The sequence below is a fragment of the Cryobacterium sp. TMT2-42-4 genome, assembly GCF_004402645.1.
Taxonomy (GTDB): domain Bacteria; phylum Actinomycetota; class Actinomycetes; order Actinomycetales; family Microbacteriaceae; genus Cryobacterium; species Cryobacterium sandaracinum.
In genome coordinates, this window is sequence record NZ_SOFT01000007.1 from 1 (window position 1) to 187669 (window position 187669).

Below are 187669 nucleotides of genomic sequence, written 5' to 3' on the forward strand. Positions count from 1 at the left end.
AAGAGCCGCCCGACCACACCGAGGTGTTCAACGCCGCGAACTTGTTATCGCCGGAGGGAATGATCGTGCCGAAGTACTCCTCGAAGAACTCCGGATGCTCCCTCAACGCCGTGTCGGTATCCATGAAGATGACACCCTGCGCAGCCAATTCCTCGTTGATCTGGTGGTAAACCACCTCAGACTCATACTGGGCCGCGACACCGGAGACAAGACGCTGACGCTCAGCCTCGGGAATGCCGAGCTTCTCATAGGTGCTCTTGATGTCCTCGGGCAGGTCATCCCACGTCTGGGCCTGCTTCTCCGTGGAACGCACGAAATACTTGATGTTGTCGAAATCGATGCCCGACAGGTCAGCACCCCAGGTCGGCATCGGCTTGCGCTCGAACAACTCAAGGGCCTTGAGGCGACGCTGCAGCATCCACTCAGGCTCGCCCTTGAGATTGGAGATATCAGTCACCACCTCCGGCGAGATCCCACGGCGGGCGGAGGAACCAGCAGCATCGGAGTCGGACCACCCGAATTCGTAGACACCAAGCCCCGCAAGTTCGGGGCGGTCAAGCAGGACGTCAGACATATTTACCTCTTCTCCCATCCACGGCAACCCGGATATTAGTCCGGTCGTTCCCAGAATGGCCTCCAGCGGAGACCCGGTCTGGGATCGGTTGTGTGGGCGGCTACGTTGCGTACCTAAGATGTTTAAGGACGACGGGGTGGAGCGCCGCGGTTGTGTCAACCGCTACGTTCCCGCCCATGAAACACCTAATTCTACAGGCTGGCGACGGGTTCAGCGGTGCGATCCGGCGTTTTCACATGTGGTCATCGAAGAGGGAGCAGAACCGGTGAATCGAATTACGGCGTGGTTGCCGACCAGGATTGACAGGCGTGTGCGTGTGATCGCGTGGATCTACCTCACCGCCCAGATTCTGCTGGTCGGGACGGGTGGCCTGGTGCGCCTGACCAGCTCGGGCCTCGGTTGCCCCACCTGGCCCAAGTGCACCGCGGACTCAGTCGTCAACACGCCCGAGATGGGCATCCACGGTTACATCGAATTCGGCAATCGCCTGCTCGGAGTTGCCCTCGGCTTGGTCGCGATCGCGGCCTTCCTCGCCGTGGTGCGCCTCCGTAAGGAACGCCCCGACCTGTTCTGGGTCGCCCTGCTCGCGGGGTTGGGCATCCCCGCGCAGGCCGTTATCGGCGGCATCAGCGTTCTTGCCCAGCTGAACCCCTATGTGGTCGGCATCCACTTCGTGATCTCCGTAATCCTGGTCGTGTTGTGCACCGTCTTCGTGCACCGGGTCTACACCGGCCGGGTGCCGCGCACCCTCGCGGTTCCGGTCTGGTATCGGACGCTGGCATATGTGACGAGCGCGGTCGTGTTCGTCACGATCCTCGTCGGCATCCTCACCACCGGCTCGGGCCCGCACGCCGGGGATGCGGATGCTCCCCGCACGGGCCTTGACCCCGAAATCCTGCAGCACGTGCACAGCTGGCCGGCCTACGTCACCGTTGCCCTCACCGTGGTTCTCCTGGTCGCGGCCTTCTCTCGCGCTCTGCCGACGCAGGGCTGGGCACTTCTCCTTCTGCTCGTCGAGGCCATGCAGGTCGGCGTCGGCCTGATCCAGTCCAACACGGGGCTGCCTGCCGGGTTGGTCGGCATCCACATGGTGCTCTCCTGCGTGCTCGTGGCCATCCTGACCGCGCTCGTCCTAAACCTCAGCACACCGATGGACATGCGGGTGTCCCCCAGTGCGACCACCCCCGACCTGGTCGGTCGCCGGTAGCGACGTCAGTCCTCGTCGTTTGGGTGTGGTCATCACAGCCCGAACGCCGTGCCCGGTGTCGAATGGCAGCTGCGGGCTAGAACGGGAGCAGCGGATCAACTCCGACGGCCAGGAACAACAGGGTGAGATAGGCGATCGAACCGTGGAAGACGCGCATCGGCGACACCTCCGCGTAGCGGATCGCCAGGCCGTACAGCCGGTGCGTCTCGGAGATGAACCAGGCGCCGGTCACCAGGGCTACGAAGAGGTACAGCAGGCCCATGCCGGCGATCGGCACGAGCAGGAGCGAGCAGGCGACGGTCGCCCAGGCGTACAGGATGACCTGTAGGCCCACCTGGCTGCGGCCGCGCACGACGGCCAGCATCGGCACGCCGGCGGCCTGATAGTCGTCACGGTATTTCATGGACAGCGGCCAGTAGTGCGGCGGCGTCCACAGGAAGATGATCAGGAACAGGACGAAGGGCGGCCATGACAGGTCGCCGGTCACGGCGGCCCAGCCGATGAGCACGGGCATGCAGCCCGCGATGCCGCCCCAGACGATGTTCTGGGCCGTGCGGCGTTTCAGAACCATCGTGTAGAGGACGACATAGAGCAGGATGGCACCCAGCGACAGGGCCGCGGCGAGCCAGTTCGTGAAGGCCAGCAGCCAGAGAATCGATGCCAGACCGACCAGCCACGCGAACACCAGGGCCTGCCGGTCGGTGAGTTCCCCCGTGACGAGCGGGCGATTTTGGGTACGCTTCATCAGCCGGTCGATGTCCCGGTCGATGTAGCAGTTGAACGCCCCGGCAGAGCCGGCGCTAAGCGAACCACCGATCAGGGTTGCCACGACCAGCCACAGGCTCGGGATGCCCTGTTCGGCCAGGATCATCGTGGGAGCGGTGACCACCAGGAGCAGTTCCACGACCCGCGGCTTGGTTAGCGAGAGGTAGGCCCTTGCCGTGCGCCGGAGCGTGCGTGGGGTGCTCAGGGTGTGGGTTTCGGCGGCTCCGGGCAAGGCTCCTCCAACGCTGGTGACAGTGACTGTGATTCTAGGCGAACTGTCGGATCCGAAACCGTCGCCGGGCCGCCGGGGATGCGTCACGAGACGACACATCACGGGTCCGAACCGGCGTTGCCTATACTGGGGGTGCTCGCCAATCTCGGTGCATGCATGCTGATCCACCGGAACCGGGCATCTGCTGCGACACCGTGATGACGCTGATGTCCTCGGGCGCGCACAATAGCGGGTGCGGGTTCTCAGCAACCTTCTCCCTCGTCTTCAGAAGGGTCAATATCAAGTGGCAGCACTGCAGTGGGATTCGATTGACAGCACGGCGGTCGACACCGCACGCCTCCTCGCGGCCGATGCCGTGGAGAAGGTCGGGAACGGGCATCCCGGTACCGCCATGAGCCTCGCTCCCGCGGCCTACCTCCTGTTCCAGAAGGTGATGCGGCGTGACCCGTCCGACAACGAGTGGATCGGTCGGGACCGTTTCATCCTTTCGGTCGGCCACAGCTCGCTCACCCAGTACGTGCAGTTGTACCTCGGTGGCTACGGACTCGAGCTCGACGACCTGAAGGCTCTGCGCACCTGGGGTTCCAAGACGCCCGGGCACCCGGAGTACGGCCACACCGATGGGGTCGAGATCACGACCGGTCCTCTGGGCCAGGGTCTGGCCTCCGCCGTCGGCTTCGCCTACGCCTCCCGCTTCGAGCGCGGACTGTTCGACCCGGAGGCGTCGGTCGGCACGAGCCCGTTCGATCACTTCGTGTACGTGATCGCCGGCGACGGCGACCTGCAGGAAGGCATCACGAGCGAGGCCTCCTCCCTGGCCGGCCACCAGCAGCTCGGCAACCTGATCGCGATCTACGACAGCAACCAGATCTCCATCGAGGACGACACCAACATCGCCTTCACCGAGGATGTCGCGGCCCGCTACTCGGCCTATGACTGGCATGTGCAGACGGTCGACTGGAAGAAGACCGGCGCCTACGTCGAAGACGTCGCCGCGCTCAACGACGCGATCGAGGCGGCCCAGGCCGTCACCGATAAGCCGTCGCTGATCATCCTGAAGACCATCATCGGCTGGCCCAGCCCGAAGAAGCAGAACACCGGCAAGATCCACGGTTCGGCGCTCGGCGCCGAGGAGCTGGCCGCCGTCAAAACGGTCCTCGGTTTCGACCCCGCACAGGCCTTCGAGGTCGCCGACGAGGTCATCGCGCACACCCGTCAGGCCGTGGACCGCGGGGCCGCCGCCCACTCCGCCTGGAACGTCGAGTTCGACGCCTGGGCGACCGCCAACCCCGAGCGCAAGATCCTGCTCGATCGGGTGCTCTCCGGCGACCTGCCCGACGGCGTCGAGGCCGCCCTGCCCGTCTTCCCCGCCGGCACGGAGGTATCGACCCGTGCCGCGTCCGGCAAGGTCCTCACCGCGCTCGGCACGGTCGTCCCCGAGCTGTGGGGTGGCTCCGCCGACCTCGCAGAATCGAACAACACCACCATTGGTGGCGCTGCCTCCTTCATTCCGAGCGAGCACTCCACCGGCGAATGGACCGGCAACCCCTACGGCCGCGTGCTGCACTTCGGCATCCGCGAACACGCCATGGCCGCCATCCTGAACGGTATTGTGCTGCATGGGAACACCCGCCCCTTCGGCGGCACCTTCCTGATCTTCAGCGACTACATGCGCCCGGCCATCCGCCTGGCCGCGCTGATGCAGGCCCCCTCGATCTTCGTCTGGACCCACGACTCCGTCGCCCTCGGCGAGGACGGCCCCACCCACCAGCCGATCGAGCAGCTCGCGACCCTGCGCGCCATCCCCGGACTCGACGTGGTGCGCCCCGGCGACGCCAACGAGGTGTCCTGGGCGTGGAAGACGATTCTCGAGCGCCGCCAGGGACCGGCCGGTATCGTGCTGACCCGCCAGAACATTCCCGTGTTCGAGCGCGGCGAGGGCGACGCCACCGGCGACGTGCTCGCATCCGCCCGGAACGTGGCGAAGGGCGCCTACGTGCTCGCTGAGGCTGCGGGCGGCACCCCTGAGGTGATCCTGATCGGCACCGGCTCCGAGGTGCAGCTGGCCCTGGCGGCCCGCGAGCAGCTCCAGACCGAAGGCATCAGCGCGCGCGTCGTGTCGGCCCCCAGCCTCGAATGGTTCCGGGAGCAGAGCGCCGAGTACCGCGAGGCTGTCCTGCCCGCATCGATCACCGCCCGGGTATCCGTCGAGGCGGGCATCGCGTTGACCTGGGACAAGTACGTCGGCGACCGCGGCCGCAGCGTCTCGATCGAGCACTTCGGCGCGTCGGCCGACTACAAGACCCTGTTCCGTGAATTCGGCATCACGACGGATGCCGTCGTCGCCGCCGCCAAGGAATCCCTCGCCGCGCACTGAACCCGCCACGCCGCGACACCACACACCTGAATACCCTGCATTCCAAGGAGATACGAATTATGACTGAGAACACTCCCCTCGCCGAGCTGTCATTGGCCGGCGTCAGCATTTGGCTGGACGACCTGTCCCGGGAACGCATCACTTCCGGCGGCCTGGCGAACCTGATCGACACGAAGAACATCGTCGGCGTGACCACCAACCCGACGATCTTCGCCGGCGCCCTCAGCAAGGGCGAGGCGTACGCGGAGCAGGTGGCCGCGCTTGCCGCCGCCGGCACCAGCGTGCACGACGCCGTGTTCGAGATCACCACCGACGATGTGACCGCGGCCAGCGATATCTTCCGCCCGGTTTACGATCGCACCCGCGGCGTCGACGGGCGCGTGTCGATCGAGGTCGAGCCCGGGCTTGCCCACGACGCGGCCGGCACGGTCACGCAGGCCCAGGAACTGTGGGCGAAGGTCAATCGACCCAACGCCATGATCAAGATCCCCGCAACGGTGGAAGGTCTCGAGGCGATCACCGCGACGATCGCCCTCGGCATCAGCGTCAACGTCACCCTGATCTTCAGCCTCGAACGTCACCGCCAGGTCATCAACGCGTACCTGTCCGGTTTGGAGAAGGCCAAGGCGGCCGGCCTCGACCTCAGCGTGATCCACTCCGTTGCGTCGTTCTTCGTCTCGCGGGTCGACACCGAGATCAACTCCCGCCTCGAGGTCATCGGGACGACAGCCGCGCTTGCGCTCAAGAGCAAGGCCGGCGTCGCGAACGCCCAGCTCGCCTATCAGGTCTACGAGGAAGCCTTCTCCACCGAGCGCGCCCTCGGCCTGATCAGCGCCGGAGCCAACAAGCAACGCCCGCTCTGGGCCTCCACCGGCGTCAAGGACCCCAGCCTCCCCGACACCCTGTATGTGACCAACCTGGTCGCGCCCGGGGTCGTCAACACCATGCCGGAGAAGACCCTCGAGGCCACACTCGACCACGGCGTCATCCCCGCGAACTCCATCACCGGCGCGTACGACGAAGCCAACCTGGTTCTCGACGCACTCGCGAACGAGGGTATCTCGTACAACGACGTCACCCAGGTTCTCGAGGCCGAAGGCGTGGCCAAGTTCATCGTTTCGTGGAATGAACTCCTCGAGACCGTGACCACTGCCCTCGAGACCGCCACGACGACCAAGACCGGGGCGGCACTGTGAGCTTCCACATCTCCGTGAGCGGCGCGGCGGCCGAGGCCGTTCGCACCACCGTCCCGACCCTGGTGGCCGACCTCGTCGCATCCGGGATCACCGCCCTCGACCCGGCCCTCTGGGGCCCCGAAGCCGAAGCCGAAGCCGCGAAACGACTCGGTTGGACCGAGTCCGTCACGGATTCCCGTCCACTGGTCGCGGAGATCCTTGCCCTGCGCGACTCCCTGCGGGCCGGCGGAGTCACCCGTATCGCCCTCGCCGGCATGGGTGGCTCGTCGCTGGCCCCCGAGGTCATCACCCGCACCGCGGGCGTGAACCTCACCGTGCTCGACTCCACCGACCCCGGTCAGGTCCTCGCGGCCCTCGGCGAGAACCTGGCCGCCACCGCGCTCGTGGTGTCGTCGAAGTCCGGCTCAACGGCCGAGACCGACAGCCAGCGCCGTGTCTTCGAGCGCGCTTTCCACGAGGCCGGCATCGACCCGGTCGAGCGCATCATCATCGTGACCGACCCTGGCTCCCCCCTCGACGCGGATGCCCGCTCGGTGGGCTACCGCGTCTTCAACGCGGACCCCACGGTCGGTGGACGTTTCTCGGTGTTGACCGCGTTCGGACTCGTTCCGTCCGGCCTTGCCGGCGTGGACATCGCCGGGCTGCTTGACGAGGCCGAGGCCATTTCGCTTTCCCTCGCCGTGGACACCGCCGAGAACCCGGGGCTCATCCTGGGTGCGGCCATCGCCGCGACCACCCCGCGCCGCGACAAGCTCGCAATCGTCGAAGATGGCACCCACATCGTCGGTTTCGCCGACTGGGCCGAACAGCTGATCGCCGAATCCACCGGCAAACAGGGCATCGGCATCCTTCCCGTCGTGCTCGACCTGGACGCCCCCGAGCTGACCCTGGACCTGCCTGACCTGCAGGTTGTTCGCCTGGTCTCCGACGCCGGCCTCGACGTGTTCTCCGACAACGGCGGACACGACGAGATCCGGGTCAGCGGCACCCTCGGCGCGCAGTTCCTCGTCTGGGAGTATGCCACCGCCGTCGCCGGCCGCCTGCTGGGCATCAACCCGTTCGACCAGCCGGATGTCGAGGCCGCCAAGAACGCGACCCGCGGTCTCCTCGACGCCCGTCCCGAACCGGTCCCCGCCGCGTTCATCACGGACGGAATCGAGATCCGCGGCACCGCGCACGTGATCGGCGCCGCCAGCGACCTGCCCTCCGCTATCGATGCCCTGATCGAGGAGCTGGGCACGGACGGCTACATCTCCGTGCAGGCCTACGTCAACCGGCTGGAACTGCCCCAGCTCGCCGAAATCCGTGATCTGTTAGCCGCACTGGCCAAGCGCCCGGTCACGTTCGGCTGGGGACCGCGGTTCCTGCACTCCACCGGCCAGCTGCACAAGGGCGGACCGGCCACCGGGGTGTTCCTGCAGATCCTCACCACCCCGGACGTCGACCTCGACATCCCGGAGCGCCCCTTCACGTTCGGGGAACTCATCCAGGCCCAGGCTAGCGGTGACGCCAGCGTACTGGCGGACCACGGTCGCCCCGTACTGACGTTGACGCTGACCGACCCGGCCATGAACATCGCCACCCTGTTCGACGCACTGCGCTAACCCGTTCGGCGCCGGTCCGCGGGCCGGCGCCGAACAACGTGCTCGAACGCCACACCTCGAAGGAGTTGCATGTCCCCGGTGGAAATCACCCCGGAGTTCAATCCACTGCGTTCACCGAACGACTACCGTCTGAATCGCATCGCCGGGCCCAGCAGCTTGGTGATCTTCGGCGTCACCGGTGACCTGTCGCGGAAGAAACTCATGCCGGCCGTCTATGACCTCGCCAACCGCGGCCTCCTCCCGCCGGGTTTCGCGCTCGTCGGATTCGCACGCCGCGACTGGACCAACGAGGACTTCATGAAAGTCGTGCACGACTCGGTCAAGGAGTACGCGCGCACCGAGTTCAACGAGGACGTCTGGACCCAGCTGGCCGAGGGCATCCGTTTCGTGCCGGGGTCGTTCGACGACGCCGCGTCGTTCCAACTGCTCAAGGACACCATCGCGCAACTCGATCGGGAGCGCGGGACGATGGGCAACCATGCGTTCTACCTGTCGATCCCGCCGAAGGCATTCCCGCAGGTCACGGAGCAGCTGCGCCGCTCCGGCCTGGCCGAGCAGACGGACGGGCAGTGGCGGCGGGTCGTAATCGAAAAGCCGTTCGGCAGTGACCTGCAGACGGCGCGCGAACTGAACGCCGTGGTCGAGTCGGTCTTCCCGCCCGACTCGGTCTTCCGCATCGACCATTACCTGGGCAAGGAGACGGTGCAGAACATTCTGGCCCTCCGCTTCGCGAACCAGTTGTACGAACCGATCTGGAACGCCAACTACGTCGACCACGTGCAGATCACCATGGCCGAGGACATCGGCGTGGGCGGTCGGGCCGGCTACTACGACGGCATCGGCGCAGCCCGGGACGTCATCCAGAACCACCTGCTGCAGCTTCTGGCGCTAACCGCCATGGAGGAACCCATCTCCTTCGACGCTGCCGACCTGCGCACGGAGAAAGAGAAGGTTCTCGCCTCCGTCCGGCTTCCCGACGACCTCGCCCGTGGCACGGCCCGCGGCCAGTATGCCGGCGGTTGGCAGGGCGGCGAGAAGGTCGTGGGGTTTCTGGACGAGGACGGGATGGACCCCGAATCCCGCACCGAAACGTATGCCGCGCTGCGGCTGACCATTGAGAACCGCCGGTGGTCGGGGGTGCCTTTCTACCTGCGTGCGGGCAAGCGCCTGGGCCGCCGGGTGACCGAGATCGCCGTGGTGTTCAAACGAGCCCCCCAGCACCTCTTCGGCAAGGGGAACTCCGCACCGTTGGGCGAGAATGCCCTGGTCATCCGGGTGCAGCCCGACGAAGGCGTCACCATCCGTTTCGGCTCCAAGGTGCCCGGCGCCGGCATGCAGGTGCGCGACGTGACGATGGACTTCGGCTACGGCCACGCCTTCACCGAGGCCAGCCCCGAGGCCTACGAGCGGCTCATCCTCGACGTGCTCCTGGGCGACCCACCGCTCTTTCCCCGGCACGAGGAGGTCGAGCTCTCGTGGAAGATTCTCGACCCGATCGAGGAGTTCTGGGCGAAGCAGGGCCAACCCGAGCAATACCGGCCGGGAACCTGGGGTCCGGTCTCGGCCGACGAACTGCTGTCCCGCGACGGCCGACACTGGAGACGCCCATGATCGTCGATCTGCCCAACACGACCACCTCCAAAATCTCCAAGGCCCTGGTGCGCATCCGCGAAGAAGGCGGCGCGGTGGCCCTCGGCCGCGTACTTACGCTCATCATCGCGTCCACCATGGGCCGCGAGGAAGAGGCCATCGAGGCCGCGAACGACGCGTCCAGAGAACACCCCATGCGCGTGATCGTGCTGTCGACGATGGACCAGGATGACACGGCCTCCCCACTCGCCCCCCGCGTCGACGCGGAAATCCGTGTCGGCGGGGACGCGGGCGCCAGCGAGGTCATCGTGCTGCGCGCCTTCGGTGAGGCCGCCAGCGACCCGGAAAGCCTGGTCACCGGCCTGCTCCTGCCCGACGCCCCCGTCGTGGCCTGGTGGCCCGGTGTGGCGCCCACTGTGCCAGCGGATTCGCCCCTCGGACGCATCGCCCAACGGCGTATCACGGATGCTTCCGCGCAGACCGACCCGCAGGCCGCGCTTCATCACCTCTGCAGTTCATACCGTCCCGGCGACACGGACTTCGCCTGGACCCGCCTGACCCTCTGGCGCGCCCAGCTGGCGGCGGTCCTCGACCAGCCGCCCTACCTGCCCGTGACCGCCGTGCAGGTGGCCGGTGCCGCGGACTCGCCGTCCACGACCCTGCTCGCCGCCTGGCTCGCCCTGCAACTGCAGGTCTCGGTGGACTACGAGTTCACGACGGGGCCGCTGTCCCACGGCATCCGGAGTGTGCACCTGACGCGCTCGGCCGGGCTCATCTCGCTCGAACGAGACGTGCCCGACGTCGCCAGACTCACCCAGCCCGGCCAACCCGTTCAGGACCTCACCCTCAAGCGCCGGAGCCTGCGGGACTGCCTCAGCGACGAGCTGCGCCGCCTCGACCCCGATGAGCTGTATGGTGAGGTCATCACGCGCGGCCTACCGCACCTTGACAATGTGGTCGCAGAACACAACGAAGGACGACCGTGACCAACGAACGACGCGTACTCGTGCACACCGATCGCGCGGCCCTGGCCGCCTCGGTGGCGGCCCGATTCATCACAACGACCGTGGATCTCCTGCACGAACAGGGAGAAGTAAACGTGGTCCTGGCCGGCGGCAGCGTCGCGATCGAGGTCTTGGAAGCTGTCAACGCCTCCGCGGCCCGCGACACCATCGACTGGGGCCTGGTCACGTTCTGGTGGGGTGACGAGCGCTGGGTACCCAAGGAGCACTCCGACCGCAACGAGCGCCAGGCGCGCACCGCCCTACTCGACCACATCCAGATCCCGGAAGCGAACATCCACCCCTTCGCCGCCTCGGACGAGGGAGTCGACCTCGACACCGCAGTCGAGAGCTACGCCGCGCTGCTCGAGTCCGCCTCGATCGAGGGAACCGACCTGCCGCGCTTCGACATCACCTTCCTCGGCGTGGGGCCGGACGGCCACGTCGCCTCCCTGTTCCCGCACCAGGCCGGCATCCGCGAACACAGCAAGAGCGTGCTCGCCGTGCGCAACTCTCCCAAGCCCCCCGCGGAGCGGCTCAGCCTCAGCCGACCGGCCCTCAACTCCTCACGATGCGTGTGGATGGTGCTGGCCGGGCCGGACAAGGCATCGGCGCTCGGTCTCGCCCTGGCCGGCGCCAGCCGCGACGAGGTGCCCGTGGCGGGCATCAAGGGCCGCCGGTACACGAACTTCTTCGTCGACCGGGAGGCCGCTGCGGAGGTTCCCGAGAACCTCACCGCGTCGACGTTCTAGAACAGTCACCCGCTCGGGCAGACCCGCACACTGAGAAAGGCCCCGACCGGAGTCGGGGCCTTTCTCAGTGCACGACAGGCGCGCGGGTCCAAACGTCAGTTCGTTGCGGACAGCTTGCCCCGGCGCACGCGCAACTGCTGCAACGCTTCTTCGAGAAGCGACTCTGCCTCTTCCTCGGTGCGGCGTTCCTTCACATAGGCCAGGTGTGTCTTGTACGGTTCGAGCTTGACCACCGACGGTGGGTTCTCTTTGTCGCGCCCGGCCGGGAGCCCCGACGACGGGCAGTCGATGGTCACCGGGATCTCCTCATCGGGGAGGTTCGCCGCGAAGTAACGGACGGTCTCGTTGCCGAGGGCGTCCCAGTAGGACACCCTGATGCGGTCCGCGTGAAATCCGCGGTCCTGCTCGCCCATGGGGCCGGCACCGACCCGGGATCCTCTGATTGCGCTGCCACCAGATGCCATTATGTTCCTCCGCTTGAAAAGGGCGTTGTAGCCGATTGACCGGTTGAGCTAGAGCTCGTCGAAACTGTGAAACGGGAGGCTAAAGCCCCGTGTCGAACTTGGTGATGAGTCCCAGGATTACGATGCAGGTAATCCAGAGCAACCCCAGGATGACGGTGATGCGGTTGAGGTTGCGTTCCGCCACACCGGACGCACCGAGGTTGGAGGTGACACCTCCGCCGAACATGTCGGACAGACCGCCACCACGCCCCTTGTGTAGCAAAATGAGCATGGTCAACAGGAGACTCGTAATTCCGAGCAACACCTGCAGCACAACCTGGAGAATCTCCACGCGAAACCTTTCACAGTGCGATGAGCCTAAAAAAACCCATCAAGATCAGTGATAATCATAGCCTGACTCACGAACCAGCCCACCGACCCCCTGTTGGGGGCCGGTGGGCTGGTTCGAGGCCTGCTGCCGAGTTGAGACAGCAGATGTGGTGCAGTTGTCTTGCTACAGACCGACGTGCTGCTGGAACCGGACGATGCTCGAGAATTCGTCGATATCCAGGCTGGCGCCGCCAACCAGGGCGCCGTCCACGTTCGGCTCGCGCATGAAGCCCGCGATATTCGAACCCTTCACGGAACCGCCGTACAGGATGCGGGTCTTGTCGGCCACATCCTGGCCCAGCGTCTCCGTGAGCACGAGACGCAGTTGCGCCGCCACCTGCTCGGCCTGCTCCGGCGTTGCCGCCTTACCGGAACCGATCGCCCAGACGGGCTCGTAGGCGACGACGAAGTCGGCCGCGTTAGTCACGCCGGCCAGGGCCGCGCGCAGCTGGGCGACCGGTACGGCGCTCGGGCCGTGCAGTTCCAGGTCCGCGGCAGACTCGCCGACGCAGATGATCGGAACCAGGTTGTGCTTGAGCGCTGCCGTGACCTTCGCCGCGACGATCTCGTCAGTCTCGGCGTGCAGTGTGCGGCGCTCGGAGTGACCGATCAACACATACTTGCACTCAAGCTGCGCGAGGAACGAGCCGGAGATTTCACCGGTGTACGCGCCCGAATCCTGGGCCGACAGGTCCTGCCCGCCGAAGGCGATCGGGAGCTTGTCAGCGGAGACGAGCGTCTGCACGGAGCGGAGGTCGGTAAACGGTGGGAACACCGCGACCTCGACCGCTGCGACATCATGCTTCGCATCCTTGAGATTCCAGGCGAGCTTCTGGACGAACGCGATGGCCTGGAGGTGGTCCAGGTTCATCTTCCAGTTGCCGGCAATCAGCGGAGTGCGCCGTGGGTGTTCGTTTACTGCCATCCGAGGACCTCCAGTCCTGGCAGGCGCTTACCTTCGAGGAACTCGAGGCTCGCGCCGCCGCCGGTAGAAATGTGACCGAACTGGTCATCGGTGAAACCGAGAATGCGCACGGCCGCGGCCGAATCTCCACCACCGACGACACTCAGGCCGTCGACCTCGGTCAGCGCGCCGGCCACCGCACGGGTGCCCTCCGCGAATGGCGCCAACTCGAACACGCCCATCGGACCGTTCCAGAAGACCGTCTTCGACGACCGGATGATGTCGGCGAACACCGCACCGGTTGCCGGTCCGATGTCCAGGCCGAGACCGGAGGCGCCGAACGTGGTGCTCTCGATCGCGTCGGCCGGGGTGACCGCTACCTCGGCGTCTGCCCCGAATTTGGAGGCGACGACGATATCCGTCGGCAGCACGATCCGCACGCCCAGGCGCTCCGCTTCCTGAAGGTAACCGCGAACGGTTTCAATCTGGTCGACCTCCAGCAGGCTTGCACCCACCGTGTGTCCCTGAGCAGCGAGGAACGTGTACGCCATGCCGCCGCCGATGAGCAGCGAGTTGACGCGGGGCAGCAGGTGCCCGATGACGCCGAGCTTGTCGGACACCTTCGAGCCACCCAGAACGACCGCGTACGGCGCTTCGGGCTTCTCGGTGAGGCGGTCCAGGACTTCGAGCTCAGCGGCGATCAGAAGGCCGGCCGCGCTGGGAAGGATCCCGGCGAGGTCGTACACACTGGCCTGCTTGCGGTGCACGACGCCAAAGCCGTCCGAGACGAGCACATCGCCCAGAGCGGAGAGCTCCGTGGCGAAGGCGCCGCGCTCGGCGTCATCCTTGGCGGTCTCCCCCGCGTTGAAGCGGAGGTTCTCGAGAACAACCACCTCACCGTCGGTGAGGGCGGCAACGGCAGCCTGAGCCGACGCGCCGACCGTGTCCGTGGCGAATGCCACGTCCGCGCCCAGGAGCTCGCCGAGACGATCGGCAACGGGAGCCAGGCTGTATTTGGTTTCCGGTGCGCCCTTCGGGCGACCGAGGTGCGACACGATCACAACTCGCGCGCCTTGCTCGATGAGGGCCTTGATGGTGGGCAAGGATGCCCGGACGCGCCCATCGTCGGTGATCTGACCGTCTTGCAACGGCACATTCAGGTCACAACGGACGATGACGCGCTTTCCGCCGAGCTGCCCCAGTGAATCAATAGTACGCAGCGTCACTGCGGACCCCGTTAAAGGCTCTTGGCGACGAGCGCGGTGAGGTCAACCATGCGGTTGGAGTAGCCCCATTCGTTGTCGTACCATGCGGACAGTTTGACCTGGTCGCCGATGACGCGAAGCAGGCCGGCGTCGAAGATCGAGGAGTGCGGGTCGGTGACGATGTCACTGGAGACGATCTCGTCTTCCGTGTACATGAGGATGCCCTTGAGGGGACCCTCAGCGGCAGCCTTGTACGCGGCCTTGATGGCCTCGACGGTGACGGGACGCTCGGCAACGACGGTGAGGTCGGTGATGGAGCCGGTGGGAACCGGAACGCGCAGCGCGAAGCCGTCCAGCTTGCCCTTGAGCTCGGGCAGAACCAGGCCGAGGGCCTTGGCGGCACCGGTCGAGGTCGGAATGATGTTCAGAGCGGCCGCGCGGGCACGACGCAGGTCAGAGTGCGGGCCGTCCTGCAGGTTCTGGTCGGCCGTGTACGCGTGGATCGTGGTCATCAGACCGTGCTTGATGCCGAAGTTGTCGTTGAACACCTTCGCGAGGGGCGCGAGGCAGTTCGTGGTGCACGACGCGTTGGAGATGATGTCGAACTTGGCCGGGTCGTAGTCCGCCTCATTGACGCCCATGACAATGGTTGCCGCATCGCCGGAGGCCGGAGCGGAAACGATGACCTTCTTGGCACCGGCGGTGATGTGCTTGCGCGCATCCTCGGCCTTCGTGAAGCGTCCGGTGGATTCGATCACGATGTCGACGCCCAGGGCTGCCCAGGGCAGGTTGGCGGGGTCGCGCTCGGCAAGGACCTTAATCGGCTTGCCGTTGACGAGGATGGTGTCTCCATCGACCTCGACGGTGGCGGGAAGGCGACCGGTGATGGAGTCATATTTAAGAAGGTGAGCCAGCGTCTTCGCCTCGGTGAGGTCGTTCACGGCGACGATCTCGATGTCGCTGCCCTGGGCCAGGACGGCGCGAAGATAATTACGGCCAATGCGGCCAAATCCGTTAATACCAATCTTTACAGACACGAATGTCTCCTATTCTTGTGCGCCGAAGCGCGTTGTGGTGGGTGAATCGGACGGGCTGCGGGCCCCCGTAGGGGCCGACTCCTCTCAGGAGAGGAGCAGCAGTCCGGTGGTCTTTTCGCGTGCGATGGTAAAGCGCTCCTGGACGTTGGCCCAGTTGACGATGTTCCAGAACGCCTTCACATAGTCCGCACGGACGTTGCGGTAGTCGAGGTAGTACGCGTGCTCCCAGACGTCGAGCATCAGCACCGGAATCGTGCCGGCCGCAAAGTTGGCCTGCTGGTCGAAGAACTGCTGAATGATCAGGCGCTGGCCGATCGAGTCCCAGGCGAGCACCGCCCAGCCGGAGCCCTGTACGCCAAGGGCCACGGCCGCGAAGTGGGCCTGGAACTTGTCGAAGGAACCGAAGTTGTCCTCGATCGCGCTAGCCAGGTCACCGGTAGGCTTGTCTCCGCCATCGGGCGACAGGTTGGTCCAGAAGATCGAGTGGTTGACGTGGCCGCCGAGGTTGAACGCGAGGTCCTTCTCGAGCTTGTTCACGTTGGTGAGGTTGCCGCTGTCGCGAGCCTCGGCCAGCTGGGCCAGGGCGGTGTTGGCCCCGGTGACGTAGGCCTGGTGGTGCTTGCCGTGATGAAGTTCCATGATGGTGCCGCTGATGCTCGGCGCAAGGGCCGAGTAGTCGTAGGCCAGAGCCGGAAGTGTGTATTCAGCCAAGGTGCATCTCCTCTGTAGTTGTCGGCGCGAAACGCTCCGCCACCCGTTCGTGAGCAACCATTCCAGTCTACTCAGGATGCGCTGTGGCTGTGACGAACGTGGATGAACGCTGAACGCCGGGCAGATCAGACGTCATCGAGGTCGGCCGGGAGGTTCGAGTCCGTGCCCGGGATGCCCAGGTCGGCGGCCTTCTTGTCGGCCATGGCCAGCAGGCGACGGATGCGGCCGGCGACGGCATCCTTCGTCATGGGCGGATCCGCGTGGTGACCGAGCTCGTCGAGGCTGGAGTCGCGGAAGGCGAGGCGCAGCTCACCCGCATAGCGGAGGTGCTCCGGGATCTCCTCGTCAAGGATTTCCATGGCGCGCTGCACGCGCGCGCACGCGGCCACCGCGGCCTGAGCGGAGCGGCGCAGGTTCGCGTCGTCGAAGTTGACCAGTCGGTTCGCAGTCGCGCGCACCTCGCGACGCTGGCGGAGGGCCTCCCAGTTGAGCACGGTCTCCTGCGCCCCCATCTGCACGAGCATGGCGCCGATGGCGTCGCCGTCACGGATGACGACACGGTGCACGCCCCGAACCTCACGCGCCTTGGCGACGACTCCGAGGCGTCCGGCGGCTCCCACAAGGGCCATGGCAGATTCATTCCCGGGGCAGGTGACCTCCAGCGCCGCCGAACGACCCGGGTCGGTCAGAGAGCCGTGGGCGAGGAAGGCTCCACGCCAAACGGCGGCGATCTCTTCCTTCGAGCCCGTGGTGAGCCGGTTCGGCAGACCGCGAATCGGGCGCCGTCTCGCGTCGAGCAGCCCGGTCTGGCGCGCGAGGGTCTCGCCGCCGTCAAGCACTCGCACCAGGTAGTGGCTGGCGCGCCGCAGGCCGGCGGCGGGGATCACGGTCACGTCGCTGCGCACACCGTAGAGCTCGGCGAGGTCTTTGCGCACCCTCCTGGCAAGGAGGGGGGTGTCGAGCTCCGACTCGATGGCGATCCGGCCGGAAATCATGTGCAGTCCGCCGGAGAATCGGAGAATGGTGGCCAGTTCCGCTGCACGCACCGTGGTCTTTGAAATTTCGACGCGAGCAAGCTCGTCTTTGACGTCGGCGGTGAGTGCCAATCGCTTGTCCATTCTGTCGTCCTGGCCTGAAGTGGGGCCGAGTTGTAGTCGTTCTGGCCGGAGTGGGCGTCTGCTGGATGCAGTCGCCCGTGGCCGGGTTATTCCCGTCCGAGGTCGCGATTCTTGACGCTGACCGCGACACCGGGGAAGTCCTTGACCAGGGCCGCTATTTCCGCGGCCATGGCGACCGAGCGGTGCTTGCCGCCCGTGCACCCGACCGCGATGGTCGCGTGGCGTTTGTTCTCCCGCTGGTACCCCGCGAGGACCGGTTCCAGGGCCGCCGCGTAGTGCGAGATGAACTCCCGCGCCCCGGTCTGGGCGAGAACAAAATCCCGCACCTCGGAGTCTTGGCCGTTGTGGCTGCGCAGCTCGGGAACCCAGAACGGGTTGGGAAGGAAACGCACATCGGCGACCATGTCGACGTCGGTGGGAAGGCCGTATTTGAAGCCGAAACTCATCAGCGTGACGTGCACCCCGGCGGCATCCTCGGCGGCGAAGCGGTCCGAGATCGACGTGGCCAACTGGTGGATGTTGAGATCTGAGGTGTCGATGACGAGGTCGCAGGACTCGCGCACGGCGCTGAGCTTGACGCGCTCGGCCGCGATGCCGTCAAGAATCGTGCCGTCGCCCTGCAGCGGATGCGGTCGTCGCACGGATTCGAACCGTCTCACGAGCACGTCGTCGCGGGCTTCGAGGAAAATGACCCGCACTTGGGACGTCTTCCGCAGCGAGTGCACGATTTCCTGGAAATCGGTGAAGAAGTCCCGGCCGCGGATATCGACCACGGAGGCGATCTTGGGCAGGCTGGTGCCGGCCCGGCCGACGAGTTCGGCCAGTGGGCGCAGCATCTGCGGCGGAAGGTTGTCGACGACGTACCAGCCCAGGTCTTCCAGCGCGTTGGCCACGGTGGAGCGGCCTGCGCCGGACATCCCCGTCACGATAAGCATTTCCTGCCTGTCGTTCTCCGTTGTCATTCTGGACTGCGCCTTCGATCGGGTGGAACCTTAGTGTCCAGCCTACCGATCAGCCGGACCGTTCAGGCGCGCAAGTGGCGATGAATCGCCTCGGCCAGCACCGGACCGATGCCGCGAACGTCGGCAATCGCCTCCGCCGGCGCCTCCTTGAGCCGGGTGACGGAGCCGAAATGCTGCAGGAGCACCTTGACTCTGGCCGGGCCGAGACCGGGGACCTCGCCCAGCACCGACGTGATATCCCGCTTTCTTCTCGAGCGCTGGTGCATGATCGCGAACCGGTGTGCCTCGTCGCGGATGCGCTGGATCAGGAACAGGGCGTCGCTGTTGCGCGGCAGGATCACCGGGTAGTCGGAGTCCGGCAACCAGATTTCCTCGAGCCGCTTCGCGATTCCGCACAGCTGGATACCGGTGACGCCGGATTCGCGCAGCGCCCGCGCCGCCGCGGCCACCTGAGGCTGGCCGCCGTCGACGATGAGCAGGTTCGGCTGGTATCGGAACTTCTTGCGCTTCACCGTGGCATCGGCCTCGCCCTCCGGCGCCGCTTCCTCGTCGGGGATCAGGTAGGCCAGGCGGCGGGTAAGCGTGCGGTAGATGGAGTCCGTGTCATCCGTGGACTCGGGGATGCTGAACCGGCGGTACTCGTCGGTTCGCGGCAACCCGTCTTCGAACACCACCATGGAGGCGACGATGTTGGTGCCGCTCAGGTGCGAGACGTCGTAGCATTCCATCCTGAGCGGCGCGGAGGGCATCTCCAGCGCCTCCTGGATGTCTTCGAGGGCCTTGGACCGGGCGACGAAGTCGGAGCTCCGCCGGGTCTTGTAGAGCATCAAGGCATGCTTGGCGTTCTGGGTCGCCGTGGCGAGTAGGGCGGCCTTCTCGCCCCGCTGGGCAGCGACAAGCCGGACCTTGCGTTTGCCGACGCCGGCCAGCCAGGTTTCCAGCGCCGCGGCGTCGTCGGGCAACTCCGGCACAACGATCTCCCGCGGAGGCACGGCTCCGGAGCCGTAGGCCGTCAGCATGATCGAGTCGATCAGGTCGCTCGTCGTGAGGTCGAGTTCCTTGTCGACCATCCAGCCGCGCACACCGCGGATGCGGCCGCCCCGCACGATGAACAGCTGCACCGCCGCGGCGAGTTCATCCTGGTCGATGGCGAACAGGTCGATGTCGACGCTGTCGCGAAGCACGACGGCGCTCTTCTCCAGAACGGCGTTCAGCGCCCGCACCTGGTCGCGCCGTTTGGCGGCGACCTCGTAGTTCTGGCCCACCGCGGCATCCTTCATCTCCGCGGTCAGCTGGTTGATCAGCTTGCGATCCTGGCTGCCCATGAAGCTGACGAACTCATTCACGATCACCCGGTGCTCCTCGATGGAGACCAGGCCGGAGCAGGGGCCGAAACACCGCCCGATCTGCCCGCCGAAGCAGGGCTTGCCGGACTGAATGGCACGTTTGTAGTTGGCGTTGTTGCAGGTGCGGATGGGAAAGGCCTTGAGCATCAGCTCGATTGTCTCGTGCACGGCCCAGACCTTCGGGTACGGTCCGAAGTACCGGGCGCCGCGGATGCCGGTGGTGCGGGTGACGAGAGCCCGCGGCGCCTCGTCGGCGAGGGTCACCGCGAGGTACGGGTAGGACTTGTCGTCCTTGAACCGCACGTTGAAGGGCGGATCGAACTCGTTGATCCAGGTCCACTCCAGCTGAAGGGCCTCGACCTCGGTGCCGACGACCGTCCACTCAACCGAACTGGCCGTGGTGACCATGCGCCGGGTGCGCTCATGCAGGCTGCTCAGCGGGGCGAAGTAGTTCGCGAGCCGCGCCCGCAGGTTCTTGGCCTTGCCGACATAGAGTACCCGCCCGGTCTCGTCACGAAATCGGTACACCCCGGGACTCGTGGGGATCTCGCCCGTCTTGGGACGGTAGCTCAGCGCATCGGACATGATGGTTCCTGAGGCGGTCAGTGTGCCGCCAGGATCTCCTTCAGGAACATGCCCGTGTGGCTCTTCTTCACGGTGGCGACGTGCTCCGGGGTTCCGGTGGCAAGCACGCGGCCCCCGCCGGAACCGCCCTCGGGACCGAGGTCGATCACCCAGTCGGCGGACTTTATCACGTCGAGGTTGTGCTCGATCACGATCACGGTGTTGCCCTTGTCGACCAGGCTGTTCAGCACGAGCAGCAGTTTGCGCACGTCTTCGAAGTGCAGGCCGGTCGTGGGCTCGTCGAGCACGTACACGCTGCGGCCATTGGACCGGCGCTGCAGCTCGGTGGCCAGTTTGACGCGCTGGGCCTCGCCGCCGGACAGCGTCGTGGCGCTCTGGCCGAGGCGCACGTAGCCGAGGCCGACCTCGACGAGGGTGTTCAGGAACCGGTGGATGGACGAGATCGCCTCGAAGAAATCGGCGGCCTCGCTGATCGGCATGTCCAGCACCTCGGCGATGCTTTTGCCCTTGTAGTGCACGGTCAGGGTGTCGCGGTTGTAGCGCGCTCCCCCGCAGACCTCGCAGGCAACGTAGACGTCGGGCAGGAAGTTCATCTCGATTTTGATCGTGCCGTCGCCGGAGCAGGCTTCGCAGCGGCCGCCCTTGACGTTGAAGCTGAACCGACCGGGCAGGTAGCCGCGCGCCTTAGCCTCGATCGTCTCGGAGAACAGGGTGCGGATCTTGTCGAAGACGCCGGTGTAGGTGGCAGGGTTGGAGCGCGGCGTGCGCCCGATCGGGGCCTGGTCGACGTGGATGACCTTGTCGAGCTGCTCGAGCCCGGTGACGCGGGTGTGCCGGCCGGGGAGTTTGCGGGCGCCGTTGAGCCGGTTGGCCAGTACCCGGTACAGGATGTCGTTGACGAGAGACGACTTGCCCGATCCGCTGACGCCGGTCACGGCCGTGAACGTGCCGAGCGGGAAACTGACCGACACCTTCTTGAGATTGTTGGCCTCCGCGCCGATAACCGAGATTTCGCGCGCCGGGTCGATTTCGCGCCGAGTGGCCGGGGTCGGGATGGACCTGCGGCCGGCCAGGTAGTCCCCGGTCAGCGACTCCGTGTTGGTGAGCAGGTCGGCGTAGGAGCCGGAGTGCACGACATGGCCGCCGTTGACGCCGGCGCCCGGGCCGATGTCGACGACCCAGTCGGCCGTCTTGATGGTGTCTTCGTCGTGCTCGACCACGATCAGGGTGTTCCCGAGGTCGCGCAGGGTAACCAGGGTCTCGATCAGTCGCCGGTTGTCGCGCTGGTGCAGGCCGATGCTCGGTTCGTCGAGCACATACAGTACCCCGGTCAGGCCGGACCCGATCTGGGTGGCCAGACGGATGCGCTGCGCCTCGCCGCCGGACAGGGTCGCCGCGGCCCGGGCCAGGTTGAGGTAGTTCAGGCCGACGCGGATCAGGAAGTCCAGGCGCGCCTTGATCTCTCGCAGCACCTGCGCGGCGATGACGGCCTCCCGGTCGGTCAGCTCGAGCTTGTTCATGAAATCGCGGGCGTCGGTGAGACTGAGGGTGCAGACATCCGCGATGCTGGCCCCGTGCACGAGCACGGCGAGGACCTCGGGCTTGAGCCGGGTTCCGGAGCAGACGGGGCAGTCCACTTCGCGCAGGTATTCTCCCCAGCGGGCGCGCTGGGTGTCGGACTCCGCCTGCAGGTACTGACGTTCAATGTAGGGCACGACGCCCTCGAAACCGGAGGTGTAGCTCATCTCCCGGCCGTAGCGGTTTTTCCACTTCACCTTGACCTCGAAGTTGTCGCCGCGCAGAACGGCGTCCTGCACCTCGGCGGGCAGTTCGCCCCACGGGGTGTCGAGGGAGAAGTCCAGGTCGCGGGCGAGCCCGTCGAGGAGCTTCTCGTAGTACTGGAATAGTCCCTTGCCCTGCGTGGTCCAGGGCAGCACGACGCCGTCCGCGATGCTGAGCTCGGGGTCGCCGAGCAGCAGGTCTGCGTCGACCGACATGCGCGTGCCGAGCCCGGAGCACTCAGGGCAGGAGCCGAAGGGCGCGTTGAAGGAGAACGTGCGCGGCTCGATCTCGGTGAGCTGCACGGGGTGGTTGTTGGGACAGGAGAGCTTCTCCGAGTAGCTTTGCCAGGCCTCGTCGCCCTCCCGGTCGACGTAGTTGATCTGCACGATGCCGTCGGTCAGCTTGAGCGCCGTCTCAAGGGAGTCGGTGAGCCGGCTCAGCAGGTCGGGGCCGGCGACCAGACGGTCGATGACCACGGAGATGTCGTGCTTGAGCTGCTTCTTCAGAACGGGCGGCTCGTTGAGCTGGATCGGGGTGCCGTCGACGATGGCGCGGGAATAGCCGCCGGCTGCCAGTTCCTTGAACAGGTCGACGAACTCGCCCTTTTTCTGGGATACGACCGGGCTGAGCACTTGGTAGCGGACGCCCTCATCGAGTCCCATCAGCTGGTCGGCGATCTGCTGCACGGTCTGTGCCTGGATGACTTCGCCGCAGACGGCGCAGTGCGGCACACCGATGCGCGCCCAGAGCAGCCGCATGTAGTCGTAGACCTCGGTGATGGTGCCCACGGTCGACCGCGGGTTGCGGTTGGTCGACCTCTGGTCGATGGAGACGGCAGGGCTCAGGCCCTCGATGAAGTCGACGTCGGGTCGGTCGACCTGGCCCAGAAACTGCCTCGCGTACGCGGACAGCGATTCTACGTAGCGCCGCTGGCCCTCCGCGAAGATGGTGTCGAACGCGAGCGACGATTTGCCCGAGCCGGACAGTCCCGTGAAGACGACGAGTGAATCGCGCGGGATCTCGAGGTCCACGTTGTGCAGGTTGTGCACACGGGCGCCACGAACGTTGAGTTTTGATCCGGTCTCTACCTTGGAAATTGACACCATCTGATTCTATGCAGCGCCACGCGCCCAAGCCTGCGAATCAGCACGCCCTAAGCGAACAAATGTTCGAAGTTTACCCAGCCGCGTCCGATCATCCGATCAGATGTGGCCGGCCTTCTCCATCTGGCGCAGCTCCCGCTTCAGCTCGGACACCTCATCGCGGAGCCGGGCCGCGAGCTCGAACTTGAGCTCCCCTGCCGCCTCGAGCATCTGGCCGTTGAGGTCGGCGATAATCGACTCGAGGTCGTTCGCGCCGTTCGCGGCCAGTCCCTGGCGGCGCGGAGTCGCCGCGACGCCCTTGCGGCGGGTGTCGCGGCCGGCCAGGAGCTCGGCGGTGTCCGCCTCTTCCCGGGCGAGAACCTCGGTGATGTCAGCGATTCGTTTGCGCAGCGGGGTGGGATCGATGCCGTGAAGGGTGTTGTAGGCCACCTGCTTCTCGCGGCGGCGGTCGGTCTCGTCGATCGCGCGCTCCATCGAGGCCGTGAGCCGGTCGGCGTACATATGCACCTCGCCGGAGACGTTGCGGGCCGCGCGGCCGATGGTCTGGATCAGCGAGGTCGCCGAACGGAGAAAGCCCTCCTTGTCGGCGTCGAGGATGGCGACGAGCGACACCTCGGGCAGGTCAAGCCCCTCGCGGAGCAGGTTGATGCCCACGAGTACGTCGTAAACGCCGGCCCGCAACTCAGTGAGGAGTTCGACGCGACGCAGCGTGTCGACATCCGAGTGCAGGTAGCGCACCCGCACGCCGGCCTCGGTGAGGAAGTCAGTGAGTTCCTCGGCCATCTTCTTGGTGAGCGTGGTGACCAGGACGCGTTCGCTGCGGTCGACGCGCTTGTGGATCTCCTCGAGAAGGTCGTCGATCTGGCCCTTACTGGGCTTGACGATGATCTGCGGGTCGATCAGCCCGGTGGGACGGATGATCTGTTCAACGATGCCGTCGGCGATGCCCAACTCGTATTTGCCGGGGGTGGCGGAGAGGTAGACGGTCTGGCCGACGCGCCCCTTGAACTCTCCGAATTTGAGCGGTCGGTTGTCGAGGGCGCTCGGGAGCCGGAAGCCGTGGTCGACGAGTGTGCGCTTGCGCGAGGAATCGCCCTCATACATGGCGCCGATCTGCGGCACCGTGACGTGGGACTCGTCGATGACCATCAGGAAGTCGTCGGGAAAATAGTCGAGCAGGCAATGCGGCGCCTCACCCGGTTGACGCTGGTCGATGTGCCGGGAATAGTTCTCGATGCCGGAGCAGAAACCGATCTGCTCCATCATCTCCAGGTCAAACTGCGTGCGCATGCGCAGGCGCTGGGCCTCGAGCAGTTTGCCCTCGCGCTCCAGCTGCTCAAGCCGTTCGACGAGCTCCTCCTGAATGGTGCCGATGGCGCGCTGCATCACGTCCGTGCTGGCCACGTAGTGCGAGCCGGGGAAGACGGCGACGGAGTCGAGCTTCCTCACAATGTCGCCGGTGAGCGGATGCAGGCTGTAGAGCGCCTCGATCTCGTCTCCGAACATCTCGATGCGGATGGCGAGTTCTTCGTACATCGGGATGATCTCGATGGTGTCGCCGCGCACCCGAAAGTGGCCGCGGGAGAAGTCGATGTCGTTGCGCTGGTACTGCATGGCAACGAACTTCCGGATCAGCCAGTCCCGGTTGACCTGTTGACCGACCTGTAGAGCGACCATGGCCTCGAGGTAGCCTTCTGGCGTGCCGAGGCCGTAAATGCAGGAGACCGTGGAGACCACGATGACGTCGCGCCGGCTGAGCAGGGAGTTCGTGGTGGAGTGCCGTAGGCGCTCGACCTCCGCGTTGATCGAGGAGTCCTTCTCGATGAAGGTGTCGGTCTGGGGCACATAGGCCTCGGGCTGGTAGTAGTCGTAATATGACACGAAGTACTCGACGGCATTGTTGGGCATCAGCTCACGGAATTCGTTCACGAGCTGCGCGGCGAGGGTCTTGTTATGGGCGAGCACCAGGGTCGGCCGCTGCACCTGTTCGATCAGCCAGGCCGTGGTCGCCGATTTGCCCGTACCGGTGGCGCCGAGCAGCACGATGTCGGTCTCTCCGGCGTTGATGCGGCCGGCCAGCTCGGCGATCGCTGTGGGTTGGTCGCCGCTCGGCGTGTACTCGCTCACCACCTCGAACGGATTTACAGAGCGCGTGGGTTCCATGCTCGTCAGTCTACGGAGCGCCTCTGACAATGCGCTGCTGGCCTTGACCCCGCACCTGGTCCCACAGCACGTCGACCTGCTCCAGGGTCTGCTCAAGAGTGCCGCCCGTGTCGATGACGACGTCGGCGATCCTGTGACGGTCGGCGTCACTCGCCTGGGCGCGGATCCGGCGCTCCGCTTCGCCGGCATCCATCGCCCGCAGCTCCACCATGCGGCGCACCCGGGTCGGCTCGTCGGCCTGGGTGACGACCACGAGGTCGAAAGGATGGTCGACGCGGGCCTCCACCAGCAGGGGCACGTCGTACACGACGATCGCGTCGCGGTCGGCATCTTCCGCCTCGCGGATCAGTGCGTTCGAGCGCGCACGCACCTCGGGGTGCACGATCGCGTTGAGGCGGTCCAATGCCTCCGGATCGCGGAACACGACTGCGCCGAGCGCCATCCGGTTCAGGCTGCCGTCGGGCAGCAGCATCCCGTCACCGAAAGCATCCGCGATCTTGGCCAACCCCGGGGTGGCGGGCGCGACCACGACCCGCGCGAGTTGGTCGGCGTCGATGTGCACGGCCCCGTGCTGCACGAGCCGCCGCGCGACGGTGCTTTTTCCGGATGCGATCCCGCCGGTCAGTCCAATCAAGTACACACGTGCCATGCTAACGGCCCTCGATGGGCGAACCGGCATCCGCCGGCGAAGCGAAAAAAGGCCGCACCCCGGAGGGTGCGGCCTTCAGTCAGCTCGTTGCTAGTTGGAGCTGGAGAGCTTCTCGCGCAGTGCTGCGAGGGCCTCGTCGTCCGCGAGCGTGCCGGCGCCGGCCGTCTCGCTCGAGAAGGTGTTGCCTGCGGCGGACGGGACATCGCCGACGGCGGTGATCTCGTCGTTCGCGGAGGCAACCTGCTTTTTGTGGGCTTCCCAACGAGCCTGGGCTGCAGCGTAGTCCTGCTCCCACTTCTCGCGCTGGGTTTCGAAGCCTTCGCGCCACTCGTTGGTCTCCGGGTCGAAGCCTTCGGGGTACTTGTAGTTGCCCTGGTCGTCGTACTCGGTGAGCATTCCGTAGAGCGCCGGGTCGAACTCGGTGCCCTCGGGGTCGACACCGTCGTTGGCCTGCTTGAGGCTCAGCGAGATGCGGCGACGCTCGAGGTCGATGTCGATGACCTTGACGAAGACCTCGTCGCCGACCGACACGACCTGCTCGGCGAGCTCGACGTGCTTGCCGGAGAGCTCGGAGATGTGAACGAGTCCCTCGATGCCCTCGGCAACGCGAACGAACGCGCCGAACGGAACGAGCTTGGTGACCTTACCCGGTGCAACCTGGCCGATGGCGTGGGTGCGAGCAAAGACCTGCCACGGGTCTTCCTGCGTGGCCTTGAGGGAAAGCGACACGCGCTCGCGCTCGAGGTCGACCTCGAGGATCTCGACGGTGACTTCCTGGCCAACCTCGACGACCTCGCTGGCGTGTTCGATGTGCTTCCAGCTGAGCTCGGAGACGTGAACCAGACCGTCAACGCCACCCAGGTCGACGAACGCACCGAAGTTGACGATTGACGAGACAACGCCCTTGCGGACCTGTCCCTTCTGAAGGTTGTTGAGGAACGTGGTGCGGCTCTCGGACTGGGTCTGCTCGAGCAGCGCACGACGGGACAGCACGACGTTGTTGCGGTTCTTGTCGAGTTCGAGGATCTTGGCCTCGATCTCCTGGCCCAGGTACGGGGTCAGGTCGCGAACACGTCGCAACTCGATGAGCGAGGCCGGGAGGAACCCGCGGAGTCCGATGTCCACGATGAGGCCACCCTTGACAACCTCGATGACCGAACCGGTGACAACGCCATCCGACTCCTTGATCTTCTCAACGTCGCCCCATGCACGCTCGTACTGAGCGCGCTTCTTGGACAGGATGAGACGGCCTTCTTTGTCTTCCTTCTGAAGAACGAGGGCCTCAACCAGGTCGCCGACCTTGACGACCTCAGAGGGGTCGACGTCGTGCTTGATGGAAAGTTCGCGGGAGGGAATGACGCCCTCGGTCTTGTAACCCACGTCGAGGAGAACCTCGTCGCGGTCGATCTTCACCACGGTGCCCTCGATGAGGTCTCCGTCGTTGAAGAATTTCAGAGTCTTTTCGACCGCGGCAAGAAAGTCTTCAGCAGATCCAATGTCGTTGATGGCGACCTGCTTGGGTGCCCGTTCGGTCGTTGCGTTTGTCATGTAGTAGTTGCTCCAGGATGGACATAGTTCGGGCCACACACGGGAAAAAACTCGTTCTCGTGCACCATGTATGGCGGTGGACAGTTCGTCACAAACGTGACAGCTAAGCTTAGCTGTTTGCGGGAGAGGCCGGCAACTTGCCCGTCCCCCCACCGAAACTACCCCGATCGACCCCGATCGACCCCGAACGTTAGCCGAGCATCGCCGCCTGGAGGGTGTCCAGGCCGACCCCGCCGAGATCGAGGGCCTTGCGGTGAAACTCCTTGATCGAGAAGGCGTCGCCCTCGCGCTCCCTGTACCTGTCCCGCAGCTGCTCCCAAATGCGCTGGCCGACCTTGTAGGACGGGGCCTGCCCCGGCCAGCCGAGGTACCGGTTCACCTCGAACTTGACGAAGCTCGCGTTCATGTTCACGTTCCGACCCAGGAACTCCAGGGCGTAGTCGGCGGTCCAGGGGCCCGAACCGTCGGGCAGCTGCTTCTCGAGGTGCACGCCGATGTCGAGGACGACGCGGGCGGCGCGCATCCGCTGCCCGTCCAGCATTCCGAGACGGTCGGCCGGGTCGTCGAGGTAGCCCAGCTGCTCCATCAGACGTTCCGCGTAGAGCGCCCAGCCCTCGGCGTGACCCGAGGTGCCGGCCAGCTGGCGGCGCCAGGTGTTCAGCTTGGCCCGGTTGTAGACGGCCTGGCCGATCTGCAGATGGTGGCCGGGCACGCCCTCGTGGTAGACGGTGGTCAATTCGCGCCAGGTGTCGAATTCGGTGATCCCGGCCGGCACCGACCACCACATCCGGCCCGGGCGGGAGAAATCGTCCGTAGGCCCGGTGTAGTAGATGCCGCCTTCCTGGGTGGGGGCGATCAGGCACTCGAGGCGTTTGATCTCGTCAGGGATGTCGAACTGGGTCTCGGAAAGCTCGGCGACGGCTCGGTCGCTGGTCTCCTGCATCCATTTCTGCAAGGCGTCGGTTCCGTGCAGCTTGCGGCTGGGTTCGGTGTCGAGGAACGCAATGGCCTCGTGCACGCTCGCGCCCGGCTTGATCAGGTCGGCGATGCTCTCCTGCTCGGCGACCATCCGAGCCAGCTCCTCCACGCCCCACTCATAGGTTTCGTCGAGGTCGATGGTCGCGCCGAGGAAACGGCGGGACTGCAGGAGGTAGAGGTCGCGACCGATGGCGTCGCGGGTGGGGGCCCTGCCCTCGAGCTCGGTGCCGAGGAAATCCGCCAGCGTTCCGTAGGCCGCGGCCGCGGCGCGCGCCCGGGTGTCGAGATCCTTGGCCAGCGAGGCCGGGAGGGATCCCGTGCCATGGCCGGCGTTGGCGGCGAACTCGGCGAAGAAGCCGTCCTTCGCCGCGTGGCGCCGCGCCTGCAGGATGACTTCCTGCACCTGACGCCGGGCAGGCATACTGCCGCGCTCGATGCCGAGACGCAGGGTCTGGATGTAGCCGTCGATGGCCCCGGGCAGGGCGCGCAGGCGGGCGGAAACGGTGTCCCAGTCGCCGACGGTGGCGGTGGGCATCAGGTCGAAGACCTCCCGGATGCCCTGGGCCGGCGACGCGATCACGTTCAGGTCGCGCAGCGGCAGTCCGGCTTCGGCGCTCTCGACGTCGAGGGCGAGCGAGCTGCGCAGGTCGGTGCGGGTGACGACGTCGACGTCGTCGACGGCCGTGGCCGCGTCGAGGCGGGTGATGAAGGATCGGGCCGCGTCGACCCTGCGGTCCAGGCCGTCCGGGGAGTAGTCGCCGAAGCGGCCGTCAACCTCGGTGCGGCCGATGTACGTGCCCACGGTCGGGTCGATGTCGACGAGGGTGTCCACCCAGTCCTCGGCGATCCGGTCGATCGCCGTGGGGGTGCGCTGCTTGTCGGATGTCATGACCCGAGCCTAGAACACGCGCTCGACCGTGGGCGGAGCGCCGGACCTCGCATTCGGGCGGCTGGCAGTCGCTGCCTAGTGGGCGGCGGCATCCCAGTTGTCGCCTCGGCCGACCTGCACGTCAAGCGGCACCAACAGGTCCGCTGCGGTCTCCATCCGGTGCGTCACGATCTGGCGGAGCGCATCCCACTCCCCCGGGGCGACCTCAAAGATCAGTTCGTCGTGTACCTGAAGCAGCATGCGCGACTCCAAATTGCGGTCGACCAGGTCCACGGCGATCCCGTTCATCGCGATCTTCATGATGTCGGCGGCCGACCCCTGGATCGGTGCGTTGAGGGCCGCGCGCTCCGCGTTCTCGCGCACGACCCGGTTGGCGCTGTGCAGCTCGGGGAACGGGCGGCGGCGGCCGAATATGGTGGCCGTGTAGCCATCCATTTTGGCCTGCTCGACGACATTGCGCAGGTAGTCCCGCACCGCGCCGAACCGGGCGAAGTAGTCTGTGATGAGCTGCTTGGCCTCCTTCGTCTCGATGCGCAGCTGCCGGGACAGACCGAAGGCGCTCAGCCCGTAGGCCAGGCCGTAGGACATGGCCTTGACCTTGGAGCGCATCTCGTTCGTGACGTCTTCCGGCGCCACGCCGAACACGCTGGCGCCGACGAACCGGTGCAGGTCCTCGCCGGCGTTGAAGGCCTCGATCAGTCCCGCGTCGCCGGACAGGTGCGCCATGATGCGCATCTCGATCTGCGAGTAGTCGGCGGTGAGTAGGCATTCGGCCCCGTTGGCCGCGTGGAATGCGGCCCGGATGCGGCGGCCCTCTTCGGTGCGCACCGGGATGTTCTGCAGGTTGGGGTCGGTGGAGGAGATCCGACCGGTGGCCGTGCCGATCTGCACGTACGTGGTGTGGATACGGCCCGTCTCGTCGATGGCCTTGTCCAGGGTCTCCACGATCTGGCGCAGCTTGGTGGCGTCGCGGTGCTGCAACAGCATGTCAAGGAACGGATGTGGGTTGCTGGTCTGCAGGTCAGCCAGAGCCCCGGCATCCGTGGAGAACCCGGTCTTGTTCGCCCGGGTCTTAGGCATGCCGAGTTGATCGAACAGTACCTCCTGCAACTGCTTGGGTGAACCGAGGTTCACCTCGCGGCCGATCTCGGCGTAGGCGCCGGCGGCCAACCCGGCGGCGCGCTCGCCCAGCTGGCCGGACAGTGCCGACAACTGGTCATGGGAGACGGCCACGCCGGCCAGTTCCATGTCGGAGAGGGCCAGCAGGGTGGGCATCTCGATGGTGGTGAGCACTTCGCGGGACCCGTCGTCGAGCAGTGCGTCGATGGCCGCGGCCACCCGGAACGTGTACCAGGACTCCACCGGCACGCCCCCGGCCTCGTTCTCGGCCGGGATCAGCTGGTTGGGGTCGGTCAGCGGCAGGGTTTCGCCCAGGTATCGCAAGACGAGGGTGGCGAGGGTTTTGTCCGGTACCCCGGGGCGCAGTAGCCAGCCCGCGATCAGGCTGTCGAACACCAGCCCCGAAAAGTCCAGGTTGCTGCGGCGGAGCGCCTTGATCTGGCTCTTGGCGTCGTGCATGATCTTGGGCGAGTCGCTGGCCAGCCAGGCCTCGAATGCGAGGTAGTCCGCGCGTCCGGGCTGCCAGGGCAGGTTGACCGACTCGGTCGGTCCGGACACTCCGAAGCCAATGGCCTTGCCCTCGTGTACTTCTACGGAGAGAGCGAGGCCCTGCGGGGAGGCGACCGCGGCCCGGGCGATCCACGCGGCCAGCTCCTCGTCGAGCAGGTCCTGGGCGGCGGGGGCCTGAGGCGCGGCGACCAGCACTTCCTCCGGCACGACCACGGCGACGCCTTCGGTCGCGCCGGCGCCCTCAAGCTTGATCACGCGGTCAAGCAGGGTGCGGAACTCGAGCCGGCCGAACACGGCGCGCACGGCCGGTTCGTCGATGGGGCACCGCACGAGGTCGGGGAGCTCCACCGGGAGGTCGAGGTCGGTGACGAGGTGGTTGAGCCGCCGATTGCGGATCGCGTTCTCTTTCTGCTCGCGCAGGTTGTTGCCGACGACGCCCTTGATCTCCTCGGCGTGATCCAGGATGCCGGCGAGGCTGCCGTAGAGGCCGAGCCACTTCACGGCGGTCTTCTCCCCCACCTTGGAGATCCCGATCAGGTTGTCGCTGGTCTCGCCGACCAGGGCCGCGACATCCGGGTATTGTGCCGGCTCGATGCCGTATTTCTCGCGCACCCGGGCCGGGTCGTAGCGGGTGAGCGCCGAGACGCCCTGGCTGGCCGGGTAGAGCAGGGTGACGTTTTCGTTGACGAGTTGGATCGTGTCCCGGTCCCCCGAGACCACCAGGACATGGAAGCCTTCCTGGTTGCCGCGCACGGACAGGGTGGCGAGGATGTCGTCGGCCTCGAAGTCTTCCTTGGTCAGCGTCGTGATGTTCATCGCGGCCAGGGCCTCCTGCAGCAACGGCACCTGCCCGATGAATTCGCTCGGCGTGCTGGCCCGCGTGCCCTTGTAGTCGGCGTATTCGCGAGTGCGAAAGGAGAACCGCGAGATGTCGAACGCCACGGCGATGTGCGTGGGCTTCTCGTTGCGCAGCAGACTGAGCAGCATGGACAGGAACCCGTGGATGGCGTTGGTGTGCTGCCCGTCGTGGGTCTGGAAACTGTCCACGGGGAGGGCGTGGAACGCCCGGTAGGCGAGGGAATGGCCGTCGATGATCATCAGGGTAGGCTTTTCGGAATCTGACACAGAGACAGCCTACAAGCGTCATCCGGCGCGGGCAGGTGCAGCGACCGAAGGTGACTATGATCCAGCAGACCACGGACGCCCTCGAGTGGGTCCAGCAGCGCGGAGCCGGCTCCCTGGCCGAAAAGATGGGCATCGAGTTCGTGGAGTTCACGATTGAGCGGGCCGTAGCACGGATGCCGGTCGAGGGCAACACGCAGCCCGCGATGCTCCTGCACGGCGGGGCCTACGTGGTCCTCGGCGAGTCGCTGGGCTCGATGGCCGCCAATCTGCATGCCGGTCCCGGCCGCCTGGCGGTGGGGATCGAGATCAATGCCACGCATACCCGGTCGGCGACGTCGGGCTTCGTCACGGGCGTCTGCACGCCGGTGCACCTGGGTCGTACGCTCACGACGCACGAGATCGCGGTCACGGATGATCAGGGTCGTCGCTGCTCGACGATCCGGATCACCAATCTGATCAAGGAACTGCCGAACCGGCCCGAGGCGTAAGACCCCAGCGCGAAAAACGGCCGGGCATCAACCCCGACGGGTGATCTGCCCGGCCGCCGACGGTTATTTTTTGGCGCTGAGTTGCTCGATGATCGCCTGGGCGACGTCGTGCATGGTGAGCCGGCGGTCCATGGACGCTTTCTGGATCCAACGGAACGCCTCCGGCTCGGTGAGGCCCATCTTCTCGTTGAGCAGGCCCTTGGCGCGGTCGACGAGTTTGCGGGTCTCGAAGCGCTCGACGAGGTCGGCCACCTCGGCTTCGAGGGTGATGATCTGGCTGTAGCGCGAGAGGGCGATCTCGATCGCGGGCAGCAGGTCGTTCGGGGTGAACGGCTTGACCACGTAGGCCAGCGCGCCGGCTTCCGTGGCGCGCTCGACGAGTTCTTTCTGGCTGAACGCGGTCAGCAGAACGACGGGGGCGATGTGCGCCTTGGTGATGCGCTCGGCCGCGGAAATTCCGTCGAGGTGTGGCATCTTCACGTCCATGATGACCAGGTCGGGCCGCAGCTCGGTGGCCAGGGCGACAGCGGTTTCTCCGTCGCCGGCTTCACCGACCACCTCGAATCCGGCGTCACGAAGGATTTCGACGATGTCGAGGCGGATGAGGGACTCATCCTCGGCAACGACAACGCGGCGAGGAGGTACTGGGGTGGAGTCTTGGTCGGTCACGGGGGAAAGCCTACGGTATTCTGATGCAGGTGTTGTGAGCCGGTGTGGCGGAATGGCAGACGCGGAGCACTCAAAATGCTTTGTTCGCAAGGACGTGTGGGTTCGAGTCCCACCACCGGTACCAACACCCCCAGGCAGAAATTCCCGCCGCGACGGGCCGCTTCGGCTCTGCCGGGGCGTCAGCGCCCGTCGGCGCGTCGGCCAGCCCGTCAGTCCGTCAGCCCTCAGCGGGTCGCGCGGCTTCGCCGCGCTGCATGTCCTCTTCAAGGAGCGCGGTGATCGACCGCAGCGTCTCCGGGGACACATCCCCGAGCGTGCGTGCCGCGAAGTTCACCACGCGCTGGGCGCGCAGGCTTTTCACGAACGCGAGCTGGGAGTCGACGCGGTCCGGGAGGTCGCCGTCAGAGCCCAGCAGGTACTCCGGCGGGATACGGAAGAACTCGCCGATGCCCGTGAGCAGGTCGACGTCTGTCACGAGAGGTCCGTCCCCGGTGATCATGTAGGCCCACCGTGCTCGGGACAGTGACAGGCCCCGCGCCTGCAGTCCAGCGGCGATCTGCTTGTAAGTATGCGGCGTGTTGCCCTCGGCGACGACCACGTCAAGCAGGAGGTTGAGCTTGCGTGCCAGTTCCCGCTGCGGACTGATCGGTTCGCCGGGGATGCTGCGCCTGTCGTCGGCTGCTCGCGGGTCAATCACGATGTGTGGTCCTGTCGGGGTGTCACGGGGCGGGCAAGGGTGGTGACGATCGAAGCTGCGGCGGGGATGGCCCGCACGTGGTCCTCGGTGGCGTCGATCAGTACCCGTTCGGATACCGTCAGGCTCTGGTCTGGGTCGAGGAACAGGCTATCCCGCACCTCGACGTAACGCCGGTACAGGTGAGCGCCGGGAGCCCGCACGAGGAGTAGCCCGGCGCGCGAGAGGTCGCGCTCGATGCTCAGCTCCGGAGACCCGGCCAGCAGGCGCTCCCACAACGGAGTGATCCGCCACAGCAGCACCCGGTCGCGGCTGGTCTTCGCCAGGGCCCGGATACCCGCTTCCATGGCAGTCAGACCCAAACCCAGGCCGAGGCAGACGGGAGCGGTGGCGAGGGCGATGTGGTAAGCGGTGTAGGGCCACCCGTCGAAGGAGAAGTCCGGACTGAGAAGGGCTGCGGTCACGCTCGCGAAGCTGACGATCGTGTAGACCAGCGCCCCGAGGCAACCGAGCACAACGAGAGCGAGAGACGCCCGAGTGATCAACCGATGCTGATGGCGCAGATCGGACACGCATGCCGCACCGACCGACACGGAGAAGAGGGCCATCGCAATCCACGTGGTGGACGAGTAGGCGGCGAAATCCCAACGATTCGGAAAAGCCTCGTGGATCTGCTCTCGAAAACGCCAGTCGCCGCCGAAGAATAGGACAGCTTGGGCGGTGACAATTGCGCCCGTGACGAGTGCGGTCACCTGATTCCTACGCCGCGTGAGACCGCCCACGGACACGGCCTCCTGCACGATGCCGTTCAGGAGACCAATGGTAACGATCGCCGTTGCATGAAAGCTGAAGTAGGCGACGTTGTCCCCACCCAGCAGTCCGTCGACGGCGTTGTACACGACGTAAGGCTGCAGGCTCATTGTCGTCCCGAAAGCAACGAGGACCCAGAAGAGACGGCGACGACGACCGCGAAGGACTGACGGCACGCACGATATTGTGGCGATCCAGATCAACGCCGACACCGATAGCAGGATGATCTGCACTACAGCACCCGGCCGAAACCGGTTCGGGGGCCGTTGGCCGTGTCGGCGCTGTCTCCGAGCATGATCAGGGCCAGCCGGTCGCCGATCGCCTCGGCGAGGGCTTCCTGCTCGTCGGTGAAGTTGCTGCGGGACAGCGCGTACGCGATCGAGTCGAGCGGGATCAGGGGTGCGAGCAACGCGACCCGCAAGGCCGGAATCAGCTGCTTCTCATGCCGCAGGATCATGTGGCCGAACTCATGGTTGATGAACTGCTGGCGGTGCACGGCGGAGGTCGTCGGTGCATGGTGGATGCGCTCGAAATTCTCTCCGGCGACCTCGATCCACAGCCCGCAGACTCCGAATTCCACGAGCCGCGGACTCGCCGCACGAATCATGATCGCCTTGCCGCGCAGACCTTCCATGTACCGGTGCAGCGTCGCGGCGGTCAGCGGACGCGGGAGGGTGAGGGTGGCCACCAGTTCGCGCGCCCGCTCCGTGCGTGCTCCGTAGTTCACGTCCCGCTCCCCCCTGTGCGCCGCTGCCCCGTGGTGCCGGACCGTGACATTAGACATGTCCAACAGGTGCTAGCCTGAAATATGGTTGGACATGTCCACGCTACCGGGTCGGGGGACCCGCGCACGCCACGGACCGTCCAGTCGTGCTCCGGCTCGGAGTGTTCACGCGCACAGCCTCATGGGCGACACTGAAGGGGAACAGGGTGTCGCCCGGGGGCGGTGGGTCACAGATTCCCGGTGCTGGGCTGTGCCGCGCAGATCTGGACAGCTCGAGAAAGCCCCGCCACCCGAAGCCGGGCGGCGGGGCTTTCTTCGTCGCGGCGCTACTTCTTCGCGTACGCCGGGTGAACTTCATTGTGGGCATCGCCGACGCGGTGCACACGGATGTCGTTCGTGGAACCCGCGATTCCGGGAGGGGAACCGCTGATAACGACGACCTTGTCTCCGAGCTGGGCCAGACCCTGGCCCAGCAGGATGTCATCCACCTGTCCGAACATGGCGTCCGTGTGGGTGACCCGGTCGACCAGGTAGGTCTGGATTCCCCAGGTGAGGGCCAGTCGGCGACGGATACCGGGCTCCGGGGTGAAGGCCAGCATGGGGATCTTCGACCGCAGCCGGGACATCCGTCGGGCCGAGTCACCGGACTCCGTGAAGATGCACAGGAACTTCGCTTCGACGAATTCGGCGACCTCGATGGCGGCCAGGGTGATGGCACCGCCCTGGGTACGCGGCTTGTTCGTCAGCGGAACGATACGCTCCAGGCCGTGGTCCTCGGTCGACGCGACAATCCGCGCCATCGTCTGGACCGTGACGACGGGGTACTCGCCGACGCTGGTCTCGCCACTGAGCATGACCGCATCCGCGCCGTCGAGCACGGCATTGGCGACGTCAGACGTCTCCGCGCGGGTCGGCACCGGGCTGTGGATCATGGACTCGAGCATCTGGGTCGCCACGATGACCGGCTTGGCCATGCGACGAGCGAGCTCGACCGCATGCTTCTGCACGATCGGAACGGCCTCGAGCGGCAGCTCCACGCCCAGGTCGCCACGGGCCACCATGATGGCGTCGAACGCGTCGACGATGCCCTCGAGGTTCTCCACGGCCTGCGGCTTCTCGATCTTCGCGATCACGGGAACGCGGCGTCCTTCTTCGGCCATGATCTCGTGCACGCGGGTGATGTCGGCGGCATCCCGAACGAACGACAGCGCGATCAGGTCCGTGCCGAGGCGGAGACCCCAGCGCAGGTCGGCCTCGTCCTTTTCGGACAGGGCCGGCACGTTCACGGCGACACCGGGCAGGTTGATGCCCTTGTTGTTCGACACGGGACCGGCGACGATCACCTTGGTCGTCACGACGGTGTCGTTCGTGGCCACCACCTCGACCTTGACCTTGCCGTCGTCGATCAGCAGGAAGTCGCCGGGCCTGACGTCCTGGGGCAGGCCCTTGTAGGTGGTGCCGGAGAGTTCCTTGGTACCGAGGATTTCTTCTGTGGTGATCTTAAAAATGTCTCCGAAGGCCAGTTCGTAAGGGCCACCTTCGAATTTCCCGAGACGGATCTTCGGTCCCTGCAGGTCGACCATTACGGCGACGGCACGGCCGGAGTCGTTCGCTGCTTTGCGTACATTCGCATAAACACCCTCGTGGACCTGGTAGTCCCCGTGGCTCAGGTTCATCCGGCAGACGTCGACACCGGCATCGATAAGGGCACGAATTTGATCGTAGCTGGCTGCTGCCGGCCCGAGCGTGGCGACAATTTTGGCGCGTCTCATACTGAAAAAACTCCGGTTTCCGCGCTGTTTCGGCGCATATTCTCTGTTGATGGTCGGGAGACCACGGGGTGGTGGATCTCTTGGAATCGAATCACTGGATCAGTGACCAATCAGATTGCGAAGGCATGATCGGTCGGTTTGACCGGTGCAGGCAGTTGTGTCTCGCCTTCGAGGAATTTGTCGACGGCTGCCGCAGCAGCCCGACCTTCGGCGATCGCCCAGACGATGAGCGACTGGCCACGGCCGGCATCACCAGCAACGAACACGCCTTCATGGCTGGTCTGGTAATTAACGTCACGTTCGACATTACTCCGCCCATCGACCGGCACGTGCAGCTGGTCCGTCAGCTCGCGCGATTCAGGTCCGGTGAAGCCCATGGCCAGGAGAACCAGATCCGCAGGGATCTCGCGCTCCGTTCCGGCCTTGGGCACCCGGCGTCCGCCCCGGAATTCGGTCTCGGCCACGCGGATGGCGCGCACCTCGCCCACCTCGTTGGCCAGGAACTCCACCGTCGACACCAGGTACTCGCGGTTGCCGCCCTCTTCGTGGGCGCTCGACACCTCGAACAGCGTCGGAGACAGCGGCCACGGCTGGTGTTCCGCCCGTTCCGTGCCCGGTTGGCGGCCGATGGCGAGATTCGTGACGGATGCCGCGGCCTGGCGGTGAGCGGTACCGATGCAGTCGGCGCCGGTGTCGCCGCCGCCGAGTACGACCACGTGCTTGCCCTCGGCGGTGATCTGCTGGTCGACCGTGTCGCCGGCGCCGACCCTGTTCTGCTGCACGAGGTATTCCATGGCGAAGTGCACTCCGGGCAGGTCGCGCCCGGGGATCGGCAGGTCGCGGGGTACCAGGGCACCCGTGGCGACCACCACAGCGTCATAGCGGGCCCGGAGGTCATCCCAGGTGATGTCGACGCCGATGGTGACGCCTGCGCGGAAGCGGGTGCCCTCGGCCGTCATCTGGCCGAGTCGGGTCTCGAGGTGCTTCTTCTCCATCTTGAAGTCCGGGATGCCGTAACGCAGAAGCCCACCGATCCGGTCGTCGCGCTCGAAGACCGCCACCGTGTGACCGGCCCGCGTGAGCTGCTGCGCGGCCGCGAGGCCGGCCGGGCCCGAGCCGACGACCGCGACCGTCTTGCCGGTGAGGCGTCCGGGCGGCTGGGGCTGAACCCATCCGTTGGCGAAGGCCTGGTCGATGATGGAGACCTCAACCTGCTTGATCGTGACCGGCGGCTGACTGATTCCGAGAACGCAGGCCGACTCACAGGGTGCCGGGCAGAGACGCCCGGTGAACTCCGGGAAGTTGTTGGTGACATGGAGACGTTCGATGGCCTGACGGCCCTCGTCCCGCCAGGTGAGGTCGTTCCACTCCGGGATGATGTTGCCGAGCGGGCAGCCCTGCTGGCAGAACGGCACACCGCAGTCCATACAGCGGCCGGCTTGGCGTTTCAGTTGCGTCGCGTCGCCCTGCTCGTAGACCTCTTTCCAGTCCATCAGACGAACGGATACGGGACGGCGGGCCGGAAGCTCCCGGTCCGTGGTCTTCAGGAATCCCTTCGGATCAGCCATTGGTTGCCTCCAGAATGCGGTTCCAAACGACGACGCCATCGGGGTCGAGGCCCTCGGTGACAGCGGCCTGCCTGGTTGCCAGGACGGCCGCGTAGTCGCGCGGTAGCACCTTGACGAATGTGGACATGGTGGTCTCGAAATCGGCCAGCAGCCGGGCCGCCAGGGCGGATTCGGTTTGGTCATGATGCTGTTCGAGCAAGTCACGCACGATCTCGCGGTCCGCGCCGCCGAGCGGCAGAAGTGTGAGTTCGCCGGAGTCGAGGGCCTGCCGGTTGACATCCTCGGTACGGAGACCGTAGACGTAGGCGGTTCCGCCAGACATGCCGGCACCCAGGTTGCGCCCCGTTTCGCCCAGGATGACCGCCAGTCCCCCGGTCATGTACTCGAGGGCGTGATCACCGACGCCCTCGACGACGGCGGTGGCGCCGGAGTTGCGCACCAGGAAACGTTCGCCCACGATGCCGCGGATGAACATGCTGCCCTGGGTCGCGCCGTAGCCGATGACGTTACCGGCGATCACGTTCTGCTCGGCCGGGAACAGGCTGCCCCGGTCGGGTCGCACGGTGATCTGCCCACCGGAGAGACCCTTGCCGACGTAGTCGTTGGAGTCACCCTCGAGCCGCAGGATGATGCCGCTCGGCAGGAACGCGCCGAAGGACTGTCCGGCGCTGCCGGTGAGGGTGACGTCGATGGAACCGGACGGCAGCCCGTTCTCGCCGTGACGCACGGTGACCTCGTGACCGAGCATGGTGCCCACGGCCCGCTCGGTGTTGCGGATGGGCAGGGAGATCGAGACCTGCCCACCGTGTTCAAGCACACTGGCGCTCTGCCGGATCAGTTCGTTGTCGAAGTGGAGCTCGAGCTCGTGCTCCTGAGGGCGACCGGACTGCCGGGGCTCCCCCGCGGAGAAGTCCGGACCGACGAGGACGGGCGACAGATCGAGTCCGGAGGCCTTCCAGTGCGTCAGCGCCCCGTTGACGTCGAGCACCTCCCGGTGGCCGATGGCCTCGTCGAGGCTGCGGAATCCGAGCTCGGCGAGGTACTCGCGCACCTCCTGAGCGATGAACTCGAAGAAGTTGATCACGTGCTCGGCCTTGCCGGTGAAACGTTTGCGCAGCTCGGGATTCTGGGTGGCCACCCCGACGGGGCAGGTGTCCAAGTGGCAGACACGCATCATGACGCAGCCCTCCACGATCAGCGGGGCGGTCGCGAAGCCGAACTCCTCGGCGCCGAGCAACGCTCCGATGATGACGTCACGGCCGGTCTTCAACTGGCCGTCGACCTGCAGCACGACCCGGTCGCGCATCCCGTTGAGCATCAGGGTCTGCTGCGTTTCGGCCAGGCCGAGTTCCCAGGGAGTCCCCGCGTGCTTGAGGGAGTTGAGCGGGCTCGCGCCGGTTCCGCCGTCGTGACCGGAGATGAGAATGACGTCGGACAGTGCCTTGGCCACTCCGGCGGCGACCGCGCCGATACCGGACTGGCTGACCAGCTTGGTGTGGATGCGCGCGGTCGGATTCGCCCGCTTCAGGTCGAAGATCAACTGTTTGAGGTCTTCGATCGAGTAGATATCGTGATGCGGGGGCGGCGAGATCAGGCCGACGCCGGCGGTCGCGTGCCGGGTGCGGGCGATCCACGGGTAGACCTTCGTGGGCGGCAGCTGGCCGCCCTCGCCGGGCTTGGCTCCCTGCGCCAGCTTGATCTGGATGTCGTCGGCGTGGGACAAGTACATGCTGGTCACACCGAACCGGCCGGAAGCCACCTGCTTGACGGCGCTGCGTCGCTCCGGGTCGAGCAGACGGTCAAGGTCTTCTCCACCCTCACCGGTGTTCGACTTGCCGCCGAGGCGGTTCATTGCGATGGCGAGGGTCTCGTGCGCCTCGGCGGAGATCGAGCCGTAGCTCATCGCCCCCGTCGCGAAGCGCTTCACGATCGAGGAGATCGGTTCCACCTCGTCCAGCGGTACGGGGTGGCGCTTGCCGGTGGTGAAGGTGAACATGCCGCGCAGCGTCATCAGGCTCGACGCCTGGTCGTCGACGAGTTTCGTGTACTCGCGGAAGATGTCGTAGCTGCGCGTGCGGGTGGAGTGCTGGAGCCGGAAAATGGTGTCCGGGTTGAACAGGTGCGGAGACCCGTCGCGGCGCCACTGGTACTCACCTCCGGTCGCGAGGCGTTCGTGCGCGGTGACGGCGGCATCCTCGGGGTAGGCGGCCCGGTGCCGGGCCTCATTCTCGGCCGCAACCACCTCGATGCCGATGCCGCCGAGCTTGCTCGTGGTGCCGGTGAAGTACTGGTCGATGAATTCCTGGCTCAGTCCCACGGCCTCGAAGGTCTGCGCACCGGCGTAGGAGGAGACGGTCGAGATCCCCATCTTGGACATGATCTTGAGCACGCCCTTGCCGAGGGCCTTGATCACGTTGCGCACGGCCTGTTCGGGCGTGCCGGTCGTGATGTAGCCGCTGCGCACCAAATCCTCGCACGTTTCCATCGCAAGGTACGGGTTCACGGCGGATGCGCCGTAGCCGATCAGGAGGGCGACGTGGTGCACCTCGCGCACATCGCCGGTCTCGACCACGATGCCGACCTTCATGCGGTTCTCGGTGCGGATCAGGTGGTGGTGAACCGCGGCAATCATCAGCAGCGACGGGATCGGTGCCAGGTCCTTGTTGGAATCCCGGTCGGAGAGAACGAGGAACATCGCGCCGTCGTCGATGGCGGCGTCGGCCTCGGCGCACATCTCCTTGATGCGGGCCTCGAGGGCGTCCGGCCCGTCTTCGAACCGGTAGAGCCCGCGAATGGTCCTGGTGGTGCGGCTGCCCGGCGCGGTGTCGATGTGCTGGATCTTCGCCAACTCGTCGTTGTCGATCACGGGGAAGTCGAGCACGACCTGCCGGGCGTGCTCGGGGCCCACCGAGAGGAGGTTGCGTTCCGGACCGAGCCCGAGTTTGAGGGAAGTGACAACTTCCTCGCGGATCGAGTCGAGCGGTGGGTTGGTCACCTGGGCGAACTGCTGCGTGAAGTAGTCGAAGAGCAGCCGGGGTCGGTCGCTGAGCACGGCGATAGGGGTGTCGGAGCCCATCGCGCCGAGCGGTTCCCCGCCGAGGCGAGCCATCGGCGCGAGCAGGATGCGCACCTCCTCCTCGGTGTAGCCGAAGGTGCGCTGGCGGCGCACGACGGATGCCGGCGGGTGCACGATGTGCTCCCGCTCGGGCAGATCCTTGAGGTTGATGCGCCCGGCGTCCAGCCAGGTTCCCCACGGCTCGCTCGCCGCGAGGTCGGCCTTGATCTCGTCGTCTTCGATCAGGCGTCCGGCGACCGTGTCGACCAGAAACATCTTGCCGGGACGCAGGCGGCCCTTGCGCACCACCCGGTTGGGGTCGATGTCGAGCACTCCGATCTCGCTGGCGAGCACGACGAGACCGTCGTCGGTGATGAGGTAGCGGCCGGGGCGCAGCCCGTTGCGGTCGAGGGTGGCGCCGACGAGGGATCCGTCGGTGAACACGATCGCGGCCGGGCCATCCCACGGCTCCATCAGCATGGAATGGTACTCGTAGAACGCGCGGCGTTCGGCGTCGAGGTCGGTCTGGTTTTCCCAGGCCTCCGGCACCATCATCATGACGGCGTGCGGGAGCGAACGCCCCGACAGGCTGAGCAGCTCAACGACCTCATCGAACGAGGCCGAATCGCTGCCGCCGGGGGTGACGATCGGGAGCAGCGGCGCCAGATCGCCGAGCAGGTCGGATTCGAGCTGGGACTGGCGCGCCTGCATCCAGTTGCGATTGCCCTGAACCGTGTTGATCTCGCCGTTGTGCGCGATCATGCGGAACGGCTGCGCGAGCGGCCAGGACGGGAACGTGTTGGTGGAGTAGCGGGAGTGCACAAGGGCGAGCTTGGAGACGAAGCGCGGATCGGACAGGTCCGGGTAGAACGGCTCCAGCTGAAGCGTCGTGACCATTCCCTTGTAGACCACGGTGCGACAGGACAGTGAGGCGAAGTAGATCTCCAGCTCGCGTTCGGCGCGCTTCCGCAGCCTGACGGCCTGGCGGTCCAGCGCGATGTTGCCGAGCGTGTCGCCGGCCTCAGTCGTGCGGACGCTCTGCACGAACAGTTGTTGGATGGCGGGCATGGCTGCGCGCGCCAGGGTGCCGACCTCGTCGGGGCGCACGGGAACTTCGCGCCAGCCGAGGATCACCAGTCCCTCTTCGAGGGCGATCCGGTTGATTTGGCGCTTGATGCCGCTGCGCTTGGTGGGATCGACCGGCAGGAACACATTGCCGACGGCGTAGCGGCCCGCCGCGGGCAGGGCGAAATCGGCGACCGCCCGCAGGAACTCGTCGGGAACCTGAGTGATGATGCCCGCGCCGTCTCCGGTTCCGGCATCCGATCCGACCGCACCGCGGTGCTCGAGGTTGCGGAGCGCGTCGAGGGCGAGGGTGATGATGTCGTGCCCGGCGGTGCCCCGAAGCGTGGCGACCATGGCGAGGCCGCAGGCATCGCGCTCATCGGCCGGGTTGTACAGGCCCTGCGGCTTCGGCACTGCGCTGAAGCGCGAGAAGAGGGGTGTTTGCGGCATTGGACCGTCCTCACGAAAGTAACTGGCGAGTGGGGACGACGCTGGCCCGCTCAGGTAGACATGTGCGCGGCGGCCCGTCATACCGGGTCACAAGCCGTGGAACAGGTTGATGTCAACCTGAGCCTAGAGGCGCGAGTTGCTGGTGCTTGTGGCTGCAACGTCGACTGATCCGGCGGGACCGACGGCCTCATCACCGTGATCCTCGGGGTCCGAATCAAACTCATCAGATTCTACCTCAGCGTCGGGCCCCTTCCACTCGCGGCCGGGAACGTACACGCTCGCGGGCAGGCCCGTGTGGCGCTTGCTCTGCACGACGATCAGGATGATGCCCAGCAGGATGGCGGCAAAGGCGGCCCACACATTGGTGCGGAGGCCGAAGAACATCTCGCTCGGGTCGACCCGGATCGACTCGAAGAAGCTGCGGCCGAGGCCATACCAGATCAGGTAGACGCCGAAGGCCTTGCCCCAGCGGAGCGCAACCTTGCGTTCGATCGCGAGGATCAGGACGACGCCGACCACGTTCCAGATCATCTCGTAGAGGAAGGTGGGGTGAAACAGCGTTTCGGGGGGAAGTCCGATCGGGAGGGCCGGGTTCGCCGCGGAAACCTCGAGGCCCCAGGGCAGGTCGGTCGGCAGACCGAAGAGCTCCTCGTTGAACCAGTTGCCGAGACGGCCCATGGCCTGCGCCACCAGCATTCCCGGTGCCAGGGCGTCCGCGAAGGCCCAGAACCGGATGCCCGAGATGCGGCAGCCGATGTACGCGCCGACGGCCCCGCCCAGAAGTGCTCCGAAGATGGCGTTGCCGCCGTTCCAAATGGCGAACACCTCGAGAGGGTTGGCACCCTCGAAGAAGTAGTCGGACGGGTGAGTGAACACATGGTAGAAGCGCGCGCCGACGATGCCGAGCGGAACGGCCCACAGGATGATGTCCAGCACCACGCCCGGCTCGCCTCCGCGCGCAGACAGTCGGCGGCTCGTCATGACGGTGGCGGCGATGATCCCTGCCAGAATGCAGAGGGCGTAGGCGTGGATGGTGAACGGGCCGAGGGTGAAGGAGCTCCATTCGGGGCTCGGGCTCGGGATGCTCAGAAGAAAAGACACCTGGGGACTACCTTTCATCGTGGCGCCGGGGAGGCCCCGTGACCGCCTCGGACAACTTACCTTAGCTTTTGGGTGCTGCGATGGCGGGTATCAGACGGCGGGGCGCAGATCCCGGGCACCGGCCGCGAGGTCACGGGTGAGGGCGGCCAGGGCCGGCACTCCCCCGTCGGACAGTGCCTTGACCAGGGCGGAACCGACGATGGCACCATCGGCGTAGGCGAGGATCTCCCGCACCTGCTCCGGGGTGGAGATGCCGAGCCCGACGCACGCGCTGGTGGACCCGACGGCGCGGAGGCGGTCGATGAGCACCCGCGCGGCGGAGTCCACGTCGGCGCGGGCGCCGGTGATTCCCATGGTGGAGACCGCGTAGACGAAACCGCGGCTGGCGTCCACTGCCTGACGCAGCCGGGCGTCGGACGACGACGGGGCGGCGAGGAAGACACGGTCGAGTCCGGTTCGCGTGCTGGCTCCCACCCAGGCGGCCGCGTCGTCGGGGATGAGGTCGGGCGTGATCAGCCCGGCGCCTCCCGCCGCGAGCAGGTCGTCGGCGAACCGGTCCACGCCGTACTGCATGATCGGGTTCCAGTAGGTCATGACCAGAACGGGCACGTTCACCTGGGCGGTGATCGCCGCGACGGCCTCGATCCCGTGCCGCAGCCGGAAGCCGTTGGCCAGAGCCTGCTGGGTGGCCGCCTGGATCACTGGCCCGTCCATGACGGGATCGGTGTACGGCAGGCCCAGCTCGATGACGTCGACACCGTTCTGCGCGAGTGCCACGGCCGCGTCGATGCTCTCGGTCAGGGTGGGGAACCCGACGGGCAGGTAGCCGATCAGAGCCCCGCCGCCCTCGGAGCGGCGCCGGGCGATTGTCGCCTCGACCGTGCTCGTCGTTCCGGTCCTGGGGCCCGTACCTGTTTCCGTGCTCATGACTGTTCCGCACCCTTGTCGAGCAGGTCGAAGTACCGACCCGCGGTTTCCATGTCCTTGTCGCCGCGTCCGCTGAGGTTTACCAGGATGGTGGCGTCGCGTCCGAGCTTCTTGCCGAGGTCCAAGGTGCCGGCGAGGGCGTGCGCCGACTCGATGGCGGGGATGATGCCCTCCGTGCGACTGAGCAGCCGGAGGGCGCTCATCGCCTCGTCATCGGTGACCGGCAGGTAGGTGGCCCGGCCGATACTGGCGAGCCACGCATGTTCCGGGCCCACCCCCGGGTAGTCCAGACCCGCAGAGATGGAGTGCGACTCCACGGTCTGACCGTCTTCGTCCTGCAGCAGGAAGCTGCGGGCGCCGTGCAGGATGCCGGGGCGCCCCTTGGTGATCGTCGCCGCATGGCGCAGGGTCTCCGCGCCGTCACCGCCGGCCTCGTAGCCGACCAGAGCCACCTCCGGGTCGTCGAGGAACGCGTGGAAGATACCCATGGCGTTCGAACCACCGCCGACGCAGGCGGTGACCGCGTCGGGGAGGCGGCCGGTGAGGTCCAGAACCTGCTGGCGGGCCTCCTCGCCGATTATTTTCTGGAAGTCGCGCACCATGGCCGGAAACGGATGCGGCCCGGCGACGGTACCGAAGATGTAGTTGGTGGTCTCGACGTTGGTGACCCAGTCACGCATGGCGTCGTTGATGGCGTCTTTCAGGGTGCGGGAGCCGGTCTTGACCGGCACGACCTCGGCGCCGAGCAGTCGCATCCGGGCCACGTTCAGGGCCTGGCGCTCCGTGTCGACCTCGCCCATGTAGACGACGCAGTCGAGCCCGAACAGGGCGGCCGCCGTCGCGGCCGCCACGCCGTGCTGCCCGGCGCCCGTCTCGGCGATGACGCGAGACTTGCCGATGCGCTTGGTGAGAAGTGCCTGGCCGAGCACATTGTTGATTTTGTGCGAGCCGGTGTGGTTGAGGTCTTCCCGCTTGAGGATGATGCGGGCACCGCCGGCGTGCGCGGCGAACCGGGGCACCTCGGTAATGATGGACGGGCGCCCGGTGTAACTCCGGTGCAATTCCATCAACTCGGCCGCGAAGGCCGGGTCCTGCCGTGCCAGCGCGTACTCGTCGGTCAGCTCGTCGAGGGCAGCCACGAGGGACTCCGGCACGAACCTCCCGCCGAAGTCGCCGAAGTACGGGCCTGCTTCTGTTCTGAGGGACGTTGACATTTAAACCGCCAGGAATTCGGAGAGGGTTCGGATGGGATCGCTTGTGACGAGGGCCTCGCCGACGAGCACGATGTCGGCGCCGGCGGCGCGGTAGTGCGCCACGTCGGCGGCGGTCTTGACCGCCGACTCGGCGACGCGGACGACACCCGAGGGGATCCGGTCCGCGAGCCGGCCGAACAGGTCCTGATCGAGTTGAAACGTGGACAGGTCGCGGGCGTTCACCCCGACGAGGCTTGCGCCGATGGCCAGGGCACGGTCGACCTCCTCGGCGCTGTGGGTCTCGACCAGCGCGGTCATGCCGAGCTGGCGCACGAGGTCGTGCAGGGAGACCAGGGTGGTCTGGTCAAGTGCGGCGACGATGAGCAGAACCATGTCGGCACCTGCCGCCCTGGCCTCGAAGACCTGGTACGGCAGACCGATGAAGTCTTTACGCAGCACCGGGATGCGCACGGCGGATCGAACCTGCTCGAGGTCTGACAGGGAGCCGAGGAACTTGCGGCCTTCGGTGAGCACGCTGATCGCGCTGGCGCCGCCGAACTCGTAGGAGACGGCGAGGGCGGCAGGGTCCGAGATCTCGGCCAGGGTGCCCCGAGACGGGCTGGCGCGCTTGACCTCCGCGATGATCTTGACCTGATCCGCGGGTGCGAGCACCGCCAGGGCATCGATCGCCGGAGTTTGATCGAGAGCGGTTGCCTCGACGATGGAGAACGGACGGGCGGCCCGACGAAGTTCAGCGTCGGCGACGGCCCCGGCTAGAAGATCAGACAGCACTCGACTAGTGGTCCAGGTGAGCCGTATCGGCTACGCCGTAGCCGATTTTGGCGAGGATCCAGCCGACCAGCAGGCCAACCACCAGCAGGCCGACGGATGCCCAGACGAGCCATGGGATCACCAGAAAGAAGGCGACGGTGCCGATCGCGACGGCGAGAAGCATGATGGTGACGGCGGTCCAGGCCGCGATCGAATGGCCTTCACCTGGGTCTACCGATTCGAAGCTCATGGTTCTCCTTTTGTGCGTTGACGGGCTAGCCAAGTCTAGCGGCCCCACGGTTCCCCGGCCTCCCCAGCGCACCAGGTGCAACCGGGAATCTGGTCTCGATTCAGTGCGGGGTGGTGGGGTCTTCGCCGCGGCTCAGCCCGTCCCAGTCGTCGACGGCGTCACGTTCGGGTGCGGAAACGTCCGCGGCGTCGGGACCGTCGGCATCCGTCGCCTCGGCCGACTCGGCCGCTTCGAATCGCACGGCCTGGTAGCGGGACGTCGGTCCGGGCCAACGCCTGGAGGTGACGAGCACCCCGACCCCGGCGCCGCCCATGACCACGCCGGCGAACAGCGCGATGAACGGCCATGGCGTCACGGCCGCCGAGGCGACGGCGTCGACGACCGAGCCTGCGCCAGAGATCCCGGTGGCATCGGTGACCGCGCCGGCACTGGCTGCCGCCGGATCGGTGACGGCCAAAAAAGCCGAGAGGCATACGGAGAAGCCGAGCAGAACCTCCAGCAGGCCGAGGACCACCCGGATGACGGGACCGGCGATGCTCAGGGCACCGGCGAGGGCCAGTCCGGCGAGGGCGAGGGCTGTCACCCCGGGGGCGGCCGTGGAGCCGGCCACCTCGAGACTGTGCACGGCCGAGCCGGACTGCCCCACGATGACGTTCACCCAGACTTGGGTCCAGGCCAGCAGGGCCAGACCGCTGGCCGCCAGCACCACGAGGATGTGCCCGAGCTTGAGGCGCCGTGCGGATGCCACCTAGCGCACCCGTTTCATGGCGTTCGCGACCGCGACCGCGCGGAGGGGCGCCGCGGCCTTGTTCTGTGACTCCAGGTATTCCGACGCCGGGTCGGAGTCCGCGACGAGGCCGCCGCCTGCCTGCACGCGGGCGACGCCATTCATAATCGTGGCGGTCCGGATGGCGATGGCCAGGTCCGCGTCCCCGGCGAACCCGAAGTAGCCGACCACTCCCCCGTACACGCCGCGCTGCGCGGGCTCGAGCGCGTCGATGATCTCGAGGGCGCGCGGTTTCGGGGCCCCGGAGAGAGTGCCGGCCGGGAACGTGGCGCGGAAGACGTCGATAGCGGACCGGCCCGGCAGCAGGTTCCCCTCCACCGACGAGACGAGGTGCATGATGTGGCTGAACCGCTCGATGCGCATGAACTCGGTCACCTCGACCGAGCCTGGTGCACACACCTTGAGCAGGTCGTTGCGGGCCAGGTCCACGAGCATCAGATGCTCGGCGCGTTCCTTGGCGTCGCCCGCGAGCTCGGCTTCGAAGTCGGCGTCGGCCTCCGGGGTCGTGCCGCGCGGCTTCGAGCCCGCGATCGGATGCGTGAACACGCGGTCGTTCTGCACCTTCACCAAGGCCTCCGGGGAGGAGCCCACGATCCAGTAGGTCTCCTTCTCCGGCGATTCCAGGCTCAGCAGGTACATGTAGGGCGACGGGTTGAGGCTGCGCAGCACCCGGTAGACGTCGATGGGGTCCGCCGTGCACTCCTGGTCGAACCGCTGGGAGACGACCACCTGGAACACGTCGCCGTCGACGATGTGCTCCTTGGCGATGTCGACCGCGGCGAGGAAGTCCTCACGCCGGGTGCGGTTCGCCGGGGAGGCGGGCGTGGCGAGGTCGACCTCGGCGAGCCAGGTCTCGGACGGCTCGGCCAGGCGAGCCTGCAGGGCGTCGAGCCGGTCCTGGGCGGCCTCCCAGAGGGCGCCCGGTTCGTCGTGGCCGTCGTTGAGAACGTTGGCGATGAGCTGCACGGTGCCGTATTTGTGGTCAATCACGACGAGGTCGGCCACGAAGCTGAAGGCCTGGCCCGGCACGTCGTAGTCCGCCGGCGGGCGATTCGGCAGGCGCTCGATCTGGCGGATCGCCTCCCAGCCGATGAATCCGACGAGGCCGCCGGTCAGGGGTGGGTGGCCGGGCATGCGCGGGGTTTCCCAGCGTTCGTGGAGGGCCGCGAGAGCCGCCAGCGGGCCTAGGCCGGCGGCGTCGCCGAGGGCGCGCTCGGCCGAGAGGCCGTAGTCGAGCCAGCGGGTCTCGTCGCCCTGCTGGGTCAACACGCCGAACGAGGACACGCCCACGAACGAGAACCGCGACCAAATGCCGCCCTGCTCGGCGGACTCGAGCAGGAAGCTACCGGGCTGGCCGGCAGCAAGCTTGCGGTAGATGCCCACCGGGGTTTCGCCGTCGGCGAAGAGTTCGCGCACCACGGGGAACACCCGGTGGTCGTCGATCTGACGCGCGAACTGCCCGGCGGTGGTCGACGGGGCTGTGCCGGAGCTGTTCGGTGCCATGGTCAGTCCCTCGGTTTTTGGGTGGTTGCCCGGTCTGCTGCCACGTCGGGTGCCGCGGGGCGGGCGCCGGTCACGACCTCGATGCCGCGCCCGTCGAAGCAGGTGCGGGAGCCGGTGTGGCAGGCTGCTCCGATCTGGTCCGCCTGCACCAGGAGGGTGTCCGCGTCACAGTCGAGCGCGGCGGACTTCACATACTGGCCGTGGCCGGAGGTGTCGCCCTTGCGCCAGAATTCCTGGCGACTGCGCGACCAAAACGTCACGCGCCCCTCGGTGAGCGTGCGGCGCAGCGCTTCCCGGTTCATCCAGCCGAGCATGAGCACCTCACCGGTGTCCCACTGCTGGATCACCGCCGGTAACAGGCCGTCGGAGTTGAAGACGGCCCTGGCCAGGGCGTCGTCGAGGGTGGAGAGCACATCGGTCATTTACGGAGCCGTTTCGGGTCGGGTAAGGCACAGCATCATCAGCGCACGGGCATTCCGGCGCGCCTGAGCTCCGCCTTGACGTCGCCGACGGTCAGCTGGCCGCTGTGGAACACGGATGCCGCAAGCACGGCATCCGCCCCCGCGGCGATGGCCGGGGGAAAATCCTCGACCCGGCCGGCGCCGCCGGAGGCGATCACCGGAACGGTGCTCAGGGCGCGCATCAGCGTGATGAGTTCGACGTCGAAGCCCGCCTTCGTTCCGTCGGCGTCGATGGAGTTGACGAGCAGCTCGCCGACCCCCAGCCCGATGGCCGTCTGCGCCCAGGCGAGAGCGTCCAGGTCGGTTTCGGTGCGGCCACCGTGGGTAGTGACGACGAAGCCGGACTCGGTGCGCCCGCTGCGCTTCACGTCAAGAGAAAGCACGAGAACCTGGGAGCCGAACCGGTCGGCGATCTCGCCGATCAGGGCGGGCCGCGTGATGGCGGCGCTGTTGACTCCGACCTTGTCGGCACCACTGGCCTGCAGCCGGGACACGTCCTCGACCGTGCGGATGCCGCCGCCCACCGTAAGCGGGATGAAGACCTGCTCTGCGGTGGCGCGCACGACGTCATAGGTGGTGGCACGGTTGTCCACCGTGGCGGTCACATCGAGGAAGGTGAGTTCGTCGGCTCCCTGCTCGTAGTACCGGCGGGCGAGTTCGACCGGATCGCCCGCGTCTCGCAGATTCTGGAAGTTCACTCCCTTGACCACGCGGCCGTCGGCCACGTCGAGACAGGGTATGACCCGCACCGAAAGACTCACGATTGTGCCTCCATTGTGTGTCGCCGCATCTGGGTACCGCCGGTCAGCCCGTTACAAGCGGGCGTTGTGAATGGAGCTGATCAGGATGGCGCGCGCCCCGAGCTCGTAGAGGGCGTCCATGACGTGGTTCGTGTTCAGGCGCGGGATCATCACACGCACGGCAACCCATTCCGGGTCGTGCAGGGACGATACGGTGGGCGACTCGATGCCGGGCGCCAGCAGGCAGGCGTCGTCGAGGAGCGTCTGCGGGATGTCGTAGTCCATCAGCACGTACTGGCGGGCCACGAGCACGCCCTGCAAGCGGCGCAGGAGGGTCGCGATGCCGGGCTTGTCGTTTTCGGAGCTGATCAGCACGGCTGTTGACTGCAGGATGACCGGGCCGAAGATCTCGAGGCCGGCCTTGCGCAGAGTGGAGCCGGTGGAGACGACGTCGGCGACGGCATCCGCCACGCCGAGCTGGACGGCGGACTCGACCGCGCCGTCGAGGGTGACCAGAGTCACGCTGACGTCGTGCTCGGCGAGGAAGGCCTCGACCAGTCCGGGGTAGCTGGTGGCGACGCGAAGGCCGGATAGGTCGGCCAGGTCGGTGAAGCGGCCTGCGGGGCCGGCGAAGCGGAAGGTGGAGTCGCCGAAGTCGAGGCTGGCGATCTCCTGGGCGGTGGAGCCCGAGTCGAGCAGCAGGTCGCGCCCGGTGATTCCCACGTCGAGGGCTCCGGAGCCCACATAGGTGGCGATGTCGCGGGGACGCAAGTAGAAGAACTCCACGTCGTTGCGGGGGTCGGCCACGACGAGGTCGCGCGGGTCGCGGCGGCCCGTGTAGCCGGCCTCGAACAGCATCTGCGCGGCGGTTTCGGACAAGGAGCCCTTATTGGGCACGGCAATTCTCAGCATTTGGGCACTCTCTGCGTCTTCACGTTCTGGCGAACAGGTCTCACGGGGTCAACCGGGTGGAGTCTCTCTGATGGCGCGTCACAGATGGCGATACAGATCGGCGGGGGTCAGCCCCTTCGCCAGCATCATCACCTGCACGTGGTACAGCAGCTGGCTCATCTCGGCGGCGGTTTCGTCGTCGCTCTGGAACTCGGCGGCCATCCAGACCTCGGCGGCCTCTTCGACGATCTTCTTGCCGATGGCATGTACGCCGGCGTCGAGTTCGCGCACGGTTCCCGAGCCGTCGGGGCGGGTCCGTGCCTTGTCGCTCAGTTCAGCGAACAGGTTGTCAAAAGTCTTCACCTGACTAGGGTACTAGTGCGCATGCTGGTGTTCGGTCGCTGCGGCGCGCAACAGGGCGATCTGCTTCGCCGGGTCCGCAGCGTTGAACACGCTGGAGCCGGCGACGAACGTGTTCGCCCCGGCCTCGGCGGCGATGACGATGGTGTCCTCGGTGATGCCGCCGTCGACCTGCAGCCAGACGTCCAGGCCGGACTTCTTCACGGCCTCCGACAGGGTGCGAAGCTTGCGCATGGTGGAGGGCATGAAGCTCTGCCCCCCGAAGCCGGGTTCGACGGTCATCACGAGCACCTGGTCGAATTCGGGCAGTAGCTCGAGGTAGGGCTCGATGGCCGTGCCGGGCTTGAGCGCGATGCCGGCCCGGGCGCCGATCGAGCGCAGCTTGCGGGCCAGGCCGACCGGGTTGGTCGTGGCCTCCGCGTGGAAGGTGACCGAGAACGCGCCGGCTTCGGCGTAGCCGAGCGCCCAACGCTCCGGATTCTCGATCATCAGGTGCAGGTCGAAGGGCAACGGGGAGACCTGGGCGAGGCGGTCGACGACGGGCGGTCCGAACGTCAGATTCGGTACGAAATGGTTGTCCATGATGTCGACGTGCACCAGGTCGGCGGTGCGGATGCGCCCCAGGTCCCGTTCGAGATTGGCGAAGTCGGCGGCGAGGATGCTGGGGTTAATCCGTGTGACCATGCCTTCACCCTACTGCGGCGAGCCCCGGCGGCTCGAAAGTCCCATGCCGGTCGAGTCCACGGCCCTGGAGCGATGCCGTCCCGAACGAAGGCGACGGAGATTTCGCCGAAATGGGTCCAGAACCTTTCACAAAAGTTGTTTTCAACCAGACTTTCCGTCGACTTCATTCGGGCTGCGACGGAAAGGGACTTGGGTGCCTGGAGCTCGCAAGCCCTGCCGCGGATCGGGTGCGCGTTGTGGCTTACTCAGGAGATCCGGCCGGCTGCAGCGGCATCCGCAGTGGTCCCGGACTGGTGCGCGGCGGCTGGGCAGCCCGGCCGACGGATGTCCTGAGTTGGCCACGCGACGCGCGGGCGCGGCCACGCGACGCCGCCCCGCCCGCACAAGTCACGCTGCGCATTCGCGAGTGTCGTGGTCAACTCAGGAGATCCCGCCGGCCGGGTCGGATATCTATCCCGGTTCCGCACTGATTCGCGGCGGCTGGGCAGCCCGGCCGACGGATGTCCTGAGTTGGCCACGCGACGCGCGGGCTCGGCCGGGCCATGCCCCCGGAAAAACCAGGGGAGCCAGAATCTCCGTCAGATCGGGTCGAGGCAGGGGCCCGAATACGCGGGCCCGAAGGCAGGGGCCCGAATGCGCAGGGACACGAAAGCACGGGCCCGGGTCGCGGACTACTCCGTGCGCTCGAGCAGGGTGATGAACATAGCGTCGGTGCCGTGCCGATGCGGCCACAGTTGCACACTGCCCCCGTCGCCGGGCAGGTCGAGCTCGGAGCTGCTCAGCCCCTGCAGCACGGATGCCGTGTCGAGAGTGCGCACATGGCCCTCCCATTTCTTGAGCGCGGTGGCCACGATCCCGCGAGTCTCCGCGATGTGCGGTGAGCAGGTGACGTAGGCCAGCACCCCACCCGGCTTGAGCGCGCCGAGGGCCGCGTGGATCAGCCCGGACTGCAGGTCGGAGAGTTCGGCGACGTCCTTGGGCTGCTTGCGCCAACGGGCCTCCGGGCGCCGACGTAGCGCGCCGAGCCCGGTGCAGGGAGCATCCAGCAGGATCCGGTCGAATTCCTTCGGATGTTCGTCTCCGAACCGGGTGCCGTCCTCCTCCCAGACGGGCACCTCGCCGGGCACGGCGGCCAGCGCCTTACGCACGAGGGTGGCCCGGGCCGGGACGAGCTCGTTGGCGACGAGGCTGGCCCCGCCGGCCAGCGCCTCGGCGGCAAGCAGGGAGGCCTTGCCGCCGGGGCCCGCGCACAGGTCGAGCCAACGCTCCCCCGGCGCGACCGGGCGGGCGCGACTGAGCGTGAGGGCCGCCAGCTGAGATCCCTCGTCCTGCACGCGGAGGCGTCCGCCGCTGTCCTGCATCAGGTGCACGGGGTCGCCGCCGGCCAGCACAAAACCGATGGGCGAGAAGTCGTTGGCAACGCCGAGACCGTCGGTGTCTTCGGTGTTGCTGAGTCCGGGCAGAATGACCATGTTCACCTTGGGCGCGGCATTGTCGGCCGACAGCAGCTCCTCGAGCTCGGCCTCACGGCCCTCAAGGCGCAGCGACTGCCGGAACGCCCGCACCACCCAGACCGGGTGTGAGTGCTCCGCGGCAAGGCGGTCATCATCACTGGTGGCTTCGGTGAGCACGCGTTCGCGCCACTCGTCGGCGCTGGAGCGGGAGATGGTGCGCAGCACACCGTTGGTGAAGCCGGTGGCGGCGCGGGAGCCCACCTGACGGGCGAGTTCGACGGACTCGTTCACGGCGGCGTGGGTGGCCACCCGGGTGGCGAGCAACTGGTGCGCACCGAGACGCAGCACGTCCAGGATGGCCGGGTCGATCGCGGTGACGGGCCGACCGGCCGCGTCGGCGATCACCCGGTCATAGAAGCCCTGCATGCGCAGGGTGCCGTAGGTCAGCTCGGTGGCCAATGCGGCATCCGCGGTGCTGAGCGCCGCCCGTTTGATGCGGCTGGGCAGCAGCAGGTTCGCGTAGGCGTCTGATTCCCGCACGGCGGCGATGACCTCGTAGGCCACCCGCCGGGCCGGCTGCACGAAGTCGGTCTGCGGGCGCTCCAGGCCGTGTCCGCCCTGAGCACGGACGTCGTTCTTTCGCCCCTGGCGACGATCGTCGCTCATGAGGCGACCACCTCCGTCCAATTCACTCCGCGCCACCAGTCGATTGCCTTCATCTGCGTCTTTCCGGCCGGTTGCACGGTGACCAGCTCGAGCGGCTCGGTCCCCGTCCCAATCAGCACTTTCTTGTCGATCTCACGGATCAGGCCGGCCGGTTGCGGCTCGGCTCCCTGGGTCAGGGCAACGCCCTGGAGTTTGAGGCGGGCGTCGCCGAGCACCGTGAACGCGCCCGGCTCCGGGGTGACCCCGCGCACCCGGTTGCGCACCGAGACGGCCGGTTCGGACCAGTCGATACGGGCATCGGCGAGAGTCAGTTTGGGGGCCAGGGTGACCGGACCGGACTGCGGGTTCGCCTGCGCGCCGCCGGCTTCAAGGGCGTCGATCACCTGAAGCAGCAGGCGCGCGCCGCTGTCGCTGAGCGCCCGCAACACGCTGCCCGCGGTGTCGTCCTCGACGATCGCCCGCGTCAGTTGCGCGAACACGGCGCCCGCGTCGAGTTCCGGAACCAGCTGGAACACGGCGGCGCCAGTCTGCTCATCGCCGGCCATAAGTGCGTGCTGCACGGGAGCGGCGCCGCGCCAGCGCGGGAGCAGGGAGAAGTGCAGGTTGATCCAACCGAGCCGGGGCACCGACAGCAGCGGTTCGCGCACGAGCCCGCCGTAGGCGACGATGACGCCGAGGTCGGGTCGCAGTGCGGCGATCTCCACGGTCGCGGCCTCGTCGAGGCGATTGGCCTTGATCACGTGCAGCCCGTTCTCGACGGCGGCTCGCGCGAGCGGCGAGGGGGTGAGCACGCGTTTGCGGCCGAACGGGGCATCCGCCCGGGTGATCACGGCCGCGAGGTCGTGGTGGGACTGAGCCAGGGCGACCAGGCTGGGCACGGCCGCCTGCGGCGTGCCGGCGAAGACGAGTTTCATTTAGAGCAGCTCCGGGTCGTCGAATCGTACTTTGAGTGTAGGCGCGGGGCGGAAGGCCGCCCCCTTCGGGCGCCGGCGGCGGGCGGCATTCCTTACGATCGCGGCCTTGAGCGCACGGGCCACGTCGTCACCGCTGGCATAGGGCAGCCGTACGATCGCACGCACCAGGGGGTCCTCCGTGGTGACCGGGCCGAGTACATCCACGCCGTCCATCCCGGCCAGCTCTGCCAGGGCCACGGCGACGTCGGCGTCGGAGCCGGTGACGGATGCCGCCCGCACCGCGGGCGGGAATCGCAGTTGGCGGCGATCGGCCAGTTCCGACGCGGCGAGCATCTCGGGCTGCCAGGAGTTCAGCGCCCGGGCGACGAGCCCGCCCACGCCGACCAGTACCACAGCGGCCCCCGGGGCCGCCAGTGCCGCGGCGTTGGACCACCAGCGCAGGCAGTCCTCCCCGACCCGCAGGGATTCCCGGGCGAGCATCCGTTCGCCGTCGAGCAGCAGGATGGCCCGGTACCCACCCGTCGGGATGGGTTCCGCGCCGCGGGTGGCGATCACCAGGGCCGGGGCGTCGCCGAGGTGCTGCAGCGGATGGTCGCCGTCGGCGACGATAATGCGCGCGCCGGGGAACGCCCGGCCGAGTTCTTCGGCGGTTCGCCCGGTTCCCAGGGTGACGACCCGCAGGGCGCGCCCTTCGCAGTGCGTGCAGTTCCAGTTGGCGGCCAGCGCCCCGCACCAGCGACACGACGGGGTGGAGTCCTTGGAGGCCAAACCGAGCGGCCCCTGGCAGGTGGTGCAGCGGGCGGCCTTCTTGCAACTCTGGCAGGCGAGCATCGGGGCGTAGCCGGGGCTGGCCACCTGCACCAGCACGGGGCCGTGGGCCAGCGCCTCCTTGGCGGCCCGCCACGCGGCCGTCGGGATGCGCGCGGCGCGGGCCTGCTGGTCGGGCTCGGATTGGAAGTCGGTGGGAATGATCCGCGGATGCCGGTTCTGCGCGGGGTGCACGGCAGTGAGCCAGCCCAGCTCGACCAGGCGCTGCACCTCGACGGTGCGGGTGTGGCCGAGGAAGACGAGGGCACAGCCGGACTGGCCCTGGCGCACGAGCGCGGCGTCGCGGGAGTGCGCGTAGGGGCTGAGCGGTTCGCCGTGCAGCGGGTCGCCGTCGTCGAAGAGCGCGATCAGACCGAGGTCGTGGGCCGGCGCGTAGACGGCCGACCGATTGCCGAGCACGATCCGGGGTTCCGGGGCGAGGGCGGCCAGGAAGGCCCGATAGCGTTCCGGGTTGGGCTGGCGTGCATCGACCCGGCTGACCGAGCCGGCCGGGGCCAGCAGGTCGAGGGCGGCCTGAAGCTGGTCCTGGTCGCGGTAGTCCGGCACGACGAGGATGGCGCTTCGCCCGGCGGCCAGGCCGGCCACCGCGAGCTCGGCCAGGGTGAGCGCCCATTTCCCGATGGTCTGCCCGTCCGGCAGCCGTTGCAGCTCGGGCACCGCGGCCACGCAGAGGCGCGCCCCTGTGGCGACGGCCGTGTCGAGGGTACCGGCCGGGTAGTCGGCACAGGCCGGCCCGGCGGGGGTGGCGGGGTCGGCCACAGTGCCAGGCTCGGCCACGGTAGCAGCACCCGCCGTCCCGTCGGCCGGGGCGGACGGATCCGCTGTTCGCGCCGCCAGCCAGGCCTTCTCCACCCGCACCTGGCGCGGGGGCACAGCCAGACGGATGATGTCGCTCGCGTTCCCGGAGGCCCGGTCTGCGACCCGACGGGCGAGCTCCCAGACCTCGGGGGTGAGCACCTGGGCGGCGGAGACCACGCTCTCGATCGGGCTGAGCGCGCCCCGGAAGTCGGTGCCGGCCTCCAGACCCGGCAGCACCTCCGGGCCTGCGGCCGGTCCGACCGCACCGCGCCCCTCGGCCGCACCCAGCACCTCGATCAGGTATCCGTCGGCGACGCGACCGGCCGAGCGCAGCGGCACCCGCACGCGCACGCCGGGTCGGGCGGTGCCGGCGAGCTCGTCGGGAATGCTGTAATCGAACAGGTGGTCGAGCTGCGGCAGCGGCGAGTCGATGAGCACCCGGGCCACGAGGCCGGAGCGGGTCATCGGCGCCGCGCCTGCCCGGTCACAGTCCGGCAGCGCTTCTCAGCTCGTCGACCCGGTCGAGGCGCTCCCAGGTGAAGTCGGGAAGCTCGCGGCCGAAGTGGCCGTAGGTGGCGGTCTGCGCGTAGATCGGGCGCAGCAGGTCGAGGGAATGGATGATCGCGGCCGGGCGCAGGTCGAAGACCGCGCGGATCGCCGCGGTGATGTCCCGGTCGGCCATCACCCCGGTGCCGAAGGTCTCCACGTAGAGCCCGACGGGCGAGGCCTTGCCGATGGCGTAGGCCACCTGAATCTCGAGCCGGTCGGCCAGCCCGGCCGCCACGGCGTTCTTGGCCACCCAGCGCATCGCGTACGCTGCGGAGCGGTCGACCTTCGACGGGTCCTTGCCGCTGAACGCGCCCCCGCCGTGCCGGCTGGAACCGCCGTAGGTGTCGATGATGATCTTTCGCCCGGTGAGGCCGGCGTCGCCCTGAGGGCCGCCGATCTCGAACCGCCCGGTCGGGTTGATCAGCGTGTTCAGTTCGGACGAGTCCAGTTCCACGCGGGCGAGCACCGGTCGGATGACGAGTTCCTCGACCTCCGCGCGCAGCTGCTCGTTGGACACCTTCGGCGAGTGCTGGGTCGACAGCACGACGGTCTCGACCGAGCGCGGCGTGATGCCGTCGTAGCCGATGGTGACCTGGGTCTTGCCGTCGGGACGGAGATAGTCGAGTTCGCCTGACTTGCGCACCTCGGCGAGGCGTTCGGCGAGGCGGTGTGCGATCCAGATCGGGATCGGCATCAGCTGGGGAGTCTCCCGGGTGGCGTATCCGAACATGATGCCCTGGTCGCCGGCGCCCTGGCGGTCGAAGTCCTCGACGCTGGACTCTTCCCGACGCTCGAAGGCGTTGTCCACGCCCTGCGCGATGTCGGGCGACTGGCCGCCGATGGAGATCTCCACACCGCAGGAACGGCCGTCGAACCAGACGTCCGAAGAGTCGTAGCCGATATCGGTGATGCACTTGCGCACGATTGAGGGGATCTCGACGTAGGCCTCGGTGGTGACCTCGCCGGCTACGTGCACGAGACCGGTGGTGACGAGGGTCTCGACGGCGACCCGGCTGTGCGGGTCTTCCGTCAGGAGCGCGTCCAGAATACTGTCGGAGATCTGGTCGCAGATCTTGTCGGGGTGACCTTCGGTTACCGACTCCGAAGTGAAAAGGCGTAGATCGCGCATCTGGCCCGTCTCTGTTGCAGAACAACGTGTAGAAGAAATGAACGTGAAAAAAACCCCGCTGAGACCGGGCGACGGCATCGGCAACCCCGGTGACCGGAGGCCCGGGAAATCTCAGGCGATCAGGTCAAGGATGCGCCCGGCCACCGACAATTTGGTGCCGGAGACCTCACACACTATATCTCCGTCGTGATCGAGCACCGTGATCGCGTTACGGTCCGAGGCGAAACCCTCCGCCCAGCCCACGCGGTTGACCACCAGGAAGTCGCAGCCCTTGCGCGCCATTTTCTCGCGGCCGAGTTCTCGCAGGCGAACCGGATCCGGCTCCGTCTCGGCGGCGAACCCGATCAGGACCTGGCCCGTCCGCTTGGTCCGGGCGAGCCCGGCGAGGATGTCGGGGTTGCGGGTCAGTTCGAGCAGCAGGGTGTCGCCGGTCTCGTCTTTCTTGATCTTGCCGGCGCTCACCTGCAGCGGCCGGTAGTCGGCGACCGCGGCCGCCATGATCACGGCGTCGGCCCCGGCGGCGGCATCCGTGACGGCCGCCTCGAGCTCGAGCGCGGTGCCCACGAGCCGGAGTTCCACCGCGGTTGGTGCGGCAACCTCGAGGTTCGCGGCGATCAGGGTCACGGACGCACCCCGAGCCAGGGCGGCCTGCGCCAGGGCGACCCCCTGCTTGCCGCTGGAACGGTTGCCGAGGAAGCGCACGGGGTCGAGGGGCTCGCGAGTGCCGCCAGCGGTGATCACGACGTGCTTTCCGACCAGGTCGGCGCCTGGCCCCTCGGTGCGGTTGGCCGCGGTAAGGGCGGCGAGGGCCGCGGCGACGATGGTGTCGGGCTCTTCCATCCGGCCGGCTCCGGTGTCGGCGCCGGTGAGCTGGCCGACCCCCGGCCCGACGACGATGACGCCGCGGGTGCGGAGGGTGGCCACATTGGCGACCGTGGCCGCGTTGTTCCACATCTCCGTGTGCATCGCCGGGGCGATCACGAGCGGGGCGGTGCTGGCCAGGATGGTGTTGCCGAGCAGGTCGTCGGCGAGGCCGGCGGCGAGCTTCGCGATGGTGTTCGCGGTGGCCGGGGCCACGACGATCAGATCGGCGGATTGGCCGATGGCCACGTGCCGCACCTCGGCGACGCCCTCATAGAGGTCCGTGTGCACGGGGTTGCGGGAGATGGCCTCCAGGGTGGGCCGGCCGACGAATCGCAGCGCCGCCGGCGTCGCCACGACGTGCACGCAGTCCCCCCGCAACACGAAAGCGCGCACGACGTTCACGGCCTTGTAGGCAGCGATGCCGCCGGTTATCCCGACGACAATCGTGCGACCTGACGACATCCTGCGCGCTTGTGGGTGCGTTACTCGGCGATGGGGCGGGAGGTGAGCTTGTCTTCGTTGATCTCGCGGAGGGCGACGGACAGCGGCTTGTCGTCGACGGTCGAGTCGACGAGCGGGCCGACATTGTCGAACAGGCTGCCTTCGTGCAGGTCCGCATAGTAGTCGTTGATCTGACGCGCGCGCTTGGAGGCGAAGACCACGAGGGCGTACTTGGAGTCGACCTTGGTGAGCAGGTCGTCGATGGGCGGGTCAATGATGCCAGTGAGCTTGGTAGCCATTGGTGTCACTCCTTCAGAGCGGTTTGTGCTGCGGGACGCGCAGAATCACGGAAAACGGGCGCTACGGCAGCAACGGTGCCGTACGCAGATTCATCAAGTCTATGACCTCGCGCGCCGCTTCGCCCACGTCGTGGTTCACGACCCGGTAATCGAACTCCCCCTGGGCGGCCAATTCGAGTTTGGCCGTCTCGAGCCGGCGGGCCTGTTCGGCGGGCGCCTCGGTGTCCCGGCCGATCAGCCGGCGCACCAGTTCGTCCCAGCTCGGCGGAAGCAGGAAGACCAGTCTGGACTCCGGCATGGCCCGGCGAACGGCCCGGGCTCCTTGGATGTCGATCTCGAGGAGCACGCTGTGGCCCTCGTTCAACGCCTCCGTGACCGGACCTCGCGGGGTGCCGTAGCGGTGCGCGTTGTGCACGGTCGCCCACTCGAGCAGGTCGCCGGCCGCGACCATCCGGTCGAATTCGGCGTCGTCGACGAAGAAGTAGCTCACGCCCTCGGTCTCGCCTGGGCGAGGTGCCCGGGTCGTGGCCGACACCGACAGGTGCACGCCCGGGTAATGCTGACGGATGTGCGCCGCGACGGTTCCCTTGCCGACCGCGGTGGGACCGGCCAGCACGACAAGCTTCGCGGAGGAATCGTCGCGCTTCGCGGCGGTGCGGGTGGTGAGAAAATCTCGCAACCGATCGCGTTGGTGCTTGCCCAGCCCTCCCAATCGCTTCGACGGCGAGATCTCGAGCCTCTCCATGATGCGGTGCATCTTGGTGACGCCGATCGCCGGAATGCTGATCAGGAACTCGGTCACCCGCAGGCGCCCTTCGATGCCGTCCGGGCTCTCGGTCGCGGCGAACAACACGTCTAGCGCGCTACGTTTTCCGTGCGCAATCTGGCCTTTAACTGCGGCGCGTGCACGGCGAGCCGCCACGGCGGCGCGCGAGGCGGCAACCCGATCGACGTCGGGTGGGGTGGGGCGATTCTCAGCCACGGGCAGCTCCTGCTTCAACTACTCGGCGCGCAATCGCTTGTTTGATTCGGTCGGGGCCGACCGCTAGAACGCTGCGCGATTCACTCACGATAACGCCTTCCGCGTACCCCCCGTACAAGTTCTTCAGATCAACGACCTGCGCGCCCTGGTGACCGAAGCCAGGAGCGAGGATGGGGGTGAGCCCCCGGGCGGGCGCCACGGAGAGGTCCAGTCCGAACGTGGCCAGGTCCAGTGTGGCGCCGAGCACCACCCCGACCGAGCCGAGGGAGGAAGCCCCGGACCGGGCATTCCGCTCGGTCACGGCGCCGAAGACGGATTGGGCGACACTTTGGCCGATCTGATTCCCCTCGGCGATCACGGCCCGCTGGAGCGCCGCCGCCTCGGGGTTCGAGGTGGCGGCCAGCACGAAGATCCCCTTGCCGGTCTGGGCGGCAAGGCTGAACACCGGTTCCAGCGACCCGACGCCCATATACGCGTTCACGGTGATGGCGTCGACCTCCAGGGGGGACTCCTCGCTCAGCCAAGCCTGGCCGTACGCCTCCACGCTGGTGCCGAGGTCGCCGCGCTTGACGTCCGCGATCGTGAGCAGCCCGGCGGCGCGGGCATCCGCCAGCACCCGTTCCAGGGCAAGGTACCCGGCGGAGCCGAAACGCTCGTAGAAGGCCACCTGGGGCTTCACCAGGCCGACCTGGCCAGCGGCGGCGGCCACGACCTGGCGGCCGAAAGACTCCGCCCCGGCGGCCGTGTCCGGCAGACCCCAGTCGGTCAGGAGCCAGGCGTGCGGGTCGATGCCGACGCAGACTTGTCCCCGGACCGAGAAGACATTACCCAACCGCTCGCCGAAGGCGGCCGGTGCGGCCGGGCCGACCGCTGCGGTCGACCCGTCCTGTTCGTGCGCGCGGCTCACAGTGCCGCCGTCCGGGTGAGGGCGTATTCCTGCAGCGAGGTCACCTCGAAGCCGCCGCGAATCGCGTCGATCGAGGCCACTGCGGCGCTCAACTCGGCGATGGTTGTGAACAGCGGCAGGTCCGCGGCGACCGCGGCCGCGCGGATCTCGTAGCCGTCGGCTCGGGCGGTGCGACCGCCGGGGGTGTTGATGACGATCTGCACCTCTTCGCGGCGGATCAGTTCCACGATCGACACGTCCGCCTCGTCGGTCTTCTCACTGAACTTGGTGACGATGGCGGCGCGGATGCCGTTGCGTTGCAGAACTTCGGCGGTACCCTCCGTGGCGGTGATCGAGTAGCCGAGCTGCTGCAAGCGCAGCATGGGCAGGATGATCGCGCGCTTGTCCCGGTCGGAGACCGACACGAATACGGTGCCGGTGAGCGGGATTCCGCCGTAGGCGGCGAGCTGGCTCTTGGCGAAGGCCCGCGGGAAGTCGCGGTCGATGCCCATGACCTCACCGGTCGAGCGCATCTCCGGGCCGAGCACGGAGTCCACGACGAGACCCTCGGGCGTGCGGAACCGGTTGAACGGCAGCACGGCTTCCTTCACGGCGACCGGGGCATCCATCGGCACCCGCGAGCCGTCGATCAGAGGCAGCTTGCCCTCGGCCTTGAGTTCGGCGATGGTCTTGCCGACCATGATCAGCGCTGCGGCCTTGGCCAGGGTGATGCCGAGGGCCTTGGCCACGAACGGCACCGTACGCGAGGCGCGCGGGTTCGCTTCGAGCACGTAGAGCACGCCGGCGCCGATCGCGAACTGCACGTTGAGCAGGCCGCGCACGCCGATGCCGCGGGCGATGCCCAGCGTCGCCTCGCGCACTCGGTCGATCTCCGCACGGCCGAGGGTGACCGGCGGCAGGGTGCAGCTCGAGTCGCCGGAGTGGATCCCGGCCTCCTCGATGTGCTCCATCACGCCGCCGATGTAGAGCTCGGTGCCGTCGTAGATGGCGTCCACGTCGATCTCGATGGCGTCGTCGAGAAACCGGTCCACGAGCAGCGGATGCGACGGGCCGATGATGCCCTGTCCGGCCATCCGGTTGAAGTAGTCGGCCAACGCTGCCGAGTCGTAGACGATCTCCATGCCGCGGCCGCCGAGCACGTAGCTCGGGCGCACGAGCACGGGATAGCCGATCTCCTCGGCAACGACCACAGCGCCGGCGTAGTCGGTGGCGACGCCGTTGCGGGGGGCGAGCAGGCCGGCCTGCTCGAGGATGCCGGAGAAGAGTCCGCGCTCCTCCGCCAGGTCGATGGCCTCCGGGGTGGTGCCGAGTATCGGGATGCCCTCGGCCTCGAGGCCCTTGGCGAGGCCGAGCGCGGTCTGGCCTCCCAGCTGCACGACCACGCCGACGAGCTCGCCGCTCTGGCTTTCTGCGTGAATGACCTCGAGCACGTCCTCGAGGGTGAGCGGCTCGAAGTAGAGCCGGTCTGAGGTGTCGTAGTCGGTCGAGACCGTCTCCGGGTTGCAGTTGATCATGATGGTCTCGTAGCCGGCCTCGGAGAGGGCAAACGACGCGTGCACGCAGGAGTAGTCGAACTCGACGCCCTGGCCGATGCGGTTCGGGCCGGAGCCGATGATGACGACCTTCTTGCGGTCGCTGGGCACGACCTCGGTCTCCTGGTCGTAGCTGGAGTAGTGGTACGGCGTGAGTGCGGGGAACTCCCCCGCGCAGGTGTCGACGGTCTTGAAGACGGGGCGCACGCCGAGGATGTGGCGCACCGTGCGCACATCCGCTTCGCCGAAGCCGCGCAGCTCGCCGATCTGGGCGTCGGAGAAGCCGTGGTCTTTGGCGGTGCGGAGGATGTCCGTGTCGAGGCGCTCGGCGGCGGCGATCTCGTCCGCGATCTCGTTGATCAACACGATCTGGTCGATGAACCACGGATCGATCTTGGTGGCGTTGAAAACCTGCTCGGTGGTGGCACCCTTGCGGAGCGCCTGCTGAACGGTGACGATCCGGCCGTCGGTGGGTACTTCGGCGACCGTGAGCAACTCGTCGACCGTGCGAGTCTCGGCTCCCCAGTGGAACGACGAACCGCGCTTCTCGAGCGAGCGGAGCGCCTTCTGCAGCGCGGAGGCGTAACTGCGGCCGATGGCCATCGCCTCCCCCACGGACTTCATGGTGGTGGTCAGACGCTGGTCGGCGGCGGGGAACTTCTCGAACGCGAACCGGGGCACCTTGACCACGACGTAGTCCAGGGTGGGTTCGAAGCTGGCCGGGGTGACACCGGTGATGTCGTTCGGGATCTCGTCGAGCCGGTAGCCGAGCGCGAGTTTCGCGGCGATTTTGGCGATCGGAAAGCCCGTCGCCTTGCTCGCCAGGGCGGAGGAGCGGGACACGCGCGGGTTCATCTCGATCACGATGATGCGACCGTCGGCCGGGTTGATCGCGAACTGGATGTTGCAGCCGCCGGTATCCACCCCCACGGCGCGGATGATGTCGATGCTGATGTCGCGCAGCTTCTGGTACTCGCGGTCGGTCAAAGTCAGCGCCGGGGCGACGGTGATCGAGTCGCCGGTGTGTACGCCGACCGGGTCGACGTTCTCGATCGAGCAGACGACGACCGTGTTGTCGGCCGTATCGCGCATCATCTCGAGCTCGAATTCCTTCCAGCCAAGGATGGATTCCTCCAGCAGGACCTCGCTGGTGGGGCTCTGGTGCAGCCCGTCACCGACGATGCGGCGCAGTTCCGACTCGGTGTAGGCGAAGCCGGAGCCGAGGCCGCCCATGGTGAAGGAGGGGCGAACGACGAGCGGGTAGCCGAGGTCGCCTGCGAAGCCGACTGCCTCCTCGACCGTGTGAGCGATGTAGGACCGGGCGACGCCGGCGCCTGCATCCAGCACCAGCTGCTTGAAGATCTGGCGGTCCTCACCCTTCTGGATGGCGTCGAAGGAGGCGCCGATGAGTTCGACATCATACTTGGCCAGGATGCCGCGCTCGTGAAGCTGGATGGCGGCGTTCAGCGCGGTCTGCCCGCCGAGGGTCGGCAGAATCGCGTCGGGGCGTTCCTTGGCGATGATCGTCTCGAGGATCTCCGGGGTGATCGGCTCGATGTAGGTGGCGTCGGCGAAGTCGGGGTCGGTCATGATCGTGGCCGGGTTGGAGTTGACCAGGATGACCCTGACCCCCTCGGCCCGCAGCACCCGGCAGGCCTGAGTTCCGGAATAGTCGAACTCGCAGGCCTGGCCGATCACGATCGGACCCGATCCGATGACGAGAACGCTGTTAATGTCGTCGCGCTTGGGCATTACTTGGCGTCTCCTGCTCCGGTGGCCGCACGATGCGCGACCACCACATCCCTGAACCGATCGAAAAGGTACTCGGCGTCGTGTGGGCCGGCCGCCGACTCCGGGTGGTACTGCACCGAGAAAGCGGGGATATCGAGGCAGCGGATGCCCTCGACCACCTGGTCGTTGAGGCTGTAGTGGCTCACCTCCACCCGGCCGAAACCGGTGCGGGACTCATGCACTCCCTCGATGGGCATGTCCACGGCGAACCCGTGGTTCTGCGAGGTGATCTCTACCCGGCCGGTGGTCTTATCGAGCACGGGCTGGTTGATTCCCCGGTGCCCGAAGGGCAGCTTGTAGGTTCGGAAGCCGAGGGCGCGGCCGAGCAGCTGGTTGCCGAAGCAGATCCCGAAGTAGGGCACACCGGCTCGCAGCATCTCCTGGAGGAGGTTCACGTGCAGGTCGGAGGCTGCCGGGTCGCCGGGGCCGTTGGAAAAGAACAGGGCCGACGGGGTGAGGGACAGCACGTGCTCGGCGGTGACCGACTGGGGCAGCACCAGCACCTCGAAGCCGCGCGCGGCGAGGTGGCCCAGAGTGGAGGTCTTGACCCCGAGGTCGAGCACGGCGACCGAGCCGATGCGCTCGCCCTGGGCGGGCACCGAGAACGGTTCGACCGTGGATACCTCATCGGACAGGTTGCGGCCGCGCATGCCGGCCCCGGCACGCACCAGCTCGAGCTGCTCGCCATCGGAGAGGCCGAAACGGTCGCCGGAGAAGATCCCGCTCTTCATGGCCCCGGACGAGCGGATGTGGCGGGTGATCGCACGCGTGTCGACACCACTGATCCCGACCACTCCCCCGCCCGTCAGGTCGTCATCGAGGCTGCGGGTGGACCGGAAGTTGGAGGCGATGCGGGCAGGCTCGCGCACAACGAAGCCGGAGACCCAAATACGGCGGGACTCCATGTCCTCGTCGTTGGCGCCCGTGTTGCCGATGTGCGGCGCCGTCATCAGCACGATCTGCCCGGCGTAGGACGGGTCGGTGAGGGTCTCCTGGTATCCGGTCATGCCGGTGGCGAAGACGATCTCGCCGAGGGTCTGCCCCACGCTGCCGTAAGAACGGCCTTCGTAGCGGCGGCCGTCTTCGAGTACGAGCACAGCAGGAGTCGGTCGGTCGGGGGTCGTTGCGTTGCTCACGCTAGGCCTCGCTTTCATCGCGCGCGGCCGGGCGCCGGGCGTCGGCCGCAATGGTTCGGATGGCGTCGTTCACGCTGACGCGGTCGGATGGGTCAAGGATTCGGAAGTAGCTGTCGACGATCTGACTGTCGGTGCCGGGCAGCCGCCAGCCGAGCAGCAGCAGGCCGTCGGTCTCGACGGCGCGGTCGATGGCCACGGTGGCGTCTTCCAGCACGGCGATGGCCGAGGCAGGGATGAACACCGCCTCCTCGCCGGCCAGGGCCAGGATCACGCCCGCGTCGGTCACGGTCAGGCGGGCCCGGGCCCGGAAACCCAGGCCAGGGATGTTCAGGCGCTCGAGCGGCTGGGCGCGGAGGGTCGTGGCAACGTAGAACACGGCGGCGGAGGCCAGCTCGAGTGCCGCGTCGACGGGCAGCGGGTAGCCGGCCGGCAGGGCGGCATCGCGGCGGCTACGGCCCCGCCAACTGCGTAGCATGAGGCCGAGCAGGCCGAGCAGCACGGCGACGGTGATGACGGTGGCGATGGTCCTAGCCATGGGTGCGCTCCTCGAGTGCCGCGATCTCCTCGGCGGGCCGCAGCGCACCGTCCAGAACCGTGGCGTAGCCCCGGTGGAATGTGGCCAGCACCCGACCCGGCAGGGTCATCGCCAGGTAGGGCGAGTTGGCGCTCCTGCCGGCCAGGTTGCCGCGCTCGAAGACGCGGCTCGCGGCGGGATCGTAGAGGGTGAGCTCGGCGGGAGCCCCGACCAGAAGACCCTGGCCCTGGCCGGCGAGCCGGCCGATCCGGGCGGGGCTGCTGGAGAGCACGCGAGCGATGTCCTTCCAGTCGAGCAGCCCGGTGTTGACGACGGCCGCGTGCACCACGGAGAGGGCGGATTCGAGGCCGACCATGCCGTTCGCCGCGGCGTCCCACTCGCAGTCCTTCGCCTCGACCGGGTGCGGGGCGTGGTCGGTGGCAACGATGTCGATGGTGCCGTCGGCGAGGCCGGCGCGCAGTGCTTCGACGTCTTCGCGGCGGCGCAGCGGCGGGTTGACCTTGAACCGCGCGTCGTAGCCGACGACCAGGTCCTCGGTGAGCAGCAGGTGATGCGGGGTGGCCTCGGCGGTCACCTGGATGCCGCGGGCCTTGGCCCAGCGGATGACGTCGACCGAGCCGGCCGTCGACACGTGGCACACGTGCAGACGCGACCCGACGTGCTCGGCGAGCAGCACATCGCGTGCGATGATCGACTCCTCGGCGACCGCGGGCCAGCCGACCATCCCGAGTTCGCTGGAGAGTGCCCCCTCGTTCATCTGCGCCTTCTCAGTCAGGCGTGGTTCCTGGGAATGCTGGGCGACGACGCCGTCGAACGCCTTCACATACTCGAGGGCCCGGCGCATCAACAGCGGGTCGGAGACGCAGAAGCCGTCGTCGGAGAAGACCCGCACTTGGGCTCGACTGGTGGCCATGGCGCCCAGTTCGGCCAGGCGCTCCCCCGCAAGCCCGACGGTGACGGCGCCGATCGGCTGCACGGTGACATAGCCGGCGCGCTCACCGAGGGCGAGAACCTGGTCGACGACGCCGGCGGTGTCCTGCACGGGCGAGGTGTTGGCCATCGCAAACACGCTGGTGAAGCCGCCCACGGCCGCGGCCTGACTGCCGGTCAGAATGGTTTCACTCTGTTCGAAGCCCGGCTCGCGCAGGTGCGTGTGCAGGTCGACCAGGCCGGGCAGAGCGATCAGTCCGGCCGCGTCGACGACGGTTGCGCCGGCACCAGAAAGCCCGGAACCGATCTCGCGAATCATGCCGTCGGCGAGGATAAAGTCGGTGCGGGTGCCGTCCGCGAGGGTCGCGCCTCGAATCAGGTACGGCGTGCTGGCCGCGCTGTCGCTGGACATCTATGAATCCTCCCGATCGCCGGACAACAGCAGGTACAGTGCCGCCATCCGCACTGAAACCCCGTTTGCGACCTGTTCGCGCACGGTCGAGCCGGCCGAATCGGCCGCCGCTGAAGATATTTCCAGGCCGCGATTCATGGGGCCGGGGTGCATCACAATGGTAGTCGGGGGCAGACGGCCGAAGCGCTCATCGTCCAGCCCCCAGTGGCGCGAGTACTCGCGGCTGTTCGGGAAGAAGGCGGCGTCCATGCGTTCCTGCTGGATGCGCAGCATCATCACCACGTCGGGCCCGGCGTCGATGGCCGCATCCAGGTCGAAGCCCGACTCCGCCGGCCACCCGCTCATATCCATCGGCAACAGGGTGGGCGGCGCGATCAGGCTCACATGCGCGCCGAGCGTGGTGAGCAGCCACAGGTTCGAGCGTGCCACCCGGGAATGCAGGATGTCACCGACGATGGTGACCGTGACGCCGTCCAGGCCCCGACCGCGCGCGGCGCCCCGGTGCAGCCGGCGCCGGATGGTGAACGCGTCCAGCAGCGCCTGGGTCGGATGCTCATGGGTGCCGTCGCCCGCGTTGATGATGCCGGCGTCGATCCAGCCGCTTTCGGCCAGCACATGGGGTGCCCCGGAGGCGGGGTGGCGGATGACGACCCCGTCGGCACCCATCGCGGCGAGGGTTTGGGCGGTGTCCTTGAGGCTTTCGCCCTTCGACACGCTCGAGCCCTTGGCGCTGAAGTTGATCACGTCCGCGCTCAGCCGTTTCGCGGCGGCCTCGAAGGAGATCCGGGTACGCGTCGAATCCTCGAAGAACAGGTTGACCACGGTCTTGCCGCGCAGGGTGGGCAGCTTCTTCACCTCGCGGTTGGCGACATCAGCCATGTCCTCGGCGATGTCGAGCAGCAGGATCGCCTCGCCCTGGCTCATGCCCTTGGTCGAGAGGAGGTGCCTCATGACGCCACCCCCTCGTCGCCTTCGAGCGGTCCGCCGTCGATGCTGACGAACTCGTCGCCGTCGACCTCGAGCAGGTGCAGGTTGATGCGTTCCGCGGTGGAGCTGGGCAGGTTCTTGCCCACGAAGTCGGCCCGGATCGGCAGTTCGCGGTGGCCGCGGTCCACGAGCACGGCCAGGCGCACGACGGTCGGCCGCCCGTGGTCGCCGAGGGCGTCGAGGGCGGCGCGGATGGTGCGGCCCGAGTAGAGCACGTCGTCGACGAGCACCACCGTGACGCCGTCGACGCTGCCGGGAACCAGGGTGCGGGACGGCGTGCGGGTGCGGGTGTGGCCGAGGTCGTCGCGGTACATGGTGACGTCGAGGGAGCCGACCCGGACATCCGTCGCTGTGGGCTCGATACGCGCGATGGTCTCGGCGATGCGCCGGGCCAGAACGACCCCGCGAGTGGGGATGCCGAGGATCACGAGGTTCTCGGCACCTCGATTGGACTCCAGGATCTCGTGGGAGATCCGAGTCAACGCTCGAGCGATATCAGCCTGGTTCAGCACGGTGCGTGCCATCAACCCGACCTCCTTCCCCGCCTCACCGGACGGCTGTTAAAGGATGTCATTTCCGGGTTTCACCCTAGCACCCGACGCGGGCTCCCCTGTGCTGGGCCTCACCACCCCCAGGGGCGCCGATGTGGCTGCCGTCATGAATCGGTTGCCGGCCCCAGGTGAGGGAGGACGGCGCCAGGTCACCCCAGGGCAGCGAAAGAACATCGAGAGGTGCCCGGGCCCGTCCGCGTCCGAGCTGAGCGCCGCGGCCGTCAGCAGCCGGCGGTGGGCATTTACGGACCTCGATGTCACCTGCAGCTGCAGGGCACCACTTTCTGCGCTCGGCCTGGCCATCCTTGGTCGCCGGCACCGTTGCCGGCATCACGGTCTCCACCTGAGACCACGGCGGCTGAGCTCAGCCGACCGAGTTGCTACTGAGGAAGCCCAGGAATTCCGCCGGGTCGGTCAGTCCGCCGTCGTAGACGCTGCCGTTCACGAGCACGGTCGGCGTGCCCCGGATCCGGGTGACCTCGGCATCCGCAATCATGCCGTTCAGGGCCTGCTCGGTGTTGGCCCGGGACCAGGCCTGGTACTCGCCGGCCGCGAGGCAGTCGTCGATGTCGACGGGGTTGTCGACGAGGGCCGCGAGCTCCGAGTCGCCGAGCCCCGCGGAGTTCTCGGCGGGCTGGTTCGCGAACAGGGCCGCCTGGAAGGCGAGCAGGTTCTCCGGGTTGAGAGTGGCCTGGCAGGTCAGGGCGGCGGATGCCCTGGTCGAGTAGGCCGTTCCCTGCGAGACCCGGTCGAGGAAAGTGAGCGAGTGCAGCCGCAAGGTGATGGTCCCGTCAGTGGCGAGGACAGCCAGCTCGCCGCCGTTCGTCTCCTCAAACTGCCGGCAGTACTGGCACATCGGGTCGAAGTAGACGTCGACGAGCGCGGCGCCGGTGCCGACCGACAGGTAGCCGTCGTCGAAGTGGGCCGCGCCGACGGTGCCGGTGGGCAGGGCTTCCTGCGACGCATCCGCGTTCGCTTCATCCGTCTGCGGCTCGCTCGTGGACGAACTCCACGGCTGGTCGCCCACGGCTCCGTTCACGGCCGCCGCGATGAGCGGAATCACGGTCGCGGCGACGACGACGGCGATCACGAGCGCCAGGGTGGTGGCGGCGATGCCCACGTAGCCGAGAACGAGCCCGGTGATCGCCAGACCCCGGCCGCCTTCATGGGTACGCCTGATCTGCCCCAGGGCAAGGTGCCCGGTGATCACGGCCGCCAGGGAGACGAAGAACGCCGACACCAGGGAGATGATCGCCAGTGTGTTCGTCTTCGGCGCCGCCGGGAAGGGCGCCTGTCCGTAGGCTGGCGGATACGGCTCCGGGTCGCGGGGCGGTGCGGGCTCGGTGTTGGTCATGCGACCCCCTGGCAGAACGGATTACGCGGATGGTGCGGTTTGGGCGATGCGCCCGAGGAGTCCGTTCACGAAGCCCGCCGAGTCATCCGTCGACAGGATTTTGGCGGCCTCGACCGCCTCGTCGATGGCGACAGCGTGCGGAACGGCGTCGTTGAAGAGGATCTCCCAGATACCGATGCGCAGGATGGCGCGATCGAGGACGGGCATGCGAGCCAGCGTCCAGCCCTGCGAGTACGTCTCGATGAGTTCGTCGATCTCCTCGCGGTGATCCACGACGCCGTCGATGATGTCCCGGGCGTAGAGCCAGGAGGCCATCCGGGCCGGCTCGCTCGCGGCGCGCTGCGCCTCGAGGGCGAGCGACTCCGGGATGGTGCTCTGCCGCACGTCTGCGGCATACAGGATGTCGATCGCACGCTTGCGCGCCTTGGTTCGAGCGCTCACTAGTTGACGCGGCCCAGGTAATCCCCGGTGCGGGTGTCGACCTTGACTCGGGTGCCCTGCTCGAGGAACAGGGGAACCTGGATCTGGAAGCCCGTTTCGACGGTGGCCGGCTTGGTACCGCCGGTTGAGCGGTCGCCCTGAAGGCCCGGCTCGGTGTAGGTGATTTCGAGAACGACGGAGGCCGGCAGCTCGACGTAGAGGGGGTTGCCGTTGTGCAGGGCGATCGTCACGTTCTGGTTCTCAAGCATGAAGTTGACGGCGTCGCCCACAACGACGGCCGGTACGTGCAGCTGATCGAAATCGGACACGTCCATGAAGACGTAGGAGTCGCCGTCCGCGTACAGATACTGGAAGTCCTGGCGGTCGACGTTCTCGGTCTCGATCTTCGCGCCGGCGTTGAAGGTGCGGTCGACGGTCTTGCCCGTCACGACGTTCTTCAGCTTGGTGCGGACGAAGGCGCCGCCCTTGCCCGGCTTGACGTGCTGGAAATCGGTGACTGCCCACAACTGGCCATCGATGTTGAGCACGACGCCATTCCGGATATCGGCGGTTGATGCCATGAAAATGTGTTCCGTTCACTGGGTTCAATTAGAAAGGTGCGCGGCCGAATCGGCCATCAACGAGTGTAGTTGCCCGCAGCCCGCGCACCAAAGGCGCGAGACCCGGCCGGTCAGGCGGTCGCCGGCACCGACCTCGCGATGAAGTCCAGGGCCAGACGGTAGGAATCGAAGCCGAACCCGGCGATCACCCCGGTGGCCACGGCGCTGACGACGCTCGTGTGGCGGAACGTTTCCCGGGCGTGCGGGTTGGACAGGTGTACCTCGACCAGGGTGACGCCGGCCTTCGTCACGAGAGCGGCGGCATCCCGCAGCGCGTAACTGTAGTGCGTGAACGCCGCCGGGTTCAGGATGACAGGAAGGCGCTCGTCGACGGCCTCGTACAGCCAATGGATGAGCTCGGCCTCGTCATCCGTCTGGCGCACGTCGACCGTCATCCCCGCCGGGGCGGCCCGCGTCAGCATCGTGCGCAGCTGATCGAGGTCGGCCGACCCGTAAACGTCGGGTTCGCGACTGCCGAGCCGCCCCAGGTTCGGGCCGTTCAGAACGAGAACTGTACTCATTCCCACAGCCTAAGGGAGGACGCGGACGCCGAGGGCCAGGGCAGGATCAGGGCAGGATCGGCCCGACCGAGATCATCACGCAGTACACCAGGATCATCACCAGCGAGTAGCGGAACATCCGCCTGGCCCAGGTGGCGGGATCGGCGGCGCGCAGGCCGATGACACCCAGCCAGATCCAATAAGCGCCGAGCACGCCCATGACCGCCGTGTAGGCGTAGCCCACGTAGCCGAATACCGACAAGAGGAGGGTGGAGACAACGAATCCGACCGTGTAGACGAGGATCTGAACTGTGGTGTTCGGGACGCCCCGCACCACGGAGATGACGGGGACGCCGGCGCGGGCATATTCGTCGTGGCGGTAGATGGCGATGGAGTAGAACTCAGGCATCTGCCAGAGGAACACGGCCAGGAAGGCGAGCACGGCTGCGATGTCGATGGCGCCGGTGACGGCGACGTAGCCGGCCAGGATGGGCGCTGCGCCCGAGACGCTGCCGACCAGGGTGCCGTGGATCGACATGCGCTTGGACAGCATGCCGTACAGCACGACATAGACGAGGAAGCCGCCCAGGCCGACGGCGACGACGAGCCAGTTCGTCCAGGCGATGAGCGTCGCCATGCCGAAAACGAACAGCAGGCTTGAGAAGATGACCGCGTTCCGCACGCCGATGCGGCCGGTGACCGTGGCCCGCTTCTTCGTGCGTTCCATCACCGTGTCGATGTCGCGGTCGAGCACGTTGTTGAGCACGGTGGCCGACGCAATCACGAGCGTGGTACCCAGGCAGAGCGCCGCGAACAGGAAAAGATCCACCTGGCCTCGGGCCGCGAGCAGAAAGCCCGCCGCGGCTGTCAACGCGTTGCCGTAGAGAACGCCGGGTTTGGTCAGGGAGTAGTACCGCGTGATCGTGTCACGGATGCCCGTGCCGTCGGCCCGGCCGGCGAGAGCCCCGTCGGTGCCGTCCACCCGATTGCGAACGAAGAATGGTACGCGCGCAGTCATGCGGAAAGGGTTCCCATCGGGTCGTCGGTCGTGGTCAATCATATGCCGCCGAATCTGTGCGCGACCCGTTCCGGCCGATTCACACTGGCACGCGCCGAGGTTCCTCTATCCGGCGCTGATCCCGGGCGGTAGGGTGTCGAAGCCGGTCGTTTGGTCGGCGCCAGGCCTAGGACAAGGGTGTGACATGGCCGGAAGATTCACAATCTATCGGGACCAGTCGGGCAACTACCGATTCTGTTTCTCAGCGGACAACGGGCAGAGCATCCCGTCGCCGGAGACCTATCGCACGGAGGACGAGGCACGGAAAAAGGTTGATTCTCTGCGCTCCAACGTCAGCCCACGCAGCCGCCGCACGCACTGAGGCCAGCACCTGTCTCCGCGACGTCATCCTCGTGGCGACAGGGGTGCATCCGTGTTCAGCTCACCCTGGCCCTGCAGCCGCCCAGCAGCGGTCGAATTGGCCCATCACGCGTCACGTCAGGGGAGAAATTGACAGACCACGAGAGCGCGGGTCGTCGGCCCCGCGCCGCCTGGCGCGGATCTGCGTCGGGTAGCGCCAACGCCCGCACACCACGGAGGCGTCGCGTCCTCCGGGACCTGCTCGTCATCCTGGTCACCGCCCTGGTCGTCTCGTTTCTGACCGAAGCCTTCCTGATCCGCACGTTCTATATCCCGACCGGATCGATGCAGGACACCCTGCAGATCGACGACCGCATCATCGTGAACGAGCTCGTCCCCGACGTCGTCGACATCGATCGCGGCGACATCGTCGTTTTCAGGGATCCCGGCGGATGGCTCGGTCCGGTCGAGCCGGCCCCGATCGAAGCAGGGAACACCGTTGTCGACGGCATCCAGTGGCTCGCCGGTGAGGTTGGCCTCCGGGTTCCTGATTCCGATGACCACCTCGTCAAACGCGTCATCGGCCTCCCCGGCGACGATGTGGCCTGTTGCGACGCGCGGGCAGCACCACCGTCAACGGCGAGCCGATCACCGAGCCCTACCTCAAGCTGCCGCCCGGGGCCATCCGAACGTCGGACTACGACTTTTCCGTGACCGTGCCGGCCGGCGGTCTCTGGGTCGAGGGCGACAACCGTTACCACTCGGCGGACAGCCGGCTGCACACGGACACACCCGGCAACGGATTCGTGCCCGTCTCTGATGTGGTCGGCCGAGCGTTCGTGATCAACTGGCCGCTCAGCCACTGGTCCTGGCTCGGCGGCTGACCCGCCGCCCCCGCCCCGCGGCCTGACCACGGGATCGGTCGCCGCCGCGGTCGTCCTCGTCCTCGTCGCGTTCATGGCAGCCCTGCGCCGCTAGCGAGGAGGCGCGTTCACCTTGGGCGGCCGGCCCTGGGCCAGGAGTGCCGCCGGGGACTCTCCGGCGGACGACCAGGGTCCCTCCCATCCGATCACGGCGAAAGCCGAGGTCGGCAGGGACACGGTCGTGCCGGCGAGAGCGGTGGCCAGATCCTCGAGGCCGGGATTGTGGCCCACCAGGACGACGGTGTGCGCGGAGCCCGGCAGCGCCCGAATAATGCTCTGCAGTTCGCCGGCCGAGGTGGCGTACACGGCTTGGTCGATACGGATCGGCGGAGCGCTCTCGAACTCGGCCGCCACGAGGTCCCAGGTGGCCCGAGCGCGCTCCGCCGGTGACACGACCGCGAGATCGATACGGTAGCCGCCGTGGGACAGCCACGCTCCGGTGAGCGGCGCCTGCCGTACCCCACGTTTTGCCAGCGGCCGGTCGACGTCGGCCTGGCCGCCCGCCCAGTCCGACTTGGCGTGCCGCAACAGGATCAGGGTGCGTTCAGACATCGACCGGCCCCGCGTCCACCCGGCCGGCAACACAGGCGTTGACACTTTCGAATCGCTCACCGCTGATCATCATCCTGTCAGTCTGCCACTGCATCCGCGACGGTGGCCGGCAGTTCGCAGACGCCCTCGTCGTGGGCGACGAACATGCCCGTGATGCGCACCACTTTGCCGAATGATTCGACGAGTTCCCGGGCCCAGGCCCGGTCGGGCGCGGTCAGCGCCGCGGTGCCCGGTCGCTCGAGGGTGAGGATGACGCTGCCGCCCGGGCCGTGCTCGGACAGGAGCCGGACGACCGCCGCGGCCATGTCGGCGGCACCGCCGGGTTTCGGACGGAGCGGGATGTCGTCGACCGGGATCAGCAGGGGAATCTGCCGCCCGCAGGCGTCGAGCAGCATGAACCAGAGCTGGCGGCTAATCGCGTGGCCGACGAGGTCGGCCACCCGGACTTGCGCCTGCTCGGTCGTGGTCACTGGGGCAGCGTCTTCGACGCGCAGAGGGGTTGTCATGCCACCCAGACTGGACGCGCGGACATCCGTCGCGGTCCCCGTCCACGAGGCCGGGCCCGGGAGGGAGCGGTGGAGGAGAGGACTCCGTGGGCACGGACTACTCGGACGAGTCCATCAGCCGGGAGCACAGCAGGAACCGCACACCGCGCGGCGCTTCGACGGAGAATCCGCCGCCGCGGCCGGTTACGACGTCGACCGTGAGGAAGGTGTGGCTCCAGTAGTCGAACTGTTCGGCCGACATCCAGAAGTCGAGCGGCTGCGCGGCCTCTCCCGGTGAGGCGATGTCGAGGCGGCCGAGGAGTACGTCCCGGTCCGAGGTGATGAATTCGCCGTCCGGATAGCACATGGGCGAGGAGCCGTCGCAGCAGCCCCCGGACTGGTGGAACATCAGTGGACCGTGTTCGTCCCAGAGGCTGCGGAGCAGCTCGACCGCGACGGCGGTGAGGGCCACCCGCGGAATCATCTCCCCCGGGATGGTGATCGATGCGGTGACGCCTTTCTCCGGCATGGCCGTTCCCTTCTGGTTGAGGGCCGGGCCCGGGGGCCGCCGAGGATTCGTGTCTCGACGGCCCCTGGGCCTCGACCCCGGTGACGCGCTTCGTGTGGTCCGGCCTGTGCTCCAGCGCGGGCCGGACCGGCGCCGGAGTTTAAAAGAAGCCCAGGGCGTTCTCGCTGTAGGACACGAGCAGGTTCTTCGTCTGCTGGTAGGCGCTCAGCGCGAGCTTGTTGTTCTCCCGGCCGATGCCCGAGCTCTTGTAGCCACCGAACGACGCCCCCGCCGGGTAGGCGTGGTAGTTGTTCACCCAGACGCGGCCAGCCTGGATGTCCCGCCCGGCCCGGTAGGCGATGTTGCCGTTGCGGGACCAGACCCCGGCCCCGAGACCGTAGAGCGTGTCGTTGGCGATCGAGATGGCGTCGTCGTAGTCGGTGAAGCTCGTGACCGCGAGCACCGGGCCGAAGATCTCCTCCTGGAACAGGCGCATCTTGTTGTGTCCCTCGAAGATGGTGGGCTGCACATAGTAGCCTCCGCTCAGCTCACCGCCGAGGTCGACCCGCTCGCCGCCGATCGCCAGCTTCGCACCCTCCTGCTTGCCGATGTCGATGTAGGACAGGATTTTCTCAAGCTGGTCGTTACTGGATTGCGCGCCGACCTGGGTCGCGGTGTCGAGTGGGTTGCCCTGGATGACCTTGCGGGTGCGCTCGACGGCGTCGCTCAGGAAATCATCGTAGATCGGCTTCTGCAGCAACGCCCGGCTGGGCGCGGTGCACACCTCGCCCTGGTTGAACGCGAAGAGCACGAACCCTTCCAGGGCCTTGTCGTAGAACGCGTCCTTCTCCTGGGCGACGTCGCTGAAGAAGATGTTGGGGCTCTTCCCGCCGAGCTCCATGATCGACGGGATGATGTTGGAGCTCGCGTACTGCATGATCAGACGCCCGGTCGAGGTCTCTCCCATGAACGCGATCTTGCGGATACGATTGGACGATGCGAGCGGCTTGCCGGCCTCGATGCCGAAACCGTTGACGACGTTGAGCACTCCCGGCGGCAGCACGTCGCCGATCAGTTCGATCAGCACGAGGATCGACACCGGGGTCTGTTCGGCCGGTTTCAGCACGATCGCGTTGCCGGCGGCGAGGGCCGGGCCAGCTTCCAGACGGCCATCAGGAGCGGAAAGTTCCACGGAATGATCTGCCCGACGACGCCGAGCGGCTCGTGGAACTGGTAGGAGACCATGTCGCCGCCCAGCTCGGCGTGGTCGCCATCCTGGGCGCGGATGGCGGCAGCGGAATAGCGGAAGTGGTCGGAACAGAGCGGGATGTCCGCGTTCAACGTCTCGCGCACCGGCTTGCCGTTCTCCCAGGTCTCGGCGACCGAGAGCAGGTCGAGGTTCGCATCGATGATGTCGGCGATCTTGTTGAGCACGGCCGCGCGCTCGGTCGACGAGGTCTTGCCCCACCCCGGCGCTGCCCTGTGCGCGGCGTCCAGGGCCAGTTCGATATCCTCCGCGGTGCCGCGGGCCACCTCGGCGAACGGCTTCCCGTTGACGGGCGAGATGTCTTCGAAGTACTGGCCCCTGACGGGCTTGACCCACTCGCCGCCGATCCAGTTCTCGTAGCGGGGTTTGAAGGTGACTAGGGCGCCCGGTGTTCCGGGGTTGGAATAGACGGTCATGATGTCTCCTCGTCGACGACGTTGTCGGTGCGGAACCGCGGGACGCGGACCTGGACCTTGATCCTAGGAAGGAGAACGTTGCCTCAGCGTTGCGGGATATTGCGGGCGGGGGCCGCGGAGCCGTCAGGGCGCAGCTCGTCCTCGATCCGGTTCAACCGGGCGACCACGGATGCCCGCTTCGGCGACCGCGCCGGTAGCAGTTCGAGGCACGCGCGCCAGACCTCAGCGTCGCAGGTGGCCTCGTCGGTGCGGGCGTATTCCAGCAGGAGTTCAGCGGACGCGTCGCTGAGCATGGCCTGCCGCAGCCGCGCAGAGATCTCGGCGCGGATCTGGACGATTCCGGGCGCGGTCGAGCTCGGTAGCACGGGCCCCCGGTAAGCCCCCAACGCCACTCGGTGCGCGCCGCGCTCCAGGGATGCCAGCACCCGCTGGGCGTCCAGTTCGACGGACGTCTCGAGCCGGTAGGGCCGGGAGGCGATGCCGATACGGGGGCTGGTCTGCTCGAGCACCCTGCGCAGCCGCACCATCTCGGCCCGCAGGTTGTCGACCGCGTTGGTTTGGTCGGTGAGCAGCAGCGAGAGCCGGTCGGCGGAGAGCCCGTCCCGGTTCCACGCCAGCAGGGTGAGGATCTCGGCGTGCCGGGGGCTGATCTCCACCGGGCCACCGGCGTTGTCGAGCCGACCGTGGTCACGGCCGTGCAACTCCACGGATGCGCCAACTGGTTGAACTGCTCGGCCCGCTGAATCTGGATTCCGTGATCGAGGGCCAGGGCCGTGCCCGGCGCGCTCGTGCCGACCCGGCGCTCGGACCAGTCCGACCCCTCGACGAACAGCATCCCCTCCGCCTTGCTCCGCACGGTTCGGTCACCGTCGATCCAGAGCAGACGGCCGAACGCGTCACCGATGGCCACGATCAGGCCGGAGTGGAAGGCGTGCCGGATGAGCAGGTTGTGCACGACCGGGAGCACGGCGGCCAGCGGATGCCGGTCGCGCAGCTCGCGTAGCTCGTCGGAGCTGAGTTCGTGTTCGGGGACGAGCCTCAGCGGATCAAGGCTGAGGGCGAGGGCGAGCGACCGTTGCCAGGACTCCTGCACCAGTTTGCGCACGCCCGGACCGATGAACCGTTCCGTGACTGCCGCCTCATGGGCCGCCGCCAGGTCCGCAAGTCTCCGCCGCCGCTCTCGCCGGCCGCACGGACGATCCACGGACTCGTCATGTAACCTCCGAACAGGTCCGGTCAGCGGCGATCGGCTGCCCCGGTCTGGGAATTAGTCCAGGCCCACCGATGCGGCGCGAATGGTTAGGAGCCGATCTCCTGGTAGGCGGCGAACAGCAACGACGAGTCCGGTCCTTCGAGCACGGTCGGCTTCCCGATGTCGTCGAGCACGATAAATCGCAGCATGCCGCTTCGGGTCTTCTTGTCGCGCTGCATGGTGGCGAGCAGGGTGCTCCAGCGGCCGACCGGGTAGGTGGTGGGCAGGGTGAGCGATTCGAGGATGCGACGGTGCCGGTCGACGGCCTCGTCCGAGAGCCGACCGCTCAGCCTGGCGACCTCCGCCGCGAACATCATGCCGACGGCGACGGCCGCCCCGTGCCGCCAGCCGTAGCGTTCGGCGTGCTCGACGGCGTGGCCGAGGGTGTGCCCGTAGTTCAGAATCTCACGCAGGCCGGACTCCCTGAAGTCTTCCCCCACGACCCGGGCCTTCATCCCGATCGCGAGTTCGAGCACGCGCCGGAACTGCGGGGAGTGCGGGTCGGTGACGGCCGTGACATCCGCTTCGACGATGTCCAGGATCTCGGGCAGCTGGATGAACCCGGCCTTCACGATCTCGGCGAAGCCGGCCAGGATCTCGTTGCGCGGCAGGTCGTCGAGCACGTCCAGGTCGCAGATGACGGCGGCGGGCGCGTAGAAGGTGCCGACAAGGTTCTTGCCCTCGGCGGTGTTGATGCCGTTCTTGCCGCCGACGGCGGCGTCGACCATGCCGAGCACGCTGGTCGGGATCTGCACCAGGCGCACACCGCGGAGCCAGGTCGCGGCGACGAAGCCGGCCAGGTCGGTGACGGCGCCGCCGCCGAAGCCGATCACGGCATCCGTTCGACTGAAGTCCGCCTGGCCCATGACCTGCCAGCAGAACGCGGCCACCTCGACCCGCTTGGCAGCCTCGGCGTCGGGCACCTCGGCGATCAGCACCTCGAACCTGCCGAGCAGGCTCTCGCGCAGGGCGACGGCGCGGGCGCCCAGGTGTGAGGTGTGCACGATGAGCACCTTCGCCACCTTCGGGCCGAGCTGTTCGACGACGTCGTCGACGAGGCCGCGACCGATCAGAACGGGGTAGCTGTCGGCGCCGGCAACCGTGATGATGGTGGTGGCGGGCTCGGTGGCGGGCTCGCGGTTGGGCTCGGTGGTGGTCTCGGTTGCGGGCTCGGTGGAATCAGGCACAGGTGCTCCGGTCATGATCTTTTCTTGGTCCATTTCACGACGTCATCAGCGATGGCGTCCAGGGGACGGTGCGAGGTGTCGAAACGGATGCCGGCCAGCGCCTCATAGATCGGGCGCCGGAGGCCGTAGATGCGCTTCCAATCGGCGATGCCGCCCGTGAGCAGCGGCCGTTTCGCCCCGCCGATCCGGGCGCCGACGGCTCGAGCGGACACGCTCAGGTACACCACGGAGCACCCGGCAAGGTCGGCCTGGGTCTCCGCGTCGAGCACGGCTCCCCCGCCGAGCGAGACCACGGCCTGCTCGGTGAGGGCCTGCACCACGGCCTGGCGTTCAAGCACCCGGAAGTGCTCTTCACCGTGCTGCGCGAAAATGTCCGTGATCGGCCCGTGCAGGGCGATGATGCGGTGGTCGGTGTCGATGAACGGCACCTCGAGGGACTTCGCCACTCTCCGGCCGATCTTGGTCTTGCCGGCGGCCATGGGACCGATGAAGACGAGGGGCAGGATAGGATGCGACGGCGCGGCCATTGTGGTTCTCCGGCGCCTCTACAGGGAAGCGTCGCTGGACGCGCCCGTCTGGAGATTCGCCGGAATGTCGGCCAGGTAGGAATCCAGGTTGCGGCGCGTTTCCACGATGGAGTCACCACCGAACTTCTCCAGGACCGAGTTCGCGAGCACCAGAGCGACCATGGCCTCCGCGACCACGCCGGCGGCCGGCACTGCACAGACATCCGACCGTTGGTGGTGCGCGGGGGCAGCCTCGCTCGTGGCCACGTCAACCGTGCGGAGGGCGCGCGGGATGGTGGAGATGGGCTTCATGCCGGCGCGCACGCGCAACACTGTTCCGGTGCTCATGCCGCCTTCGGTGCCGCCGGCCCGGTCGCTGACCCGCTGGATGCGACCGTCGGCCTGCACAAGCTCGTCGTGCGCCTCCGAGCCGCGCCGGGTGGTGGACAGGAAACCGTCCCCGACCTCGACCCCCTTGATGGCCTGGATGCCCATCAGCGCGGCCGCCAGCTGCGAATCGAGGCGGCGGTCCCAGTGCACGAACGACCCGAGTCCGGGAGGAAGGTTGTAGGCCAGCACCTCGACGACCCCTCCGAGGGTGTCGCCCTCCTTGTGGGCCAGGTCGACCTCGGCCACCATCCGGGCGGAGGTGACGGCGTCGAAGCAGCGCAGCGGGTCGGCGTCGAGAGCGTCGACGTCGCCGGGCAGCGGCAGCGGGGCGTCGACGGGCACGCGAACCGCCCCGATCGACAGGGTGTGGCTGACGAGGGTGATGCCGAGCTCGGCCAGGAACGACCGGGCGACGGCACCGAGCGCGACACGTGCCGCGGTCTCCCGGGCGCTGGCGCGCTCCAGTACCGGGCGGGCCTCGCCGAAGCCGTACTTCTGCATGCCGACCAGATCGGCGTGGCCGGGCCGGGGACGGGTCAGGGGGGCGCCGCGGCCGCGCGCGGACGCGGTCTCCACCGGTGCGGGGCTCATCACCTCGGCCCACTTGGGCCATTCGGTGTTGCCGATCCGCAGGGCAACCGGTCCGCCCATGGTGAGGCCGTGGCGCACGCCGCCGGAAATATTCAGTTCGTCCTGCTCGAACTTCTGGCGCGCGCCTCGGCCGTAGCCGAGTTTGCGGCGCGCAAGATCACGGCGGATCGCATCTAGGGTGACCGGGATTCCAGCGGGCAAACCTTCGACAATGGCGATGAGTTCGGGGCCGTGGGACTCTCCGGCGGTGAGCCAACGAAGCATGACCACTATCCTGTCACAGCCTTCCCGGTCAGGGCGCCGCGCATGGCGTGCAGCACCACGTCCTCGTTCGGCAGCGGTTCGAACGGGTCGCCGGAGACGAAGATGCGCACCTGGATCAGGGCCTGGTGCAGCAGCATCCCCTCTCCGGACACCGCGGTGCCGCCCGCCGACGACCAGGACCGGGCGAGGGCGCTGGGCCAGGGGGAATAACTCACGTCGAACAGGAGCGCCTGCCGGCGCAGCCCGGCGGGAAACTCGGCGCCCGGGTCGCTGCCCCCGGGCAGGGTGCTGATCACCAGCTCGCTGACGCGGGCAGGGTCGGGCAGGTCGGTGAGCGGGTAGGCCCGTACCACGACCCCGAGGCTCTGCCCCAGTTCGACCAGATCGGCCGCCTTCGCCGGGGTGCGCACGAGCACGTCGACCAGCTCCGCCCCCAGCTCAGCCGCTGCGACCAGGGCGGATGCCGCGGTGGCTCCGGCGCCGAGCAGGCACACGTGCACCGCGCGGTGCACTCCGGCTTCGGCGAGGGCACGCACCAGGCCGGTGACGTCCGTGTTGAAACCCTGCAACGTGCGCCGGCCGTCGACTTCACCGAATAGCACCGTGTTGACGGAGCCGGTCTGAGCGGCGACCCGGTCGATGCCGTCGAGCTGCGCCTGGACCTCGTGCTTGAGGGGCATCGTGAGGGAGAGGCCGCGCCAGTCTGCGCCCAGGGACGCGAGGAAGTCCGGCAGTCCGCCCGCCGGCACCCGCACGGCGTCGTAGCGCCAGTCCAGGCCGAGCGCCTGGTACGCGGCCCGGTGCAGTGCCGGGGAGAGGGAATGATCGATGGGCGAGCCCAGCACCGCAAGGCGACGCACGCGGACAGGGTCAAGGGTGGGGGCCGGCACGGATGCTTCGGGCTCAACCATATTCGGGGTTCTCTTCCATCCAGGCCAGCCATTTGTTCACGGCGGCGTCGTGTTCCGCGATCGTGGTGGAGAAGATTGTCTCCCCCGTGTCGAGGTTCCAGGACACGAAGTACAGCCAGGTACCGTCGGCGGGGTTCACGGCGGCGTCGATCGCGATGTCGCCGGGGTTCGAGATCGGCCCCACGGGAAGCCCGGGGTGCACATAAGTGTTGAAGGCGTTGACGGCGTCGACGCGTTCGGCATCCGTTGTCTTCACCCGGTCGGTCGCCCCGGTCCCGTAGGCCACGGTAGCGTCGGACTGCAGGAGCCCGCTCTGCCACTGCGCCGGGTCGAGCCGGTTCAGGAACACGCGCGAGACCTTGTAGAAATCCTCCGTCAGCCCCGCTTCGCGTTGGATCAGGGCCGCGAGAACGATGGTCTTCCAGCGGTTCTCGGGCGCGACCCCGGCAGCGTCGAGAGCCTCGAACTGTCGGTCGACGAGCGTGCGGATGGCCTCGGGCGCCGTGGTCTCCGGGGGGAACGTGTAGGTGGCCGGGAACAGGAACCCCTCGAGGGTGGTTGCCTCGCCCGGCAGGCCGTAGGGCTCGACGTCGGCGGCCGCAGCCTCGAGATCGGCCAAGGGAATGCTGGTGCCCTCGCTGATCAGCTGGAGCACCGAGGCGGTCGTGGTCCCCTCGGGTATCACCACGGTCTGTTCTAGCTTGTTGTCCGGGTCGAGCAGGGCGTCGAGGGCGGCTCGGCCGCTCATCTTGCCGGCCAAACGGTAGGCGCCGGGCTGGAAGACGGGTGCCGGGCTCTCCGCGCGGAGCACCTCGTAGAACGCGTCGTAGCTCTTCACCACGTCCTGGGCGACGAGGGAGTTCGCGACGTCCTGACCGGTTTCACCGTCGTGGATCATCACGATGACCTCGTCGTCTCCGGCGCCGTCGTAGTCCGCCGGGCCCTGCACCATGCCGATCACGGCACCGATCGGCTCCTGGAGCAGGACGGCGGCGGCACCGGCGAGTCCGGCCAGGATCAGGAAGACGATCAGGCAGCCCCAGGCGCCCCGGCGGCCCTTCTTCTGCGGCACCGGAGCGGAGTCCAGCAGGGCGCGACGACTGGACCGGGTGCCTTCGCCCCGTGACTCACGGATGGCCCGACGCGAACTGAGAGGGTCCGCCGGGTCGATGGGGCTTGTCGGGTCGCCCGGCTCGGCCGGGGCTCCGGTGCTGTCGGCGGGAGGGGGTGTCATCGTTGAGGCTGCCCTTCATTCGGTGCGGCAGCTGGTGGGGGCCCGGCTGGAAGCTGGTCGCGCACGAGTTCGACGGCGGTGCCGGCGGGCGTGCCGAGGGTGCGTTCGGTGTCGAGGGCGTGCTGGAGGATGATGACCGCGGCGACTTGGTCGATCACGGGTTTCTGGGTTTTGGCCTTCCGCCCCGCAGAGCGCAGGACCGACTGCGCCGCGACGGTGGAGAGACGCTCATCGACCAGGCGAACCGGAACGGTCAGGGACCGGGCCAGCAGTTCGGCGAATCCAACCGCATCGTTGGTCGACGCCGTGCGGTTGCCGGAGAGCGCGAGCGGCAACCCGACCACCACCTCAACGGCGTCGAGCTCGGCCACCACGGCCACGATCCGGGCCACGTCCAGGCTGCCGGAGTGGTCGCGGTGGACGGTCTCGACCGGGGTCGCCAGCAGGCCGTGCGCGTCGCTGCGGGCCAGGCCGATCCGGGCTTTCCCGACGTCGACTCCGACCCGCACACCGTGACGCATGGTTCAGCCTGCTACGGCGGATCGAACGGCCGCGAGGGCGTTCGGGATGGCTGCTGCGTCGGTGCCGCCGCCCTGGGCGAGGTCGTCCTTGCCGCCGCCGCCGCCGCCGAGGATGCCGGCGACCTGCTTCGCCAGGACTCCCGCACGCTGCCCGGCCTCCCGGGCCGCGGGGTTGGTGGCCACGATGACGACGGGCTTGTCGGCGACCACGGCCGCGAGGGCCACGACCGCCGGGGTGCTGCCGAGCTGCGTGCGGGTGGCCGTGACCAGCATCCGCAGGTCGTCAGCGGAGCCCAGCGTGCCGACCTGCTCGGCCACGACAGTGACGGAACCGACCAGCTTTGCCGAGGCGACGAGGGCAGGCACCCTGTCGGAGAGGGCCCGCGCCTCGAACGCGGCGATCTTCTTCTCGGCGGCCTTGAGGCTCTGCACGAGCTCGTTGATGCGCTCTGGCAACTGCTCCCGCGGCGTCTTCAGGTGTGAGGTCAGCTGGGAGACAAGGGCGCGCTCGGCGGCCAGGTCGCGGAAGGCCTCGAGGCCGACCAACGACTCCACCCGGCGGTTCGTGGAACCGACAGAACCCTCGCTGACCAGGTTGATCATGCCGATCTCGGCGCTGGAGGCTACGTGGGTTCCCGCGCAGAGTTCGCGAGACCAGGGGCCGCCGATATCGACGACGCGGACTCGATCGCCGTACTTCTCGCTGAACAGGGCCATCGCTCCGAGAGCCTTCGCCTCGGCCAGGGGCAGCTCCCGGGTGAGCACGGGCAGGTTGTCCCGGATGGCGTTGTTGGAGATCTCTTCGATCTCGCTTCGGGTTGCCGGGGAAAGTGCCTGGTTCCAGGAGAAGTCGAGGCGGAAGAAACCGGCCTTGTTGTACGAGCCGGACTGGTGGGCGTTCGGGCCGAGCACCTGGCGGAGGGCGGCATGCAGCACGTGCGTGCCGGAGTGCGCCTGCCGGGCACCGCGGCGCCAGTCGGGGTCGACGACGCTGGTGGCGGAGTCCCCGACGCCGACCTCGCCGGACCGCACCTGCACCTTGTGGCTGATCAGGCCCTTGACGGGCTTCTGCACGTCGAGCACCTCGAGCTCGTAGCCGGTGCCCACGATCAAACCGGCATCGGCCTCTTGCCCGCCGGACTCCGCGTACAGGGCCGTCTCGGCGAGGATCACCTCGGCGATGTCACCGGAGACGGCGCGGTCGACGGAGAGACCGTTGACGATGATCCCGAGCACGCTGGATTCGGTCTGCAGGGCGTCGTAGCCCGTGAAGACGGTCTCCCCCGCCGCGCGGAATGCGCTGTAGACCGACAGGTCGGCGAGGTGCGTCTTCTTGGCCTTGGCGTCGGCCTTGGCCATCGCGCGCTGCTTGGCCATCAGTGTGTCGAAGGCCTCGCGGTTGACGCTGAGCCCGGCCTCCTCGGCCATCTCGAGGGTGATCTCGATCGGGAAGCCGTAGGTGTCATGCAGGAGGAACGCGGTGTCGCCCGGCAGAACGACCTGGTCCGCTTTTTTGGTCTTCGCGACGGCGAGGTCGAGCACGGCGCTGCCACTGGCGAGGGTGCGCAGGAAGGTCTCCTCTTCGGCATAAGCGGCCTGGCTGATGCGGGCGTAGTCGGCCTTGACCTCGGGGTACGCGCCGGCCATGGCGTCGCGCGAGGCCGGAAACAATTCGGGAAAGGTCGCGGCGTCGACGCCGAGGAGGCGCATGGCACGCACGCTGCGGCGCATCAGGCGGCGCAGGATGTACCCGCGGCCCTCGTTGGACGGCATCACTCCGTCGCTCATCAGCATCAGGGACGACCGCACATGGTCAGCGACGATGCGCATCCGCACGTCGTCGTCGTGACCGGCCCCGTAGCGGCGACCGGACAGTTCCGCGGCCCGGTCGAGGACCGGGCGCACCTGGTCGATCTCGTACATGTTCTGAACGCCCTGTTTGAGGAAGGCGACACGTTCGAGCCCCATGCCGGTGTCGATGTTCTTCTTCGGCAGGTCGCCGAGGATGACAAAGTCGTTCTTGCTGGTGCCCTCGCCGCGGAGGTACTGCATGAAGACGAGGTTCCAGATTTCGACGTACCGGTCGTCGTCGGTGGCCGGGCCGCCGTCGATGCCGTAGGCCGGGCCGCGGTCGAAGAAGATCTCGGAGCAGGGCCCGGCAGGCCCGGGCTGACCGGTCGACCAGTAGTTTGTGTCCATGCCGAGACGCTGGATGCGGTGCTCGGGCAGGCCGAGGGCGCGCCAGTACCGGAAGGCCTCGTCGTCGTCCTCGTAGACGGTGACCCAGAGGTCCTTCTCGGCGAAGCCGTAGCCGCCATCGGCATCCGAGCTGGTGAGCAGTTCCCAGGCGTAACCGATCGCCTGTTCCTTGAAGTAGTCGCCGAACGAGAAGTTACCGTTCATCTGGAAGAAGGTGCCGTGACGCGGGGTCTTGCCGACCTCTTCGATGTCGTTGGTGCGGATGCATTTCTGAACACTCGTCGCTCGCGGGTAGGGGGGCGGCACGAGACCGGTCAAATACGGTACGAACGGGACCATCCCGGCCACCGTGAACAGGAGTGTGGGGTCGTCGCTGACAAGCGAAGCGGAGGGGACGACGGTGTGACCGCGATCGGCAAAGAAGTCGAGCCAGCGCCCGCGAATTTCAGCAGTCTGCATTAGTTCCGTAGTTCGTTGTAGTGAAAAAGATATGGATGATTCCTACCTGGCGAGCACGTACTGGCCGAGTACTTACTGGGCGAGTTTTTCGATCGTGACTTCGGTCTCCGACGCGATGTCGCCGATGGCGTCCCGCAGCTCGGCCTCACGCTTGCGGTAGCCGTCCGAGATGGCCTCACCGAATTCGCGCGCCTTGGTGTCCAGATCGGCGAAGAATTGCTTCCCCTGACGCGTCTTGCCGGCTTCGCGGGCGATGAGCAGCCCGGTGGTGACGCCGACGACAAACCAGATGAAATTCTTCATAGCAATGCTCCCTGAATATGTGTGCAGACCCTGAAAAGTGGTGAAAAGGTCGGTTCACGGCGGTTGAACGTCTGGAACGACCGTCTGACCGGCGAATCCCAGACGGGCCGGCTCCGTTCCAGAGTACCCGACTACCTGTGGCGGCGGCGGCGGGTGCCGCCCGGGCGGGCAGCCCCGAGAGCCGCGCGAACCCCCGCGGAGAAGCCGGCCAGTTTGACCAGCGGGCCGCCGACGGTCGCCGAGACGAGGGCGACCAGAGCGGAGACGTTGCCCGTGACATCCGCCACGTTCGAGGTGATGGTGTCCACCCGGGCCAACTGCGCGTTGGTCTCCTGAATCGTCTTGGTGGATTCCTCGAGCAGTGGGGTGACGGTGTGGGTCAGGTCGCGGATGGCCGCGGTCGTCTCGTCGAAGACGCGACCGAGCTTGACCAGGGGCAGGGCCAGGAACCCGACCAGCATCACGAAGGCAGCGGCGAATACGAGCCCGACAATATCTCCACCAGACATTGACCAACCATCCATTCCAGATTCGACATTCACGAGCCAGGTGCGCGTACGCAAAGAGCGGACCACCCCAGGGTGATCCGCTCTCCAGCGTAGTTCAGTTGCAGCGCCTGACGGCGGTGCGGGTGAAAAGGAGCCTAGCGGGCCGCGTAGTACTCGACGACGAGCTGGACTTCGCAGGTCACGGGGATTTCGATGCGCTTCGGGCGGCGCACGAGGCGGGCCTGCAGCTTGTCGATCTCGACCTCAAGGTAGGCGGGGAGCTTGGGCAGGACGTCGACGTGACCGCCGGCGGCTGCGACCTGGAACGGCTCCATGGCCTCGCTCTTGGGCTTGACGTGGATGAGCTGTCCCGGCTTCACGCGGAAGGACGGACGGTCGACCAGCTGGCCGTCGATCAGGATGTGACGGTGCACGATCATCTGACGGGCCTGGGCGGTGGTGCGGGCGATCGCGGAGCGAACGAGAAGAGCGTCGAGACGGGTCTCGAGGATCTCGACGAGGTTCTCACCGGTCAGTCCCTGGGCGCGGCGAGCTTCCTCGAACGCGATCTTGAGCTGGGCTTCGCGGATGCCGTACTGGGCACGTAAGCGCTGCTTTTCGCGGAGGCGAACGGCGTAGTCGGAGTCGGTCTTGCGCTTGGTGCGACCGTGCTCGCCCGGTGCGTACGGACGCTTCTCCAGGTAGCGAGCGGCCTTCGGGGTCAGGGCGATGCCCAGGGCCCGCGAGAGGCGGGTCTTACTGCGGGTACGTGACTTGGTAGACACGGTGTCCTTTCGATGGAACTGCAAACAAGGGGAAACCAGGGCGGGGGCCGCGCAGTCAGACAGCACAGCCTCAACGTCATGGGAGTTCAGAGGGGTGGTGCCATGGCACGCCCGGCTACAGGGCGAAACCATCCAATCCGGAATCGGACGCAGCCGCATGCCGATTCCATTTGTAGGCAGCGTTCAGGTTAGCACATCGGGTCCTTCGGCCGTTCCGTTCAGCGGGCACGGATGATCTTGCGCAACTTGGCGAGGCGGGCCGAGATCTCGCGCTCATGGCCGTGCTCGGTGGGCTCGTAATAGCGCACCTCGGCGAGCTCGTCCGGCGGGTACTGCTGGGCCAGCACGCCGAGGGCGACGTCGTGGGGATACTTGTAGCCCTTGCCGTGGCCGAGGCGTTTGGCGCCTGGGTAGTGCGCATCCCGCAACGGTTTGGGCACCCGGCCGGTCTTGCCGTTCCGCACGTCGGCGATCGCCGCATCCAGGGCCATGTAGGCCGCGTTGGACTTGGGTGCGGTGGCCAGGTGCACGACGGCCTGGGCGAGCGGGATGCGGCCCTCGGGCATGCCGATGTATTGCACGGCGTCGGCGGCGGCGATGGCGATCACCAGCGCCTGAGGGTCGGCCATGCCGATGTCTTCGGAGGCCAGCACGATGATGCGGCGGCAGATGAACCGGGGATCTTCGCCGGCCTCGATCATGCGCGCGAGATAGTGGAGGGACGCGTCGACATCCGAGCCGCGCACCGATTTGATGAAGGCGCTGATGACGTCGTAGTGCTCATCGCCGTTGCGGTCGTAGCGCAGAAGCGCACGGTCGACAGCGAGGGCGACGACCTCGGTGGTGATGACCGGCTTCGCGTCGGACTCGGCGTCGACGGAGGACGCCGCCGCCACCGAACCGGCCTCCAGGGCGGTCAGCGCCCGTCGGGCGTCACCCGACGCGAGCCGGATGATCGCGGCCCTGGCTTCGGGGTCGAGCACGAACCGGTCGGCCAGGCCGCGCGGGTCGACCACGGCCCGGTCGACAACGACACCGAGATCGTCGTCGCTGAGCGTTTCGAGGGTGAGCAGCAGGGAGCGGGACAGCAGCGGCGAGATCACGGAGAAGGACGGGTTCTCGGTGGTCGCGGCCACGAGGATGATGACACCGTTCTCCACCCCGGGCAGGAGAGCGTCCTGCTGCGCCTTGCTGAACCGGTGGATCTCGTCCAGGAAGAGCACGGTAGAGAGTCCGTAGAGGTCCCGGCTGGTGCGCGCCTCGTCCATTACCTGGCGCACGTCCCGCACTCCGGCCGACACCGCGGACAGCTCGACGAACCGACGGCCCGAGCTGCGCGCGATGGCCTGGGCCAGGGTGGTCTTGCCGGTGCCGGGCGGGCCCCACAGGATGACGGAGACCGCGCCCTGCTCCCCGGTCTTGTCACTGGCCAGGCTGACCAGCGGGGAGCCCGGTGTGAGCAGATGCTTCTGACCGGCGACCTCCTCGAGGCTCGTCGGGCGCATCCGTACGGCGAGGGGTGTGGCCCCGCTGCGCAGTCCCGGTTGTGAATCCACCATGGGTCCAGCGTAGTTTGTGCCGGTGACCGGGCCGATCCTGAACCGGTGCTGCCCGGAGCGGATGTTTGTCTGCCCTCTCCGGGTTGCGTAGAGTTCAACATGGTTCGGGCGCCAGACGCTGGAGCCGTCCCCGTTCGATCGGGCCTTCCGATGGAGGCCGCCTGGAGGCTACGACGTGGTAACGAACAAGAAGCAGGACCGTGAAGCCCGCGAGGCGCGCGTGCGAGTGCGCGCCTTTCAGGCTCGGCGTTCGGTGAATGCGCACCAGGTGAAGCGGCGTCGGCGGGACAACCGCATCGCCGGTGTCAGCGTGGCCGTGGTCGTGGCGCTGGCCGTCGGCGCGCAGGTCCTGTTCGTCACCGGAGGCTCCGGCAGCCCGGCACCCTCCGCCGCCGACACCGCTTCCCCCTCCGCGTCGGCCGCACCGTCCGACAGCGCGAACAGCGGCGAGGTGCCGCCCAGCACCCTGGCGGAAGACCGCACCTGGACCGGCACGCTGGCCCTCAACGGCATTCCGCTTGAGATCGAGCTCGACGGAGCCCTCGCCCCTCAGGCGGTGTCCTCGACCATCAACCTGATCACCACCGGCTTCTACCAGGACGTGACCTGCCACCGGCTCACCGACGGCGGTTTCTTCGTGCTGCAGTGCGGGGACCCGACCGGAACGGGATCGGGTGGCCCCGGCTACAGCTATGGACCGATTGAAAACGCCCCGGCCGACGATGTGTACCCAGCCGGCACACTGGCCATGGCCCGCCAGGGCGGCAACGCCTACAGTATGGGCAGCCAGTTCTTCATCGTCTACGACGACACGACCATCCCCGCCGACGCGGTCGGCGGCTACACGGTGCTCGGCCGGGTGACCGATGGACTGGACGAAATCAAAGCGCAGATCACGGCTGCCGGCGTCGCCGACGGCTCTTCGGACGGCACCCCTCAGGTGCCGACCAGCATCACTCAGGTATCAGTTCAGTAGAACAGACGAACAGCGCGCGGGCTTGCAATAGGCTTGACCGGGTATTGGCTCACTTGTGAGCACACAACGACATCAATAAGGTGAGGCTCTTGACTGCGACAGATCAGCAACCATGGGGTCGCGTAGACGATACCGGCACGGTTTACGTGCGCGAAGCGACAGGCGAGCGCGCCGTGGGACAGTATCCCGACGCGACGCCGGAAGAGGCGCTTGCCTACTTCGAACGGAAATACGTTGAGCTCAACGGCCAGGTCACGCTTCTCGAACAGCGCGCCAAGGGTGGGGCACCTGCCGCAGATATCGCGAAGTCCGTCAAACATCTGACGGAGGCCGTGGCGAACGCCAACGCGGTCGGCAACCTGGCAGCCTTGGCCACCCGCCTGGGTGCCCTCGGCGGCGCGGTGACCGAGCTCACCGAGCAGCAGGGCGCCGAGGCGAAGGCCGCAGCGACCGCCGCCGTCGCCGAGCGTGCCGCGATCGTCGCCGAGGCCGAGGCTCTCGCCGCCGAAGACCCGGCCAAGACACAGTGGAAGCAGACCAGCGCTGCCCTGGAGGTCCTGTTCGCGAAGTGGCAGGCCCACCAGCACGATGCTCCGCGCATTCCCAAGGGCGAGGCCAATGACCTGTGGAAGCGGTTCCGCGCGGCCCGCACCACGATCGAGCAGAACCGTAAGGCGTTCTTCGCCGAGCTGGACAGCGCCCACAAGGACGTTCGCAACCGCAAGCAGCACCTGATCGAGCAGGCCGAGGCCCTCGCCCTCAAGGGCGCCGATGGCATCCCGGGGTACCGCACTCTGCTCGACGAGTGGAAGCTCGCGGGTCGCAGCGGCAAGAAGCAGGACGACGCCATGTGGGCCAAGTTCAAGGCAGCCGGCGACGTGCTCTACTCGGTCAAGTCCGAAATCGACGCGCACGATGACGAGGAGTTCGCGGGCAACCTGACTCTCAAGGTCGAGTTGCTCACCGAAGCCGAACTTCTGCTGGCCGAGACGGACCGCGCCAAGGCGCGCAGCGCGCTGAGCTCCATCCAGCGCCGGTGGGACGCCATCGGCAAGGTTCCGCGCGACTCGGTCAAGTCCATCGAGGACCGCATGCGCAAGGTCGAGGCGGCCGTGCGCAAGCTCGACGACGACCACTGGAAGCGCAACAACCCGGAGACCAAGGCTCGCGCCGAGGGTCTGGCCGGCCAGCTGCACGATGCCATCGTCAAGCTCGAGGCCGAACTGGCCGCGGCGCAGGCCGGCGGGGATGCCGCGGCGATCACGGAAGCCACCGAGGCTCTCGAGGCCCGCAAGGCGTGGCTGAAGGCCATCAGCCAGTAGCCCGGCCGTCCACAGCACGACGAGCGGGGATCTGTCCACAGATCCCCGCTTTTCGTGGGCGGGAGAACGCACCCGGCCGCACGCTGAGTCGATGAACCCACAGTCGATGAACTCACGCCTTCCCGTGGTGCTCTCCGCCCACGACCTGCCGCTCGCGGAGCTGTGCGGCGCCCGTCTCGACGGGGAACTCTTCACCCTGGGCGACTTCTGGTGCCCGGTCGACGAGGTCGATGACCGGGTGCGACGCGCCCGGGCCGTCGGGTTGCTGCTTGCGTCCCCACGGGCCATCGCCGAGCGGATGACCGCGGCCTGGATCTACGGTCTGGCGCCGGAACCTCGCCGCCACCACTTCTGCGTGCAGAGTTCCGCCCGAATGAAACTGGTCCCATCGCCCCGAATGCAGATCCGCGAGGTCAACTGCCCGTCCGACCAGCTTCAGGCGATCTCCGGCCTCCGGGTTACGCTGCCCCTGCGCACCGCCGTCGACCTCGTCCGCTGGCACGACGCGCCCACCGACGGTGACCGCGTCGCCCTGATCGCCGCCCTGCTGCGCCTGGCCGGCTGCACCAGCACCGACCCGGCCAGCCGCCTATGCGCGGCACCCAACCTGCCGTTCAAGGCTCCTGCCCGGACCCGACTGCGGGAGGTGCAACGGTACCTCGACGAGCATCCGCGCCCCACCTGATGTCTCTACCGGGAGGCCAATGCGAGCTGAATGGCCGCTCAGCCCTCGTTGACGCGGTAGACGTCATAAACGGCGTCGATACGGCGCACCGCATTGAGCACGCGATCGAGGTGAGTGGTGTCGCCCATCTCGAAGACGAACCGGCTGATCGCGAGTCGGTCGGAGGAGGTGTGCACCGTCGCCGACAGGATGTTGACGTGATGCTCCGACAGCACTCGGGTGACGTCGGAGAGCAACCCGGAGCGGTCGAGAGCCTCGATCTGGATCTGCACCAGGAACAGGCTCTTGGAAGTGGGCGCCCAATCGACGTCGATCATGCGCTCGGGTTCCTTGAGGAGGGACTGCACGTTGCGACAGGATGCCTGGTGCACCGATACCCCGGCGCCGCGCGTGATATACCCCACGACCCTGTCACCCGGCACGGGAGTGCAGCAGCGGGCAAGCTTCACCAGGATGTCGGGGGCGCCGCGCACGAGGATGCCCGAGTCGCTGTTGCGGAGCGTCTGGGTGCGGCCGTGGAGCGCGAACGGCAGGTCCGTGGCATCGCTCTCCTCGACGCTCTGCAGGGTGGCGACCACCTTCTCCAGCACCGACTGCGTCGACACATGCCCCTCGCCGACGGCGGCGTACAGCGCAGAGACGTCTTCATACTTCATCACCGCGGCAACTTCGGCGAAGGAGTCCTGGTTCATCAGTTTCTGCAGCGGCAGGTTCTGCTTGCGCATAGCGCGCGCGATGGCGTCGCGGCCCTGCTCGATCGCCTCGTCGCGGCGCTCCTTGGTGAACCACTGGCGGATCTTGTTGCGGGCCCGGGGGCTCTTGACGAAGTTCAGCCAGTCCTTGCTCGGGCCGGAGTCGGGATTCTTCGACGTGAACACCTCGACGACGTCACCGGTGACGAGAGGGCTCTCCAGCGGGACGAGGCGCCCGTTGACCTTGGCGCCCATGGTGCGATGGCCGACCTCGGTGTGCACGGCGTAGGCGAAGTCGACCGGGGTGGCGTCGGCCGGCAGACCGATCACCCGGCCCTTGGGGGTGAAGACGTAGACCTCTTTGGCACCGATCTCGTAGCGCAGCGAGTCGAGGAACTCCCCCGGGTCGGCCGTTTCGGCTTGCCAGTCGGAGATGTGGGCGAGCCAAGCCATGTCGGTGTCGCTCTGCGGGCCCGGACCGGAACTCTTTCCTGTGGTCTGCTCCTTATACTTCCAGTGCGAGGCCACGCCGAATTCGGCGCGCTGGTGCATTTCCTGGGTGCGGATCTGGATTTCCACGGCGCGCCCGCTCGGGCCGAGAACCGTGGTGTGCAGCGACTGGTACAGGTTGAATTTGGGGGTGGCGATGTAGTCCTTGAACCGGCCGGGAAGCGGCGTCCACCGGGCGTGGATTGCACCGAGAACCGCGTAGCAGTCCCGCACCGAGTTGACGAGCACTCGAATGCCGACCAGATCGTAGATGTCGTCGAACTCGCGCCCGCGCACGACCATCTTCTGGTAGATCGAGTAGTACTGCTTGGGCCGGCCGGCGACCTTGCCCCGAATGCGGGCGGCCTTCAGGTCGTCGACGATCGAGTCGATGACGTGCTGCACGAACTCTTCTCGCTGCGGAGTGCGCTGCTTGACAAGACTGTCGATCTCGGCGTAGAGCTTGGGGTACAGCACCGCGAACGAGAGGTCTTCAAGCTCCCACTTGATGGCCTGGATCCCCAGACGGTGCGCGAGCGGCGCGTAAATCTCCAGCGTCTCGGTCGCCTTCCGAACCGCGGACTCGGCAGGCACGAATCCCCAGGTGCGCGCGTTGTGCAGTCGGTCGGCGAGCTTGATGATCAGCACACGGATGTCCTTGGACATCGCCACGATCATCTTGCGCACGGTCTCGGCCTGGGTGCTGTCGCCGTACTTGACCTTGTCCAGCTTGGTGACGCCGTCGACCAGCATGGTGATCTCGTCGCCGAAATCGTGCCTCAGCTGGTCGAGGGTGTACTCGGTGTCCTCCACGGTGTCGTGCAGCAGTGCCGCCGAGACGGTCTTGGGACCGATGCCCAGATCCGCCAGGATCTGCGCGACCGCGACCGGATGGGTGATGTACGGTTCTCCGCTGCGGCGAAACTGGCCCTCATGCGCCTGCTCCGCGGTGACGTAGGCCCGCTCGATGATCGAGAGGTCCACCTTGGGATGGTGCATCCGCACGGTTTTCAGCAGCGTGTCGACCGCGCCGACCGGCTGGGCCCGGGAAAAGATCCGAGGCACGAGGCGCCGCAAGGATGCCGGCGGGAGCGGTGCCGGGGAGGCAGGAGGAGTCGTCAGTTCGGTCATCTGGCCACCTCCATCCGCTTGATCAATTATTACTGCTCCCGAACCGGATCGGGTACCACTTCCGGCTCGGGTGCGGGCCTCCTCCGGCGGTGATCAGGGCCGACTATTAGGCGCTGACTTCGGCGGCCACCTTCAGCGCGGGGCCGGCCTTCGCCCGCTGGGCGAGAACCTTCTGGTCGGCCCGGCGCACGGCCGGCTCCGCGGAGCGGATTTGAGCGTACAGCGGCGACGCGATGAAGATCGTCGAGTAGGCGCCGGCGATGATGCCGATCAGGAGTGCCAGCGAGATGTCCCGAAGGGTTCCTGCCCCGAGCACGAGCGTTCCGATGAACAGGATCGAGGCGACCGGCAGCACCGCGACGACGGAGGTGTTGATCGAGCGCACCAGGGTCTGGTTGACGGCTAGGTTTACGGATTCTGCGAACGTGCGCGTATCGGCGCCCGCCTCCGAGGTGTTCTCGCGGATCTTGTCGAAGACCACGACCGTGTCGTAGAGCGAGTAGCCGAGGATCGTGAGAAATCCGATCACGGCGGCCGGGGTGATCTCGAAACCGGTGATTCCGTAGATCCCGGCCGTGATGACGAGGTCGTGCATCAGCGCGGTCATGGCCGCGAGCGACATCTTCCAGGTGCGGAAGTACAGTGCCATGCCGATGGCGGCGAGAACGAGGAAGATGAGGAGTCCGCGCACGGCCTGGCCGGTAATGTCCTGGCCCCAGACCGGACCGATGAAGGACGCGGTGACCTGCTCGATCGGCACGGCGTACGCATCCGCCAGCGCGGCGCGAATCTCCCGGGTCTCGTCGCTGGTGAGCTGGTCGGTCTGCACGCGGATGCCGGTGCTGCTGACGCTCGACACCCTGGGCGTCGCCAACGGGACGACCTCGGTCACGGCGTCGGCGGCAGCTCCCTGGTCCTGGTCGGCGACCTGGGAGATCTTGAACTCGGAGCCTCCCGTGAACTCGATGCCGAAGACGAAGCCGCCACGCAGCTGGGGAACGACGATGGCCACGAAGAGTGCCACGACCGCGACCAGGTACCAGGTCTTGCGCCGCCCGACGATGTCGAACGAGCGCTTGCCCGTGTGCAGGTCGTTGCCGAACTGGGAAAAGCTGGCCATTAGGAATCCTTCCCGTCGGTCGTTCGATCCGCACTGGAACCGACGAGTTCTGACGCCTTGCGCTCGGCGATGGTCTGGCGCTTTGCTGCCTCACGGCTGGCCGAGGACAGTTTGGCGGAAGGGAGATCGCTTGAAGGACGGAATTTCGCCCGCCCGCGGTAGGTCGCGCCCAGGGCCCGCGGGTCGAGGCCGCTGAACTTGTGTCCGTCGCTGAAGAACTTCGTGCGCGCCAGCAGCTGGAGCATCGGGTGGGTGAAGAGCATGACCACGAGCACGTCGACGAGTGTGGTCAGCCCCAGGGTGAGGGCGAAGCCCTTGACGTTGCCGACGGCGACGATGAACAGGACGCCGGCGGCCAAGATGTTGACCGCGTCGGAGGCGAGAATGGTGCGCAGGGCGCGCTTCCAGCCGGCCTCGACGGAGGATTCGAGCCCTCGTCCGTCCCGGAGCTCATCACGCACCCGCTCGAAGTAGACGATGAAGGAGTCGGCGGTGATGCCGATCGCGACGATCAGACCCGCGACGCCGGCCAAAGACAGCCGGTAGCCTTCGCGCCAGGAGAGGATCGTGATCAGCAGGTAGGTGATGATCGCCGCGACCGTAAGCGACGCCACGGTGACGAGGCCGAGCAGGCGGTACTGGATCAGCGAGTAGAGCACGACCAGCACTAGTCCGATCAGGCCTGCGATCAGGCCGCCGGTGAGCTGGCTGGAGCCCAGGGTCGCCGAGATGGTGTCCTGGCTCTGCACGGTGAAGCTGATCGGCAAGGCGCCGAACTTGAGCTGGTCAGCCAGGGCCTTTGACGAGTCCTGGTCGAAGTCACCGCTGATCTGCGCGTTGCCGTCGGTGATGGCCGCCAGGGTGCGCGGGGCCGAGATGACGTTGCCGTCGAGCACGATCGCGAACTGGTTCTGCGCTCCGGTGAGCGCGTTCAGCCGGGTGCTGACGTCGGCGAAGGCCTTGGTTCCGGTTCCGTCGAAGGTGATGTTGACGACCCATTCACCGGTCGTGGCGCCGCTCTGCGTGGTCTGCTGGCCGTTGGTCGCGTCGGAGACGTTCTCGCCGCTGACTTCAACCGGGCCGAGGATGTACTTGATGGAGCCGTCGGCCTCACAGGTGACAAGCGGCTCCGCCGCCGGTGCCACATTGGTGGTGTCGATCTTGCTGCAATCGAAGGCCTCGTACTGGGCCTGGAGCGCGGGGGTGACCCAGTTCAGGTCGCTCCCGTCGGTGGGCACCGCGGTCGGGGTGCTTTCCAGGCTCGGGTCGACCGTGGGGGTCGGTACCGGGGTCGCGACCCCGTCCTCTCCGACAACGTCCTCACCGACGCTGGCCGCGGACGGGGCACCGGCCACGAGCACCGGTCGGAACTCGAGCTTGGCGGAGGACTCGATTCGGTTGATCGTCGCGTCGTCCGGCACACCGGGGATGGACACGACGATGTTCTGGCCACCCTGGGTGTTGATCTCCGCCTCGGAGACGCCTGCAGAGTCGATGCGCTGCCGAATGATCTTCACGGCCTCGTTGAGCTGCTCCGAGGAGACGGACTGCCCGGACTCGAGCTTCGGCGCGAGGATGATCTGCGTGCCGCCCTCAAGGTCCAGGGCCAGCTTGGGCGTCCAGGATCCGCCGCCGGTGAGCACGCCGGCCGTGTTGAGCGCAATCAGGCCGACGATGATCACACCCAGCCACGTGAGGGAACGCCAGGCCTTCTTGGCCGGAGACGACTTTGCCACCAGAGAACTCAGCTTTCTATGCTCATGCTCATGCCCGCGCCGAGGCGCGGGCATGGAGAGGGATTGGTTAGGCGTCGCCCTTTTTGGGCTCTTCGTCGGTGTCGGCAACGCGCTGACCGAAGTCGGGTTCGCCCATGACGGTGGCGCTGCCCTGGTTCAGCTCGGCGACGCCCTCATCTTCGGGCTCGGCCACGATCGGCTCCACCACGCGGGCGATGGTCTGACGGTGCAACTGCACGACGGTTCCCGGGGCGATCTCTAGGGCCACCTTGTTCGCCTCCTCGTCAATCGCGAGGATGGTTCCGTACATGCCGAAGTTGGTCATGACCTCGGCGCCGACGACCATCTGGGCCTGCAGGGCAGCGAGGTCCTTCTGGCGTTTGCGGCTGTTGCGGAACATGAAGAACACGAGCGCCGCGAGAACGGCGAGCATGACGAGAGTCAACGGATCCATAAAACTGTGGGACCTTCCGGTTGCGGCGCGAGGGCCGAAGTCTGTGCGTCTGGCTCGGAGAACCAGCACGAGTGGTTCGAGGCGAACCAACTCGAATTATAGGTCATCCAGCATAAGAGGGATTGGCGGCCCACCCACCAGAGGGGCCGTCAGGCCGAAATGCCGCCACGCTTCCGCGGTCGCCACCCGGCCGCGCGGGGTGCGCATCAGGAAGCCGATCCGCACCAGGAACGGCTCCACGACGGCCTCGATGGTCTCGGACTCCTCCCCCACGGACACCGCGAGCGTGTTTAGACCCACCGGCCCTCCCCCAAAACGAGTCAGGATGATGCGCATCACCTCCCGGTCGAGCCGGTCGAGCCCGATGGCGTCGACGTCGTAGAGTTCGAGAGCCGCGTGCACCGCGGCCACATCGGCGTCTCCACCGTGCACCAGCGCGTAGTCTCGCACCCGCCGGAGCAGGCGGTTGGCGATTCTGGGCGTGCCGCGGCACCGACCGGCGATCTCAGCGATGGCGGCCGTGTCGATCGCCAGGTCGAGCAGTTTGGCTGCCCGGCCGAGCACCTGCTCGAGCTCGTGGTCGGCGTAGAACTCGAGGTGGGCGGTGAAGCCGAACCGGTCGCGCAGTGGGTTGGGCAGCAGTCCGGACCGGGTCGTGGCGCCGACCAGGGTGAACGGTGCCAGGTCGAGGGGAACCGAGGTGGCGCCGGCGCCCTTGCCGACCATGATGTCGATGCGGAAGTCCTCCATCGCCAGATAGAGCATCTCCTCGGCGGAGCGGGCCATGCGGTGGATCTCGTCGATGAACAGCACCTCGCCGGGCACCAGCGAGGAGAGTACCGCCGCCAGGTCACCGGCGTGCTGGATGGCCGGGCCGCTGGACATCCGCAGCGGGCGGTTGCCCTCGTAGGCGATGATCATGGCCAAAGTGGTCTTGCCGAGTCCGGGCGGGCCGGCCAGCAGGATGTGGTCGGGGGTACGGCTCTGCATGGTGGCTGCGGTCAGGAGCAGCTGCAGCTGCCCGCGAACCTTCTGCTGGCCGACGAACTCGCCGAGGCTGCGCGGACGGAGGGCACCCTCGAAGGCCAGTTCGGCGTCGCCCTCGAGTTCCGGCCTGGTGAGCTCCACGCCGGGGTCTCCGGCCAGACCCTGTGCGCCGGTCACGGGCGACGCTCCGATGCCTGCTGGGCCGGGCCGAGCCTGACGAGTACGAGGCGGAGGAGCGCTGCGACGCCGACCTGCCCGGGTTCGACGGTCTCCGCGAGGGTCTCGTCGACGGCCTCGGCCGCCACCTTCTCCGACCAGCCGAGCCCGATCAGGGCGGCCTGCACGTTCGCCGACGCGCTGGTGGGCTCCGGGCGGGCGGATGCCGCGGCCGTGACGGTCACGAACACCTTGCCGGCCAGGGAGAGCACGATCAGTTTGGCCGTTTTCGGACCAATGCCGCTGACCTTGCGGAAAGCGCCGTCGTCTTCCGCCGAGACGGCCTGAGCGATCTGGACGGGGCTGAGCACCGCGAGTACGCCAAGGGCCGATTTCGGGCCGACCCCGGTGACGCCGACCAAAAGCTCGAAGACCTCGAGTTCGTCGGCGGACGGGAATCCGAAGAGGGTGAGCGAGTCCTCGCGCACGATAAGGGTGGTCGCAAGCCGGGCCTCCGTGCCGACGCGCAGGGAAAGCGCAGTGGCCGGGGTGACCTGTACGGCCAGACCGACTCCCCCGACCTCGATCACGGCCGTGGAACCCACGGCAGACAGGACAAGGCCACGAACGGAAGCAATCACCGCTTCAGACTACGGGGCACCGGCGACACTGCGCTGCGCTCGGCGGCGCGCCACGCCTTCTGGGCCGGGGTCAGGGTGCCGGGGACCACGTCGGCGCTCGTGGGCAGGGTGCCGCCGGCCGCCCCGGTGCGCCAGGCATGGCAGATCGCGATGGCCAGCGCGTCCGCGGCATCCGCGGGCTTGGGCACCTCGGCCAGGCCCAGCACCCGTGCGACCATGGCGCCGACCTGGGCTTTGTCGGCGGACCCGTAGCCGGTGATGGCTGCCTTGACCTCGCTCGGGGTGTGCAGGGTGACCGTCAGCCCACGCTGAGCCGCCAGGAGCAGCGCGACGCCGCTCATCTGAGCGGTGCCCATCACGGTGCTGACATTGTCCTGAGCGAACACCCTCTCGATGGCGACGACCACCGGCTTGTGCCGGTCGAGCAAATCTTCCAGGCCCCGGCTGATCAACAGGAGCCTCTGCTCGAGCGGCAAGTCCGGCGAGCTGCGCAGCACGGTCACGTCAACCAGGGACGCGGATCGGTTGGCGGCGACGTCTACGATTCCGACGCCGCAGCGGGTCAGCCCGGGATCGATGCCCAGAACCCGGACCGACACAGCGCGCTACTCGGCTTCGGCCTGAAGCTCCGCGATGACCTCAGGCGACACGTCGTAGTTACTGTAGATGTTCTGCACGTCGTCGAGTTCTTCAAGGGCGTCGATCAGCCGGAACACCTTGCGGGCGGTCTCGGCGTCGACCTCGACCTTGAGCTGGGGCACGAACGCGATGTCGGCGGAGTCGTAGTCGATCCCGGCTGTCTGCAGGGCGGTCCGGGTCGCGACGAGATCGTGCGCTTCGCTAAAAACCTCGAACTTCTCACCGTCGTCGACGACCTCTTCGGCGCCCGCGTCGAGCACGGCGAGGAGCACGTCATCTTCGCTGAGGCCGTTGCTCTTCGGCACGACGACGATGCCCTTGCGGTGGAAGTTGTACGCGACGCTGCCGGGGTCGGCCATGTTGCCGCCGTTTCTGGACATGGTGGTGCGCACCTCGGCGGCCGCGCGGTTCTTGTTGTCGGTCAAACACTCGATCATGACGGCGACGCCGTGCGCGGCGTAGCCCTCATACATGATGGTGGTGTAGTCGACTACTTCGCCGGACAGGCCGGCGCCGCGCTTGACGGCACGGTCAATGTTGTCGTTGGGAACAGAGGTCTTCTTGGCCTTCTGGATCGCGTCGACCAAGGTCGGATTGCCCGACAGGTCGGCGCCACCCATGCGGGCCGCGACTTCGATGTTCTTGATCAACTTGGCGAAGGCCTTGGCCCGACGCGAGTCGGTGACCGCCTTCTGGTGCTTTGTTGTCGCCCACTTGGAATGTCCGGACATGAGTCTCCCGTTGTCTTTGGCTGTCGTGACGTGCCTGTCGATTGGCGCGGGGGTGCCGCCGCCGTGCTGGTCGCTGCACTACTTGTGCCATTGGTCGCTGCACCGTGGGGTGCGCCTCATTCTAACCCGCGATGCCTGATGGGCCGGGCTTCACGCGCCCGGGGCCGCGGCGATCAGTTTGTTCAGGGTGCGGAGGTTGCGGGTGGTCGTGGTCGACCGGTACCGGGCCTTGCCGCTCAGCTTGCTGAACGGGCTGTTGATGCCGATGCTTCGGCGCACCTGCCAGTAGAGCACGCCGGTTCCGGTCCGAACCTGCTCCGTTTCCGGGTCCGGTTCCGCGGCCGCCTCGAGTAGTTCGTCGAGCGCGGTCTGCGCCGATCCGAACACGACATACGGATGCCAACCGTCCCGCTCCGCATCGAATGGGAACGCCCGCGCCACCCTGTCGAGGGTGTCAACGCCAAGCAGGACGATCCACGCCTGATAACCGAAGTTGTCGGAGAGAGCGCGTTCGATTGTGGCCTTGAGGGCCGCGGCATCCGGCTCGCTCGCCGTGAAGAGCACGTTGCCGCTGGCCAGGACCGTGCGGACATCCGTGTAACCGAGCCCGCGGAACACGGACCGCAGGTCCGTCATCGTGATCGTGATCCCATTGACGTTGATTCCGCGCAGGAGCGCCACCCAGCCGGCCATGACCGGAGCCTAGTAGCGGAAGTCGGCGGCGGCCACCTTCTGCAGGAAATAGTCGTGGAACCGGTGCTCCCCGGTGATCTCGGGGTGGAATGACGTTCCGAGCAGGTTGTCCTGCTCGACCGCGACGCAGCGCCCGTCCGAGAGCGTGGCTATCGCGCGGGCCCGGGTCCCGACGGACTCCACCACGGGGGCACGGATGAAAATGGCATGCACCGGCGGCTCACCGAGCACCGGCACGTCGAGGTCGGTCTCGAAGGAGAGCGTCTGCGAACCGAAGGCGTTGCGACGCACGGCGATGTCGAAGCCGCCGATGCTCTGCTGCCCTTCGATCCCGTCGATGACGGTGTCGGCGAGCATGATCAGGCCCGCGCAGGTGCCGTAGACGGGCAGGCCGGCCCGCACGGCCTCGGCCAGAGGTTCCGCCACGCCGAACGCGCGGGCCAGTTTGTCCATGACGCTGGATTCGCCGCCGGGGATCACGAGCCCGCTGATGCGGGCCAGTTCCTCCGGACGGCGGATGAGTTCGACGTCGGCGCCGAGGGACCGCAGTACCTCGGCATGCTCACGAAAGTCACCCTGCAGGGCGAGAACTCCAACGCTCACGAAGGGGTGGTTACCAGCCGCGCTCGGAGAGGCGGTGCGGCGCAGCCAGATCGGACACGTTGATGCCGACCATGGCCTCGCCGAGTCCGCGCGAGACGGATGCGATGACGCTGGGGTCGTCGTAGAAGGTGACGGCCTTGACGATGGCGTTGGCGCGGGCCTGCGGGTTGCCCGACTTGAAGATGCCGGAGCCGACGAATACACCGTCCGCACCCATCTGCATCATCAGGGCCGCGTCGGCGGGGGTGGCCACGCCACCCGCGACGAAGAGCACCACGGGGAGCTTGCCGGTGGCGGCGATCTCGGCGACGAGTTCGTACGGCGCCTGAAGTTCCTTCGCGGCGACGTACAGTTCGTCCTTGCTCAGAGCCGACAGGCGGGCGACCTCACCCTTGATGGTGCGGATGTGCTTCATGGCCTCCGAGACGTCGCCGGTGCCGGCTTCGCCCTTGGACCTGATCATGGCCGCGCCCTCGTTGATGCGGCGGAGCGCCTCACCCAGGTTGGTCGCGCCACAGACGAACGGGACCGTGAAGTTCCACTTGTCGATGTGGTTGACGTAGTCGGCCGGGCTCAGCACCTCGGACTCGTCGATGTAATCGACGTTCAGGGCCTGAAGGATTTGAGCCTCGACGAAGTGGCCGATGCGCGCCTTGGCCATCACCGGGATGGATACCTCGGCGATGATGCTGTCGATCAGGTCGGGGTCACTCATGCGGGCGACGCCACCCTGGGAACGGATGTCGGCGGGAACCCGCTCCAGGGCCATGACGGCGACAGCACCGGCGTCCTCGGCGATGCGAGCCTGCTCGGCGTTGACGACGTCCATGATGACGCCGCCCTTCATCATGTCGGCGAGACCACGCTTGACGCGGCTCGAACCAAAGGCGGAAGTGGTTTCAGTCATAGCTTTGATTCTATTCCTTGGGTGGTGTTGATTCCGCCCGGCGGGTGCCGGTGGAGGGTATATGCGGCTAGTTGCCATCCTGGGGCCAGCCCTCGGCGACTTCGCGCCGCACATCGCCCAGGAGGCGGGGAATCGCCTTCGTTCCGGCGATGATCGGGAAGAAGTTCGAGTCGAGCGCCCAGCGGGGAACGATGTGCTGGTGTAGGTGCTCGGCAATGCCCGCGCCGGCAATACGGCCTTGGTTCATGCCGATGTTGAAGCCGTCGCAGTGCGACACCGCCTTGAGCACACGCATGGCCACCTGGGTGAGACTGCCGATCTCGGCGACCTCCTCCGGACTGGCCTCGTCGTAAGTCGCGACGTGCCGGTAGGGACAGACCAGCAGATGTCCGCTGTTATACGGGAACAGGTTCAGTAACACGTAGGCGTGCGTGCCGCGGGCCACAATCAGAGCCTTCTCGTCGGTCATGCTCGGGGCCAGGCAGAAGGGGCAGTCATCCGGGTGCGGTTGCTGGCCGTCCTGGATGTAGACCAGGCGGTGCGGGGTCCATAGCCGTTGGAAGGCATCCGGAACCGCGGCGAACTCCGACGACTGCTCGAGCCCCTCGAACTCGTCGCTGTGCGTGTCCATCTCAGACCTGGCCCTGGGTCGTGACCTGCGCGCGCGTATGGATCGCGGCGATGATGCGACGGATGGCCTCGTCGGCCGGTACGCCGTTCTCCTGGGTGCCGTCGCGGAACCGGAAGCTCACCGAGCGATTGGAGCGGTCATCCTCGCCGACGATCAGCTGGAAGGGTACCTTCGCCTTGGTGTGGTTGCGGATCTTCTTCTGCATGCGGTCGTCGGAGTGGTCGACCTGGGCGCGCACGCCTGCCGTCTCGAGCCGGCCGATGATTTCGTCGAGGTAGGGACCGTACTGTTCGGACACGGGGATGCCGACGACCTGCACCGGGGACAGCCACACCGGGAACGCCCCGGCGTAGTGCTCGGTGAGCACGGCGAAGAAGCGCTCGATCGAACCGAACAGGGCCCGGTGGATCATCACCGGGCGCTGGCGGGAGCCGTCGGGGGCGGTGTACTCGAGGTCGAACCGTTCCGGCAGGTTGAAGTCCAGCTGGATGGTGGACATCTGCCAGGTGCGGCCGATCGCGTCGCGGGCCTGCACGGAGATCTTCGGGCCGTAGAAGGCGGCGCCGCCCGGGTCGGCCACGAGTTCGAGGCCGGATGCTTCGGCGACTTCACGCAGGGTGTCGGTCGCTTCCGCCCAGGCCTCGTCGCTGCCGACGAATTTCTTCGGGTCCTTCGTGGAGAGTTCGAGGTAGTAGTCCTCGAGGCCGTAGTCGGCGAGCAGCTTGAGCACGAAGTTGAGGGTGCTGGTGAGCTCCTCCTTCATTCCTTCGCGGGTCGTGTAGATGTGCGCGTCGTCCTGGGTCATGCCGCGCACGCGGGTGAGGCCGTGCACGACGCCGGACTTCTCGTAGCGGTAGACCGATCCGAATTCGAACAGGCGCATGGGCAGGTCGCGGTAACTGCGGCCGCTGGAGCGGAAGATCAGGTTGTGGAACGGGCAGTTCATCGGCTTGAGGTAGTAGTCGACGCCCTGACGGGTCATGTGGCCGTCGGCGTCGTACTCCGCGTCGAGTTTCATCGGCGGGAACATGCCATCGGCGTACCAGTCGAGGTGACCGGACGTCTCGAAGAGGTTCGACTTGGTGATGTGCGGTGTGTAGACGAAATCGTAGCCGGCCTCGGTGTGGCGCTTGCGGGAGTAGTTCTCCATCTCCTGGCGGATGATGCCGCCCCTCGGGTGGAAGACGGGCAGGCCGGAGCCGATCTCCTCGGGGAAGCTGAAGAGGTCGAGTTCGGCGCCGAGCTTGCGATGGTCGCGTTTGGCGGCCTCCTCCTGGCGGGCTTGGTAGGCGCGCAGTTCGTCCTTGGTGGGCCAGGCGGTGCCGTAGATGCGCTGCAGCTGCGGGTTCTTCTCGGACCCGCGCCAGTAGGCGGCGGCCAGACGGGTCAGGGAATAGCCGTTGCCGATCATGCGCGTGTTCGGCAGGTGGGGACCGCGGCAGAGGTCTTTCCAGAGCGTCTCCCCCGTCTTCGGGTCCACGTTGTCGTAAATGGTGAGTTCGGCGCCGCCGACCTCGACGGACTCGTTGTCGACAGTCTCGGCGGCCCCGCCCTTGAGCCCGATTAGTTCGAGCTTGTACGGCTCGGCGGCGAGTTCGTCTCTGGCCTGGTCGTCGGTGACCACGCGGCGCACGAACCGCTGGCCCTGGCGGATGATGCGGTCCATGGCCTTCTCGAGCGACTTGATGTCCTCGGGGGTGAATGCCTCTTCAACGTCGAAGTCGTAGTAGAAACCGTCGGTGACGGGCGGGCCGATGCCCAGGCGCGCCGCCGGGTTCACGGTCTGCACGGCCTGTGCGAGCACGTGAGCGGCCGAGTGGCGCAGGATGCTGAGGCCGTCCGGCGAGCCGATGGTCACCGGTTCGACGACATCCGTCGGAATCACCGTCGTGGCGAGATCCTTGAGCTCGCCGTTGACGCGCATTGCGACAACGGACCGGTCGGTGAATAGCTCAAAGCCGTCAGCCACGTGTATTACTCCTCAGTATTGTTCGAACCCCAATAACTTTAGCGGCGCGCCTCGACCGCGACGGGCACGGCCATTTTGGGCAAAGAAAAACCCCCGAACTACCGGGGGTTTGCCTGTGGGCGATACTGGGATCGAACCAGTGACCTCTTCCGTGTCAGGGAAGCGCGCTACCGCTGCGCCAATCGCCCATTCTCTGAAAAGACTTTCCAGGAGTGGAGGTGGATACGGGATTCGAACCCGTGTAGACGGCTTTGCAGGCCGCTGCCTCGCCTCTCGGCCAACCCACCACATGGGATTCGTACCAAAAAGAACCGACCTTGCGGCCGATTCCATTCGAGCGGATGACGAGATTCGAACTCGCGACCCTCACCTTGGCAAGGTGATGCGCTACCACTGCGCCACATCCGCACTAGTCAACGTTTCCGCTGACTTGAAAGACTCTAGCCGATTCCGGCCGAACCCGCCGCACCCTCCCCGGCGATTCATCGCGGCGAGCCCGAGGAAGGCCCGATTCCACCTGGATTTCCGGCGCCGTGCGGGCAAAAAAAACCCCCGCTTTACCGGGGGGTTTATCTGTTTCCCAACTCTGTGGGCGATACTGGGATCGAACCAGTGACCTCTTCCGTGTCAGGGAAGCGCGCTACCGCTGCGCCAATCGCCCATTTCCTGAAAATCATTCCTGCATTGCGACTTCCGGGATTGGAGGTGGATACGGGATTCGAACCCGTGTACACGGCTTTGCAGGCCGTTGCCTCGCCTCTCGGCCAACCCACCACTTGGGATTCCTACCGAAAAAAACCGGCCTCGCGGCCGATTCCATTCGAGCGGATGACGAGATTCGAACTCGCGACCCTCACCTTGGCAAGGTGATGCGCTACCACTGCGCCACATCCGCAACTGCCCGCATTTCTGCGCGCTTGGAAGACTCTAGCCGATAGTCCCGTTCATATTCAAACCGAGTCGTTCCGGCGTGTTGAGGCCCCCACGATGTGCGCCTTCCACCCGGTCTGGGTTAGTATCGAAACTCGTGGTTACAGTACGAGGCCACAGGGGCGATTGGCGCAGTTGGTAGCGCGCTTCCTTCACACGGAAGAGGTCATCGGTTCGAGTCCGGTATCGCCCACACCAGAAAACCCCGGTCAAACGGGGTTTTTCTTTGCCCAAATGCGATTCGACCGACGAACAAAGCGCGAGAAAAAAGCGCAACTTATCCTCACGGAGCGATAAGCAGGCTGATTTTTCGGCCAAATAGAGCGCCCGAAAAGCACAAGAAAGCGCACGAATAGGCACTCCATTGAACAGTCGCTTCCGCGCGCACCACGTGTGGTGCGCTTGAGCGCCAATGCGCGGTGGCGCGATTGTTGTGGCTGAGCACCACGGTCGGCGTGGTCGAGCACCACCTCGATCGGCTATCACCACTAATCGGCGGCCACACAGTCTGGATTGCTTCAGCTTTGACGCAGTCTCGCAATCAGCTCGGTGTCGGTGGAACTCCTAAAGTTTCTGCGCGCATTCTGCTGGAAGAACTCCCACGACTCCGACGAGTGCAGGGCACGCTCCATCGCCTCGCTCGCACGGCCAGACAGCCCAGCGAGCCATCCAAGGATCGTGCGCGCCGGGGCGAATTGACCGACTCCTGCGGTGGTGCCGAAGAGGACTGTTGCGACACGCTCGGCCGACTCGAACTGGTTCGCGTCGACCAGGGCACGGAGTACCCGCACACACCAGGAGAGAAACGAATCCATCTCGTTGTAGCTCATTCTGGGCACTTCCTCCAGGAGATCCGATACCGCATCGCTCATGCCACCGCTATCGGCTGCGGCCCATGCATTCACGTTGGACTGCGAAACCTTCGGGAGAGCACGGATCACGCGCACGTTTTCCTCCGGCTGCCCGAGAATTTAAGCGCTCGCCTCGGCCCAATCTCCTTGCTGCGTCAACGTCAGAAACGCCCCCACGTACGGTCGGGTCGCCGCGATGAAGGCCTTCACAAAATCGTCGAGGTTCGCAAACCGATCCTGTCCGAGTGGCCTCGTCGCCCTGAGGTAATAGCGCCAAGAAGAGCATCAGGAGGCATCACCACATGTCCGTACGATGGCTGCTGCCCGGTCAGCAGCCATGTGACTGTTAGCGCTTCGTGGCGGCGCTCTTTGATCGCTATTTGGCGCTATCGACGGTCAGGCGCTTCTTAATCCGGTATGAGACCCAGGGCGCGCGCCCGGCGAGGACCACCCATCTAGCCTGGCAAGGTGATGATGCTAACGCCCGCAGCTGCCCGAGTATTCTGGCTTGCGCTCCTAGAGAATGCAGCGCGGCTCACCGTCGACGCGGACGCACTCTTTCCGTCACCGCGCGCCCAAGCATTGGTTGTTCTTGCCCAGGAAGAAGTGGGTAAAGCGGTCTGGGTCTATAAGGCGTTCTGGGACGCGTGGAACGACAGCGAAGAGACGCAACACGAGGTGCACGAGCTACGCAAGCTGGGGTTAGATCACGTCGCGAAGCATGTACAGGCGAATGACTTCTTGACCGCGATGGTCGACGTCCCCGGCTTCTCGGATTCCGTGGACATCGAAATCGCGAGGGAACATGCCCCCGATGCGCTGCGTGCCTATCTTGCGTCTCTCGCTCAGGAGGACAACGACGCTAAGAAGAAGGCCTTTTACGTCGATATGAAACCAGACGGTTCGTTCACCGTCCCTCACGAGATCGACCGGCCTTTCCTAAGATTCGACATATACCGGGTTGCTGACATGATCCATTGGTTTTGCGCCGAGGACCAGCTTCGAGCCAGCGTCAGCAGCACGCCGCGATCCCCGACCCAACACATCGAGGTCATGTTAGAGCCGGTCTTGGCTAAGGGCTCGGACGGCTGAATCCGAATACGAAGGTAAGTTATCTCTCCCTCACGAGTGCAACTCGACTTGTTCCGGCCCTCGCGAATACCGACGCAGTCGGGCGTTCTTGCCGGTGTCTCATAACCCAGTTGTCGCGTAACCCATGGGATACGCGAGTCATAGCTGTCGCACAGCGGCAGGCCGCTGATGTGCTCGCAAACGATCGTTTGTGGGCGCGGCGAGGGTTGCGTCATGGAGCGATCACACGATGCCGCCATTTAGCGGAAACGGTGTGTGTCATTTTTCGTACTCGACTGCACGGATCTTTACGCTCGTCTGCACGGCACCAGCTGATGGCGCACTGTGCGGACTATGCAAGCCTCTAGATCGATTTCACCGTCTTGTATTCCATGGGACATGAGGCGCTTTTGAAGTATCAGGTTGGGCCGTCATCGTCGCCATGACCTGGTGAACTGCCCGGCACTACAGGGTGGCAGCTCGGCGCATCATGTAACGTTCGTGATACACGGCGACACAGATCAGGAACGAGCGCGGCCAGCACGTTTGTTCCTCGAGCATTTCTCCGGAGCCCGATCACGGCACGCTCCACTCATCGAACAATGCCTCTCAGACCGCGGCAGTTTCACTGTCGTTTGGTCAGTGCGCGCCATCGTGGTTGCTCGGTGACGACGACGACGAGACAGAGCGCGGTGACGAAGACAGCGATCCACGACGGCCAGAGCACCCATGACGCCCAGCTCGCCGCGACCAGCTGAGCGACCAGCAGCAGGATGGTCACGATGCCAGGTGCCGCTACGGGTCCGCCGCCGCCGGGACGGTCGCCGGGCGTGCTGAACACGGCCGGGAGTCCGATGAGCAAAACCACGACACCGATCGCCAGCAGGATCGAGTGCGGCCACAACGCCCACGGGGTCGCGACCCAGGCGACGAGCTCGGTCAAAAAGCGGAGGCCGCCGCGGACCGGATCGTGACCGGGACCGGGACCGGGACCGGGCGGGTGCGGGTGCGGGGTGCGCGAGGACGAGCGTTCGCGCTCAGCCACGGGATGAACCCGTCACTGGTCGGGCCGCGTCCCGATCACCCTTTCCCGTATCGGAAGACTCGCCGCCGACACGCAGGCCTTGGTCGATGAAGGTGATCATCCAAGCGAAGCTGTCGCCAACAACGGTGTCCATCTGGAAGCCATCGGACATCTCCAGGGACGCGAAACCGTGCAAGCTGCTGCGGAGCATCCGAAGCGCGTGGATCTCTTCCGTCGGATCGAGTCGGTAGCCGCGTAGGACTGCCGAGAAGGAATCGAGACTCCGACTCAGCGCCGCGTGCAACGGATCATCGGGGCCGCCCGGCCGGGCACCGAGGGTCGCGGCATACCGGCCGGGATGTCCCTCGACGAAGGACCGGAGGGCGTGGGCTGCGGCGGCAAGTGCGTCGCCGCCGGCTCGGCCCTGCGTAGCGTCTCGAATGGCATCGCCGAGCTCCGTGGTAGCAAGGATCGCGATGCGGTGGATGAGCGAGGACAGGCTGTCGACGTGTTTGTAGAGCGAGGGTGCTTTCACGCCGAGGCGTTTAGCAATGACGTTCATGCTCAGGTTCGCCAAACCGATCTCGTCGGCCAAGGCGGCGCCGGCCCGGGTCACGACGTCGGCATCGAGGCCGGCCCTAGGCACGGTGTGCCGGGGGGGTGGCCGGGAGAGTTTTGGATAGGAACGGAAGAAGCAAACCGAGAAGCTTCTCGGGCGTCTCGGCATGCAGGTAGTGGCCTGCGCCGTCGATGACGGCAAGCTCCCCAAGACCGGCCGGGAGGTCTGCGATGATGCGTTCGCCCTCAGCCCGGGGGTTGGCCCAGTCCGGGTCCGCGCCGCCTTCGACGATGAGGACCGGGCAGCGAACGTTGGCCAGCTGGGCGCCGGCGTCAGCCGGGCTCGTCTTGGTCATGGCCTTCAGGACTCCCATGCGATCCGGGTCGCTCAGCATTGTCTCGATGCGGGCGCGTTCAGTACTCCAGTCCGCGGGCTTCGTGGGGATCGCGAGGTTCAGGTAGTTCATCCAACCCTTGAGGCTGCCGCCCAGCATGACTTTCGCCAGCTGGACCGTTCCGCGCCGGTGGTTCTTGACGCGGAGCAACCCGCCGAGATCAGCCGACTGCTTACGGGTGAAAGGCGCCAACTCGACGACACCGGAGATCAGATCGGGTGCCGTGGCAGCAGCGATGGTCGCCGCCCCGCCGCTGATCGACTGGCCCACGATGACGGCGGGCCCGCCAAGATGACGCGCGAGGGCCACGAGGTCGCCCGCGATGTCGGTGCGCTCGTACTGCGACCATCCGGTGCTCGATTCGCCGCTACCGCGAATATCCGCGTTAGCGACCCGGTAGCCGGCCGCTACGAGAGCGGGGACGATGAACCGGTATGAGTGTCGGCTGTCACCCATCCCGTGGGCCAACACGACAAGCGGGCCTTCGCCCTGCAAGTCGTATGCGATGGTTCCTTCATCGATGTTCAGTGTCTCCGTCATAATGCCCTCCAGTGGCTAAGTGCGGTAGCGCAAAGCTAGCATGCATAGCCTGAGGTGTCTACTTCTTCGTCGATCGAACGTCTGCGGCCGTCGTTTCGAACGAGACAACGGCTGGCAGAAATATTGAATGGGCGCTCCGACGGACTCCTACCACCCCGTGGTCACCCGGCCCGCTCAGCGGCAGCCCCTTCGTGCGAGCCGCTCAAGGCCCGCCCGAAAGCCAATCCTTGGGTTCTCGCGGTGGTCGCAACGCTTACTGAATGGAGAGTGTTGTGGCGGGCTTGGCGTTGAGGTTCCGGCTGGATCTGGTCCAGCTGGCATGGGAGTGCTTTCAGGCGGGGCAGTTCGCGAGTGAGGCGGGCGAGCGGATCGGGGTGGATCGCACGACCGCGAAGAGGATGCTCCTGGCGGCCGGCGGGGTCAGGCCGCGCCGGGGCCGGGACCTTTAGTGCCGGTATCTGTCGTTCGTGGAGCGCGAGGAGATCGCGCTCGGGATCGCCGCCGGCCAGTCGATCTGTGCCGTCACGAGACGTATTGGTAGGGCGCCTTCGACGGTCTCGCGGGAACTCGCCCGGAACAGCATCAAGGGCGGCTATCGGGCCTCGAGCGCTCAGGTGGCGGCGCACCATCGCGCCTCACGCCCGAAGTCGGCGAAGCTGAGGGTGAATGAACGTCTGCGTGCGAGGGTGGAAGCGGACCTGGCCAAGCGGCGATCGCCGGAGCAGATCGCCGGTCGGCTACGTCGAGAGTTCCCCGACGATCCGGAGATGCAGGTGCAGATCAGCGACGACCTCGCGGTCGTGTTCGCCGGCCAGGCCGAGCTGCAGGTTTCGCACGAGTCGATCTATCAAAGCCTCTACGTTCAGAGCCGCGGTTGCGCCGGAGTGCGCCTGCACCGTCACCTTCGACGGGGCCGATCCGCCCGGAAACCACGGGGCACACAGCTGAACGCGCCGGGCAAGATCCGCGACAAGGTGATGCTGAGCGAACGGCCCAAAGAGGCCAACGACCGGAAGGTCGCCGGTCACTGGGAGGGCGACCTGATCGTCGGATCCGCGTCGGGATCGGCAATCGCGACTCTCGTTGAACGCACGAGCCGGTTCGTCGTCTTGGTGCATCTGCCCAATGGCCACAGCTCCGGCGCACTCCACGATGGACTCATCAGTGCATTGGACGGTCTGCCGGTACTGCTGAGGCGCTCTTTGACGTGGGATCAGGGAACCGAGCTGGCCCGGCACGTTGACATCACCAAAGCCACCGGCGTTCCGATTTTCTTCTGTGATCCGGGCTCACCGCGGCAGCGCGGCTCGAACGAGAACACCAACGGCCTGCTGCGCCAGTACTTCCCGAAAGGCACCGATCTGAACGCCCACAGCGCTCAACGCCTCCTCGAAGTCGCCACTGAACTCAACGAGCGACCCCGCAAAACCCTCAAACGAAGCACCCCAGCCGACCTGCTCAGCGAGCTAACCTCGAGGAAGGAATTAGCCCCTGTTGCTTCCACCGCTTGAAACCGCCCATGAGATACGAGACGCTGACTCCCCACCGGCAACCAGGTCGATGCGCCAAATAGCGATCACAGAACGCCGCCACATAGCGCCGAAAGTCACACAGCAGCCAGGATGCGATTGCCCCGAGGCTGTACACGTCAGCAGCCGAGGCGTCCATCAGGGTGCACCCCAGTGAGCGGGTCTAGATCGCTCGAAAGTCGCGTCAATCATAGTGGGTGTCCGATACTATTGGACAGAAGCGACGGAGGATCCTAGAGATGATTGGACACAAAGGGCAGGTGGTTGGCTATGTGCGCGTTAGCGCCACCGACCAGAACGAAGCTCGGCAGTTTGAAGCGCTCGGCACGGTGGACAAGATGTTCTTCGAGAAGGTGTCGGGCAAGAATACCGAAGACCGAGCACAGCTCCAGGAGATGCTCACCTACGTGCACGAGGGGGACAAGGTTCGGGTGAAGTCATCAGATCGGCTTGCACGTTCGACGACGGACCTTCTGGCGCTTGTCGAACAGCTCAAGGCGAAGGGCGTCGCGCTGGAATTCGTCGACAACCCGGCCCTGAACACGGATACCCCCCAAGGTGAGTTCATGCTCACGGTTCTCGCCGCTATCGCACAGCTGGAGCGCAAATCCATCCGTGAACGGCAGGCAGAGGGCATCGCCATCGCGAAGAGGAACGGGACGTACGAGAAGGCTACGAAGCTCGGACTGGAGCAGATCACTGAGGCCCGCGAGCGGGTCGAGGCTGGCGTGCCGAAAGCGTTGGTGGCCCGGGACCTCGGGGTGTCGCGGCAGACGCTCTACGCCGCGCTGAACAGCTCCGGTTTATACGCTACGTTGGTGGGCGTCTAGTACCGACATTGGTCGCCTCACTGGTCTGGATCTTCGTCAACTCGCAGACGCGAACCGACTTCCGACCGCCGCTCTAGCTCGCAGCCTGAGTGGTTCCCTGGCCACTCCGATGACAGCTACAAAGCGAGGGCACTAGTGAGGTTGACGAGCACATGGTGAGGGGCAACGGCCAGCACCACGTTTGCATGTTGGCCGAGTGTGGTTGCTCGCAATGGTCGATTGGTTCCTTGGGCTGCTAAGGCCCGCTCAGTGGGATGCGTGGCGCAGCTGGCTCGCGACCGATGGGGCTCACCGCGCTGCTCGTCGCGACTGGTGGCGCTCAGCGAACTTCCCCATTTCTGCTCATCGAAGCCCACCGGTCCAACGCCTGAGTGAGGTCGAGTCTATCCGATTCCGAGATCAGACGCTTATTGCGACCTTTCCACGGGCGTGCTCGTCGACGAAGTACCGCATGGCAGCGGGCACCTCGGCGAGCCGATAGATGCGATCGATTGCGGGGGTCACCCGCTCGGCCTCAATCAGGTCGCGTAGCTCGTTCAGCGTTTTCGTGCTGCCGTTCTGGGTGAATGGTTTGAGTTTCTGGCCAATGAGTGGCGATATGGCAACGGCTTTGAGGATGCGCCCCATAGGCCCGACCACGCGTCCGCCTGTGCCACTGGAGAGTACGAGGACTCCCTTGGAAGTGAGTGCGCTGCGCAATTCGGTCAGCGTGTGGTTCCCGATTAGATCGAAGATGACGTCGTGCCGAGCGGTTCCACGGGTGAAGTCGTCGCGGCCGTAATCGACGACGTGGTCGGCACCGAGTGATTGCACGAGCGCAGCGTTGGCGGCGCTGCTCACGGCGGTGACCTCGGCGCCGAGCGCTTTCGCGATCTGCACAGCGAAAGTCCCCACTCCCCCGGATGCCCCATTGACCAGCACTCGCTGACCGGGCGTCACCGAACCGGCATCGCGCAAGCCGACCAAAGCTGTCATCCCGGACAGAGGCACCGCGGCGGCTTGCTCGAAGGTCAAATTGACCGGCTTTCGCGCCAGAAGCGAGGCGGGTGCGGCGACGTACTCCGCAAAGGTTCCTGAACTGAGCTCTCCGTAGACTTCGTCGCCCTGGCGGAAAGCCGTGACATTGGTGCCGACCGACTCGACGACGCCCGCGACATCCTTGCCCCGCGTCATCGCTTTCGGTCTTCGAGTGCCGAAGGCCAATCGCGCGACAAGCGGTGTGCCCGACGTGTGAATCCAGTCGGCATGGTTGAGGCTCGCGGCTACCACGCGGACGAGAACGTCGTTTTGGCCAACGACCGGATGGTCGATGTCTTCCATTTTGAGCACTTCGACATCGCCGTACTCCCGCTGAACTATTGCCTTCAAGATGTGCCTCCTACTTCGGCTGCAGGCTACCGCATACCGGTAACGTCTTCCGGCGCTGCGCACAGCCGGGCGGCGGTGACGCGACCGGTGGCCGGGCCGGAGCGGCGCCCGAGCACGGCTGGTCTTTTGTGGGAGGGGGGACGGTCATGCCCGAGCCGTTACGGCTGCGGTCGTGCCAAAGCCCCGCACAATGAGCCAAATGGCGAAGAACAGCTCGAACAGGCCACCCGGAACGGTGGAAACGAGGCTGGCACCCACTACGCCGGCGAGTTCGAGAAAGCACCCGCCCGCGAATAACGCGTAGCCAATAAATCCCCACACGGCCAGGAACCGTGGCACGAGGCGTGAGCGGTAGAGCGCAATGCAGAACAGCAGGCTACCGACGCCAAGGCCCGCCATCGCAATGTTGTATGCAAGGAAGTTGGTGCCGCCCATGCCGGCGAGTAGCGCGACCGCGCCGACCGCCAAAATCCCACCCTCGAAGATCCGGGTGGCGAGGTAGCTGGCCGCGATTACTGGAGCGTGTGGCCGAAGGACAGGAAGCATGACAGCTCCGATCGTGATCACGGCCACCGAGTTCAACACCATCAGCACCACTCCTGCGGTGAGGAGGCCGCCGGGGGAAGCGGTCGTCGCGATAGAGCTTCCAATGAAGTAAAGGACAAAGGCGGCAAGCATCAGCGTGCCAACGGTGCGGGCAATTGTGCGTGTATTACTCATACGTTTCTCATCTCCAGTCGTCATACCATACGGTGTATGGTGAATAACGCGAAAGTACCATACGGCGTATGGTGGTGTCTATGGCGAAGCCTGAAGATAGAACACCGGTCACCCGTGAGCGAGCGATCAGGGTCGCCATGGCGCTTGCCGATGCCGACGGGATCGAGTCGCTCAGCATGCGCAAGCTGGCCGCCGCACTCGACATAACGGCCATGTCGCTGTACTACCATTTGAAGGACAAGGAAGATCTTCTCGACGGGATGCTCGACATCGTGCACTCCGAATTCGCGACGCCGAGTGCTGGGGACGAGTGGCGGGCGGCCATGCGGAAGCGGGCGGGGTCGACGCGCAGTGTCCTGGCACTGCATCCCTGGGCCATCAGCATGAAGGCCCGCACATCCCCTGGACCGGCGACCCTCGGTCACCTCGATTCGGTCATCGGCTGCTTAACGGCTGCGGGCTTCTCGATGGCCATGACGGGCCACGCCATGTCGATCCTGGACAGTTACGTGCTGGGCTTCGCCCAGCAGGAGGCCTCGCTGCCGCTCGACCCGTCCGGCGACATCGGCGACGCGACCGAAGCCATTATGGCGCAGCAGGAAGCCATGGCCGACTCCTTCAAGAACCTCGCCGCGATGGCAGTATCGCTGATCCTGCAGCCCGGATACGCCTTCGGCAACGAATTTGGCTTCGGTCTCGAACTGATTCTCGATGGCCTCGAAGTAGCCCTTCTGAGCGACTCCGTTCCTCCTAATCAGTAACGTTCGGCAGCGCTGCCAGGATCCGGTGCATCACCGCCCGCACCAACGTGCGGTTCTGAGATGGACGCGCAGGCCGCCGGCGTCAAAGCGTTCGAACGTCGTGCCTGACCTGTTCGCGAACGACTTGTTGCCCGTCAATATGATGAAATCATGTTCCTCTGCGAGCAGTACCCCGCAGTCGCGAATTTCTGGGCACCAGTGACACAACTCGTCCCTGTTTTCGGGCTCGCTCTGGTGCTTGGGGCGCGCCGACTCGTCGTGCCGCTCCCCGCTGGTCGCGCTTCGAGCTCGCCCGGTTGTGTAGGACGCTGAATCAGGGCTCAGGCCGGTATCCAACGTGGTGTTCTTCCACGACGCGCAGGCGGCGATCGGGGCGCCCGTGTTCCGCGCCCACTACGCGCTGATCCGCGGACGGACCCGGCGCACCGGCGCCCGCGGCGTGTCAGTGACCGGCGAGCAGCTGTGGGACCTGCTCGACGTGGCGGAGAAAGTCCGGGTGCGTCATGCCGCGGAGCGGGAACGGGAGCGGGTGGTGGTCGAGGCGGAGGCTGCGGACAACGTCATCCAGATGTGGCGGCGGCGGGCGTGAGGTTCCGGACGCTATTCACGGGATGGGCCGGCCTTTAGACGCGCCTGATCGGGTGCCGATAGACGTCAGCTGATCCCGAGTCGCTCGAAGACCAGCGTGGCCTGAATGCGGTCGCCGCCCCCGAGGCCCTTACTGCCTGAGGCTGACGTCGTGATGGTGTGCAGTCGATAGCCGAGGGCGGCTTGCGCGTTGATAGACCTTTCTAGCTCGGTGAGGTTGCCAGATCCGGTACCGAATAGCTTCTCCTTCAGCACCACCTGTAATACGACGTAGCTCTGCCCTTTTTGCGCCGGCCGTGGTCGACCTCCCGCGACGGACTCCGACTTGATGTGGTCGATCAGCGCGGCGGGACTGTTCACCGGCGCCTCCTCTTGCCACACATCCATCCACTGCTCGCCGTCCCACCGTCGCTGGCGACCCGAACCGTCGTCGTACCAACCTGCTGCTGCGTTCGCCACTGTTGCCTCGTTTCAGTCGGTCAGGTCGCGACGCGCCTGGACGTGCGCTAAAACGTATCAGCCGGTATCGCTGGCGGCACCGATTGCCTCAGGCGTCGAGACCTAACCCATCCGCACCGGCTGCTGCAGCACGGACTGTTCGGCCGTGTAGTTGAAAGTCTCGATCTTTTCGCCCGGCAGCGCGGAGTCGCAGCCGGAGCGGATGTCGCGGATCTCCTTGCCCTATGCGATTGTGCGGTCTAATGTGAGTGAGTGCTCACGTCATATATCGAAGCGGACACATCCGCGGCATCCATCACCACCGACGGCCTACTCCGCCAATTCGGCAGTCTCACGGCGCTTGACCGCGTTAGTGTGGCTCTTCCCCGGGGCGGCGTGGTTGGCCTCCTTGGCCCCAACGGGTCCGGCAAGTCGACTCTGATCCGCATCCTGCTCGGGCTCATTCCACCGACATCGGGCCGGGCCACCGTACTCGGCCACTCGACCACGAACCCCGCCCGCTACGCACACGACGTCGGAGCGCTCATCGAGGCACCGTCATTTGTTCCGGGGCTCTCGGCTCGAAAGAATCTCCTGTCGCTGGCTCGCCTGCGAGGATTGCCCTCGACCCGGGTCGCCGAGGTCATTCGCATCGTAGGTCTCGAGGGTCGGGAGAACGAATCCGTTCGCCGTTTCTCGCTCGGGATGAAGCAGCGGCTCGGCATCGCGGCGGCGCTGCTGCCTGACCCGGCACTTCTGATCCTCGACGAGCCGACCAACGGCCTTGACCCGGCCGGGATCGTGGAGATTCGGCAGCTGCTCAAAACCCTGGCCGCCGAGGGGCGCACCGTGGTTGTCTCATCGCACTTGCTCGCCGAGATCCAGGCGGCATGCGACTATCTCGTCATCATCCGTTTCGGGGAGCTGATGTTCTCGGGACCGATTGGCGAGTTGCTCGATAAGGCCGGCGCGCGCATCGAAGTCGCCCCGGAGAACCCCGCTGATGCCGACCGGCTGCGCACCGCTCTCGAGGCCGCTGGGTGGTCGCTTGAAGAGGACTCGCTAGTCGTACGCGGCCCCGCCACCGCCGCGGCAGCGCTCAATCGCGCTGCCCACGAGGCAGGCATCACGCTCAGCCGGCTGACCCCGATCGACGAATCCCTTGAGGACGTGTTCCTCGAGTTGACGGCGGCGCCGACCCCCAACTCAACGGCCGCTCCGCAGGGTGCCCGGAAGAAAGTTGCCACCGATGCGTGAATTGCGAAGCGAACTCACCCGCCTCAACCGGCGGGGAATCTGGCTGGGTTGGTTGGGCCTCATGGCAGTCTTCGCTGTCCTGATCAACACAGTGATTTACACGATCGCAGCGAACGGAACGGTTCCTCCTGGCGGAGGTCCGGGAGTCTCGTTCCCAAGCGTGGGAACTCTGGAAAGCTCATCGGGACTCGTCGCGGGAGTCTCCTCCGCGGCAAGCATGTTCGGAGTGATCACACTTTCGTTCTGGGCGATCGCAGCAGCCTCAGACTACAGCACGGGCCTTATTCGTCTGCTGGCCGCCGCCCAGCCACACCGCTGGAGGCTACTGCTCGGGAAAATAGGAGCACTGCTCATCTGGACGGCCCTGGCAACAACGCTGGCGGCCGCCGTCAACCTGGCGGCAGCGCTGCCCTCGGCGGACGCCGCGGGAATTTCTACCGAGCTCTGGATGGATGACGTTGTCGGCGACGTTGCGCGCGCCTGGATGAATTCATTCAGCGCCAGTGTGGTCTGGGGAGTCATCGGACTCGTGCTCGCCCTTCTGAGCCGGTCCTCGGCGATCGCCATCTCGGTGGGGGTCGGGTGGGTTCTCCTCATCGAGACGATCATCAAGACCGCGTCGAGCGACGCGGGCAAATGGCTGCCCGGAACGACTCTCACCGCGCTGGCTCAGGGTGGAACCGATGACCTGACTTTTGCGGGCGCCTTTCTGATCGGCTGCATCTACGCGGCGGTCGGCCTCACCATCGGGCTAGTGATCTTCATTCGCAGACCGATAACCGAATAGTCCGATTGGATAGACCTATGAACGCCCGCGGAGACATCACCCGAAAACGCCTTATCGACGCGACCACGGCTCTGGTTCGCGAGGTCGGCTACGCCAACGTCCGGACTCGCTCGATAGCGGTTGCGGCGGGTGTCGCCGAGGGCACCCTCTATCGGCACTTCGCCGACAAACGGTCGCTCTTCTACGCCGCGGTGCTGGATCGAAACGCACCCATCGTCGCCGCAACGGCGACCCTGCCTTCCCTGGCCGGACAGGGCACAGTGCTCGGCAACCTACTTGACACCATCCGACAACTAGCCCTGCTTCAGCAGGACCTGTTGCCGCTGGAGCAGGCGATGATCGCCGACCAGACCCTCGCCCCGCCCCTCGGAGAAGGGCCACAGATGCCACTGGAGGGCCCGCCACACGATATCACCCAGTATCTCGCCGAGGAGCAGACCCTGGGCCGGGTTCGCGCCGATTGTGACCCAACACTCGCCGCGGTCACGCTGCTGGCGATGTTGTTCGGGCTGGCCGTTCATCCAGTGTTGGGCAAGGATCTCGCGGAATCGGAGCTCCTGAGCGCTTCCGTTAGTTACTTCGTAGACGGAGTCGGCGCCTCGGCCACATAACCCAAACTCACCGGGTTGGCGTCGACATGTACTGAACTCTGCAACTTCCAGCTTGGGGCCTGCAACAGCCGTGGACCCTGTTCAACATTGCCTTTACCGTTCGCGGCCAACGTTCGGCTTGCGAGACAGGGCCGGGAGCCCCAGGAGCTTCGCCTCCCGCGGTCGAATCCGCGTCCGTTCACCATCCCCCGTGGGGTTCAGACCAAAACTCTCAAATTCTACTCATCAGTCCGACCGGTCGGTCGGTTTCCGTGCTATCGTCACCTCATGAGCAACAGGGAACACATTCTGCAGACCGCTCGACGATTCGCGATCGAGACCGGGTCGGTGCCGTCGATGGATGCCATCGCTCATCAGGCAGGGGTGTCGAAGGGGGGACTGATGCACCACTTCAAGTCACGCGCTGCCCTGGTGGAGGGTATTGCGGTGCAGGCAATTCAGGATATGGATCAGGAACTGACCGCGGCCGCCGGGCGTGGCAACGTGATCGAGACCTGGTTGCGGCTCTCATCATCCCGTGAAGAGGCCGCTCTCTATCGGGCGATGTTGATCCTGCTCACTGATCGCCCTTCGATGACCGACACGCTTATGCAGCAGGCCGCGGCGGCAACCGAACGGTGGGAACAACTCTTCGCCATTGAAACAGGGGACCCGACCGCAGCCTCGGTCATCCGTCTCCTGGGTGATGGAATGCTGCTCAACAGCATCACGGACGACTACTCTGCACCCGGCGTTGATGCGATCTTGCAGTGGCTGGATCACAGGTCCACCAGGTGATTAATGGTGGCCTCCTCGTCGGCATCGCCGGCCTCGCCCTAGCTGATTCGCTCAACCCAGCGACTATCGCCGTCATCACCCTGATCCTGCTGACCGTCAGCCACAGGCCTGTCGGTTCAGCAATAACGTTCGTCCTAGGCGCGATGAGCACGGTCTTCACCCTCGGCATGGTCATCTTCCTCGGCGCCAATGCCGCCGCCGACGCCGTAGGCGAAGGGCTCATCTGGCTTCGCCGCGGAGTGTTCCTCATCGCAGCCATCGCTCTCGCCGTCGCCGGGCTCCGCCGCTTCAAGGACCGGGAAAGGAAAGGCATCGACCTGCCGTCCTGGTTCGGGGTGTGGACAGCATTCCCGCTCGGCATCCTCGTTACTGGAGCTGACCTGCCGAACGCGTTCCCCTACTTCATCGCCATCGAACGGATGGTCGCCGCGGACATCGACATTCCCGTGGGCCTGTTCGTACTCGCCGGCTACGCCCTCGTGTACTGCATCCCATGCCTTATTCTGCTCGCCCTCGGCTTGGCACACGGCGACAAAGTTAGGTCACGCCTACGAAAAGTGCTAGATCGGTTCTCGACGGGAACCATCAAACGCTCTATCCCAGCAGCGATCGCCCTGTTCGTCCTCGCCACCGCAGTCATCACTATCGTTCTCTGGCCCTGAGCACCCTGCGCGAGACGAGAACGGTGTGGATCCCCCACCGCGCATCACTGAGCGAAGTTGAGCAGCTTGGACGGGGTGCAGTTTAAACCGGATTGTGGTGGTGAATTCGCCGAGCACTGTTTCACCGCTGTAGTTGTACAAATTTTCACCTCACCTAACCTCATTCTTCCCGACATTGTCTTGATTGCCCGGTCAGGGTTCCCGAAGGGCACTACCCCGAAACTTCGGGACCTCGGCGAATTGGCGCTGAATCTGCGTCTGTGGACGTCCGCCTTACGCGCGACCGGCGCCCCCTGAAGAATCGTCCCCGCGATCTTTGAAGCCTTCGGGGAGTTCTGCCGGGCTGAGAGTAAGAGTGCCCGTGCTGTCGGGCCCAGGTTCAGCAAAACTTGAACAGCCGGTCAAGAGCAACAGTGACGCGGCCACCGCGAAAAGGAACCGATTAATCTGGTTGCCCCAGGTCGATTGGTGTCGACACTACTAGCGCCTCACACCGGCCCGCATCCCCAGGATCACGACTTGGTGACGAGGGGCTCGACAGTACAGACCACGTGGGAGGCTCTGCGTACGAGACGTCGAATCCCAGTAGTCATGAGGGGGATGTCGGCGGTTTCGCTCTTCCCGACGCATCCGCAGTTCCCGGACGACTCGTTCACGCAGGGTCGCCGTTCGGATGAAAACGCTAGAAAGCTTCTGTCCAATAACATTCAACGAAGAGGATGAAATGGCTGCCGCAACGTCGACACGAAAACGGGTGACGGGTCTCGGCGCTGCGTTTCTTTTGACACTGGCGTTGCCCGGCTGCTCGGTTTTCTATGCGTGCCCGGCAATCGCGTGGAACAACACCGTAGAGGTCAAGCTCGAAGGCCAAAGACAAGACGTCAGCGTCGTGGAGTTGTGTGCAGACGGCGTGTGTTCGGTACCCGCACCGGTCCTGCAGCAGTCAGACGACCCCGTCCGCCTTGAAACCCTCGATCCCCAGCAACTCGAGACTTTTACGCCAGAGCCTTCAGTGACTCGAATCCCCTATTTCGCTACCAAGATCGATGACAGCACCTGGAATATCTCGATAGAAATGGCGGCTCCGGACAAAGCGTCCCTGCGTGCCCTCTCGGAAAGCGGAGAGGTCCTCGCTGAGCGGGACGTTTCACTCAATTGGGTTCGCGTGGGCGGTACGCAACGATGCGGCGGACCTGCCGAGGCCGGCCCAATTAGCCTCACCATTCCATCCTGAAGGCGCTAACGTCACCCAAGTCATGAGCGCGCCCGCACAGGGTTCCTCAATGGCATCCCGGGTGAGGCGCCGAGCCTATGCGACCACGGTCAAGGGGCCCTCATCAGGGGTGGGAACCTCAAAGTGATCGAAGTAAGCGGCCGCCAGCTCATCGGGTAGCTAAACGTCATTCGGCTCCTGGCCCGCCCGCGCGCGGACACGAGCCAAGGCCACCTTCCGCGGAGTCGCCAGATAGATCGTCTCCGGCTCGACTCCCAGCGGCCGGAGGATGGCGCGGTAGTCCTCGCGCATGCGTCGGGACCAGAAGGAGTAGTCCAGCACCACATCGGTCTGTTTCATCACAAGGTCGAGAAGTCTCTGCCGCAGGTGGCTTTCGATCTCGAGCCGGACTTCCTCGGCCAAGGGTTGGGATTGAATACCCCGCAGCCAGGCTTCCTCGTCGAAGGACAGCCGCGCCATGCCGCCAGACTCAAGCTCGTGTGCAACCGTGGACTTGCCTGAACCGGCTGGGCCACACATGAAGACGACACGGGTCATGCCGACGATCGCATTCCGCCCAACCCATCAGAATTTCCTCCCTGAGCCTGGATTTGTGACGAGGTATCAAACAGTGCTGACATCACCCAACGCGGCTTCGAGATTCCGGTCGACTCCGTGGGCGAGCATCCGCTGGTAGGTCACATCGCCATCAGCCGCCACTGAGCGGATGATGTCGAGTTGCCTCTGTACTCGTTGACGGATGAGTTCCAGAACAGCGTTGGCAGAACCATCCCACTCATAGGCCCGAAGGAAGGACTCGAGGCGTGCCCGCCGCTCGCCGAAGGCAGTGAATCCTTCCTCCAGCACGAGCTGTCGAGCGTGGAGCGGCACCCAGGAGAATGCGACCCAGGCAAGGTCCCCGGCGTACGTGGTCGGGCCGGCCATGTCCCAGTCCACGAAACCCACCAGTCCGTCTTCATTCCAGACTGAGTTGTAGGGCGCCGCGTCGTTGTGACCGATGATCAGGCCAGGCTCCCATACTTGGCCTTCGCGCCAGGTCGAGCCTGCGGGCGGGACAAAGTCGGCGACTGCTGAGTGGTAGCGCCTGAGCCAGTCGCCGACGTCCAGGAGCGCCTCTTCGCTGTGCGTCCAACGCGGCCACGGGCGGACGTTACCGACGGTCGCACCCTCGAGAAAGCTAACGACAGTCCGACCCTGTGCGTCGGTCCCAAGCGGGCGCGGTGCCCCGATAAACCCTTTGTCGGCCAGATGTTGCAAGAGGGCATTCACGGCCGGGGTCCACGTGCCAGGAACGCGGCGCACGGTTCCATCGATGAGAAGCGCGCCGCCATCGAATCCGCCATCCAGCTTCTCACTCACGTCGCCAAGCTTCGCATGACACTGCAGGCTTCCCAATCCCGCAGAGGGTTCGACGAAAAGGCCTACGAGCTGCACCAGCACCGCACCGAAGTCGCCACCCTCCGGGACAAGGTGGAGTCCCTCAGCCCCGAGGTTGAGTGAGGCCAGGCCGGTTCGGACTCACTTCCAGTGACACTTGCTGGGGCTCCTGCGGACGGTCGCTCACCCAGACCTGGTAGTGGTACTCACCGCGAACACCGTACAAGGTGCATACCCCCGTTTCGGAGACCGCGGTCGGCGGCCGCTGGCAGGTGCCCTCCACCGAGAATCTGAGGCCCGCGCCCGTCGCCATGCGCTCCAAGTCGTGGACGCTAACTGGGGTGTCCGTCACCCACCGCCGGGAGATGCTCGGGCACGGGTTCGTGCTCATACACAGAAACTGTTCGCGGCGAACCATGTCGTTCACCTGCTCCCAGTCGGCGGGGACAGCCAGCTGCGCGGCCTGCTCCACGAGGACTTCGGTGACCCGGTTTTCCAGGGCGAACACGACGAGAAGCGCGGCGACACCCAAGGCCATCAGCCCGGCCGCGACGGCACCCAGAACCTTCACACCATCCCCCAATGAACTCGGCCCCGCCGTGACTGCAGCGTAGCGCGCAGGATACGCCGTTGGCACTACTTCGCGGGCCCACGCTGCCGGGCGGGAGGCGCAGCCGACGCGGCCGTGCACGGCTCACCCCGCAGGTAGGGGCAGGGCAGCACCGCCCGCTAACCCTCCCCCTTGCGGGCGGGGAGCCGCGGTACCATCGATGACATGATTACCACCGCTTGACTTCGCCTTCGGCGTTGACGCCGTGCTGATGTGGGCCATCCCCCACGCAACAACATCCGGCCGACTTGTGGTTTGATCAACAACGTGCGCCATTCCGTTTCGAACCGACACCGTCCGAGCCCCGTCGCATGGTTGTCCTTCGCGGTGTGCGGCACGCTCACTGGTTGCGCGGGAGCAGTCCCGGCGTCGGACGCGGTGTCACAAGTGTCGGCGCGCAAGGCAGTCGCTGACGTCTCTCGGGGTCTCTACCGTGGGGCGACGGACGTGATCGATGACTATGCCCGCTGGGCTGACACCGACACCGAGAAATCGACCGTAGTCGAGTTGATCGGCTACGAACCATATCCCGGCGCGATCCACGGCGAACCAGTTGGAGCGCTGCAGTTTCGTGCGACGATACAGCCCTACCCGAACGAAGGGCCGCACGTCGCTTGCTTTGAGTCGCAGTTCGATTTCTGGGGCGTCGCGACCGAGGAGCCCGGCGAATGGAGCGACGACACAGCGGTCGCCCACGACATCGCTTGCCCGCCGGACGCAAAGCGCATCCCCCCTCCGGTCGACACCCGCTTGGTTAACGTTGTTCCCGACGGAGCGGAGGCTCTCGTCGTCGAGGTGCTGACAAACGCGCCGTCCGCGGCATCCGCTGACGACATAGTCGCCGAGATCGTCAAGCGGATGCCGCAGCCGACCGGTGAGCGTGAGGTCGCGTTCGATCCCGAGGCGACGGTAGTCGACGGCGACATCGGCTTCGCGATGGGCGATGGGGACGACTGCCTGCTCGTGAAACGAGACGTCGACGGCGTGCAGGTGTTGCAGGTGCCCAAGATTCTGCTTCAGCCCGGAGAGCTCGGGTGCGCAGCCGGCACGGCGCTCCAGCCGGGCGACCAGCTACGGTCCCCCCACTGACCCAGAATCTGGGCGCTCGGCAATCGGCCCGATTGGCCGCGGATCCGTCCCGCAGGGGTTCCCCATAGGGGGCGACAGCGGCCATTCATTTCCTGGAGCGGCGTTCAGCCCGAGGGCGGCGGGACCGAGGCGCCGCCGCGCAGCGCCACCCGGAGGTTCAGCTCGTCGCCGGCCTGGAGCTGGCGGCTGGTGAGCGGGTTGAGGAAGCCTAGGTGGTCGTCCGTGATGCCGAAGCGGTCGGCGATGTCGTTGAGCGTGTCGCCGGTGACCACACGGTAGGAGAGCGGGGCACCATCGGCTGAAGCGGTGGAACCGCCGGCGCCGAACCGGGCGCCGGTATCGACGGCGAGCAGCCCGGGGCGGGTGTCCGGCGCGTCCCAGGTGATCGTGCCGACCGCCCGGGGTGTGAGCACGCAGCCGTCAGGATCGGTCGTGGTCGGGTCGGTCTCCGTGATGACGGCGGTCAGGTAGTAGCTGGGGTCGCCCCGGGACAAGTCCCTGGGGCCCATGCTCAGCCCAGGCTGATCGGCGTCCGTGGAGAGGTTGCCGAACGAGAAGCTGTGCATGTCGGCCAGGCAGATCGTGGTCTCCGACCAGGGGCTGAAGGATAGTTGCAAGCCTCCGGGGACGTCCGAGTGGAAGTCCTTCAGTGCGACGTCGAATCCGCCCCCACCCGCCGTGACGACGACGGTTCCGGAGATGGTGTTGTCTCCCGAGGCCGACGTGAGCTCGGCCGTGCCGATGACACCGTCGGGGATGACAACGTCGGCCGCACGGTCGGGCGGGGCCGGCGCATCCGTGTGGGCGGCCGTGTCGACCGCTGGAGTCTCAGTTGGCGAGCAAGCCACCAGTCCGAGCACCAGAGCGATGCTCCCCAGAACGGATGTCGCCAGTCGTGGCATCAGGTCCCCTCCCCGCCGAGCCCAGCATGGCAGTCGGCCGCATCGCCGGTCCAGCCCCGGGACCGACTGACGAGGTGGCTCGACCGACGTCGCTACCGGACGCACCGAACCTGCCCGTCGGCGGTTCCCATGCCGGACCCCGGGCGCGAGCCTGAGCCACTCCCTTATCTCGCTCCTGGTGAGGCTGATGACCGGCAAACGACCTGTCTTGCCGATGAAGCATTCACGACTCTCAAGCCGGCCACCTCGCCTCAGCGCTCGTCGCTGCCGAGGTCAATGCGTTTCGCGATATCCGAAACGTCGTCAAGGCGCCCGGAAGCAACGTCCATGATGAATTCGTAGGCCTCATCATTGGACCAGGTCAAGCGTCTTCCGTTCATACCAAGGAAGGTGATCAGCGCAGCGAGACTCAGCCTCTTATTGCCGTCAATCAAGCCGTGGTTGCGGGCCACGGAGTGCGTCAGCGCCGCGGCCTTCTCGTTGAGACTGCCGTAGGCATCCGTTTCGAACGCGCTCGCGCGCGGACGGGCCAGCGCCGACTCGAGCAGCCCCTGGTCACGGACCGGCATGTCTCCCCCGAGGGCCCGCTGCCCGACGTAGAGGAGGTCCGCGTAGGTGAGATAGATCACTTTCCGAGGCGTTCAAGCGCTTCGGCGTAGCGCGGAAGCTCCTCGTCTAGGACACTGCTCAGCAGATCCTGGCGACTGTGGTTCTCGACGTATTCACGCACCGCCTGCCTGGCGACCTCCTGCATGGACCGTCTCTCGTATTCGGCACGGCGACGCAGGGCTTCTGCCTCCGCATCAGTCAAGCGAAGGGTCATAGGCATGGACACATGGTATCACCGGTGACACCTTTGCCGAAAGTGTTCCGATAAGGGTTCCCTGTCGAAAACTGCCCACAGGCTCCAAGTGCTCGTCATTCGTTGTGCTTTACTCCTGACATGGCAGCACGGTTGTTGTTAGTGGTCGGCATTGCGGCATCCGTCGTTGGACTGTTTGGGACTGTGCTTTATTTCTTCCAGCCCTGGCGCACATGCCCTTACGACGATTCGCCGGCAGCGTGCGCCATGCTCCCCGGCGATGCGGCGGTGATGGCGGCAGCATTCGCTCTCCTGTGTGTCGGCGTCGTGACCGTAGTCATCGCGCTCATCGTTCGAACCCAGACCCAGAGCCGAAGCTCGCTCTGACCTGGGCCCGTGTGATTGTGATTGCGCTCGTGAGCGTCGCCCGATAGACCTTCCCAAATGGCACCCCGTCGTTCAACGTCGACTCGAAGCCTTGGCGGCGAATTCCGTGCCAATGAAGCGTTCGTCTTACGAGCTGCTCCGGAGGTTCCCTCCTGGCCAAGCAATCGACGGCGTAATTCCCCGAACGATCTCGCGGTCGTAGGCTCGCGCTAAGTAGAGCACTCAGGTGTCCGCGAATCGAGGGGTGGTCGAAATGGAATTCAGTGCTCTTTTTTGGTGGAACTTCTGGGTGGTAGTCCAGGTTCGCGTTGTGGTTGGGGTCGTCGTGGCTCTGGGGCTTTTCATCCGCTGGGGGCGGCGCAAGAGCGCCATTCTTGAGGCGAGCCAACCAACGGAAGGTCACGGGCCCGCTGCCGGTAAGTAGCGGGTGCAAGTCCTCCGCAGGAGGTTCCTTTCTGACAGTGACCAGGTGGGGCCACAACTTCTTCGATAGGAGCTTCGCACCGTCCGACCGCAGCTCCCCCGCAGGTGAGACATGGCGGTACAAGGTCTGCCGGGTGATCCCGAGGTCCTTCCTCCGCGTACTCAACCTGGGCGGCGGCGACGTCGATACAGCGACACCGATGGGGTCCATGCTGTTCACGATCATGGCTGCACTCGGACAGATGGAACACGAAATCAAACGAGAACGTGTGATCGACTCCATCACGAAGCGCCGCACTGCCGGCAAGGATCTCGGTGGGAGGCTGCGGCTCATCACCGACAGCCAAATCCGCAATGCGCGTCGACTCATCGACGGTGGAGAGCCAGTGACAACGGTTGCCCGCGATCTTGGAATGTCTCGAGCAACGTTCTATCGCCGAACTCGGGCATTGGACCTCACCGCCGAGTCATCTGAGGCGTCCGAACGTGCCCCATATAGCCTCCCTTCATCGGGCATTTTCTCGGGACGGGCTTACGGGACGATCGCCCTCTCAGCACCGCAGGGAACCGAGTAGACGACCATGATTCGAAGGTGTCCCGAACACCGTCCCCTCATGAGTTCACAACTAACCGGAACCGTCGCCATTGTCACCGGCGCGAGTAATGGTATCGGTGAGGCCACCGCGATCCGTCTGGCCGAGCACGGCGCCAACGTCGCGGTCGTCACGCGCCGCAAGGACCGCCTTGACGCCGTCGTCGCCAAGATTGAGGCCGCCGGTGGAACTGCCCTCGCTGTTGAAGTCGATATCACCGACCGCGGCCCGGCCGATCAGGCCGTCGCCGCCGTCATCGAACGATTTGGACGCCCCGACATCCTGATCAACAACGCCGGCCTCATGCTGCTCGGCCCGATCGTCGGCGCGGACGTCGACGAATGGGAACGAATGATTTCCGTCAACCCAAAAGGCCTGCTCTACCTGATCAACGCCGCCCTCCCGCACCTGCTCGCTGCGGCCGAGGACACGCTGCGGGAAGTAGCCGACATCGTCAACATCTCCTCCATCGCCGGGCGGCAGGCCTGGGCGAAACTACAGCGCCTACAGCATGACCAAGTTCTGTGTGAACGCTTTCACCGAAGCACTCCGCCAGGAGGTCACCCAGAAGCACGTCCGCGTCGGTGTCCTCGAGCCCGGCGCGGTGAACACGGAACTCGTCTCCCACAACAACGACACCATCAAGGACGACCTGGCCGCCTCCGACGCCATTCCGGAGCCTTTGGAGCCGGGCGACATCGCCGACAACATCGCCTTCATGGTGACCCGCCCGCGCCGCTCCTCCATCGCCGAGCTGTGGGCCATGCCCACCTCCCAGGCTTAACACCCGACGAAAGGAACACCACAATGAAGTACCGCACCCTTCCAGGTACCGGCATCGGCGTATCGAACCTCGCCCTCGGCACCATGGGTTTCGGCACCGAAACCGACGAGCACAAAGCATTCACGATCCCCTATCGGGCAAGCATCAGGGCCGCACGCAACGCAGTGTCGCGTCACCGTGATGTTCGACAGGGCTCTGTCTCTTCTCGGTACGCTCAACCCATGTCACCGAGTCATCCCCCAGGCGGCCCCAGGAAGGTCCGCATACAAGATGTGAAACCGTATGTCGTGCCCCTGAGACTGGACGACCTACACGGGCCAAGGAATGGGAGCGTGCAGCCGCCCCCTAGGGTGTACTGGGGGCCGAAGTCGAGCTTCGATGTGGAGTCGGAGGGCGACCTTATTACCGCGTGTCAGGCGACCATCCAGGAGGGGCGCGTTGTGGACCAGGTTGAGATTCTCAACCAGGATTTGCTGATCATGATTTGGCCGACGCTGACGATGCCGCCTCGTGTGCGACAACTGTGGGAGGGGCGTTTCCCCGAGCTGACGGTGAAGCGTGACGACCTGCGCAACGGAATTCGAGGATCGGTAGACGACCCGACCGCCCGAAGGGCTGTTCCGTGTCGGGCGGGGTGGATGCCGTTGGCGATGATTTCGACCTCTGCCAGTTCGTGCACGAGAACAACGCCGGCCAAACCGAGCACACCCGCGAGGGGGACAAGACGATGATTAGCTGCGTCGGTCGCTGGTTCTGTTTTCGTGTTGCTCGTCGTTGTCGTCGTCATCCTCAACCATTTCGCTGAGAACTTCGAAGGGTGACTCGACGTCACCGCGCCACGCTTCGATGCCTTCTCGGATCGCGAGCACAGCGACGACGAGGGCCGCGACGGAATCGGCCCAGGCCCATCCGAACAGACTGTTGAGCAGCAGCCCGATCAGGACGGTGCCGGAGAGGTAGATGCAGAGCACGAGTTGCTTGGCATCGGCCATGACGCTTTTCGAGCCGAGTTCGCGGCCGGTTCGGAATTCGAACCAGGCCAGCAGGGGCATGACCAGCAGGCTGAGGGTCGCAATACCGATGCCGAGCGGGCTGTGATCTACGTCCTGGGCCCCGGTGAGCGAGAGCACGGAGTCGGTGATGACATACGCGGCTAAGGCGAAGAATGCTATCCCGATCGCGCGCACGGTCGCTTTTTCCCAGCGCTCCGGGTCCGTGCGGGTGAATTGCCACGCAACGGCTAAAGCGGAGAGTACTTCCACGATCGAATCGAGGCCAAATCCGATCAGAGCAGCGGAGGACGCTAGCGTGCCGGCCCAGATGGCTACCACGGCTTCGATCACGTTGTAGGTGATCGTGAACGCGACGATGAACCGTACTCGGCGGTGTAGGACTGCTCGGCGGGCGTCGGTCACTGTGACGGTCATCGGGTCGTCTCCACGCAGCATCCGGCGATCGAACAGGCCGCGTCGACGCAGGGTGCGCTTTCGTCAACGGCCAGCACCACGTCCACCAGTGCTGTCAGCGCCCGCCCCAGGTGAGGGTCTGCGATTTCGTAGCGAGTCTGTCGACCTTCAGGTTCCGCTACAACGATGCCGCAATCTCGCAGGCACGTGAGGTGGTTGGACACGTTTGAACGGCTAAGGCCGAGGTCGCGGGACAGCACGGCTGGGTAGCTCGGCCCGTCCAACAGGGTCATGAGAATGCGCGAGCGCGTCGGGTCGGCCATTGCGCGACCAAGCCGGTTCATCACATCGATACGAGTAGTAATAGTCAGCACGTGATGACTATACATCGCTTGCTGTATTGACCGGATCCCAGCGAAAACGCCAGAGGCGTGCGGTGCACCATGGGTTTCGGCACCGAAACCGACGAGCACAAAGCATTCACGATCCTCGACCGGTTTGTCGAAACCAACGACAACCTCGTCGACACCTCAAACGTCTACGGCGCCGGAGCATCCGAAAGCCTCCTCGGCCACCGACGACTGGCTGCCACGAATGCCCGACACCCTGGAAGAACTCGACGGTCTCCTCCTGACCGTGCCCAAACACCGCACGGTCCAGCGCGATGGCATCCACTTCCAAGGCCAGCACTATCTCGCACCCACAGTGGCCTCATTCGTCGGGCGCACCATCACGATCCGATACGACCCACGCGATCTCTCCGAGATCCGCGTCTTCGACCACGACACCTTCGTCTGCGTCGCCATGGACGAAGCGCACCCCAACCTTCGGCTGAGTCTCCGAGATATTGAAACCGCCCCCGTGCCCGACGGCGAGAGCTCCGCCGAGCCATCAACGACCGCATCCCCACCATCGCTGCACGTGAGACTCTGCGCGCCGCCCCGCCAGCGCCACGACGGAATAGGTTGCGCACCTACGAAGAGGACGAATGATGAACGCAGGTTTCATCGTCACGAAATGACACCGTAGTTTCACCGAGTTCGCCAATGCTGTGCGCAAGGAACGGACCATTGGGATCTGCCACGGCGATGCCGGTGTCGGCAAAACCGACTCCTCCCGTCGCTACGTGCACTGGGACGTTCTGGGGCCGTACATCGACGAGTGGGGGCCGCGCGGCGACCACGACGCCTAGCACTACGCCCTCGCAAACCGATCCCGCACCGTCCTCTACACACCCGAAGTCCTCTGCCGGCCCAAGACACTCATGAACGAAATCGACCACTGGCAAATCAAAGTCGTAATCTGCGCCGACAAACACCTCCGGTTGCTTCGTCCCGGGCCATCCACAAGGGGTGGAGTCACCCACCTGGTGGAGCTGCTCATCATCGATGAAGCCGAGCGTCTCACTCCCACCGCGCTCGAGATACTCCGCGACCGCCACGACCGCGAGCACCTCGCGATGATCCTCATCGGCATGCCCGGAATTGACCAACGCTTTCGTCATTACCCTCAGCTCTACAGCCTCGGCTTCTCCCACCGCTACCGCGCCCTCGGCCGCGACGAACTGCCCTTCGTCCTCGACCACCACTGGAAACGACACGGCAAAACACTTGACCCCGACGACTTCACCGACGCCCATGCCTTCGCCGCGAACGAACGCATCACCTGCGGCAACTTCCGACTCCTCGAACAACTCTTCCCGCAAATCAACCGCGTCCTGAAGATCAACCAACTCGAAGCCATCACCGACGACGTCATCTAAGCCGCCACCAGCATCCTCGTCATCGGAAACTAGCGCCACAAAGCGATCCCAAAACGCCGCCACAACGCGTTAACAGTCACACCTCCGTCGCGTATTTCCGGGTGAAGAAGGCTATGCCAGTTTGTGGGCTCCGCGGGCTGCACGTCGTAGTGGCCGTAGAAAGAGCACGGTTGGAAGTCCCGCGTCTACGATGCGCTCCCCATAGACAGCCGGTGGACCATGTCCGTCCAACAGCGGGTCGCCGACCACACCGAACACCGTCCGTTCATCACGCAGCCGAGTCCACGCCATCTCGATTCCCTAACCTCGGCACTGCTGCCCGCGCGCGCAGCCCGCCCCGAAAGGTACACCGTGCTCGAGAGTCTCGCCGCCGACCACACCCCATCCCGATCGACGAGCCGCGGCACGGTCCGCTGGCTCGCTCTAATCCTCAGCGCCGGGATGCTGCTGGGCGGCACGGTTGCGGTCACCGCCGATCCGAGATCGGCAGTCGCGGCCGAGAACACCGGCGGGCTCGGCCTCGGCGGCGAAAACTCGTCGCTCCTCAGCGCAGACACCACGGCCATCGCCCCCGGCCTCGACCTCACCTCGTTCCAGCGGTTGCAGCCGCAGGGCTGGGTCACCGGGCACATCCTGGTCGCCGACCTCGAAACCCCGACCCTCAGCATGGACGTGCTCGACCACGGTGCCGTCTCGGGAGGCGCGACCGTGAGCGACCAGGTCGGTGGCACCGGCGCGATCGCCGCCGTCAACGGCGACTACTTCGATATGAACGCGTCCGGGGCTCCGGTTAGCACGAACGTCTCATCGACGCGCGGTGTGCTCAACGCCACAAACTCGAACCGTCCGGCTTTCACCATGGCTGACGGCATCGCAGCGATCCAGCAGATCGCCTCGGCTGCCACCGTCACGATCAACGGCGACACCCTCGACGTCCCATCGGTGAACGCACCAACCGTACCGGCCGGCTCGCTCGGCTACTACACCCCGCTGTGGGGCAGCCACCCCTTGTCCCGGGTGCTCGGCGGCCCGGCGAACATGACGAAGACGTTCGCCGTCGCCACCCTCACCGACGGGGTGGTCACCTCCGTCACATCCGACCCAGCCGCGGTCAAGGCGGAGACGACCATCGCGTCGGGCTCGGCCGTGCTCGTCGGGCGGGAAGCATCCGCTGCTCGAATCGCCGCCCTCACCGTCGGTCAGACCGCCGACGTCACCGTGTCGACCAGCGCCGACGTCGACCTCGCCGTCAGCGGATCGCAGCGACTGCTCATCGATGGCGTGCAGACCGCCGAAGACCAGGTCGAGGCCGCCCGCACCGCCGTCGGCGTCAACCAGGACGGCACCATCGTCTACGTCGCGTCGATCGAAGGCCACGCCGCCGACGCCCGCGGCATGACCGTGCAGGAAGTCGGCCGCCTGATGCTCGACCTCGGCGCCTACAACGCCGTCAACCTTGACGGCGGCGGCTCCTCCACGCTCGTCGCCCGCCTGCCCGGCACCGACGCGTCGACCCTGGTGAACCGCCCCTCCGACGGCACCGAGCGCGTCGTCGCCAACAGCCTCGCGTTCTTCTCCTCGGCACCGACAATCCTCACGGTTGTCGCGATCTCGACCGCATCGCAGAGCGAGAATGCGGATGCCGTGTTCCCCGGCCTGTCACGAACCGTGACCGGAACCGGTTTGGACGCCAACTACACCGGCCTGGCCGTCGACGGAGAATTCAGGGCCGACAACGGAGGAGCCGTCGTCGAGCAGACCAACGGCTCCTCCGCGACCGTCACCGGCGTCGCCCCGGGCCGCACCGAAGTCTCATTCGCCGCGGACGGCAAATCCGCGTCCACCGAACTGCACGTGCTCGGCGAGCTCACGCGACTGGCGGCATCCAACTCGGTGATCTCGCTGGCCGAGCCAGGTACCAGCCGAACGGTTCGCATCGAAGGACTCGACGGTGACGGCTTCAGCGCACCGATCGAAACCGGCGACCTGACCGTCACCTCGGGCGCAGACGTCACCGTCGAACCGGCCGGCGTCGACAGCTTCGTCGTCACCCCGAACGTCGAGTCGGGTTCGGCAACGATCACCGTTGAAGCGCTCGGTAATTCCGTCGACATCGCGGTGACCATCGGCTACCGTCACGTTCCCGTCACCGACCTCAGCGACCTCGGGTCGTGGACCTCAGCGGTCGCTCGCGCGACCGGCACCATCACACCGTCGACCGGTCCGAACGGTGAAATCGCGATGACGCTCGGCTACAACTTCACCACCTCGACCGCCAGCCGCGGCTTCTACGCCGTGGCACCGGCCCCGATCGAACTCGCCGGTCAGCCGCAGGCGATCGCGATGTGGATCCACGGTGACGGCAGCGGCGCGTGGCCGCGGCTCCAGGTGAAGACCGGCAACGGGGTGACGACGAACCTCGACGGCGCGCTCGTCACCTGGACCGGCTGGAAGCAGGTGACGTTCACGGTTCCCGCCGGCACCGCGTACCCGCTCCGGTTCGAGCGGATCCGGATGATGGAGACCCGGTCGACCGCGTCGTACCACGGTGAGGTCTCGATCGCGGGAATCTCGTCGGTCGTGGCTCCGGATGTCGCCCAGCCCGCGGCATCCATCGTCTACGACGATGTCATCGTGACCGACGGCACCGTCGCAGGCCGGGCCCAGCGCATCGCCGTGATGAGCGACGCCCAGTTCGTCGCGCGCACCCCCGACGGGGCGATCGTCCAGGCCGCGCGCCGCACCCTGCAGGAGATCGTGGCCGAGAAGCCCGACCTGCTCGTGATCAACGGTGACCTGGTCGATGAGGCGTCCGTCGCGGACTTCGACCTCGCCCGCTCGGTCCTAGACGAGGAAGTGGGCGACGCGATCCCGTGGATCTACGTTCCAGGCAACCATGAGGTGATGGGTGGAGCCATTTCCAACTTCGAGGCGGAGTTCGGCGAGACCAGCCAGGTGAAGCAGCTGGGGGGAACGCTCGTCGTCACGCTCAACACGGCGAACGGTTCGCTCGCGAGGTCCGACAGCGCGCAACTGGGCCTGCTCGAAGACGCGCTCGCGACCGCAGCGGCAGACAGCGGCATCACGGGGGTCGTCGTGTTCGCGCACCACCCGACGAACGACCCGCTGCCGTCGAAGGCGAGCCAGCTCAGTGACCGTTTCGAAGCGGAAGCGCTGGAAGCCAGCCTCGCTGCGTTCCGCGCCGACTCTGGCAAGTCGATTGCAACGGTCAACGCGCACGTCGGAGTGTTCCACGCGACGAGCTTCGACGGGGTGTCGAGCATCATCAACGGAAATTCCGGCAAGGGCCCGTCGGGCACACCGGAGACCGGTGGCTTCACCGGCTGGACGATGCTCGGGCTCAACCCGGCCGCCGGGGTCGTCGGCAGCACTCCGACCACGGTCGCCGACCGGATCGCCTGGCTTCAGGCCGAGACGAAGCCGCGGGTGGACGAGATCCGGCTGGATGTTCCGACGACGATGATCGTGGGAGAGACGGCCACGATCGACGCGAGCATCGTGCAGGACGGCGACCGCGTCGTGCCCGTGCAGTGGCCGATGAGCGCCGGCTGGTCAGGGAAGAGAGTAGTGATCGACGCTGGAACGGTGAAGGAACATGCCGCATCAGCGCTGCGGTTCAACCCGACCACGAAGAAGCTGACCGCCGTCACCCCTGGTGATGCGACACTGCAGCTGACCGTGAACGGCAAGACGGTGTCGGTGACCGTGAAGGCCCTGCCCGTCCGCGGTGGGCCGGGTAGCAGCACACGCTGAGCAGCCTCGGTTGATCGGGCCCGGGACTGATCGCGTCACGCGATCGGTCCCGCAGGGTTCTGAACGCCGTCACACGCTCGGTTCGGGGGCAAGGGTGCGTCAGGAGTTAGGTCGAGCGGCGGCAGCAGGTTCGGGTCAGCGCCGCGCGCCGGATAGGCGAGGTCGCCTCGGTGATTGTGGTGGATGGCATCTCAAAGAGGTGTGTGGCGAGTTGGCAGAGGAGAATCCACACGGAAGAGGTCATCGGTTCGAGTCCGGTATCGCCCACAGCCAAGAAAAAGCCCCGAGAATTCGGGGCTTTTTCCTTGTCTCGGTACGGGTCGGAGACCACCTGCGCGGCCCGGTCAGGCCCGCTTCCCGGAGACCACCCGGGCAAGCCAGACGATCAGCGCGATCACGGCGAGCACGATGCCAACCCAGATGAGGAAGTTGAGCGACTCGACGAACCCTCCGGTGAACAGAAGCGCGATGGCGATGATGGCAACGATAACGAGGAGTACGTTCATCCTGCTCGCCGTCCTTTCTTTTGATTGACGTGCACTGATGGTGTGGAGATGCGGATTCGACTCAGTCCGTGACGGCGTCCTTGACGTTCTCTCCGGCCTGCTTGAGGTTTGCCTTGGCCTGTTCCGCCTTGCCCTCGGCTTCGAGCCGTTCGTTGTCGGTCAATTTGCCGGCGGCCTCCTTTGCCTTGCCCACGGCTTCCTCGGCCGAGTTCTTCATCTTGTCCGAGGCACTCATAGGGACCGTCCTTTCACTCGTATCCAGCTTTTGCGGTCAGTATAGAGCTCCCGCCCAAGGTAATCTAGGCTGAAATCCATGGACGGGCTTGTCGATCTCTGGGGGCAACTCTCCGCCCGAAATGAGCCTCTGCCCGCGGTCACGGCCTGGCTAACCATCGCGGCCGCTGCCGTGCTCGTGCTGGTGCCGGCCGCGTGGCGGGTCACCCGCCACGTCATCACGATCGCGCACGAGGGCGGTCATGCGGTGGTCGCGACGGTGAGCGGTCGCCGGCTCGGCGGTATCCGACTGCATTCCGACACCTCGGGGTTGACCGTCAGCCGCGGACGCCCGCGCGGACCCGGCATGGTGCTGACCCTGCTGGCCGGCTATACCGCCCCTGCCCTGCTGGGGCTCGGCGCCGCACGGATGCTCAGCCTCGGCTATGACATCGGCCTGTTGTGGCTGTTGCTGACGGCCCTGGCACTGCTGCTCGTGCAGATCCGCAACTGGTTCGGATTGTGGTCCGTCCTCGTTACCGCTGGCTTGGTCTTCGGCATCACCTGGTTCGGCACTCCCCCGGTGCAGAGCGTTTTCGCCCTGCTGATCACGGCGTTTCTGCTGCTCGGGGCTGTGCGCACCGTGATCGAGCTCCAGCGGTCCCGGTCGCGGAGCCTCGGTACCGCCTCCGACGCCGACCAGCTGGCCCGTCTGACCCACATCCCGGGCGTGGTCTGGGTGGCCGTGTTCTTTACCGCGACGATCGCCTGCGCGGGGTTCGCCGGACGGCTCCTCGGCCTGCTTGCCTGATCCTGCCCCGCGGGGGTGCTGCCGTCAGGAGACCGTCGGCACGGCGTGTTTAAAGCCCACGTGGGACGCGGTGAAGCCCAGCCGTTCATAGAACCGGTGCGCGTCGACGCGCGCTGCGTCCGACGTGAGCTGGACGAGTTGAGCCCCGAAGGCCGGGGCATTCTGCACGGCCCACCGAATCATGGCTCCGCCGAGCCCGCGGCTCCGCTGATCCGAACGAACCCGGACGGCCTCGATCTGCAACCGGGTGGACCCGACCCGGGCGAGCCCAGGGATGACGGTGAGCTGCATGGTGGCCAGCACCTCGCCCAGGAGCGACGTCGCGACCAGCAACTGCTGGGCCGGATCTGCGTCGATTGCGGCGAATGCCCGTTCATAGGCGACGCGATCTTCCGGCCGGTCGGCGTCGCCTCGGGAAGCGCTGATGGAGTCGTCGGCGAGAAGCCCCACGATTGCAGACAGATCCCGGGACAGGGCACGCCGAAGGAGCACAGAGCCGGCGGGAAGGGTGAGGGTGACATCGATCATCCTCCGAGTATCCCAAATGCCGCCTTCGCGTCTGTGCCCAGTTGGACTGGGCCCGGGTCTGGGCCCGAGCCCCAGCCCGAACCACAGCCCGAACCACAGCCCGAACCACAGCCCATGATTGTGCCACTGGGGTCTCGCTGGGTGCGCAGCCGGCACCAATTCGACGGAGATTCTCCTGAAAACGGGATTTGCACACGATTTAGGCCGATTTTGACAAAATGTCCGTCGAATTCGTTCGGGAAGGCCTGCCGCTCTCACGCGGCCGACGACAACGCTCATGAAGTCCGCGCTGTGTCAGACCGCATTGAGTCCGCGTATCGCGGCCCTCACCGCGCCGGCACCGACCACGTCTGGTCGATCACCACCCTCGCATGCTGATAACTGATCTCACCCGTCTCCAACGCGACGCGGGCCAGCCCGAAGCAACGCTCCGACTCGACCAGTTCCGCCCGCCGGGCGAACGCCCCGTCCTACCGTGCCTCGATAGCGTCGGCCCGCGACTCAACCGGCGGCGCCGAACCAGGTGGTGACCCCGGGCGAATACAGCACGGAATCCGGCTCGCGTCCGGCCAGCCCGGGGAACCCCGCCACGGCGAGCAGGGTGTCGTCAAGGCTCACCAGTTCGGCCTCGAAGAGCTCCCACGGCTCGTGGTGATTGCGCAGGTGCACCGTGCGGCCACGCGTACGGGTGAATAGACCCCAGCGGGCGGTCAGGAAATCGGCGAGCGGATCGCCGACGACCGGGCGGGCAGTCGGCCGAACCACGATCTCGGTGCGCGCCCCGGCGGCCAGATGGCGGCGCGCGGTGTAGCGGTACTCCCCCGCCCCAACCTCAAGCTTGGTGCGGGACCACATGTACGGGATCGAGAACAGTGCCCGGGCCGCCAGCACAGCCGCCAGCCGGGAGGCCTCCAGCGAAACGAAGACCACGCCGCGGTGCCCGTTCGCATCCACCGCGTACAGGCGCACGTTCACCTCAACGAAGGTGCCGAAGTAGGGAATGGGCGGACTGCCGAAGACGGTGGCCCGGTCCAGCACGAACGGGATCAGCCCAACCCAGCTGGCGCCGTCGAATTCGTCGGGCACGAGACCGTCCGGCAGCAGCGGAGCCACGAGAGCGGCGTCCACGCGCCAGTGCACGAACATCAGATTCGACCAGCGCTGGCTCGAGGACGCTCGCCCGGCCAGCAGGGGCGCAACGGCCGAGACCGGTTCCATCGCGGCATCCGTCATCTGGAAATCTCCCCTTGTTCCCCAGCCCATGCGGACCGGACTGCGGCATTCTGTGAACATCAACGCTACTCGCACCGGGACCAGGTCGACGCTTTCGAAATCCGAGCGATCCAGGCGCGAAAGGCCTGAATCAGCGCCCGACCTGACTGCGTCCTACGCCTCGACGGCCGGCGCAGCCAGGGCGCTGTCGACGTCGGCCTGCTGGGCGGTCGTGAGTGAGGCCTGTGGCTTGGCGGTCTTGGCCGCGGCCGCTCCGACAGCGGCCCCACCGACGAGGTTGCCGAGCAGTTCCCGGATGCCGATACCCATGGTCGACTTGAGCACGCCGTCGACCTCGGTGATACCGGAGGCGACATTCTTCGTCAGTTGGCTGGCGCCATCCGTGGAGATGACCGTCAGGTTGTCGATGTTCGCCATCGGAGCGGCCAGCTCGCGGGCGATCTCGGGCAGCATTTCCACCATGCGAAGCTGGATCAGCGCTTCACTCTGCTCGGCTACGGCCTCTGCGGACAGCCGGGTCGCGGTCGCCTCAGCGGTACCGCGGGCGAGGATGGCGTCAGCCTCGGCCTGCCCCTCCGCGCGGAGGGCCTCGGCGTTTGCGATGCGGCTGTCGCGGTCGGCGTTCGCGCCGGCCACTGCGGCCTCCGCCGCCGCGATGGCGGTCACCCGGATGCGGTACGCCTCGGCGTCGGCGATCGCGTTGACCTCGGATTCAAGCTCGGCCTTGCGGAGAGATGCGCGCCGCTGGGCGGTGAGCTCCTGCTCCTGCACGATGGCCTGCTGGGCCTTGGCCTCGGCCAGCGGTTTGGCCGCGGCGGCTTCGGCGGCGGCCTTGTCGGTGTCCAGCTGTAGCGCAGCTTTCCGAAGTGCCAGCGTGTTCTGGGCCTCGGCGATGGCCTGCTCGGCCAGAATGGCGGCCTCCTGGGCCTCCCGGTTGGCCGCGTGCTCGGCAACCTCGGCCTGGCGCCGCACCTTGGCCTGCTCGGCGCGTCCGAGGTCCCGGATGTAGTCGTTCTCGTCAGTGATGCCCTTGATCTCGAACGAGTCCACATCGACGCCCTGGTTGGCCAGGGACTCCCGGGCGGTCGCCAGCACCGAGGAGCCGAGCTCGTCGCGCTTCTGGATGATGGTCATCACGTTCGTGCCACCGATCGACGACCGCAGCGATCCCGACAGTACTTCCTGTGCGAAGCCGTCGATGTTCTTGTCCTGGCCGAGAAACCTCTGCGCGGCGGCACGAATGGCGGCCGGGTCGTCGCCGACCTTCACAATGGCGACTGCTTCCACGGTGAGGGTGACGCCGTTCTGGTCCTGGGCGACGGCCGTGATCTCGATCGCCCGGCTGCGCAGGCTGATCTTGAACGCCTTTTGGAAGAAGGGGGTGATGAACACACCCTGGCCGTGCACGACGCGTTGCCCGGATTCCTCTAGCGTGGCGCCGTCGACGATGGTCTTCTTCGATTTCTTGCCGGTGATGATCAGGGCTTCGTCCGGCCCGGCATTCTTGTAGACGCTCTTGGCATAGAACAGGCCGATCAGGAAGACGACGATACCCAGCATGATGAGACCGGGGATGGGGCTGAGCAGGAATTCAAACATGGGGTCCTTCCGTTCCGCCGGCACGAAGATCATGCACGTGGCCTGGCACTTCGCGCGGCGCGCGCGGGCACGAGACCCTCGAAGCCTAGTGGTCCGAGTCAGGCGGAACCATTCCCATTCGGGGGGTGCAGGTCAGAGCAGGCCGCGCTCCTGAGCGATGGTCACGGCCCGGGCGCGGTCGGTGGCCTCAAGCTTCTGATAGATGTTGCGCAGATGTGTTTTGACGGTGTTCGGGCTCACATTGTGCTTGCGGGCGATGTCCGCCACGGATTGATGGAAGGGCAGCTCGCGCAGCAGCACCCGCTCCCGCTCGGTGAGCGGTGCGACCAGGGCAGGGGTTGGCCCTGGGCCTGGGCGATTCTCCCCCGGCGCCTGAGCGGACCGAGTCAGAATCCGGCTTGCGAAACCGTCGAGGTCCCCCAACCGCCCGACTCTGGTGCCGAGAAGGGACACCCGAGCCCGCCCACGGCCAGAAAGGCTCTCTCGACCCGCAGCTGCTCAGCCAGGCGCAGCGCCCGAGCCAGACGGGCATCCGCTTCGGCGGATCGTTCACCCTCCTCGGCGATGCCGGCGAGCACGATCCAGGCGCTCACGAGCGTGGATCCGCGCCAACACCGGGCGGCCGGCGTCGCGGCGGCTTTCAGCCGTTCACCGGCGCCATGGCCGCCCGGGGCCGGCGGGTACGCGAGGGAGCGGAGCAGCACGGCCTCCAACGAGTCCGCACCCAGCACCTTTTCCACCAGGAGCGTGACACGTCGGGCTTCCGCCCGCCCGTCCAGCGCACCGGTCAGCTCGAACCAGGGAATGCAACACAGGCTCAGCACACGCGGGTGGGCATCCGCATTCTCCCGTATCAAGGCATTCAGACTCTCGAGCGCCGATCGCCGCCTCGGGTCCGCCGCCGATGCCGACAGGGACAGGAGGGTCTGGGCGGACACGATCAGTCCGGAATCGCACACCAGAGGGTCGGCCGTGACAAGCCGTTCCAGGATGCCCCGGCGCCCGTGGCCGGGCGCGCTGCGGCACCCGTCGCCCGAGCCAGTTGATCGTCGATGAGGCTGGCGCGGGCCCAGTCGCCCCGGCGCGAGGCCGCCACGGCGGCGAGGTCGCCGGCAAGCAGGAACAGCCATTGGTAACCGGCATTCCGCGCGGTCACGGCCACCATTCGCAGTCCCGCTTCGGCTCGCTCCGCCTCGCCCAGACCGGCGCGGCACCAGGCCTCCGCGGTGGCGGCCAGCAGGTCGACACCGAGGTTCTTCCGCCTCCCCGGTGCGGTGCGGACGGCGCCCAGCCTGGCCAGACGGTCCCGGATTTCATCAGGTGTGGCTGCGAAGAAGGCGGCAAGCGCGTCAATCACGACGGTCCAGACCTTCGCACTGCCGCCGGACGCGAGCCCCGCCGTCTCGAGCTCCGCCAACAGGTGGCCGGCCTGCCCCCGGTCGGGAAAGTACGGCGCGTCCAGGAGCAGCCTCAGGGACGCCGTCACGGATGCACCTGGGTCCCCGGCGCGCGTGGCGGGCTCTGCCAGGGCACGAAGGACGAGGTCTGGCGTTCCCCTGAGCACGAGATCGAGACCGAAAGCATCGAGCATCTCGGCGGTGAGGATGGGCAGCCCGGCAGCAAGCGCCTGCTCGAGAGCGTTTTGACCGTCGGCGCGGCGCGCGAACCACCGGGCCGCGGTCTCGTGAGCCGCCGCCGCCACGAAGTCACGTCGCCGCGCCTCGCTCTGCAGATAGGCCAGCAGGATCGGGTGGATGCGATACGCCCTGGTGTCGTCGCCGCTCTCCCTGGTGATGAGTGCGCTGGGCCAGGCCAGCCGGTCCAGCATCGCCCCGGCATCCGCTCGCTTCGTCACCTCGACGGCCAGGTCGACCGAGAGGACAGGCCTGACGGCGGCGCGCAGCATCGTGTTCTCATCACCGTCAGCCCAGCCGGCGATGATCTCCGACCGGAGGAAACCGGCCACCGCGGGATCGTCACCGTCAAAATTCGCCACCAACCGTGCGGAATCGTTCCTCCCGTGCAGGAACGGCACGATCAGCATCAGACCGGTCACCCATCCCGCAGTGCGCTGCAGCAGGATCGTCGTCTCCTCGTCCGTCAAAAGGAGACGATGCGCGGCGGCGAGCGCCAGCAGCTCGCTCCGATCGAACGCCAGGTCCGCAGGCGCCACGTCGACCATGGAGCCGTCGCCGCGCAGTCGCGTCGGCCCTGCGCCCGGCCGGGTGCGCCCGGCGACCACGAGACGGATGCCCTCGGGCGCCGACGCGACCAGCTCGCCCACCAGCCCCGGCCGATCCCCTTCGACACGGTCCAACCCATCGATGAACACGTACCGGGTGTCCCCGTCGCCTGACACCCCCGAGCGCCGCCCGACCTGCCGCCAGACATCAGCGGGATGCAACCGGCCCGGCTCCGGCGCGCGTACCCAGGTGATCGACTCCCCCTTCCGGTGAAGGCGGCCTGCCCAGGCGGCCAGCAGGGTCGTCTTCCCGGAGCCTGCCACAGCCCACACGCAGACGCAGCGGACTTCGCCGGCGATGAGCCGATGAAATGCGCCGTCAAGCCGCGGCCGCTCCACCTCAGCGGTCGACCGAGCCGGGACCAGCGCGCCGACCCCCGGTGACGGGGCAGCCGGTGACGGGGCAGCCGGTGACGGGGCTCCCGGTGTCAGGGCTCCCGGTGTCAGGGCTGCGCCCGGAACCGCCATCTGAGCCGGTATCCGATGCGAGGTCATTGAGACACGTCCTCCATTCGCGGCCCCGAGTGGTCGTTCAGCCTCGTCACCCTAGCTCTCGGCCTGCCCCACGGCTAGGGTGCCCGGTGCAAGCAGCACCGACGGCAGCGGGTTCGAGCGTTCGGAATTCACCCGTTCCGGGTGAAGGTGGTCCGGCCGCCTGGACGTACAACAGTGGCACCCGTCACATTGTGTCGTGGTCGACGCTCGACGCTCAACGCTCGAAGACGGCAGTGCCCGAAGATGAGGAGAACGTGCCATGGACTTCTGGGAAAACCTGTGGGGGACGATCTGGTTCTTCTTCTAGACCTTCGCGATAGTTTCGTATTTCTTTGCTCTCTTCGGCGTCATCGTCGACCTGTTTCGGGACCGGCAGCTCGGCGGCTGGGCGAAGGCGGCGTGGTTACTCGCCCTGTTCTTCGTTCCCTTCCTCACGGTGCTGATCTACGTGATCGCCCGCGGCGAGGGCATGGCGGAACGCAGTTCCAAGGAGTCGAAGGAGTACCGGGCGCAGACCGATCAGTACATCCGTAGTGTCGCCGGAACCAGTGCCGGGCCCGCGAAAGAGATCAGCCGGGCGAAGGCCCTGCTCGATGCGGGCACAATCACCCCGGCCGAGTTCGACGCCCTGAAGTCCCAGGCGCTGTCGAGGTCTTCCTACACCCAATAGGACAGCCACCGAATAGGACAGCACCTGATCGAGCCGGGCGCTGCTTCATGCCTAGACGGCGTCGAGCGCGTAGCCCTCTTCACCGTGCACGATGGTGTCCACTCCGGCCACCTCGTCTTCGTTGTTGATTCGGAAGCCGATCGTCTTCTGAATGATCACCCCGATGCCGTAGGCCATCACGAAGGAGAAGATCGCGATGCCGAAGGCTGCGACGAACTGCACCCAGAGCTGGTTGAGGCTGCCGGTGTCGAGCAGGCCGATGCCCGACCCGAAGACACCGATGTAAAGCGTTCCGATCATGCCACCGATGAGGTGGATGCCCACCACGTCGAGCGAGTCGTCGAAGCCCCACTTGAACTTCAGGTCGATGGCAACCGCGCACACCGCTCCGACGAGGACACCGAGGACGATCGCCCAGAACGGGGTGAGGATGTTACAGGCTGGGGTGACGGCGACGAGCCCGGCGACGGCACCCGAGGCGGCACCGATCGAGGTGGGCTTGCCGTCCTTGATCTTCTCGACGATCAGCCAGCCGAGAATACCGGCGGCGGGAGCGACAAGCGTGTTGATCCAGGCGAGGGCGGCGACGCCGTCGACGGCGGCTTCGGAGCCGGCATTGAAACCGAACCAGCCGAACCAGAGGAGCGAGGCGCCGAGGAGGGTGAGTGGAACGTTGTGGGGCTTGGAGATGCCCTTCTTGAAGCCAACCCGCTTGCCGAGCACCAGGGCGAGAGCCAGACCGGCTGCACCGGCGTTGATGTGCACGGCGGTGCCACCGGCAAAGTCGTTGACCCCGAGAGCGGCGGGAGCCCAGCCGTCGGCGAGGTTGAAGACCCAGTAGGCGACTGGGAAATACACCAGGGTCGACCACACGGCGGCGAAGATCAACCAGGCGCCGAACTTGGCACGGTCGGCGATCGCACCAGAGATCAGTGCGACGGTGATGATGGCGAAGGTGGCCTGGAAGCCGGCGAACGCCAGCCCGTTCAGGTCGGGAGTGAGGGATCCGTCTTCACCGGCGCCGAGCAGCCCACTCAGGCCGAGCAGCCCGGACGGGTTGCCGAGGAAACCGGGGATCAGCGGCGGGCCGAAGACAAGCCCGTAGCCGTAGAGCACCCACAGCACACCGACGACGCCCATCGCGCCGAAGCTCATCATCATCATGCTGATGACGCTCTTTGCCTTCACCATGCCGCCGTAGAAGAAGGCAACACCGGGAGTCATCAGAAGCACGAGGGCGGCCGCGACGAGGAGCCACAGGGAATTGAGATTCAGGGCTATTTCATCAGGTGTGGCGTCCAACAGGACTGACAGTTCAACCATGGATATGGTTACCTCTCGCTAACTAACAGTGATTGCCGTCGACGTGCACAGGGTGAGCGGTTGATCGTGTCTCGGCGGGTACAGAGTCAGTTTGGAGTTGGCAGGTTTCGGTGAGTGCGCGCGGATGTTTCGCCCGCGTTACGCGCCGTGCGACGGTGTTAACATCGCGTTTCGGCAAGCAGAGCGGTGGTCAGGCCCCGATCAGTCGTGGATCAGTCGTGCGGTGGAAGCTCACCTGTGGTCAGCGCCACGAGACGGGACTGGGACCGCTGGTACTTCTTGCGGTAACCGCCGGAGAGCATCTCCTCGTCGAAGACCTCGTTCAGTGGCTGGCCGTTGGCGATGATCGGAATCTCCGCGTCGTAGACCCGGTCGATGAAGGCGACCAGCCTGAGGGCATCCGTCTGGTCGGTCAGCAGGTACACATCGGTCAGGGCGATGACGTCGATGCCGTGGATCAATTTGATGTACTTCGACGGATGCACCGTGCTGAGATGTCGGATCAGGTCGCCGAAGTCGTCCCGGGTCACCGTGGAGCCGCGTTCGACCAGGGCGGGCACCAGCTGGTCCAATTCGTCCCGGGGCACGGCGATGGCGTGGCCCTCGATGTCACGCCTGCGGTAGTCGAGGCCGTCGATGCGCACGATCTCGAAGTTCGCGGACATCGCCTGGATCTCGCGGAGGAAGTCGATCGCGGCGAAACGCCCCTCGCCGAGCGAATTCGGCGGAGTGTTCGATGTGGCGGCGACGCGGGTACCCGAGGCCACGAGCTCGCCCAGAAGCCGGGTCATCAGCATGGTGTCGCCCGGATCGTCGAGTTCGAACTCGTCGATGCAGATCAGACGGGCGCCGGAGAGCTGCTTGACGGTGGCTGCATAGCCGAGTGCTCCCACCAGTGCGGTGTACTCGATGAAGGTGCCGAAATATTTCGGTCCCGGGGCGGCATGCCAGAGCGCGGCCAGCAGGTGGGTCTTGCCGACGCCGAAACCACCGTCCAGGTAGATGCCCGGCAGCTCCGGCTTGGGCTTGCGGGTGCGGGAGAAGAAGCCGCTGGGCCGTTGGGCCAGCCAGGCTCCGGCAAAGGCGCCCAGCCGTTCCACGGCCTCGAGCTGCGAGGGGAAGTTCAGGTCAGGTCGGTACGACGCGAAGGAGGCGTGCTCGAACTGGGGCGGCGGAACCAACTCGGCCACGATCTCCGGCCCGGTGATGCTCGGAGAGCGATCGGCCAAACGTTGCACCTGGCTGAGAGCTTGTGGAGCCATGCTGTAGTACCCGGTTTCTGTGTCGGACTGATAGTCCCGGTCGGAGCATCATCGTTGAAGAACGACCGCGGATGCGATCAGGAGCCATACCGCGTAGATTCGAAAACGCGGACCGGTAACCAGCCTAAACCGCGCCCATTTGATTCCGGTGTCCATCGGACGCCACCAGGAGGTTCCCCCCCATGTCTGTTGATCTCGATCCGGCACCGAAGTTCATGGCCTACGCCCACCCCGAACGTCTGGTCAGCACCGAGTGGCTGCAGGCGCATCTCGCAACCCCCGGTCTTGTTGTCGTCGAATCGGACGAAGACGTTCTGCTCTACGAAACCGGCCACATTCCGGGAGCCGTGAAAATCGACTGGCACACAGACCTCAATGATCCGGTCGAGCGCGACTTCGTCGACGGTGCCGCCTTCGCCGCAATGCTCGGTGCCAAGGGCATCTCCCGCGACACCACAGTGGTCATCTACGGCGACAAGAACAACTGGTGGGCGGCCTACGCCCTGTGGGTGTTCACCCTGTTCGGCCACGAAGACGTACGCCTGCTCGACGGTGGCCGTGACAAGTGGGCGGCCGAGGAACGAGGCCTCACCCGAGACAGGCCCGTTATCACCCCGACCGTGTACCCGGTCACCCCGCGCAACGATTCCGCCATCCGCGCATTCCGCGAGGATGTCTTCGCACACTTCGGGAACCCGCTGATCGACGTGCGCTCCCCCGAGGAGTACACCGGCGAACGCACCCACATGCCGGCCTATCCGGAGGAGGGTGCCCTGCGCGGCGGCCACATCCCGTCGGCGGCGTCGGTGCCGTGGGCGCGCGCCGCTGCCCCGGACGCCACCTTCCGCACCCGCACCGAGCTGGACGCCATCTACCGTGACGAGGCCGGCCTCTCCGACGGCGACAACGTCATCGCCTACTGCCGGATCGGCGAGCGGTCAAGCCACACCTGGTTCGTTCTGACCCACCTGCTCGGCTTCGAAGGCGTGCGCAACTACGACGGGTCCTGGACCGAATGGGGTAACGCCGTACACGTGCCGATCGTGATGGGCACGGAGCCGGGCGACGCACCTCAGCCCCGCTGAGCCGGTCGGCCCACTCGGATTCCGGGGCCTCACGGCCCGAGCATGGCAGAATGAGTGTCGATGACCGCCACCGAACTTCCCGCCAAACTGGCCGAGATCCGCGCCGACTTCCTCGAACTCGAGGAGTCCGACCGGCTGCTGCTGCTGCTTGAGTTCGCCGACGAGCTACCGGCGCTCCCGCCGCGCTACGCGGAGCACCCGGACCTGCTCGAGCGGGTCGTTGAATGCCAGTCCCCCGTCTTCATGTTCGTTGAGGTGGACCACGAGGCTGCGGTGCACCTCTACGCGACCGCTCCCCGGGAGTCGCCGACGACCCGGGGCTTTGCCTCGATCCTGGCCCAGGGTCTGGATGGCCTCAGCGCCCAGGAGGTGCTCGATGTGCCGGATGACTATCCGAACACGATCGGATTGACGACAGCGGTGTCTCCCCTGCGCATCCGCGGCATGACAGCCATGCTCGCCCGCACCAAGCGCCGCCTGCGCGAGGGCGCTGCGTGACCCTGACCCGGGTGTTTCCGGAACCGGACGCGGGCGGCGACACGGTCGACCTGCCGCGAAGCGTCGACGGGCTCGACCCGGTCAGCCGGGACTGGCTGTTACGGCGCTACGCCCCGGCGCCGGGCGCGTACCTGCGGGTCAATATGATCGCCAGCCTGAACGGCGGCGTGGCCGGGACCGATGGCACCTCGGATTCCCTCTCGAGCCGCCTCGACCGCCGGATCCTGGGTGTGATCAGGGAACTCGCCGACGTCGTCCTGGTCGGCGCCGGCAGTGTCCGTGCGGAGGGGTATATCGTGCCGGCCCGAGCGGCCCTCGCTGTCGTCACCAGCAGCGGAAACCTGGCCGGTCATCGGCTCGAGCACGTTATGCACCGGGACTCCGCACACCCGGACTCCGCACATCGGCAGCCGGTGTTCATCCTCTGTCCGCGCTTCGCAGTCAGCCGGGTGGAGGCCGCCACGGTCGGGGCCCAAGCGACCGTCGTGCCGCTCGACGATGAGAACGGTGTCCTCACTCCGGCCACGATTCTCGCGGCTCTCTGCGCCCTCGGCCTCCCGCGCATCGTCTGCGAGGGAGGACCGGTGCTGGCCGGGCGATTCTTCGCGGCCGACCTGGTCGACGAATTCTGCCTGTCCACGAGCCCCCAGGTGGTGCTCGGCGGCCGGGGTTTACTCGAATCGGCCACGGCCGGATCCACCGGATTCAGGATGCGGCAACTTCTTCTGGACGACCAGGGAGCGACATACGCTCGGTGGGAGCGATCTCGACCAACCAGTTCGTGATGGCCTGATTCCAACCCTCGCGGTCGTAGTTCCACAGCTTCGTGTGCCGCGCTACCGCGAACGGCAGAAAGGTCACGATGTCGGGTCGGCGCCCGGCCAGGGCGCGGGAGCCGGTCGCGGGCACGAATCCGTCGTCGTCGCTGTGCATCAGGAGCACCGGAAAATCGAGCTCGGCGGCGCGCGTGACGAAATCGAGGCGTCCGAAGTCGATCGGTTGGGTCTGACCGGTGACGATCTTGCCCCAACGCCGTCCCAGGACCTCCAGAGCACCGCTGGCGATGACCGCGGGCAGGCCGAGCAGGCCGCCGTGGAAGCGCGCGACATCCGCCCAGTCGATCACGGGCGAGTCGAGCACGATGCCGACGATCCGGTCGCGCAGCGTTGATCGCGTCGCGCTCTGCAGCACGATCGCGCCGCCCATGGACCACCCCATCAACACGATCTCGGTCGCACCGCGGTGCACCGCGAACGCGATCGCCGCATCGACATCCTGCCATTCCGCGTCTCCAAGGGAATACCGGCCGTCGCCGCTGCGCGGTGCCTCCCCGTCGTTGCGGTACGACACGAGCAGGGACGTGAAGCCCGCATCCCGGAAGACCGGCGCCGCTCGCAGCGTCTCATGCCGCTGCACCCCGCGCCCGTGCACCTGGATCACCCAGCGGCCGTCCGGCTCCTCGGCCGGGATCAGCCAGGCCGGGGCGTCACCGACATCGGTAGGAACGAGCACGTCCTCGAAGGCGAAGCCGAGGTCCCAGGGCCCGAGGTACGAGTAGCCGCCGAGTCGGCCGCGCTCGGCCCGGGCCAGATCCCCGTGATCGACGCGCAGGATGCGCCGCGTCACCTTCGTGGGCGTGAGACGGAGGATCTCGCCCAGGTGGGCGTGTCCTGTATCGCCCGAGAACCAGAAACTGTAATCGCCCTGCAGTACGGAATCCGCCGTGGACTGCAGCGTGATCGTGCCCGCCACGAGGTCGACGGAGTGGATCCGCACGTCGTCGGAGCGCGTGGACAAGGGCGTCACAATCCGACGCGCCATCACGGCCGCCAAAACACCGCCCGCGACCCCCAGCAACACTGTTGCCCCGGCGACTGCGATCCCGGTCACCGCCAGAAAACGCCTCGGGTACCGCCCTGATCCCGCCCTGTCACGCATGACTACCTCCCCTGTCCGGCGTGCCTGACCGACTCCGCTCGAAAAAAACTCTAGTCTGCACACGTGCCCGAAACACAAGAAACGCTCCCGCCGGAGTTCGCCGCCGCCCGCGCATCCTTCGCACGTGCCCGCATCCGTACGGAGCTTGTGGTCAATGAGATTTCCGCACCCGGAAACCTCGCTCCGCACTCCATCGCCTTCTCGGCCGACGTGACCCCGGTGCGTCACGGGAGCGACTCCGATCTCGGGACCGGACGCTTCATCCTGCTGTACGACCCGACCGAGCCCGAGGAATGGGGCGGCGCCTTCCGCGTCGTCTGCTTCGTCCAGGCTCCCCTGGAAACCGACATCGGCCTCGACCCGTTCGTCGCGGGGGTCACCTGGTCGTGGCTGGTCGATGCTCTCGACGCCCACGGGGCACGGTATACGGCGGCCTCGGGGACCGCGACTAAGATTATCTCGTCCGGCTTTGGCGAACTTGCCAGGCAGGGCGATGGCGCGCAGATCGAACTGCGGGCCTCGTGGACGCCGCTGGACCATAATCTCGCCGCCCACGTCGAAGGATGGGGCGAGCTGCTCTGCATGCTCGCAGGTCTTCCACCCACTGGCGAAGGAGTCAGCATGTTGTCCACACGCCGAACCGGTCGTGCTTGATCACCAGGTGATCGATACGCGGGACGCTTACCTCGCGGCGACCGCAGCCCTTAGCGCGGGCACGGGCCCGATCGGCATCGACGCTGAACGAGCCTCCGGCTTCACCTACTCCCAGCGCGCCTACCTGATCCAGATCTATCGGCGCGACGCTGGCACATTTCTGTTCGACCCGCCCGCGATCGGCGACTTCTACGAGCTCAACCAGGCTCTGCGCGATGACGAGTGGATTTTTCACGCCGCGAGCCAGGACCTGGCCTGCCTGCGCGAGGTCGGACTTGACCCCCGGCACATCTTCGACACTGAACTGGCCGCTCGCCTGCTTGGAATCCCCCGGGTCGGCCTCGGCACGGTGGTGGAAGAGCTGCTCGGCATCCATCTTGCCAAGGAACACTCCGCTGCCAACTGGTCGACCCGCCCGCTGCCGGAGGCCTGGCTGGTCTACGGCGCGCTCGACGTGGAACTGCTTCCCGACCTGCGTGACCGTATGGTCGACATGCTCGCCACCGATTCCAAGACCGACATCGCCGCGCAGGAATTCGCCGCCGTGCTGGCGCGTGAGGCCAAGCCCGTCGGCCCCGAACCGTGGCGCCGCCTTTCCGGCGTGCACTCCATCCGGGGACAGCGTGGCCTGGCCGTGGCCCGGGAGTTGTGGCTGGCTCGCGACGCTCTGGCGCAGGAGCTGGATGTGTCCCCAGGAAGGCTCGTGCCCGACGCGTCGCTGACGGCGGCAGCACGGGCCATGCCGGCGAACCGGCAGGCCCTGGCTGATCTGAGGGAGTTCAGCGGCCGTGCGAGCCGCAGCGAACTCGACCGCTGGTGGGGTGCCATCCAGAAAGGCTTGGCGTCAACCGACCTGCCGTCGCTTCGGGGGAACGGCGACCTGCTCCCGCCCCCGCGCGCCTGGTCCGACCGCAATCCCGAGGCTGACCTGCGCTACAAGGCCGCTCGCGCAGCCCTGACCGTGGTCTCCGAGGAGCTCGCCATCCCGCTGGAGAACCTCGTCACCCCGGACTATGTCCGCCGAGTGGCGTGGACACCGCCCGAGAACGTCGACCCCGCATCCGTCGGGGAGGCGCTCGCGCACCTGGGTGCGCGCACCTGGCAAATTGAAGTGACCGCACAACGGATCGCCGATGCCTTTGTGGATGTCCACCAATCGATCGAGCTCTCTTCGGAAGCGGATTCGTAGGATCCGTCCAAGGATTCGACCCTCCACGGGAGCCCCTTTAGGATCGACCGACACCTGATCGATGATGGAGGCAAAGTGGCCGATAGAACAGAAGTCGTGTTTGTGGACGGGGTTCGTACCCCGTTCGGACGCGCCGGTGAAAAGGGCATGTACTGGAACACCCGGGCGGACGATCTCGTGGTCAAGGCCATGATCGGACTGCTGGAACGCAACCCGACGGTCCCTGGGGAACGCATCGACGAGGTGGCGATTGCCGCCACCACCCAGACCGGCGATCAGGGCCTCACGCTCGGTCGCACGGCGGCACTGCTTTCCGGGTTGCCGAAGTCGGTACCCGGATTCGCCATTGACCGGATGTGCGCCGGTGCCATGACCGCCGTGACCACTCTCGGAGCCGGGATCGGATTTGGCGCCTACGACTTGGCCATCGCCGGCGGCGTCGAGCACATGGGACGCCACCCGATGGGTTCGGGCGTCGACCCGAATCCGCGTTTCCTGTCCGAGCGCCTGGTCAGCGAGGACGCTCTCAATATGGGCGCCACGGCCGAGCGCATCCACGACCGGTTCCCGGCCTACACCAAGGAGCGGTCCGACCGGTTCGCCCTGCGGAGCCAACAGAAGGTCGCCGCGGCCTATGCCGCCGAGAAGATACAGCCCGACCTGGTGTCGGTTGCGATCCGCAGCGATTCCGGTTGGGGGCTGGCGACCCGCGACGAGGCTCCCCGCCCCGAAACCACGATGGAGGGCCTCGCGACTCTCAAGACTCCCTTCCGTCCCCACGGACGGGTCACTGCCGGCAACGCGTCCGGGCTCAACGACGGTGCCAGCGCCTGCCTCCTCGCCAGCGGCAAGGCCGCCAAGGACCTCGGTCTCACCGTCAAAATGAAGATGGTCAGCTTCGCCTTCGCCGGCGTTGAGCCGGAGGTCATGGGCCTCGGCCCGGTCCCCTCCACCGAGAAGGCCCTACGCAAGGCCGGCCTCAACATCACGGACATCGGCCTGTTCGAACTCAATGAGGCTTTCGCCGTGCAGGTCATCTCGTTCCTCGACCACTTCGGCATCGACGACGAGGACCCGCGGGTGAACGAGTACGGCGGCGCGATCGCCATCGGACATCCGCTCGCTTCCTCCGGCGTGCGCCTGATGAACCAGCTCGCCCGTCAGTTCAGCGAGCACCCGGAGGTGCGCTACGGCCTCACCGCCATGTGCATCGGCCTCGGCCAGGGCGGCACCGTGATTTGGGAGAACCCGAACTTCAACCGGAAAGCAAGCAAGCGATGAGCAACTACTCCGAACTCGATTTCACCCCGCTGGTCGAGCTGTCTGCCGACGAGGTCGTCACCCACTGCTACGTACACGATGTGCCTCTGTCCGGTGGAAAGATCCTGGCGTTGGTCACGCTCGACAACGGCCGGGACCACACCCGCCCGAACACGCTCGGCCCGATCACCCTGCTCGAGTTCGCCATGACGATGGACCTTCTCCGGGAACGCGCCGCCCTCGGCGCCATCCACGGAGTCGCCGTCACCGGCAAACCGTTCATCCTCGCCGCGGGCGCCGACCTGAGCAAGGTCAGCGAGATCCCGTCGCTCGCGACGGGCAAACTACTGGCCCAGTTGGGCCACTATGCGCTGGGCAAGCAGGCCGAACTGGGTGTGCCCTCCTTCGTGTTCATCAACGGGCTCGCACTGGGGGGCGGGCTGGAGATCGCCCTCAACGCCGACTACCGAACCGTCGACGCGACCGTGCCCGCGATCGCGTTGCCCGAGGTGTCCCTTGGGCTGATCCCGGGCTGGGGCGGCTCCTACCTGCTGCCCAACCTGATCGGCATCGAGAACGCGCTCAAGGTGATCATCGAGAATCCGCTCAAGCACCGCACGCTCAAAGCGGCGGATGCTCTCGAGCTGGGCATCGCCGACGTGCAGTTCGCCTCGGCCAGGTTCCTCGAACAGTCCATCGAGTGGGCCGATGGCGTGATCGCCGGAAAGACAAAGGTCGCCCGGCCCAATACGCCCGGCAAGGTCGAACGGCTCGTGAAATGGGATGTGGCCGTGGGAGTGGCCCGCAAGATGCTGGAAAACCGCATCGGAACCGTCGCCCGGTCGCCGTATATCGCCCTCGACCTGCTCAAAGCAGCCAAGAGCGGATCTCGCCAGGAAGGATTCGAGCGGGAAGACGACTCCTTGGCCGAACTCATCTCCGGAGACCAGCTGCAGGCCAGTATTTACGCGTTTAACCTGGTGCAGAAGCGAGCCAAGCGGCCGGCCGGTGCGCCGGACAAGGCCCTCGCTCGCCCGATCAAGAAGGTAGGCGTCATCGGCGCCGGCCTGATGGCCAGCCAGTTCGCCCTTCTCTTCGTGCGTCGCCTGCGCGTGCCCGTAGTCATCACTGACCTCGACCAGGCCCGCGTCGACAAGGGCGTCGCGTACATCCACGGCGAGATCCTCACCTTGGAGACCAAGAACCGTATCTCCCCCGACGAGGCCAACCGACTCCGCGCTCTGGTCTCGGGAACGACAGACAAGGCACAGTTCGCCGACGCCGACTGGGTGATCGAGGCGGTCTTCGAGGAACTCGGCGTGAAACAGGATGTCTTCGCCGAAATCGAGAAGCACATCTCTCCCGACGCCATCCTCGCCACCAACACCTCGTCCCTCTCGGTCGAGCAGATCGGTGCGAAGCTGGCCCACCCCGAGCGCCTGGTCGGTTTTCACTTTTTCAACCCAGTGGCGATCATGCCGCTGATCGAGGTCGTGAACACCCCGCGGACCAACGACGCCACTCTCTCCACGGCGATGGTCGTGGCAGCCAAACTGCGAAAGAACGCGGTCATCACCCGGGACACCCCCGGGTTCGTCGTGAACCGCCTCCTGGCGAAGCTCCTGGGTGAGGCCATGCATGCCGTCGACACCGGCACCCCATTCGAGGTCGTCGATGGGTCACTGGCTCCGTTCGGGATGCCGATGACCCCGTTCGAGCTGCTCGAGCTGGTCGGCCTCAAGGTCGGCGCACACGTTCTGGACACCCACCATGCCGCATTCCCGGACCGGTTCTTCGAGAGCGCGAACCTGCATAAGCTGGCCGAGCACGGAACCATTCTGGAGCGCGACGCCAAGGGCAGGATCAAGGGCTTCGACAAGGGCGCCGTCAAGATCGTCGCGGGCGGGCAGACCCCGATGACAGCCGAGCAGATCCTGCGCCGGATCGAGGACGGCCTCGCCGATGAAATCAAGCGGATGCTGGACGACGGCGTCGTGCACGCCGCGGAGGACATCGACCTGTGCATGATTCTCGGGGCCAACTGGCCGTTCCAGATGGGCGGGATCACTCCCTACCTCGACCGTGTCGGCGCGAGCGAACGGGTCTTCCAGGGCACGTTCCACACCCCACCGATCCGCGGCGTCGCTGCCGCGGGCCTGCCTGCCACCCGCACGACCGTAGGCGACTGACCGTAGGCGACTCACCGTAGGCACCTCACCGTAGGCGACTAACGGCGATATTATTGTGCGGCCGGCGGGCCGGAAGGGTGAGGCCCGCCACGTGGAGACGTTGGGGTTCGCCCGGGTCGGGGTTTTTCGAACCGGGCGTTCCCCTTGCCGACGTAGGCGCTCAGGGGACCTCGATGCACGGAACCGCGCCTGTGATGAACAGCGACCACGGGGTGATCTCAGCCCCAGCCTTCCAGAAACGACCCGACCATTCGATGGGGAATCACCTAGTCGTGCTGACGGTTTGCCGGGATGCTCGCGGTGTCGGCGCGGTCCGCCGGCAGGGGCCGCGCATGCGGGATCTTGCTGCCGAGCACCATTGCGACGACATCGCGGGCGATGCGCTGGGGGGTGAGCCCAACACGGTCGAGGATCTCGGCACGGGTGCCGTGGTCGAGGAATTCGTCGGGCAGCCCCAGTTCGGTGACCGCCGTGTCCACGCCGGCTTCACGCAGATCCTGACGGACACGGGTGCCGACGCCGCCGACCCGGATGCCGTCCTCGATGGTCACGACGATGCGGTACTCCGCGGCCAGGGCCACGATGCTCCGCGGTACCGGGACGACCCAGCGCGGGTCGACGACGGTGGCTCCGATGCCCTGGGCTGCGAGCCGGTCCGCCACATCGAGACCCATCGCGGCCATCGGCCCGACGGTGACGATCAGCACGTCTTTCTGGGCTGATTCCAGGAGCACGTCTACGCCGTCGTCCAAGCGGCGCACGGCGTCGATTGGGACGCTCACGCTGCCCTTGGGGAAACGCAGCACAGTGGGCGCGTCGTCGACGGCCACGGCCTCTTCGAGCTCCTCTGCCAGGCGCACCGAGTCCCGAGGTGCCGCTAGGCGGATCCCGGGGACGACCTGAAGGATCGCCAGGTCCCAGATGCCGTGATGGCTGGGACCGTCGGGCCCGGTCACCCCGGCCCGGTCGAGCACGAATGTGACGCCGGCCTTGTGCAGGGCGACATCCATCAGGACCTGGTCAAACGCCCGGTTGATGAAGGTGGCGTAGAGCGCGACGACCGGGTGCAGGCCGCCGAAGGCGAGGCCAGCGGCACTGGTGACGGCGTGCTGCTCGGCGATGCCCACGTCGTGTACCCGGGCAGGGAATCGCTCGGCCATCTTGTGCAGGCCGGTGGGACGGAGCATGGCCGCGGTGATGCCCACGATCTTCGGATCGAGTGTGGCGAGGCGCAGCAGCTCGTCGGCGAACACCGACGTCCAGGAGGGTGCGCCGGCTGATTCGATGGACTCCCCTGTTTCCGGGTCGATCTGGCCGACCGCATGGAACTGGTCGGCGGTGTCCTGAACGGCCGGGTCGTATCCCTTACCCTTCTGGGTGATCGCGTGCACGATCACCGGCGCGCCGTAGCCCTTGGCCTGATGGAGCGCCTCGACCATCGCCGCCATGTCGTGGCCGTCGATCGGGCCGATGTACTTGATGTCGAGGTTGGAGTAGAGCGCCTCATTGTTGGAGAACCGGGCGAGGAACCCGTGCATGCCGCCGCGCACACCGCGGAAGAACGCCCGGGCGGGCGCGCCCATCCGTTCGAAGGCCTGACGGCTGGTCAGATAGGCACTGTGGTACGCCTGTCGGGTGCGCACGGTGTTCAGGAAGCGGGCCATGCCGCCGATAGTGGGCGCGTAGGAGCGGCCGTTGTCATTCACGATGATGATCAGGCGACGGGTGTTGTCGTCGCTGATGTTGTTGAGGGCTTCCCAGGTCATGCCGCCGGTCAGGGAGCCGTCGCCGACGACCGCGATCACATGGCGGTCGCTCTGCCCGGTCATCTCGAAGGCTCGGGAAATGCCGTCAGCCCAGGACAATGAGCTGGAGGCGTGGGAACTCTCCACGATGTCGTGCTCGGACTCGCGCCGCTGCGGGTAGCCGGCCAGGCCGCCGGCCTGGCGGAGGAGGCTGAAGTCCTGACGCCCGGTGAGCAGCTTATGCACGTAGGCCTGGTGTCCGGTGTCGAAAACAATGGCGTCACGCGGGGATTCGAAGACCCGGTGCATCGCGATGGTCAGCTCGACCACGCCGAGGTTGGGACCAAGGTGCCCGCCGGTCTTGGAGACTTCCCGAACGAGGAACGCCCGCACCTCGGCCGCGAGCTGGACGAGCTGGTCCATCGAGAGGCGATCCAGATCTCTCGGCCCGAAGATCGTGTCCAGTAGCGCCATCGATAACACCTTTCACGTTGCGCTATCCGCCACCAGAAAACCGGCGCATAGATTCGGTCAAGCCGAGTCTACGCGCCGGTTTCGGTAGCGAGCCGAAAGGCTCCTGGGTGCTAGGCGACCAGCGAACGCAGGACGTACTGCAGGATGCCGCCGTTGCGGTAGTAATCGGCCTCACCCGGAGTGTCGATGCGGACGACCGCGTCGAACTCGACCGTGGCCTTGCCGGGGGCAGACTGCGCACTCGGCGCCGCCGTGACGCGCACCGTCTTCGGGGTGACCCCGCTGTTCAGCTCGACGAGACCCTCGATCGTGACGACCTCCGTGCCGTCCAGTCCCAGTGATGCCCAGCTCTGGCCGGCCGGGAACTGCAGCGGCACGACGCCCATCCCGATCAGGTTCGAACGGTGGATGCGTTCGAAGCTCTCCGTGATGACGGCCTTCACCCCGAGGAGGCTGGTGCCCTTCGCGGCCCAGTCGCGGGACGAACCCGAACCGTATTCCTTGCCACCGAAGATGACCAGCGGCGTGCCGGCGGCCTGGTAGTTCTGCGAAGCGTCATAGATGAACGCCTGCGGCGCCCCGTCAACGGTGAAGTCGCGGGTGTAGCCACCCTCGACTCCGTCCAGCAGCTGGTTGCGGAGACGGATGTTCGCGAACGTGCCGCGGATCATGATCTCGTGGTTGCCGCGGCGCGAGCCGTAGGAGTTGAAGTCGCCCCGTTCGACTCCGTGCTCCAGCAGGTAGGCACCGGCCGGGCTGTCGGCCTTGATCGATCCAGCAGGGCTGATGTGGTCGGTCGTGACCGAGTCGCCCAGTTTGGCCAGCACACGGGCACCGACAATGTCGACCACCGGGGTGGTCTCCATGGTCATGCCGTCGAAGTATGGGGGCTTCCGCACATACGTGGACTCAAGGTCCCACTCGAAGACCTCGCTGTCCGGTGTCGGTAGGCCGCGCCAGCGCTCGTCGCCCTCGAAGACATGGCCGTACTGCTTCGTAAACATGCCGGTGTCGATCGAGCTGTCGATCGTGGACTGCACCTCGGCGGAGTCGGGCCAGATGTCCTTGAGGAACACCTCGTTGCCGTCGCTGCCGATGCCGAGCGCATCCGTCTCGAAGTCGAAGTTCATCGAGCCCGCGAGGGCGTAAGCGATGACCAGCGGCGGGCTGGCCAGGTAGTTCATCTTGACGTCGGGGCTGATCCGACCCTCGAAGTTGCGGTTGCCTGAGAGCACCGCGGTGACGGCCAGGTCGTTGTCGTTGATCGCGGTCGTGACCTCGTCGATGAGCGGGCCGGTGTTGCCGATGCAGACCGTGCAGCCGTAGCCGACTGTGTAGAAGCCGAGGGCCTCCAGGTCGCCGGTGAGGCCGGCCTTCTCGTAGTAGTCGGTGACGACCTTCGAGCCCGGAGCCAGAGTGGTCTTGACCCACGGCTTGCTCGTGAGGCCCTTCCTGACGGCGTTTCGGGCGAGCAGACCCGCGGCGAGCATGACACTCGGATTGGACGTGTTGGTGCACGAGGTGATGGCCGCGACAGCGACCGCTCCGTGGTCGAGCGTATAGTTCGCGCCGGCCTGCGTGGTGATCGCGACGGGCCTGGACACGCTGATCGGAGCGTGGCTCACGTGGTTGTGTGAGGCCTTGTGGTCCAGGTTCTCGTCCTCGGCGGTAAAGCCGATCGGGTCTGAAGCCGGGAAGGAGGCCTCGACGGCCGCGTCCACAACAGTCCAGTCCTGCGTCGCGTAGCTCTGCAGGTCAAGTTCGAACTGCGACTTCGCCTCGGTGAGGATGACGCGGTCTTGCGGGCGCTTCGGGCCCGCAATCGACGGCACGACGGTGCCCAGGTCGAGTTCGAGGTACTCGCTGAAGACGGGCTCCTTGTCGGCATCGTGCCACAGGCCCTGCAGCTTCGAGTAGGCCTCGACAAGTGCAACCTGCTCGTCGCTGCGACCGGTCAGGCGCAGGTAGTCGAGGGTGACGTCGTCGATCGGGAACATCGCGGCCGTGGATCCGAACTCCGGGCTCATGTTGCCGATCGTGGCCCGGTTGGCCAGCGGAACCTGCGAGACACCCGCGCCGTAGAACTCGACAAACTTACCGACCACGCCGTGCTTGCGCAGAATCTGGGTGATGGTGAGCACGACATCCGTCGCGGTGACGCCGGTCGGAATGGAGCCGTTGAGCTTGAAGCCGACCACCTTGGGAATGAGCATCGAGATGGACTGGCCGAGCATGGCTGCCTCAGCTTCGATGCCGCCCACACCCCAGGCGAGTACGCCGAGGCCGTTAACCATGGTCGTGTGCGAGTCGGTCCCCACGCAGGTGTCGGGGTAGGCCTGGAGCACGTCGTTGCCCTCGGCGTCCGGCACGGTGCGGGTCATCGTGACGCGGGCCAGATACTCCAGGTTGACCTGATGCACAATGCCGGTTCCGGGCGGCACGACCTTGAAGTCGTTGAACGCGGTCTGGCCCCAGCGCAGGAACTGGTACCGCTCACCGTTGCGCTCGTACTCGATCTCCACGTTGCGCTCGAGGGCCTCCGCGGTTCCGAACAGGTCGGCGATGACGGAGTGGTCGATGACCAGCTCGGCCGGAGCCAGCGGGTTGATCTTCTTCGGGTCGCCGCCGAGTTCGGCGACGGCCTCGCGCATGGTGGCGAGGTCGACGATGCACGGCACGCCCGTGAAGTCCTGCATGACCACGCGGCCAGGCGTGAACTGGATCTCGGTGTCGGGTTCCGCCGTTGGAACCCACTCGCCGAGGGCACGAATGTGGGCCTCGGTGATGTTGGCGCCGTCCTCGGTGCGAAGAAGGTTCTCCAGCAGCACTTTCAGGCTGAACGGGAGCTTCTCGTAGCCCGACACCGCGTCAAGACGAAAGACCTCGTAGTCCGTCGACCCGACCCGCAGGGTGTCCTTGGCTCCAAAACTGTTTACAACCGCATTATTAAGCGCCGACACGATGCCCTCTCCTTCGTGGAAACCGACGGCGAAACCGTCCGCAATCCTCAATCCTGACGACCGGACGCCTGCACCTGCCAGCAAGGGTAACCTAACCGGCGGATGCCACGTGCGGACGATGTCCAACGCCGAATTATCTTGACGTAGAGATAACTCTAGCGGTGCCACCGCGTTTCCCGCGCTTCTTTCCGGCGGGTTTCACGGAATCGTGGTGAATCTATTCGGGGCGGCGACCCGCTGCGTCGTCGGTCGCCCGGTCGTCGGCGCGGTAGACCGCCCGGACCACCAGCCACGAGATCACCAGGAGCGGCGCGTAGAGCGGAATCCCCATCAGGAGCTTGACGGCGCCGAGCCACTCCACGTTTCCGGAGTAGTAGAGGGGAAGCTGAACGGCCAGGCGCAGGGCGAACAAGCCAGCCCAGCAGAGCGTGAGAATGCTCAGCACCCGGCGCCTGGACCGGTTCGACCGCCAGGCGATCCCCTCGCCCATCAGGAATCCGACAGCCAGCCCGATCAGCGGCCAGCCGACGACCGCCGAGATGAAAAGTGCACCGCCGTAAAGTCCATTGGTCCAGAATCCGGGCAAAAAGAAGTCTTCGGCGCGGCCGGTGAACAAAGCGAGCACGGCGCTGACGATCAATGCCACCAGGCCGCCGACGGCCGGCGTCACCGTTTGGCGGCTAATCCGGCGTAGCACGATGAAAACGACGCCGATCAGCACCGGCACAACAAGGGACAGCACCAGTGACTGCTCGGGGAAAAGTTGCCGGGTAAAGGTGTAGGTGATCAGGAAGACGAGACCGGGCAGCACGGCCTCGACCAGTCCACGGATGCCGCCCATCGCGGCCAGCAGGGCGCGCCCGCTGATCGCGTCGCCCTCGGCCGCCGGCGTGAAGCCGGCCCGCCGGGCCGCCGCCGCCATGCCGTCGGCGAACGCGGCGGGCACGGGCGAGTCAGACGCGTTCTCTGATGCGTCGGGCTCGAGGGCCTCCTCGGGCAGGGGTGCGTCCGTCATCCCGGCGTTCTTCAGGACTGGCCCGGCTCGGCCGCAGAGGCGGGGGTGGCCGGCATCCGCAGCGGAATGAGGTCACGCGGCGGCATCGGAGCGGATCCGCGCACCACGACGATGCTGCGGAATAGGTCTTCGATCTCGGTCGCGGCGTCGGCGTTGATGGCACCCTCGCCGGCAATCACGCCGCGCAGGAACCAGCGCGGGCCGTCGACTCCGATGAAGCGGGCCAGCCTGCTCATTCCGTCGGATCCCTGACCCGCGGCCACGGGGATCTCTGCCACCAATTCCGGGCCGAACGGGCCTTCGCGCAGAGTCGTCGTTCCCCCCTGCTTGCCGATCTGATCGGCGATCTGGGCGCGAATTTCGTTCCACAGGCCACTTGAGCGGGGCGCGGCGAACGGCTGTACCTGGAGGGTGGAGCCGGCGTAATCGAGCCCGATCGCCACGACCCGCTTGCTGCCTTCTTCGATCTCCAACCGTAGGTGAAGCCCCTCACGCGGGAGGATCTTGACCCCGCCGAGGTCCACGTAGGGCCGCACCGGGTTGGCTTCGGCTTCGTCGAGGGGACCCTCGGTCGCACGATCTTCCGGCGCCGACTTGGCCGTCTCGTCCGGGTTCTCCTCCGGGTTCGCGGTGTCGCTCACTGGTTGTCTCCTGACGTTGAGGTGCCCGTGCTGATGTCCCGGCTCAGGCCGGTGGACCCGAACCCGCCAACTCCGCGTTGGCTGCCGGGCAGCCGATCCACGGGAATGAACGCAGCCCGGCTGACGGGCATGATGATGATCTGGGCGATGCGGTCGCCGATCGCGATCGCATGGGGCGTGGTCTGGTCGGTGTTGAGCAGCGTCACCTTGATCTCGCCGCGATACCCGGCGTCGACGGTGCCCGGCGCGTTCACGATCGTGATGCCGTGCTTTGACGCGAGACCGCTGCGGGGCACGACGAATGCCGCGAAACCGTCGGGCAGGGCGATCGACACGCCCGTGCCGACCAGTGCTCGTTCGCCGGGGGCCAGGACTAGAGCCTCGGAGGAATGAAGGTCCGCTCCCGCGTCACCCGGGTGCGCGTAGCTCGGGAGGATGGACGCGGTAATCAGGACTTCGACGCTTTCTGCCACGTGTCGAGGCTAGTGCAGAAGTCTGATCGAATAGACCCATGCCTGAATATCGCGAAAAACTCTGGGCCTCGCCCGCACCCTATGTGGCGACTGCGCTCATTATTCCTGCCAGCATCCTCGTGTTCGCACCGATTTCGATGCTGGCCGGGGTGCTGCTGGCCGCCGGTCTGTACGCCGCTTGCGTTCTGGCGCTGCTCTTGTCGGCACCGGTGGTGCAGGTGCGGGGCGGTGAGCTCACCGCCGGGCGCGCGACTATATCGATCGATCTGGTCGGCGAGGTTCAGCCCTTCGACGGAGCTGAGGCAGCCCTGGAACGTGGCCAACGGCTCGACGCCCGGGCCTGGCTGCTCATCCGCGGCTGGATTCGGCCCGTCGTGCGAATCCCGATCGTGGATGCGACGGATCCGGCGCCGTATTGGCTGGTGTCGACGCGGCGCCCACAGAAATTGGCCGCCGCGATCAATGGATCGCGACGGCCAGCATCACATGATTGAGCGCGTTTAGGAGTCGCACTCCTGGCATACCGGGCCGAGCTTGGTCTCGTGCGACATCTGCGAACGGTGCTTCACCAGGAAGCACTCCACGCAGGTGAACTCGTCCGCCTGCGGAGGCAGAACGACGACATCGAGGTCGAGGTCGGACAGATCGGCGCCGGGAAGGTCGAAACCACCGGGGTTGTCCGAGTCGTCGACATCTACGACACCGGACATCTTGTCGGGTACGCGCTCCTTGAGGGCCTCAATCGACTCTGAGTCGTCTTCGGTCTTCCGTGGTGCGTCGTAATCGGTTGCCATACCCATCCATTCAGTTACGCCGAGAAAGGATTTCGGCGGCCATAGTTTCCAACAATCCGGGCGGAATAGCAAACTACACGCCGCGCTATTTGCTCGGCACAGTGATCAACTTGCGGCACGCCCGGCGTATTCCCCGAAGATTCACTCTTTACATGGCAGTCTTGGTCGCACTAGTGATGGCGAAAGGGCTTTCAACATGCAGGAATTGAAAGTTATTGGAGTCGAGAGCGGTGCGCTGCTCGCAGCGTCTGAAGAGGGAGACCGATTCAGGATCCCCATCGACGAAGTTCTCCAGTCCCGGCTGCGCCAGGCCCAGGTGGAACCGGCGTCGGGGCCGAAGCTGAGCCCCCGGGAGGTTCAGGCGCACATCCGGGCCGGCATGTCCGCCGAGGACGTCGCCGCGGTCACGGGTGCGGCCATCGAGTTTGTGCGCCGCTTCGAGGGCCCGGTCGTCGCCGAACGCGACTACATGGTCTCTTGCGCGCTGAGCGTGCCGGTGCACACCGCCATCGATCTCGACCCGATCGAGGGCGGCGCCAACTTCGGCACCGTCATCCGTGAGCGTCTGGCCTCGCTCGGCGCTACGAACGAGCGCTGGGCCAGTTGGAAAGAACCCGGCGCCGGCTGGATCGTCAAATTGGCCTTCACTGCCGATGACATCGACCACGACGCTCGGTGGAGCTTCGAACCCAAGAAGAACTCTCTTTCTCCGGTCGGCAGTGAAGCCATCGCCCTGTCGCAACAGGGCGAACTGAAGGGTGCCCTGATCCCGCGGCTGCGGGCCGTCGGCGCCGAGACCAGCCTCGCCGATGTGTCCCGCTTCGACAGCGGCGCCTTCACATTCAAGGAATCACTGTCCGAGGAGACGTTGAACGATACTGCGCCGCTTCTGGACCCGGTGCCGTATTCCCGTTCGGCCGGTACGACGGATGCCGTGTCCCGTGCAGCCATCAAGCGCGCCGACGAACCGCCGCAGAGCCTGAGCGAGACGGCCGACCTGCTGGCGTCACTGCGCCGCCGCCGCGGGGAGCGCGAAGCCGCCGCTTTCGAAAGCAACCAGGTCGAGAGCCATTCCAGCCTCAGCAACCCCGCCAGCACCAGCCCGGCCCCGGGCATCCGTCTGGTGGACCAGCCGGCCGAGGCCGCCGCGGAACCCCACGCCGCTCCCTCGGCTCTCGCCGCTCCGCCGACCGAGGCCCCCCGCAACGCCTGGTCTGCCCAGGCCGCCGGGGGTCAGTCACCGGCCGCAACTCCGCGAGCGTCGGGTCATGGCAAGCGCGGGCGGGCCTCGATGCCCAGCTGGGACGAAATCGTGTTCGGTGCCCGCACCGACGACGACCTGCCCTAGCACCAGGGTTTAAGCGGCACCGGCACCGGTCCGACGTGCCGGTGCATGCGACCCGCCGACGCATTCGACTACCCTAGGCACGTGAGAATCAACACCCGGCTGCGATCCACAAGCCGGATTCCTCTGCTCCAGGCAGTGAAGACATCCGTGGCGGTCGCCCTCGGCTGGATCCTGTCGCAACTGCTACTGGACACGGAGCAGCTGCCGGTCTTCGCCGCGATCGCCGCCCTGCTGGTGGTGCAGCCGAACATCAACCAGACCCTCGGTCGCGCGGTCGAACGCAGTCTGGGTGTTATCGGCGGGGTCATCATCGCCTATGGCGTCGGTGTCGCATTCGGCCAGTCCAGCTGGGTCGTTCTCCTGGCCATCGTGTTCTGCATCATGCTGGCGTGGGCGCTTCGGCTGGCCCCCAGCTCGGCGAGCCAAATTCCAATCAGCGCCATGCTCTTACTCACAATCGGTACGGCTACGGCTGAATACGCGCGGGATCGCATCGTCGAAACCATCATCGGGGCGGCAGCCGCCCTCCTCGTCAACGCCCTGATCGTGCCACCAGTGCTTCTTCGTCCGGCCCACGCGGCTGTGATCCGACTTGCCTACGAGATCGCGGACACCCTCGACCGGATCGTCGACGCCCTGCGGTTTCCGCAGAAGGCCAGCCAGATCGAAGAGATGATGATCAAGGTGCGTCTGCTGCGCCCCATGCTCGCCAAGGCGGATCAGGCGCTCAAGCAGGCCGAGGAGAGCCTCACGCTCAACCCGCGGCATGCGGTGAACCGGCGTCTCCTCGACATCGACGAGGAGCTCTTCGCGCGGCTGACCTCGCTCGTGGCACGCGCGATCGGTATGACCCGGTCCCTGCGCGACCACTACGACCATTCCCTGCACCTCGAGCCCACGGTGCTCGCGATCACTGTCGAGCTGAGCCGTGCCGCCCATGACCTGAGGCTCCTCGCCGAACAGGTGGACCACCCCGGCGCCCAGCAGGTCAGCCTGTCACAGGAACCACCCACCCTGACCGCCCCTCTGATCATTGCGACGCCGCATCCGCAGCACTGGATCCTGATCGGATCGCTGATGGAGGACCTACGCCGGGTGCGCGAGGAGATCAAGGGCGAATAGCCGATGATTTCCGAGGTTCGGAATATGCCCGTCGGATCGAAAGTGAGCGCGCGAATTTCTGTCCCCGGACGCCTGCGCTCGGCCCGAGCAGCGTGGTCTCTCATTCACGAGCACTAACCCGGGGCGCAGAGGGTCGGAGCGACCGCGTCGGTACCCTGACCAAAGGTCAACACGAGAGGGACCCCACTCCCGTGGGGTCCCTCTCGTAATCGTGTCCACCCGGCGCAGACCTCTGCGCGGGAACGACTACGCCTGGTTGAGCGCGGCCTGAAGTTCGATGGTGATGGTGACCTTTTCGCCGAGCAGCATTCCGCCGGTCTCAAGGGCCGCGTTATAGGTGAGGCCGAAGTCGGCGCGGGTGACCTCGGTCTTCGCTGTGGCGCCGGCCTTGTAGTTGCCGTACGGGTCGGTGCCGAAGCCGCCGAACTCGAAGTCGAAGGTTACGGGCTTGGTGACGCCCTTGATGGTGAGGTTGCCGTCGACGAGGAAGTCCTCCTTGACCTGGCGCACGCCGGTAGAGACGAAGCTGATGGTCGGGTAGGTCTCGGCGTCGAAGAAATCGCCGGTGCGCAGGTGGCCGTCGCGGTCCGCCTGGTTGGTGTTGATCGACACGACCTGAGCCGTGGCCGTAACGGAGGAGTCGAGCGGGTTCTCGCCGGTGACGAAGGTCGCGTCGAACTTCTCGAACGTGCCCTTGACCTTGCTGATCATGAGGTGACGGATGCTGAATCCGACCTCACTGTGGGTCGGGTCGATGGTCCAGGTTCCGGCCTTGTAGCCGGGGATGCTCACTGCGGTGGTCTGAGTCATGGGTTCTCCTCAATTCGCGGAACGGTGGATTCTCGTCCTCACTTTCATGCAAGCGCATAGGAAAGTGAATTATTCCGAATCGGGGAGAGTTCTTTTCGACAGTGGTCCGGCCACTCCCGCCTGAATCCCTTGACTGCCTCCGGGGCCGAGGGTACCGTCAGTCGCTCAGGGGGCTGGTGCATGGGTGGAACGGAGGGCTGAAATGCGCTCACGGTTCTTGCTCCCCCTGGGTCTGCTGATCGCCTTGCTCGCCGGGTGCGCGTCCCCGGCCCCTTCGTCTCCCTCCTCTACTACGGCGCCGGGAACCGAGATCGTGGTAATGCGCCCGATCACCGAGGACGGTCTGCCTGCCGCGGGCTTCACCGTCACCGAGGTGACGACCGTCACGCTCGACTGTGGCAGCGCGTCGGTCGATATACGGCCGTCCGCGGTCGCCGTCGACGACAACATCCACGCCTGCACACCGTCGAGCGCGTTCGCCGTAGCGTGCTGGCAGGATGCGGCGCCCGGTTTTGTGGTCTGCTACCGCGACCCGTGGACCACGGAGGTGGTGCGCCTGCCGAGCACCGGGAGCCGGCCGGCGGCCACCGCGCCCGAGCAGGCGCGACCGCTCGGGCTGTTGCTCAGCGACGGGGACCGCTGCCTGATTCGCAGCGGTGGCGTTTGGAACGACCTGACCGAGCACCCCGCCTGGTACGGCACCTACTCGTGCACGGACGATGGTGCGGTCTGGGCCGAGAGCGCAGACGGCATCGATCGGTCAGGTCCCCGGTGGACGGTGCGCGTCGCGCCCATTTCGGGGGAAGATCCGCTCACCACCCGCGAGGTTGTCACGGCGTACTTCGTCGGCACGGCAGAGGGCTAGCGGACTGAGCGCTGACCGGGCGTTCGGCGTACTGGGTCATGACCCTGGTGACACCCCACTGAGGGCGGCCCGGACGCGCAGCACCAGGAGCTTGTAGGCAGCATCATCGATCTGCTCCGACGTGAGCCGCCCGGTATCGACCGCTTCGACGAATCTGCCGATCAGTACGGTGACATCGGTGCCGTACCGTGCGGGATTCGCCGGGAGACCTCGCCGCCCCTCTGGTCGATGCCGATGAGTAGCGGGAGTTCCGGGTCGGGGCTGAGGGCATCCGTCATTGCCCGCATTTCTTCCAGGATGACAGCGGGGCGGCGGCGCTTTTCGCGTCCGTTCCGCGCGCCGCGGTGCAGCCGGAGAGGGTGAGGGCCAGCAGGGCCATGGCGGCGAGCGCCGCCAGGCGGCGGGCTGGGGCCGGGTGTCGTCGGCCGGAGATCATCGGTCCAGGCTGACCCGCCGGCAGCAGTCGTGGCGAAGCGCCCATCCGTTTCACCGCCGGCGCCGTTACAATCGGTCTTCGAGCGGGGAGGCGCGCATGCAGATGAGGGACATGGCCGGCGAGGCCGTGCTGATCGCCGCCGGCGGGCGGTCAATCCTCCTGCAGATCGCCGATCCGGCGATCGGCCACGGAATTGCGCACCACAGCGACTTCGCCTCCCGACCGCTCGATCGGCTGCGCGGCACCCTGACCTACGTGTACGCGGTCGTGTTCGGATCGCCGGAGGCGGCCGGCCGGGCACGGCGCCGGGTCGATCACGCCCACGCCCCGGTGTCGGGCTTGGCCACCGCGGATCGTCCGGCTTACAACGCCTTCACCCCGGAGCTGCAGCTCTGGGTGGCGGCGACCCTATATGACTCCGCCCTGACCATGCGGGAGCTGGTCTACGGCCCGCTTGACGGAGCCACGGCGGACGCGCTCTACCGGGAGTACGCCGTGCTAGGCACGGCGTTGCAGATGCCGGCGGAGCTGTGGCCGCCCAACCGGGCCGCCTTCGGCGCCTACTGGGACCGACGCATCGGCGAGTTGCAGACGGATGCCGCCACGCGCGCCGTGGCACGCCAGCTGCTGCATCCCCGCACCGGGCCGCTCTGGCTGCGGCTGATGATGCCACTGGGCCGGTTCGTGACCGTCGGGCTGCTCCCTGGCTCGGTGCGGGAACTGTTCGGCCTGCCCTGGACCGCGGGGGCGCAGCGCCGCTTCGACCGGCTGATCCGGCTGACCGCACGTGTCTATCCGCGGCTTCCGCGCCGGCTGCGCCACTGGCCCAAGAACCACTACCTGCGCGCGATGCGGTAGTCACCTGGGCTGGCGGTAGTCTGAGGGTTTCCCCAGCCTGAGGATTCCAATGACGCAGCACTCGGCCCCCGCCGCCCCCGGCACGCCCGACGGTCTCGACGCGATCGACCGGCAGATCGTGGCCGAACTCAGCCGCGACGGCCGCCTATCGATGCGCCAGCTGGCCGTGCTCGTGCACATTTCCCGCACCACCGCGCACAGCCGGATGCAGAATCTCGTGCGTCACGGTGTGGTCACCGGATTCGGAGCACAGATCGACCGGCGGGCGCTCGGGCTCAGGGTCTCCGCCCTCGTGATCGTCAAGATCGGCGATGTCTCCTGGGCCGAGATGGCCCGGCGCCTGAGTGAACTGCCCTTCGTCGAAAAAGCTCAGGCCGTGAGCGGCGACATCGACATCATCCTCACCGTCAGCGCTCCGGACCACGAGCAGCTGAGCCAAGCCATCCTGCGCGATATCCACAGCATGCCCGGCGTGATCTCCACCCGGTCCCACCTCATCCTCGAGGAAATCACCGGCCTGCCCCCGGCCCGCGCTGCGGACAGCTGGCGCTGAACGGTCGTTTTCCGCGGACGAATGGTCCGGCGCGACGCAGCTTCGGACCAATCGTTCGCATCCGTCACCCGGACATCGTCTAGGGCGCGGAGATGCCCCACCATTGCGACATGAGCCTCAATGTCGAGAGCCTGGTTGAGAGCCCCCTCGCCGCGCCGCGTCCCCTCCGCCTGATCGATGACACCGGCCGCGCCGCGCCGCTCGATGAGGCCGGCGGGTTTGTCCTGCCGGACCCGGCCACACTACTCAATCTCTACCGGCGCATGGTCGTCGCCCGCCGCTTCGACGTGCAGGTGACCGCGTTGACCCGGCAGGGACGCCTGGCGACGTACCCATCAGCTCTCGGCCAGGAGGCCTGCGAGATCGCCGCGGTCGCCGCCCTCGGCGCCGAGGACTGGCTCTTCCCCACCTACCGGGACAGCATCGCCCTACTGTCCCGCGGCGTACCGCCCGAGCACATCCTGGCCTCGTTCCGTGGGGACTGGCACAGCGGTTACGACCAGAACGCCCACCGGATCGCCCCGCAGTCCACCCCTCTGGCGACACAGGCACTGCACGCCGTGGGGCTCGCGACCGCGTCCAAGCTCAAACGGGAACGCACCGTCGCACTGACCCTGCTCGGCGACGGCGCCACCAGCGAGGGGGACGCCCACGAGGCGTTCAACTTCGCTGCCGTCTGGCAGGCCCCGGTCGTCTTCGTGGTGCAGAACAACCAGTACGCGATCAGCGTGCCACTGGACAAGCAGATGCGCTGCCGCACCATCGCCGACAAGGCCATCGGCTACGGGATGCCTGGCTACTTTGTGGACGGCAACGACGTCGCCGCGATGTACGCGGTCACCACGACGGCAGTGGAGAACGCCCGCGCCGGCCACGGTCCAACCCTGATCGAAGGTCTGACCTATCGGATGGAGGCACACACGAACTCCGACGACCCGAGCCGCTACCGCGATCCCGGGGATCTGGAGATCTGGCGACGCCGCGACCCGATCACCCGCCTGGACACCTACCTGTGCGAAATCGGCGCGCTGAACGACGCGGAGCGTGCGGACATCCGTGCCGAGGCCGAGGACCTGGCGGCGGACACCCGCGAATGCATGACCCGGTCCGCCCCAGTGGATCCGCTGGAGCTGTTCGACCACGTCTACGCGACCCCGCGCGCCGCCCTGGCGGAACAACGAGCCTTCCTCGCAGCCGAGCTCGCCGAGCACGCAGAGCACGCAGAGCACGCCGCTGCAGCATCCGTCGCCGCCCACTCAGGAGTCAACTCATGACGCTCCCCGACACCGCACCGACGCGCCTGCGCGCACCGGTCACTCTCACCATGGCGGCGGCGCTGAATGCCGCGATCCAGGACGCGATGCGCGACGATCCGACCGTCGTGCTGTTCGGTGAGGATGTCGGCCCGCTCGGCGGCGTCTTCCGGGTGACTGACGGGCTGTACGCCGAATTCGGGGAGAGCCGAGTGAGCGACTCGCCGCTGGCCGAATCGGGGATCGTGGGCACCGCGATCGGCATGGCCATGTACGGCCTGCGCCCGGTGGTCGAGATGCAGTTCGACGCGTTCAGCTACCCGGCGTTTGAGCAGATCGTTTCGCACGTGGCCAAGATGCGCAACCGCACCCGTGGGCGCATCCAGCTGCCCATTGTGATCCGGATCCCCTACGCCGGCGATATCGGGGGTGTGGAACACCACTCCGATTCCTCCGAGGCCTACTGGACGGCCACGCCCGGTCTCACTGTGGTCTCGCCATCGAATCCGGCGGATGCCTATTCGATGCTCCGCGAGGCCATTGTTTCTGACGACCCGGTCATTTTCCTCGAACCCAAGAGCCGGTACTGGGCCAAGGCCGAGCTCAGCCTGCCTGTGCGCACCGCGCCGATGACCACCGCGGTCGTGCTGAGGGAGGGAACCGACGTCACGCTGATCGCCTACGGTCCGACCGTGAAAACGGCCCTCGCGACGGCCGAGCTGGCCGTCGCCGAGGGGCTCTCGATCGAGGTGATCGACCTGCGCAGCCTCTCCCCGTTCGACGACGAGACGGTGGGTGCCTCCCTGCGGAAGACCTCCCGCGCTGCTGTGCTGCACGAGGCGGCGCAGTTCGGCGGCTACGGGGCCGAGGTTGCCGCCCGGCTGACCGAGCGCAACTTCTTCCACCTGGCAGCGCCGGTCCTGCGGATCACGGGTTTCGATATCCCCTATCCCTCCCCCAAGCTCGAGCAATACTTTCTTCCCACTCCCGACCGCATCCTGGCCGCCCTAGGAACCTGGGAGTGGAACTGATGGCTCAAAACTTCATCCTGCCCGACCTCGGCGAAGGACTCACCGAGGCTGAAATCGTGTCCTGGCTGGTGGCCGTGGGCGACACCATCACCATCGACCAGCCCGTGGTGGAGGTCGAATCGGCCAAGTCCATCGTGGAGTTGCCGTCGCCGTTCGGCGGTGTGGTCGAGGCCCTGAACGGGGTCGCCGGCCAGATCGTTCACGCCGGGCAGGTGCTGCTGACAGTGACGGATGCCGCCGAGGCCGACACCGCACGGCCGACCGCTCGGACTGCTGTATCGACCGCAGCGATTTCAGCCGGGGTTCCGGTCACGGAGGTCGACGGGTCGGCATCCGGTGCCGTGCTCATCGGCTACGGCACGAGCGAGATCACGCGTCCCGTGCGGCGCCCTGCCACTGCGCGCTTTGGCGTGCGATCCGGCTCAGCGGCTCCGGTCCTCGCGGCAATCGTCGAACCGGTCTCCGACGTGACTCCGGCCACCCCGGTAACGGCTCCCACCTCTGCGTCTTACCTGGCCGGCCGCTCCCCCGTGGTCTCACCGCTGGTTCGGCGTCTGGCCCGCGAAAACGGCCTCGACGCGACCCTGCTGATCGGCAGCGGGAGCAACGCGCTTGTGCTGCGCCGGGACGTGGAATCGGCAATCCGGGAACGGGCCGCAGTGGTTGAGTCCACACCGGTGGTCGATCCCGCGGCACTGGCCCAACCTGCACCCGTGGCGGAGCCGGTCGTATTCCGGGCCGCGCCCACCGACGACATCCGCATCCCGATCACCGGCCTGCGCAGGGTGGTGTCGGAGCGAATGACCGTCTCGCGCCGGGAGATCCCCGAGGCAACCGTCTGGCTCGATGTGGACGCCACCGAGCTCTTCGCCGCGCGGGACCGCCTCTTCGAAGCCACAGGTGAGCGCTTCAGCGTGACTGCGCTGATCGCCCGGTTCACGGTGGCCGGACTGCGCCGGTTTCCGCTGCTGAACTCCTCAGTCGACACGGCCAGCCAGGAGATCCTGCAACGCGGTGCCATCAACCTCGGGCTCGCCGCTCAGACCCCGCGGGGGCTGATGGTGCCGGTGGTGCACGACGCCCACTCACTGACCACCCGCGAACTGCGGGATGCGATCGCCGGTATCGTGACCCAAGCGGCGGATGGCTCGTTTTCCCCATCTCGACTCAGCGGCGGCACCTTCACCCTGAACAACTTCGGTGCTCTGGGTGTCGACGGGTCAGCAGCGATCATCAACCACCCCGAGGCTGCAATTCTGGGCATCGGGCGGATGATCGAGCGCCCCTGGGTGGTCAATCACGCCCTTGCGGTGCGCACTGTGGTCGAGCTGTCGCTGGTCTTCGACCACCGGGTCTGTGACGGAGGCACCGCCGCCGGTTTCCTCACCTACGTCGCACGCTGCATCGAGAACCCGGTGAGCATGCTCGCCGACCTCTGACCGAGCCGCAAACCGCCTCGACCCTGCTGTGCCATCTGGGGTCGAGGCGTGCGCCGGGTCGTCTACGACAGGCAAAGACACCTCGGGGCAGGGGTCCTGCCACTGGGGTGTGTTGCCATTGACGCCCTCAAGTGCGAATCCTCACCGGACGGGCTATCCGGGCGGGCGTTGACGTTTCTTGCAAGGGTTCACTCGGCCATCGGTGTGTGCGCGAGACGATCGTGCGGGACTCGGAGGCGCGCCAACTAGCGCTGCGATAACCGCGCTACTTATCGATCACGGTCACAGCGATGCCCTGGCGACTGGGTGTGACACGAAACTTCTATCCTTCACGCGTGTTGTCGGGCCATGCATAACCACGGGTTTCCGTCCGAGACGCATCGCAGCAACCGCACATTTTGGAAAGTGCGCAACGGGCATGACGTGGGGGGTGCCGTGGAATACTTGCGGCCGAATTTAGCTGGCCACCGACAGAGAGATGGTCTTCCATGACCGAATTCAACCCGACGGGGGCGTCACCGCTGCGTGCGCTGCGCGATCTTTCAGAAACTACAGGTGAGCGACGAGAATCCGGAAGGCTTGCCCGTAAACGTGCGGGTCGGAGGCGAACAGGGGTATGGGATGAGGCGGCACGAGGCCACGACGCTCTGGAAACGATCCTGTCCCAAGACAGTATCCGGGTCCCCGAGCTCCTCCCCATTCGCCGCGATCGAATGGCGGCCTCTCCTTGGAACTATTTCCGAGGGGCTGCGGCCGTCATGGCAGCCGACCTCGCCTCTCAGCCGAACAGTGGGCTCAATGTGCAGCTCTGCGGTGATGCCCATGTCCTCAATTTCGGCCTTTGGGCCACTCCAGAGCGGCGCCTGATGTTTGACCTGCGCGATTTTGACGAGACGCTACCTGGACCCTTCGAGTGGGATGTGAAGCGGCTCGCGGCCAGTTTGGTGGTAGCCGCACGCCAGGACAGGATTAGCGCGAGACGCGCTGATGCTGCCGTGGGCGCTGCTATCGAGGCCTATCAGATCCGGATGCGCCGCTACGCCACCGCGCCCGAGCTAGACATTTGGTACGACGGCATGCACGTTGAGAGGTTGGTCAAGTACTTCAAGCCTGCCGATCGCGGGGGCGTGTCGATCCACATCGAGAAGCAGAAGGAGCGGCGCACAAGCCGGCATGCCTTCACCAAGCTCACTGACATGGTTCACGGTCGCCCGCGCATCACCGAAGATCCACCGATCCGGGTCACCATCGACGCGCCACCGACATCTTTGTCGGTTGGGGCTCGTTCCACGGGAGGGACTATTACGTACGCCAATTCCGTGACATGAAGATTATCCCGAGCATCGACCTTGTCGGCTCACGCCTCATCGAGTTTGCCACTGCCTGTGGCGAGACATTAGCTCGCGCCCACGCCCGCTCCGGCGACCCGCAAGCCATAAGCAGCTACATGGGAAAAGGTCCTCAGTTCGCCACAGGAATGACAGAGTTTTCCCGCCGCTACGCCGAGCAGAACGAGCGGGATCACGTACAGCTGGTCAAGGCCATCGCCGACAAGACCGTCGAGAGCATGCCGCGGTGACAGACACTGTCGACGACCGGGGCTCTACCGCGGCACCGACAGCAAGAGGAGTCCCAGTCCGTTCGCGCCAGCGCTAGGCGCGGCAGAGCAGCGAGCGGACTACGGCCCACACGGGGTTGCGCGTTTGGCGTTGGGCGAAAACAAATGTGCAACAGACCGTTGCACGCAGTCGCGTGGGAGGCTTACTCAGGGGTAGGCATGTCTTGACGGGTAGGCAACGGCTCTGCATGCCGCGCTCGTCGAGCAGGAGAGGACGGGCAAGTGACGGGACCTGTAATGGAGCCAGCGGCGCCTGGACGGTCCCGGTACGGCTGGGGTGCCGTATCTCTGATCGTCGCAGCCTTACTGGTTACCGGATCCGTCGCCGGAACTCTTGTGTTCATTGTCCCGGCCACAGTCGGCATAGTCATGCTCTGTGGTGGTCCGTTCTATGCGGGCTACTTCGTGCCCACAATGATTGCACGCTGGCGCCGAGCAGCTCTGAGAGCGGATGCCTCTGAGGTCCTCGATCAGGAGGGGTTTCCGAATCAGCGATATATCCTGCATTTTGGGACGACGAATCAGCGAATGACTCTGCTCCTGAACGCTGTGCTCATTGTCAACTTGGTCTCGTTCGGACTGTTCCAGTTGATCAGCCGTCTGAATCCCCGCAGTGATGACGTCCTGGCCTCACCTGTGTTGATCTTCGGCATTATTGCGGTCGTTGCCGGTATTCCGCTCATTGTCTTGAATCTCAAGTGGAGACTGAACAAGGCAACGGTCCCAGTGGAGACGATGGCGCTCCGACATCAACTGGGATCGTGGCGGTTCATCCGCGCAGGCCGAATCCTATCCATGGCCGTGTGGTGTGGTTACCCGGCAGCGTCGATTCTGGTGATTGCTCTCGGTATAGCATCCGGGCAGTGACCGCGGTGGCGATCGGTGGCATGTGTCCCACGAAACGATCTACCATGCCCTCTAATGGCCGGGAAACAGCAGTTTGACCGGGAAATTGAAACCCCACCTCCGAACGGGTCTGCCGACCACTGGAATTGGCCCGAGAACTCACCTGGCAGAAGTGGTCCTGTTCTCGGTCGGCGTTGACAGCCACGGTCAGGCGACTCTCTGAATTCGTCCAGACAGCACGGGCTGGCTGAAGAAATCGGTTGCGCGAGCACACGTGAACAAGCAGTGGCTACGGTAAGCCTCCGTTCTCGGACTCCAGCGCCCTTAGTGGACGCCGGGTTGGCCCGACGAAGATGCTTCGGCAGAACAGATTCTCGAGAATCACTCCCCGTTGAAGGTTCGCGAGTGCGAGGGCGACCCACCGCGGAGGGTAAGGAACCGCCACGGCCGTGAGGCTAGTACGAAGGCGATGATTCCGACGGCCGGGCAGACCCAGCCGACGTCGACCGCGAGGCTGAAGCCACTGGCGGACGGGCTGTAGGTAAGGCTCGACCCGGGGAAAAAAGTCATCGCCCCGGTAACCGGGCTTTCGGGAGTTGCAGCCATTGCACCATCAAGCCAGCTCAGTGCAGCGAGTAGCTCGGCTAGCAGTGACAGTCCGAGGAGACTGATGCCGACCGTGAATCCGACTGTCCAACGCGGGCGCGTGGGATCTGGGCAGCTTGCAGCTGCGGCCATCCCGCGGGTGCTACCCAATCCTCGGACGGCATCACGCGACCCGACGAGTGCGGTCGCAGCACCGAGGTTGGCCCTGAGCTCACGCCTCAGATCGCGTCGTCTCTGGCCCGGGACGCCGGCGAAGTCGAGCCACAGGTCGTAGGACAGAGTGGCGCCCACGATGCGGGCGCGGTCGAGGACATTCATTCTGGATTCCTTCACTTGAGGACATGATCAACGTTGGCGGTGAGCGTGGTCCACGCGTCGAGTGCGCGAGTCGCTTCTACCTGGCCGGCGGCGGTGAGAACGTAATACTTTCGTGCCGGTCCCGAGGCCGACCGCACGAGGCGCGAATCAAGCAGCCCGGCCGACTCCAAACGAGTCAGTGCGGGATATACGCTGCCTTCCGTCAGTTCCGTGAACCCGGCCTCTCGAAGACGAACCACGAGGGCGTATCCGTAGTCGTCCTGCTCCCGGACGAGGCGCAGTAGGAGGAGGGAGAGGACTCCCTTGAGCATCTGCGCATCGTGTGCCATCCCGTCAGCATAAGACCCAGTACTAGGTATACACAAGTACCCGAGTGCGCCAGCGCCAAACGCTCATGGGCTCATGGGCTCAATTCATGTCGGAGAGGTCTACTCCTGGTACTGGTGTGGACAGTAGCGCCGCAAATTCGTCCCGATAGCCGTGCCCGAATGCCGCTCCCCCGAGACTTCGGAACCGCCGCGCATGGGCAGCGCATCTGCGTCCGTCGAGGTTGGGCTCGCGGGCGAAGCAGGGGACCATTCAGTTGACGCGCTGGGCAGCACCCTGAACCGCACCAGCAAGGAAATCCTGTGTCATCGAGACACCGCGGAGATCCACGACATCTCGCCGCTCCTGCGGTGTCCGAGGCCGTCCACGAGCAGGCGATGCGACGCTTCAGGGAAGCAACCGGGCTCGTGCCAGTCGAGAATCCGACAACACGACTGCTCGGCGCGCGTGCCGAGACGCGAGCTGCCGATGTCGAAGCGGCGTTCGCGGACCCGACCATCCGGGCCGTTCCTGCAACGATGGGTGACGACGATCAGATCGTTCCTCGGAGACAGCGACACACCTCGGGCCAGGCCCGCACCTCGATGACGTGCACGTGGCGTCACTTCGCGCGTCACTGCTGGACGAAGGCAATATCGAACTCACCGATCCGGGCGAGTCCGAGGACTTCGGCATCCCCTGGACCGACCACCAAGCCCTGATGGAGTTCGGCGTAGGTGAAGCGACGGAACCGTGGACTTGGGCGGGCGTCAACACGGTGGCCGACGGTCCGACATGGGGCGGTTGCATCGAGGTCATTGATGAACGAGGAGTTCATGATGCCGTCGCCGGCGTGCTCATCGCCCGACCGCCGGTCAGCGAACTGAATTCGGCCGTGCCGTCCGTGAGCGAGCAGGCTCGCCTGCGCGCAGTTCAGCACGACACGATTACGGCAGTGGATCGTCCCGCACGGCAATACGGTCACGCAGGCCCAGACCGTTCATGGTGCGTTGGTTCGACCGGCGCCAGCAGGTAACCGGACGCCGCTAGAACTGTAGCCGTTGCGCATTACAAACCGAACCAGCTTGTTCACCGGAACACGCGTGGAGCCGATAATGCGGTCAATCTCATTTCGACGGGACTTTCTCGGCGGAACACATTTTGTAGAAACGGACTTCCCTGATGGCCAAAAATACCGCATTAGTTCTCGTTACCCTCGTCGGCCTCGCTACCGTCACCGGCGCGGCCGCACCACCACCGGCCGACATCGTGCTCGGTGAACCGCAGGCTGCCGCCCACGCTCACAATGACTATGAGCATGAGCGTCCGTTATTTGATGCCCTCGAGCACGGATTCACCAGTGTGGAAGCCGATGTTTGGCTCGTAGATGGCGAACTTCTCGTCGCTCACGATCTCGAGGATGTCCAGGCGGGGGTCACTCTCGAAAGCCTCTACCTGGATCCGCTCGACCGCATCGTGGACGGACGTGCTGGCAGTGTCTACTCTGGCTGGGATGGCAGCTTCCAACTTCTGATCGACATTAAGAGTGACGGCGAGAGCACCTACGCTGCGATTGAGGAAGACTTGGCTGAGCATCGCTCGATCATGACCACGTACACCAACGGCAAAACCAAATCCGCACCGGTTGTCGCCGTGGTCAGCGGCAACCGCCCTCTAAAAACCATGCAAAATCTTGACTCACGGTTGGCATTTTATGACGGCCGCTCCGGCGACCTGACATCTGGAATACCAGCCGATCTCATGCCGCTGGTCAGTGAGAATTGGAACAAGCTATTCGTGTGGCAGGGCGTCGGTCCGATGCCGGAAAGCGAAAAGGTCAAGCTGCGCGAATACGTGCAGTCGGCGCACTCCCAGGGCTACCGTGTCCGTTTCTGGGGGACCCTCGATATTCCGGGCGAAGCCCGCGAAGCGATCTGGACTGAACTGCACGAGGCCGGCGTTGACCACATAAATACCGATGACCTCGCCGCGCTGGAGGAGTTCTTGGGGAGCCGGAGCTAGCGGAAATCGCCATCCGCTCGCCCGGACTTGAAAGAAGTACTGTGTACACAGTTGATATCGATCGGTGTCCCCAGTTCGGCCCGAACACGGTGTTCGCGGCGTTGACGTAGCCGAAACTGTTGACCGATTTCTGATACCCGGCCGAGCCGCTGCCAATGAACCACAGGCCGCAGGCTGATCCACCGGCCCTGTCGCAGGGTACGCCCTTCGCTGCCGACTGGGCGTACGGAACCTGGTGTAGCCAGGACCGAGATCCACATCGTGCCTCTCCACTTCACGGAGCGTCTGCACCGGGCAGGCAGCTAGGCCGTAGTCACCACCACCGTGCAGGAGAGTCCAGGTATCTGACGCTGGGCGCAGTCCTAAACGGTGCCACCCAGTTCGGGGTGGTTGGCCTGCTGGTTGCACCCTATCTGTGCTCGGAGGGGCCCTTTCAGTCGCTTTGGTCGACCGGAGCTCAGTTCGCGAGAGCGCGGCCAGCATGGTCGCGGGCGGCTTGGGCACAGCGGTCGGGGTGGGCATTGCTGGCATCGCGTTGGGGCTCATCACGAGTAGCGACTTCCTCCGTTACTCGCCGTGCGACAGCACGTCCCTCCTCGTTATCGCGCAGGGAGTTCTCGTTACTGTCCCACTCGTCGTCGTCGTGCTTGTGGTAGAACCTCGTCCATTCCGGAAGTTCAACTTCAGAGCGCCCGAAATCGGCTGCCGAGTTCGATCATCAGCAATCGCGTTGCCAAACCAGAGTGGCCACTTCACTACGTTCCGGCACGGAGCGATGGTCCTCAACCAGACAACGATCTGGCAGATCCTGCCCTCGGATTGGATGTGCACGCTGGTTTACACGCCGCGGAGCAGCCAGTCGTTGTCAGGGTTCCTGCCACCCTCGGGGTCAGGTGCGTCCGAAGCTGGCACGGACATGCTCTGCTCGTCCACGCGCACCCGTGCCGGCAGGTCACGCCAGCGGTCCAGCGGGGCCGCGACAACAGGACCAGGATCGTCCTCTTGAACGCTTTCGTTCGAATCGCCGATCACGTTGCCCACCTTCCGTTTGCCAACCTCAGCGTCCCGCTGTGTGATCCATCCAGCCGACTGTGACGCTCGTCGCTCAAGCACCCGCCGCCCCGGGGTTGCGAACCGACCGACCTGGAACGGCGCCGTTCAGCCCTGCTGTTGAGTGCACGCGCGTCTCCCAGCGGGCTGCTGGAAAATCGATGCGGAAAACGTCCCGCTCTCGGTGTCTCTTTGCTCGGGCGGCGAACTCGTCACGGACCTGAACGACGCCCTTTGCTAGCCCAATTCGATTTCGTCGTCCGTCTGTGATTTGGGTCAAAATGGTGGCGTCAACAAAGCGATCGATCGCGACCTGGGCAACCTGAAGGGCAGCGCTGGATGGCGGTGAATTCGCGTCGCTCAATGGCGTGAATGAACGGGGCAGCGCGATTGCAGCGATCACCGAGTCAGGGCGCTGGGTTGGAACGATGGCAGGATTCGTGCCCGATCCAAACACCGGCCCACCCTCTCATGGGCGTGTAAGTGGCACCTGCCCTTCGTGGCGGCGAGTTCGGCTTGACCGATGCTCTGTTGACGGCCGTTGAAGCCTGGGCCCGTAGCGAGACCGTCCGGTTGACTCTCCCCTGTGCACGAGGACGCGGCCGCGCCGGGCGTCCGAAAGTCGGGGCTTCGCGGCCACCGGGCACCGTGTCCCGTACAACCTCGACACCAGCAGGAGCGAACTGAAAATGGTCAAGACGTTCTCACGCCTAATTGCCACCTTTTCGGTGGTAGTGGCAACGCTGGCCGGGCTCGCTCACGTCCAGGGTTCCGCTTCAGCCCTTAGGTTGGAGAGGTGGATGAAGAGGTTCTGGCGGGGGGAAACTCGAGCATTGTCGTGCGGGTAGGCGACACCGTTCACCGCCCCGCCGGTCCTTGGACTCCCGCGGTACATCAACTTCTGAGCACACTCCGCGCGGCGGGAGTGACGGAAGTACCTGAGCCCTTGGGCATGGACGAGCAGGGCCGCGAAGTGCTCTCTTACCTTCCGGGAATCGTCGGCCACTACCCAATGCCCAGCTGGATCTGGTCGCCCACGATCCTGCACGAGGCTGGGTCTCTGCTCCGACGGGTGCATGACGCCAGCGCGCCCCTCGCGCATTCGGCCGCCATATGGCAGCTGCCTGCGCACCAGCCAATCGAGGTGGTGTGCCTGAACGACATCGCACCGTACAACATGGTCTTCCAAGACGGGCACATTGCGGGTCTGATCGACGTCGACCTGGCCTCCCCCGGGCCTCGGATTTGGGACCTCGCGTACCTCGCATATCGGCTCGTTCCGCTTGGCGAGTACGCAGACCATGACGCTCCGGACCGGGATGCTCGCCCCGGCCGCCTCGATGGGCTCATCCGTGCGTACGGCTATGAGTTCGATCAGGCTGCTGTGCTCCGTGCGGCAGCGCACCGGATGGAAGATCTTGCCGTTTTCACTGATCAACGTGCCGCAGACACGGGTCGCAGTGATTTCGTGGAGCATGCCGCACTATACCGACGTGATCGCGGCCGACTTCTTGACATGATCGCAAGCCTGAAAGCATCGTGAACGCGGATATCCAGGTAGTCCAAGTCAACGATCCACGCCTGCAGCATCTCACGGCGGCGGGGTACGTTGTTGTCGGCGAATCGTGGGGTGCACGCCTGCGCCTGAGCGATCCAGCCAAGTTCACAGCACTGGAAGCGGCCGTCGTCGCGGCAACGGACCAAGGATTCCTGATCGAGGAACTCGCTGCCAGCTGGGCGCCTCAGGTCACAGCACTCGAAGCAGTGAACCACGCCGACTACCCGTACACGCCAGCGACATCCGTGCCGCACCGCAACGAGTTTGATGTACTCGAACTGTGGGAATCCGGGCGCCACCTTTACGGCGCCATCAATGACGGGAACTCGTTGCCATCAGCGTCATCAGCCTGATGACTGCGCGCGCAGAAACCAAATTCACGTCCGTTCACCGTTCCTACCGCCGCAGAGGGCTCGCCGTGGCCGTCAAGGCCGCATCGCACGGGTGGAGCTCAAGTCAACGCCGGCAACATCCGCATGAATGATCATCTCGGCTATGCCATCGAAGAACGCTGGCTCAGCCTCACGATGCCGTGAAAGCACAAGAAAACCCGACCGGAAGAGGTTTCCGAATGCCACTCTTCCGGAACGTCGGAATCTCGGCGAATTGGTGCCGAACCTGTGTCCACAGGCGTCCGACGAACGAGTCTGTCGTCAGCGCAGTTCAGCTTCAAGGCACAACGCGGAAAGCGTCAGGTAGCCAGGCTTCGACGGGCGCCTGCTCGGGTACCGGAAGTTCTGTACAGGTCGCAGGAACGACAAGGTGCCACCGCCCGCGCGGCCGCGTGAGCCGCCCAATATGACAACTTCAATAGTGAAGTTCATCGCAGGTACTAAATGGAGCGCTGGCCGATAGCCGCGGCGGTTTCCAGGAGTAGCCCGTCATCCATTCAGGGCACTTGGAGGCGCCTGCTAAATCCATTTTGCGCAACCGTTCTCGCGCGTACCATTCGATGCGTCGCCAGACCGTGACCGGCGCGCCATGCTTGTCCGCGCGGAGCTATCCCGAAGGAGTGCACCATGCGTGCAACCAGCGACAACTACAGGCGTCCCGCATCGGAGAAAACAACGGTCGGGAACATAAATCGGTCAGCATTGCGCTCAGGTGGGATAGCGGTTATCGTCGCCGGACTTGCAGGCATCGCGATGTTCACCCTCGAACTAATGGGACCGGTTCTCGGTTTCGATGACACCGACAACCCCGCCGTGAGCCTCGACTATCTGCGCCAGTATCCGCAGTTTTATGCTTTGGCGGCGGTCGCAACGTTCACCATGGCACTCGCGTACATCGTGGCCAGTTTCGCTATCTCAGATGTGCTTACGCCACGCACGAGTAGTATCACCCGCCGAAGCCTGAGCGCGCTCGGACTTTTCGCGGCTGCGTTCTTGTTCATGCAAGGGGTCTTGCGCGAGTCGGTGGGGCCGTTGCTCTACATCGACTCGCTCGATAGGGGATGGGGCGAGTCCGCATACCTCACCATTCAGATGTCGGGAACCCATGGTTTCCTTGCGGCGGGCCTCATTACGCTCGCTATCTGGTCCGTGGGCATCTGTGTGGCCGGGGCTCTCTCCCGCTCCCTTCCGATCTGGTTATGTGTCTTGGGATTAGTCGCAGGCCTCCGTCTCGTGATGCTCCTGGCTGGGCCATTGATGACGGCAGCAGCGATCGACCTGCCCGGGATCTGGCTTGCCTCCATGGCACTGATCCCTCTGGGAATGCTTTGGTGGCTGGCCCTCGGCGTGGTGCTGCTGGTCAAGTCCCGCCGCAATCACGAGCAGCCACCTGTCAATTCAGCACAGTGAGCCACACCGAGTAAACGCGTACTGAGACCTGTATGCAGGTCCCGCCGGGAAGGTACACCACCGGCGGCTGCGGCACTGCAACCCGCCCGCACGAGGATCCCCTTGGGCCCCCTACGACCTGGGCTCAGCACAGCTCATCCTCCACGCTCTCCCGAATTTGTCCGGATGCACCGACGCTTCTCAGCCTTTATGAATCAGGTCTACGATTTTCTGGGCGTTGTCGTCTGGAGAGACGCTGATCTGCACATGATCACTTTCCATGGCCTCCATCACCACGACGGCAGCCTGTATCTCCCCGCCGATCTTGATCATCAGGCGCACCGAATCCCCGGCTTGGACAGCCTTCACCGTGAGGGCGTTAAAGACGACCGCCCCGTCTTCGGTAAACGTCACATCAACCGCGTTCTGCCCCTCACTTTCGGCGATGGTGGCATCCTTCACTCCAGCTCGCTCAAGTACGGATGGGAGAACAACATTCTCGCCATTGACCTGAACGCATTGCGGGTCCGCCCCACCAGCGCAAGTCTGCGATACCGCCAACTCGATCGCTCCCCCGGCAGCCGACGCTGAGTCACCGGTGCCAACTCCAGCCGAACACCCACTGAGGACCAACCCGACAAGTACGACCAGAGAGAGCCTGGGTGTTCGAGAAGCCATGAATAACCTTCCTTCGACGCGGGCTGAGGACCTGCAGAGCTTCCGCGTCCAACTTTTGCCCGACCGCGGATTGGCGATCTATGAAATGTTCAATTGCACCAGCAGAGTCTCAGCAGCACTGGAGATGCTGCCAATTGAGGAAAGAGTGACGATGCCAGCAACGCCCCAGAACCAGTAACGGTCACTCCGACCCGCTTTCATCCGGTTGAACGCCAGCCACCAAGCCGCCACCGAGCGCCCGGGGCGCGACGTGCAGGACATCCCTACGTGTCAGGGTGAGTTGAGGCCAGTAGCTCAGAGCAAGTCCGCCGTTTGACGTAGGGCGAGAATCAGGAAGTCCCACCATGTCCAGCCCATCGTTGATCGCCGTGCGCGACGATAGTTCCAT

Annotated in this window: 177 protein-coding genes, 8 tRNA genes and 6 pseudogenes; 62 read left to right on the forward strand and 129 right to left on the reverse strand. The window is 66.2% G+C overall.

Annotated elements, in window-relative coordinates:
• Positions 1-574, reverse strand: a pseudogene (locus tag E3O18_RS01125) (Fe-S cluster assembly protein SufB); the annotation flags it as partial.
• Positions 575-890: 316 nt separating this feature from the next.
• Between E3O18_RS01125 and E3O18_RS01130 the strand changes: the two are divergent.
• Complete coding sequence (locus E3O18_RS01130; RefSeq protein WP_241976548.1) at positions 891-1781, forward strand: COX15/CtaA family protein; 891 nt, start codon at positions 891-893, stop codon at positions 1779-1781.
• Positions 1782-1857: 76 nt separating this feature from the next.
• Here E3O18_RS01130 and E3O18_RS01135 read toward each other — a convergent pair whose 3' ends face one another.
• Positions 1858-2778, reverse strand: a complete 921-nt coding sequence (locus E3O18_RS01135) for a heme o synthase (RefSeq protein ID WP_241978095.1) — start codon at positions 2776-2778, stop codon at positions 1858-1860.
• A 283-nt stretch (positions 2779-3061) separates the two neighbouring features.
• Here E3O18_RS01135 and tkt point away from each other — a divergent pair, with 283 nt between their 5' ends.
• The 6 genes from tkt to pgl all read left to right on the forward strand — a co-directional run bounded on the left by tkt (position 3062) and on the right by pgl (position 11298).
• On the forward strand, positions 3062-5155 hold the full coding sequence (gene tkt, locus E3O18_RS01140; RefSeq protein WP_134417272.1) for a transketolase: 2094 nt from the start codon (positions 3062-3064) through the stop codon (positions 5153-5155).
• A gap of 59 nt (positions 5156-5214) precedes the next feature.
• Positions 5215-6351, forward strand: coding sequence for a transaldolase (gene tal / locus E3O18_RS01145; RefSeq protein WP_134396077.1), 1137 nt, complete (start codon positions 5215-5217; stop codon positions 6349-6351).
• The gene (locus E3O18_RS01150; RefSeq protein WP_134396078.1) at positions 6348-7955 is read left to right on the forward strand and encodes a glucose-6-phosphate isomerase; all 1608 of its coding nucleotides are present in this window, start codon (positions 6348-6350) and stop codon (positions 7953-7955) included. Before tal ends, E3O18_RS01150 begins: the two co-directional genes overlap by 4 nt.
• 69 nt (positions 7956-8024) lie before the next feature.
• Positions 8025-9566 carry a glucose-6-phosphate dehydrogenase gene (gene zwf / locus E3O18_RS01155; RefSeq protein WP_134396079.1) on the forward strand — a complete coding sequence of 514 codons (1542 nt, stop codon included), beginning with the start codon at positions 8025-8027 and terminating at the stop codon, positions 9564-9566.
• A complete protein-coding gene (locus E3O18_RS01160) occupies positions 9563-10531 on the forward strand; it encodes a glucose-6-phosphate dehydrogenase assembly protein OpcA (protein WP_134417274.1) in 969 nt (322 codons plus the stop codon). The genes zwf and E3O18_RS01160 overlap by 4 nt, the downstream gene beginning before the upstream one ends.
• A complete protein-coding gene (gene pgl, locus E3O18_RS01165; protein ID WP_134396081.1) occupies positions 10528-11298 on the forward strand; it encodes a 6-phosphogluconolactonase in 771 nt (256 codons plus the stop codon). The genes E3O18_RS01160 and pgl overlap by 4 nt, the downstream gene beginning before the upstream one ends.
• Positions 11299-11393: 95 nt before the next feature.
• Here pgl and E3O18_RS01170 read toward each other — a convergent pair whose 3' ends face one another.
• The 15 genes from E3O18_RS01170 to polA form a co-directional block, all read right to left on the reverse strand.
• Entirely contained in the window at positions 11394-11762 is a 369-nt protein-coding gene (locus E3O18_RS01170; protein WP_134396082.1) for an RNA polymerase-binding protein RbpA, read from the reverse strand.
• A gap of 79 nt (positions 11763-11841) precedes the next feature.
• The gene (secG, locus tag E3O18_RS01175; RefSeq protein ID WP_104170978.1) at positions 11842-12093 is read right to left on the reverse strand and encodes a preprotein translocase subunit SecG; all 252 of its coding nucleotides are present in this window, start codon (positions 12091-12093) and stop codon (positions 11842-11844) included.
• A 162-nt stretch (positions 12094-12255) separates the two neighbouring features.
• Positions 12256-13056, reverse strand: coding sequence for a triose-phosphate isomerase (tpiA, locus tag E3O18_RS01180; protein ID WP_134397269.1), 801 nt, complete (start codon positions 13054-13056; stop codon positions 12256-12258).
• Complete coding sequence (locus tag E3O18_RS01185) at positions 13047-14261, reverse strand: phosphoglycerate kinase (protein ID WP_134396084.1); 1215 nt, start codon at positions 14259-14261, stop codon at positions 13047-13049. Before E3O18_RS01185 ends, tpiA begins: the two co-directional genes overlap by 10 nt.
• Before the next feature lie 11 nt (positions 14262-14272).
• Entirely contained in the window at positions 14273-15277 is a 1005-nt protein-coding gene (gene gap / locus E3O18_RS01190) for a type I glyceraldehyde-3-phosphate dehydrogenase (RefSeq protein WP_134396085.1), read from the reverse strand.
• A gap of 84 nt (positions 15278-15361) precedes the next feature.
• Complete coding sequence (locus tag E3O18_RS01195; protein ID WP_134396086.1) at positions 15362-15988, reverse strand: superoxide dismutase; 627 nt, start codon at positions 15986-15988, stop codon at positions 15362-15364.
• 125 nt (positions 15989-16113) lie between these two features.
• Positions 16114-17094 carry a DNA-binding protein WhiA gene (whiA, locus tag E3O18_RS01200; protein ID WP_134396160.1) on the reverse strand — a complete coding sequence of 327 codons (981 nt, stop codon included), beginning with the start codon at positions 17092-17094 and terminating at the stop codon, positions 16114-16116.
• A gap of 98 nt (positions 17095-17192) precedes the next feature.
• Positions 17193-18068, reverse strand: a complete 876-nt coding sequence (rapZ, locus tag E3O18_RS01205; RefSeq protein WP_134396087.1) for an RNase adapter RapZ — start codon at positions 18066-18068, stop codon at positions 17193-17195.
• A gap of 62 nt (positions 18069-18130) precedes the next feature.
• Positions 18131-19999, reverse strand: a complete 1869-nt coding sequence (gene uvrC / locus E3O18_RS01210; protein ID WP_134396088.1) for an excinuclease ABC subunit UvrC — start codon at positions 19997-19999, stop codon at positions 18131-18133.
• 17 nt (positions 20000-20016) lie between these two features.
• Positions 20017-22884 (reverse strand): excinuclease ABC subunit UvrA, encoded by a 2868-nt coding sequence (uvrA, locus tag E3O18_RS01215; protein ID WP_241973243.1) that lies wholly within the window; start codon positions 22882-22884, stop codon positions 20017-20019.
• Positions 22885-22983: 99 nt separating this feature from the next.
• Positions 22984-25047 (reverse strand): excinuclease ABC subunit UvrB, encoded by a 2064-nt coding sequence (gene uvrB, locus E3O18_RS01220; protein ID WP_134417276.1) that lies wholly within the window; start codon positions 25045-25047, stop codon positions 22984-22986.
• 10 nt (positions 25048-25057) lie between these two features.
• Positions 25058-25687, reverse strand: coding sequence for a dephospho-CoA kinase (gene coaE / locus E3O18_RS01225; RefSeq protein WP_134396091.1), 630 nt, complete (start codon positions 25685-25687; stop codon positions 25058-25060).
• Between the two features lie 99 nt (positions 25688-25786).
• The gene (gene rpsA, locus E3O18_RS01230) at positions 25787-27244 is read right to left on the reverse strand and encodes a 30S ribosomal protein S1 (RefSeq protein ID WP_134396092.1); all 1458 of its coding nucleotides are present in this window, start codon (positions 27242-27244) and stop codon (positions 25787-25789) included.
• A 190-nt stretch (positions 27245-27434) separates the two neighbouring features.
• A complete protein-coding gene (locus E3O18_RS01235; RefSeq protein ID WP_134396093.1) occupies positions 27435-29111 on the reverse strand; it encodes a DUF885 domain-containing protein in 1677 nt (558 codons plus the stop codon).
• 75 nt (positions 29112-29186) lie between these two features.
• A complete protein-coding gene (gene polA, locus E3O18_RS01240; RefSeq protein ID WP_134417278.1) occupies positions 29187-31865 on the reverse strand; it encodes a DNA polymerase I in 2679 nt (892 codons plus the stop codon).
• A gap of 56 nt (positions 31866-31921) precedes the next feature.
• Between polA and E3O18_RS01245 the strand changes: the two genes are divergently transcribed.
• A complete protein-coding gene (locus E3O18_RS01245) occupies positions 31922-32353 on the forward strand; it encodes a hotdog fold thioesterase (RefSeq protein ID WP_134396095.1) in 432 nt (143 codons plus the stop codon).
• Positions 32354-32416: 63 nt separating this feature from the next.
• Here the strand turns inward: E3O18_RS01245 and E3O18_RS01250 are convergent, their stop codons facing one another.
• Positions 32417-33022 carry a response regulator gene (locus tag E3O18_RS01250; protein WP_104100541.1) on the reverse strand — a complete coding sequence of 202 codons (606 nt, stop codon included), beginning with the start codon at positions 33020-33022 and terminating at the stop codon, positions 32417-32419.
• A 38-nt stretch (positions 33023-33060) separates the two neighbouring features.
• Here E3O18_RS01250 and E3O18_RS01255 point away from each other — a divergent pair.
• Positions 33061-33146, forward strand: a tRNA-Leu gene (locus E3O18_RS01255).
• 93 nt (positions 33147-33239) lie between these two features.
• Here the strand turns inward: E3O18_RS01255 and E3O18_RS01260 are convergent.
• From E3O18_RS01260 to cyoE, 37 genes are all read right to left on the reverse strand, one after another.
• The gene (locus E3O18_RS01260; RefSeq protein WP_241976546.1) at positions 33240-33719 is read right to left on the reverse strand and encodes a hypothetical protein; all 480 of its coding nucleotides are present in this window, start codon (positions 33717-33719) and stop codon (positions 33240-33242) included.
• Positions 33716-34636 carry a DUF6545 domain-containing protein gene (locus tag E3O18_RS01265; protein WP_134417280.1) on the reverse strand — a complete coding sequence of 307 codons (921 nt, stop codon included), beginning with the start codon at positions 34634-34636 and terminating at the stop codon, positions 33716-33718. The genes E3O18_RS01260 and E3O18_RS01265 overlap by 4 nt, the downstream gene beginning before the upstream one ends.
• Before the next feature lie 122 nt (positions 34637-34758).
• Positions 34759-35253, reverse strand: a complete 495-nt coding sequence (locus E3O18_RS01270; RefSeq protein ID WP_134396097.1) for a hypothetical protein — start codon at positions 35251-35253, stop codon at positions 34759-34761.
• Positions 35254-35576: 323 nt separating this feature from the next.
• Positions 35577-37022, reverse strand: a complete 1446-nt coding sequence (pyk, locus tag E3O18_RS01275) for a pyruvate kinase (RefSeq protein WP_134396098.1) — start codon at positions 37020-37022, stop codon at positions 35577-35579.
• Between the two features lie 110 nt (positions 37023-37132).
• Complete coding sequence (locus tag E3O18_RS01280) at positions 37133-38590, reverse strand: glutamate synthase subunit beta (protein WP_134396099.1); 1458 nt, start codon at positions 38588-38590, stop codon at positions 37133-37135.
• Positions 38583-43160, reverse strand: coding sequence for a glutamate synthase large subunit (gltB, locus tag E3O18_RS01285; protein ID WP_134396100.1), 4578 nt, complete (start codon positions 43158-43160; stop codon positions 38583-38585). The genes E3O18_RS01280 and gltB overlap by 8 nt, the downstream gene beginning before the upstream one ends.
• Positions 43161-43283: 123 nt before the next feature.
• A complete protein-coding gene (lgt, locus tag E3O18_RS01290) occupies positions 43284-44261 on the reverse strand; it encodes a prolipoprotein diacylglyceryl transferase (RefSeq protein ID WP_241973245.1) in 978 nt (325 codons plus the stop codon).
• Positions 44262-44351: 90 nt separating this feature from the next.
• Positions 44352-45188, reverse strand: a complete 837-nt coding sequence (gene trpA, locus E3O18_RS01295) for a tryptophan synthase subunit alpha (RefSeq protein WP_134396102.1) — start codon at positions 45186-45188, stop codon at positions 44352-44354.
• Positions 45185-46402, reverse strand: coding sequence for a tryptophan synthase subunit beta (gene trpB, locus E3O18_RS01300; protein WP_134396103.1), 1218 nt, complete (start codon positions 46400-46402; stop codon positions 45185-45187). The genes trpA and trpB overlap by 4 nt, the downstream gene beginning before the upstream one ends.
• On the reverse strand, positions 46403-47173 hold the full coding sequence (trpC, locus tag E3O18_RS01305) for an indole-3-glycerol phosphate synthase TrpC (protein ID WP_134396104.1): 771 nt from the start codon (positions 47171-47173) through the stop codon (positions 46403-46405).
• Positions 47174-47177: 4 nt separating this feature from the next.
• Positions 47178-47402, reverse strand: coding sequence for a DUF6704 family protein (locus E3O18_RS01310; RefSeq protein WP_134396105.1), 225 nt, complete (start codon positions 47400-47402; stop codon positions 47178-47180).
• A gap of 100 nt (positions 47403-47502) precedes the next feature.
• The gene (locus E3O18_RS01315; RefSeq protein ID WP_134396106.1) at positions 47503-48150 is read right to left on the reverse strand and encodes a Trp biosynthesis-associated membrane protein; all 648 of its coding nucleotides are present in this window, start codon (positions 48148-48150) and stop codon (positions 47503-47505) included.
• Positions 48151-49692 (reverse strand): anthranilate synthase component I, encoded by a 1542-nt coding sequence (locus tag E3O18_RS01320; protein WP_134396107.1) that lies wholly within the window; start codon positions 49690-49692, stop codon positions 48151-48153.
• Positions 49693-49694: 2 nt separating this feature from the next.
• Positions 49695-50114: a phosphoribosyl-AMP cyclohydrolase gene (gene hisI / locus E3O18_RS01325; protein ID WP_134396108.1), complete on the reverse strand. Its 420-nt coding sequence runs from the start codon at positions 50112-50114 to the stop codon at positions 49695-49697.
• 38 nt (positions 50115-50152) lie between these two features.
• Positions 50153-50914 (reverse strand): imidazole glycerol phosphate synthase subunit HisF, encoded by a 762-nt coding sequence (gene hisF / locus E3O18_RS01330; protein ID WP_134396109.1) that lies wholly within the window; start codon positions 50912-50914, stop codon positions 50153-50155.
• A 51-nt stretch (positions 50915-50965) separates the two neighbouring features.
• Positions 50966-51805: an ATP phosphoribosyltransferase gene (gene hisG / locus E3O18_RS01335; protein WP_134396110.1), complete on the reverse strand. Its 840-nt coding sequence runs from the start codon at positions 51803-51805 to the stop codon at positions 50966-50968.
• Positions 51806-51883: 78 nt separating this feature from the next.
• A complete protein-coding gene (locus E3O18_RS01340) occupies positions 51884-52147 on the reverse strand; it encodes a phosphoribosyl-ATP diphosphatase (protein ID WP_134396111.1) in 264 nt (87 codons plus the stop codon).
• A 12-nt stretch (positions 52148-52159) separates the two neighbouring features.
• On the reverse strand, positions 52160-52828 hold the full coding sequence (gene rpe / locus E3O18_RS01345; protein WP_134342455.1) for a ribulose-phosphate 3-epimerase: 669 nt from the start codon (positions 52826-52828) through the stop codon (positions 52160-52162).
• Positions 52829-53499: 671 nt separating this feature from the next.
• Entirely contained in the window at positions 53500-54948 is a 1449-nt protein-coding gene (locus E3O18_RS01350) for a transcription antitermination factor NusB (protein ID WP_134396112.1), read from the reverse strand.
• The gene (gene fmt, locus E3O18_RS01355) at positions 54945-55862 is read right to left on the reverse strand and encodes a methionyl-tRNA formyltransferase (protein ID WP_134396113.1); all 918 of its coding nucleotides are present in this window, start codon (positions 55860-55862) and stop codon (positions 54945-54947) included. Before fmt ends, E3O18_RS01350 begins: the two co-directional genes overlap by 4 nt.
• A complete protein-coding gene (locus tag E3O18_RS01360) occupies positions 55863-57953 on the reverse strand; it encodes a primosomal protein N' (RefSeq protein WP_134396114.1) in 2091 nt (696 codons plus the stop codon). It abuts the gene before it with no gap.
• Positions 57954-57972: 19 nt separating this feature from the next.
• Positions 57973-59166 (reverse strand): methionine adenosyltransferase, encoded by a 1194-nt coding sequence (gene metK / locus E3O18_RS01365; RefSeq protein ID WP_134396115.1) that lies wholly within the window; start codon positions 59164-59166, stop codon positions 57973-57975.
• 111 nt (positions 59167-59277) lie between these two features.
• Positions 59278-60492, reverse strand: a complete 1215-nt coding sequence (gene coaBC, locus E3O18_RS01370; RefSeq protein ID WP_134396116.1) for a bifunctional phosphopantothenoylcysteine decarboxylase/phosphopantothenate--cysteine ligase CoaBC — start codon at positions 60490-60492, stop codon at positions 59278-59280.
• A 20-nt stretch (positions 60493-60512) separates the two neighbouring features.
• On the reverse strand, positions 60513-60770 hold the full coding sequence (gene rpoZ / locus E3O18_RS01375) for a DNA-directed RNA polymerase subunit omega (protein ID WP_134396117.1): 258 nt from the start codon (positions 60768-60770) through the stop codon (positions 60513-60515).
• Between the two features lie 61 nt (positions 60771-60831).
• Positions 60832-61752, reverse strand: coding sequence for a guanylate kinase (gmk, locus tag E3O18_RS01380; protein ID WP_134396118.1), 921 nt, complete (start codon positions 61750-61752; stop codon positions 60832-60834).
• The gene (pyrF, locus tag E3O18_RS01385) at positions 61745-62659 is read right to left on the reverse strand and encodes an orotidine-5'-phosphate decarboxylase (protein ID WP_174722047.1); all 915 of its coding nucleotides are present in this window, start codon (positions 62657-62659) and stop codon (positions 61745-61747) included. Before pyrF ends, gmk begins: the two co-directional genes overlap by 8 nt.
• A complete protein-coding gene (carB, locus tag E3O18_RS01390; protein ID WP_134396119.1) occupies positions 62656-65943 on the reverse strand; it encodes a carbamoyl-phosphate synthase large subunit in 3288 nt (1095 codons plus the stop codon). The genes pyrF and carB overlap by 4 nt, the downstream gene beginning before the upstream one ends.
• A complete protein-coding gene (gene carA / locus E3O18_RS01395) occupies positions 65943-67118 on the reverse strand; it encodes a glutamine-hydrolyzing carbamoyl-phosphate synthase small subunit (protein ID WP_241973246.1) in 1176 nt (391 codons plus the stop codon). The genes carB and carA overlap by 1 nt, the downstream gene beginning before the upstream one ends.
• A 1-nt stretch (position 67119) precedes the next feature.
• Positions 67120-67653: a hypothetical protein gene (locus E3O18_RS01400; protein WP_134396120.1), complete on the reverse strand. Its 534-nt coding sequence runs from the start codon at positions 67651-67653 to the stop codon at positions 67120-67122.
• The gene (locus E3O18_RS01405; RefSeq protein WP_134396121.1) at positions 67646-68995 is read right to left on the reverse strand and encodes a dihydroorotase; all 1350 of its coding nucleotides are present in this window, start codon (positions 68993-68995) and stop codon (positions 67646-67648) included. Before E3O18_RS01405 ends, E3O18_RS01400 begins: the two co-directional genes overlap by 8 nt.
• Positions 68996-69946: an aspartate carbamoyltransferase catalytic subunit gene (locus E3O18_RS01410; RefSeq protein WP_134396122.1), complete on the reverse strand. Its 951-nt coding sequence runs from the start codon at positions 69944-69946 to the stop codon at positions 68996-68998. It lies immediately after the preceding gene.
• Positions 69943-70509 (reverse strand): bifunctional pyr operon transcriptional regulator/uracil phosphoribosyltransferase PyrR, encoded by a 567-nt coding sequence (gene pyrR, locus E3O18_RS01415; RefSeq protein WP_134417282.1) that lies wholly within the window; start codon positions 70507-70509, stop codon positions 69943-69945. Before pyrR ends, E3O18_RS01410 begins: the two co-directional genes overlap by 4 nt.
• A gap of 388 nt (positions 70510-70897) precedes the next feature.
• Complete coding sequence (locus E3O18_RS01420; protein WP_134417284.1) at positions 70898-71887, reverse strand: DUF4190 domain-containing protein; 990 nt, start codon at positions 71885-71887, stop codon at positions 70898-70900.
• Positions 71888-71908: 21 nt separating this feature from the next.
• Positions 71909-72328, reverse strand: coding sequence for a transcription antitermination factor NusB (gene nusB, locus E3O18_RS01425; protein ID WP_104100510.1), 420 nt, complete (start codon positions 72326-72328; stop codon positions 71909-71911).
• The gene (efp, locus tag E3O18_RS01430) at positions 72328-72888 is read right to left on the reverse strand and encodes an elongation factor P (RefSeq protein WP_104100509.1); all 561 of its coding nucleotides are present in this window, start codon (positions 72886-72888) and stop codon (positions 72328-72330) included. The genes nusB and efp overlap by 1 nt, the downstream gene beginning before the upstream one ends.
• Before the next feature lie 110 nt (positions 72889-72998).
• A complete protein-coding gene (locus tag E3O18_RS01435) occupies positions 72999-73448 on the reverse strand; it encodes a type II 3-dehydroquinate dehydratase (RefSeq protein ID WP_134396126.1) in 450 nt (149 codons plus the stop codon).
• 46 nt (positions 73449-73494) lie between these two features.
• Entirely contained in the window at positions 73495-74445 is a 951-nt protein-coding gene (cyoE, locus tag E3O18_RS01440; RefSeq protein WP_166784584.1) for a heme o synthase, read from the reverse strand.
• 489 nt (positions 74446-74934) lie between these two features.
• On the opposite strand from cyoE, the gene lepB (E3O18_RS01450) reads away from it, so the two are divergent.
• On the forward strand, positions 74935-75498 hold the full coding sequence (gene lepB, locus E3O18_RS01450) for a signal peptidase I (RefSeq protein WP_241976545.1): 564 nt from the start codon (positions 74935-74937) through the stop codon (positions 75496-75498).
• A complete protein-coding gene (gene lepB / locus E3O18_RS16700) occupies positions 75393-75668 on the forward strand; it encodes a signal peptidase I (RefSeq protein WP_241976544.1) in 276 nt (91 codons plus the stop codon). Before lepB (E3O18_RS01450) ends, lepB (E3O18_RS16700) begins: the two co-directional genes overlap by 106 nt.
• Before the next feature lie 90 nt (positions 75669-75758).
• Here lepB (E3O18_RS16700) and E3O18_RS01455 read toward each other — a convergent pair whose 3' ends face one another.
• The 5 genes and pseudogenes from E3O18_RS01455 to E3O18_RS01475 all read right to left on the reverse strand — a co-directional run bounded on the left by E3O18_RS01455 (position 75759) and on the right by E3O18_RS01475 (position 79642).
• On the reverse strand, positions 75759-76259 hold the full coding sequence (locus tag E3O18_RS01455; RefSeq protein WP_134396129.1) for a histidine phosphatase family protein: 501 nt from the start codon (positions 76257-76259) through the stop codon (positions 75759-75761).
• 77 nt (positions 76260-76336) lie between these two features.
• Complete coding sequence (locus E3O18_RS01460) at positions 76337-76765, reverse strand: hypothetical protein (protein ID WP_134396130.1); 429 nt, start codon at positions 76763-76765, stop codon at positions 76337-76339.
• 97 nt (positions 76766-76862) lie between these two features.
• A complete protein-coding gene (locus tag E3O18_RS01465) occupies positions 76863-77273 on the reverse strand; it encodes a DUF779 domain-containing protein (RefSeq protein ID WP_134417286.1) in 411 nt (136 codons plus the stop codon).
• Positions 77274-77412: 139 nt separating this feature from the next.
• Positions 77413-78935 (reverse strand): annotated as a pseudogene (locus E3O18_RS01470) (aldehyde dehydrogenase family protein).
• An 83-nt stretch (positions 78936-79018) separates the two neighbouring features.
• The gene (locus tag E3O18_RS01475; RefSeq protein ID WP_134417288.1) at positions 79019-79642 is read right to left on the reverse strand and encodes a hypothetical protein; all 624 of its coding nucleotides are present in this window, start codon (positions 79640-79642) and stop codon (positions 79019-79021) included.
• Positions 79643-79644: 2 nt separating this feature from the next.
• On the opposite strand from E3O18_RS01475, the gene E3O18_RS01480 reads away from it, so the two are divergent.
• Entirely contained in the window at positions 79645-79938 is a 294-nt protein-coding gene (locus tag E3O18_RS01480) for a hypothetical protein (RefSeq protein ID WP_134417290.1), read from the forward strand.
• 296 nt (positions 79939-80234) lie between these two features.
• On the opposite strand, the gene aroB is transcribed toward E3O18_RS01480, so the two are convergent.
• The 11 genes from aroB to E3O18_RS01535 all read right to left on the reverse strand — a co-directional run bounded on the left by aroB (position 80235) and on the right by E3O18_RS01535 (position 91584).
• Complete coding sequence (gene aroB, locus E3O18_RS01485; RefSeq protein WP_134396134.1) at positions 80235-81389, reverse strand: 3-dehydroquinate synthase; 1155 nt, start codon at positions 81387-81389, stop codon at positions 80235-80237.
• On the reverse strand, positions 81386-81901 hold the full coding sequence (locus tag E3O18_RS01490) for a shikimate kinase (protein ID WP_174722046.1): 516 nt from the start codon (positions 81899-81901) through the stop codon (positions 81386-81388). Before E3O18_RS01490 ends, aroB begins: the two co-directional genes overlap by 4 nt.
• A gap of 18 nt (positions 81902-81919) precedes the next feature.
• Positions 81920-83125, reverse strand: a complete 1206-nt coding sequence (gene aroC / locus E3O18_RS01495; protein ID WP_134396135.1) for a chorismate synthase — start codon at positions 83123-83125, stop codon at positions 81920-81922.
• A 5-nt stretch (positions 83126-83130) separates the two neighbouring features.
• Positions 83131-84036 carry a shikimate dehydrogenase gene (locus tag E3O18_RS01500; protein ID WP_134396136.1) on the reverse strand — a complete coding sequence of 302 codons (906 nt, stop codon included), beginning with the start codon at positions 84034-84036 and terminating at the stop codon, positions 83131-83133.
• On the reverse strand, positions 84029-85270 hold the full coding sequence (gene mltG / locus E3O18_RS01505; RefSeq protein ID WP_134396137.1) for an endolytic transglycosylase MltG: 1242 nt from the start codon (positions 85268-85270) through the stop codon (positions 84029-84031). The genes E3O18_RS01500 and mltG overlap by 8 nt, the downstream gene beginning before the upstream one ends.
• The gene (ruvX, locus tag E3O18_RS01510; RefSeq protein WP_174720094.1) at positions 85267-85791 is read right to left on the reverse strand and encodes a Holliday junction resolvase RuvX; all 525 of its coding nucleotides are present in this window, start codon (positions 85789-85791) and stop codon (positions 85267-85269) included. The genes mltG and ruvX overlap by 4 nt, the downstream gene beginning before the upstream one ends.
• Positions 85792-85794: 3 nt before the next feature.
• The gene (gene alaS, locus E3O18_RS01515) at positions 85795-88449 is read right to left on the reverse strand and encodes an alanine--tRNA ligase (protein ID WP_134417292.1); all 2655 of its coding nucleotides are present in this window, start codon (positions 88447-88449) and stop codon (positions 85795-85797) included.
• Positions 88450-88521: 72 nt separating this feature from the next.
• Positions 88522-88752 carry a hypothetical protein gene (locus tag E3O18_RS01520; protein WP_134396139.1) on the reverse strand — a complete coding sequence of 77 codons (231 nt, stop codon included), beginning with the start codon at positions 88750-88752 and terminating at the stop codon, positions 88522-88524.
• 131 nt (positions 88753-88883) lie between these two features.
• Complete coding sequence (locus E3O18_RS01525; RefSeq protein WP_134396140.1) at positions 88884-89261, reverse strand: DUF948 domain-containing protein; 378 nt, start codon at positions 89259-89261, stop codon at positions 88884-88886.
• Positions 89262-89395: 134 nt separating this feature from the next.
• A complete protein-coding gene (gene rpsD / locus E3O18_RS01530; RefSeq protein ID WP_104100497.1) occupies positions 89396-90025 on the reverse strand; it encodes a 30S ribosomal protein S4 in 630 nt (209 codons plus the stop codon).
• A 218-nt stretch (positions 90026-90243) separates the two neighbouring features.
• Positions 90244-91584, reverse strand: coding sequence for a replication-associated recombination protein A (locus E3O18_RS01535; RefSeq protein WP_134396141.1), 1341 nt, complete (start codon positions 91582-91584; stop codon positions 90244-90246).
• A 175-nt stretch (positions 91585-91759) separates the two neighbouring features.
• Here E3O18_RS01535 and E3O18_RS01540 point away from each other — a divergent pair, with 175 nt between their 5' ends.
• The 3 genes from E3O18_RS01540 (at position 91760) to E3O18_RS01550 (ending at position 94567) form a co-directional block, all read left to right on the forward strand.
• Positions 91760-92560 carry a peptidylprolyl isomerase gene (locus tag E3O18_RS01540; protein WP_134396142.1) on the forward strand — a complete coding sequence of 267 codons (801 nt, stop codon included), beginning with the start codon at positions 91760-91762 and terminating at the stop codon, positions 92558-92560.
• A gap of 89 nt (positions 92561-92649) precedes the next feature.
• Positions 92650-93882 (forward strand): DUF349 domain-containing protein, encoded by a 1233-nt coding sequence (locus E3O18_RS01545; protein ID WP_134417294.1) that lies wholly within the window; start codon positions 92650-92652, stop codon positions 93880-93882.
• Between the two features lie 106 nt (positions 93883-93988).
• A complete protein-coding gene (locus tag E3O18_RS01550; RefSeq protein ID WP_134396144.1) occupies positions 93989-94567 on the forward strand; it encodes a hypothetical protein in 579 nt (192 codons plus the stop codon).
• Between the two features lie 38 nt (positions 94568-94605).
• On the opposite strand, the gene E3O18_RS01555 is transcribed toward E3O18_RS01550, so the two are convergent.
• From E3O18_RS01555 to E3O18_RS01645, 19 genes are all read right to left on the reverse strand, one after another.
• Positions 94606-96879 (reverse strand): bifunctional (p)ppGpp synthetase/guanosine-3',5'-bis(diphosphate) 3'-pyrophosphohydrolase, encoded by a 2274-nt coding sequence (locus E3O18_RS01555; protein WP_134396145.1) that lies wholly within the window; start codon positions 96877-96879, stop codon positions 94606-94608.
• 106 nt (positions 96880-96985) lie between these two features.
• Complete coding sequence (gene secF, locus E3O18_RS01560) at positions 96986-97999, reverse strand: protein translocase subunit SecF (RefSeq protein WP_134397304.1); 1014 nt, start codon at positions 97997-97999, stop codon at positions 96986-96988.
• On the reverse strand, positions 97999-99735 hold the full coding sequence (gene secD, locus E3O18_RS01565) for a protein translocase subunit SecD (protein ID WP_134396147.1): 1737 nt from the start codon (positions 99733-99735) through the stop codon (positions 97999-98001). The genes secF and secD overlap by 1 nt, the downstream gene beginning before the upstream one ends.
• A 67-nt stretch (positions 99736-99802) precedes the next feature.
• Complete coding sequence (yajC, locus tag E3O18_RS01570) at positions 99803-100189, reverse strand: preprotein translocase subunit YajC (RefSeq protein ID WP_104100489.1); 387 nt, start codon at positions 100187-100189, stop codon at positions 99803-99805.
• Between the two features lie 96 nt (positions 100190-100285).
• The gene (ruvB, locus tag E3O18_RS01575) at positions 100286-101317 is read right to left on the reverse strand and encodes a Holliday junction branch migration DNA helicase RuvB (protein WP_104171055.1); all 1032 of its coding nucleotides are present in this window, start codon (positions 101315-101317) and stop codon (positions 100286-100288) included.
• Positions 101318-101349: 32 nt separating this feature from the next.
• Entirely contained in the window at positions 101350-101973 is a 624-nt protein-coding gene (gene ruvA, locus E3O18_RS01580) for a Holliday junction branch migration protein RuvA (RefSeq protein WP_134396148.1), read from the reverse strand.
• Positions 101970-102572 carry a crossover junction endodeoxyribonuclease RuvC gene (ruvC, locus tag E3O18_RS01585; protein ID WP_134396149.1) on the reverse strand — a complete coding sequence of 201 codons (603 nt, stop codon included), beginning with the start codon at positions 102570-102572 and terminating at the stop codon, positions 101970-101972. The genes ruvA and ruvC overlap by 4 nt, the downstream gene beginning before the upstream one ends.
• 6 nt (positions 102573-102578) lie before the next feature.
• Positions 102579-103343, reverse strand: coding sequence for a YebC/PmpR family DNA-binding transcriptional regulator (locus E3O18_RS01590; RefSeq protein ID WP_104100486.1), 765 nt, complete (start codon positions 103341-103343; stop codon positions 102579-102581).
• 150 nt (positions 103344-103493) lie between these two features.
• Complete coding sequence (locus tag E3O18_RS01595) at positions 103494-104036, reverse strand: DUF1697 domain-containing protein (protein ID WP_134417296.1); 543 nt, start codon at positions 104034-104036, stop codon at positions 103494-103496.
• Between the two features lie 9 nt (positions 104037-104045).
• A complete protein-coding gene (gene pdxT, locus E3O18_RS01600; RefSeq protein WP_134396151.1) occupies positions 104046-104639 on the reverse strand; it encodes a pyridoxal 5'-phosphate synthase glutaminase subunit PdxT in 594 nt (197 codons plus the stop codon).
• Between the two features lie 10 nt (positions 104640-104649).
• The gene (pdxS, locus tag E3O18_RS01605; protein ID WP_134396152.1) at positions 104650-105546 is read right to left on the reverse strand and encodes a pyridoxal 5'-phosphate synthase lyase subunit PdxS; all 897 of its coding nucleotides are present in this window, start codon (positions 105544-105546) and stop codon (positions 104650-104652) included.
• 67 nt (positions 105547-105613) lie between these two features.
• Positions 105614-106177 carry an HIT domain-containing protein gene (locus E3O18_RS01610; protein ID WP_104100482.1) on the reverse strand — a complete coding sequence of 188 codons (564 nt, stop codon included), beginning with the start codon at positions 106175-106177 and terminating at the stop codon, positions 105614-105616.
• 1 nt (position 106178) lies between these two features.
• The gene (gene thrS / locus E3O18_RS01615) at positions 106179-108101 is read right to left on the reverse strand and encodes a threonine--tRNA ligase (RefSeq protein ID WP_241973251.1); all 1923 of its coding nucleotides are present in this window, start codon (positions 108099-108101) and stop codon (positions 106179-106181) included.
• A gap of 161 nt (positions 108102-108262) precedes the next feature.
• Positions 108263-108334, reverse strand: a tRNA-Val gene (locus E3O18_RS01620).
• 25 nt (positions 108335-108359) lie between these two features.
• Positions 108360-108433 (reverse strand) — tRNA-Cys (locus E3O18_RS01625).
• A 49-nt stretch (positions 108434-108482) separates the two neighbouring features.
• A tRNA-Gly gene (locus E3O18_RS01630) sits at positions 108483-108554 on the reverse strand.
• Between the two features lie 181 nt (positions 108555-108735).
• Positions 108736-108807, reverse strand: a tRNA-Val gene (locus E3O18_RS01635).
• Positions 108808-108846: 39 nt separating this feature from the next.
• Positions 108847-108920 (reverse strand) — tRNA-Cys (locus E3O18_RS01640).
• Between the two features lie 49 nt (positions 108921-108969).
• Positions 108970-109041, reverse strand: a tRNA-Gly gene (locus E3O18_RS01645).
• Positions 109042-109196: 155 nt separating this feature from the next.
• Here E3O18_RS01645 and E3O18_RS01650 point away from each other — a divergent pair.
• Positions 109197-109269 (forward strand) — tRNA-Val (locus E3O18_RS01650).
• Positions 109270-109594: 325 nt separating this feature from the next.
• On the opposite strand, the gene E3O18_RS01655 is transcribed toward E3O18_RS01650, so the two are convergent.
• Positions 109595-110017, reverse strand: coding sequence for a hypothetical protein (locus E3O18_RS01655; RefSeq protein WP_134417298.1), 423 nt, complete (start codon positions 110015-110017; stop codon positions 109595-109597).
• A gap of 381 nt (positions 110018-110398) precedes the next feature.
• Between E3O18_RS01655 and E3O18_RS01660 the strand changes: the two genes are divergently transcribed.
• Positions 110399-111019 carry an AbiV family abortive infection protein gene (locus tag E3O18_RS01660; RefSeq protein ID WP_241973295.1) on the forward strand — a complete coding sequence of 207 codons (621 nt, stop codon included), beginning with the start codon at positions 110399-110401 and terminating at the stop codon, positions 111017-111019.
• Between the two features lie 604 nt (positions 111020-111623).
• Here the strand turns inward: E3O18_RS01660 and E3O18_RS01665 are convergent.
• Genes E3O18_RS01665 through E3O18_RS01675 form a run of 3 tightly spaced genes read right to left on the reverse strand, consistent with a single transcriptional unit; the run spans position 111624 to position 113515 of the window.
• Positions 111624-112043, reverse strand: a complete 420-nt coding sequence (locus E3O18_RS01665; RefSeq protein WP_241976543.1) for a hypothetical protein — start codon at positions 112041-112043, stop codon at positions 111624-111626.
• Entirely contained in the window at positions 112036-112668 is a 633-nt protein-coding gene (locus tag E3O18_RS01670) for a TetR/AcrR family transcriptional regulator (protein WP_134417300.1), read from the reverse strand. The genes E3O18_RS01665 and E3O18_RS01670 overlap by 8 nt, the downstream gene beginning before the upstream one ends.
• Positions 112661-113515 (reverse strand): alpha/beta hydrolase, encoded by an 855-nt coding sequence (locus E3O18_RS01675; protein WP_134396157.1) that lies wholly within the window; start codon positions 113513-113515, stop codon positions 112661-112663. Before E3O18_RS01675 ends, E3O18_RS01670 begins: the two co-directional genes overlap by 8 nt.
• Before the next feature lie 458 nt (positions 113516-113973).
• Between E3O18_RS01675 and E3O18_RS01680 the strand changes: the two genes are divergently transcribed.
• On the forward strand, positions 113974-115026 hold the full coding sequence (locus E3O18_RS01680; protein WP_134396158.1) for an IS30 family transposase: 1053 nt from the start codon (positions 113974-113976) through the stop codon (positions 115024-115026).
• Between the two features lie 257 nt (positions 115027-115283).
• On the forward strand, positions 115284-115874 hold the full coding sequence (locus tag E3O18_RS01685) for a recombinase family protein (RefSeq protein ID WP_134417302.1): 591 nt from the start codon (positions 115284-115286) through the stop codon (positions 115872-115874).
• Between the two features lie 399 nt (positions 115875-116273).
• Here E3O18_RS01685 and E3O18_RS01690 read toward each other — a convergent pair whose 3' ends face one another.
• On the reverse strand, positions 116274-117194 hold the full coding sequence (locus E3O18_RS01690) for an NAD(P)-dependent alcohol dehydrogenase (RefSeq protein WP_241973249.1): 921 nt from the start codon (positions 117192-117194) through the stop codon (positions 116274-116276).
• A gap of 192 nt (positions 117195-117386) precedes the next feature.
• Positions 117387-117986: a DUF4386 domain-containing protein gene (locus E3O18_RS01695; protein WP_134396234.1), complete on the reverse strand. Its 600-nt coding sequence runs from the start codon at positions 117984-117986 to the stop codon at positions 117387-117389.
• 56 nt (positions 117987-118042) lie between these two features.
• On the opposite strand from E3O18_RS01695, the gene E3O18_RS01700 reads away from it, so the two are divergent.
• Complete coding sequence (locus tag E3O18_RS01700; RefSeq protein WP_198410636.1) at positions 118043-118723, forward strand: TetR/AcrR family transcriptional regulator C-terminal domain-containing protein; 681 nt, start codon at positions 118043-118045, stop codon at positions 118721-118723.
• Positions 118724-119060: 337 nt separating this feature from the next.
• Entirely contained in the window at positions 119061-119312 is a 252-nt protein-coding gene (locus tag E3O18_RS01705) for a hypothetical protein (RefSeq protein ID WP_134396232.1), read from the forward strand.
• Positions 119313-119377: 65 nt separating this feature from the next.
• On the opposite strand, the gene E3O18_RS01710 is transcribed toward E3O18_RS01705, so the two are convergent.
• The gene (locus tag E3O18_RS01710) at positions 119378-119770 is read right to left on the reverse strand and encodes a DUF4177 domain-containing protein (RefSeq protein WP_241976684.1); all 393 of its coding nucleotides are present in this window, start codon (positions 119768-119770) and stop codon (positions 119378-119380) included.
• Positions 119771-120022: 252 nt separating this feature from the next.
• Here E3O18_RS01710 and E3O18_RS01715 point away from each other — a divergent pair, with 252 nt between their 5' ends.
• From E3O18_RS01715 to E3O18_RS01740, 6 genes are all read left to right on the forward strand, one after another.
• Positions 120023-121006, forward strand: coding sequence for an ATP-binding cassette domain-containing protein (locus tag E3O18_RS01715; RefSeq protein WP_134417304.1), 984 nt, complete (start codon positions 120023-120025; stop codon positions 121004-121006).
• A 226-nt stretch (positions 121007-121232) separates the two neighbouring features.
• A complete protein-coding gene (locus E3O18_RS01720; protein WP_134417306.1) occupies positions 121233-121793 on the forward strand; it encodes a hypothetical protein in 561 nt (186 codons plus the stop codon).
• A 17-nt stretch (positions 121794-121810) separates the two neighbouring features.
• Complete coding sequence (locus E3O18_RS16265; protein WP_134417308.1) at positions 121811-122404, forward strand: TetR/AcrR family transcriptional regulator; 594 nt, start codon at positions 121811-121813, stop codon at positions 122402-122404.
• Positions 122405-122671: 267 nt separating this feature from the next.
• Positions 122672-123181: a TetR/AcrR family transcriptional regulator gene (locus E3O18_RS01730; protein WP_134396228.1), complete on the forward strand. Its 510-nt coding sequence runs from the start codon at positions 122672-122674 to the stop codon at positions 123179-123181.
• Complete coding sequence (locus E3O18_RS01735; protein ID WP_134396227.1) at positions 123154-123843, forward strand: GAP family protein; 690 nt, start codon at positions 123154-123156, stop codon at positions 123841-123843. The genes E3O18_RS01730 and E3O18_RS01735 overlap by 28 nt, the downstream gene beginning before the upstream one ends.
• A 724-nt stretch (positions 123844-124567) precedes the next feature.
• The gene (locus E3O18_RS01740; protein WP_134396226.1) at positions 124568-125077 is read left to right on the forward strand and encodes a hypothetical protein; all 510 of its coding nucleotides are present in this window, start codon (positions 124568-124570) and stop codon (positions 125075-125077) included.
• Between the two features lie 159 nt (positions 125078-125236).
• On the opposite strand, the gene E3O18_RS01745 is transcribed toward E3O18_RS01740, so the two are convergent.
• Positions 125237-125614 carry an ATP-binding protein gene (locus tag E3O18_RS01745; RefSeq protein WP_241978096.1) on the reverse strand — a complete coding sequence of 126 codons (378 nt, stop codon included), beginning with the start codon at positions 125612-125614 and terminating at the stop codon, positions 125237-125239.
• 66 nt (positions 125615-125680) lie between these two features.
• Positions 125681-126436 (reverse strand): phosphotransferase, encoded by a 756-nt coding sequence (locus E3O18_RS01750; RefSeq protein ID WP_134396225.1) that lies wholly within the window; start codon positions 126434-126436, stop codon positions 125681-125683.
• Positions 126437-126451: 15 nt separating this feature from the next.
• Here E3O18_RS01750 and E3O18_RS16705 point away from each other — a divergent pair, with 15 nt between their 5' ends.
• Positions 126452-126577, forward strand: a complete 126-nt coding sequence (locus E3O18_RS16705) for a hypothetical protein (protein WP_255570061.1) — start codon at positions 126452-126454, stop codon at positions 126575-126577.
• Here the strand turns inward: E3O18_RS16705 and E3O18_RS01755 are convergent.
• Complete coding sequence (locus E3O18_RS01755) at positions 126558-127025, reverse strand: hypothetical protein (RefSeq protein ID WP_134396224.1); 468 nt, start codon at positions 127023-127025, stop codon at positions 126558-126560. The genes E3O18_RS16705 and E3O18_RS01755 overlap by 20 nt on opposite strands.
• A gap of 486 nt (positions 127026-127511) precedes the next feature.
• Here E3O18_RS01755 and E3O18_RS01760 point away from each other — a divergent pair, with 486 nt between their 5' ends.
• The gene (locus tag E3O18_RS01760) at positions 127512-128153 is read left to right on the forward strand and encodes a hypothetical protein (protein ID WP_134417310.1); all 642 of its coding nucleotides are present in this window, start codon (positions 127512-127514) and stop codon (positions 128151-128153) included.
• 104 nt (positions 128154-128257) lie between these two features.
• Here E3O18_RS01760 and E3O18_RS01765 read toward each other — a convergent pair whose 3' ends face one another.
• The 3 genes from E3O18_RS01765 to E3O18_RS01775 all read right to left on the reverse strand — a co-directional run bounded on the left by E3O18_RS01765 (position 128258) and on the right by E3O18_RS01775 (position 129884).
• Positions 128258-129055, reverse strand: a complete 798-nt coding sequence (locus E3O18_RS01765; RefSeq protein WP_134417312.1) for a LysM domain-containing protein — start codon at positions 129053-129055, stop codon at positions 128258-128260.
• A 251-nt stretch (positions 129056-129306) separates the two neighbouring features.
• Positions 129307-129684, reverse strand: a complete 378-nt coding sequence (locus E3O18_RS01770) for a type II toxin-antitoxin system death-on-curing family toxin (RefSeq protein ID WP_134396221.1) — start codon at positions 129682-129684, stop codon at positions 129307-129309.
• Entirely contained in the window at positions 129681-129884 is a 204-nt protein-coding gene (locus E3O18_RS01775; RefSeq protein ID WP_174722075.1) for a ribbon-helix-helix protein, CopG family, read from the reverse strand. The genes E3O18_RS01770 and E3O18_RS01775 overlap by 4 nt, the downstream gene beginning before the upstream one ends.
• A gap of 114 nt (positions 129885-129998) precedes the next feature.
• Between E3O18_RS01775 and E3O18_RS01780 the strand changes: the two genes are divergently transcribed.
• Positions 129999-130244, forward strand: a complete 246-nt coding sequence (locus E3O18_RS01780; protein WP_134396220.1) for a hypothetical protein — start codon at positions 129999-130001, stop codon at positions 130242-130244.
• Positions 130245-130728: 484 nt separating this feature from the next.
• On the opposite strand, the pseudogene E3O18_RS16400 reads toward E3O18_RS01780, so the two are convergent.
• Positions 130729-130818: pseudogene (locus tag E3O18_RS16400) on the reverse strand (recombinase family protein); the annotation flags it as partial.
• A gap of 1 nt (position 130819) precedes the next feature.
• On the opposite strand from E3O18_RS16400, the pseudogene E3O18_RS01790 reads away from it, so the two are divergent.
• The 3 genes and pseudogenes from E3O18_RS01790 to E3O18_RS16715 form a co-directional block, all read left to right on the forward strand.
• Positions 130820-131119: pseudogene (locus E3O18_RS01790) on the forward strand (helix-turn-helix domain-containing protein); the annotation flags it as partial.
• Positions 131120-131281: 162 nt separating this feature from the next.
• A pseudogene (locus E3O18_RS16710) lies at positions 131282-131686 on the forward strand (SDR family NAD(P)-dependent oxidoreductase); the annotation flags it as partial.
• A gap of 85 nt (positions 131687-131771) precedes the next feature.
• Positions 131772-132044: an SDR family NAD(P)-dependent oxidoreductase gene (locus E3O18_RS16715; protein WP_134398977.1), complete on the forward strand. Its 273-nt coding sequence runs from the start codon at positions 131772-131774 to the stop codon at positions 132042-132044.
• A gap of 731 nt (positions 132045-132775) precedes the next feature.
• On the opposite strand, the gene E3O18_RS01805 is transcribed toward E3O18_RS16715, so the two are convergent.
• Both E3O18_RS01805 and E3O18_RS01810 read right to left on the reverse strand, forming a co-directional pair.
• On the reverse strand, positions 132776-133471 hold the full coding sequence (locus E3O18_RS01805; RefSeq protein ID WP_134396217.1) for a cation transporter: 696 nt from the start codon (positions 133469-133471) through the stop codon (positions 132776-132778).
• On the reverse strand, positions 133468-133824 hold the full coding sequence (locus E3O18_RS01810) for a metalloregulator ArsR/SmtB family transcription factor (RefSeq protein ID WP_134396216.1): 357 nt from the start codon (positions 133822-133824) through the stop codon (positions 133468-133470). The genes E3O18_RS01805 and E3O18_RS01810 overlap by 4 nt, the downstream gene beginning before the upstream one ends.
• 220 nt (positions 133825-134044) lie before the next feature.
• Here E3O18_RS01810 and E3O18_RS01820 point away from each other — a divergent pair, with 220 nt between their 5' ends.
• The 3 genes and pseudogenes from E3O18_RS01820 to E3O18_RS01830 all read left to right on the forward strand — a co-directional run bounded on the left by E3O18_RS01820 (position 134045) and on the right by E3O18_RS01830 (position 138986).
• Positions 134045-134479: a Mu transposase C-terminal domain-containing protein gene (locus E3O18_RS01820; RefSeq protein WP_241976686.1), complete on the forward strand. Its 435-nt coding sequence runs from the start codon at positions 134045-134047 to the stop codon at positions 134477-134479.
• 22 nt (positions 134480-134501) lie between these two features.
• Positions 134502-135212 (forward strand): annotated as a pseudogene (locus E3O18_RS01825) (AAA family ATPase).
• A gap of 219 nt (positions 135213-135431) precedes the next feature.
• Positions 135432-138986 carry a phosphodiester glycosidase family protein gene (locus E3O18_RS01830; protein ID WP_134417316.1) on the forward strand — a complete coding sequence of 1185 codons (3555 nt, stop codon included), beginning with the start codon at positions 135432-135434 and terminating at the stop codon, positions 138984-138986.
• A gap of 344 nt (positions 138987-139330) precedes the next feature.
• On the opposite strand, the gene E3O18_RS16000 is transcribed toward E3O18_RS01830, so the two are convergent.
• Both E3O18_RS16000 and E3O18_RS01835 read right to left on the reverse strand, forming a co-directional pair.
• Positions 139331-139492 carry a hypothetical protein gene (locus tag E3O18_RS16000; RefSeq protein WP_166784676.1) on the reverse strand — a complete coding sequence of 54 codons (162 nt, stop codon included), beginning with the start codon at positions 139490-139492 and terminating at the stop codon, positions 139331-139333.
• A gap of 61 nt (positions 139493-139553) precedes the next feature.
• Complete coding sequence (locus E3O18_RS01835) at positions 139554-139727, reverse strand: CsbD family protein (RefSeq protein WP_134396214.1); 174 nt, start codon at positions 139725-139727, stop codon at positions 139554-139556.
• Positions 139728-139805: 78 nt separating this feature from the next.
• Between E3O18_RS01835 and E3O18_RS01840 the strand changes: the two genes are divergently transcribed.
• Positions 139806-140516: a M50 family metallopeptidase gene (locus tag E3O18_RS01840; protein ID WP_134396213.1), complete on the forward strand. Its 711-nt coding sequence runs from the start codon at positions 139806-139808 to the stop codon at positions 140514-140516.
• A gap of 24 nt (positions 140517-140540) precedes the next feature.
• On the opposite strand, the gene E3O18_RS01845 is transcribed toward E3O18_RS01840, so the two are convergent.
• The 6 genes from E3O18_RS01845 to E3O18_RS01870 form a co-directional block, all read right to left on the reverse strand.
• Positions 140541-141044, reverse strand: coding sequence for a GNAT family N-acetyltransferase (locus E3O18_RS01845; protein ID WP_134396212.1), 504 nt, complete (start codon positions 141042-141044; stop codon positions 140541-140543).
• A 501-nt stretch (positions 141045-141545) separates the two neighbouring features.
• Positions 141546-142277 carry a DUF2071 domain-containing protein gene (locus E3O18_RS01850; RefSeq protein WP_134396211.1) on the reverse strand — a complete coding sequence of 244 codons (732 nt, stop codon included), beginning with the start codon at positions 142275-142277 and terminating at the stop codon, positions 141546-141548.
• Between the two features lie 153 nt (positions 142278-142430).
• On the reverse strand, positions 142431-143876 hold the full coding sequence (locus E3O18_RS01855) for an SPFH domain-containing protein (RefSeq protein WP_166784677.1): 1446 nt from the start codon (positions 143874-143876) through the stop codon (positions 142431-142433).
• A gap of 132 nt (positions 143877-144008) precedes the next feature.
• Positions 144009-144299 (reverse strand): LuxR C-terminal-related transcriptional regulator, encoded by a 291-nt coding sequence (locus E3O18_RS01860; protein ID WP_198410880.1) that lies wholly within the window; start codon positions 144297-144299, stop codon positions 144009-144011.
• Positions 144263-144814, reverse strand: a complete 552-nt coding sequence (locus E3O18_RS01865; protein WP_134417320.1) for a hypothetical protein — start codon at positions 144812-144814, stop codon at positions 144263-144265. Before E3O18_RS01865 ends, E3O18_RS01860 begins: the two co-directional genes overlap by 37 nt.
• A 2-nt stretch (positions 144815-144816) precedes the next feature.
• Positions 144817-146382 (reverse strand): hypothetical protein, encoded by a 1566-nt coding sequence (locus tag E3O18_RS01870; protein WP_134417322.1) that lies wholly within the window; start codon positions 146380-146382, stop codon positions 144817-144819.
• Between the two features lie 580 nt (positions 146383-146962).
• Here E3O18_RS01870 and E3O18_RS01875 point away from each other — a divergent pair.
• Complete coding sequence (locus tag E3O18_RS01875; protein WP_347232324.1) at positions 146963-147283, forward strand: SHOCT domain-containing protein; 321 nt, start codon at positions 146963-146965, stop codon at positions 147281-147283.
• Positions 147284-147334: 51 nt separating this feature from the next.
• On the opposite strand, the gene E3O18_RS01880 is transcribed toward E3O18_RS01875, so the two are convergent.
• Together E3O18_RS01880 and zapE are read right to left on the reverse strand one after the other, a co-directional pair.
• Entirely contained in the window at positions 147335-148606 is a 1272-nt protein-coding gene (locus tag E3O18_RS01880; RefSeq protein ID WP_134396208.1) for an ammonium transporter, read from the reverse strand.
• Positions 148607-148818: 212 nt separating this feature from the next.
• Positions 148819-149868, reverse strand: a complete 1050-nt coding sequence (gene zapE / locus E3O18_RS01885; protein WP_134396207.1) for a cell division protein ZapE — start codon at positions 149866-149868, stop codon at positions 148819-148821.
• A gap of 182 nt (positions 149869-150050) precedes the next feature.
• Between zapE and E3O18_RS01890 the strand changes: the two genes are divergently transcribed.
• Genes E3O18_RS01890 through E3O18_RS01900 form a run of 3 tightly spaced genes read left to right on the forward strand, consistent with a single transcriptional unit; the run spans position 150051 to position 152236 of the window.
• Entirely contained in the window at positions 150051-150953 is a 903-nt protein-coding gene (locus E3O18_RS01890; protein ID WP_134417324.1) for a sulfurtransferase, read from the forward strand.
• Between the two features lie 60 nt (positions 150954-151013).
• Entirely contained in the window at positions 151014-151451 is a 438-nt protein-coding gene (locus E3O18_RS01895; protein WP_134417326.1) for a SufE family protein, read from the forward strand.
• Entirely contained in the window at positions 151448-152236 is a 789-nt protein-coding gene (locus tag E3O18_RS01900; RefSeq protein ID WP_134417328.1) for a dihydrofolate reductase family protein, read from the forward strand. The genes E3O18_RS01895 and E3O18_RS01900 overlap by 4 nt, the downstream gene beginning before the upstream one ends.
• On the opposite strand, the gene E3O18_RS01905 is transcribed toward E3O18_RS01900, so the two are convergent.
• Positions 152157-153341 (reverse strand): alpha/beta fold hydrolase, encoded by a 1185-nt coding sequence (locus E3O18_RS01905; RefSeq protein WP_166784680.1) that lies wholly within the window; start codon positions 153339-153341, stop codon positions 152157-152159. The two genes, E3O18_RS01900 and E3O18_RS01905, sit on opposite strands and share 80 nt — an antisense overlap.
• Positions 153342-153452: 111 nt before the next feature.
• Here E3O18_RS01905 and E3O18_RS01910 point away from each other — a divergent pair, with 111 nt between their 5' ends.
• The 4 genes from E3O18_RS01910 to E3O18_RS01925 all read left to right on the forward strand — a co-directional run bounded on the left by E3O18_RS01910 (position 153453) and on the right by E3O18_RS01925 (position 158681).
• Positions 153453-154043: a DUF3000 domain-containing protein gene (locus tag E3O18_RS01910; protein ID WP_134396202.1), complete on the forward strand. Its 591-nt coding sequence runs from the start codon at positions 153453-153455 to the stop codon at positions 154041-154043.
• Positions 154036-155232 (forward strand): HRDC domain-containing protein, encoded by a 1197-nt coding sequence (locus E3O18_RS01915; protein WP_134396201.1) that lies wholly within the window; start codon positions 154036-154038, stop codon positions 155230-155232. Before E3O18_RS01910 ends, E3O18_RS01915 begins: the two co-directional genes overlap by 8 nt.
• Positions 155233-155307: 75 nt before the next feature.
• The gene (locus tag E3O18_RS01920; RefSeq protein ID WP_134399244.1) at positions 155308-156513 is read left to right on the forward strand and encodes a thiolase family protein; all 1206 of its coding nucleotides are present in this window, start codon (positions 155308-155310) and stop codon (positions 156511-156513) included.
• A complete protein-coding gene (locus tag E3O18_RS01925; protein ID WP_134396199.1) occupies positions 156510-158681 on the forward strand; it encodes a 3-hydroxyacyl-CoA dehydrogenase NAD-binding domain-containing protein in 2172 nt (723 codons plus the stop codon). The genes E3O18_RS01920 and E3O18_RS01925 overlap by 4 nt, the downstream gene beginning before the upstream one ends.
• A gap of 266 nt (positions 158682-158947) precedes the next feature.
• Here E3O18_RS01925 and dxs read toward each other — a convergent pair whose 3' ends face one another.
• The 5 genes from dxs to dut all read right to left on the reverse strand — a co-directional run bounded on the left by dxs (position 158948) and on the right by dut (position 165989).
• Positions 158948-160900, reverse strand: coding sequence for a 1-deoxy-D-xylulose-5-phosphate synthase (gene dxs / locus E3O18_RS01930; protein ID WP_134396198.1), 1953 nt, complete (start codon positions 160898-160900; stop codon positions 158948-158950).
• A gap of 110 nt (positions 160901-161010) precedes the next feature.
• On the reverse strand, positions 161011-163860 hold the full coding sequence (gene acnA, locus E3O18_RS01935) for an aconitate hydratase AcnA (protein WP_134396197.1): 2850 nt from the start codon (positions 163858-163860) through the stop codon (positions 161011-161013).
• 217 nt (positions 163861-164077) lie between these two features.
• A complete protein-coding gene (locus E3O18_RS01940; protein ID WP_134396196.1) occupies positions 164078-164875 on the reverse strand; it encodes a DUF3159 domain-containing protein in 798 nt (265 codons plus the stop codon).
• A gap of 11 nt (positions 164876-164886) precedes the next feature.
• Positions 164887-165516, reverse strand: coding sequence for a DUF3710 domain-containing protein (locus E3O18_RS01945; protein WP_134396195.1), 630 nt, complete (start codon positions 165514-165516; stop codon positions 164887-164889).
• The gene (gene dut, locus E3O18_RS01950; protein WP_134417330.1) at positions 165513-165989 is read right to left on the reverse strand and encodes a dUTP diphosphatase; all 477 of its coding nucleotides are present in this window, start codon (positions 165987-165989) and stop codon (positions 165513-165515) included. The genes E3O18_RS01945 and dut overlap by 4 nt, the downstream gene beginning before the upstream one ends.
• 38 nt (positions 165990-166027) lie before the next feature.
• Between dut and E3O18_RS01955 the strand changes: the two genes are divergently transcribed.
• Complete coding sequence (locus tag E3O18_RS01955; protein ID WP_134396193.1) at positions 166028-166483, forward strand: DUF3093 domain-containing protein; 456 nt, start codon at positions 166028-166030, stop codon at positions 166481-166483.
• Between the two features lie 6 nt (positions 166484-166489).
• On the opposite strand, the gene E3O18_RS01960 is transcribed toward E3O18_RS01955, so the two are convergent.
• Positions 166490-166783 (reverse strand): DUF4193 domain-containing protein, encoded by a 294-nt coding sequence (locus E3O18_RS01960; protein ID WP_134396192.1) that lies wholly within the window; start codon positions 166781-166783, stop codon positions 166490-166492.
• Between the two features lie 196 nt (positions 166784-166979).
• Between E3O18_RS01960 and sepH the strand changes: the two genes are divergently transcribed.
• On the forward strand, positions 166980-168131 hold the full coding sequence (gene sepH / locus E3O18_RS01965; RefSeq protein ID WP_134396191.1) for a septation protein SepH: 1152 nt from the start codon (positions 166980-166982) through the stop codon (positions 168129-168131).
• An 81-nt stretch (positions 168132-168212) separates the two neighbouring features.
• On the forward strand, positions 168213-169253 hold the full coding sequence (locus E3O18_RS01970; protein WP_134396190.1) for an FUSC family protein: 1041 nt from the start codon (positions 168213-168215) through the stop codon (positions 169251-169253).
• Between the two features lie 246 nt (positions 169254-169499).
• On the opposite strand, the gene E3O18_RS01975 is transcribed toward E3O18_RS01970, so the two are convergent.
• Positions 169500-170063 carry a YceI family protein gene (locus E3O18_RS01975; RefSeq protein WP_134396189.1) on the reverse strand — a complete coding sequence of 188 codons (564 nt, stop codon included), beginning with the start codon at positions 170061-170063 and terminating at the stop codon, positions 169500-169502.
• 319 nt (positions 170064-170382) lie between these two features.
• Between E3O18_RS01975 and E3O18_RS01980 the strand changes: the two genes are divergently transcribed.
• Positions 170383-170928, forward strand: a complete 546-nt coding sequence (locus E3O18_RS01980; protein WP_134396188.1) for a hypothetical protein — start codon at positions 170383-170385, stop codon at positions 170926-170928.
• Between the two features lie 274 nt (positions 170929-171202).
• Here the strand turns inward: E3O18_RS01980 and E3O18_RS16005 are convergent, their stop codons facing one another.
• Positions 171203-171364 (reverse strand): hypothetical protein, encoded by a 162-nt coding sequence (locus E3O18_RS16005; protein ID WP_166784681.1) that lies wholly within the window; start codon positions 171362-171364, stop codon positions 171203-171205.
• Positions 171365-171460: 96 nt separating this feature from the next.
• Between E3O18_RS16005 and E3O18_RS01985 the strand changes: the two genes are divergently transcribed.
• From E3O18_RS01985 to E3O18_RS02015, 8 genes are all read left to right on the forward strand, one after another.
• Positions 171461-172222, forward strand: a complete 762-nt coding sequence (locus E3O18_RS01985; RefSeq protein ID WP_241976687.1) for an oxygenase MpaB family protein — start codon at positions 171461-171463, stop codon at positions 172220-172222.
• Between the two features lie 49 nt (positions 172223-172271).
• Positions 172272-172775, forward strand: a complete 504-nt coding sequence (locus E3O18_RS01990; RefSeq protein ID WP_134396187.1) for an Lrp/AsnC family transcriptional regulator — start codon at positions 172272-172274, stop codon at positions 172773-172775.
• Between the two features lie 110 nt (positions 172776-172885).
• Complete coding sequence (gene pdhA / locus E3O18_RS01995) at positions 172886-174049, forward strand: pyruvate dehydrogenase (acetyl-transferring) E1 component subunit alpha (RefSeq protein WP_134417332.1); 1164 nt, start codon at positions 172886-172888, stop codon at positions 174047-174049.
• The gene (locus E3O18_RS02000; protein WP_134417334.1) at positions 174046-175059 is read left to right on the forward strand and encodes an alpha-ketoacid dehydrogenase subunit beta; all 1014 of its coding nucleotides are present in this window, start codon (positions 174046-174048) and stop codon (positions 175057-175059) included. Before pdhA ends, E3O18_RS02000 begins: the two co-directional genes overlap by 4 nt.
• A complete protein-coding gene (locus E3O18_RS02005; RefSeq protein ID WP_134417336.1) occupies positions 175059-176498 on the forward strand; it encodes a dihydrolipoamide acetyltransferase family protein in 1440 nt (479 codons plus the stop codon). Before E3O18_RS02000 ends, E3O18_RS02005 begins: the two co-directional genes overlap by 1 nt.
• A gap of 488 nt (positions 176499-176986) precedes the next feature.
• Positions 176987-177826 (forward strand): DUF2252 family protein, encoded by an 840-nt coding sequence (locus E3O18_RS02010; RefSeq protein ID WP_198410881.1) that lies wholly within the window; start codon positions 176987-176989, stop codon positions 177824-177826.
• Complete coding sequence (locus E3O18_RS16295) at positions 177763-178077, forward strand: DUF2252 family protein (RefSeq protein ID WP_198410638.1); 315 nt, start codon at positions 177763-177765, stop codon at positions 178075-178077. Before E3O18_RS02010 ends, E3O18_RS16295 begins: the two co-directional genes overlap by 64 nt.
• A 567-nt stretch (positions 178078-178644) precedes the next feature.
• On the forward strand, positions 178645-178983 hold the full coding sequence (locus E3O18_RS02015; protein ID WP_134417338.1) for a hypothetical protein: 339 nt from the start codon (positions 178645-178647) through the stop codon (positions 178981-178983).
• Between the two features lie 360 nt (positions 178984-179343).
• Here the strand turns inward: E3O18_RS02015 and E3O18_RS02020 are convergent, their stop codons facing one another.
• Positions 179344-179886 (reverse strand): hypothetical protein, encoded by a 543-nt coding sequence (locus tag E3O18_RS02020; RefSeq protein ID WP_134396182.1) that lies wholly within the window; start codon positions 179884-179886, stop codon positions 179344-179346.
• 11 nt (positions 179887-179897) lie between these two features.
• A complete protein-coding gene (locus tag E3O18_RS02025; RefSeq protein WP_134396181.1) occupies positions 179898-180215 on the reverse strand; it encodes a PadR family transcriptional regulator in 318 nt (105 codons plus the stop codon).
• Positions 180216-180808: 593 nt separating this feature from the next.
• Here E3O18_RS02025 and E3O18_RS16825 point away from each other — a divergent pair.
• Positions 180809-181228: a hypothetical protein gene (locus E3O18_RS16825; RefSeq protein ID WP_174722101.1), complete on the forward strand. Its 420-nt coding sequence runs from the start codon at positions 180809-180811 to the stop codon at positions 181226-181228.
• Between the two features lie 146 nt (positions 181229-181374).
• Positions 181375-182214, forward strand: a complete 840-nt coding sequence (locus E3O18_RS02035) for a phosphatidylinositol-specific phospholipase C/glycerophosphodiester phosphodiesterase family protein (protein ID WP_134396179.1) — start codon at positions 181375-181377, stop codon at positions 182212-182214.
• 837 nt (positions 182215-183051) lie between these two features.
• Here the strand turns inward: E3O18_RS02035 and E3O18_RS02040 are convergent.
• Positions 183052-183246: a hypothetical protein gene (locus E3O18_RS02040; protein WP_134399220.1), complete on the reverse strand. Its 195-nt coding sequence runs from the start codon at positions 183244-183246 to the stop codon at positions 183052-183054.
• A 943-nt stretch (positions 183247-184189) separates the two neighbouring features.
• On the opposite strand from E3O18_RS02040, the gene E3O18_RS02050 reads away from it, so the two are divergent.
• The 3 genes from E3O18_RS02050 to E3O18_RS02060 all read left to right on the forward strand — a co-directional run bounded on the left by E3O18_RS02050 (position 184190) and on the right by E3O18_RS02060 (position 186624).
• A complete protein-coding gene (locus E3O18_RS02050) occupies positions 184190-184807 on the forward strand; it encodes a phosphotransferase (protein WP_241973550.1) in 618 nt (205 codons plus the stop codon).
• Positions 184804-185175, forward strand: a complete 372-nt coding sequence (locus tag E3O18_RS02055) for a hypothetical protein (protein ID WP_134417340.1) — start codon at positions 184804-184806, stop codon at positions 185173-185175. The genes E3O18_RS02050 and E3O18_RS02055 overlap by 4 nt, the downstream gene beginning before the upstream one ends.
• 666 nt (positions 185176-185841) lie before the next feature.
• The gene (locus E3O18_RS02060; RefSeq protein WP_134396176.1) at positions 185842-186624 is read left to right on the forward strand and encodes a DUF4386 family protein; all 783 of its coding nucleotides are present in this window, start codon (positions 185842-185844) and stop codon (positions 186622-186624) included.
• A 180-nt stretch (positions 186625-186804) separates the two neighbouring features.
• On the opposite strand, the gene E3O18_RS02065 is transcribed toward E3O18_RS02060, so the two are convergent.
• Entirely contained in the window at positions 186805-187065 is a 261-nt protein-coding gene (locus E3O18_RS02065; RefSeq protein ID WP_134417342.1) for a hypothetical protein, read from the reverse strand.
• Between the last annotated feature and the right edge of the window lie 604 nt (positions 187066-187669).

Excerpts from the sequence above, each read along its gene's own strand:
- E3O18_RS01310 (WP_134396105.1), bottom strand. The coding sequence starts at position 47,402 with ATGAGCTTCGAATCGGTAGACCCAGGTGAAGGCCATTCGATCGCGGCC.
- alaS (WP_134417292.1), bottom strand. The coding sequence starts at position 88,449 with ATGCAGACTGCTGAAATTCGCGGGCGCTGGCTCGACTTCTTTGCCGAT.
- E3O18_RS16715 (WP_134398977.1), top strand. The coding sequence starts at position 131,772 with ATGACCAAGTTCTGTGTGAACGCTTTCACCGAAGCACTCCGCCAGGAG.
- zwf (WP_134396079.1), top strand. The coding sequence starts at position 8,025 with ATGTCCCCGGTGGAAATCACCCCGGAGTTCAATCCACTGCGTTCACCG.
- E3O18_RS01985 (WP_241976687.1), top strand. The coding sequence starts at position 171,461 with ATGCAGATGAGGGACATGGCCGGCGAGGCCGTGCTGATCGCCGCCGGC.
- rpoZ (WP_134396117.1), bottom strand. The coding sequence starts at position 60,770 with ATGGCTACCAAGCTCACTGGCATCATTGACCCGCCCATCGACGACCTG.
- rapZ (WP_134396087.1), bottom strand. The coding sequence starts at position 18,068 with ATGACAACGGAGAACGACAGGCAGGAAATGCTTATCGTGACGGGGATG.
- rpsA (WP_134396092.1), bottom strand. The coding sequence starts at position 27,244 with ATGACAAACGCAACGACCGAACGGGCACCCAAGCAGGTCGCCATCAAC.
- E3O18_RS01780 (WP_134396220.1), top strand. The coding sequence starts at position 129,999 with ATGGCAGCACGGTTGTTGTTAGTGGTCGGCATTGCGGCATCCGTCGTT.
- E3O18_RS01420 (WP_134417284.1), bottom strand. The coding sequence starts at position 71,887 with ATGACCAACACCGAGCCCGCACCGCCCCGCGACCCGGAGCCGTATCCG.
- E3O18_RS01830 (WP_134417316.1), top strand. The coding sequence starts at position 135,432 with ATGTCCGTCCAACAGCGGGTCGCCGACCACACCGAACACCGTCCGTTC.
- coaBC (WP_134396116.1), bottom strand. The coding sequence starts at position 60,492 with ATGTCGTCAGGTCGCACGATTGTCGTCGGGATAACCGGCGGCATCGCT.
- E3O18_RS01960 (WP_134396192.1), bottom strand. The coding sequence starts at position 166,783 with ATGGCAACCGATTACGACGCACCACGGAAGACCGAAGACGACTCAGAG.
- E3O18_RS02060 (WP_134396176.1), top strand. The coding sequence starts at position 185,842 with ATGCGTGCAACCAGCGACAACTACAGGCGTCCCGCATCGGAGAAAACA.
- E3O18_RS01805 (WP_134396217.1), bottom strand. The coding sequence starts at position 133,471 with ATGACCGTCACAGTGACCGACGCCCGCCGAGCAGTCCTACACCGCCGA.
- trpB (WP_134396103.1), bottom strand. The coding sequence starts at position 46,402 with ATGTCAACGTCCCTCAGAACAGAAGCAGGCCCGTACTTCGGCGACTTC.
- E3O18_RS01700 (WP_198410636.1), top strand. The coding sequence starts at position 118,043 with ATGGCGAAGCCTGAAGATAGAACACCGGTCACCCGTGAGCGAGCGATC.
- hisG (WP_134396110.1), bottom strand. The coding sequence starts at position 51,805 with ATGCTGAGAATTGCCGTGCCCAATAAGGGCTCCTTGTCCGAAACCGCC.
- E3O18_RS02020 (WP_134396182.1), bottom strand. The coding sequence starts at position 179,886 with ATGAATGTCCTCGACCGCGCCCGCATCGTGGGCGCCACTCTGTCCTAC.
- yajC (WP_104100489.1), bottom strand. The coding sequence starts at position 100,189 with ATGGATCCGTTGACTCTCGTCATGCTCGCCGTTCTCGCGGCGCTCGTG.
- E3O18_RS01555 (WP_134396145.1), bottom strand. The coding sequence starts at position 96,879 with ATGACCGAACTGACGACTCCTCCTGCCTCCCCGGCACCGCTCCCGCCG.
- E3O18_RS01850 (WP_134396211.1), bottom strand. The coding sequence starts at position 142,277 with ATGACGGATGCCGCGATGGAACCGGTCTCGGCCGTTGCGCCCCTGCTG.
- E3O18_RS01980 (WP_134396188.1), top strand. The coding sequence starts at position 170,383 with ATGCGCCCGATCACCGAGGACGGTCTGCCTGCCGCGGGCTTCACCGTC.
- fmt (WP_134396113.1), bottom strand. The coding sequence starts at position 55,862 with ATGAAACTCGTCTTCGCCGGCACGCCGCAGGCGGCCGTGCCCAGCCTG.
- E3O18_RS01695 (WP_134396234.1), bottom strand. The coding sequence starts at position 117,986 with ATGACGACTGGAGATGAGAAACGTATGAGTAATACACGCACAATTGCC.
- E3O18_RS01890 (WP_134417324.1), top strand. The coding sequence starts at position 150,051 with ATGTCTGTTGATCTCGATCCGGCACCGAAGTTCATGGCCTACGCCCAC.
- E3O18_RS01675 (WP_134396157.1), bottom strand. The coding sequence starts at position 113,515 with ATGACGGAGACACTGAACATCGATGAAGGAACCATCGCATACGACTTG.
- E3O18_RS01740 (WP_134396226.1), top strand. The coding sequence starts at position 124,568 with ATGGCTGCCGCAACGTCGACACGAAAACGGGTGACGGGTCTCGGCGCT.
- E3O18_RS16000 (WP_166784676.1), bottom strand. The coding sequence starts at position 139,492 with ATGAACGTACTCCTCGTTATCGTTGCCATCATCGCCATCGCGCTTCTG.
- gltB (WP_134396100.1), bottom strand. The coding sequence starts at position 43,160 with ATGCCGCAAACACCCCTCTTCTCGCGCTTCAGCGCAGTGCCGAAGCCG.
- E3O18_RS01455 (WP_134396129.1), bottom strand. The coding sequence starts at position 76,259 with ATGTCTGAACGCACCCTGATCCTGTTGCGGCACGCCAAGTCGGACTGG.
- dxs (WP_134396198.1), bottom strand. The coding sequence starts at position 160,900 with ATGGCGCTACTGGACACGATCTTCGGGCCGAGAGATCTGGATCGCCTC.
- uvrC (WP_134396088.1), bottom strand. The coding sequence starts at position 19,999 with ATGTCCGATGCGCTGAGCTACCGTCCCAAGACGGGCGAGATCCCCACG.
- E3O18_RS01610 (WP_104100482.1), bottom strand. The coding sequence starts at position 106,177 with ATGGACACGCACAGCGACGAGTTCGAGGGGCTCGAGCAGTCGTCGGAG.
- E3O18_RS01765 (WP_134417312.1), bottom strand. The coding sequence starts at position 129,055 with ATGCCACGACTGGCGACATCCGTTCTGGGGAGCATCGCTCTGGTGCTC.
- carB (WP_134396119.1), bottom strand. The coding sequence starts at position 65,943 with ATGCCCAAGCGCGACGACATTAACAGCGTTCTCGTCATCGGATCGGGT.
- E3O18_RS01835 (WP_134396214.1), bottom strand. The coding sequence starts at position 139,727 with ATGAGTGCCTCGGACAAGATGAAGAACTCGGCCGAGGAAGCCGTGGGC.
- E3O18_RS01690 (WP_241973249.1), bottom strand. The coding sequence starts at position 117,194 with ATGGAAGACATCGACCATCCGGTCGTTGGCCAAAACGACGTTCTCGTC.
- E3O18_RS01490 (WP_174722046.1), bottom strand. The coding sequence starts at position 81,901 with ATGGCCGCGCCGTCGCATCCTATCCTGCCCCTCGTCTTCATCGGTCCC.
- pdhA (WP_134417332.1), top strand. The coding sequence starts at position 172,886 with ATGAGCCTCAATGTCGAGAGCCTGGTTGAGAGCCCCCTCGCCGCGCCG.
- E3O18_RS01940 (WP_134396196.1), bottom strand. The coding sequence starts at position 164,875 with ATGACGGACGCACCCCTGCCCGAGGAGGCCCTCGAGCCCGACGCATCA.
- E3O18_RS01845 (WP_134396212.1), bottom strand. The coding sequence starts at position 141,044 with ATGATCGATGTCACCCTCACCCTTCCCGCCGGCTCTGTGCTCCTTCGG.
- E3O18_RS01745 (WP_241978096.1), bottom strand. The coding sequence starts at position 125,614 with ATGACCCGTGTCGTCTTCATGTGTGGCCCAGCCGGTTCAGGCAAGTCC.
- E3O18_RS01595 (WP_134417296.1), bottom strand. The coding sequence starts at position 104,036 with ATGGCCGGCTGGGTGGCGCTCCTGCGCGGAATCAACGTCAATGGGATC.
- E3O18_RS02005 (WP_134417336.1), top strand. The coding sequence starts at position 175,059 with ATGGCTCAAAACTTCATCCTGCCCGACCTCGGCGAAGGACTCACCGAG.
- E3O18_RS01400 (WP_134396120.1), bottom strand. The coding sequence starts at position 67,653 with ATGGCTAGGACCATCGCCACCGTCATCACCGTCGCCGTGCTGCTCGGC.
- E3O18_RS01990 (WP_134396187.1), top strand. The coding sequence starts at position 172,272 with ATGACGCAGCACTCGGCCCCCGCCGCCCCCGGCACGCCCGACGGTCTC.
- mltG (WP_134396137.1), bottom strand. The coding sequence starts at position 85,270 with ATGACACCCCCTCCCGCCGACAGCACCGGAGCCCCGGCCGAGCCGGGC.
- E3O18_RS01660 (WP_241973295.1), top strand. The coding sequence starts at position 110,399 with ATGATGCTAACGCCCGCAGCTGCCCGAGTATTCTGGCTTGCGCTCCTA.
- efp (WP_104100509.1), bottom strand. The coding sequence starts at position 72,888 with ATGGCATCAACCGCCGATATCCGGAATGGCGTCGTGCTCAACATCGAT.
- E3O18_RS01840 (WP_134396213.1), top strand. The coding sequence starts at position 139,806 with ATGGACGGGCTTGTCGATCTCTGGGGGCAACTCTCCGCCCGAAATGAG.
- E3O18_RS01685 (WP_134417302.1), top strand. The coding sequence starts at position 115,284 with ATGATTGGACACAAAGGGCAGGTGGTTGGCTATGTGCGCGTTAGCGCC.
- aroC (WP_134396135.1), bottom strand. The coding sequence starts at position 83,125 with ATGCTTCGTTGGCTCACCGCCGGAGAGTCCCACGGCCCCGAACTCATC.
- thrS (WP_241973251.1), bottom strand. The coding sequence starts at position 108,101 with ATGCGCGTCAACGGCGAGCTCAAGGATCTCGCCACGACGGTGATTCCG.
- E3O18_RS01160 (WP_134417274.1), top strand. The coding sequence starts at position 9,563 with ATGATCGTCGATCTGCCCAACACGACCACCTCCAAAATCTCCAAGGCC.
- E3O18_RS02035 (WP_134396179.1), top strand. The coding sequence starts at position 181,375 with ATGGCCAAAAATACCGCATTAGTTCTCGTTACCCTCGTCGGCCTCGCT.
- E3O18_RS02010 (WP_198410881.1), top strand. The coding sequence starts at position 176,987 with ATGACCGAATTCAACCCGACGGGGGCGTCACCGCTGCGTGCGCTGCGC.
- E3O18_RS01820 (WP_241976686.1), top strand. The coding sequence starts at position 134,045 with ATGCCCGACACCCTGGAAGAACTCGACGGTCTCCTCCTGACCGTGCCC.
- sepH (WP_134396191.1), top strand. The coding sequence starts at position 166,980 with ATGCAGGAATTGAAAGTTATTGGAGTCGAGAGCGGTGCGCTGCTCGCA.
- E3O18_RS01975 (WP_134396189.1), bottom strand. The coding sequence starts at position 170,063 with ATGACTCAGACCACCGCAGTGAGCATCCCCGGCTACAAGGCCGGAACC.
- E3O18_RS01535 (WP_134396141.1), bottom strand. The coding sequence starts at position 91,584 with ATGGTGGATTCACAACCGGGACTGCGCAGCGGGGCCACACCCCTCGCC.
- E3O18_RS01170 (WP_134396082.1), bottom strand. The coding sequence starts at position 11,762 with ATGGCATCTGGTGGCAGCGCAATCAGAGGATCCCGGGTCGGTGCCGGC.
- E3O18_RS01775 (WP_174722075.1), bottom strand. The coding sequence starts at position 129,884 with ATGCCTATGACCCTTCGCTTGACTGATGCGGAGGCAGAAGCCCTGCGT.
- E3O18_RS01460 (WP_134396130.1), bottom strand. The coding sequence starts at position 76,765 with ATGACAACCCCTCTGCGCGTCGAAGACGCTGCCCCAGTGACCACGACC.
- E3O18_RS16005 (WP_166784681.1), bottom strand. The coding sequence starts at position 171,364 with ATGATCTCCGGCCGACGACACCCGGCCCCAGCCCGCCGCCTGGCGGCG.
- E3O18_RS01410 (WP_134396122.1), bottom strand. The coding sequence starts at position 69,946 with ATGAGGCACCTCCTCTCGACCAAGGGCATGAGCCAGGGCGAGGCGATC.
- E3O18_RS01235 (WP_134396093.1), bottom strand. The coding sequence starts at position 29,111 with ATGACATCCGACAAGCAGCGCACCCCCACGGCGATCGACCGGATCGCC.
- trpA (WP_134396102.1), bottom strand. The coding sequence starts at position 45,188 with ATGAGCACGGAAACAGGTACGGGCCCCAGGACCGGAACGACGAGCACG.
- E3O18_RS01730 (WP_134396228.1), top strand. The coding sequence starts at position 122,672 with ATGAGCAACAGGGAACACATTCTGCAGACCGCTCGACGATTCGCGATC.
- E3O18_RS02025 (WP_134396181.1), bottom strand. The coding sequence starts at position 180,215 with ATGGCACACGATGCGCAGATGCTCAAGGGAGTCCTCTCCCTCCTCCTA.
- E3O18_RS01280 (WP_134396099.1), bottom strand. The coding sequence starts at position 38,590 with ATGGCTGATCCGAAGGGATTCCTGAAGACCACGGACCGGGAGCTTCCG.
- pdxS (WP_134396152.1), bottom strand. The coding sequence starts at position 105,546 with ATGACTGAAACCACTTCCGCCTTTGGTTCGAGCCGCGTCAAGCGTGGT.
- E3O18_RS01480 (WP_134417290.1), top strand. The coding sequence starts at position 79,645 with ATGCGCCAACTGGTTGAACTGCTCGGCCCGCTGAATCTGGATTCCGTG.
- E3O18_RS02000 (WP_134417334.1), top strand. The coding sequence starts at position 174,046 with ATGACGCTCCCCGACACCGCACCGACGCGCCTGCGCGCACCGGTCACT.
- E3O18_RS01435 (WP_134396126.1), bottom strand. The coding sequence starts at position 73,448 with ATGAGTACAGTTCTCGTTCTGAACGGCCCGAACCTGGGGCGGCTCGGC.
- E3O18_RS16265 (WP_134417308.1), top strand. The coding sequence starts at position 121,811 with ATGAACGCCCGCGGAGACATCACCCGAAAACGCCTTATCGACGCGACC.
- E3O18_RS01320 (WP_134396107.1), bottom strand. The coding sequence starts at position 49,692 with ATGGCACCGAACAGCTCCGGCACAGCCCCGTCGACCACCGCCGGGCAG.
- E3O18_RS01525 (WP_134396140.1), bottom strand. The coding sequence starts at position 89,261 with ATGTCTGGTGGAGATATTGTCGGGCTCGTATTCGCCGCTGCCTTCGTG.
- E3O18_RS01550 (WP_134396144.1), top strand. The coding sequence starts at position 93,989 with ATGAACTCACGCCTTCCCGTGGTGCTCTCCGCCCACGACCTGCCGCTC.
- E3O18_RS01925 (WP_134396199.1), top strand. The coding sequence starts at position 156,510 with ATGAGCAACTACTCCGAACTCGATTTCACCCCGCTGGTCGAGCTGTCT.
- cyoE (WP_166784584.1), bottom strand. The coding sequence starts at position 74,445 with ATGACTGCGCGCGTACCATTCTTCGTTCGCAATCGGGTGGACGGCACC.
- E3O18_RS01895 (WP_134417326.1), top strand. The coding sequence starts at position 151,014 with ATGACCGCCACCGAACTTCCCGCCAAACTGGCCGAGATCCGCGCCGAC.
- E3O18_RS02015 (WP_134417338.1), top strand. The coding sequence starts at position 178,645 with ATGACTCTGCTCCTGAACGCTGTGCTCATTGTCAACTTGGTCTCGTTC.
- E3O18_RS01405 (WP_134396121.1), bottom strand. The coding sequence starts at position 68,995 with ATGTCCAGCGACAGCGCGGCCAGCACGCCGTACCTGATTCGAGGCGCG.
- zapE (WP_134396207.1), bottom strand. The coding sequence starts at position 149,868 with ATGGCTCCACAAGCTCTCAGCCAGGTGCAACGTTTGGCCGATCGCTCT.
- rpe (WP_134342455.1), bottom strand. The coding sequence starts at position 52,828 with ATGGTCACACGGATTAACCCCAGCATCCTCGCCGCCGACTTCGCCAAT.
- E3O18_RS01855 (WP_166784677.1), bottom strand. The coding sequence starts at position 143,876 with ATGTTTGAATTCCTGCTCAGCCCCATCCCCGGTCTCATCATGCTGGGT.
- pyk (WP_134396098.1), bottom strand. The coding sequence starts at position 37,022 with ATGAGACGCGCCAAAATTGTCGCCACGCTCGGGCCGGCAGCAGCCAGC.
- hisI (WP_134396108.1), bottom strand. The coding sequence starts at position 50,114 with ATGACCGATGTGCTCTCCACCCTCGACGACGCCCTGGCCAGGGCCGTC.
- E3O18_RS01500 (WP_134396136.1), bottom strand. The coding sequence starts at position 84,036 with ATGGTTGAGCCCGAAGCATCCGTGCCGGCCCCCACCCTTGACCCTGTC.
- E3O18_RS01350 (WP_134396112.1), bottom strand. The coding sequence starts at position 54,948 with ATGAGCGACGATCGTCGCCAGGGGCGAAAGAACGACGTCCGTGCTCAG.
- aroB (WP_134396134.1), bottom strand. The coding sequence starts at position 81,389 with ATGACCGGAGCACCTGTGCCTGATTCCACCGAGCCCGCAACCGAGACC.
- secF (WP_134397304.1), bottom strand. The coding sequence starts at position 97,999 with ATGGCCAGCTTTTCCCAGTTCGGCAACGACCTGCACACGGGCAAGCGC.
- uvrB (WP_134417276.1), bottom strand. The coding sequence starts at position 25,047 with ATGGAACCCACGCGCTCTGTAAATCCGTTCGAGGTGGTGAGCGAGTAC.
- tal (WP_134396077.1), top strand. The coding sequence starts at position 5,215 with ATGACTGAGAACACTCCCCTCGCCGAGCTGTCATTGGCCGGCGTCAGC.
- metK (WP_134396115.1), bottom strand. The coding sequence starts at position 59,166 with ATGCGCGATCTACGCCTTTTCACTTCGGAGTCGGTAACCGAAGGTCAC.
- E3O18_RS01880 (WP_134396208.1), bottom strand. The coding sequence starts at position 148,606 with ATGGTTGAACTGTCAGTCCTGTTGGACGCCACACCTGATGAAATAGCC.
- E3O18_RS01590 (WP_104100486.1), bottom strand. The coding sequence starts at position 103,343 with ATGTCCGGACATTCCAAGTGGGCGACAACAAAGCACCAGAAGGCGGTC.
- E3O18_RS01955 (WP_134396193.1), top strand. The coding sequence starts at position 166,028 with ATGCCTGAATATCGCGAAAAACTCTGGGCCTCGCCCGCACCCTATGTG.
- E3O18_RS16705 (WP_255570061.1), top strand. The coding sequence starts at position 126,452 with ATGACACTGCAGGCTTCCCAATCCCGCAGAGGGTTCGACGAAAAGGCC.
- E3O18_RS01245 (WP_134396095.1), top strand. The coding sequence starts at position 31,922 with ATGATCCAGCAGACCACGGACGCCCTCGAGTGGGTCCAGCAGCGCGGA.
- ruvX (WP_174720094.1), bottom strand. The coding sequence starts at position 85,791 with ATGCGTCACGGTGTGCGGGTCGGAGTCGACGTCGGGAAAGCCCGGATC.
- E3O18_RS01360 (WP_134396114.1), bottom strand. The coding sequence starts at position 57,953 with ATGACCCGCTCCGGCCTCGTGGCCCGGGTGCTCATCGACTCGCCGCTG.
- E3O18_RS01520 (WP_134396139.1), bottom strand. The coding sequence starts at position 88,752 with ATGAAGAATTTCATCTGGTTTGTCGTCGGCGTCACCACCGGGCTGCTC.
- E3O18_RS01465 (WP_134417286.1), bottom strand. The coding sequence starts at position 77,273 with ATGCCGGAGAAAGGCGTCACCGCATCGATCACCATCCCGGGGGAGATG.
- tpiA (WP_134397269.1), bottom strand. The coding sequence starts at position 13,056 with ATGGCAGTAAACGAACACCCACGGCGCACTCCGCTGATTGCCGGCAAC.
- E3O18_RS01265 (WP_134417280.1), bottom strand. The coding sequence starts at position 34,636 with ATGAGCCTGCAGCCTTACGTCGTGTACAACGCCGTCGACGGACTGCTG.